The organism is Nocardioides sp. P86 (assembly GCF_023712465.1).
In the GTDB taxonomy this organism is placed as follows: Bacteria; Actinomycetota; Actinomycetes; order Propionibacteriales; family Nocardioidaceae; genus Nocardioides; species Nocardioides kribbensis.
The window spans coordinates 572833-803518 of sequence record NZ_JAMAYE010000001.1; the positions used below are offsets into that span (position 1 = coordinate 572833).

Below are 230686 nucleotides of genomic sequence, written 5' to 3' on the forward strand. Positions count from 1 at the left end.
CGCCCTGGCCGGCTACATCGCCTACGCCATCGCCGACCGTCCCGGCATCGCGCCCGGCTTCATCGTCGGCGGTCTGGCCGCCAACATCTTCGGCGTCGTCGACGGCGACGGCGTCGGGGTGCCGGCCACCGGGTTCCTCGGGGCCATCGTCGGCGGTGTGCTCGCCGGCGTCATCGCCCACTGGATCGGCTCGTGGAAGGTGCCCTCCTGGGCGCGCGGCCTGATGCCCGTGCTGGTCATCCCGCTGCTGACCTCGATCATCGCCGGCCTGCTGATGCTGGTCGTCCTCGGCCGCCCGATCGGCTGGCTGATGGACCAGCTCAACGACGGTCTGAACTCGATGAGCGGCAGCTACGCCATCCTGCTCGGTGTCGTGCTCGGCCTGATGATGGCCTTCGACATGGGCGGCCCGCTCAACAAGGTCGCCTACTCCTTCGCCGCCGCCGGCGTCGGCGGCGCGGCCCTCGCGGCCGACGCCCCCGAGCTCAAGATCATGGCCTCGGTCATGCTCGCCGGCATGGTGCCCCCGATCGCGCTGGCCCTGGCCACCGTCGTGCGGCCGAAGCTCTTCACCCAGCCCGAGCGGGAGAACGGCAAGGCCGGCTGGCTGCTGGGCGCCTCGTTCATCACCGAGGGCGCCATCCCGTTCGCGGCGGCCGACCCGCTGCGTGTGATCCCCTCGATCATGCTCGGCAGCGCCGTCACCGGCGGCCTCTCGCAGGCCCTCGACGTCAGCGTCCGGGCACCGCACGGCGGCATCTTCGTGCTCTTCGCCGTCGACGGCGTGCTGGGCTTCATCATCGCCCTGGTCGCCGGCGTGCTCGTCGGCGCGGCCGCGGTCATCGTGCTGAAGTCCACGGCCAAGGACCCCGCTGTCGCCCCCGTCGCCTGACCCCGCCACACACCCGCCCGCACCCACCCCCTCCGAAGGAGCACCATGCCCAGCAAGACCGTCACCGTCGGCTCCGCCGTCGGCCTGCACGCCCGCCCCGCCGCGATCATCTCCGAGGCGGCCGGTGAGCTCGACTCCGAGGTCATGCTCGCCGTCGAGGGCGAGGAGCCGGTCGAGGCCAGCTCCGCGCTGCTGATCATGACCCTGGGCGCCGGCAAGGGCGACTCGGTCACCGTCTCCGGTGACTCCGAGGCCGACGTCGAGGCCATCGCGGCCCTCGTCGAGAAGGACCTCGACGCCTGACGTCGTCCCACCCCGCGCGACCAGACCGGCCCGGCGCCCCCACGGGGGTGCCGGGCCGGTCCGCGTCCCGGACGGTCCGGGGCCAGCGGCGGGTGCCAGGGCGTCCGGGGGCGGCGCCGGGGTCCGCCGCGAGCGGGAGGGGGTCAGGCCGCGGTGCGGGCGCGCAGCGCGAGGTAGACCGCGCGCATCCCCACGGCCCGCTCGACGTGACGGGTGACGCCGGAGAAGAACTGCTCGCGGTAGGTCTCGTCGGTGACCGCCGAGACCGTGAAGTAGAGACCGGAGAAGGCGGCGAGGAAGAGCGCGACCTTCACCAGCTCCACCGAGACGCTCGGCAGCCAGGTGAGGCTCGTGATGCTCTCGCGGGCGGTCCAGGCCAGCTGCACCTGCTCCCCCATGGCCAGGGAGCCGAAGAGCAGGAAGAAGGCGAAGACCATCGCCACCAGCAGCAGCACCTGCACGGCCTGGATGACCAGGAGCACGAGCACGAGGTTCCACCGCTCGAAGCCGGTGACCTCGGCGCGGGACGCAGGATCGGCCGTCGCGTCGGCGAGCAGCTCCTCGCAGGCGGCCTCCAGCGGTGTGCCCCGGCAGGCGCGCCGCAGGAACGCGTCGTCGACCGCGTCGTCGGCGCGGTCGACCTCCTCGGGCAGCCGCACCAGCAGGAAGGCCACGGCCAGGCCGCCGAGCAGCAGCACCAGCAGCCACAGCACGCCGGGGGCGAGGCTGGCCGAGAGCTGCCACACCTCGGCGTTGATGAAGAGGAAGGTCATGAAGAGCAGCAGCAGCGGCAGCGCCCGGGTGGCCATCGGCAGCAGCAGCCGCAGGCTGCCGAACGTCCGGCCCAGCGCCCAGGCGAGGATCGGGCGCAGTCGCAGCGCCGTGAGGGCGTACCAGCCGAGGGCCGCCAGCCCGAGCGAGACGAGCAGCGCCGGCGCCGCGCTGAGCTCACCCACCAGCCACGCCAGCAGACCGCCCAGTGTGCCCGCCACGACCGCGACGACCAGTAGCAGGGGTGCGGTGCGGCCGGGCTTGAGGGCCTGGCGCGCCGCCGCACGCTCGGAGGGCACGAAGTAGGTCAGGCCGTTGCGGGCGAACCACGTCTCCGCGGCCGCGAGGTCGGTCGGGGTCGACGACTCCCCCATCAGCCGAGCAGCAGGTCGCGGGCCCGCGCGACGTCGTCGGCCATCTGCACCAGCAGCTCCTCGACCGAGGCGAAGGCGGTCATGCCGCGCAGGCGCTCGACGAAGGAGACCTCGACCTCGACGCCGTAGAGCTCGAGGTCGGTGCGGTCGAGCACGTAGCTCTCCACGCGCCGGTCGCGCTCCCCGGCGAAGGTCGGGTTGGTGCCGACGCTGATCGCGGCGGGCAGCGGGTCGCCCGTCGCGCCGACGCGGCGCAGCCAGCCGGCGTAGACGCCGTCGGCCGGGGCCGCGACGCTCGCGTCGATCGGCACGTTGGCCGTGGGGTAGCCGAGCTCGCGCCCACGCTGGTCCCCCTGCACCACGACGCCGCGGACGGCGTAGGGCCGACCGAGCGCCTCGGCCGCGCCGGCCACGTCGCCGGCGGCCAGGCACGTGCGCACGTAGGTCGACGACCACACCATCGGGCCGCCGTCGAGCGGGATGCCCTCGGCGGCGAAGTCGTGGCGCAGCCCCTCCTCGACCAGCGTGGTCACGTCGCCGGCGGCCTTGTGGCCGAAGCGGAAGTTGGCCCCGACCACGACGCTCGCGGCGTGCAGCGCGTCGACGAGGACCTTGACCACGAACTCCTCCGGGGTCCAGGCCGCCACGGCGCGGTCGAAGGGCAGGGCCAGCACGGCGTCGGCGCCGGCCTCGTCGAGCAGCGCGGCGCGTGCCTCCATCGTGGTGAGCGTCGTCGGCGCGTGCTCGGGACGCAGCACGGCCATCGGGTGCGGGTCGAAGGTCACCGCGACGACGGGGCGGTCGCCGGCGAGCGAGCGCGCCCTCGCCAGCACGCGACGGTGACCGAGGTGGACGCCGTCGAAGTTGCCGACCACCACGACCGAGCGCGGCTGGTCCGGGGGGACGTCGTCGAGGGAGCGCCAGATCTGCACGGTCAAACCCTAGACCCGGGCCCTCAGACGAAGACGGCGACCGCCCGGGCCCGGTCGTCGCGGGGCTCGTAGAGGGCCAGGAACTCCCCCGCCGGGTCGAAGAGCGCGGTGAGGCCGTCGAGCGCCAGGTCGAGCGGGCGCCCGATGCGCACGTCGCCGGCCTGACGCGCGTCGAGGTCGAGGCACGCGAACGCCGCGCGGGCGGCGGCGGCGACCGGCAGCAGTGCGCCGGGACCCCGCTCGGCCAGCTGCTCCAGGGTGGTGGCGACCGTGAGGTCGTAGGGCCCGACGGCCGTGCGGCGCAGCGCGGTCAGGTGGCCGCCCACGCCCAGCACCCGACCCGCGTCACGGGCGATGGCGCGCACGTAGGTGCCGCTGGAGCAGCGCAGCGCGACGTCGACGTCGACCACGTCGGTGGTCGGGGACGCGCCGGCGCCGTGCCCCGTCACCGCACCGCCGGGCACCCGGCGCACGTCGAGGACCGTGAGCTCGTGGACCGTGACCGGGCGGGCGGCGAGCTGCACGTCCTCGCCGTCGCGCACGCGCTGGTAGGCGCGCTTGCCGTCCACCTTGATGGCCGAGACCGCGGTCGGCACCTGCTCGATGTCGCCGACGAAGCCCGCGAGGCTCTCGCGCACCGCCGCCTCGTCGAGGTGACCGGCCGGCGTGGTCGAGACGACCTCGCCCTCGGCGTCGTCGGTGGTCGTGGCGACCCCGAGGCGCACGGTGGCGGCGTAGGCCTTCTCGGTGAGCATGAGGTGGCCCAGCAGCCGGGTCGCCCGGTTGGCGCCGAGCACGAGCACGCCGGTGGCCATCGGGTCGAGCGTGCCGGCGTGGCCGACCTTGCGCGTGCCGAGCGCCCGGCGCGCCCGGGACACCACGTCGTGCGACGTGATGCCGCCGGGCTTGTCGACGACCAGCAGGCCGGCGAGGTCGGTCACCGGAGCTCGTCGCCCCCGGCGTCGGGCTCCGCCGCCGAGGCGCCGTCCGTGGCGACCCCGTCCACGTCGTCTGCCTCGTCGTCTGCCTCGTCGTCGGCCTCGCGGGGCTTCTTGTACGGGTCCTCCCCGCCGGCGTACGTCGCACCGCGCGCAGCGGCCACGGCCTCGTCCTGGGCCCGGGCACGCGCGAGGACCTCGTCGAGCTGCCGGGCGGTGTCGGGGAGCGCGTCGGCGACGAAGGTCAGCGTGGGCACGTGACGCATGCCGAGCTGCTTGCCGACCTCGGAGCGGATCAGGCCCTTGGCCGACTCCAGCGCGGCGGCGGTGCCGGCCCGGGCGGCCTCGTCGTCGCCGTCGGCGCCGAGCACGGTGTAGAAGATCGTGGCCTGCTGGGTGTCGCCGGTGACGCGCACGTCGGTGACGGTGACGAAGCCGAGGCGCGGGTCCTTGACGCGACGCTCGAGCATCTCGGCGACGATGACCTGGATCCGGTCGGCGATCTTGCGGACTCGGGGGCTGCTCATGTTCTCACTCTCTCGCACGCCCGACTGGGGCGCTGGCTGGCGGTGGCCTCGCGGACCGGCTCGGAGGGTCGATCAGGAGCGCGGGATCTCGCGCATCTCGAAGGACTCCACGACATCGCCGATCTTGATGTCCTGGAAGTTGCGCAGCACCAGACCGCACTCGAAGCCCTCGCGGACCTCGGAGGCGTCGTCCTTCTCCCGGCGCAGGGAGGACAGGTCGAGGTTGTCGGCGACCACGGCGTTGTCGCGCAGCACGCGCGCCTTGGCGTTGCGTCGCACGACACCGCTGGTGATCATGCAGCCCGCGATGTTGCCGATCTTCGACGAGCGGAAGATCTCGCGGATCTCCGCCTGGCCGAGCACCGACTCCTCGTAGACCGGCTTGAGCATGCCCTTGAGGGCCGCCTCGATCTCCTCGATCGCCTGGTAGATGATCGAGTAGTAGCGGATCTCGACGCCTTCCTTGTCCGCCATCTCGGTCGCCTTGCCCTGGGGCCGGACGTTGAATCCGATGATGATGGCGTCGGAGGCGGCGGCCAGGTCGACGTTGGTCTCGGTGATCGCACCGACACCGCGGTCGATGACCCGCAGGCTGACCTCGTCGCCCACGTCGATGTGCGACAGGGCGTCCTCGAGCGCCTCGACCGAGCCGGACACGTCGCCCTTGAGGATGAGGTTGAGCTCCTGGCTCTCGCCCTTCTCCATGGAGGCCATGAAGTCCTCGAGGGTGCGACGCACGCGGCGCTTGGCCTGCATGGCCGCCCGCTCGCGCGACTCGCGCTTCTCGGCGATCTGGCGGGCCATCCGGTCGTCCTCGACGACGATGAAGTTCTGACCCGCGCCGGGCACGGCGGTCAGACCCAGCACCATCGCGGGGCGCGACGGGTCGGCCTCGGTGATATTCTCGCCGTGCTCGTCGAGCATGGCCCGCACGCGGCCGTAGCCGGCGCCGGCGACGATCGAGTCGCCCACGCGCAGCGTGCCGCGCTGGACCAGCACCGTGGCCACCGGGCCGCGGCCGCGGTCCAGGTGCGCCTCGACCACGAGGCCCTGCGCGTCCTGCGTGGGGTTGGCCCGCAGGTCGAGCGAGGCGTCGGCGGTGAGGACGACGGCCTCGAGGAGCTTGTCGAGGTTGAGCTCGGACTTGGCCGAGACGTCGACGAACATCGAGTCGCCGCCGTACTCCTCGGGCACGAGGCCGTACTCGGTGAGCTGGCCGCGGACCTTGGTCGGGTCGGCGTCGGGCTTGTCGATCTTGTTGACCGCGACCACGATCGGCACACCGGCGGCCTTGGCGTGGTTGAGCGCCTCGACCGTCTGCGGCATGACGCCGTCGTCGGCCGCGACCACGAGGATCGCGATGTCGGTCGCCTGGGCACCACGGGCACGCATGGCGGTGAACGCCTCGTGACCGGGGGTGTCGATGAAGGTGATGCGACGCTCGTCGCCGTCGACCTCCGCCGCGACCTGGTAGGCACCGATGTGCTGCGTGATGCCGCCGGCCTCCTTGGCCACGACGTTGGCGTTGCGCAGCGCGTCGAGCAGCTTGGTCTTTCCGTGGTCGACGTGACCCATGACGGTCACGACCGGCGGCCGGATGACCAGGTCGCTCTCGTCGCCCTCGTCCTCGCCGAACTCCAGGTCGAAGGACTCGAGCAGCTCGCGGTCCTCGTCCTCGGGGGAGACGACCTGGACGACGTAGTTGAGCTCCTCGCCCAGCAGCTCGAAGGTCTCGTCGTTGACCGACTCGGTGGCCGTGACCATCTCGCCGAGGCTGAAGAGCATCTGCACGAGGGAGGACACGTCGACGCCGATGCGCTCGGCGAAGTCGGTCAGCGAGGCGCCGCGGGGCAGCTTGACGGTCTCGCCGTCGCCCTTGCGGACGCGCACGCCGCCGATGGTCGGCGCCTGCATCGCCTCGAACTCCTGGCGACGCGCCCGCTTCGACTTGCGACCACGACGCGAGGGACCGCCGGGGCGACCGAAGGCACCCTGCGTCTGACCGCGCTGGCCGGGACGACCGCCGCCGGGACGACCGCCACCGGTGGGGCCGAAGCCGCCGGGACGACCCGGGGCACCGCCGCCGCCGGGGCCACCGCGACCGGGGGCGCCGGGACGACCCGGGGCACCGCCGCGACCGGGGGCACCCGGGCGACCCGGAGCGCCGGGACGACCGCCCGGACCCTGGCCGAACGCGGCCGGGGACTTGGGCATCATCGCGGGGTTGGGACGGGGCATGCCCGAGCGACCCGGCGCACCGCCGTCGCGACCGGCCGGCGGACGCGGCGGACGCTGGTCACCGGCGCTCGCGCCGCCACCGGCACCGCCGGGAGCGGGCGCGGCGGGACCGCGGTCGCCGCCGGGGGCCGGGGCGGAGGGCCGACGGCCCATGCCCTGGTTGGACGAGAAGGGGTTGTTGCCCGGGCGCGGCGCGCCGGGGCGGCCGACCGGACGGGGTGCCGGCGACTTGGGGGCACCCGGAGCGGGGGCCGCCTTCGCGGCGGGAGCGGCGGGTGCTGCGGGGGCGGCCTTGGCCGCGGGTGCAGCCGGCGCCGCGGGGGCGGCCGGAGCCTCCGGAGCCGCGGGCGCCTGCTTGCGCGGGGCCGGCTTGGGGCCCGGGCGCGGGCCCGACGGGGCGGGCGCGCTCGGTGCGGCGGCGGCCGGCGCGGCGGCCGGAGGCGTCGACGCCGCCGGCTGGGCCGGGGCGGCGGGCGCCGGGGCGGCGGGCTTCGCCGCAGCGGCGGGGCCGGGCTTGGCGGCGGGGGCGCTGGGTGCGGGGGCGGCGGCGGGGCCGTCGCTCTTCAGCTGGGGTCCGATCTCCTTGCGGAAACGCATCTCCGCAGGGAGCTCGACGGTCGAGCTCGCCGACTTGACGAACTCCCCCATCTCCTTGAACTTCTCGAGAACGAACTTGCTCTCGACACCGAACTCCTTGGCGAGCTCGTGAACGCGGGTCTTGGCCACAATTCTCCTAATCGGCCCCTCGACCCGGTCGGGTGTCTACGAGAGGCGGTGGTGGTGGTGCAAACTCATCGGAAAGAACTCATCGAGTGCTCATGAGCTGCTGCTCCAGTCCTGGTCGTTCGATCCGGAAGTGGATCTGCTGGTCGATCGTGATCGGTCGTCGTGCTCGCGGGCTGCGACCCACTCCCCCACCGGCGCGCTGCCCGGGCCGTCGGTGAGCCGGAGGGCCCGCCCGAACGCCTTGCGTCGCACCGCGAGGTCGTAGCAACCGGTGGTGGGGTGCAGGTGTGCTCCCCGGCCGGGCGCGGTGCCGTCGGGATCGGGCACGACGACCGAGCGGCCGTGCGCGTCCGAGCCGGCGGTGACCCGCAACAACTCGCGCTTCGCGGCCCGGGTCCGACAACCCACGCAGGTCCGGACGGGGCCCTCGAGGGGCCGGTCGTCCGGGGAGGTGCGGGAGCTGTCTGGTCGAGCCACTGTGACGATCCTAGCCCGACACGCCCGACCTTTCCGAACCGGCGCCACGGTGCGGCGCCGCCGGAGCCCCCGGACGGCACCGGGTCCCGCCGGTCGCCCGACCGGTCAGTCGCCCGGTCGCTCGGTCGGCGCCTCGTCGGAGCGGATGTCGATGCGCCACCCCGTCAGGCGGGCGGCCAGGCGGGCGTTCTGCCCCTCCTTGCCGATGGCCAGGGAGAGCTGGAAGTCGGGCACGACCACGCGCGCCGAGCGGGCGGCGAGGTCGACGATCTCCACCGAGGTCACCCGGGCCGGGGACAGCGCGCTGGCGACGAGGGTCGCGGGGTCCTCCGACCAGTCGACGATGTCGATCTTCTCGCCGTTCAGCTCGGCCATCACGCTGCGCACGCGCTGCCCCATGGGCCCGATGCACGCCCCCTTGGGGTTGATGCCGGTGGTGCCGGGGCGGGCGTGCACGGCCATCTTCGTGCGGTGACCGGCCTCGCGCGCGATCGCGGCGATCTCGACCTGACCGCTGGCGATCTCGGGCACCTCGAGGGCGAAGAGCTTCTTGACCAGGTTGGGGTGGCTGCGCGAGAGCGTGATCTGCGGGCCGCGCATGCCCTTGCGCACCGACACCACCAGGCACTTGATGCGGCTGCCGTGGGTGTACTGCTCGCCCGGGACCCGCTCGCCCACCGGCAGCAGGGCCTCGAGCTTGCCCAGGTCGACCATCACGTCGTCGGGGTTGCGTCCCTGCTGGACGACCCCGGAGATGATGTCGCCCTCCTTGCCGGCGAACTCCCCGAAGCGGATGTCGTCCTCGGCGTCGCGCAGGCGCTGGAGCATGATCTGCTTCGCCGTCGTCGCCGCGATCCGACCGAAGCCGGCCGGGGTGTCCTCGAACTCCCCGACCTTGACGCCGTCGTCGTCGAGCTCGGCGGCGAGCACCGTGACGTGGCCGCTCTTGCGGTCCAGCTCGACCCGCGCCTGCTCGCTGGCCCCCGGGGACTTGTGGTAGGCCGTGAGCAGGGCCTGCTCGATCGCCTCCACCAGCACCTCGAAGGAGATCTCCTTCTCGCGCTCCAGCATCCGCAGGATGCTCATGTCGATGTCCATCAGGCGTCCTCCCCCTCGTCGTCCCCGTGCTCGGTGTCGTGCTCGGTGTCGTCCTCGGCGTCCCCGGCCCCGTCGGGCTCCTCGGAGCCGGCCCGGCCGCCGCCCGGGCGGTTGAACTCCACCTGCACCAGCGCCTTGGCCACCTCGGCGTAGGTGACCAGCTGCTGCTGGCCCGCGACGTCGAGCGTGGCGGTCTCCTGGCCGGTGTCGGTGATGCGACCGGTCATGCTCGTGCCGTCGGCGAGGGTGACCTTGACCAGGCGGTCGGTGTTGCGGCGCCAGTGGCGCGGGAGCGTGAGCGGGCGGTCGACGCCGCGGGAGGTGACCTCGAGGGTGTAGGGGTGCTCGCCCATCACGTCGGACTCGTCGAGCACCCGGTTGACCTCACGGGTGGCCTCGGCGACGTCGTCGAGGGTGACCCCGCCGTCCTGGTCGACCGCGACCCGCAGGACCCGACGCTTGCCGGCGGGGGTGATCTCCACCGCCTCCACGTCGAGCCCGAGAGCGGCGAGGGGGCCGGTGAGCTCCGCCTCGATCCGCTCGCTGTCCTGTCGTGTGCTGCTCACGGGTCGCAGCCTCCCTCTTCTCTTGTGTGCACTGCCGTCCGGCCCACGGTGGAGACCCACCGGGTCGGGCGGTCCACGATAGCCCGTGGGCCGACCCCTCCGCCCATCGCGGGCGACCGCGCGGCCGCGGCCCGGCACCGGGTCGCGCTAGGGTCGTGCGGTGCCTGCGCCGCTCCGTCGAACCACCACCGGACCGGCCGCGTCGGCCGGTGCGTCGCGGCGCTCGGTGCTGACCGGCCTCGCCGGCGCCGCCGTGGTCCTGCCGGCGGTCGGCGGGTGCAGCGGCGGAGACCCGGCTCGCACCGCTCCGACCCCGGCCGACCCACGCCCACCCGGCAGCGCCGGGGAGCAGGACGGGTCCGCCCCCGGCGCCGACGGCGACCTCGTGACGACGGTCGTCGCCGACCTCGCCGCCGCCCGCGCCCTCGCGGAGAGGACCGTGCGCCGCCACCCGGGCCTGCGGTCGTCGCTGCGCCCTGTGGCGGGACTGCACACGACCCACCTCGACCTGCTCGGAGGTGCGCCCGCCGACGACGCGCGCCGGGACGACTCCCCCGTGGCCCCCGGGGCCGGTGCGGCGCTGCTCGGCGTACGACGGGGCGAGGAGCGGCTGGTGCGGCGGCTGACGACCTGGGCCGTGGCGGCCGAGAGCGGCGAGCTGGCCCAGGCGCTGGCCGCGATGGCTGCGGGCACCGCGCAGCGCCTGGCCGTCCTCCCGGCGACGCCACCTCGCGGGGGTGCGGCGTGAGCGGCCCCGCGACCTCGGACACGACGGCGCAGGACGGCGCCGGCCGAGCCGCGCTCGTCGCCGCGCTCCAGGCCACGCTCGAGGGCGAGCACGCGGCCGTCTACGTCCTCGGCGTGCTCGGCGCCCGCACCTCCGCATCGGCCTCCCCCGAGCTCTACGCGCGCCTCCAGGGGCTCTACGCCGCGCACCGCGCGCGTCGCGACGACCTCAGCGGCGCCCTGCTCTCCCTCGGCGAGGACCCGGTCGGGGCCGCGGTCGCCTACGACGTGCCCGGGCCGTCTGGGCAGGGACCCGGCGCGGTCACGGACACCGCCCGCGGCGTCGAGGCCCGGTGCGCGCAGGCCTACGCCGCGCTCGTCGGGAGCAGCACCGGGGCGCGACGCCGGTGGGCCGTCGACGCGCTGCGCGTCACGGCGGTGGGGCTGCTGGACCTGGGCGGCTCGCCGGAGGCGCTGCCCGGCACCGCCTGAGCCGTAGCACCGCGTGCGACCCGCGGCGGCCGTGGCCGCCCGGTGGGCGCACCGCCCGTCGACCCGGCCGGAAATGCGACGATCCGCGAACTCGCGTCGTCGAGGAAGTCCCGAGATCTCCCCCGAGGACGCGAGTCCGCGGACCGTCGTGGCCGGGGACGTGGCCGGTGCTCACGCGGATCGGTGTGGGTCCGTCCCGCGCTACGTGCAGAATCATGCAACGCGCCGCCGGAGCGTCGCGAGCCGCGCGGCTCCTCAAGAAGTTGCATTGCACAAACCTGCAGAACGGCAGGTCCGTGCAAGCGGCACCTACCTGCCACACGCACGCACGGCCCGTCCCGCGGTGCGGGACGGGCCGTGCGTGAGGGCCGAGCGTGACGGGCTGCGGCGAGCGGGCGTGGATCAGCCGCGGTAGGCGGTCCACATCTGCTGGCTGCGGGTCGCCTGGCCCGCGGTGAACATGGTGTAGCAGGAGTCGTAGCTGTAGTCCATGAAGTTGTGGATGGGGTCGAGGCCCGGCAGCGTGCAGGAGTCACGCCCCTCGGGGCAGCCCGTGGTCGAGCTCGACTGCGCGGGGGTGTCGCCCACCTCGTCGTTGGTGCTCGTGCAGCCGCCCTGGAAGGTGTGGTAGAGCCCGAACCAGTGACCGGCCTCGTGGGTGGCGGTCTCGCCGAGGTTGTAGTTGGTGGCCGCGCCGCCCGGCAGCGAGGTGTACTGCACGCGGATGCCGTCGATGCCGGGGTTGCGCTTGTAGTCCCACGGGAAGGTCGCGATGCCGAGGTAGTCGAAGTCGACCAGCCAGATGTTCAGCGCGTTGGCCCCGCCCTTGCGGGTCTGCTTGCGGTAGGTGGCGCTCTGCTTGTCCTGGTGCCACTGGGTGTTGTTGAAGCGGTCGACGCCGGCGAGGGTGAACTGGAACCCGGTGTCGGCGGCCTCGGTGGACTTGCCCCCGCTGAAGCTGGTGTTCATGACCGCGATCTGCTGGGCGATCTGGCTGTCGGTGACGTCGCCCCCGCCGTTGGCGTCGCGCATCACGTGGACGTAGACGGGCACGGTCGCACCCACCGCGCGGGCGCCGGGGCGGCGCTCCTGCTCGAGGCGCTCCTGCTCCAGGCTCTCCTGCTCCAGGCGGCGCTGGAAGTCCCGCTCGATCCGCTCCTGCTCGAGCGCGTCGATGGCCCGGTGGTCGCGCACGCGCTCGCCGCCGCGGGCGGCGGCCGCCTCGTCGTGGCCGTGGGCGTCGGCGACGACGCAGTCGCGCGAGACGTCGCCGGTGGTCATGGCCTGGGCCGGCGCGAACGAGCCGAGGGCCAGGGTGGTGAGGAGGAGCGCGCCCGGCCCGAGGACGGCGGCGGAGCGGCGGAGCTGGCGGGTCATGCCCATGGAGTGGAGATCCTTCGTGCGGGCCGGCGTTCGTCGCGGCCAGGTGGGCCGATCCTGCAACAGAACCACCGGCCGCAGCGGCCCCAGGGCGCTGCACGTTCGTGCAATGCAGGAACGTGCAGGAGATCGTGCAGCGCGTCGCCCCGGCGCGCGGCGCGGCGCCGGGGTCAGGCCCAGCCGCGCACGACGTCGAGCACCCCGCCGATGCTCGACACCACCGCGTCGGGCACGCCCTCGGTGTGGCCGCGCTGCTCGTCGGGGATGGTGCTGTGCGGCACGTGGACGGCGCGCAGACCGGCCTGCTGGGCGCCCCACACGTCGTCGAAGAGCCGGTCGCCGACGTAGACGCACCGCGTCGGGTCGCTGGCCCCGACGGCGTCCATCGCGGCCCGGAAGGCGTGGCGGGACGGCTTGGTCCAGGCGATCTCCGAGGTGTAGACGTCACCGTCGAGCAGGTCGAGCACGCCGTCGCGCTCGAAGAAGCCGCGGTGCCAGGCGCGCGGCCAGATCGTGTTGGAGAGCACCCCGACGAGGATCCCGTCGGCACGCAGCGCCTCGAGGAGCGGTCGGACCTCGGGGTCGGTGGCGGTGTGGGGCTCCCAGAAGGCGCGGTAGGCCTCGAGCAGCTCGGGGTCGTGGGCCAGGCCGGCCTCGTCGAAGAGGTCGGCGACGGTGGCGCTGCGCTGGTGGTCGCGGCTGCGCCCCCACACCACGGCACCGGCCTCGTGCAGGCGCGCGGCGTGGACGTCGTCGCCGTGCTCCGACTCCACCACCGCCCGAGCGAGGGCCAGCGACTCGGCGTGGAAGTCGACGTCGTGCCACTGCGTCAGCGTGCCTCCCCAGTCGAAGAGGACCGCCTCGACGCCGCCCATCGCGCCTGCTCCCCTCAGGCGCGGACGAGCCGCACGAGGTGGTCGACGACGTGGTCGGCGGCGACGTCCTCACGCCCGCCCGAGGCGCGGTCGCGCACCTCCACCGTGCCGGTCTCGGCCAGGCTCTTGCCGACGACCACGACGGTCGGCACGCCGATCAGCTCGGCGTCCTTGAACTTCACGCCGGGGCTGACCTTGCCGGTGCGGTCGTCGTAGAGCACGTCGAGCCCCTGGCCCGACAGCTCGTGGGCGATGCGCTCGGCCGCGGCGAGGACCGCCTCGTCCTTGCCGGCCGCGACCAGGTGGACGTCGGCGGGCGCGACGTTGCGCGGCCAGGACAGCCCGCTCCCGTCGAGGGTGCCCTCGGCGATCGCGGCCACCGCGCGGGTGCACCCGATGCCGTAGGAGCCCATCGTGACCGTGACCAGCTTGCCGTTCTCGTCGAGCACCTTGAGGTCGAGCGCGTCGGCGTACTTGCGTCCGAGCTGGAAGATGTGGCCCATCTCGATGCCGCGCGCGGTCTCCAGCACGCCGCCGTCGGTGCCGCCGCAGGCGGGGCACAGGTCGCCGTCGCGCACCTCGGCGGCCTCGATGGTGCCGTCGGCGGTGAAGTCGCGGCCGGCCACGAGGTCGAGCACGTGGCTGCCGTCGACGTCGGCGCCGGTGACCCAGCGGGTGCCGTCAACGACCCGGGGGTCGACGACGTAGCGGATGCCGGAGGCGCTCTCCTCGCCCAGCACGCCGGGGCCGATGTAGCCCTTGACGAGCGCGGGGTGGGCGGCGAACTCGGCCTCGCCGAAGGGCTCGACCTCGATCGGCTCGAGCTGGCCCTCGAGCCGCTTCTGGTCGACCTCGCGGTCGCCGGGCAGGCCGATGGCGAGCGGCTCGCGCGTGCCGTCGGGGTGCTTGAGCACCACCAGTACGTTCTTCAGGGTGTCGGCGGCGTGCCAGGGGCGGTCCTCGCGGGGGAACGCCTCGTCGAGGTGGGCCACCAGCGAGTCGATGGTGGGGGTGCCGGGGGTGGCCTCGGCGTGCGCGGCGGGCGCGTCCTCCCAGCCGGAGGCGGGCGGGGTCAGCACCTCGACGGCCTCCACGTTGGCGGCGTAGTCGCAGCGCGTGCAGCGCACGTAGGTGTCCTCCCCCACGTCGGCCTTGGCGAGGAACTCCTCCGAGCGGGAGCCGCCCATCGCGCCCGAGGTGGCCTTGACCACGACGTACTCGAAGCCGAGACGGTCGAAGATGCGCACGTAGGCGTCGCGGTGGGCCTGGTAGCTGGCGTCGAGGCCGGCGTCGTCGACGTCGAAGGAGTAGGAGTCCTTCATCGTGAACTCGCGTCCGCGCAGGAGGCCGGCGCGGGGACGGGCCTCGTCGCGGTACTTGGTCTGGATCTGGTAGATCGAGAGGGGCAGGTCCTTGTAGGAGGAGTACAGGTCCTTGACGACGAGGGTGAACATCTCCTCGTGCGTCGGGCCGAGCAGGTAGTCGGCGCCCTTGCGGTCCTTCAGGCGGAAGATGCCGTCGCCGTACTCGGTCCAGCGGTTGGTGGCCTCGTAGGGCTCCCGGGGCAGCAGTGCCGGGAAGCTGAGCTCCTGGGCGCCGATGGCGTCCATCTCCTCGCGCACGATGGCCTCGACCTTGCGCAGCACCTTGAGGCCCAGCGGCAGCCAGGAGTAGATGCCGGGCGCGGCGCGACGGATGTAGCCCGCGCGCACCAGCAGGCGGTGGCTGGGCACCTCCGCGTCGGCGGGATCGTCCCTCAGGGTGCGCACGAACAGGGTCGACATCCGCAGGATCATGGGCTCAGCGTAGGGGTGGTGCCGCCGACGGCACGAACCAGTTGTCCGCTCCCCGCGGGAGCGGGCACAACCGATCACGCCGGGCGCGCGTCTCCACCAGGAGCCCGGACCCGCCGGGCCACCAGCCCGGGAGGACCGACCACCCATGGACCGCACCCGCACCCGCACCCGACGGCTCCCCTCCGCGCTCGCCGCGGCAGCCGCCCTGGCCGCCCTGTCGTGCTCGACCCTCGCCGGGCCGGGCGCCGGCGCGGCGAGCGCCGAGGCGGCGACGCCGGTCGCGCCCGGCTCGCTGACCCGTGGCGCCGACCCGGCGGTGCCCGTGCTCGCGGGACGCACGATCACCGACGGTGAGCGCACCGTCCGCGTGCCCGGCCGCTCCCCCTCCCTGCTCGGCGCCTCCGGCGACGGGTACGTCGTCACCACCGGGCTCGACGGGCGCCGACCGGTGCTGCTGCTCGACGGGTCGGGGCGCCACACCCTCGTCGACGACCTCGGCACCGACGACGCGCGGCTGGCCTCCGACGGCTCCGTCGTCGTCCTCACCCACTACCGGTTCGCCGCGCAGAGGTCACGGGTGCGGGTCCTCGACGTCGCCACCGGGTCGATCGCGCAGCGCCGAGGGTTCGAGGGCTTCGCGAACGTCCTCGACGCCGACGCCACCCGGGTCGTCGTCTCCACCTTCCCTCCCCGCGCCACGATGCTCTGGGACCTGGCCGCGGACCGGGTCGAGCTCGTCGGCCGGCAGCCGGGCTACGCCGCCTCGCTCGCCGACGACCGGCTCGCGGTCTACACCGGCGACCCCTACCGGGGCGGGTGCAGCCGCGTCGTGCGGCTGCAGGACCCCTCGCGGACGCTGTGGCGCTCGTGCGAGGAGCGGGTGACGGCCTTCGCCCCGGGCGGTGAGCGCCTCGCCACGGTCGGTCTGCTGGCCGACGGCCGCGGCCCGCAGGACGTGTGGGCGCGCGGCACCGACGGCACCCTGCTGCAGCACTACACCGTGGCCGGCTGGTTCGGGCTCGTGCAGTGGGAGGACACGACCGGGCTGCTGCTCGACAGCCACGGGGTGAGCCGAGCGGCGCTCGTGCGCTGCGACACCGACGCCACCGTCACCGACGGCGGGTGCGAGCGGGCCGGGGACCTGAGAGCCGTGACCGCAGGGTCCTGACAGCCGGTCGGTCCGGTCGGGCCGCGCGGCTCAGGCGCCGCGGGCGACCTTGAGCGCCACCCGCACCAGCTCGGCCTGCAGCGGCAGCCGGGCCAGGGTGCCGGCGCGCAGCACCGCGCTGCGGCTGCGGCGCGCGTCGGCGGCCATCTTCACGTTGCCCGGGAAGACCCCGACCAGGAGCGCGGCGCTGGCCCAGCCGGCGGCGCGGCGCGTCGCCGGCACCGCCATGCCCGCGGCGCACGCCAGCTCGGCGACGCCACTGCCCCAGATGACCTCGCGGTGGGCCGGCACCCACGCGGGCATCAGCGGCTCGAAGGTCTGCGGTCGCACGAGGTGCACCACACCGCTGGTGACGAAGGCCCCGGCGAGGAGCTTGGCGGCGAGGGGCAGCGGAGCGGCGGTGGGTGCGGGCACGGCCCGAGGCTAGTGGGCCGCGGGGGCGGGGAGCTGGCCGGCTCAGAACATGACGGTCGAGAAGCGCGCGGTCTCCTCGAAGCCGACCGCGGCGTAGGTCCTGCGGGCGGGCTCGTTCCACTCGTTGACGTAGAGCGACACCGTCGGTGCGATCTCGGCGCGCACCAGCTCGGCGACCGCCGCCATGCCCGTGACGGCCAGCCCCTCGCCGCGACGGTCGGCGGGCACCCAGACGCCCTGCACCTGCGCGGCGTGGGGCGAGGCGCAGGCGACCTCGGCCTTGAAGACGAGCCGGCCGTCGTCGAAGCGGGCGAAGGACCAGCCCCGGCTCACCAGCTGCGCGACCCGGGCGCGGTAGAGCTCCGCACCGCCGCCCTGCTCGGGGGAGACGCCCACCTCCTCGGTGTACATCGCCACGCACGCGGGGTAGAGCTCGCCCATGTCGGCGCGCGTCGTGCGCCGTACGCCCGGGTCGGGGGCGACGTCGGGGGTGCGGGCGAGCTCGAGGTGGGGCTGGCGCCACCGGGTCTCGCGGGGCCGGCCCCACGACGAGGCGAGGTGACCCCACAGCACCTCGACGGCCTCGTGGGGGCCCACGATGGTCGACACGCTGCGCCCGCGGGTCAGTGCGCGCTCCGCGAAGGCGCGGGCGTCGTCGGCGGTGGCGCCGATCGGCACCAGGTTGGCGCCGACGTGGCACGCGGCGACGAGGCGGCCGTCGACGAAGCGGCCCCACACCTCCCCGCCCAGCCAGCGGGGCTCCAGGTTGGTCGTGCGCGCCCGGTAGTCGGCGAAGACGTTGACCACGGGGTCGAGCTCGACGAGCGCGAGGAACTCGTGGAGGTCGGCCGCCCCCAGGGGGCGCACGCCGTGGCGGGTGGTCAGCACCCCTGGAGCCTAAGGCCCCGAGGGCGTCACCGAGTCACCCCGCCGTGGGTGGGCCCGGGTGAGGCGGCGCCGGTGGCTGCGCTCAGCCGACGCTGACCTCGGCGGCGGCGCCGTCGACGGCCTCCATGCCCTCGGCGATGCGCATGGCCTCCTCGATGAGGGTCTCCACGATCTGCGACTCCGGCACGGTCTTGATGACCTCGCCCTTGACGAAGATCTGGCCCTTGCCGTTGCCGGAGGCGACGCCGAGGTCGGCCTCGCGCGCCTCGCCCGGACCGTTGACGACACAGCCCATGACGGCGACGCGCAGCGGCACCTCCATGCCCTCGAGACCGGCGGTGACCTCCTCGGCGAGCTTGTAGACGTCGACCTGGGCGCGGCCACAGCTGGGGCACGAGACGATCTCGAGCTTGCGCGGGCGCAGGTTGAGCGACTGCAGGATCTGGATGCCGACCTTGACCTCCTCGACCGGCGGGGCCGAGAGCGAGACGCGGATCGTGTCGCCGATGCCCTGGCTCAGCAGGGCCCCGAAGGCGGTGGCCGACTTGATGGTGCCCTGGAAGGCCGGGCCGGCCTCGGTGACCCCGAGGTGCAGCGGCCAGTCACCGGCCTCGGCGAGCAGCTCGTAGGCGCGGACCATCACGACGGGGTCGTTGTGCTTCACCGAGATCTTGAAGTCGTGGAAGTCGTGCTCCTCGAAGAGGCTGGCCTCCCACACCGCCGACTCCACGAGGGCCTCGGGCGTGGCCTTGCCGTACTTGTCCATGATCCGCTTGTCGAGCGAGCCCGCGTTGACGCCGATGCGGATGCTCGTGCCGCGGTCCTTGGCGGCCCGGGCGATCTCCTTGACCTGGTCGTCGAACTTGCGGATGTTGCCCGGGTTGACCCGCACCGCGGCGCAGCCGGCGTCGATCGCGGCGAAGACGTACTTGGGCTGGAAGTGGATGTCGGCGATGACCGGGATCTGCGACTTCTGCGCGATCGCGGGCAGGGCCTCGGCGTCGTCCTGGCTCGGGCAGGCCACCCGCACGATGTCGCAGCCGGTCGCGGTGAGCTCGGCGATCTGCTGCAGCGTGGAGTTGATGTCGGACGTCAGCGTCGTGGTCATCGACTGCACCGAGACGGGCGAGTCGCTGCCGACCCCCACCGAGCCGACCTTGATCTGGCGGGTGGGGCGGCGCGGGGCGAGCACGGGCGGCGGGGCCGACGGCATCCCCAGGTTGATCTCGGTCATGCCCCCAGGCTACTGCGCACCCCGCAGGGCCTCAGAACGGCGTGGCGACGGGGGCGACGAGGTCGCCGACGATGAGCACGACGCCCATGACCAGCAGCGCGGAGGCGACGACGTAGGCGACCGGGAGGAGCTTGGCGGCGTCGACGTAGCCGGGGTCGGGCCGACCGCGCAGGCGGGCGGCGCCGCGACGGATCCACTCCCAGGTGGCACTGGCGATGTGGCCGCCGTCGAGGGGCAGCAGCGGCACGAAGTTGAAGACGCCGATGAAGAAGTTGAAGCCGGCGATCAGCGAGAGCAGGAAGGCGACCTTGTCGCCGCCGGGGATCTGCTCGGCCGAGCTGACCTCGCCCGCGATCCGGCCGCCGCCGACGATGCTGACCGGGCTGTCGGCCGCGCGCTCCTCGACGCCGACGATGGCCTGGCCGACCTCGTAGACCTTGACCGGGAGGGTGACCAGGGCCTGCACGGTGTCCTTGGCCATGACCCCCATCTGCTCGAGGGTGTAGAGCGGGCCGCCTCGGGTGACGACCAGCTCGACGGTGGGCGTCACGCCCAGGAAGCCGACCTGGCGCAGGGTCTCGTCGGTCTCCGAGGTCGGCCGGGTCTCCACCGTGGTGCTGGTCGTGCCGGTGAGCTCGCGGCCGTCGCGCTCGTAGCCGATGACGGCCTCGCCGTCGGCGTTGTCGCGGATCAGCTCGCGCAGCTGGTCCCAGCCGGTGACGGCCGTGCCGTTGAAGGAGGTGATGGTGTCGCCGGGTCGCAGGCCGGCGTCGCTGGCCGGGCTGGCCGGGTCGTCGGCCGCGCACTCACGGCCCTCGTCGGAGTAGGGGATGACGCACTGCGAGACCGTGTCGACGACCGGCGCACCGGCCTCGGGCTCGATGGTGCGGGTGCCGTAGGTGCCGAAGACGATCCAGAACAGGAAGAAGGCGATGAGGATGTTGACCGTGGGGCCGCCGGCCATCACCACGATCTTCTTCCACGAGGCCATCTTGTAGAAGAGACGGTCGCTGTCCTCGGGGCGCACCAGCTCCCACTCCGCCGCGCGGGCGTCGGAGATGAGCTGGGTGAACATGCCGGTGTTGGACTTGCGCACGCGGGTCACGGTGTTGCCGTCGGCGTCGACGGTGGTCTCGTCGGCCAGCTGCGCGGCGCCGGGCGGCAGCATGCCGACGATCTTGACGTAGCCGCCGAGCGGGATGGCCTTGACGCCGTACTCGGTCTCGCCGACCTGCTTGCTCCACACGGTGGGGCCGAAGCCGATGAAGTACTGCGTCACCTTCCCGCCGAAGCGCTTGGCCGGGATCATGTGACCGAGCTCGTGCAGACCGATCGAGACCAGGATCGCGACGACGAAGACGAGCACGCCGAGGAGGTAGAGCAGGGCGGTGGTCATCGGCTTCCTCGGCTCGTGGAGCGGATCGTGGCGCGGGCCGTCTCACGGGCCCAGGTGTCGGCAGCGAGCACGCCGTCGAGGGTGGGCTGCTCGTCCGAGGGTACGTCGTGACCGCGCAGCACCGCAGCGACCACGTCGACGATCCCGGTGAAGCCCAGCCGGCCGTCGCGGAAGGCCGCGACGCACTCCTCGTTGGCGGCGTTGTAGACCGCGGGGGCCGTGCCGCCGCGGCGACCGGCCTCGCGGGCCAGGGCGACGGCGGGGAAGGCCTCGTCGTCGAGCGGGTCGAAGCGCCACGTCTGCGCCGTCGACCAGTCGACGGGGGCCGCGGCGCCGGGCACCCGGTGGGGCCAGGCCAGGCCGAGCGCGATCGGGATCATCATCGTGGGCGGGCTGGCCTGCACCAGCGTGGAGCCGTCGGTGAACTCCACCATCGAGTGCACGACGCTGGTCGGGTGCACCACGACCTCGATGTCGTCGTAGGGCACGCCGAAGAGCAGGTGGGCCTCGATCACCTCGAGGCCCTTGTTGACCAGGGTCGCGGAGTTGATCGTGATGACCGGCCCCATCGACCAGGTCGGGTGGTCGAGCGCCTCGGCCGGGGTGACCTCGGCGAGCTGCTCGCGGCTGCGCCCGCGGAAGGGCCCGCCGCTGGCGGTGAGCACGAGCCGGCGCACCTCCTCGCGCGCCCCGCCGCGCAGGCACTGCGCGACGGCGGAGTGCTCGGAGTCGACCGGCACCACCTGGCCGGGAGCCGCCGCGGCCAGCACCAGCGGGCCGGCCATGATCAGCGACTCCTTGTTGGCGAGGGCCAGCGTCGAGCCCGACTCGAGCGCGGCGAGGGTCGGGCGCAGCCCGACCGCTCCGGTGATGCCGTTGAGCACGACGTCGGCGCCGAGACCGGCGGCCTCGACCGACGCCTCCTCCCCCAGCCCGCTGTACGCCGGGCGCAGCTCGGCCACCTGCTGCGCGAACAGCTCGGGCTGGCCGCCCCCGGCGCTCAGCCCGACCACGCGGAACCGGTCGGGGTGGGCCCGCACGAGGTCGAGGGCCTGGGTGCCGATCGAGCCGGTGGAGCCGAGGATGACGATGTCGCGACGCTCACTCACGCGCGCCAGTCTCCCCCGTCGCGCCCGGGCCGGCCGCGGGGCCCCGCGACCGGCCACGCGAGCGGCCCCGCGAGCGGCCCGGCGGGCGGCCCGGCCGGGCTCACCGTCAGGGTGCGACCGGGGTGACGGGCTCGGCGTCGGGGGCGGTGGCGGCGAAGGCCTCGGCGACGACGTCGAAGGCCTCGTGCAGCAGCGCGTCGGGGATCGACAGCGGCGGCAGGAAGCGGAAGACGTTGCCCCAGGTGCCGCAGGTGAGCACCACGACGCCGTTGCGGTGGCAGTGGGCCGCGACGGCGGCGGTGCGGGCGGCGTCGGGGGTGGTCGTGCCGGGCTCGCACAGCTCGATGGCCATCATGGCGCCGCGACCGCGGACGTCGGCGACGACGGGGTGCTCGGCGGCCAGCGCGGTGAGGCGCTCGGTCATCAGCGCGCCGAGGTCGCGGGCGCGACCCACGAGGTCGTGCTCGCGCATCTCCTCGATGGCGCCCAGCGCGGCGGCGCAGGCCAGCGGGTTGCCGCCGTAGGTGCCGCCGAGGCCGCCGCCGTGCACGGAGTCCATCAGCTCGGCGCGGCCGGTGACGGCGGCCAGCGGCAGCCCGCCGGCGATGCCCTTGGCCGTGGTGACCAGGTCGGGCACGACGCCCTCGTGGTCGCTGGCGAACCAGTCGCCGGTGCGGCAGAAGCCGGACTGGATCTCGTCGGCGATCAGCACGACGTCGTTGTCGGTGCACCACTGCGAGAGCGCCGGCAGGAAGCCCGGGGCCGGCACGACGAAGCCGCCCTCGCCCTGCACCGGCTCGATGACGACGCAGGCCAGGTTGGTGGCGCCCACCTGCTTCTCGATGACGTCGATGGCGCGCGCGGCCGCCTCGGGGCCCGAGAGCCCGTCGCGGAAGGGGTAGGACATCGGGGCGCGGTAGACCTCGCCGGCGAAGGGCCCGAAGCCGTGCTTGTAGGGCATGTTCTTGGCCGTCATGGCCATCGTGAGGTTGGTGCGGCCGTGGTAGGCGTGGTCGAAGACGGCCACGGCGTCCTTGCCGGTGGCGACGCGGGCGATCTTCACGGCGTTCTCGACGGCCTCGGCGCCGGAGTTGAACAGGGCCGACTTCTTGGCGTGCGAGCCGGGGGTGAGCTCGGCGAGGGCCTGCGCGACGTCGACGTAGCCGTCGTAGGGCGTGACCATGAAGCAGGTGTGGGTGAAGGCCTGGACCTGCTCGGTGACGTTGCGGACCACCGCGGGGGCGGCGTTGCCGACCGTGGTGACCGCGATGCCCGAGCCGAGGTCGATGAGGGAGTTGCCGTCGACGTCGACGAGGACGCCGCCGCCCGCGGCGACCACGAAGACGGGCAGGGTCGTGCCCACGCCGTCGGCGACGTAGGCCTTCTTGCGCTCGAGGCGCTCGAGCGAGGCCGGGCCGGGGATCGCGGTGACCAGGCGCCGCTCCTGCGGCAGGCCCACGTTGGTGGCGGGGCCGGTCGGGGTGGTCGGGGCGTGCTGCTGGGTGTCGGTCACGAGTCCATCTCCTTCATTCCCCACGGGCTGCCGTAGGCCGTGAGCAGGTCGAGGAAGGGTACGGCGTCGAAGGCCTCGGGGCCCAACACGCCGGCCCCGCGCCACACGCCGGTGGCGAGCAGCTCGAGGGCGACCACGGGGTTGACCGCGGTCTGCCACACCACGCACTGGTGGCCGTACTCCTGCATCGTCCAGGCGTTGTCGACCACGTGGTAGAGGTAGGTCGACCGGGGCGCGCCGTCCTTGCCGAGGCCGGTGACCCAGAGCCCCGCGCAGGTCTTGCCGCGCATCCGCGGGCCCACGGTGGCCGGGTCGGGCAGCACCGCGGCGACGACGTCGCGCGGGCTGACCTCGACGCCCTTGACGCGCACCTTCTCGGTGCGGTCGAGGCCCAGGGTGTGCAGGGCCTTGAGGATGGAGATGAACTCCTCGCCCAGGCCGTACTTGAAGGTCGCGCGCCGGCAGTCGATCCAGCGCGGCATGAGGAGCACCTCCTCGTGCTCGACGTTGACGCACTCGACCGGCCCGATGCCCTCGGGGAAGTCGAAGACCTCGGGCTCGCTGAAGGGCGCGGTGGTCGACCACTGCCCGTCCTGCCAGACGACGGGCGGGTTGAGGCACTCCTCGATCGTGGTCCACATTGAGAACGACGGCGCGAAGACCTCGTTGCCGTCGTCGTCGGTGACCACGAGGTTGGCGCCGTCGCGCGTGCCGAGCTCGTCGATCTCGCTGAAGAGGTGGTCGGCGGCGTAGCGGGCGAAGACGTCGGACAGGCCCGGCTCGACGCCGATGCCGACCAGGGCCAGCCGTCCGGCGGCCTCCCACTCCCCCGCGACCGCGAACTGCTCGTCGCCGAGCTTCACACCGCACTGCTCGTACGGCGCCTCCGGGTGCGGTCGCGAGAGCGACATCGCCATGTCGAGGTAGTCGGCCCCCGCGGCGAAGGCGCCCTCGAAGACCGGCATGTCGAAGACCGGGTCGACCGCGTTCATCACGTGGGTGATCCGGTGCTCGCGGCACAGCGCGCTCACCGAGCCCGCGTCGGAGGCGTCGACGCGCGCGGCGGCGTACCGCTCGTCGGTCGCGGCGGCGCTCTGCGCCTTGGCCTCGTCGTAGTCGGCGACGACCAGGGCCTCGAAGAAGTCGCGGCGCGCGGCGATGGCCGCGAAGGCCGAGCCGACGCCGCCGGCACCGACCAGGAGGATGCGCATGGGGCTGCTCACCGGGCTGGTCACCGGGTCACTCACCGTGGTAGCTCATGACGTGCTTGACCCGGGTGTAGTCCTCGAGGCTGTAGGCCGAGAGGTCCTTGCCGTAGCCGGAGTGCTTGAAGCCGCCGTGGGGCATCTCGGAGACGAAGGGGATGTGGGTGTTGATCCACACCACGCCGAAGTCGAGGCGCTTGGACATGCGCAGGGCCCGGGCGTGGTCGGCGGTCCACACCGAGGACGACAGCCCGTACTTCGTGCCGTTGGCCCAGCGCAGGGCCTCGGCCTCGTCGGAGAAGCGCTGCACCGTGATGACCGGGCCGAAGATCTCGGTCTGCACCTGCTCGTCGTCCTGGCGCAGCCCCGAGACCACGGTCGGCTCGTAGAAGTAGCCCCGCTCGCCCTGGCGGGCACCGCCGGTCTGGAGCGTGGCGTGGTCGGGCAGCCGGTCGACCATGCCGCTGACGCGGGCCAGCTGGTCGGCGTTGTTGAGCGCGCCGTAGAGCACGTCCTCGTCGTCGGGGAGTCCGGTGCGGGTGCCGCGGGCGGCCTCGGTGAGCGCGGCGACGAACTCGTCGTGGACCCCGGGGGCGACCAGCACGCGGGTGGCGGCGGTGCAGTCCTGGCCGGCGTTGAAGTAGCCGGCCTCGGCGATGGCCGCGGCGGCACGCTCCACGTCGGCGTCGTCGAAGACCACGACCGGGGCCTTGCCGCCGAGCTCGAGGTGCACCTTCTTCAGGTCGGCGGCCGCGGCCCCCGCGACCTCCATGCCGGCGCGCACCGATCCCGTGATCGAGACCATCTGCGGTGTCGGGTGCTCGACCAGGCGGCGGCCGGTGTCACGGTCGCCGCACACGACGTTGAGGACCCCGGGCGGCAGGAACTCCTGGGCCAGCTCGGCGAGCAGCACCGAGGTGGCCGGGGTGGTGTCGCTGGGCTTGAGCACGATGGTGTTGCCGGCGGCCAGCGCCGGGGCGATCTTCCAGATCATCATCATCAGCGGGTAGTTCCACGGCGTCACCTGGCCGATGACGCCGATCGGCTCACGGCGGATCCACGAGGTGTGGTCGGCCATGTACTCCCCCGCCGACTTGCCCTCCAGCAGCCGCGCCGCCCCGGCGAAGAAGCGGAAGTGGTCGACGCCGACCGGGAGCTCCTCGGTGGCGGTCAGGCCCAGTGGCTTGCCGGTGTCGCGCGACTCCACGCGCACGAACTCCTCGCTGCGCCGGTCGAGGGCGTCGGCGATGCCCAGCAGCGCGGTCATCCGCTCCTGCGGGGTGGTCTCGCCCCAGGTCTCGAAGGCCCGGTCGGCGGCGGCGTAGGCGCGGTCGACGTCCTCGGCGTCCGAGAGCGGCGCGGCGGCGTAGACCTCCCCCGTCGTGGGGTCCTCCACGTCGTAGGTGGCGCCGGAGGCGGCGGCGACGAGCTCGCCGTTGACAACGTTCTGGAAGGTCTGGTCGGCCATGACCGGAGCCTAGTCAGAACACAACGGAATCTGTAGACCTCCGCCCGATCCGATGCGAAATCGGTCGTGACCGTGACCTCAGACCGCGAAGACGCACGCTCCGTCGACCCAGGTCGAGGTGACCTGGGTCGCCCCGACCTCCTCGACGGGCCCGAGGAACGGGTCGCGGTCGAGCACGACCAGGTCGGCCACCGCCCCGGGCGCCACCGTGCCGGCGCCGACGTCGTCGCGGCGGTTCACCCACGCGCTGCCCGAGGTGTAGGCCGCCAGCGAGGTCGCGAGGTCGAGCGCCTGCTCGGGCAGGAAGGCCTCGGTGCCGCCGCGGCCCGCCTCGTCGCGCGCCCAGCGGTTGACCGCGACGTGCACCGCCTCGAGCGGGTGCGGCGTCGAGACCGGCCAGTCGCTGCCGGCCACGAGCCGCGCACCCGTGCGGTGCAGGGAGCCGAAGGGGTACTGCCACCCGGCCCGCTCCAGGCCGAGGAACGGCAGCGTCAGCTCGACCATCTGCTCGTCGAGGCAGGCCCACAGCGTCTGCAGGTTGGCGGCGACGCCCAGGGCGCCGAAGCGCGGCACGTCGTCGGGGTGCACGAGCTGCAGGTGCGCCACGTGGTGCCGCCCGGCGCGACGCAGGTCGTCGTCGAGGGCCTCGAACGCGTCGAGCGCCTCGCGCACCCCGCGGTCGCCGATGCCGTGCACGTGCACCTGGAAGCCCTCCGCCGCGAGGGCCGCGACCGCCGCGGTGAGGGCGGCGGGGTCGAGGAAGGAGTGCCCGGCGTTGTCGGTGGGGTGGCCGCACCGGTCGAGGTAGGGCGCGGTGAGGGAGGCCGAGCCGTTCTCCGCCACGCCGTCCTGCATGACCTTGACGCTCGTGGCGCGGAAGCGGCCGTGGCTGTAGGCGGCGCGGCGGGCGACCAGGTCGGCGACCTGCTCGAGGCCGCGGTCGCGCTCCCACCACAGCGCGCCCACGACGTGGGCGGTGAGCACCCCGCGCTGCGCCGCCCTCAGGTACGCCGGCCCCGGGTCGTCCATGCCGGCGTAGGCCCCGACGATCGCGTCCTGCCACCCGGTGACGCCCACCGAGTGCAGGTAGGACTGCCCTGCGAGGAGCGCCGCGTCGTACTCCGCCTCGGTGGTCGCCGGAGCGAGGTCGGCGACCAGCGCCATGGCCGCCTCGTGGAGGGTGCCGGTGGGCCGGCCGTCGGCGTCGCGCTCGATCCGGCCGTGGGGCGGGTCGGGCGTCTCCGCGGTGATGCCGGCCAGCTCGAGGGCGCGGGTGTTGACCCAGGCGCCGTGGTGGTCGCGGTTGGGCAGCAGCACCGGCCGGTCGGGCACGACCGCGTCGAGGTCGGCCGCGGTCGGGGTGCCGCCGGGGAAGGCGGCCATCGCCCAGCCCCCGCCGAGCACCCACCCGCGCTCGGGGTGCGCGTCGGCGTAGGCGGCGACCGCCGCGACGTAGGCCTCGCGCGTGCCGACGTCGGAGAGGTCGCAGCGCACCCGCTCGAGACCGCCCTGCACCGCGTGCACGTGGGCGTCGACGAACCCCGGGGCCAGCATCCCGCCGGCGAGGTCCACCACCTGCTGGCCGGGCTCCGGGCGCGGGCGGCCCTGCCCGGCGCGGCGTACGTCGGTCACGACGCCGTCGCGCACCACCACCGCATCGACGGCGCCCACGTGCTCGTGGCCGTCGAAGAGGCTCCCACCGGTGAACACCGTCGAGGTCATGGCTGCAGTGAACCAGAGCCCCGGGCCGGTCGCGCCCTGACGCCCGACGGGCGGGATTCGACGGATTCCGTCACGGAAACCCGCTCACACCGTCGATTCCGCTTGCACACCTCCCCTCGGAGCGCGCACGATGAGCGCATGCTCCCTGACTACGACCACCTCCAGAAGGCCGCCAAGGACCACCTCTGGATGCACTTCACGCGCCACGGGTCCTACGAGGCCGCCGACGTGCCGGTGATCGTGCGCGGGGAGGGCGTGCACCTCTACGACGCCCACGGCAAGCGCTACCTCGACGGCCTGGCCGGTCTCTTCGTCAGCCAGCTCGGTCACGGCCGCCGCGACCTGGCCGAGGCCGCGGCCACGCAGGCCGGCGAGCTGGCCTTCCACCCGCTGTGGTCCTATGCCCACCCCACCGCCATCCGGCTGGCCGAGCGGGTGGCGTCCTACGCGCCCGGCGACCTCAACCGGGTCTTCTTCACCACCGGCGGCGGCGAGGCGGTCGAGAGCGCCTGGAAGCTGGCCAAGAACTACTTCAAGCTCACCGGCCGCCCGATGAAGCACAAGGTCATCAGCCGCTCGATCGCCTACCACGGCACCACGCAGGGGGCGCTGTCGATCACGGGCCTGCCGCTGCTCAAGCAGCAGTTCGAGCCCCTGGTGCCCTCGACCTTCCGCGTGCCCAACACCAACGCCTACCGCGCCCCCGCCCACGCGCTGGGTCCCGGCGGCGACGACCTCGAGGCCTACGGCCGCTGGGCCGCGGACCAGATCGCGGTCGCGATCGAGAACGAGGGCCCCGACACGGTGGCCGCGGTCTTCCTCGAGCCGGTGCAGAACGCCGGCGGCTGCTTCCCGCCGCCGCCCGGCTACTTCCAGCGCGTGCGCGAGATCTGCGACCGGTACGACGTGCTCCTGGTCTCCGACGAGGTCATCTGCGCCTTCGGCCGCCTCGGCCACATGTTCGGGGCCGAGCGCTACGGCTACCAGCCCGACATCATCACCTGCGCCAAGGGCCTGACGTCGGGCTACTCCCCGCTCGGCGCGATGATCGCCTCCGACCGGCTGATGGAGCCCTTCCTGCGCGGCAGCGAGTGGTTCGCCCACGGCTACACCTTCGGCGGCCACCCGGTCTCCTGCGCGGTCGCGCTGGCCAACCTCGACGCCTTCGAGGAGGAGGGGGTGCTCGAGCACGTGCGCGCCAACGAGCCCGGCTTCCGCGCCACGCTGGAGCGGCTCAAGGACCTGCCCATCGTCGGCGACGTGCGCGGCGACGGCTACTTCTACGGCATCGAGCTGGTCAAGGACCAGGCCACCAAGGAGTCCTTCGACGACGACGAGAGCGAGCGCCTGCTCTACGGCTTCGTCTCCAAGTCGCTCTACGCCGAGGGTCTCTACTGCCGCGCCGACGACCGCGGCGACCCCGTCATCCAGCTCGCGCCCCCGCTCGTCGCGACCCAGGAGCACTTTGACGAGATGGAGCAGATCCTGCGCACCGTGCTCGACAAGGCCTGGGCCCAGATCTGAGGCGACGGCCCGCCGCTCGCCCCCGAGGGGCGGCGGGGCGGCGGGCCTCAGGAGTCGAAGCCGAGACCCGCGCGGTCGAGGCCGCGCAGCCACAGGTTGCGCCGCCCGCCGCGCGCGTCGGCGCGCGCGAGTGACCAGCGGGTGAGGTTGATGCCCACCGAGCGGGCCGGCTCGGGCGGGAAGGGCAGCGGCTGCTCGCGGACCATGCGCAGCCGGGTGCGCTCGGTGTCGGCCCCCTCCAGCAGGTCGAGCACGACCTGGGCCCCGAAGCGGCTGGCGCCGACCCCGAGACCGGTGTAGCCCAGCGCGTAGCCGACGCGACCCGACACGGCCGTGCCGTAGAAGGCCGCGAAGCGGGTGCAGGTGTCGATCACCCCGCCCCAGCGGTGGGTGAAGCGCAGCCCCTCCAGCTGCGGGAAGGTCGCGAAGAAGTGCTCGGCCAGGAGGCCGTGGGTGCGCTCGCGCTGCTCCAGGGCGGCGTCGATGCGGCTGCCCCAGTGGTAGACGGCGTCGTAGCCGCCCCACAGGATCCGGTCGTCGCGGGTGAGGCGGTAGTAGTGGAAGAGGTTGGCCCCGTCGCCGACCCCCTGCCGGCCCTCCCAGCCGATCGCGGCCTTCTGGGCGGGCGAGAGCGGCTCGGTCATCAGCACGTGGTCGTAGACCGGCACGCTCATCAGCCGCAGCCGCCGCAGCAGGGGCGGGAAGGCGTTGGTGGCCAGGGCCACCCGTCCCGCACGCACCGCGCCGGGCCCGTCGGCGCCGCGCACCGTCAGGCGCACCCCGGCGCCGTCGCGCGCGAGACCGGTGACGCGGCTCTGCTCGCAGACCTCGACCCCGGCGTCCAGGCAGGCCTGCCGCAGGCCCCAGGCCAGCCGCGCGGGCTCGACGAGGGCGGTCGAGGTGGGGTCGTGCAGCGCCCCGAGGTAGGTCGGCGAGTCGACCAGCGCCCGGGTCTGCGCCGCGTCGAGCCAGCGTGCGTCCCCGCCGTGGGCCGCGACCTCGGCGGCCACCACCCGCAGCTCGTCGACCTGGTGCGGCGCGGTGGCCACGGTCAGCTCCCCGCTGCGGCGCCAGTCGCAGTCGATGCCGAGCTCCGCGATGGTCGCGCCCATCTCCTCGAGGTTGGCCGCGCCGAGCCGGTCGAGCTGCGCCAGCTCCTCGGGCCAGCGCTCCAGGCCGTTGCCGAAGCCGTGGGTGAGGCTGGCCGCGGCGAAGCCACCGTTGCGCCCGCTGGCCTGGTCGCCGCAGGTGCCGGCCTCGAGCAGGAGCACCGAGCGGGAGGGGTCGCGGTGGCGGGCCAGCAGGGCGGTCCACAGCCCGGTGTAGCCGCCGCCCACCACGACCAGGTCGGCCTGGCGCTCGCCGGTCAGCGAGGCCGTCGGGCTCGGGCGCGCCGGGTCGTCGAGCCAGTAGGTGCGCGGCTCGGCGTACGCCAGGGAGTCCGCGGCGCCCGCGCGCGGGACGCGGCTGCGGCCCGACACGGAGGGGGCGCTCACCGCGACAGCGCCCGCGAGCGGCGGCGGCTGCCGAGCTCGCCGACCAGCACGACGGCGATCGACAGCACGAACATCACGGTGCCGATGACGTTGACCTGCATCGGCACGCCGCGCTGGCTCGCGCCCCACACGTACATGGGGAAGGTCAGCTCGGTGCCGGCGTTGAGGTTGGTGACGATGAAGTCGTCGAAGGACAGCGAGAAGCTCAGCAACGCCGCCCCGAGGATGCCGGGGAAGACCAGCGGCAGGGTGACGCGCCAGAAGGTCTGGGCCGGGGTGGCGTAGAGGTCCATGGCCGCCTGCTCCAGCGAGTCGTCCATGCCGGCCAGGCGCGAGCGCACGGTGACGACCACGAAGGACAGGCAGAACATCACGTGGGCGATGAGGATGGTCCAGAAGCCCAGCTGGCCGGAGAAGCCGGCGGCCACGAAGAGCGCCAGCAGCGAGGAGCCGAGCACGATCTCGGGCGCCGCCATCGGCAGGAAGATGAGCAGGTTCGAGGCCGAGCGGCCGCGGAAGTCGTGGCGCACCAGCGCGAAGGCCGCGAGCGTCCCGAGCAGGGTCGCGCCGAGGGTGGCGAGCACCCCGATCCGGATCGACACCCACAGCGCGTCGCACATCGACTGGTCCTCGCAGACGTTCGCCCAGTTGTCGAGGGTGAAGGACTGGAAGGCGTAGACGTTGCGGGTGCCCTCGTTGAAGCTCATCAGCACCACGACCGCGATCGGCACGAAGGTGTAGAGCAGTACCAGCAGGCCGAGCACCAGCACGAGGTGCTCGCGCAGCCACCGGCCCGCGGGCGGACGGGTCTCCCGTGCGGCGGGGCGCGCGGCGCTCACAGCAGCTCCTCCGTGCCGGCGCGGCGCACGTAGACCAGCACCAGCGCCACGATCAGCACCATGAGCACCATCGACAGCGCGGCCGCCGAGGGGTAGTCGCCCGCGTCGGTGAACTGGCTCTGGATGACGCTGCCGATGACGCGCTGGTTGGGGCTGCCCAGCAGCTGGGCGTTGATGTAGTCGCCCGCGGCCGGGATGAAGGTGAGCAGCGTGCCCGACACGACGCCGGGCAGCGACAGCGGCCAGGTGACCTTGAGGAAGCCGACCGCCGGGTGGGCGTAGAGGTCGGAGGAGGCCTCGATCAGCCGGGGGTCGATCTTGTCGATGCTGGCGTAGAGCGGCAGCACCATGAAGGGCAGGAAGTTGTAGGCCAGTCCCGCCACCACCGCGACCGGCGTGGCCAGCAGCCGGCCGTCCTCGCCGAGCAGGTGGAGGAACTGCAGCGTGTCGACGACGTAGCCGTCGTCGGCGAGGATCAGCTTCCACGACAGGGTGCGCAGCAGGAAGCTGGTGAAGAACGGCGCGATGACCAGCACCAGCATGAGGTTCTTCCACCGCCCGGCCTTGAAGGCGATCGCGTAGGCGAGCACGTAGCCCAGCACCAGGCAGATCAGCGTGGCGGCGGCGCCGTACGCCAGGGCGCGCAGCAGCGGCGTCCAGTACTCCTGGACGGCGTCGACGTAGTTGCCGAAGGCGTAGGTCATCTCGTAGCCGCGGAAGTCCGACCCGCTGGGGTCGTAGAGGCTGGTGGCGGCCAGCGAGTAGAACGGCACGACGAAGAACAGGGCCAGCCAGACGGCGGCCGGCAGGAGCAGCAGGTAGCCCGTGAGGCCCCGCTTGCGGCCGGTGTCCGGCTCGGCGTCGGCGAGGTCGGTCGACGGTGGCGGCGCGTCGGGCGGCGCCAGGGTCGGGGCGGTCGGGGGCGCCATCACGCGCCGTCCCGCTGCGCCCCGGCCGAGGCGTCCTGGGCGGCGTCGAGGAGGAAGGCGTACTCGGGGCGCCACGACAGCTCCACCCGCTCGCCCGTGGTGAAGAGGCGCTGGCGGCCGGTGTTCTGGGCGAAGACCTGGAGCTCCTGGCCCCAGGGCATCCGCACGAGGTACTGCGTGCTCACCCCGACGAAGCTGACGTCGGTGACGACGCCGCCGGGGATCGTGTTGCCCGGGGCGTCGAGCTCGGCGCCCTCCTCCCCGATCAGCACCTTCTCGGGGCGGATGCCGACCCAGCCGGCGCCGCCGTCGGTGTGGGTGCGCGCGGTCGGCACCGAGACCTGGATGCCGTGCATGTCGACCGTGGTGAGGTCGGCCGAGCGCGAGACGACGCTGCCGGCGACGAGGTTGGACTGGCCGAGGAAGTTGGCGACGAAGGTGCTGCGGGGGTTCTCGTAGAGCTCGGCCGGCGCACCCATCTGCTCGATGACGCCGGCGTTCATCACCGCGACCGTGTCGGCCATCGTCATGGCCTCCTCCTGGTCGTGGGTGACGTGGACGAAGGTGAGACCGACCTCGGTCTGGATCCGCTTCAGCTCGATCTGCATGCCGCGGCGCAGCTTGAGGTCGAGCGCGCCCAGGGGCTCGTCGAGCAGGAGCACCTCCGGCTCGTTGATCAGCGCCCGGGCCAGGGCCACGCGCTGCTGCTGGCCGCCGGAGAGCTGGGCCGGCTTCTTGCGGGCCTGGCTGCCCAGCTCGACGAGGTCGAGCATCTCGGCGACCTTCTCCTTGACGTCCTTGCGCTTGCGCCGACGCAGGCCGAAGGCGACGTTCTCGAAGATGTCGAGGTGGGGGAAGAGGGCGTAGCTCTGGAAGACGGTGTTGACCGGACGCCGGTAGGGCTTGGCCCAGGTGATGTCCTGCTCGCCGAGGGTGATGCTACCCGAGGTGGGCGTCTCCAGGCCCGCGACCATGCGCAGGGTGGTGGTCTTGCCGCAGCCCGAGGGGCCCAGCAGCGCGAAGAACGACCCGGCCGGCACGTCGAGGTCGAGGTCGTCGACGGCGGTGAAGGTCGCGAAGCGCTTGGTCACGCTGCGCAGCCGCAGCCCGTCGTACGCCGCGCCGCGCGCACCGCCCGGGTCGGCACCGGGTGCGACGCCCGGAGCGCTCGCCGGTCCTGCTCCCTCAGCCACCTGTGACATCGGCCCACTCCCCTTCGTACTGCGCGGTCTGCTGGTCGTCGAGCGGCATGAAGTCGAAGGTCGCGGCGAGGGCCTCGTCGTCGGGGAAGATCAGCTTGTTGTCGACGAGGCTGGGATCGATCTTCTCCATCTCCTCGCGGGCGCCCTCGACGGGGCAGATGTAGTTGACCCAGGAGGCGAGCTTCGCCGCCACGGCCGGCTCGTAGTAGTAGTCGATCCACGCCTCGGCGTTGGCGGTGTGGGTGGCGAGGTTGGGCACGATCATGTTGTCGCTCCACAGCGCCAGCCCCTCCTCCGGCGTCACGAACTTGATGTCGGGGTTGTCGAACTGCAGCTGGATGACGTCGCCCGACCAGGCCTCGCAGGCCACGACGTTGCCCGCGGCGAGGTCCTGGACGTACTCGTTGCCGGTGAAGGAGCGCACGTGGCCGTCGGCCACGACCTGGCGCAGCCGGTCGATGGCGTCGGCCCACTCGTCGTCGTCGAAGTCGCCCGGGTCGGCCCCGGTGACCTTGAGCATGAAGGCCATCGTGTCGCGCATCTCCGAGAGCAGGCTGATGCGGCCCTTGAGGTCGGGACGGGTGAGGAGCTCCTCGAAGCTGCCGACGGCGTCGGTCCTGCTCGAGTCGTAGGCGATGCCGGTCAGGCCGGTCTGCCACGGCGCGTGGTACCGCAGCTCGGGGTCCCACTGCACGCCGCGCAGGGGCTCGATGAGGTTGGCGTGCAGGTTCGGCACGCGGTCGGGGTCGAGGGGCTGGATCCAGCCCAGACCGATCATGCGCGCCGCCATCCAGTCGGTCAGCATGATCAGGTCGCGGTCGATGGGCTCGCAGGTGCCGAGCTGGTTGCGCACCTTGGCGTAGAACTCGGCGTTGTCGTTGACGTCGTCGGTGTAGTCGACCGTGATCCCGGTGCGCTCGGTGAACCCCATGAACGTGCCGTTCTTGTTGTTGCGGGGGTCGATGTACTGCGGCCAGTTGGAGATGACGAGCGAGCGGTCGCTCTCGGAGCGGTCGGCGGCGCGGCAGCTGGCGGGATCCTGGGCGGCGCCGGCGACCTCGAAGACGGGCAGCTTGAGCGCGGCGAGGCTGGCCCCCCCGAGGGCGAGCGCGCCCCCGCCGCGCAGGAGGGAGCGGCGACTGAGGCCGGTGGGTCGGTGGGACGGGAGGCTCACGACACTCCTTCCGGGGCACGGGCTGGCACGAGAGCAAGTCCTCGGATCGTGCCACGATCACCCCGGGTCGACAAGCGATCCGGTCGAGACGAAACCTTCCCGCAACGAAATCGTTCGTCAAACCCCCCGCCATGCGTCCGAGAGCACCCCGCGAGGCGGTACCTTGCGGACATGAGTCGCAAGCCCGGACGTCCCACGACCCACCTCGACGACGTCTCCAAGGCCATCATCGAGCAGCTGCAGCAGGACGGCCGCCGCTCCTACGCCGCGATCGGCAAGGTCGTCGGCCTCTCGGAGGCCGCCGTGCGCCAGCGGGTCCAGCGACTCACCGAGAGCGGCGTCATCCAGGTCGTCGCGGTCACCGACCCGCTGCAGCTGGGATTCGCGCGCCAGGCGATGGTCGGTATCAAGGCCACCGGCCCGCTCGAGCCGCTGGCCGACACCCTGGCCGAGATGCCCGAGGTCGACTACGTCGTCATCACGGCCGGCTCCTACGACCTGCTGGTGGAGGCCGTCTGCGAGTCCGACGAGCACCTGCTGGAGCTGCTCTCGACGCGCATCCGCACCATCCCCGGCGTCGTGGCCACGGAGACCTTCATGTACCTCGAGCTGCGCAAGCAGACCTACTCCTGGGGTGTGCGCTGAGCGCGGACCCGCGCTCGCTCTCGCTGTGGCACGCCACCGCGGGCGGGTCGTGGGCCCCACGGCCCGCGCTGCCCGGGGACCGCGAGGCCGACGTGGCCGTCGTCGGCGCCGGGCTCACGGGCCTGTGGACCGCGCTCTACCTCGCCCGCGCCGACCCCACCCTGCGGATCGTGGTGCTCGAGGCCGAGACCGCCGGCTTCGGCGCCTCGGGACGCAACGGCGGCTGGTGCTCGGCGCTCTTCCCGGCCTCGCTGCCCACGCTCGCGGCGGCGTCCTCACGGCGGGCCGCCCTGGCCCAGCACGCCGCGATGCGCGCGAGCGTCGACGAGGTCGCCCGGGCCTGCGCCGAGGAGGGCGTCGACGCCCAGCTGGCCAAGGGCGGCACCATCGTGCTCGCGCGCAGCCGACCCCAGCTCGCCCGGGCCCACGCCGAGGTCGACGCCGCCCGCGCCTGGGGGCGTGACGAGGACGACCTGCGCCTGCTCGGCCCCGCCGAGGCCGACGCCGTGCTGCGGGGCCGCGGGACCCTCGCCGCGACCTACACCCCCGACTGCGCAGCGCTCCACCCGGCACGCCTGGTGCGCGGCCTGGCCGAGGCGGTCGAGCGCCGCGGGGTGCTGATCCACGAGCGCACGCGGGCCACGTCGATCGGGCCCGGCCGGGTCGAGACCACCCACGGCACGGTGCGGGCCGACGTCGTCGTGCGCGCCACCGAGGGCTACACCGCCCGCCTGCCGGGTCACGCGCGCACGCTGGCCCCGGTCTACTCGCTCATGATCGCCAGCGAGCCCCTGCCCCCCGAGGTCTGGGAGGAGATCGGACTGGCGCGCCGCGAGACCTTCAGCGACCACCGCCACCTCGTGGTCTACGGCCAGCGCACCGCCGACGACCGGATCGTCTTCGGCGGCCGCGGCGCGCCCTACCACCTCGGCTCGCGCACCCACCCGTCCTTCGACCGCGACGACCGGGTCTTCGCCGGACTCCACGCCGCCCTCCTCGACCTCTTCCCGGCGCTGCGCGGCACCCGCTTCACCCACGCCTGGGGCGGGGCGCTCGGCATCCCCCGCGACTGGTGCGCCTCGGTCGGCCTCGACCGCCGCAGCGGCCTGGCCTGGGCCGGGGGCTACGTCGGTGACGGCCTGAGCACCACCAACCTCGCCGGACGCACCCTGCGCGACCTGGTGCTGGGCCACGACACCGACCTCACCGCGCTGCCGTGGGTCGGCCACCGCTCCCCCGCGTGGGAGCCGGAGCCGCTGCGCTGGCTCGGCATCAACGCCGGCCTGACCGCGACGACCTGGGCCGACGCCGAGGAGCGACTCACCCGCCGCCCCTCGCTGCTGGCGCGCGCCACGGCCCCCTTCCTGGGCTGAGCCGGGCCGCCTCGCGCGGCCGGTCCCCCGCACAGCCGCACCCCTGGCGGGGGTGACAGGCAACTCCTGCCGTCGGCTCGGTCGACCCGCGCACGTCTGTACTGATATATCTCTAGTGCTTTACTCGACTTAAGCACCTGGAGGACCCCGTGCACGTCATCACCATCCCCCTGCCCGCCCTGGGCAACCGGTGCCACCTGGTGCACGACGGCGCCTCGGCGCTGGTCGTCGACCCGCCGCGCGACCTGCGCCCGGTCGAGCGGGCCGCCGAGCAGGCCGGCGTGGACATCCGCGTCGTCGCCGACACCCACGTGCACAACGACTACGTCTCCGGCGCCCTCGGGCTCGCCCGACGCCACGGCGCCGACTACCTGCTCTCGGCCGACGAGGCGGTGGACTTCGAGCGGGTCGGCGTGCGCGACGGCGACCGCGTCGCCGTCGGCCGGATGAGCCTCGAGGTGCTCGCCACGCCCGGCCACACCCGCCACCACCAGTCCTTCCTGGTCACCGGGGCCACCGGGGCGTCCGGCAGCCCCACCGCCGGCGCCGTGTTCAGCGGCGGCAGCCTCCTGCACGGCACCGTCGGTCGCACCGACCTGGTCGACCCGCGCCTGGCCACCGACCTCGCCCGCGCCCAGTGGCGCAGCGCCCGACGCCTCGCCGCGCTCGACCCAGCCACGCTGCTCCACCCCACCCACGGCTTCGGGTCCTTCTGCGCCGGCCGGCCCGCCGAGGCCGGCGACGGCGACGTCACCCTCGCCTCCCAGCTGACGACGAACCCCGTGCTGACCACCGCCGAGGAGGCGTTCGTGTCCGACCTCGTCGCGGGCTTCGGCCCGGTCCCGCGCCACTACGCCCACATGGCTCCGCTCAACCGGGCCGGTGCCGGGCGCAGCGCCGGTCGGGCGGCGCGGCCGGTGACCGCGGCCCAGGTCTCCGACGCGGTGCTCGCCGGGGCCTGGGTCGTCGACCTGCGCGGACGCGACCGCTTCGCCGAAGGGCACCTGACCGGATCGGTGAGCGTCGAGCAGGGCCCGCAGCTCGCGACGTACGTCGGCTGGCTGGTGCCGTGGGGCGACGACATCGTCCTGCTGACCGACGACCCCACCCGTCTCGGTGAGGCCGTGAGCGACCTCGCGGCCATCGGCATCGAGGGGGTCGGCACCCACGTGCTCGACGGCAGCGAGGCCATGGGGGCCCGCTACCGCCGCACCGACTGGGCGGGCTACCGCACCGCCCCCGCCGGGGTGCGCCGCGTCGTCGTCGACGTGCGTCAGCGTGACGAGTGGCAGTCGGGGCACCTGCCCGGGGCCTTGCACCTGCCGGTGCAGGACGTCGAGCGGGCCGCGCACCGGCTGCCCGCCGGCGAGCTGTGGGTGCACTGCCGCTCGGGCTACCGCGCCGGCATCGCCGCCAGCCTGCTGCACCGCACCGGCCGCTCGGTGGTGCACGTGGACGACGGCTGGGAGCGGGTCGAGGAGCTCGCCATCCCCACCGTCGCCGGTCTCGCCGCCTAGGCCCCCGACCCGGCGGCCACCACGGACCGCCCACCCCACGACCAGCCGTCCGGGCTCCCCGCGACGGCACCCCCGCCCCACCACGACCTCGGAGGTGACCCGACCAGATCCCCCAGCGGGACCCAGCAACACCGCAACGACATCGTTCAGAGGCGGCCCCCCGGCCGCCCCTCTCGGGAGGTGCTCCACCCCGTGTCAACACCCCACTCCGCGCGCTCGACGCGCCCCCGCACCCAGCGGACCCACAGCCGGTGGCGACTCGCCGCCGGCGCGAGCCTGGCCGCCCTCGGCCTGGCGTCCTCCGGTCTCGTCGCCCAGGCCCCCGCCTCGGCTAACGAGACCAACGAGCCGGGCAGCGACCCCGGCCAGCCCGTCGACATCGCCACCCCGGCGATCGCGACGCTCAACGGCCTCATCCAGTCGCTGTTCAACTCCGAGATCATCAGCCAGACCTCGAAGATCATCGGCGCCGACGACCGGGCCTACTGGCTGACCAACAACCTCGAGTCCGACCTCATCCCGACCACGGTCCTGCAGGACCTCGGCCTCGGCGACGTCATCCCGGACCTCGGGCTGGGCGGCGGGGACTCGGGCGGCACGGTGCCCGACGACGGACTGCGCCGCGAGTACCTCGTGGTGTGGGCCGGCGACAACAACATCCTCGACCGCACCGGCAAGGAGCTGACCTCGCTCCCCGAGGTGGTCAACTCCGACCTCCTCGGCACGCAGGACCTCATCGGCCCCGACTTCTTCGCGGTCGTCGACGCCACCAAGGGCTCCTCCAGCTACGGCAAGGTGGTCAACACCGCCACGGTCGGCCCGCTGGTCGAGAACGAGCCCCACCACATGCAGTACATCTGGCACAAGGGCAACAACATCTTCGCCGGCGGGCTCTTCACCGACGTCACCTACGTCATCGACACCTCCCGGCTCCCCGCCCTCGAGCTCAAGCACGTCAACCTGCCCACCGACACCCTGTGCGGCTCCGTGCCCGACGCCTACTGGGTGACCAAGGACGGCGGCGCCTACGGCACCTACATGGGCGGCCCCGACGTGCCCGGCCCCTGCACCTACAGCGACGGCACGACGCGCATCGGCAACGGCTTCGCCGGCTCCCCCGGCGAGCTGGTCCGGCTGGACGAGAACGGCGAGACCGTCTACGAGGCGCCGGCAACGCCGCTCACCGCGGAGACGAAGGAGCGCTGCGACAACATCCCGCAGCTGCCCGCCGCCACCTGCGCCAACCCGCACGGCATCCAGGTGCGCGAGGACCTCGACACGCTGATCACCAGCGACTACAACGAGCCCCGCAACATCATCCTCAACCCGGTGGCCGCGCCCTCGTCGTACCTGCGCCGGCCCACCGTGCGCACCTGGGACATCTCCGACCCCGACGAGCCGAAGCTCAAGGCGGTCTCCTTCCTGCCCGACGGGCCCCGGGTGGGCAAGGTCGCCCACCACGAGGAGAACCGCGCGGTCATGGAGACCACGGTGACCAACCAGCCGGGCCACAAGGGCGCCTTCGCCTCCACCATGCAGGGCGGTGCGATCTTCTACAGCCCCGACATCACCGCGGCGAAGCCGGAGTGGCGCGAGGTCTTCGACCTCTCCACCGCCAACAAGCAGATCGCCCCCGACCAGAACCCCTACGGCGGCGGCGTCAACAGCGCCTGGATCCAGACCAGCCTCGACGACAAGTACCTCTACAACGCCGTCGCGGGGCGCTCGGCCAGCGGCACCGACCAGGGCAGCAAGCCCTTCATCCTCAAGCTCGACATCCAGCAGCTGGTGGCCTCCGGGGGTGACCCCGAGTGCAGCATCGACACCATCGAGGAGACCGTCGACGGAGGCGCCGAGAGCGACTGCCCTGCTGTGGTCGACATCCTCGAGGCGCCCGGCGGCCCCCACTGGGGCACCCTGGACAACCTCGAGCTCGGTGAGGACGGCTACTACCACGAGACCACCGACGTGAAGCGGATCGCCTACTCGAACTACTTCGTGGCCCGCACGGGCCTCGACGGCGACCACCGCGTCTGCATGGTCGACATCGCCGAGGACGCCACCATGGCGATCGACGAGGAGTTCGCCGACGAGAACACCGGCGAGCCGTGCCTCGACTTCGACCGCGAGGAGTGGCCCCACGGCGTGTGGGGCCCGGCCAAGCCGCACTCGATGCTCTTCGTCACCGCCGACGACGACATCCGCTGAGACGCGACGAGGACTCGACGATGACGTCCTACGACGACACCACCCCGGGGCGGGACCGGTCCGACCGGTCCCGCCTCCGGGCGGTCCTGACCCTCGGCGCGGCCGGAGCCGTGGCGGCCCTCGTGGTCGCCGGCGCCGTCAGCGCCGGGGCCGGACCGTCGGGCTCCGACCCGCGCGAGGGCAGCGCCCTCGTGACGGACTGGACCGCCCGCACCGACGGCCAGCAGGTCCTCGGCGGCGAGCGGGAGCCCGGCGTCCCCACGATCCAGCGGATCCGGCACGACGACGTGCAGTTCACCGTGACCGTCGCGCCCGCCCGTCCGGGCCCCAACCTCGTGCGCATCGACGCGCTCCACGTGGAGCGTCGCTCCGCGGGACGCCCCGGCGCGGCCGGTCACGCCACCAAGCCCGCCTGGGTCGGCACCAGCGAGGACTCCCTGGTCAAGGCGGTGCCGCGACCCGGCACCGACGGCCTGTGGGCCACCGTCGACCTGCCCGAGGGCAGCGGCACGGTGCTGGTGACCCACGGCCGCTGGCACCGCGTGCCCTTCGCGGTCGAGACGGGCACCGACACCCCGGACACCTCGCTGTGGACCGGCGACGACGGCCCCGAGTGCGTCGCGGCCGCCACGGCCGAGGTCATCACGGGGGCCCTCCCCTCGGTGTGCCCGGCCGCCGGGCTCAAGCAGCCCGACGAGACGGCGTTGCTCGCCGTGGTCGACACCCTGGCCGCCCGCGGCGTCGAGGAGCTGGCCGTCGAGCACGACCCGTCGGCCCGCAGCCGGCAGGCCCTCGCGGCCGTGACCGCCCGCGCCGAGGACCTCGGCGTCGAGGTGGTCGACCCCGCGGCCGCCCCCGGCGAGCGCAACGCGCTGCTCGTCGTGAGCGGGTGGGCCGACGCGGCCCGGTCACTGGCCGAGGTCACCGCCACCCCGCTGCGCCGGCAGCCGATCCGCTCCGACGGCACGTGGCTGGCCCCCTGGCTGCTCTCGCCGGGCGTGGTCGACTCCACCGCCGGCGCCATGGTGCCGCTGGACTTCGACATCCGGACCCCGGAGGCGCGCGACTTCAGCGCGACGCTGGCGACCTACCTGCCGGGCCAGTCGCCGACCTCCAGCGGCTTCGCCGCGTGGCGCAGCCAGCACGCCCAGGACCCGCTCCCCCTGGCGCTCTACGCCGCCTCCCGCGCGGCGTACATGCCCAGCCAGCGCGGTCACCAGGGCCACGAGACGCAGGTCGCGTGGTTCCCCGGCGGCACCGTCACCCCGGTCGGGCTCCCGCTCGAGCCGCCGGTCGCGCGCTGAGCCCCCACCCTCCCCGTAGACCCCGCCACGACCCGGCCCCGGCGCTCCGCCGGGCCCCGGGACCTAGATTGGACACCACCATGTCGATCCTCCAACGCCCCCAGGTGGGCCGCTCCGCACCGCCGGGACCTCCCGCCCAGGACGCCCCCGCACCCCAGGCCGGCATCGTGCTCGGCGGTCTCGTGGCCGCCGGGGTGCTCGGCGCCGTCATCTTCGCCCGCTCCGGGCAGACCCCCGCCGTGCTCTTCGGCCTGGGGCTGTCCCTCGGCTTCGTGCTCTTCCACTCCCGATTCGGCTTCACCTCGGCCTGGCGCCAGCTGGTCGCGGTCCGGCAGGGCAAGGCCCTGCGTGCCCACATGCTGATGCTCGCGGTGGCCTGCACGCTCTTCGCCCCGATCCTCGCCACCGGGGTCTCCTTCGGTGACGCGGCGCCCACGCCCACGCTGGCCCCCATCGGCTTCGGGCTCTTCGTCGGCTCCTTCCTCTTCGGCGTCGGCATGCAGCTGGGCGGCTCCTGCGCCTCCGGCACCCTCTTCGCGATCGGATCAGGCCAGAGCGCCATCGTGCTCACGCTGCTCGGCTTCGTCGTCGGCTCGGTGCTGGCCGCCCGCACCTTCTCCTTCTGGACCGGGCTGCCCAGCTTCGAGCCGGTCTCCCTGGCCGACACCGGCGCGGGCTACCTCGGCGCCTGGGCCATCTCCCTGGCGGTGATGGCCGCGATCGTCGGGCTCACCTTCGTCCTCGGACGGGGCCGCAGCGTGCCCCCGGTCGAGCCGCCGCCGGTGGCGCGGGGGGCCGCACGGGCCGTGCGCGGCTCCTGGCCGCTGTGGGTCGGGGCCCTGCTGCTGGCCGGGCTCAACGCCCTCACCCTGCTGGTCTCCGGCGGCGCCTGGGGCATCACCTTCGCCTTCGGCCTGTGGGGCTCGAAGGTCCTCGACGCCCTCGGTGTCGACGTGCTCGGCTGGCCCTTCTGGAGCGACCCGGCCAACCTCGCGAAGTACCAGGCCGGCGTGCTGGCCGAGAAGACCTCGGTGATGGACCTCGGCATCATCGTCGGGGCGCTCATCGCCTCGGCCGCGGCCGGGTCCTGGGTGCTGCACCGCCGCATCCCCGCCAAGCTGGCCCTCGGGGCCGTGCTCGGCGGCGTCATCATGGGCTACGGCGCCCGGATCGCCTTCGGCTGCAACATCGGCGCCTACTTCGGCGGGATCGCCTCCTTCAGCCTGCACGGCTGGCTGTGGGGGGTCATGGCCGTGGTCGGCACCGTCGCCGGGCTCGCCCTGCGCCCGCTCTTCGGGCTGACGAACCCCCGCCCCACCGACTCCGTCTGCTAGCCCGGCTGCCAGCCCGGGGATAACTCGTTGCCGACGCCCGGGTCCGACCACCACCATGGTCGGACCCGGGCGTCGCGCGTCGAGCGCCGCCCACCGTCGAGAGGAGCGTGACATGTCGACGACCGTCACCGGCCTGCCCGCAGACCACATCCCTCCTCACGACGGAGCACCCACCACCCATGCCCCACCAGCCCGACGCCTCCTCCCCCGCCTCTGCTGACGCCCCTCTCGACACACCCCGCCCCGGGCCGGCCGGCCCCGCCCCCGACCCGGCCCCCGACCCGGCGTTCACGTTCGCCTTCCGCGCCTACGACGAGCCCGACCCCGACGACCCCGGCCGGCGCTGGTCGACCTGGTCGAGCGTCGAGCCGCTCTCGCGGGGCCCCGAGCCCCGCCCGCCCTGGGTCGTGACCTCCCAGGGCGCGGTCGACACCGACCTGGGCATCGTCAAGACCGGCAAGGAGGCCGACGTCTTCCTGCTCGACCGCACCGACCCCGCCTACCCCGACGACGGGGTGGTGATGGCCGCGAAGCGCTACCGCAGCAGCGAGCACCGCACCTTCCACCGCGCGGCGACCTACACCGAGGGCCGCAGCACCAGGCGCTCGCGCGACCAGCGGGCCCTCAAGCGCAAGAGCACCTGGGGCCGCCAGGTCGCCGCCGCCGAGTGGGCGGTCTCGGAGTGGAGCGCCCTCGTGCGCTGCTGGCGCCTCGGCCTGCCGGTGCCCTACCCCGTGCAGGTCGACGGCACCGAGCTGCTCATGGAGTGGATCACCGTCGACGGGCCCGACGGGCCGGAGACCGCGCCCCGGCTGGCCGCCACCCGTCCCGCGCCCGGCCTGCTGGCGGCCTACTTCGAGCAGCTGCGCGAGGCGATGGCCACCATGGTCCAGGACGGCCTGGTGCACGGCGACCTGTCGCCCTACAACGTCCTGGCCGCCGGCGAGCGTCTCGTGGTGATCGACCTGCCGCAGGTGGTCGACCTCGTCGGCAACGCCCAGGGCTTCGACTTCCTGCTGCGCGACTGCACGAACGTGTGCACGTGGTTCCGCGCCCGCGGTCTCGACGTCGACGCCCAGGACCTCTTCGGCGACCTCGTGGCCCACGCCTTCTGAGCCGGCAGTAGCGTGGCCGGGCCCCTCCCCCTCCGTCCCACCTCCGCCCCCTCACCGCACCGAGGAGCCCGGCCTTGCTGCTCTACGACGCCGTCCGGCGCCGCCGCGACACCCGACGCGAGTTCACCGGCGAGCCGGTGGATCCCGAGGTGCTGGAGCGGGTGCTCTCGGCGGCGCACTGCGCCCCCAGCGTGGGGATGTCGCAGCCGTGGGACTTCGTGCTCGTCCGGGAGCCGGCCACGCTGGCGACCTTCCGCGACCACGTCCTCGCCGAGCGGGCGCGATTCGCGGCCACGCTCGAGGGCGAGCGGGCCGAGACGTTCGCCGCGATCACGGTCGAGGGCGTCGTGGAGTCGGGGCTGGGCGTCGTCGTCGGCTACGACCCGCGCCGCGCGGGGCCCTCGGTGCTGGGCCGCCACACCATCGCCGACACCGGGCTCTACTCGGTGTGCCTGGCCATCGAGAACCTCTGGCTGGCCGCCACCGCGGAGGGGCTCGGCGTCGGCTGGGTGAGCTTCTACCGCGAGGAGTTCCTGGGCGAGCTGGTCGGCTTCCCCGCCCACGTCAGGCCGGTGGCCTGGCTCTGCGTGGGGCAGGTCGAGGACCTCCCCGACGTGCCCGACCTCGAGCGCCACGGCTGGCGCCACCGCTCGCCCCTCGCCTCGGTGCTCCACGACGAGCGCTGGACCCCACGACCGGACGCCGCGGGTCCGGGCACCCCCGGGCCGGGCACCCCCGGGCCGGGCACCGCAGGGTCGGGCACCGCGTGAGGCGCCACCGCGGGCGGGTCGTCGACCTCGGCAGCCTCGACGAGCTCGACGCGCGCCTGGCCGCCGGCACCACCTCGCTGTCGGGCTGGCGGGTGCGCGGCGTCGACCTGAGCGAGCGCGGCGAGGCCGTGCTGGGCCGCCGGGTCGCCGGCGCGCTCTTCCTGGGGTGCACCTTCGCCCCCGGTGACGCCGAGCGCCTCGGCGCGGCGGGCGCGCTGGTGCTGCCCGCGCTGGCCGACGTGCCGCTCGACGTCTACCGCGCCGGGCTCTACACCGCCGCCGACCTCTACGACGCCCCGCGCTACGCCGACAGCCTCGACGCCCGCGCCTACGCCTGGTCGCAGCAGCGCGGCGGGCCCGACGACTCGCTGGCCAAGGCCCTGCACGACCACGCGATCGACGAGGCCCTCACCGCCTGGGTCGCCGGCCGGCGCCTCGTCGGGGTCATGGGCGGCCACGCGCTCCAGCGCGGCCAGGCCGGGTACGCCGACGCCGCGCGGCTGGGCCGGCTGCTCGGCGCGGGAGGCCTGACCGTGGCCACCGGGGGCGGGCCGGGCGCGATGGAGGCGGCCAACCTCGGCGCGCGGCTGTCGGGGCGCCCGGAGGCCGAGCTCGACGCGGCGCTCGCGCGGCTGGCCGGCGTGGCGTCGTACCGGCCCTCGGTGCAGGCGTGGGCCGAGGTCGCCCTCGAGGTCGCGGCCGGACCCGACCCGGTGGAGACCCTCGGCATCCCGACCTGGCACTACGGCCACGAGCCGCCCAACGTGCTGGCCACCGCGATCGCGAAGTACGTGCGCAACGCCACCCGCGAGGCGGTGCTGCTGGCGGTCTGCGACGCGGGCATCGTCTTCCTGCCCGGCGCCGCGGGCACGGTGCAGGAGGTCTTCCAGGACGCCTGCGAGAACTACTACGCCGACGAGTCGTCGGTGGCCCCGATGGTGCTCGTGGGCCGGCACCACTGGACCGAGGAGCTGCCCGCGTGGCCGCTGCTGGAGTCGCTGGCCCGGGGCCGCACGATGCCGGTGGCGCTGGTCGACAGCGTCGAGGAGGCGGCCGCGGTGGTGCTCAGCCGGCCATCCGGTCGCCGCTGAGCCCGACCTGACGGGCAGCCACCGGCGCGGCCCCGGACCGGTGGGCCACCACCTCGCGGTAGTGGGTCAGCAGCGACTCGTTGACGGCGCGCCACGACCGGCCGGCGACGCTCTCGCGCGCGGCGCGGGCCATCTGCTGGCGCAGGGCGGCGTCGGTGAGGCGCTCGACGTAGGCGGCCAGGTCGTCGGCGTCGCACGGCACGTAGAGGAACCCCGAGACCACGTCGGTGACCACGTCCACGGGTCCCCCCGAGCGGGGCGCGACCACGGGCACGCCGGCGGCGAGGGCCTCCTGCGCCGACTGGCAGTAGGTCTCGTGACGCCCGGTGTGCACGAAGACGTCGAGCGAGGCGTAGAGACGGCTGAGGTCCTCGCCGTGCAGCACGCCGAGGAAGTGCGCGCCGGTCAGGAGCTCGCGCAGGCGGCCCTCCTCGGGCCCCCCGCCGACGACCACGAGGGCGTAGCGCGGGTCGTCGGCCAGGCGGGCGAGCAGGTGCAGCTCCTTCTCCGGGGCCAGCCGGCCGACGTAGCCGACCACGAGCCGCCCGTCGGGGCTGAGCTCCCGCCGCAGGTCGGCCGAGCGCCACCGCGGGTGGAAGGCGTCGAGGTCGACACCGCGCGGCCACAGGGCGGTGCGGGGCACGGCGAGGGCCTCGAGCTGCGCCAGGCTGGCCCGCGACGGCGCCAGGGTCCGGTCGGCCCGGGTGTGGATGCGGCGGGTGAGGCGGGCCATCGCGCGCGTGCCGCCGGCGATGCCGTAGCGCTCGGCGAAGCCGACCAGGTCGGTCTGGTAGATCGCCACCGTCGGCACGCCCAGCTCGTCGGCGGCCCGCACGGCCTGGTGGCCCAGGGTCGCGGGCGAGGCGACGTGGACGACGTCGGGTCGGAAGCGCAGCATCACCGCACGCAGCCGGCGCCGGGTCTCGAGGCCGATCCGGAAGTCGCGGTAGAACGGCAGGGTCGCGCCACGCGCCAGCGTCACCGGGAAGCCGGCGTACGACGACGGGCCGGTCGGGGCGACCAGCTCGGCCTCGTGGCCCTCCGCCGCGAGGTGCTCCAGCACCCGCCGCACGGAGTTGGTGACGCCGTTGACCTGCGGCAGGAACGACTCCGCCACCACGAGCACCCGCAGCGGGCGGTCGGCGGCACCACCGGGTGGCAGGGACCCGGGTCGCAGGGATCCGGGTCGCGGGGATCCGGGCAGCTGGGATCCCGGTCGCAGGGGGACGGCCGCGTGGTCGCGACCACCCTGGGCGGTCCGGGAGGTCGGGGCGGGTCGCAGCTGCAGGAGCCTCGTCACGCCTCGGACGCTAGGGAGCGCCGGGCAACGGCCCGGGCCGACGGGGTGACCGGCACGTGAACCGTGCGTGCCCGTCGGTCTCCTACGCGCGCGCTCCCGGCGCACCCGCGGCGCCCGACGGCCCCGGCGGTGCCGTCAGGGGCACGGCGTAGGAGCGCTCCTGGCCGTGGGGCACGAAGCCGACGCGCCGCAGGATCGGGCCGGAGGTCTCGACGCGTCCCTTGACCAGGGCCATGCGGGCGTCGTGGGCCAGCGCGTAGACGAGTCGCTCGGCGAGGAGGGTGCGGTAGAGCCCACGGCCGCGCTCCGAGGCGACGACGGCGCCGCCCCAGAGGCGGGCCACGCCGTCGACGACGGTGAGGCCGGCGCTGGCGACCGGTCGGTCGCCGAGGTAGGCGACGACAGCGCCGCCGGCACCGGCGGCCAGGTCGTCGCCCGCGCGCGCGACGTAGGCCTCGACCTCGGGCAGCGAGGGGGTGCTGCCGCCGAAGACCTTGGCGCCGACGGCGAAGGAGTCCCGGGCGGTGGCGACGTCGACGGTCCAGCGGAGCTCGACCTCCGCCGACGGGGGCTGGCCCAGGCCGGGGGGCGGACCGGCGAGGTCGAGGGCCATGACGTCGAGGGTCTCGTCGAGCACACCGCCGCGTGCGAGCAGAACGTCGGCCACGGCGTCGGCCGCGCCGAGCCTGGCCCAGCAGACCACCTGCTCGACGACACCGGGCACCGCCTCGGCCCGCGCCGCGACGAGCGCGTCGTCGACGAGCGCCGCGACGTCCCGGTCCGGGTCCAGCGACACCAGCTCCAGGGGGTGCTCGAACCAGTCGGGGAAGCGCACGAGCTGCCATCCCTCGCCCCGGATGCGCCGGGCGTTGTCGGGCACCCACACCCACGCCGCCGCGGCCGCGGCCACGTCCTCGTGCGTCAGCGTCATGCTGCTCCCGGCCCTCGGGAGGTCACTCGGCGGCGGCCAGCTGACCGCAGGCGCCATCGATCTCGCGGCCGCGGGTGTCGCGCACCGTGGTCGGGATGCCCTTGGCCTCGAGGCGACGCACGAACTCCCGCTCGTCGGCGGGGTCGGAGGCGGTCCACTTCGATCCCGGCGTGGGGTTGAGCGGGATGAGGTTGACGTGCACCCAGCCCCAGTCGCCGTAGGAGCCGAGCACGTCGCCGAGCAGGTCGGCGCGCCAGGCCTGGTCGTTGATGCCGCGCATCATGGCGTACTCGATGGAGACGCGGCGCTTGGTCTGGCGGGCGTAGTCCCACGCCGCCTCGACGGTCTCGGCGACCGAGTAGCGGGTGTTGATCGGCACCAGCTCGTTGCGCAGCTCGTCGTCGGGGGCGTGCAGGCTCAGCGCGAGGGTCACCGGGATGCCCTCGGTGGTGAGCTGGCGGATGCGGGGCACCAGGCCGACGGTGGAGACCGTCACGCCGCGCGCCGACATGCCGAGGCCGTCGGGCGCGGGGTCGGTGAGGCGCCGCACGGCGCCGATGACGGCCTTGTAGTTGGCCAGCGGCTCGCCCATGCCCATGAAGACCACGTTGGAGACGCGGCCGGGGCCGCCGGGCACCTCGCCGCGGGCCATCGAGCGCGCTCCCGCGACGACCTGCTCGACGATCTCGGCGGTGCTCATGTTGCGCTGCAGGCCGCCCTGCCCGGTCGCGCAGAAGGGGCAGGCCATGCCGCAGCCGGCCTGGCTCGAGACGCACACCGTGGCGCGGTCGGGGTAGCGCATGAGCACCGACTCGACGAGGGCGCCGTCGAAGAGCTTCCACAGCGTCTTGCGCGTGGTGCCCTTGTCGGCCTCCATCGTGCGCAGCGGCGTCATGAGGCTCGGCAGCAGCGTGGAGACGAGCTCGGCGCGCTGGGCGGCCGGCAGGTCGGTCATCTGCTCGGGGTCGTCGGCCAGGCGCGCGAAGTAGTGCGTCGAGAGCTGCTTGGCCCGGAAGCCGGGCAGCCCGTTGTCCTCCAGCAGCGTCTTGCGCTCCGCGGAGGTCAGGTCGGCGAGGTGGCGCGGCGGCTTCTTGCGCCCCCGCGGCTCCTCGAAGACCAGCGGCAGGGTGAGGGCACCCTCGGGAGCGCCGGCCGCGACGGCGCCGGCGGAGGCACCGGGGGCCGCAGGGGCCCCGGTGGTGCCGGCGGACGGTGCGGTGGCGGGGGTCGGGTCAGGGTTCTGGGACATCAGGGCACCGATTCTCCCACCCCGGCCCCGCCCGCGGCGAGTCCGCGGACGGCGGCCGGGCCGGCAGGTCAGCTCAGCGGCACCACGTCGGGCGCGCCGAGGCGGGCGGCGTCGGCGGTGGCGTCGTCGGGCATCTGCTGGCTCTCGCGCTCGGCCTCGACCCGCTTGCGGTAGTGCTCGATCTCCAGGGAGCGCTGCTCCTCGCTCCACCCGAGCACGCCGCCGACGAGGTCGGCGACCTCCTCGGCCGCCCCGACGCCACGGTCGAAGGTCTCGATCGAGAGCCGGATGCGGCGGGTGAGCACGTCGTCGAGGTGGCGGGCGCCCTCGTGGCTGGCGGCGTAGACCGCCTCCACGCGCAGGTAGTCGGGCGCCGCGGCCAGCGGCTCGCCGAGGCCCGGGTCGGCCGCGACCAGGTCGAGCAGCTCGTGGACCAGCGAGCCGTAGCGCTTGAGCAGGTGCTCGATCCAGACCTCGTGCAGACCCGAGCGCTGGGCCAGCACGTGGCGGGAGTTGAGCAGCGCGTGGTAGCCCTCCGCGCCCAGCAGCGGGATCTTGTCGGTGACCGACTTCCCCACCACGCGGTCGAACTGCGAGGACAGCCCGAAGACGGCCTCGTCGACGGCGTCCTGGGCCATGATCCGGTACGTCGTGTACTTGCCGCCCGCGACCACGACCAGGCCGGGGGCCGGGTGGCCGACGGCGTGCTCGCGGGAGAGCTTGGAGGTCGCCTCCGACTCCCCCTCCAGCAGCGGGCGCAGCCCGGCGTAGACGCCCTCGACGTCGGAGCGGGTCAGCGGGGTCTCCAGCACGGCGTTGACGTGCTCGAGCAGGTAGTCGATGTCGGCCTCGCTGGCCGCGGGGTGGGCCTTGTCGAGGGCCCAGTCGGTGTCGGTGGTGCCGATGATCCAGTGCCGGCCCCACGGGATGACGAAGAGCACCGACTTCTCGGTGCGCAGGATCATCCCGACCTCGGAGCGGATGCGGTCCTTGGGCACGACGAGGTGGATGCCCTTGCTGGCGCGCACGTGGAACTGGCCGCGCTGGCCGCCCAGCGACTGGGTCTCGTCGGTCCACACACCGGTGGCGTTGACGACCTGCTTGGCGCGGATCGTGACGGTGCGGTCGTTCTCGAGGTCGCGCACCACGGCGCCGGTGACCCGCTCCCCCTCGCGCAGCAGCTCCACGACGCGGGCTCGGGAGGCCACGTGGGCGCCGTAGGCCGCCGCGGTGCGGGCGATGAACATGGTGTGGCGGGCGTCGTCGACCTGGGCGTCGTAGTACTTCAGCGCGCCGACCAGGGCGTCCTTGCGCAGCGACGGCACCAGCTTGCGGGCGCCACGTCGGGTGAGGTGCTGGTGCAGCGGCACGCCCGCCCGCCCGGAGATGCGGCTCATGGCGTCGTAGAGCGCGACGCCGGAGCCGGCGTAGAGCCGCTCCCAGCCGCGGTGCTGGAGCGGGTAGAGGAAGGCCACGGGGTGCACGAGGTGCGGGGCGAGCTCCTGCAGCAGCAGGCCGCGCTCCTTGAGCGCCTCGGCGACGAGACGGAAGTCGAGCATCTCGAGGTAGCGCAGGCCGCCGTGGACCAGCTTGCTGGAGCGGCTCGAGGTGCCGGAGGCGAAGTCGCGGGCCTCGACCAGCCCGACCTTCAGCCCGCGGGTGGCGGCGTCGAGCGCGCTGCCCGCGCCGACCACCCCACCGCCGATGACCAGGATGTCCAGCTCCTCGGAGGCCATGGCCTCCAGGGACTGCTCGCGCAGCTCGGGTGACAGGGCGACGGACCTCATCAGGGTGTCCTCTCGACGGTGGGGCGGGTGCGGTACGACGGGTGGGTGCCGGTGGTGCCTGGCCTGCGTGGTGCCGGTGATGGAGAGGGCCCGGGCCGGCCGGTCAGGCGGCGACCGGCCGGGCCGGGGTCGGCGTCACTCCACGTCGACCCAGTCCAGCGTGCGCTCGACCGCCTTCTTCCACTGGGTGTAACCCGCCTGGCGACGCTCCTCATCCCACTGTGGCGACCATCTCCTCGCCTCGTTCCAGTTCTCGCGCAGCTCGTCGGTGTTGTTCCAGAACCCGACGGCCAGACCGGCGGCGTAGGCCGCGCCGAGCGCCGTGGTCTCGGCCACGACGGGTCGGCTGACCTCGACGCCGAGCACGTCGGCCTGGATCTGCATGCACAGCTCGTTGGCGGTCACGCCGCCGTCGACCTTGAGCACCTCCAGGGTCACGCCGGAGTCCTTCTCCATGGCCTCGGCGACGTCACGCGACTGGTAGCAGATCGACTCCAGCGTGGCGCGCGCCAGGTGGGCGTTGGTGTTGAAGCGCGAGAGCCCGACGATGGCGCCGCGGGCGTCGGAGCGCCAGTAGGGCGCGAAGAGGCCCGAGAAGGCCGGCACGAAGTAGACCCCGCCGTTGTCGTCGACCTGGCGGGCCAGCGACTCGCTCTGCGCGGCGCCGGAGATGATCCCGAGCTGGTCGCGCAGCCACTGCACCGCCGAGCCGGTCACCGCGATGGAGCCCTCGAGGGCGTAGACGGTGTCCTGGTCGCCGAACTTGTAGCAGACCGTGGTGAGCAGGCCCGACTTCGACCGCACCAGCTCGGTGCCGGTGTTGAGCAACATGAAGTTGCCGGTGCCGTAGGTGTTCTTGGCCTCGCCGGGGGCGAAGCAGACCTGGCCGACCGTGGCGGCCTGCTGGTCGCCGAGGATGCCGGTGAGGGGCACCTCGCCGCGCAGCGGGCCGTTGGCCCGGGTGGTGCCGTAGCCGCCCGGCTCGGAGGAGGAGCGGATCTCGGGCAGCATCTGGCGCGGGATGTCGAAGAGGGCCAGCAGCTCGTCGTCCCACTGCAGGGTCTCGAGGTCCATCAGCATGGTGCGGCTGGCGTTGGTCGGCTCGGTGACGTGCACGCCGCCGTCGGTGCCGCCGGTGAGGTTCCAGATCAGCCAGGAGTCGGTGTTGCCGAAGATCGCGTCGCCGGCCTCCGCGGCCTCGCGGACCCCGTCGACGTTCTCCAGGATCCACTGGATCTTGCCGCCGGAGAAGTACGTCGCGGGCGGCAGGCCCGCCCGCTCCCGGATCAGGTCGCCGTGGCCGTCGCGCTCGAGCTTGCTGGCGATCCGGTCGGTGCGGGTGTCCTGCCACACGATGGCGTTGTAGTAGGGCCGCCCGGTCTTGCGGTTCCACACCACGGTGGTCTCGCGCTGGTTGGTGATGCCGAGCGCGCAGAGGTCCTCGGCGGTGAGCTTGGCCTTGCCGAGCCCGGTCTCGATGACCGAGCGGGTGCGCTCCCAGATCTCCACCGGGTCGTGCTCCACCCAGCCGGCCTGCGGCAGGATCTGCTCGTGCTCGAGCTGGTGGCGGGCCACCTCGTTGCCGCCGTGGTCGAAGATCATGAAGCGGGTGCTGGTGGTGCCCTGGTCGACGGCTCCGACGTACTCGGCCATGCGTGCCTCCTGGTGTGGGTGGGTGCTGCTGGTGCTGGTGGTGGGACTGGTGCTGGGGCTGGTGCTGGTGACGGGTCCGGTCACTGGTTGGGCCGGGGCTCGCTGACCGCCTCGTCCTGGGCGCCGTCGGCGGGGTCCTCGGTGAGGTGGTTCTCGATGAGCAGCTTGAAGAGCGCGCCGCCGATGAGGCCGCCGATGATCGGGGCGATGATCGGCAACCAGAAGTACAGGTCGCCGTTCTGGTCGTTGAGCGCCCCGCCGTAGCCGGTCATGAGCGAGGCCAGGCGCGGCCCGAGGTCGCGGGCGGGGTTGATGGCGTAGCCGGCGTTGGCGCCGAAGGCCATGCCGATGGCCACCACGAGCAGGCCGACCACGACCGGGCCGAGGTTGGCCAGGGGCGGGTTGTTCCACGCCGTGGTGAGGGCGAAGATCACGAAGACGAGGATCGCGGTGCCGACGACCTGGTCGAGGAAGGCCGTGGGGATGCTGACGCCCGCGCCGCCGTTGCCGGGCAGCGTGGAGAAGATGCCCTGGGTCTTGATGGTGTGGTCGGGGTCGACGGTCGCGATGAGGTCGGCGTAGGTGGCGCGCACGATGAGTGCCGCGACGAAGGCGCCGAGGAGCTGGGCGAGGGAGTAGGGCAGCACCTTGCGCCAGGAGAAGCCCTTGAAGGCCGCGAGCGCGATGGTGACCGCGGGGTTGAGGTGGGCGCCCGACAGGCGGGCGGCGACGTAGACGCCCAGCGTGACGCCGAGGCCCCAGGCCCAGGCGATCGAGTCGTGGTCGCCGAGGCTGCCGTCGGCGCTGGTCGACACCTGGGCGACCACGCCCGTGCCGAATAGGATCAGGATCATCGTGCCGGCGAACTCCGCACAGAGCTCGCCGACCAGGGGGTTCTTCGTGGACCGCAACTGTCTCTCCTCCCGGACGCGCCGTGCTCCTCCGGGACTCGGGGGTGGCGCCGGTCACAGCCAACACGAGACGCGCGTCACAGGCGAGGCCCGTCGTTCGGCATGACCGAACGTGCGTTCGTCGATGTCGAACGCCTAGGATCGGCCGGTGGCCACCATCCAGTCCATCGAGCGGGCCGCGGCCGTGCTCCACGTGCTCGGCGCGGTGCACGAGCCGGTGGCGCTCGGAGAGCTCTCCCGGCTGCTCGACCTGCCCAAGCCCACCGTGCATGGCATCGTGCGCACCCTGTGCGAGGTCGGCTTCGTGACCCAGGAGCCCGACACCGGCCGCTACGCCCTGGGCTCGGGCCTGGCCACCCTGGGCGAGGGGCTCGATCCCCACCTGCTGCGCTCGCGCGCCGTCAACTGGGCCGACGGGCTCGCGGCCCGCACTGGCATGGAGGTCGAGCTGGGCGTGCTGACCGGGCGCACCGTCGAGCTCGTGCACCACGTCTTCCGCCCCGACGGCTCGCCCCAGCGCCTGCGCGTCGGCGAGCTGCAGCCGCTGGCCACCAGCGCCCTCGGCCTCGTGCTGCTCGCCTTCTCCCCCGCGGTGAGCGCCTCGGCGGCCCGCGAGGCGGGCGGCCCGACCCCCCGGGTCTCGCTCGCCCGTGCGGTGCAGCTGGCCCGCCGCCAGGGATGGGCCTGCGTCGACAGCACGCTGCGCCCCGGTGTCGCCACCCTCGCGGCTCCCCTGCGCCGCCACCTGGGGCACAGGCTCGGGGTGGGGGTGGGCGCGCTGGGCGTCAGCGGACCGCGCGACCGCGTCCTCGGGCCGTCCGGCGAGCCCCGCGACGACCTGGTCACGCAGGTCGTCGCCGCCGCCCACGCCGTCTCCTCGACCCTGCAGGAGCGGCTGTGAGCGCGTCGTACGTCGCCTCGATCGACCAGGGCACCACCTCCACGCGGTGCCTGCTCTTCGACCACGCGGGTCGGATGGTCTCGGTGGCGCAGCACGAGCACCACCAGCACTACCCCCGGCCCGGCTGGGCCGAGCACGACGCCGCCGAGATCTGGGCCAACACGCTGCGGGTGCTGCCCGAGGCCCTGGCGCTCGCGGGGCTACAGCCCTCCGACGTGGCCGCGGTGGGCATCGCCAACCAGCGCGAGACCACGGTGGTCTGGGACCGCGCCACCGGGCGACCGGTCGCACCCGCCATCACCTGGCAGGACACCCGCACCGCCGACCTGGTCGCCGAGCTCGGCCGCAGCGCCGCCGCGCCGCTCTTCGAGGAGGTCTGCGGGCTGACGCCGGCCGGCTACTTCGCCGCGCCCCGGCTGCGGTGGCTGCTCGACCACGTGCCGGGCCTGCAGCGCCGGGCCCGGCTCGGCGAGGTCGCCTTCGGCACCATGGAGTCCTGGCTGATCTGGAACCTCACCGGCGGCCCTGACGGCGGCGTCCACGTCACCGACGTCACCAACGCCAGCCGCACCATGCTGATGGACATCCACACCCTGCAGTGGGACCAGCGCCTGCTCGACGCCCTCGACGTGCCGGCGGCGATGCTGCCCGAGATCCGCCCCAACGCCCAGGTCTACGGCACCTGCACGGTCGGGCTGCCGGGTGTCCTCATCGGCGGCGCCTTCGGCGACCAGCAGGCCGCGCTCTTCGGGCAGACCTGCTTCGACGAGGGCGAGGCCAAGTGCACCTACGGCACCGGCGCCTTCCTGCTGATGAACACCGGCGCCAGCGTGAGGCCCTCCACGCACGGCCTGCTCTCGACGGTCGCCTACGCCCTCGAGGGCGAGAGGCCCGTCTACGCCACCGAGGGGTCGATCGCCGTGGCCGGGGCGCTCGTGCAGTGGTTCCGCGACTCGCTGGAGATGATCTCCTCGGCCCCCGAGATCGAGACCCTCGCACGTCGCGTGGAGGACAACGGCGGGTGCTACATCGTGCCGGCCTTCGCCGGCCTCTTCGCCCCCCGCTGGCAGGCCGACGCGCGCGGCGTCGTCGTGGGCCTCACGTCCTACGTCACCCGCGGTCACCTCGCGCGGGCCGTGCTCGAGGCCACCGCCTGGCAGACCTGCGAGGTGGTGGAGGCCGTCGACCTCGACACCTCGCTGACCCTGTCACGGCTGCGGGTCGACGGCGGCATGACCGCCAACCACCTGCTGATGCAGACGGTCGCCGACGTGCTCGACGTGCCGGTCGAGCGGCCGCTGGTGGCCGAGTCCGTCTCGCTCGGGGCGGCCTACGCCGCCGGCCTGGCCGTCGGCTTCTGGCCCGACCTCGACGTCCTGCGCGGCACGTGGCGCCGCGCGGCGCTGTGGGAGCCGTCGATGAGCCCCGTCGTGCGCCGCCGGGAGCGGGCGGCCTGGGACCGCGCGGTGCAGCGCACCCTGCACTGGGTGGTCGACGAGGACCCCGACGCCGCACCACCCGGCTGAGCCGACCGCACGGTCAGCCCGGCCAGCCCGGTCAGCCGCGCGCCACCAGGATCCAGAGCACGAGGCCGCCGACGCCCAGCACGACGACGGCCGTCGAGACCATGCCGAGCGTCATGTAGCAGCCGAACCGCCGGGTGCGCGGCACGACGAGCAGCACCGCGGGCACCAGCAGCGCCACGAGCACGTAGGGGAAGAGCCGCTCCGCGGTGTCGTAGGCGACCACCGCGTTGAGCACCGCGCCGTAGACGCCCGGCACCAGGATGAGGAAGAGCAGCCCGGCGAAGAAGCCGGACAGCGCGGTGAAGGTCGGATGGTCGCGGTGCCACCAGCTCGGGCCCCCGTCGGCGCCCTCGTCCTCCTGGGCGGCCTCGTCGGCCCGGCCGGTCTCGTCGGCCCGGCCGCTCCCGGCCGGCTCGGACGGGACGACCTCCGCGGTCGCGGGCTCGTGCGACGGGTCCGGCGTGGTGGTGACCGGCCGGTCGGGGGTCGTGTCCATGGGAGGCAATATCTCACCTGCCGGCCCGCGACGGCCGCTCACCGCGCCCGCGGGCACCGGCACGGCCCGTCGAGCGCTCCCACCTCGACAGAGATCGGCGGCCGGGCGGTCCCGGTCGTCCCTGGCGCGGGCGAGCCGGACCACGCCGCTCGCGGCGTCAGCCGACCCGGCCCGAGCACCGGGCGCGCGGCGCCCACGAGGTGGACGAGCGCAGCAGGAGCCGGCTCAGAAGACGGCGTAGTGCAGCAGCAGCCAGATCGGCGCGGCCGTGGCGAGCAGGGAGTCGAGACGGTCCATGAGGCCGCCGTGGCCCGGGATGACCTGGCTCATGTCCTTGATGCCGAGGTCGCGCTTGATGACCGACTCGCACAGGTCACCGAGGGTGGCCATCACGACGGTGATCAGGCCGAGGGCCACGCCGACCCACCAGTCGCCGTCGAGCAGCCACACCACGAGGGCCGTGCCGCCGGCGACGGTGGCGACCGCCGACCCCGCGAAGCCCTCCCAGGACTTCTTCGGGGAGATGACCGGCGCCATCGGGTGGCGCCCGAAGAGCACGCCGCCGACGTAGCCACCGGTGTCGGAGGCGATGGTGACCAGGATGAAGACGATGACCGCCAGCACGCCGTCGTTGTCGAGGCCGGCGCCGCTCGAGCCGCCCTCGGCCAGCAGCAGCGCGACGAACGAGCCGAGGAACGGCACGTAGACGAGGGTGAAGACCGACGCCGTGGCGTTCATGACGTAGCCGTCGATGCCCCGGCGCAGCAGCCACAGCATGATCACCAGTGCAGCGACCGCAGTGGCGGTGACCAGCGCGGAGGCGCCGAAGAAGTAGGCGACGGCCACCATCGCGGCGCCACCCACCATGAGCGGCTGCTCGGGCAGGTCGATGCCCTTGGCGCCGAAGCCGCGGTGCAGCTCCCAGATCGCCACCACGACGGCGGCGACCACGATGACCATGAAGGCCGCCTTGTAGAACAGCAGCGACGCAGCGATCGCCGCGAGCAGGACGAAGGCCGAGGCGAACGCGGCAGGCAGGTCACGCCCGGCGCGACCGTGGTCCTTGACCGGTGGGGTCGCGCCGGGGGTGGTGTCCGGGGAGGTGTCTGTCATCGAGTCGGTGGTGGGAGGTCTCAGACCTCCAGCAGCTCCGCTTCCTTGTTCTTGAGCATCTCGTCGATCGCGTCGGTGTGCTTCTTGGTGGTGCCGTCGAGACGCTTCTCGGCCCCGGTGACGTCGTCCTTGCCGACCTCGCCGTCCTTCTCGAGCTTCTCGAGGTTCTGCTTCGCGGTGCGACGCAGGTTGCGCACCGCGACCCGGCCGTCCTCGGCCTTGCCGCGCGCGACCTTGATGTACTCCTTGCGCCGCTCCTCGGTGAGCTCGGGGAACACGCAGCGCAGCACCTTGCCGTCGTTGGAGGGGTTGACGCCCAGGTCGGAGTCGCGGATCGCGCGCTCGACGTTGCTCATCGCACCCATGTCGTAGGGCTGGATCAGGATGACCCGCGCCTCGGGGGCGGTGAAGCTGGCCAGCTGCTGCAGCGGGGTCGGCGAGCCGTAGTAGTCGACCACGATCTTGTTGAACATGCTGGGGTGGGCCCGGCCGGCGCGGATCGCGGCGAACTCCTCGCGCGTCGACTCCACCGACTTGCTCATCTTGCTGTCGGCCTCGTTGAGGATGTCGTTGATCACCGAAGGGGCTCCTTGTGTCGTCGCGGACTGCTGCGGGCGGGGCGGGCGCTCAGCCCGCGCTCACCCGCGTGCCGATCTTCTCACCCTGCACGACGCGCAGGATGTTGCCCTCGGGCTCCATGCCGAAGACGATCATGGGCAGCTTGTTCTCCCCGCACAGGGCGAACGCCGTCTGGTCCATGATCCGCAGGCCCTGGGAGATGGCCTCGTCGTAGGTCAGCTCGTCGTACTTGGTCGCGGTGGGGTCGAGGTGGGGGTCGGCGGAGTAGACGCCGTCGACCCCGCTCTTGGCCACCAGCACCACGTCGCAGCGGCTCTCCAGCGCGCGCTGCACAGCCACGGTGTCGGTGGAGAAGAAGGGCATGCCCATGCCGGCGCCGAAGATGACGACGCGGCCCTTCTCCATGTGGCGGATCGCGCGGCGCGGCACGTAGGGCTCGGCGACCTGCCCCATCGTGATGGCGGTCTGCACCCGGGTCTCGACGCCCATCTTCTCCAGGAAGTCCTGCAGCGCCAGGCAGTTCATGACGATCCCGAGCATGCCCATGTAGTCGGCCCGCACGCGGTCCATGCCCCGCTGCTGGAGCTCGGCGCCGCGGAAGAAGTTGCCGCCGCCGGTGACGACGGCGATCTGTACGCCCGCCTCGGCCACGGCGGCGATCTCCTTGGCGATGCCCTGCACCACGTCGGGGTCGATGCCGACGTTGCCGCCGCCGAACACCTCTCCGGAGAGCTTGAGGAGCACACGCTTGTATCCGGTCACGGACGGTCCCTTCGAGAGCGGGTCGGGGGGTGCACAGCGAGGAGGCCGGCGACGATGATCAGGGTCTGAGTCATCGTCGGCCGGCCTCCTCGTCGAGCGTGTGGCGCCAACCTAGTGGATGACGCCGGAACGGGTCGTGGCGATCAGGCCCCGACCTCGAAGCGGGCGAAGCGCTTCAGCGTGGTGCCGGCCTCGTCCAGGACGGTCTTGACCGACTTCTTGTTCTCGGTGACCGAGGGCTGCTCGAGCAGCACGACGTCCTTGAAGAAGCCGTTGAGGCGACCCTCGGTGATCTTGGCGATGGCCTGCTCCGGCTTGCCCTCCTCGCGCGAGGTCGCCTCGGCGATCTCGCGCTCCTTGGCGACGACGTCGGCGGGGACCTCGTCGCGGGTGAGGTACTGCGGGCGCATGGCGGCGACCTGCATGGCCGCACCCTTGGCGGCGGTCTCGTCGCCGTCGTACTCGACGAGGACGCCCACGGCCGGCGGGAGGTCGGCGGCACGCTTGTGCATGTAGACCACGACGGGGCCCTCGAAGTAGGCCACACGACCCAGCTCGATCTTCTCGCCGATGGACACGGCCAGGTCGTCCACGACCTCGCCGACGGTCTTGCCGTCGAGCGGGACGGCCTTGAGCGCCTCGGCGTCGACGGCCTTGGCCTGGTCGGCGGCGTCGGCGATGCGCTGGGCGGCGGAGACGAAGGCGTCGCCCTTGGCGACGAAGTCGGTCTCGCAGCGCAGCTCGACGAGGGCACCACCGGAGGTGGCGACCAGGCCGGCGGTGGCCTCGCGCTCGGCGGCGCGCTCGGCCATCTTCTTGCCACCCTTGATGCGCAGGATCTCGACGGCCTTGTCGAAGTCGCCCTCGGCCTCGGTCAGCGCCTTCTTGCAGTCCATCATGCCGGCGCCGCTGGTCTCGCGGAGCTTCTTGACGTCCGCGGCGGAGATGTTCGCCATGTGCTTCGTCCCTCGGTTCTGTGTGAGTGGGAGGTGTCCGGGCGTGCCACCGTCCGCGAGCGTCGCTCGCGGACGGTGGTCACGGCTGGAGCAGGATCAGGCCTTGGCCTCGTCGGCCGCGGGGGCCTCGGCGGTCTCGGTCTCGGCGGGGGCCTCGGCGGCCGGCTCGGCCGACGCGGCGACCTCGGCGGACTCGGCGCCCTCGGAGGAGGCACCGGTCGCCTCGGAGGCCGGGGCCTCCGCGGTGGCGTCGGAGGCGGTGGCGGTCTCGGCGGCCTTCTCGGCGTCGCCGGCCAGGAGCTCGCGCTCCCACTCGGCCAGCGGCTCCTCGGCGGTGGCGCTCTCGGCCCCGGTCTTGGCGCCGGAGCGGGCGATGAGGCCCTCGGCCACGGCGTCGGCGACCACGCGGGTCAGCAGACCGACGGCGCGGATGGCGTCGTCGTTGCCCGGGATCGGGAAGTCGACCTCGTCGGGGTCGCAGTTGGTGTCCAGGATGCCGATGATCGGGATCCGGAGCTTGCGGGCCTCCTCGACGGCGAGGTGCTCCTTCTTGGTGTCGACGATCCACACGGCCGACGGGGTGCGACCCATCTCGCGGATGCCGCCCAGGGTCTTCTCGAGCTTGTCGCGCTCCCGCTTCATCTGCAGGAGCTCCTTCTTGGTGCGACCGGAGCCCGCGACGTTGTCGAAGTCGAGCTCGTCGAGCTCCTTGAGACGGTTGATCCGCTGGTGCACCGTCTGGAAGTTGGTGAGCATGCCGCCCAGCCACCGCTGGTTGACGTAGGGCATCCCGACGCGGGTCGCCTGCTCGGCGATCGCCTCCTGGGCCTGCTTCTTGGTGCCCACGAACATCACGGTGCCGCCCTTCGAGACGGTCTCCTTGATGAAGGCGTAGGAGCGGTCGATGTAGGCCAGCGACTGCTGCAGGTCGATGATGTAGATGCCGTTGCGCTCGGTCATGATGAAGCGCTTCATCTTGGGGTTCCAGCGACGGGTCTGGTGCCCGAAGTGGACGCCGCTCTCGAGGAGCTGGCGCATGGTGACGACTGCCATGGTGTTGTTTCTCCTGTGTGGCCGCGAGCCCGTGCGTGCGTCCTTGCCCTCCGCCCGGGGGCGGGGAGGACGCACCGGCGCTCGAGGCCGGTCGTGTTCTCGGTTGTTCGCCCCCAGCGGGTGCTGGGAGCCCTGACGCCGGCACGCGACCCGACCTGCGCAGTGGGAGCCACAGGACCGAGGGTCGTCGCCCACGGGAGACCGACCACCCCGGTGAGGGCGGTCGACGCGGTCTGCCGACGTGCGAAGTCGACCACTGCGGACATGCCGCACTGATCGCAGTCTCCAGCCTACGCGCTGGCCGCCGCAGCAGCCCAATCCGACGACCCACGAGTCGCCCCCAGGCGGCGCGACGCCGCGCCCCCTCCACACCGTGCGCCCGCTCCTCCCCGGTCCACCCGACGGTCCTCGAGCCTGGGGTCATGCGCCGTCACCCGCCGACCCTCCCCGTCCGTGCCGTGACGCCCCGGACCGTCGGGACCGGCTCGGCCGGCCCGCCGAGGTCCGCTCGGGCACGGAGGCGGCTCCTGGCGGGCGCGGGACTCACGCTGGCGTCGCTGCTCGGCGTCGTCGCGCCGGCCAGCGCCGGGGAGGACCCGGTGGGCACCTGGCCCCTGCTCCCGCCTCCGGAGGTGACGGCGCGCTTCGACGCGCCGGCCTCACCGTGGGCGCCGGGCCACCGAGGGGTCGACCTGCTCGGCCGGCCGGGCCAGGCGGTGAGGGCGGCGCTGCCGGGCACGGTCTCCTTCTCCGGCACCATCGCGGGCCGCGGCGTGGTCGTGGTCGACCACGGCGCCACCCGCACCACCTACGAGCCGGTGGCCGGGACCGCCGCAGTGGGCTCCACCGTCTCCGGCGGCGAGGAGATCGGGGCCCTGCAGGTCGGCGGCTCGCACTGCGCGCCCCGCTCCTGCCTGCACTGGGGGTGGATCGCGGATCCCGACACCTACCTCGACCCCCTGCGCCTGGTGGGGGCCGGGCCCGTGCGCCTCCTCCCCCTGGGGTCGGGCGGGGCGGCGGGAGCGGTCGGGCCGCGCCCGAGCGGTCCGGCGGCGACGTCGCCGGTGCCGTGGGCGCCCCCGCTCCCCCGGGCCGCGTGGGTGGCCTGGGTCCCGTGGGCTCCGTGGCTGGGGCTGGTGGACCGGGGGGCCGAGGAGCCGAGGGGCTGACGCACGACCGGTGCTGTCGGCCCCGGACGGCTCGACGACCCGTGCCGCGGCGCGGGCAGCGGTGCTCACGGCCCGGGTGGCTCACGGCGCAGGCGCCACCCGGTGAGCCTAGGCGCGGGGGTGGGCCTGCTGGTAGGCCCGGCGCAGGCGGTCGGTCGTGACATGCGTGTAGAGCTGCGTCGTGGCCAGGGAGGCGTGGCCCAGCAGCTCCTGCACCGAGCGCAGGTCGGCGCCACCCTCGAGCAGGTGGGTCGCCGCGGTGTGACGCAGACCGTGGGGTCCGATGTCGGGGGCTCCGGGCACGTCCGCGATGCGTCGGTGCACGAGGGTCCGCACGGCGCGCTGGTCGATGCGACCACCCCTGACGCCGACGAACAGCGCAGGGCCCGACCCGGCGCGCACGAGAGCCGGTCGCCCGTGCCGGACCCAGAAGTCGACCGCGCGGGCGGCGGGCCGGCCGAAGGGGACCGTGCGCTCCTTGCGGCCCTTGCCGAGCACCCGCACGACGTTGCGCTCGCGGTCGACGTCGTCGACGTCGAGGCCGACCAGCTCGCCGACCCGGACGCCCGTGGCGTAGAGCAGCTCGAGCATCGCGACGTCGCGCAGGCCCACGGGGCTGCCGTCGTCGGCCAGCTCGCTCGCGGCCCGGATCAGGTCGGCCGCCTCGTCGGCGCGCAGCACCGGGGGCAGGGTCCGGTGGGCCCGGGGGCTGGCGAGGCTGGCGCCGACGTCCTGGGGGGCCCGCCCGGTGCGGGCGAGCCAGGCGGTGAGCACGCGCGCAGCGGTCGCCCGGCGGGCGAGGGTCGTGCGGGAGAGTCCCATCGTCTGCTGCTTGGCCAGCCAGCTGCGCAGCGTGCGGAGGTCGAGGGTGCCGACGTCGGTGTGGCCGAGGCGACGGGCGTGCTCGAGGAGGCCGGCGACGTCGGCGAGATAGGCACGGACGCTGTGGGGGCTCAGGTCGCGCTCGACGGCGAGGTGCCGCTCGTAGTCGGCCAGGACGCGCGTCATCTCCGGCGGCAGCGTGTCGGTGGGCTCGGTGGGCTCGGTGGGCTCGGCCGACCGCCCGTCGTCCGCCGGCCCACCCGTGCCCGAGGACGCGGCGACGGCGGCTGCCCTGTCGTCCGGCGCCGGGGTGCTCATCAGGCGATGCTAGGCCGGGCCGGCCTGCTCAGTCGTGAGCCAGTGCGGCGAGCCGCCAGCCCTCCTCACCGTGCTCCACGAGCCCCGCACGGTGCAGGCGGCTCAGGGCCGACTGCACCTCGAGGAGCCCGAGCCCCGCGGCCCGGGCCACGGAGTCGGCGGGCGCGGCGCGCGCGACCGGCACACCGTCGAGGACCTGCTGGTCGCGCCGGCTGAGGCGGTCGCGGCTGCGCTCCGGACCGCGGGGCTCCTCGACCAGGTGCTCACCGCTGGCTCCCACCAGCTCGAGGACGTCGGCCCCGCCCGTCACCAGCGCCGCGGCACCGGAGCGCAGGAGCTGGTGGACGCCCTGCGACGGCGCGCTGGTCACGGGCCCCGGCACCCCCATCACGACCCGGTGGAGCCGACCGGCCCAGTTGGCGGTGTTGAGAGCGCCGCTGCGGGCGGCCGCCTCGACGACGACGGTGCCGCAGGTCAGCGCCGCGATGAGCCGGTTGCGGCTGAGGAAGCGGATGCGGGTGGGCGGCAGTCCCGGTGCCGTCTCCGAGACCACCGAACCCACCGTGGCGATGTGGTCCAGCAGGGTCGAGTGGGCGGCGGGGTAGCTCCGGTCGGCGCCGCACGCGAGGACCGCCGCGGTCGGCGCACCCGAGGCGAGCGCCCCGCGGTGGGCCGCCTGGTCGATGCCGAAGGCCGCCCCCGAGACCGCGGTGAGCCCGGTGAGCGACACCCGGGCGGCGATGTCACGCGCGACGCTCTCGCCGTAGGTCGTCGACGAGCGCGAGCCGACCACCGCCACTCCCCCGGCGAGCTCGTCGAGACGCAGGGGCCCGCGCACCCACAGGCCGATCGGCACGCCGCCGCGGTCGTGGAGCGGGTCGGCCGACCGCAGGTCGTCGAGGCCCGCGGGCCACTCGGGGTCGCCCGGCACGACGAACCGGATCCCCCGCTCCTCGGCCTGCACGAGCTCACGCTCGGGATCGAGGGCCTCCAGCCGCTGCCCGACGTCGTCGAGCAGGCCGTGCAGGTCGCGCTGGGAGGTGAGGTGCTCGTGGACGGCGACGGGTCCGAGATCGGTGACCAGGGTGTTCATCCGCAGGTCGCCCGGCTCGGCGAGCCTGCTCAGCGCGACGCGGGCCAGCCGGTCGTCGAGCCCGACCCGTGGCGCCGACCCGGTGGGTCGCCGGCTCATCCGGCGCGCCGCAGCGTCGAGGACAGCAGCGGCTCGCCCCGACGCAGCCGCAGCGCCACCTCGACCTCGTCGAGCCCCGGTCGGGCCCGCTCGTCGGGCAGGAGGTCGAGGACGGTCCAGGCGAGGCGGTTGACCCTCACGGCACCGCGGCCGGTCAGCTGGCCGGCGTAGACCTGCTCGTCGACCATCCGCTGGGCGTCGGCGTCCAGCCGCCACCGGTCGCGCAGCTGCGGGCCCGGGGTGTGGGCGTTGAGCCGCCAGCTGCACCCGGCGTAGCGGTCGGCCTGACGGCGACGGGCCAGGGACACCCGGCGCCGCACCACCTCGGAGGGCTCGGCGCGGCTGAAGACGTCGCGCTGGTCGTGCGGGGCCAGGGGCTCGACGTATCGCACGACGTCGATGCGGTCGGCGATGGGACCGGTGATGCGGGCGCGGTAGTCGCGACGCTTGCGCTCGGTGCACCCGCAGCTCATCGCGCCCGACCGCGGGGCGTACTCGCCGCAGGGGCAGGGGTTGCAGGCGAGCACCACCATGGCCCGGGCCGGCAGCGTGACCGACTCCTCGCGGCGCGCCACGGTGACGTCGCCGCTCTCGAGCGGCTGGCGCAGCGCGTCGATGACGTCGCTGTGGAAGAGCGGGAACTCGTCGAGGAACAGGACTCCGAGGTGGGTCCGGCTCAGCTCGCCGGGCCGGACCGCGCCGCTGCCGCCACCGATGAGGCTGGCCTTGCTGGCGTCGTGGTGGGGGGCGCTGAACGGAGGCCGGACCACCATGCCCGCGCCTGGCTCCAGCACCCCGGCCAGGGAGTGGATCGCGGTGAGCTCCAGGGACTCCGAGCCGGTGAGGTCGGGGAGGATGGTCGGTATCCGCTCGGCGATGCTGGTCTTGCCGGCGCCCTTGGGCCCCTCCAGCATCAGGTGGTGACCGCCCGCGGCGGCGACCTCGACGGCGAAGCGGGTGTCCTCGAGACCCAGCAGATCGGCGAAGTCGCCCTCCTCGCGGCGCTCGTCGCCGCGCCAGGCGAGGAGACGGCTCCCGCTCGCCGAGGCCACCGGCGGCGCCCAGGGCACCTCGTCGCCGCGGAGCTCGGCGACCACCTGACCCAGCGACCGCACCCCGAGGACCTCCATGTCGGGCACCATCGCGGCCTCGTGCGCCTGCGGCTCGGGCACGAAGACCCGGCGCACGCCCCGTGCCGCGGCCGCCAGCACCATCGGGAGGACCCCGTGCACGCCGCGCAGGTTGCCGTCGAGGGTGAGCTCGCCGATGAGCACGACCCCGTCGAGCGCGGCCTTCGGCACCGTGCCGTCGGCGGCGAGCACCGACACGGCGATGGCCAGGTCGAAGTGGGTGCCGCGCTTGAGCAGGTCGGCCGGGGACAGCAGGATCGTGATGCGCTTGGTGGAGGGCCACTCGAAGCCGCCGTTGATGACGGCCATGCGGCAGCGGTCGCGCGACTCGTTGAGCGAGGCGTCGGGTCGGCCGACGAGCGTGAGCCCCACCTGGCCGGGTGACACGTCGGTCTGGACGTCGATGAGGTGCCCCAGGGCGCCGTGCAGGGACACCGACCGCGCGGTCGCCGTGCTCATCAGACCAGCCCCCGCACGTGGTCGATGGTCGAGGCGCCCTGGCGGGGCCGCAGCACCGCCACCAGGTCGATGCGGAGCTCGACGCGCCCCAACCCCTGCTCCACCCGCCACGCCTCGCCGAGGCGCAGCAACCGGTCGAGCTTGGCGTCGGTGACCGCCTCGTGCGGCGTGCCACGGCCCAGGCTGCTGCGGGTCTTGACCTCGCAGACCACCAGGACGTCGCCGTCGCGCAGGACGAGGTCGATCTCTCCCGCCGGGCAGCGCCAGTTGCGTGCGAGCACCGTCATCCCCTGCGCCACGAGGTGACGCTCGGCGAGCGCCTCGCCGTAGGCACCCAGGGCCTGTCGTGATCCTGCCGTCGTCGTCATGGGACCTCCTGACGAGGAGGCTCCTCCGGATCGCCGGTGCGTGGGGTCCCACCGCAGGAGGGTGTGGAGGACGCTCCGGTCGCGTGCGTCTGTGGACGACTCGTGGTCCTGCCCGGGGCGGACGTCGCGTCGGCTCAGCCGACGAGGCGCACGATGCTGGGCCCGAGGTCGGCGTCGTAGGCCACCGTCGGCGCCTGCGCGTCGACCGGGAGGGCCGCCTTGTCGAAGACGAAGACCTGGAGCGCCTTGACCGAGTTGCCGTTGATCGCCAGGCCGTTGGAGGCCGAGGCGGCGCTGCTCTGGGTCTCGTCGGTGAGGAAGCCGGGCACGAAGTCCAGGATCGGCTGGAAGCGCTTCTGGGCCCGGTCGGTGGCGTAGACCACCGGGAGCCACACGAGCCGGGGCGAGTCGACGACCTCCGGCGCCAGCATCGTGGCCGACACCCCCGTGCGGGTCAGCGAGTCGAGCGTGGCGCCGTTGCGCAGGAAGCAGGAGAGCACGTCGTTGTTGAGCCGCACGCTGCCGACGACGAGGTCGCCGCGACCCGGGCAGGTGGTGGCGCCGTTGCGCACGTCGAGGCGCCCCGGCCTCGACCCCGTGCCGCTGACGAAGCCGTCGTAGAGGGCCGGACCGTCGTTGCCGGTGTCGCCGAGGATGCAGTTGCGGCCGTCGAGGGGCTGGTCGTCCGGCACGGCTCCGCTGATCCAGGAGGAGCCGCTGCCGCACTCCTTGGTGACGGTCTGGCCCACGGCGAAGGAGTAGGGCACCAGCTGGTGGTCGAGGCCGCCGGCGATGTTCGCCGCGAGCCGTCGCTGCCCGGTGAGGCCGTCGCGCCGGGGGCTGTCGAGCTGGCCGAAGTTGCCGCGGTCCTGACCCACGCAGCCCACGGGCACCCCGGTCGGCGACGGCGCCGGCTCGGGCGTCGGTGTCGTCGTCGGTGTCGCCGTCGGGGAGGCGGTCTGCGTGGGCGAGGGCCCGGCGCTCGGGGACGGGCTCGGGCTCGCCGTCGGCGTCGGGCTGGGGGTCGGCGAGGGCGACGGGCCGACCACCACGTAGTCGAGGTGGTTGGCGGAGATCTCCAGCCGGGCGTTGCCCTTCGCCTGGATCAGGGCGTAGACCCGCCACGTGCCGGGGGTGGCCGACACCTCGCCGCCCACGGTGAAGGTCGGCACGACCAGCGGGTTGGTCTTGCCGACGTCCTGGGCGGCGTAGTCGACGTAGGTGGAGCCGTCGGGTGAGTAGAACCGGATCGAGGCACGGTCGGTGTTGCTGGGGATGGAGTCGACCTGGAGCTGGGAGACGCTGAGCTGCTGCCCGACGGTGACGCTCAGGGCGCGGGGGCTGGTGATCCGGTGGGACCCCACCGGGATGCCCGGCGAGGCCACCGCGGTCGTCGTCGTGGTCGTGGGGCTCGGGCTGGCCGTCGCGGCCGGGCCGCCCGACCCGCTCGCCGTGGCGGTCGGGCTGGACGTCGGGCTGGGCGTCGGGCTGGGCGTCGGGCTGGGGGCGACGGTCGTGGTCGTCGTGGTCGCGGCGAGCGAGTTGCCGCCGGTGGTGTCGGCGGCGGCCGGGCCGAGGGCGCACCCGTCGGGCAGCCAGAAGGGCACCATGTCGGCGGGCGACGGCAGCGGCGAGACCACCCTGACCGTCGCGACCCGCTGCACGTCGACGGCCGTCCGGCCGAGCACGCCGGCGAGGCCGAACTCGACGTGGGCGGCCGGCGCCACGACCTCCATCTGCACGCAGACGTCGGTGCAGGCCGTGCCGTCGGCGTGCTCGAAGGACACCTCGCCGTTGGCGCGCTGGCCGTCGAGCAGTGCCGACCCGGTGGCGACCGGCTGGCCGGGGGCGCGGTTGGCGTTGAGGTAGCGGGCCGCGTCGGCCGCGATCGCCGCGGGCGCGGCCGCCGGCACCGACACCCTCATCGGCAGGCGCCACCCGGCGCTGGTCGCCGTCACGTCGGCCTGCTTCTGCACCGCGCGCCCCCGGGACCAAGCGTTGCCGAGGTCGACCGCGAGCGCGGAGACCCCGAAGAGCACGACGGCCATCACGGCGATCATCACCGCCATGGCCCCGCCCTCGTCCCGCGTACGCCGGCGGCGCCGAGCCGCCCGGGGAGCGGCCGGGCGGGCGCACCGCTCGGTCACGGGCAGGCCTCGGGCTGGCGCGGCACGAACTCGACGCGCGCCTCGGCGGTGGCGTTGACCTCGCCGTCGTCGACGAAGGGCAGGATCGGCAGCTGCAGGTCGAAGCTGTCGAACTGCACCGTCACCGTGACCACGTCGCCCACCTGCACCTGGCTCGGCAGCGCGGTGGCGTAGCTGCGCCGCACGGTCGCGGTGGAGCCCGACCCGGTGAGGCCCTGGATGTCGGCGGCGACGGCGGTGCGGTAGGCGGCGCAGGTCGCGGGGTCGCCGACGGCCGCCATCCGGGCGGCGTTGCGGGCGATGTCGCTGCCGCCCTGCATGGCCCAGAAGTAGAGGCCGTACTGGATGATCCCGAAGAGCAGCAGGAAGAGCACGGGCATGAGCAGGGCGAACTCGACGACGGTCGCGCCCCGCTCGGAGCGCTGCCGTGCCGCTCGTCTGGTGCCCACAGCCGGTCGCCTCTCGGGAGCGCTGCTCAGGTCCCCCGGTGGACGCGCGTCAGCGACAAGGAGCATCGGTCGGGCCGGACCCGTGCTGAGCGCTCGCTCGGTAAAATCAACGCGAGATCCTCAGATCGGTAACAGATCCACCACGGCCCGCGTCCCACTGGAGGACGGCGACCGGCTCAGCCGCGCAGTGCGGGGAGGCTGCACACCGCCTCGAGGGCGAACACGTCGGCGCCACCCACCCGCACGCCCAGGAGCCTGGCGACCGGGCCGACGAGCTGGCTGTCGAGGTTGCTGGCCAGCGGGGTGAGGGTCTTGTTGACGAAGGCGTTGGGCCCGTTGGTGAGCCCGTCGAGCACCGCCGTGGTGACGGAGGTGATCTGGCTGGCGTTGAGGGTCAGGCCGGCGGCGGTGATGGAGGAGGAGGTGATGGTGGGCACCACCGAGCTGAGCACGTTGACGGTGCCGCCGGTCGACTTCGGCGTGACGTCGTTGGGAGGCAGCGCCAGTGGGACGGTGCTGGTCGCGGCCGGGGCGGGGCTGCTCATGGTCAGTCTGACCCCCACGTCGACCGCCACGTCGACCGAGGTCAGCAGCAGCTCGAGCTTGAGGGTGCCCTTGACCTCGAGGTCGACGGTGAGGCTGTACTCCGCGAGCCCGCTGGCCACGGCCACCGAGAAGGTCGAGGGGTCGGTCGTGGTGCCGTTGCCGCAGTGGACCTGGGGCGGGTCGACGAGCTGGGAGGTGGCGTTGCCCAGCTTGAGGTGCACGTTCCCGGTGGCCTTCGGGGTCTGCAGGGTGCCCTTCACCAGGCCGAGGTTGAGGTTCATGCTCGGGAGGTTGACGAAGGTCAGGCCCAGGTCGCCGGCGATCTGGCTCGTGGCCGCACGTGCCTCGGCCGAGTTGGGCGCGCCGCAGGCGGTCTGCCTGCCCTGCTGCACGAAGATCCCGCCGGTCACCTGGCTGCCGAGGCCGGGCACCTGGGCCTGGAGGTTGGGGACGGCCACGGCGTGCTGGCCGGTGGCGACGCCGACCGAGCCCGCGATCAGGTCGAGCACGTTGAGCCCGGTCTCCAGGGCCGCGCTGTCGGTCGGGGAGATGTTGAGCAGCGAGCCCAGCCGCACCGCCGGCACGCTGCCGGCGACGGCCAGGAAGGAGCCGAGGGCGCTGACGGCCGCGCTGTAGCCGGCCGGCTTCTCCCTGTTGAGCACGTCGATGGTGCCCTTGACCAGGTCGCCGAAGGCCACCGGCGCGGTGAGCAGCTCGGTCTCGGTGCCGAGCACGGCGGTCGCGGCCAGCTGGGCCAGGCTCACCTCGGTGTTGGCGATGCCCTGGTAGCCGACCAGCGTGAGGTCGACCCCCAGCAGGCTGTTGAGCGGGGCGAGCAGGGCCGAGTCGTTGCTGCGCACCGCCGCGGCGTAGGACCCCAGGGCGTGGCAGGCGGTCGTCGTCGAGGTGGCGTACGCCGTGCGCGTCGCGCTGCCCGAGCCGGCGGCGAAGGCGAAGTCGGTGCTCGCGCTGGCGACGACCTTGACGGCGGTGGGCGGCTCGGCGGTCGTGTTCCAGGTCGTGCCGTTCCACGACCCCCAGTCGGCGGTCACGACGAGGTCGTCGCCGAGCGTGGTGCTGTTGCGGGCGACGCTCTGGCTCAGCAGCGAGGTGGACGAGGTGGTCACCAGCGCGGCCAGCTGGGCCTGGGAGCGGCCGTCGATCTCACGGGCCATGTCGAGCGCGACGACGTCGGCGATGGCCTGCATGTCACGGCGCACGACGCGCTGGGTGCCGAGGTCGACGGCGAGCGCGGCCACGGCGAGCAGCAGGGCGATGGTGACCGCGAGGAAGACCGCGACGGCGCCGCGCTGGCCGCGCTCGTCACGGTGCACGCGCCAGGTGCCCCGCAGCATCAGCTCACCCTCGCCGTCGCGGTGTAGCTCAGCGTCTGCGGCAGCGGCACGAGCGGGAGCTTCGGGGTCAGCGGCCGAGCGGCGTAGGGGTAGGACACCAGCACCTGCACGCAGCGGGCGCTGCCGCAGGTGGTGAAGGTGACCGTGCAGGTGGCACCGGAGCTGCAGGAGACGCCGTAGCTCTGGAGCGCCTCGTTCACGCTGGCCAGGGCGGCCGTGCGGCGCGAGGCCTCCTGGGTGGTGTTGAAGGCCTGGGCGCCCACGGCGGCCGCGCGGGCACCCTCGGCCGCCCCCTGGCTGATCGCCTGGCGGAAGCTCAGCATGTAGCCGTAGGTGATGATCCCGAAGACGAGCAGCAGCAGCAGCGGCGCCACGAGGGCGAACTCGACCGCGGCCGCGCCCCGCTCGCGGTCGCGTCCCTGTCGCAGACCCATGTCTCCCTCACCCCGCACAGCAGCCCCCGGAGCTCCACGAGCGAGGCTAGGGAAGGCGCTCAGGGGCGCGCGGCCAGCTGCGGGCAGATGGCCCGAAAGGACTACTTCTCGGGCAGATCCATGTCCGAAGGACTGAGCTCCTCGACGTTGACGTCCTTGAACGTCAGCACCTTCACGTTCTTGGCGAAGCGGGCGGGGCGGTACATGTCCCAGACCCAGGCGTCGCTCATCGACACCTCGAAGAAGACGTCGCCGGCTTCGGTGCGCGCCTTCACGTCGACCTGGTTGCACAGGTAGAAGCGCCGGTCGGTCTCGACGACGTACTTGAAGATGCCCACGACGTCGCGGTACTCGCGGTAGAGGGTCAGCTCCATCTCGGTCTCGTACTTCTCGAGATCCTCGGCGCTCATCGCTCTCCTCGTCGTCGGTGCGGGCGGGCCCGAGGGGTGGGGTCGCGGGCCGTGCGCACTGGCATCGTAGACACGTGAGCGACACCCGAGTGCCCCCAGGCCTGGGGCGGCCCGTCGAGGCCCAGGGGCCCCCGCTGCCGGGCCGCCCGATCATGAACCAGTGGTGGCGCGACATCGCCTTCGTCCACTGGCGCGTCGATCCCGACCGGGTGGCACCGCTGCTCCCGCCGGGGGTGCGCCCCGACCTGCACGACGGCAGCGCCTGGGTCGGCCTCATCCCCTTCCGGATGGTGGAGGCGGGCTTCGGGCGGCGCAGCACGGCGCCGTGGTTCGGCACCTTCCTCGAGACCAACGTCAGGCTCTACTCCACCGACGACCGCGGCCGTCACGGCGTGGTCTTCCGCTCCCTCGAGGCCGAGCGGCTCGCGGTGGTGGCCGGCGCCAACCTCACCTTCAACGTGCCCTACCGCTGGGCCGGCATGACGATGGCCCCGGCCGCGCTCCCCCACGACGCCGACGTCACCGGCGCCCGCGTCCGCTACGACTCGGTACGCCGCGCCCGCGGCCGCGCGCGCAGTCGCCTCGAGATCGAGGTGGGCGAGCCGGTCGCCGAGCCCAGCCCGCTCGACCTCTTCCTCACCGCCCGCTTCGGGCTGCACACCAGCGTGCTGGGGCGCACCCTGTGGGTGCCCAACACCCACGGCCCGTGGCCGTTGCGCCGCGCCCGGGTGAGCGCCCTCGACGACGAGCTGGTCGCCGCGGCCGGGCTCCCCGGGGTGAGCGGGTCAGCGCCCGACTCGGTGCTCTTCTCGACCGGGGTGCAGACCCGCTTCGGGGTGCCCGAGCGGCTCTGAGCCCGTGGGGGGCTCCAGGCCCGCGGCACGGCGGACGTTGACGAAGCGCATCCGGTGCACCGGCGAGGGGCCGTGCTCGTGCAGCGCCGCGGTGTGGGTCTCGGTGATGTAGCCCTTGTGGGTGGCGAAGTCGTAGGCCGGCCACTGCTCGTGCAGCTCGGTCATGATCCGGTCGCGGGTGACCTTGGCCAGCACCGAGGCCGCGGAGATGCAGGCGGCCACCCGGTCGCCCTTCCAGACCGCCAGCCCCGGCGCGCCGAGGCCGTCGACGGGGAAGCCGTCGGTGAGCACGTAGTCGGGGGCCACGTCGAGCAGGGCCACCGCACGGCGCAGCGCCTCGATGTTGGCGACGTGCATGCCGAGGCGGTCGCACTCCTCCTGCGAGACCACGACGACCGACCAGGCGAGGGCCCGCCGCACGACCTGGTCGTAGCACCGCTCGCGGGCCCGCTCGGTCAGCAGCTTGGAGTCGGCCAGACCCGGCACGATCCCCGCCCGACCGGCGGGCAGGATGCAGGCCCCGGCCACGAGCGGGCCGGCGCAGGCGCCGCGCCCGGCCTCGTCGACCCCGGCCACGGTCTCGATGCCGTGGCGTCGCAGGGCGCGCTCGTAGCCGTAGAGCCCGGCGTCGCGCCGGACGGTGGCACCGCGCGGGAGCAGGCTCACGACGGGTCGGGCACGTCCGCGAAGACGTCGGGACGCTCGAGCAGCCCGGCGTGCCCGACGGGCCAGAAGACGGCCATCACCTTGCCGACGATGTCGTCGACCGGCACGAACTCGTCGCCCGGCACGCAGGCGGTGTCGCCCTCGGCGCACATCTGGAAGCTGGAGTCGGCGGAGTGGCCGCGGTTGTCGCCCATCACGAAGACGGTGCCCTCCGGCACGGGCCCGGCCTGCCAGTCGCAGTCGCCGAGCATCGGCCCGCGGCACTTGATGTTCTTCTCGTCGAGGACGTAGGCGTCCTCCTCCATGGGCAGGCCGTTGACGCTGATCCGCCCGGCCTCGTCGCAGCACACGATGGTGTCGCCCGCGACGCCGACGACGCGCTTCACGAGGTGGCCGCCGCCGGGGTAGAGGCCGATCGCGTCGAGGCCCTTCGTGACCGGGTTGCTCGCGGTGCGCGTCTCCTCCTCGCCCAGCCAGTCGCCGGGGTCCTGGAAGACCACGACGTCACCGCGCTCGGGGGTGCCGCCGCCCCAGTAGGAGACCTTCTGCACCACGATCCGGTCGTTCTCGACCAGGCCGGGCTCCATCGACTCCGAGGGGATGTAGAAGACCTGCAGGAGGAAGGTCTTCACCAGCACCGCCAGACCCACCGCGACGGCGAGCAGCACCAGTGTCTCGACCCCGAACGGCAGCGAGCGCTCCCGGCGCGGTCCGCGCGCTCCCGGGAACGACCGCGACCGCGACTCCGTGACGGCCGGGTCGGGCTCCGCGCCCCGACCGGTCTCGGTCGGGTGCGCGGTGCCGTCGCTCTCGACGGGCACGGGGTCGCGGTCGGGTGAGGTCACGCGGGTGAGTCTAGGAAGCCGGTGGTGCTGCGGGGAGCAGAACCGCTCAGGCCTCGCGGCGCTCCTTGATCTTCGCCTTCTTGCCGCGCAGGTTGCGCAGGTAGTAGAGCTTGGCGCGACGCACGTCACCGCGGGTCACGATCTCGATCTCCTCGAAGATCGGGGAGTTCAGGGGGAAGGTGCGCTCGACACCGACGCCGAAGGACACCTTGCGCACGGTGAAGGTGCGGCCGATGCCGGAGCCCTGGACGCGGATGACGACGCCCTGGAACACCTGGACGCGGGAGCGGTTGCCCTCGACGACCTTGACGTGGACCTTGATGGTGTCGCCGGCGCGGAAGGCCGGGACGTCGTCGCGCTTGAGGGAGTTGCCGAGCTCGGCAATCACGTTGGTCATGGTTCTCCTCGCGGGTGCCACAGGTCAGCCGCGGTGTCGGATGGTCGTGCGTGTTCAGGTGTCGGGCGCAGTGCGAGTGGCCGGCGGCGTCGTGCTCCCCCTGTGGCAGGTGCCCGACGCAGACCCCCCTGCCGGCGGCTGCTGGGCAGCGCCTCGGGGTGATCCGGATTTGGCCGACTGGCCGGTGCGCAAGTCTGCCACAGCCGGGCGGGCGGGGGTGAATCAGCCTGAGCGGCCGGCCAGCGTCAGCCGCGACGGGGCTTGGTCAGCACCGCGGGCCCCGAGGGACCGTCGAGCACGTCGCGCACCGAGTAGCCCGCGCGCTTGTAGCGGCGCAGGTTGGCGGTGCTCGCGGCCCCCGTGAAGAGCCGGTACGCCGTGGCCTCCGGCGCCGCGACGCGCTCGGCGTGCTCGAGCAGGTGGCGTCCCAGCCCGCGCCCGCGCAGGTCGGGGGCCACCATGAGACGCCCGATCTCCCAGGTGCGCCCGTCGAGCCTTCCCCGCACCGACCCGACGAGACGCCCGGCCGAGCGCACGACGTAGGTGTCCCACGACGACAGCGAGGCCGTGACGTCGTCGAGGCCTTCCTGCAGCGGAGGGAGGGTGAGGTCGCCGTTGACCAGCGCCTCGCCCACCCAGCACGCCAGCTGGAGGGTGAGGAGCTCGGCCGCGTCGCCGCGCACGGCCGGCACGACGGCCCACTCCCCGCTGACCGCGGCGCTGGCGTGCAGCAGGTCGGGGCGCCGCTCGGCCGTGCGTCGCACGGCCTGGTCGTGGCGCCAGGCCGCGATCGCGCCGTGGTTGCCGCCGAGGAGCACGGGCGGCACGTCGTGGCCGCGCCACGACGCGGGCTTGGTGTAGACGGGGTACTCCAGCAGGCCGTCCTCGTGCGACTCCTCCACCAGCGAGGCGGCGTTGCCCATGAAGCCCGGCAGCAGTCGCACGACCGCCTCGGTGATGGCGAGCGCCGCCACCTCGCCGCCGTTGAGCACGTAGTCACCGAGCGAGACCTCGCGCACCTCGGCGAGCGTGCGGGCGTGGTCGAGCACCCGCTGGTCGATGCCCTCGTAGCGTCCGCAGGCGAAGACCAGGCGCTCGCGACCGGCCAGCTCGCGGGCCAGGGCCTGGGTCATCGGCTCCCCCGACGGCGTCGTGAACACCACCGTGGCCGGCGCCTGGTCGGACCCGCCGGCGCCCAGCACCTCGTCGAGCGCCTCACCCCAGGGCTCGGGCTTCATGACCATGCCGGCGCCCCCGCCGTACGGCGTGTCGTCGACGGTGCGGTGGCGGTCGTGGGCCCACGAGCGCAGGTCGTGCACGTGGAGCTCGATCAGCCCCTTGGCCACCGCCTTGCCGGGCAGCGAGAGCGACAGCGGCGCGAGGTAGTCGGGGAAGATCGTGAGGTAGTCGAGGCGCACGACGGGCTCAGGCGTCCTCGGGCAGCGGGGTGACGAGCCCCGGTCGGTCGGCCACGACGACGCGTCGCGCGACGAGGTCGACCTCGGGCACGAGCGCCTTCACGAAGGGCACGAGCCCCTCGCGTCCCGACGGGGTGCGCACGGTCAGCAGGTCCTGGGCGCCGCCGTGGACCAGGGCGGTGACCGTGCCGAGCTCGGTGCCGTCGAGGTCGTGCACCGCGAGGCCGACCAGCTGGTGGTCGTAGTACTCGTCGGGGTCGTCGGGTGTCGCGTCGGCCGGCACCGTGGCGTGCAGCAGCAGCCCGCGGGCGGCCTCGGCGGCGTTGCGGTCGGGCAGCTCGGCGAAGGTCGCGAGGAGCACGCCCTGGTGCCAGCGGGTCCGGACGACGCTCACGGAGCGCAGCGGCGAGGAGGAGCCGCGGGGCGCCTCGGCGCGCAGCACCGCGCCGTCGCCGAAGCGGCGCTCGGGCTCGTCGGTGCGCACGTCGACGGTCACCTCGCCGCGGATGCCGTGGGGCTTGCCGATGCGGCCGACGACCAGCTCGATGGTGGGCTCGCCCGGGGGCGTGCCGGGGGCGCTCGGAGATGACGGGGGCACGGCGGGTCCTCTCGGTGGTGGCGGGTGGTGCGAAATGCCGAACGGGTGCCGCCCCGGGGGGCGGCACCCGTTCACGCGGTTGCCGGTCGGCGCTGCTGGCCCGGAGGGCTCAGCGGCGGCGGTCGACGTCGACGAAGTCGACGCGTGCACCCTCGCGACCGGCCAGGGCCGACACAACGGTGCGGAAGGCCGACGCCGTGCGCCCGCCGCGACCGATCACCTTGCCGAGGTCGTCGGGGTGGACCCGGACCTCGAGGATCGAGCCGCGTCGCAGCTGCTTGTCGCGGACCGAGACGTCGTCGGGGTTGTCGACGACGCCGCGGACCAGGTGCTCGAGCGCCTCGGCCAGCACGACGCTCAGGCCTCGGTCTTCTCGGCCTCGGCGTCAGCGGCCGGGGTCTCGGCGGCCTCGGCCTGCTCGGCGGCGACCGCGGGGGTCTCGTCGGCGGGGACCTCGGCCGGCTTTTCCTCGGCGGGCTTCTCGTCGGCCTTCTTGCTGGCCTTCTTGGTCACGGCGTCGCCCTTGGGGCTGCTGTGCGCCTCGGCGAGGGCCTCGTTGAAGATGTCGAGCTTGTCGCGCTTGGCGGCCTTCGTCTTCAGCGTGCCCTCGGTGCCGGGGAGACCCTTGTAGGTCTGCCAGTCACCGGTGACCTTGAGGATGGCCTCGACGGCCTCGGTCGGCTGCGCGCCGACGCCCAGCCAGTACTGCGCCCGGTCGGAGACGACGTCGATGTACGACGGGTCCTCCTTGGGGTGGTACTTGCCGATCTCCTCGATCACTCGACCGTCGCGCTTCTTGCGCGAGTCGACGACGACGATGCGGTACTGCGGCACCCGGACCTTGCCCAGGCGCTTCAAGCGGATCTTGACGGCCACGTTTGTGGTGTCTCCTCGTTTATCGTGGTGGGTGAGGGAGCGTGCACCAGGTGGGGAAACACCGGGCCCGATCGCCTCGAGGGCACCGCGCGACCGGGTGAGAGGGACCGGGCACGCAGGACTCGACGAGCAATGATGCCAGAGACCCCCGGGTGGGCTAAATCGCCCCGCGGACCTCCCCGTGGGACCTCCCCGTCAGATGACGAGGCCGAGCAGCAGCACGAAGACGAGCCCGCTCACCGACAGCACGGTCTCCATCAGCGACCACGACTTGATGGTCTGCCCGACGCTCAGGCCGAAGTACTCCTTGACCAGCCAGAAGCCGGCGTCGTTGACGTGGGAGAAGAACACCGAGCCCGCGCCGATGGCCAGCACGACCAGCGAGACCTCGCCCTGGCTGAGCCCCTCGACCAGGCCGAGCATGAGCGCCGAGGCGGTGATGGTGGCGACCGTGGCCGAGCCGGTCGCGAGGCGGATGAGCACGGCCAGGACCCAGGCGAGGAGCAGGACCGACACGTTGGCGCCGCCGGCCCAGTCGGCCAGCAGCGTGCCGATGCCGGTGTCGACGAGCACCTGCTTGAACCCACCGCCGGCGGCCACGATGAGCAGGATGCCGGCGATGGCCGGCAGCGAGCTCTCGACCGAGGAGGTGATGGCGGCGCGGTCCATGCCCGAGCCGCGCCCGAGGGTGAACATCGCCACGACCACGGCGATCAGCAGGGCGGCGAAGGGGTTGCCGACGACGTCGAAGACCTGCCGCACCGTGTCGGTCTCGTCCTCGATGCCGATGTCGACCAGGGCCTTGGCCATCATCAGCACCACCGGGAGCAGCACGGTCGCGACCGTCAGGCCGAAGGCCGGCCGGGCGGCGGCGTCGGTGCGCTCCTCGGCCTCGAAGAGGTCCGGGGCCGGTACGTCGACCCAGCGCCCGGCGAGCCTGCCGAAGAGCGGGCCCGCGACGACCACGGTCGGCACGGCCACGAGCACGCCGAGCGCCAGCGTCGTGCCGAGGTCGGCGCCGAGGGAGTCGATGGCCACCAGCGGACCGGGGTGCGGCGGCACCAGGCCGTGCATGGCCGAGAGCCCGGCCAGGGTGGGGATGCCGATCGTGATCACCGACAGCTGCGCGCGGCGGGCCACCAGGTAGATCACCGGCATCAGCAGCACGAGCCCGATCTCGAAGAACATCGGCAGCCCGATGAGCGCACCGACGCCGGCCATGGCCCAGGGCAGCGCCCGGGGCGAGGCCTTGCCGACGATCGTGTCGACGATCTGGTCGGCGCCGCCGGAGTCGGCGAGGAGCTTGGCGAACATCGCACCCAGGGCGATGAGCGCCCCCACGCCGGCCGCGGTGGACCCGAAGCCCGTGGAGAAGCTCGTGATGACGCCGTTGACGTTCTGCCCGGCCAGGATGCCGACGGCCAGCGCACCGACGATCAGGGCGAGGAACGGGTGGAGCTTGAGCCAGGTGATCGAGACGACGATGAGGGCGATGGCCGCCAGGGCCGCCAGCACGAGCCGGCCGCCGCCCGCGACGGGCTCGGCCAGCTCGGCCGCGGCGAGCGGCAGGATCTGCGGGAGGGTCATGGGGTCAGCTCCTGTCGGCCCGGGCGGGCCAGGGGGTGGTGGGGTCGGACGGGGTGGCGACGGGCCCGGCGAGCAGGGCGAGCGCCTGCTCGACCAGCACGTCGACCGGTCGGTCCACGTCGAGCACGGCGCCCGGCTCACCGGGGGCCAGCGGCTCGAGGGTGGCGAACTGGGAGGCCAGCAGCGACGCGGGCATGAAGTGCCCCGGGCGGGCGGCCTGGCGGCGCGCGATGACGGCCGGGCTGCCCGCGAGGTGGACGACGAGCAGACGCCCGGCCCCGTCGCGCAGCCGGTCGCGGTAGGACCGCTTGAGGGCGGAGCAGCTCAGCACTCCCCCGCCGGCCTCGTGCTCGCGCAGCCACGATGCCAGCAGGTCCAGCCACGGGGCGCGGTCGGCGTCGTCCAGCGGGATCCCCGCGGCCATCTTGGCGATGTTGGCCGCCGGGTGGAAGTCGTCGGCGTCGGCGAAGGGCACCCCCGCGCACCGGGCCAGGGCGGCCCCCACCGTCGACTTGCCGGAGCCGGACACCCCCATCACCAGGGCCAGGGGTCTCGCGGGTCCCGGAGGTCCCGGGGGGCGGGTCGTGTCCGGCATCGTGCTCCCGTCGTCGCGACGGCCGTGACCGTCGACACATCGTGTGACTGCACGCACACTATGACCAATGATCGGATCATTGGCAATTGGAAGGTTCAAAGATGCGTTCTTTTCTCCGACACTCCGGGCCGACCCTCCCGGCCCGCCTGGGAGGATGGGGCCATGAGCCCCCTCGACCCGCCCGCCGAGGCCCCCGCGCCCGGCGCGCGCCCGCACGGGGCGCTCCACGTCGACACCCTCGACGCCCTGGGGTCGCGGCTGGCGTCGGGCGAGGTGGCACCGGGCGAGGTCCTCACGCTCGACGCGATCCGGCGCGAGCACGGCGTCTCGCTCCCGGTGGCCCGCGAGGCCGTCCGGGTCCTGGAGTCGATGGGCATGGTCGTCTCGCGCCGCCGCGTGGGCGTGACCGTGCAGGACCCCTCGGACTGGAACGTCTTCGACCCCCGGCTGGTGCGCTGGCGCCTCGAGGGCTCCGGGCGCACCGAGCAGCTGCTGGCCATCAGCGAGCTGCGCCAGGGCTTCGAGCCCGTCGCGGCGCGCCTGGCCGCCGACCGCGCCACCCCGGAGCAGTGCCGGGCCATGGCGGAGGCGACGACCGACATGGCGGTGCACGGCCGCACCGGCGACCTCGAGGCCTACCTGCTGGCCGACGTGGCCTTCCACCGCACCCTGCTCGACGCGAGCGGCAACGACATGGTGCGTGCGCTCGCGGGCCTGGTCGAGGAGGTGCTCGCCGGGCGCACCCACCACGACCTCATGCCGGCGCGGCCCAACCCGACCGCGATCGCGCTGCACGACGAGGTCGCGCGCTGCGTGCGCACGGGTGACGGCGCCGGCGCCGAGCACGCGATGCGCGCCATCATCGACGAGGCGGCCGGCGCGATGACGGAGCAGGCGGCCACCGACCGGGCGCGCGCGCGGGAGTAGGCCGGACGGGCGCGACCCCCGGGATCAGGCGACGACGCGACCGCGCAGCACCACCCGGCTCGGCTCCCACAGCACCGACGGGTCGCGGCGGGGGTCGCGCTCGACCACGACGAGGTCGGCGGGCGCGCCCTCCTCGAGCCCCGAGGGGTGCCCGAGCCAGGCGCGGGCCGACCAGGAGGCCGCCGCGACGACGTCGGCGGCGGGCAGCCCCATCTCGACCATGGCCATCACCTCGCCCGCGAGGTGACCGTGGCGCTGCGCCCCGCCCCCGTCGCTGCCGACGAAGAGGGCCACGCCCGCCTCGTGCGCACTCAGCAGCGTCTCGCGTCGGCGGGCGTGGAGGTCCTCCATCGTGGCGGCGTACGCCGGGAACCTCTCGCGCCCCGCGTCGGCGAACTCCGGGAACTTGTCGGTCTGCATCACCGTCGGCACCAGCGCGGTGCCCGCGGCGACCATGCGCTCGAGGTGGGCGGTCGACAGCCCGGTGCCGTGCTCGATGCAGTCGATGCCGGCGTCGAGGAGGCCGTCGAGCACGTCGCGACCGAAGCAGTGGGCGGTGACCCGTGCGCCCTCGGCGTGGGCGGCGGCGATCGCCGCTGCGAAGTCGGAGGCGGGGAAGGACGGCGCGAGGTCGCCCTGCTCGCGCGAGATCCAGTCGCCGACGAGCTTGACCCAGCCGTCGCCGGAGCGGGCCTGCTCCACGACGGTCGGCACGAGGTCGACGGGCTCCACCTCGTCGGCGTAGTGGCGGATGTAGCGGCGGGTGCGTGCCACGTGGCGACCCGCGCGCAGCAGGCGGGGCAGGTCCTCGCGCTCGTGCACCCAGCGGGTGTCGGCGGGCGAGCCGCAGTCGCGCAGCAGGAGCGCCCCGGCGTCGCGGTCCTGCAGGGCCTGGCGCTCGACCTCGTCCGCGTCGACGGCCCCGTGGTCCTCCATGCCCAGGTGGTTGTGGGCGTCGACCAGGCCGGGGAGCACCCAGCCGGTGGCGACGGTCTCCGCGCCCGGCTGCGGCTCGTAGGTCACGTGCCCGTCGACGACGTAGAGGTCGCGGGAGACGTCGTCGCCGGGCAGCACCGGCCCGCGCACGCGCAGGACGGGCGGTCGGGCGGAGCCGGAGGAGCGGGGGCGAGCGCTGGTGGCGGCCATGCCCGGGACGCTACCGCGCCCACCGGGCCCCGACGAGGACCTGCGCGCCCGGTCGCGGGCGCGCAGGTCCTCCCGGCGTCGCCGCTCAGCGACGGGTCGTGAGGCCGTGGCCGAAGGCGTAGAGCGGGTCGTAGTCGGCGTCGCCGACGTTGATCGGCTCCTGGGCCAGGGTCCGCGGCCAGGTCACCGGCAGCCTGCCGGTGAAGGCCCGCTCGCCGAACAGCACGTCGGAGACGCCGGCTCCCTCGCTGCCGGGCAGCCAGGAGGCGACGAGCGCGTCGGTGCTGCGGACGAGCGCCGGGGGCAGGATCATCGGACGACCCGACACGACCAGCACCGTGCAGGCGCGGGCAGCGGCACAGACCTTCTCGACCGCGGCCCGGTCGGCGTCGGTGAGGCGCATCGTCTGCTGCGGGCGCGGCACCCCGCCGTCGGCGGGGTCGTAGGCCCACTGCGGGCCGCCCACGTCGCCGAAGCCCTCGGTGTAGGGCGTCTCGCCCACCACGACGACGCCGTCGGCGCGCTTCGGCACCCGGGTGTCGGCCGTCTCGCTGAAGCGGACCGGTCGGTCGGTCGCGGCCCGGACGCCGTCGAGCACGGTGTCACCGGGCACGACGTTCTCCGACCCGCCCTGCCAGGTGAGGGTCCACCCGCCCGACTGGTTGCCGATGTTGTCGGCATTGCTCCCCGCGACGTAGACGGGGCGGCTCGGCCCGCGCACGGTGTCCGCGGCGAGCGGCAGCACCTGGCCGCGGTTGCGCAGGAGCACCTGCGACTTCGCCACCGCCCGACGGGCCACCGCACGGTGGGCGGGGCTGCCGATCGAGTCGATGCGCGACCGGTCGGTGAGGGGGGCCTCGAAGAGCCCGAGCTCGAACTTCGCGGTCAGGATGCGTCCGACGGCGTCGTCGATGCGCTCCTGGCTCACCCGGCCCTCCTCGACCAGGCCGGTCAGGGTCTCGATGAACTCCCGCCACGCCGGGTCGGTGCCCGCGGCCGGCTCCATGAACATGTCGACCCCGGCGTTGACCGACGCCTCGACCTGGTCGTCGAGGTCGCCGGGGATCTGGTGCAGGGCGCGCCAGTCGGAGACGACGAAGCCCTCGAAGCCCATCTCCCCCTTGAGCACGTCGGTGAGCAGCTCGCGGTTGGCGTGCATCTTGACCGGGTCGCCCAGGCCGTCGTCGGTCCAGTCCACGCTGGAGAAGGACGGCATGATCGAGCCGACGTCGTGCCTGCCCACCGCGTCGGGGTAGGGCGAGAGCGCGAGCCGGTCGAAGTCCTCGCGCGAGACCCGGGCGATGCCCTGGTCGAGGGTGTAGTCGCCCTCGCCGGTGTCCCAGTCGGTCAGACCGTCGCCGGCGAAGTGCTTGGCCGTGGCCAGCACCCGGTCGGTCTCGTCGAGCTGGCCCGGGCCGCCCTGGAGGCCGTCGATGGCCGTCTCCATGCGGGTCGCGAGCCACGGGGTCTCCCCGAAGCTCTCGTAGGTGCGGCCCCAGCGGTCGTCCCGCGCTACGCAGACGCACGGGGCGAAGGCCCACTGCGGGCCCGAGGCCCGGGTCTCGATCGCGGTGAGGTGCCCGATCCGGCGCACGAGCGCGGGGTCGCGGGTGGCCCCCAGGCCGATGTTGTGGGGGAAGACCGTGGCGCCCAGCAGGTTGCCGTGGCCGTGCACGGAGTCGACGCCGTAGAGCAGCGGGATGCCGAGCCGCGAGTCGAGCGCGGCCTGCTGCAGGGTGTCGACGGCGTCGGCCCACGCCTCGGGGGTGTTGGGGTCGGGCACGGAGCCACCGCCCGACAGCACGCTGCCCAGGCCGTACTCGGTGACCAGCGTGGGGTCGGCCGCCACGTCGAGCCGTTCGGCCTGGGTCATCTGGCCGATCTTCTCGGCCAGGGTCATGCGCCCCAGCAGGTCGGCCACGCGTTCCGCGACCGGCAGCGAGGGGTCGAGGTAGGGCAGGACCTCGTCGGAGGCCGGGGCGGAGGAGGCGCCGGGACCCGCGGCGGACACGGCGGCGGTGGAGGCGGAGAGCCCGGCGGGCACGAGCCCGGCGGCGAGGGCGGCGATCGCGAGACCGACGGCCAGGCGGGAGCGACGGTGACGTGGCGCCTGCGGGAGCGGCGCCGAGGCGGCCGGGGTGGGGGTGACAGAGCGGGACATGGGGGTCTCCTTGCCGAGATTCAAGGGAGAGGACCGGTCGGACCGGGCGCGGCGGGGGCCGCGCCCGCTCAACCTAGGAACGCCTTTCCGCCACCGTCAACGCGTAACGCCCGTCACATCCGAACTGATTCGTGCAGGTGCTGGACATATTCGGTCGCTCCCGCCACGGTGGTGCGGTGACCGAGCGAGGGCGCCCACGGGCCGAGTCGGCCCGACCGTCGGGCAACGCGCGCGCCCTCACCGGCCTGCTGGCCGCGCGCGGGCCGATGAGCCGCGCCGACCTGGCGCGCGCGGCCGGCCTGTCCCGCTCCGCGGTGTCCAACCTGGTGCTCGCGCTGCTCGCCGACGGGGCCGTGGTCGAGACCGCCCAGCGGGGACGGCCCCACAAGGGCGGCAGCGGGCGCCCCCCGGTGCTGGTCGCGCTGTCGGTGCCCGACGGGTGCGTGGCCGGGGTCGACGTCGGCCACGCCCACGTGCGCGTGGCCCTGGCCGACCGCAGCGGCACCGTGCTGGTGGAGGAGCAGGCCGGCACCCAGGCCGACCTCGACGGGCCCCAGACCCTCGACCTGTGCGCTGACATGGTGCGCAGCGCGCTGCGCGCGGCCGGTCGCGAGCGCAGCGAGCTGGCGGCGGTCGGGCTGTGCGTGCCCGCCCCCGTCGACCGGCGCTCGGCGCGGATCTCGACGGGCATCCTGCCCGGGTGGCGCGGCCTGGTGCCGAGCGAGGAGCTGGGCCGGCGACTCGACGTCGAGGTGCACGCCGACAACGACGCCAACCTCGGCGCCCTGGCCGAGAGCCGCCACGGGGCGGCCCGCGACCGGGGCGACCTGGTCTACGTGAAGCTCTCCACCGGGGTCGGCGCCGGCATCGTCCTGGGCGGTCGGCTGCACCGCGGGGCCACCGGTCTGGCCGGCGAGATCGGCCACGTGCAGGTCGGCGAGGACGGGCACGTCTGCCGCTGCGGCAACCGCGGCTGCCTGGAGACCCTCGTGGCCCTGCCCCACCTGCTGGCCGTGCTCCAGCCGGCGTACGACGAGACGCTCACCACCGAGCGGCTGCGCGCGCTCGACGAGGCCGGCGACCCGGCGGTGCGACGCGTCCTCACCGACGCGGGCCGCACGCTCGGACGGGCGCTGGCCGACCTCGGCAACAGCCTCAACCCCGCCATGGTGGTCGTCGGCGGCGCGCTCGGTGCGTGCGGCTCGGTGGTGGCCGGCGTGCGCGACGCCATCGACCGCTACGCCCAGCCCGCCACCGCGGCGGCGCTGGAGGTCCGCCCCGGGCACCTCGGCGACCGGGCCGAGGTCGTCGGGGCGCTCACGCTCGCGGTGCTGCGCACGGCGGCCGCGGGAGCGGCCGGCTGAGGGGCTCGGCCCCGCCCGCCCGGGGCCGACGGGCCGCCCGGTCTCAGCGCTCGATCTGGTCCAGGAGCCACGAGGGGCTCATCGCCCGGGCGCCCAGGCCCTCGCAGCGCCCGCGCAGCACGTGGTCGGCGCTGATGAGGACGACCTGGTCGCCCCGCTCGCAGGCCACCCGGGTCTGCTCGATGATGGTCGTGTCGCCGTCGCGCGGGGCGTGCACGGTGGTGACGTGCTGGTCGCGACCGGCCCGCACCCCGCCCTTGGCCGCCCCCTCGAGCACCAGCACGATCCGGTCGTACGGCGTGTCGGCCACCAGCAGCCGCTCGTGGAGCCGGCGTGCGGCGCCCGCGCGGTCCCTCCACCAGCCGTCGGGTCGCGAGCCGACGACGTTGGCGGCGTCGACGACGAGCACGGAGGTCACGGCCGCCGACCGTCCCCGGGGCCGGTCGGAGCGGGCCCGACCACGTCGCGACCGGTCACTTCAGGAACTTCGAGAAGTCCTTCGGCAGGTCGAGGGCCGCGGCCGCCTGCTCGTAGTCGACGTCCTCGCCCGGGGTGGCGAACGGGTTGACCGCACCCGCCTTGTCCTTGGCGGCCGCGGCCTCCTGGGCGGCCTTCGCGGGGTTGCCGGAGCGCTTGGCGCCCTTGCCCTTCTTGGGCTGGGCCTTGGCCTTGCCGCGCTTGGGCCCGCCCATCCCCGGCATCCCCGGCATGCCGGGCATCCCGGGCATGCCGCCACCGCGCGCCATCTGCTCCATCATCTTGCGCGCCTCGAAGAAGCGGTCGACGAGCTGGTTGACGTCGGAGACCTGGCGCCCCGACCCCTTGGCGATGCGGGCGCGACGCGAGCCGTCGATGAGCTTGGGGTTCTCCCGCTCGCCGGGGGTCATGGAGCGGATGATCGCCTCGATGCGGTCGATCTCGCGCTCGTCGAAGTTCTCCAGCTGCTCACGGAACTGGCCCATCCCGGGGAGCATCCCCATGATCTTCGACATCGAGCCCAGCTTGCGCACCTGCTGCATCTGCTGGAGGAAGTCGTCGAGGGTGAACTGCCCGCCCCGGCCCGAGAGCTTCTCGGCCGCCTTCATCGCCTGCTCGGCGTCGAAGGTCTTCTCGGCCTGCTCGATCAGGGTCATCATGTCGCCCATGTCGAGGATGCGCGACGCCATGCGGTCGGGGTGGAAGAGGTCGAAGTCGGTGAGCTTCTCGCCGTTGGAGGCGAACATGACCGGCTTGCCGGTGATCGAGGCGATCGACAGGGCCGCGCCACCGCGGGCGTCGCCGTCGAGCTTGGTGAGCACGACGCCGTCGTAGCCGACGCCCTGGAGGAAGGCCTGGGCCGTGACCACGGCGTCCTGGCCGATCATCGCGTCGACGACGAAGAGCACCTCGTCGGGCTGCACGGCGTCGCGGATGTCGGAGGCCTGCTGCATCAGCTCGGCGTCGATGCCGAGGCGCCCGGCGGTGTCGACGATGACCACGTCGTGCAGGGTGCGCCGGGCCTCGGCGATCGAGGCCCGGGCCACCGACACGGGGTCGCCCACGCCGTTGCCGGGCTCGGGGGCGAAGACCGGCACGCCGACGCGCTCGCCGTTGACCTGCAGCTGCTTGACGGCGTTGGGCCGCTGGAGGTCGCAGGCCGCGAGCATCGGGGTCTTGCCCTGGTCCTTGAGCCACAGCGCGAGCTTGGCGGCCAGGGTCGTCTTGCCGGCGCCCTGGAGGCCCGCGAGCATGATGACGGTCGGGCCCGACTTGGCGTAGCGCAGCCGGCGGGTCTCGCCGCCCAGGATCGCGACGAGCTCCTCGTTGACGATCTTGATGATCTGCTGGGCGGGGTTCAGCGCACCGCTGACCTCCTCGCTGCGGGCTCGGTCCTTGACCGCCCCCACGAACTCCTTGACCACGGGCAGCGCGACGTCGGCCTCCAGCAGCGCGATGCGGATCTCGCGCGCGGTGGCGTCGATGTCGGCCTCGGAGAGCCGACCCTTGCCCCGCAGGTTCTTGAAGGTGTCGGCGAGACGGTCGGAGAGTGTGGCGAACAAGGGTGTCCTCGGGGGCGTCGAACGGGCGAGCAGTCGGCGTCGAGCCTAACGCGACTCCCCCGACAAGGTCGCCCTGACCGCGTGCGCCGCCGCCGCGGCACGGGTCTCGGCCAGCTGACCGGCGCCCGCCTCCTGGAGGTAGAACACGTCGACCGCCTGCGGCCCGAGGGTGTCGACGTGGGCCGAGCGCACCGCGACGTCGAGGCGGGCCAGGGCGGAGCACACGAGGTAGACGACCCCCGGGCGGTCGGCGGTGCGCACCTCGAGCACCGTGGCCGAGGCCGACGCGTCGGCCCGCACCTCCACCGTGGGCGCCAGCGTGGTCGCGTCGGGCGGGCTCAGCCGCGCCGCGGGGTCGACCCGGCCCTCGACGATCGCGTCGTACTTCTCCAGCAGGAAGGCCCCGGTCAGGTCGCTCTGCGCGACCTCCCAGACCGAGACGCCGTAGACGTCCTGGGCCCAGACCCGCGCGGCGCGCACGGCGATGCGCTGCAGGGCGAACATCGCGGCGAAGTCGGCCAGCAGACCGACCCGGTCGGGAGCGATGACGGTGACGCGCGAGCCGTCGGGGGTGGCCTCGACGCTCACCGACACCGCCCCGCGGCGCACGGCCTCCGGGATGTCGACCTCGTCGGTCTCCACGACCGGCAGGCTCTGACCGGTGTCGATCGCGGTGCGCACCCGGCGCGACAGGTCCAGGACCAGGCCCGCGCGCCAGCTCGACCAGGCCGGGGCCGAGGCGGCCTTGGCGTCGGCCTCGGTGAGCGCGGTCAGCAGGGCCAGCGCCTCGGTGGTGCGGATGCGGCTGGCGACCCGGTCGACGGTGGCCGGGTCGTCGGGGTCGCGGGTGGTCGCGGTCTCCGAGAGCAGCAGGTGCCAGCGCACGAGCGAGGCGATGAGGTCGACGGCGTCGGGGGCGAAGCCCATCCGGGTCGCGATCGTCCGGGCGAGGGGCTCGCCGGCGACGCTGTGCTCGGTCAGCGAGCCCTTGCCGATGTCGTGCAGCAGCGCGGCCACCATCAGCACGTCGGGCCGTCCGACGTGGCGGATGAGCGCCGAGGCCTCGATGCAGGTCTCGACCACGTGGCGGTCGACGGTGAAGCGGTGGATGGCCGAGGCGTGCGGCAGCAGCCGGATGCGCTCCCACTCGGGCAGCAGCCGGGTGAGCGCCCCGGTCTCCTCGAGGGTCTCCCACACCGGCAGCAGCCCCCGGCCCGAGGCCAGCAGCCGCACCAGCTGCTGGCGGGCCTCGGCCGGCCACGGGTCGGGCAGCGGCGGGCACTCGCGCGCCAGCCGCGCCGCGGTGGGCGGGGCCAGCACGACGTCCATCTCGGCGGCGGCCGCGGCGGCGCGCAGCAGGAGCACGGGGTCCTGGGCGGGCTTGGCGCGGGCGTCGAGCACGATCTCGCGACCGGCCAGCGCCACCCCGGGCGCGACCGGCGTCAGCGACGGGCGTCGTACGCCGACCTGGGCCGGGCGTGCCAGCACGTCGTCGACGCGCCGCCAGGTCAGGCGCGAGAGGTGCGTGATGCGCCGCCCGAGCTCGCGCACGTGCACCTGCGCGCTGCGCGCGTCGGGCAGGCCGAGTCCGGTGGCCAGCTCGCTCCACGTCTCGGGGTTGACCCGGTCGGTGGCGCGTCCGGCGGCGTCCTGCACGAGGTCGCGCACGTCGAGCAGCTGCTGGCGGCTGCGCTCGAGCTCGACGTGGGGCACGTCGACCAGCCAGGTCGCGACCAGGGCCTTGAGCACGGTGGCGTCGCGCAGCCCGCCCTCCGCCTCCTTGAGGTCGGGCACCGACAGGTGGGCCAGCTCCCCCACCCGCTCGTGGCGCGAGCGCACCATCTCGTGCAGGTCCGGCAGCCGCTCGCGCGAGCGGCGGCGCCAGTGGGCCAGCACGGTCGTGCGCAGCCTCAGGGTCAGGCTCGGGTCGCCGGCCAGGTGGCGGGTGTCGACGAGCCCGAGCGCGACCCGGAGGTCGGCCTCGGCCGCGGCCAGCATCTGCGGCATCGAGCGCACGGAGTGGTCGATGGTGGTGCCGGAGTCCCACAGCGGGTACCACAGCTGGTGGGCCAGCTCGCCGGGGTCGACGCCCTCCTCGGTGACCAGCACGACGTCGAGGTCGGAGTGCGGGGCGAGCTCGCCCCGGCCGTAGCCGCCCACGGCGACCAGGGCCGTGCCGGTGTCCTGGCCCCCCGCGGCCTCGTAGGCCTTCGTGCACAGCGCGTCGGCCTCGACGGTGCGGCGGGCGCGGTCGGCGGCGCTCATGCGGGGGCCTGCTGCCGGCTCGTGCGGGGGTGCCGGGGGTGCCGGGGGTGCCGGGGGTGATCGGCGTGCTGGGGGTGCGCGTGGGGGTGGGGAGGCACGGTCAGAGGGCTGCGTCGTCCTTGTCACCGGTGCGCACGCGCACCACCGACTCGACCGGTGAGACCCAGACCTTGCCGTCGCCGATGCGTCCCGAGGCTGCGCTCGCCACGATGGTGTCGACCACGGTCGTGGCGTCGGTGTCGTTGACGACGATCTCCAGGCGGATCTTGGGCACCAGCGCGATGTCGTACTCCGCGCCGCGGTAGACCTCGGTGTGGCCCTTCTGCCGGCCGTAGCCGCTGACCTCGCTCACGGTCATGCCGGTGACGCCGACGCTCTCCAGGGCGACGCGGACGTCCTCCCACTTGTGCGGCTTGATGACCGCGGTGACGAGCTTCATGGGTCTCTCCTGGGTCGGGCGGGCCGGCGGGAGCCGGGAAGGTGGGGCCGATCATGCCGGACGGCCCCGGCGGCGGGCAGCGCCCCGCGCCGCGGGTCGGCCGGCCGGTGCGGGACGGGACGGGCCCGGCACCCCTGCGTGAGGGGGGGCCGGGCCCGTCCGGTGGATCACAGTGCGGCTGCGTCCCGGTCGCCGGTGCGCACGCGCACCACGCTCTCGACGGGGCTCAGCCAGACCTTGCCGTCGCCGATGCGCCCGGTCTGGGCCGTCTTGACGACGATGCCCACGACGTCCTCGGCGTCGTCGTCCTCGACGACGATCTCGATGCGGATCTTGGGCACCAGCGCGATGTCGTACTCCGCGCCGCGGTAGACCTCGGTGTGGCCCTTCTGCCGGCCGTAGCCGCTGACCTCGCTGACGGTCATGCCGGTGACACCGAAGGTCTCGAGGGCCTCGCGGACGTCCTCCCACTTGTGCGGCTTGATCACCGCGGTCACGAGCTTCATGGCTCAGACACCTTCCTTCTGGGTCTTCGGCGCGAGCACGCTGGTGGCGTTGCCCGAGCCGCCGACGCCGGTGTGCAGGTCGTACGCCGACTCGCCGTGGGCGGCCAGGTCGATGCCGCCGACCTCGTCCTCCTCGGCCAGGCGCAGCCCGATGGTGTACTTGATGGCCAGCGCGATGACCGCGGTCAGCACGCCGGAGTAGACGACCGCGACCAGCACGCCGAGCACCTGGTCGACCAGGGAGTCGACGCCGCCGCCGTAGAGCAGGCCGTCGACGCCGCCGGCGCCGTCGCTGGTGGAGAAGATGCCGATCAGCACCGTGCCGACGATGCCGCCGACGAGGTGGACGCCCACGACGTCGAGGGAGTCGTCGAAGCCCGCCTTGAACTTCAGGCCGACGGCCCAGGCGCAGACCGCGCCGGCGATGGCACCGATGGCGACCGCACCCTCGATGTCGACCGCGCCGGCGGCGGGGGTGATGGCGACCAGGCCCGCGACGATGCCGGAGGCCGCGCCCAGCGAGGTGGCCTTCTTGTGCAGGACCCGCTCCACGACCAGCCAGCCGAGGATGGCGGCCATGGTGGCGAGGGTGGTGTTGGCGAAGGTGCGGCCGGTCTCGGAGAAGAACTGGGCCATGTCGGCCTCCTCGCTCTCACCGCCGAAGACGATCGAGCCGACGTTGAAGCCGTACCAGCCGAACCAGAGCAGGCCGGCGCCGAGCATCGTCAGCGTCAGGTTGTGCGGGCGCATCTTGTCGCGGGGCCAGCCCACGCGCTTGCCGAGCAGCAGCACGAGCACGAGGGCAGCGACACCGGCGTTGATGTGGACGGCCGTGCCGCCGGCGTAGTCCTGGGCGCCGATGCGGCCGCAGATGAGGGAGTCGTCGGTGCAGCTGAAGACCATGTGGGCCAGCGGGAAGTAGACGACCAGGGCCCAGATCGGCACGAAGGTCACCCAGGCGGCGAACTTCATGCGGCCCTCGACCGCGCCGCTGATGAGGGCGCAGGTGATGATCGCGAAGGTCATCTGGAACATCACGCCGATGTAGGCGTCGGTCGTGACCCCGTCGAGCCAGAACAGCTCGAAGGGGTTGGCGAAGAAGGTGCCCTCGCCGCCGAAGCCCATCGACCAGCCGACCGCGACGTAGAGGATGCCCACGATCGCGGCGGCGATGTAGGACATCATCATCATGTTCAGCACGGACTTCGAGCGGGACATGCCGCCGTAGAACAGGGCGAGCGCGGGCACCGTCATCATCAGCACGAGCGCTGTCGCGATGAGCATGAAGGCGTAATAGCCGTCCACAGGACCTCCAGGGGAATTGCGCGGTGACGCTGGGGCGTCGGCGACTCCGGTGTCGGCGGCCCAGCGGCTGTTGCAGGAGACCTTGGTGGGGCCAGGTTTCCTCTCCCCGTGAGGTGTGTTTCAGCCACGTAAACGACCCGGTGGCTGTGTAACTTCACGATGACGCGACGACGGGCGCGGCCCCGCACCGAGGTGCGTGGCCGCGCCCGTGCGGCACGGTCGGCGTACGCCGGGGCGCTCAGCCCAGCAGCGCGTCGACGAAGGCGCCGGAGTCGAAGGGCGCCAGGTCGTCGGGGCCCTCGCCCAGGCCCACGAGCTTGACCGGCACGCCGAGCTCGCGCTGCACGGCCACGACGATGCCGCCCTTGGCGGAGCCGTCGAGCTTGGTGAGCACGATGCCGGTGACGTCGACGACCTCGCTGAAGACGCGGGCCTGGATCATGCCGTTCTGCCCCGTGGTGGCGTCGAGCACCAGCAGCACCTCGGTGACGGGGGCCTGCTTCTCGATGACCCGCTTGACCTTGCCCAGCTCGTCCATGAGGCCGGCCTTGTTCTGCAGCCGGCCCGCGGTGTCGACGATGACGGTGTCGGCGCCCTCGCTCGCGCCCTGCTTGACCGCCTCGAAGGCGACGCTGGCGGGGTCGGTGCCCTCCGGGCCGCGCACGACGTCGACGCCGACGCGCTCGCCCCAGGTGGCCAGCTGCTCGACGGCGGCCGCGCGGAAGGTGTCGGCGGCACCGAGCACCACCGAGCGGTCCTCGGCCACGAGGATGCGGGCGATCTTGCCCACCGTGGTGGTCTTGCCGGCACCGTTGACCCCGACCACCAGCACCACGCCGGGCCGGCCGTCCTCACCGCTGACCTGGAGCCGGCGGTCCATGCTCGGGTCGACCAGGGCCAGCAGCTCCTCGCGCAGCACCTCGCGGGCCTGGGAGGCGTCGGCGCCGTCGACGCGCATGCGGGTGCGCAGCCGGTCGACCAGCTCCTGGGTGGGGCCGACGCCGATGTCGGCGGTCAGCAGGGTGTCCTCGATCGACTCCCAGGTGTCCTCGTCGAGCCGGTCGCGCGAGAGGAGCGCGAGCAGGCCGCGGCCCAGGGCTCCCTGGGAGCCGGCCAGCCGCTGACGCAGCCGCTGCAGGCGCGAGGCCGTGCTCTCCGGCCGCTCCAGGGTCGGTGCGGGGGCGGTGTCGGGCTCGACCGGCGCCTCGGGCGCCTCGGGCTCGAGGGTGGCCGGCGGCGAGCTGAGCTCGACCGGCTCGGCGCCGTCCTCGACGGGCGTGCCGAGGACGTCGGTGTGGGTGTCGGGCAGGGGCGCCGGCTTGCGGCGGCGGGTCACCACCAGGCCGGTCACGGTGGCCACGAGGGCCACGCCGACCAGCGCGATGACGAGGATCAGGATGGCGATGGCTTCCATGGCCTCATCCAACCAGAGCGGCCTGCCGTCCCTGTCGGGCAGGAGCGTGACCCAGGGGCTCGCCCCACGGCACGTGCCGCCGGGCGGCCCACGCACCGGCTCGCCACCGCGGGCGGATCCTCAGGCGGAGCGGTCCTGCTGCTGCGCACCCACCCGGGCGCGGGCGTCGTGCTCGAGGGTCGGGACGGCGTCGGCGGCGCGCGACATCACGCCGCCGAGCCACTCGCCCTGCGGCGGCGTCTGCCCGCGGTGCGGGAAGGCGACGTAGAAGATGACCAGGCCCGCGAGGACGAGGATGACGAGCATGGCGACGGCGATGACGAGCACGCGGACCTTCCGAGACGTGTGAGGCGCGGCGCCCCGGCCGGGGCCGCACCGTCACGGTCGCACAGGCGGGGTCAGCCCGCCTCACCCCCGCGCAGGAGTGGCTCGACTGCGACACGGATCACGTCGGGCATCGGGGTCACCGGCCGGGCCGGGTCGGTGTCGTCGACGTAGACGTGGACGAAGCGGCCCTCGGCCGCCGCCTCCTCCGCGTCGCCCTGGAAGAGACCGATGCGGTAGACGATCGAGGAGGTGCCGACCTTGTCGACGACCAGGCCGGACTCCACCGGGGCCGGGAAGCCGATCTCGCGGAAGTAGCGGCACGAGGTCTCGGCCACGACGCCGATGGCGGGCAGGCGGCGCACGTCGACGCCCGTGTGCTCGTAGAGGTGCGCGTTGACCGCGGTGTCGAACATCTCGTAGTAGGTCGCGTTGTTGAGGTGTCCGTAGGCGTCGTCGTCTCGCCAGCGCGTGGTGATGGTGCGCCAGGCGACGTAGTCGGCTCGGGTGGGTCGGGTGCGGTCGCTCACGGCGGCCATCCTGCCAACGCCCGGCCCGGCGACCTACGACGGGTCGCAGCCGGCCGACCGCGCCGCACCGGGGCCTGCGGCGCACGTCCGGGTCGGACCGGCCGGTCCCCCGTCGGGGTCAGGCCGTCTCCGCCTCGCGCAGCCGCTGGCTGATGACCGTGGAGACCCCGTCGCCCCGCATCGTCACGCCGTAGAGGGCGTCGCCGACCTCCATCGTCCGCTTCTGGTGGGTGATGACGAGCAGCTGCGAGCTCTCGCGCAGCTCCTCGTAGATCTGCAGCAGCCGGCCCAGGTTGGTGTCGTCGAGCGCGGCCTCGACCTCGTCGAGGATGTAGAACGGCGAGGGCCGGGCCTTGAAGAGGGCGACCAGGAAGGCCACCGCCACCAGCGAGCGCTCGCCGCCGGAGAGCAGCGAGAGCCGCTTGACCTTCTTGCCCGGCGGGCGCGCCTCGACCTCGATGCCGGTGGTGAGCATGTCGGAGGGGTCGGTGAGCACGAGGCGGCCCTCGCCACCGGGGAAGAGCCGGGCGAAGGTGGCGTCGAAGGCCCGCTCGACGTCGGCGTAGGCCTCGGTGAAGACCTGCTCCACGCGCACGTCGACGTCCTTGACGATGTCGAGGAGGTCCTTGCGCGTGCGCCGCAGGTCGTCGAGCTGCTCGGAGAGGAACTGGTGGCGCTCCTCCATCGCGGTGAACTCCTCCAGGGCCAGCGGGTTGACCCGGCCCAGCTGGGCCAGCGCGCGCTCGGCGCTGCGCAGCCGCTTCTGCTGCTCCTCGCGCACGTAGGCCACCGGCTCGGGGGCGGGGTCGTCCTCGGCGGCGTCCGGGGCGGGCGCGACCGGCACCGGCTGGTCGGGGCCGTAGTCGGCGACGAGCACGTCGGGCTCGACGCCGAGCTCGTCGAGGGCGCGCTGCTCGAGCTGCTCGATGCGCATCCGCTGCTGGGAGCGGGCCAGCTCGTCGCGGTGCACGGTGCTGACCAGCTCGTCGTGCTCGCGACCCAGGTCGCGCAGCCGCGCCCGGGCGGCGAGCAGCTCGCCCTCCCGGCCCCGCCGCTGCTCCTCGATCGCGGTGCGGGCCTCGGCGGCCAGCCCCACCGACACCTCGAGCCGGGCCAGCACCGCGGCCACACCGGCGCCCACGGCGCGGGCGGCGCGGGCCTCGCGCTCGAGCCGGCGGCGCCGCTCGGCGGCGCGGGCACGGGCCTGGCGCTCCTGCGCCGCGGCGCGCAGCAGCGAGTCGGCCCGCCCGTGCAGCGCGCGCGCCCGCTCCTCGGCGGTGCGCAGCGCCAGCCGGGTCTCCATCTCGCCCTGCCGCGCCTCGCGGGCCGCTGCGGCGAGGCGCTCGCGCTCGGCGGTGTCGGGCTCCTCCTCGGGGCTCTCCTCCGCCCCGGCCAGGCGGGCCTCGAGGTCGGCCAGGCCCGCGACGTCGCGGTCGCGCGCGGCCTCGGCCTGCGCGATGGCCTGCTCCAGGCGCTCGGCCTCCCCCCGCGCAGCGCGCGCCTGCGAGCCGTGCTGGCCCAGCTCCTCCGCGACGGCGGCCAGCGTCGCGTCGGACTCGTGCAGGCTCGCCAGCGCGGCGTCGACGCGCTGCTGGGCCTCGAGGCGCTCCCGCTCCAGGCGGGAGAGCGCGAAGCCGAGCCGCTCCCCCGTGGCGACCGCCTCGGCCAGCTGGGTCGTCGCGTCGTCGACGGCGGCCTGGACCTCGATCAGGCTCGGCTGGTCGCCCGAGCCGCCGGCCGCGAGGTGGGCGCCGAGCACGTCGCCGTCACGGGTGACCGCGACGAGGTCGGGGGCCTCGGCGACCAGGGCGCGGGCGGCGTCGAGGTCGTCCACCACCGCGACCTTGCGCAGCAGGCGGGTCAGGGCGGCCCGCAGCCCGGCGGGGCACTCCACCGAGTCCACGGCGTACGACGCGGTCGCCGGCAGGGCCGGCCAGTCACGGTCGGCCGCCGCCCCGCCGGCCTCCGCCGGGTCGGCCGCCAGCAGCAGCCCGGCCCGGCCGAGCTCGCGGTCCTTGAGGTGGCCGATGGCCGCGAGCGCGGCGTCGGGGCCGGTGACCGCGACGGCGTCGGCGGCGGCGCCGAGCGCCGCGGCGACGGCCGTCTCGTGGCCCGGGCGCACCGACACCAGCGCCGCGACCGAGCCCAGCAGGCCGGAGACGCCGTCGGAGGCGGCGAGCAGGGCGCCCGCGCCGTCCTTGCGCTGCAGCCCCATCTCGAGGGCCTCCTTGCGCGCGCTCAGCGCCGAGCGCTCACGGTCGGCCCGGGTGGCCTCCTCGCGGGTGGCGGCCAGCTGCTCCTCGAGGTCGTCGAGGGCGGCCACGGCGGCCTCGTGCTCGGCGTCGAGGCCCTCCTCGCCCGCGTCGAGGCCGGCGACGCGGGTCTCCAGGGCGGTGAAGTCGCGCTGGGCCCGCTCGGCGCGGGCCACCGCGGCCTCGCGGGCGGCACCGAGGCGGCCCACCTCGTCGGCGGCCGCCGCGGCGCGCGAGCGCAGCGCGTTGACCTGGCCGTGCAGCCGCGCGAGGCCCTCGCGGCGGTCGGCCGCGGCCCGTTGCAGACCCGCCACGCGCCGGTCCTCCGCGGCGGCGGCCTCCTCGGCCGCCGTGCGCTCGGCGACGGCCCGGTCCATCGCGGCGCGCCGCTCCTCGACCTCGGCGGCGCTCTCCTGCTCGCGCGCGCGGGCCCGCTCGGCCTGCTCCTCGAGCTCCTCGGGGTCGCGGCCCGAGGGCTGCTCGGGCGCCGCACCGGCGGCGTTGCGCACGCGCTCGGCGGCCAGCGACTGGGTGCCCCGCAGCCGCTCGCGCAGGCCCGAGAGGGCGAACCAGGTCTCCTGGGCCGCCGACAGCGCCGGGAGGTCCTCGCGCAGCGCCGCCTCGAGGGCCGCCTCGGCCTCGCGGGTCTCGGCCAGGGCCGCCTCGAGCCGGGTCCGGCGCTCCTGGAGCACCGACTCGTCGGCCAGCTCCTGCTCCAGCGACGTGCGGGCGCCCACCAGGTCGTCGGCCAGCAGCCGTGCCCGGGCGTCGCGCACGTCGGCCTGCACGGTGGCCGCACGGCGGGCCACCTCGGCCTGGCGGCCCAGCGGCTTGAGCTGGCGACGGATCTCGCTGAGCAGGTCGGTCAGCCGCGTGAGGTTGCCGTCGGTGGAGTCGAGCTTGCGCAGCGCCTTCTCCTTGCGCTTGCGGTGCTTGAGCACCCCGGCGGCCTCCTCGATGAAGCCGCGCCGGTCCTCCGGCGTCGCGTGCAGGATGGTGTCGAGCTGGCCCTGCCCGACGATGACGTGCATCTCGCGGCCGATGCCGGAGTCGCTGAGCAGCTCCTGCACGTCGAGCAGGCGGCAGGTGCTGCCGTTGATGGCGTACTCCGAGCCGCCGCTGCGGAACATGGTGCGGCTGATCGTCACCTCGGCGTACTCGATCGGGAGCGCGCCGTCGGAGTTGTCGATGGTGAGGAGCACTTCGGCACGCCCCAGCGGTGGGCGGCCCGAGGTGCCGGCGAAGATGACGTCGTCCATCTTGCCGCCGCGCAGCGACTTCGCGCTGGCCTCGCCCATCACCCAGGCGAGGGCGTCCACGACGTTGGACTTGCCCGAGCCGTTGGGCCCGACGATGCAGGTGATGCCCGGCTCGAGCTGGAGCGTGGTGGCGGACGCGAAGGACTTGAAGCCCTTCAAGGTCAGGCTCTTGAGGTACACCACGGGCTCCTCGGTCGTCGCGTCCGGACGGGCACGGGGCCGTCTCGACGGCCACGTGGGGGAAGCCCGGCGCCCGTCACCCTACCGGCGCCGGCGCCGGCCGACGGGTCAGACGTCGTCGAGCGGCGCGGTGCGCGCGTCGGCGTGGGCGATGTGGCTGAGCTGGCGCCACAGCACGACCACGAGCACCGCCGAGCCGACGAAGGCGAACCAGAAGGGGGCGGTGACCCCGAGCCCCTGGGCCAGCGCCCCGCCGAGGGCCGACCCGATGACCAGGCCGCCGTAGACCCCGACCAGGTTGACGCTGCCCACGCGGCCCTGGAGGCGGGCGGGCACGGCCCGCTGGCGCACGGTGATGGAGGTGGTGCCCCAGATGAAGGCGTGGGCGCCGAAGACGAAGAAGATCGGCAGGGCCACCCGCGGGTCGGTGGTCAGGGCGAGCCCCAGGTGGGTGAGGGTCTCGACCACCAGCCCGATGCGCATGAGGTCGCCCAGGCTGACCCGGCGCGTGATCCAGCCGTAGGACAGCGTGCCGAGCAGCCCGCCGACGGCACCGACCGTGGTGACCAGGCCGAAGCCGACCGCCCCCAGACCCAGCCGCTCGGTGGCGTAGAGCACCAGCACCGACCAGGCGGCGCCGAAGGTGACGTTGAAGGCGAAGATGGTCAGCACGAGGGTCCGCACGGCCGCGTGGTGGCGCACCCACCGGAAGCCCTCGCCCACCTCCGCCCGCAGCCGCCGGTCGGCGCGCGGCCCGTCGGTCGGCGCCGGCCGGTGCGGCAGCACGAGGCGCGAGAGCAGCAGGGCCCCGAGGGCCACGAGCACCGCCTGCGCGGCGAACGGCCACGCCGCGCCCGCCGCGAAGAGCGCCGCGCCCAGCGGCGGGCCCGCGAGCTGGTTGACGGTGATGAAGCCGGTCTGCAGCCGGGCGTTGCCGACCGCGAGGTCGTCACGGTCGACCAGCATCGGCAGGATCGTGCTCGAGGCGTTGTCGGCGAACATCTCCGCCGTGCCGAGCAGGAAGAGCGCGACGAGGACGACACCGATCGAGACGGCGCCGGTGAGGACCGCGGTGGCCAGCAGGACCAGGACTGCGCAGCGCACGAGGTCGACGGCGATCACCAGCCGCCGGCGGTCGACGCGGTCGGTCAGCGCCCCGGCGTAGAGCCCGAGCAGCAGCGGCGGCAGCCATTGCACCAGCGCCGCCAGCGCGACCAGGAACTCCTGGTCGGTCTGCGAGGCGACCAGGAGCGGGCCGGCGGCCAGCACGATCCCGTCGCCCAGGTTGCTGGTCCACGACGAGGCCAGGAGCCACCGGTAGCCCGGGCCCAGCCGACGGGGCACGACGATCTCGACCAGGCTGCTCACGGGGTCAGGACGCTAGCGCTCCGCCCCGCGGTCGGCACGCGGGTTTCCGGCCGGCGTGCGCCGACCGGTCCGGCGGGTCAGGCCGGCTGCATCTCCTGGGCGTGCGCGGCGTCGAGGATCTCGGCGGCGCGCGAGGCGACCAGGCGGTCGTTCTCCTCGCTGAGACGGACGACGAGCGACTCCAGCTCGGCCACCCGCGCGCGCAGTCGCGCGTTGTCGGAGGCGAGGCGCGGGTCGCGCAGGTCGCTGCTCATGTAGCCGATCAGCGCCTTGGCCATGGCTTACCTTCCGGAGGTGGGTCTGGGGGCGTGCGGTGCGACCCTGAGAGGGCCGTCTACAAGAGTCCCACCGGCGCCCCGCAGGGTCAATCCGAGCGCACAGGCGGGGCCCTGGCCGGGTCTGGTCGGGCCCGGTCGGGCCCCGTCGGGTCGGGGTCGAGCTCAGTCGGGGGCGGGCAGCGCCGACCCGGCGAGCGGCCCCGGCGCCCGCCGACGCCGCGGCGCCGGCTGGCAGACGGGGCAGAAGAACGAGGAGCGGTTGGTGAACGCCACCCGTCGGATCGGTGTGCCGCACCGCTCGCACGGCTCGCCCTCGCGTCCGTAGGCGTGCAGCGAGCGGTCGAAGTAGCCGGACTCGCCGTTGACGTTGACGTAGAGGGCGTCGAACGACGTGCCGCCCTGCGCGAGGGCGTCGCCCATGACCTCGCGGGCGTGCGCGAGCAGCTCGACGACCTGGCCGCGCGTGAGCCGCTCCCCCGGCCGCTCGCCGTGGATCCGCGCCCGCCACAGCGACTCGTCGGCGTAGATGTTGCCCACCCCGGAGACCAGCCCCTGGTCGAGCAGCAGCCGCTTGACCGCCGAGCGGCGGCGGCGCACCGCGGCGACGAAGGCGTCGTCGTCGAAGGCCGGGTCGAGCGGGTCGCGCGCGATGTGGGAGATCTCGGGCGGGAGGACGGCGCCGCCGACCGAGATCGACAACCCGCCGAACATGCGCTGGTCGACGAAGCGCAGCTCACGGCCCTCGTCGGCCCCCGCGAGCCGCAGCCGCACGCGCAGGTGCCGCTCGGCCGGGGCCTGCGGCGGCTGCACCAGCATCTGGCCGCTCATGCCGAGGTGCGCCACCAGGGCGTCCCCGGTGTCGGCGTCGTCGAGCGGGAGCCACAGGTACTTGCCGCGCCGGCGGGCGCCGACGATGCGGCGGCCGGTCAGGTCGGCGGCGAAGCCCGCAGGGCCGGCCGCGTGCCGGCGCACCGGGCGCGGGTGGAGCACCTCGACGTCGGTGACGGTGGCGCCCACGACGTGGCGCTCGAGGCCCGCGCGGACGACCTCGACCTCGGGCAGCTCCGGCACGGGTCAGGCGTCGGCGTCGGCGTCGGTGGGCGCGACGACCTCGCCGACGGCCTCGGTGACGGCGACGGTCGTGGGGTCGACGACGCCGAGGGCACTGGCGATCTCGCCGTACGCCGTCTCGGCGGCCGCCTGCTCGGCCTCCTTCTTCGACCGGCCGTTGCCGTTGCCGTAGAGCCGGTCGGCGACGCGCACCTGGGCGGTGAAGGTCTTCATGTGGTCGGGGCCGTCGTCCTCGATGACGTACTCCGGCACGCCGAGGGTGTGCTCGGCGGCGAGCTCCTGCAGCGAGGTCTTCCAGTCCAGCCCGGCACCCATCGCCGACGCCGCCTCGATCAGCGGGTCGAAGAGACGGTGCACGACGCGCGCCGAGGTCTCGAAGCCCCCGGGCGACATGTGCACCGCGCCGATGACCGCCTCGACGGTGTCGGAGAGGATCGAGGCCTTGTCGCGACCGCCGGTCGACTCCTCGCCCCGACCGAGCTTGACGTGCTCGCCCAGCCCGATCGCGCGCCCGACCTCGGCCAGGGCGCGCGCGTTGACCACCGCGGCCCGGAGCTTGGCCAGACGGCCCTCCGAGAGGTCGGGGTGGGTGACGTAGAGCTGCTCGGTCACGACCACGCCGAGCACCGAGTCGCCCAGGAACTCCAGGCGCTCGTTGGTCGGCAGGCCGCCGTTCTCGTACGCGTAGGACCGGTGGGTCAGGGCACGCTCGAGCAGCTCGGGGGCCAGCTCAGGGTCCCCGAGCGCTGCTCGGAGCTCGGCGTAGTCGTTCAGATCAGAGGACCTGACGACGCTCGGCGCGCGCGCCGTACTGGCCGCAGGTGGCGCAGGCGCGGTGGGGCAGGTGCTTGGCACCGCAGGCCGGGTTGGCGCAGGTCACCAGGGTGGGGGCGACGGCCTTCCAGGCCGAGCGACGGTGACGCGTGTTGCTGCGCGACATCTTCCGCTTCGGGACAGCCACAGTTCTCTCCTCTACCAGGGCCGGCAGGTCCGGCTCGCTGTGGAGCACCCGGGATGGGCGCTCCGGTCGTTCGGTGGGTGGTGCGGGATCGGTGCACGATCGGTGCACCGTACTGCCTCAGCGCCGGGTCAGTCGCCCCGGGGCGCCTCGTCCTGTTGGAGCGCGGCCAGGCCGGCCCAGCGGGGGTCGATCGGTTCCTCGTGCGAGTGGTCCGGATCGTCGGCGAGCCGGGCACCGCACTCGGTGCACAGCCCCGGACAGTCGTCGCGGCACAGCGGCTGGAACGGCAGTGCGAGCACCACCGCGTCCCTCAGCTGGGGCTCCAGGTCGACCAGGTCGTCCTCGAGCCGACTGACCTCGTCGTCCTCGTCGTGCGGGGTCTGGTGCTGCTCGTAGACGTACAGCTCCTGGAACGTCACCTCGATCTCGTCGGAGATCGGCTCCAGGCACCGTGCGCACTCGCCCTCGAGCGTGGCTCGCGCCTCGCCCGTCACCAGGACCCCCTCCATGACCGACTCGAGGCGCAGGTCGAGGTCGACCGGCGCACCTTCGGGGACATGGAGGACTTCGATGCCGAGATCTGCTGGGGCTGGGACCTGACGGGACACCTGACGCTGGGACCCCGGGCGGCGGCCGAGCTCGCGGGTGTCGAGCACGAGCGGCGCTCTCGGGTCCAGGCTCTTCAGGGTGTCACTTCCGGTTCCAGGCACAACAGATCGTCGGGAATCGTAACCGCCGCGGGGGTGGCGGACCAAAACGCAGCTCCGGCCCTCCCGCGCAGGTCACAGCGCAGGTCACAGCGCAGGTCACAGCGCAGGTCACAGCGCAGGTCACAGCGCAGGTCACAGCGCAGGTCGCAGCGCAGGTCACCGGGCCGCGGCGTTCTCCGCGATCCGGGCCCGCAGCCGCTCGTCGACGAAGGCCGGCACCAGCGTGGAGACGTCGCCGCCGAAGGTCGCGACCTCCTTCACCAGGCTCGAGGCCAGGAAGGAGAACTCGGGGCTGGTCGGCACGAAGACGGTCTCGACGTCGCTGAGGGAGGCGTTCATCTGGGCCATCTGCAGCTCGTAGTCGAAGTCGCTCACCGCGCGCAGCCCCTTGACGATGGCGTGGACCCCGTGCTCGGAGCAGAAGGTCGTCAGCAGCCCGCTGAAGCCGTCGACGCGCACGTTGGGCCAGGGCGCACAGGCCTCGCGCAGCATGTCCATGCGCTCCTCGGCGGTGAACATCCGGTTCTTCGAGGCGTTGACGCCGACGGCCACGACGACCTCGTCGAAGAGCGACGCGGCACGCCCCACGATGTCGAGATGGCCCAGGGTGACGGGGTCGAAGGATCCGGGACAGACGGCTCGGCGCACGCGCCACTCCTCGGGTCGGGGGTCGGGTCGTGGGGTCAGTCCGGCTCGGGGGCGTGGGCCGTCCACACGGTGGTCTCACCGTACGTGCGGCGCCGCACGTCGTCGAAGCCGTCGGGCCACGTCGGCTCGGGGCTGCGCGAGGAGCGCTCCACGAGCACGAGCGCGCCGGGCACCAGCCAGTCGTGCTCGACCAGCGCGGCCAGGTCGGCGGCCACGGCCTCGTCGGGCAGCGGGTAGGGCGGGTCGGCGAAGACCAGGTCGTAGGGCGCCACCGCGGGGCGGGCCAGCACGCTGGCCACGGGGGCGGCCCGCACGTCGGCGCGGGGGAATCCCAGCGTCCGCGCGTTGGCCGTCACCAGGGCCGCCGTGCGGCGGTCGGACTCGACCAGCGTGACGAAGCCGGCGCCGCGCGACCACGCCTCGAGCCCGACCGCGCCGGAGCCGGCGTAGAGGTCGAGGAAGCGCAGGCCGTGCAGCGAGCCGCACCACGACTCCATGACCGAGAAGAGCGCCTCGCGGACCCGGTCGCTGGTGGGGCGGGTGGCGGCGCCGCGGGGCGTGGCCAGGCGACGACCACCCGCGCTGCCCCCGATGATCCGGGTCACGAGCGCTCCATCCAGTCGGCGCGCACCGAGTCCTCGAGCGCTCGCACGGCCGCGGCCACCTGCGGCACCCCGTCGAGGTCGGGGTCGTCGTCGAGCAGGCTCCCGGCCGCCGCGCGCGCGGCGACGATCGTCTCCTCGTCGCGCAGCACCCGCAGCGTCTCGAGGCTGGAGCGGCCACCCGACTGCGAGCGGCCCAGCACGTCGCCCTCGCGTCGGGTCTCCAGGTCGACCTGGCTCAGCTCGAAGCCGTCGGTGGTGGCGGCGACCGCGTCGAGCCGCTCGCGCGCCGGTCCGGGCAAAGTGTGGGTGACCAGCAGGCACAGCCCGGGCAGGCCGCCGCGCCCGACGCGCCCGCGCAGCTGGTGGAGCTGGGAGACCCCGAACCGGTCGGCGTCGAGCAGCACCATGGTGGTGGCGTTGGCGACGTCGACGCCGACCTCGATCACCGTCGTGGCGACGAGCACGTCGACCTCGCCGGCCGCGAAGGCCGTCATCGTGCGGTCCTTGTCCTCCGGGGTCATCCGGCCGTGCAGCGGCTCGACGCGCACGTCGGCGAGCGGCCCGGCCCGCAGCTCGGCCAGCACCTCCTCGACCGCGCTGAGCGACGGCGGGCGGGCCAGGGGCTGACCGTCCTCGTCGAGGTCGACGGCGTCGTGGCCGCCCTGCTCGACGACGTCGCCGCTGATGCGCGGGCACACGACGTAGACCTGGTGGCCGGCGGCGACCTCCTCGCGCACGCGCTGCCAGACCCGGTCGACCCAGTGCGGCGCCTCGGCCACCGGCACGACCGTGGTCTGGATGGCCGCGCGCCCGGCCGGCAGCTCGGCGAGCGTCGAGACCTCCAGGTCGCCGAAGACGGTCATCGCCACGGTGCGCGGGATGGGGGTCGCGGTCATCACGAGCACGTGGGGCGGGCTGCCGGCCTTGTCGGTGAGCGCCGCGCGCTGCTCGACGCCGAAGCGGTGCTGCTCGTCGACGACGACGAGCCCGAGGTCGGCGAGCTGCACGGTGTCCTCGAGCAGTGCGTGGGTGCCGATGACGATGCCGCTCTCGCCGCTGGCCAGCCGCGAGAGCGGGGCGGTGCGCTGGCGCTTGGTCATCGAGCCGGTGAGCAGCTCGACGCCGGTGGCCTCGGCGGCACCGCCGAGCATGCCGCCGCCGGCGAGGTCGCCGAGCAGTGCGGTGATCGAGCGGTGGTGCTGCTGGGCCAGCACCTCGGTGGGCGCGAGCAGCGCCGCCTGGCCGCCGGAGTCGACCACCCGCAGCATCGCCCGCAGCGCGACCAGGGTCTTGCCCGAGCCGACCTCGCCCTGCAGGAGGCGGTGCATCGGCACGGGACGGGCCAGGTCGGCCTCCACCTCCGCACCCACGGCGCGCTGGCCCTCGGTGAGGGTGAAGGGGAGGCGGGCGTCGAAGGCGGCGAGCAGCCCTCCTCCACCGGCACGGACCTGCGCCCCCTGCGCCTGCAGCGCCCGGCGGCGACGGCCGAGCACCAGCTGGGTGACCAGGGCCTCCTCGAAGCGCAGGCGGTGCTGGGCGCGCGTGACCTGCCCCCAGTCGTCGGGCAGGTGGATCCAGCGCAGGGCGGTGGCGCGGTCGAGCACGCCGTGCTCCGCGCGCAACGGCTCGGGCAGCGCGTCGGGCGGGTCGTCGAGCACCGAGAGGGCGAAGGTGATCGCGCGCTGGAGGTCCCAGGAGTCCACGCCCTTGATCGCGGGGTAGAGCGGGTAGAGGGCACGCAGCGCCTCGAGCTCGAGGGGCTGGCGACCCTCCTGGCGCTTCCGCTCGAGGTCGCGCCCCTCCTCCTCGCTGAAGAGCACCATCTGCGGGTTGGTGAGCTGCCACTGCCGGTTGAAGATCGTGGCCTTGCCCTGGAAGATCCCCCGTCGTCCCACCTCGAGGCGCTCGGCGTGCCACTGGGCGACGCCCTTGCGCTTGGAGAAGAACGTCATGCGCAGCGGCGGCCCGTCGGTCTCGACCGTCACCTCGACGCGGAAGGCCGGCTTGCCGGTGCGGCGGTCCTCGTAGGGGATGACCTTCGTGGCGACGACCCGGCCCACGACGACGAGCACCTGGCCCTCCTCGACGTCCTCGACGAGGGTGAGCTCGGCCGTGCGCAGGTAGCGCCGCGGCAGGTGGTGCACGAGGTCGCCGACGGTGCGCAGGCCGAGCTTGTCGACGACGAGGTCGCGCTTGGCCTTGTCGGCGTTGCCGAGCACCGTCTCGACCGGGGAGTCAGGACGGATCACGAGGACAGCCTCCCCGCCCTCACTCGACCGACACCAGGAGGGGGTAGCGCTCCTGTCCCCCGTCGTAGACGACGACCTCGACGGTGGGGTGCTGCTCCTCGAGCCACCCGGCCACCCGGGTGGCCAGCGAGCCCTCGGGGTCGTCGGAGCCCGCCACCACCGTGACCAGCTCGCCGCCGCTGGCCAGCAGCCGGTCGAGCACCTGCGTGGCGACGTCGAACGCGTCGGAGCCGACGACCACGAAGTCGCCCGCGACGACGCCCAGCACGTCGCCGGGCTCGCAGGGCCCGGCCATGGTCATGGCCTGGCGCGCCGCCACCGTGACCGCACCCTGGCGCACGTGGCGCGCGGTCGCGGTCATCTCGCGCACGTCGCGGTCGAAGCCGCGCCCGGGCTCGTGGACCGCCAGGGCGGCCAGCCCCTCGACCTGGGCGATCGTGGGCACCACGGCGACCCGCAGACCGAGGTCCTGGGCGGCTGTGGAGGCCGCCACCTCGGCCACCCGCACCGACGCCTCGTCGTTGGGCAGCAGCACGACCTCGGCCGCGCCGCTGGCCTCGATCGCGGCGAGCACCTCGCCGGTGGAGGGCCGACGACCGGGCCCCCCGGCCACGACGACGGCCCCGGCCTCCTCGAAGAGCCGCGTCAGGCCCGCGCCGGCCGAGACGGTGACGACCCGCCTGCCGCTGCGCGAGGCCGCACCGACGGGGGCGCCCGCGGGGGTGGCCGCCGCGCCCGCGCGCTGCTCGGCGAAGTGGGTGACCCGGATCCGGTGGGGGCGACCGGCGTCGATGCCCGCCTCGATCGCCGCGCCGACGTCGTCGACGTGCACGTGCACGTTCCACAGGGGGTCGCCGCCCACGACGACCAGGGAGTCGCCCAGCCCGCCGAGGCGCGCCCGCAGCTCCGGCACCCGCTCGGCCGTGGTCTCCAGCAGGTACATCACCTCGTAGGCCGGCCCGTCGGCGGCCAGCGCGTGACCGCCCGGACCGAGGTGGGGCACCGGGATCGTGCGGGCGGCCCCCAGACCGCTCGCGACCGGCACCGGGCGCCGCCCGGTGAGGACGGTCTCGGCGGCGTCGAGCACGACGCTCAGGCCACGACCGCCCGCGTCGACCACACCCGCCTCGCGCAGCAGCGGCAGCTGGTCGGGCGTCGCGGCCAGCGCTGCACGCGCCGCCGCCGCGGCTGCGGCGAAGACGTCGCGGGCACGGGCGCGGGGCTCCTCGGCCCGCAGCACCGCGGCGTCACCGGCGGCACGGGCCACGGTGAGCATCGTGCCCTCCACGGGCTCCCCCACGGCGGCGTAGCTGGCGGCCGCCGCACGGCGCAGGGCGTCGGCGACGACCCGGGCGTTGGTCTCCTCGGACGTCGCGGCGAGCAGGCGCTCGACGATCGCGCGCAGCATCTCGCTGAGGATGACGCCCGAGTTGCCGCGGGCTCCCAGCAGCGCGCCGCGCCGCAGCGCCTCGAGGGCCTCCACCACGTCGGCGTCGGACCGGTCGGCCACCGCCTGCCGCACCGCCTCGCGCGCCGCGGAGACGGTGAGGTGCATGTTGGTGCCGGTGTCGCCGTCGGGCACGGGATAGACGTTGAGCGCGTCGACCTCCTCGCGTGCGGCCGCCAGGGCGTCGACCGCGACGTCGACGAAGCGCAGCACAACGGCCAGCTGCACGTGGCCGCTGCCGGGGACTTCCATCGACTCACCTCGGGTCGGGCTGCCGGGGCAGCGGACGGGGCGCCCGGACCGGATCGTCGCCCGGGGGGTGCGGGGCTTAGGCTAGATCAACGCACCGACGCCGCTCGCGCGGCTCGGTCGGCTCGATTCGCCCGTGCCCGGAGACGTCGGATACTCTGGTGCGGTTGCCCGCTCGACCGGGCCCTCGAACGTCGTTCGAACCTCATCTCTAGCAATCGATCTACAGGAGTTCACGGTGGCTGCCGTCTGCGACATCTGCGCCAAGAAGCCTGGCTTCGGCAACAACCGGCCGTGGTCGCGCAAGATCACGAAGCGACGCTTCGACCCCAACATCCAGCGCGTCCGGGCCAAGGTCAACGGCACCCCGAAGCGCCTCAACGTCTGCACCGGGTGCCTCAAGGCCGGCAAGGTCTCCCGCTGACCCAGCGCAGCACCCACGCCTCGACAGGGGCCGTCACCTCGCGGTGACGGCCCCTTCGTCGTTCTCCGGGGCCCCAGAGGACCGGGGCCTCAGAAGTGGGTCCACCCGGTCGGTCCGTCGTAGGCGGCGCCGTCGAGGGTCACGCCGGAGCCCTCCCCCACCGTGCCGATGGGCGTGAAGCCCTCCGGCAGGTCCGCGCCCGCCGGGAAGGTCGCCAGCAGCGCGTGGTCGTCACCGCCGCCGAGCACGAAGGAGAGCGGGTCGGCGCCCAGCGCGGCACCCACGGCTTGGAGCGGCTCGGCCAGGTCGAGCGCGGCGCGCCGCACGTCGACGGCCACCCCGGAGGCCCGGGCCAGGTGCCCGGCCTCGGCCAGCAGGCCGTCGGAGACGTCGATCATCGCCGTCGCCCCGGCGTCGGCGGCGGCCGGACCGGCGTCGTAGGGCGGCTCGGGGCGGCGGTAGGCCTCCACGAGCACCCGCGGCGAGCGGAAGCCGCGACCCAGCACGGCCAGGCCGCCCGCGGCCCAGCCCTGGCGTCCCGCGAGCGCCAGGACGTCGCCGGGACGGGCGCCGGAGCGCAGCACCGGCGCGACCGTGCAGACCCCCATGACGGTGACCGCCACGACGACCTGGTCGGCGCGGGTCAGGTCGCCGCCCACGACGCTGGCCCCGACCAGCGCGCACTCGTCGGCGAACCCCTGGGCGAAGTCGAGCGCCCAGGCGACCTCCAGGTCGGCCGGGGCCGCCAGGCCGATCGTGAGCGAGGTGACGCGCCCGCCCATGGCGTTGACGTCGGAGATGTTCTGCGCCGCGGCGCGGTGGCCGGTGTCGGCGGCCGAGGCCCACTCGCGGCGGAAGTGGCGCCCCTCGACCATGAGGTCGGTCGAGACCACGACGTGCCCGGTGCGCACCCGCAGCACGGCGGCGTCGTCGCCCGGGCCCACCAGGACGTGCTCGCCCTGCGGGAAGCGGCGTACGAGCTCCTCGATCAGGCCGAACTCGCCGGCGTCGGCCAGCGTGGCCCCGGGCGGGAACGACGGCTGGGACGACGGGCCGGACGGGGGGAGGGACGACGGGGGTGTCATGGCCCCATCCCAGCAGACGCGGGGACCGTGGCGCGGACCGGTGACGGTCGGGTACCCGGCGCGGCGGTGGGGGCGGTAGGTTGACCGCGAATCGTCTGCGTGAGCAGATCCACCGACCAGCAGAGTCGCTGTAGAGGGAGAACCACCATGGTCGTCCAGGCGTACATCCTCATCCAGACCGACGTCGGCAAGGCCGCCGAGGTGGCCACGGCCATCGCGCAGGTCAAGGGTGTGACCCTCGCCGAGGACGTCACCGGGCCCTACGACGTCATCGTCCGCGCCGAGGCGCGCAACGTCGACGAGCTCGGCAAGCTCGTGGTGGCCAAGGTGCAGACCCTCGAGGGGATCACCCGCACCCTCACCTGCCCCGTCGTGCACATCTGAGGCAGCCGCCTCCGCCCCGCACCGGCGGGGCACCGACCGCACGACCGACGCCCCGCGCCCCCGACGGCACGGGGCGTCCGTCGTGTCCGGGACGGCGGCACCCGCCGCCGGCGACCGGGCGGTGTGGGACCCTCGTGCCATGAGCGAGGACTTCCCGGGCCCCGTCGCCGTCATCGCCGGCGGCCTCAGCCACGAGCGCGACGTCTCCCTGGCCAGTGGCCGCAACCTGGTGCGCGAGCTGCGCGCCCAAGGCGTCGAGGCGCACGCCTACGACTTCGACCGCAACCTGATGCACGCCTTGGAGCGTGACAAGGTCGCGGCCGCCTTCCCCGTGCTCCACGGGCAGTTCGGGGAGGACGGGGAGATCCAGACCCTGCTGGAGCTCCTCGGCCTGCCCTACGTCGGCTCCTCCAGCAACGCCTGCCGCGTGGCCTGGGACAAGGGCACCGCCCGTGAGCTGATGCGCCGGGCCGGCATCCCGGTGCCGCAGAGCGTCGGCCTCTCGGCCCAGACCTTCCGCGACATCGGCGCCAACGCGCTCATGGAGCACGTCATGACCCGCCTCGGCGACCGGGTGGTGGTCAAGCCCACCCGCTGCGGCAGCGCGCTCGGCGTCACCGGCGTCGACGGCATGGGGGCACTGCCCTCGGCCCTCGTGGGCAGCTACGCCTACTGCGACGACGCGCTCATCGAGCGCTTCCACCACGGCGTCGACGTCAGCGTCGTCTGCGTGGAGCGCCCCGGCGGGCTCGAGGCGCTCATGCCGGTGTGGGTGGAGTACGAGAAGGGCCACGAGTTCGACTTCAGCGCCCGCTACACCGCGGAGTACGTCTCGCTCTCCCGCGCGCCCTTCACCGACGAGCAGGTCGCCGAGATCGGCCGCACCGCCGTGGAGGCCCACCGCGTGCTCGGCCTCAGCGGGGTCTCCCGTTCCGACTTCATCGTCGAGCCCGACGGCTCCTTCGTCGTGCTCGAGACCGCGATCACCCCCGGCATGACCGAGACCTCGGTGATGCCCTACGCCTGCACCCACAGCGGCACCTCGCTGGGCGAGGTCGCCCGCGACCTGCTGCGCGGCGTCGTCGCGGGCTGAGCCCGGACGCCGGGCTCGAGCCTCGAGCCCCTGACGCCCGGGCCGGGCCTCAGCGCAGGCCGACCGGGCGCTCGAGGGCGAGCTGGATGAGCTCCCCGACGAGGTCGGTGTAGGCCAGGCCCGAGGCCTCCCACATCTTGGAGTACATCGAGATGGGGGTGAAGCCGGGCATCGTGTTGATCTCGTTGATCACGACGTCGCCGTCGGGGGCCACGAAGACGTCGACGCGCGAGAGCCCCTCGCCCCCGATGGCCTCGAAGGCCTGCACGGCCAGGGCGCGCACCCGCTCGGCGACGTCGTCGGGCAGGTCGGCCGGGGCCTGGGTGCGGGCCTGGGAGTCGGAGAGGTACTTGGCCTCGAAGTCGTAGAAGTCGGCGGCGTCGTGGTCGACCACGATCTCCCCCGGCACCGACGCGCGGGTCGGGCCCCCGGCGCGTCCGCCGAGCACCGCGCACTCGATCTCGCGACCGACCAGCGCCTGCTCGACCAGGACCTTGGGGTCGTGGGCGCGCGCCTCCTCGATGGCGTCGGCCAGCCCGGTGAGGTCCTCGACGCGCGTCACGCCGAGCGAGGAGCCGGCCCGGGCGGGCTTGACGTAGACCGGGAACCGCAGCTCGGCCTGGACCCGGTCGACCACCGCGGAGGGGTCCTGCTCCCACGCACGCGGCAGCACCACGACGTAGGGCCCCACGGGCAGGCCGTGGCCGGCGAAGACCAGCTTCATGTAGTGCTTGTCCATGCCCACCGCGGAGGCCAGCACACCGGCTCCGACGTAGCGCACGCCGGCGAGCTCGAGCAGGCCCTGGATGGTGCCGTCCTCGCCGTAGGGCCCGTGCAGCAGCGGGAAGACCACGTCGACCGGGCCGGCCTCGCCGAGGCTGGCCAGTGCCGGCCCGGCGTCGGTGGTGACCTCGGGCAGCCGGCCGGCGGCGAGCTCCCAGCGCGCGGGGTCGTCGGGGGCCAGCACCCACTGCCCCTCGCGGGTGATCCCGACGGGCAGCACGTCGTAGGTGTCGCGGTCGATCGCCCTCATCACCCCGGCGGCGGTGGCCGCCGAGATCGCGTGCTCGCCGGAGCGGCCGCCGAAGACGAGGGCCACCCGGACCTTCCGGGGAGGGGTCTCGGTCATGGTCCGCGACCCTACTGAAGGCTCGCGGCCACCTCGTCGAGGCGCGCCCCGCGGGAGGCCTTGAGGAGAACGGCGTCACCTTCGGCGACGTGCTCGCGCAGCCACGTGACGGCCGCGGCGTTGTCGGGCAGCAGGACCGCATGCTGCCCGGCGCCGTCGGCGATCCCCTGCGCGGAGGCACCCACCACGACCACGACGTCGACGCCGCGCTGCGCGGCGTAGGAGCCGACGGCGCGGTGCTCCTCGGGCGCGGCCTCCCCCAGCTCGCGCATCTCCCCCAGCACCGCGACGGTGCGCCGCACGGCGGGGTCGGCACCGAGGGAGACCAGGGCGTCGACGGCGGCCCGCATCGACTCGGGGTTGGCGTTGTAGGAGTCGTTGAGCACCACGACGCCGTCGGCGCGCTCGGTGAGCTCCATGCGCCACTGCGAGAGGGTCTCGACGGCGTCGAGGGCCTCGCCGACCTGGGCGGGGGTGACGCCGGCCGCGAGCGCGGCCGCGGCCGCGGCGGCGGCGTTGAGCGCCTGGTGGGCGCCGACGAGCCGCAGCGTGACGGGCACGTCGCCCTGCGCGGTGGCGAGGGTGAAGGAGGGCCGGCCGAGCCGGTCGAGCCGCAGCCCCCCGACCCGTACGTCGGCGCCCTCGGCCTCGCCGAAGCTCACCACCGCGCCCCGCGTGCGGGAGGCCATCGCGGCGACGCGGTGGTCGTCGGCGTTGAGCACGGCGGTGCCCTCGGCGGTGAGGGCCTCGACCAGCTCGCCCTTGGCCTCGGCGATGGCCTCGCGCGAGCCGAACTCGCCGAGGTGGGCCTGGCCGACGTTGAGCACGACGGCGACGTCGGGGCGCACCAGGGCGGTGAGCTCGGCGATGTGGCCGCGCCCGCGGGCGCCGAGCTCGAGCACCAGGTAGCGGGTGCCGGGCTCGACGCGCAGCGCGGTCAGCGGCATGCCCAGCTCGTTGTTGAACGACCCGCGCGTGGCCACCGTCGGGGCGGCGTGGGCCAGCACGGCGCCGAGCAGGTCCTTGGTCGAGGTCTTGCCCTGCGAGCCGGTGATGCCGACGACGGTGAGACCGCCCGCGCGGCGGACCTGCTCCACGACGTGGGAGGCGAGGCGCTGCAGCGCCTCGCGCGCATCGGGCACGACCACGGTCGGCAGCGGCGTCGGACGGCTGCCCAGCACCGCCACCGCGCCGGCCTCGCCGGCCTGCGCGGCGTGGTCGTGACCGTCGGAGCGCTCGCCCACGAAGGCGACGAAGAGGCTGCCCGGACCGGCCTCGCGACCGTCGATGACCACGGGGCCGGTCACGGTGGTCCCCGCCCCGGCCACCGCCCCCGGCTCGGCGCCGGTCGTGCCGCCGGCGCCGGCGGGGAGCACGACCTCCCCGCCGACCACCGCGGCCACCTCGGCCAGCGACAGGGCGATCACAGGGCTGCTCCGGGCGCGGTCCCGACCTTCGACGTCATGTCGCGTGACCCTAGTCTGGACGTCATGGCCGACCACCCCCAGCCCGCCGAGCTCCGCCCCTCCACCGTCGCCGTGACGGCCGGTCGCCCGCCGCGGGAGGCCGACCAGCCGCTCAACACCCCGATCACGATGGCATCGACCTTCGTCGCCGGCGGGGACCGGGAGTACGGCCGCTGGGGCAACCCGACCTGGCAGGCCTTCGAGGAGGCCCTGGGCGCGCTCGAGGGCGGCCGGGCGCTGTCGTTCTCCTCGGGCCTGGCCGCCGTCGCCACCGTGCTCGACCTGGTCGGGCAGGGCGCGAAGGTCGTGGCCCCCCGCACCGCCTACAACGGCACGATCCTCCAGCTGGCCGACCTCGAGGCACGCGGGCGCGTGGTCACCGACCTGGTCGACGTCACCGACACCGCGGCCTGCGTGGCCGCCTGCGACGACGCGGCACTGGTGTGGCTGGAGTCGCCGACCAACCCCTCCCTCGAGGTCGCCGACATCGAGACGATCGCCGCCGCGGCCCACGAGGCCGGCGCCTACGTCGTCGTCGACAACACCTTCGCCACCCCCTTGCTGCAGCAGCCGCTGCGCCTGGGCGCCGACCTGGTGGTCCACTCGGCGACCAAGTACCTCGCCGGGCACAGCGACGCGCTCATGGGAGCGATCGTCACCGCCGACGACGAGCTCCTCGGCGTGCTCAAAGGCCGCCGCGACCTGCTCGGCGCCGTGCCCGGCACCCTCGAGGCCTACCTCGCCCTGCGCGGCCTGCGCACCCTGCACCTGCGCGTGGAGCGGGCCCAGGCCAACGCGGGGGAGCTGGCCCGACGGCTGCGGGAGCACCCCGCGGTCGGCGAGGTGCGCTACCCCGGCTTCGGCGGCATCGTGTCCATCGTGCTCGCCCAGGGTGCCCTCGCCGCCGACCTGCTGACCCGCAAGACCTCGCTGTGGGTGCACACCACCAGCCTCGGCGGGGTGGAGTCGACCTTCGAGCGCCGTCGTCGCTGGAAGTCGGAGCCCGCCAGCGTGCCCGACGCCCTGGTGCGGCTCTCCGTGGGCATCGAGGACGTCGAGGACCTCTGGGCCGACCTGCGCCGGGCCCTGGACGACCTGGGCTGAGACGACGCCCGGCCGGGCCCGGACGACGACCGCCCGGGCCGGGCAGCAGTCAGTCGGTCTCGGCCTTGGTGTCGCGGGCGATGAAGGAGTTCATCATCTCCTGCGTGGTCAGCCGGCCGGCCACGACGTCGTCGACGTGCTCGGCGATCGGGGCGTCGACCCCGTGGCTGGCCGCCAGCGCGCGCAGCGAGGAGCAGGACTTCGCGCCCTCGGCGACCTGGCGGGTCGAGGCGTAGATCTCCTCCACCGTCATGCCCTGGCCGAGCTTCTCCCCGAAGGTGCGGTTGCGCGAGAGCGGCGAGGAGCAGGTGGCGACGAGGTCGCCGAGGCCGGCCAGCCCCATGAGCGTGAGCGGGTTGGCACCGAGGCGCGTGGCCAGGCGCGCGGTCTCGGCCAGCCCGCGGGTGATGAGGGAGGCCGTGGTGTTGTCGCCGAAGCCGAGGCCGACCGCCATCCCGACGGCCAGGCCGATCACGTTCTTGTAGGCCCCGCCCAGCTCGCAGCCGACGACGTCGACCGAGGTGTAGGGGCGGAAGGCCGGTGAGTGGCAGCGCTGCTGCAGCCGCTTGGCCACCGACTCGTCGGCGCAGGCCACCACGGAGGCGGCCGGCTCGCGCCGCGCGATCTCCTTGGCCAGGTTGGGCCCGCTGATCACCGCGATCCGCTCGGGGCCGGCGCCGGTCTCCTGCGCGATCACCTCGCTCATCCGGTTGAGGGTGCCGAGCTCGACGCCCTTCATCAGCGACACCAGCACCGCGTCGTCCTCGACGTAGGGCGCCCAGGTCGCGAGGTTGGCCCGCAGGGTCTGCGAGGGCGTGGCCAGCACGACCACGTCGGCGCCGTGCAGCGCCTTCTCGACGTCGTGGGTCGCGCCGATGCCCGCGGGCAGCTCCACACCGGGGAGGTAGTCGACGTTCTCCCGGCTCTCGTTGATCGACTCCGCGACCTCCTCGCGACGCGCCCACACCGTCACGTCGTTGCCGGCGTCGGCGAGGACGATGGAGAACGACGTGCCCCACGAGCCGGCGCCGAGCACGGCGACCTTGCCGGAGCTGGAGCCGAGGGTCATGCGGAGTCCTTCCGGTGGGGGTGGTCCGCGCGGGCGCGGCGCAGGTCGAACCGTACGTCGGGGGCCCGCTCGCCGCGGACCTCCTCCACGAGGTGGGTGAGGGCGTCCATGATCCGCTCGGTCGCGCGGGCGACGGCCTCGGGGGTCGCGCCCTGGGCGACGAGGTCGGCGAGGTCGACCGGCTCCCCCACGAGCATCGTGACCCGCTTGCGGGGCACGAGGTGGGGCCGGTGGGAGTAGGGCGCCAGGATCTCCTGGGCCCCCCACTGGCCCACGGGCACGACCGGGCACCCGGTGGCCAGCGCGATCCGGGCCGCGCCGGTCTTGCCGGTCATCGGCCACAGCCCGGGGTCGCGGGTGATCGTGCCCTCGGGGTAGACGACCACGACCTCGCCCTGCTCGACCGCGCGCACGGCCGCGGCGTAGGCGCCGACGGCCTCCCGGCTGAGCCGCTCGACGGGGATCTGGCCCGTGGCCCGCATGATCCGACCCACGAAGCGGACACGGAACAGGCCCGACTTGGCGAGGTAGCGCGGGACCCGGCCGTGGTCGTGCACCAGGTGGGCCGCGGTCAGCGGGTCGACGTGGGAGATGTGGTTGAGCACCAGCAGGCAGCCGCCCTCGGCGGGGATCCGCTCACCGCCGCGCCAGTCGCGGCGGGTCGTGGCGAGCAGGGCCGGCTTCACGACGGCCACCGCGAACCTCCAGGCTCCCCCCGGCGGACGGGCGTGCTTGCGGACGACACTCACAGGCGCACATTACTCGCCGGTGACCTCGGCCACACCGCAGGTGGGCCCCGGACGCGCCAGGGCTGCTGGGAGGATGGGGGCGATGTCCGTCCCTCCTGCGGTCCACGCCGTCCTGCTGCCCGCGAAGCCCCCGGCCGTGGGCAAGTCGCGCCTGCTCGGCGTCAGCGACGAGGGCCGCCGCGAGCTGGCGGAGGCCTTCGCGCTCGACACCGCACGCGCGTGCGTGGCGGCGGCGCGGGTCGCGAGGGTGCTCGTGGCCACCGACGACGTCCGGCTCTCCCACGCGTTGGCGCGGCTGGGCTGCGCGGCGATCCCCGACGGCACCACCAGCGACCTCAACGCCACGCTGCGCCTGACGGCGGCCGAGGCGCGCCGTCGCTGGCCCGACCTCGAGCCCGTGGCGCTGTGCGCCGACCTGCCCGCCCTGCGCCCCGGCGACCTCGACGCCGCCCTGGGGGCGCTCGTGCCCGGCGGGGCGTCGTTCGTGGCCGACGCCGACGGCGTCGGCACCACGCTCTACACCGCCCCCCACGCCGACTTCGCCCCGTCCTACGGCGAGGGGTCGCGAGAGGCCCACCTCGCGGCGGGGGCGCTGGAGGTGCGCGGCGACCTGGTCACCCTGCGCCGCGACGTCGACGACCTCGACGACCTCGCCGTCGCGCTCGGCCTCGGCGTCGGCCCGGCGACCTCGGTCGCCGCCCACCGGTGGGGCCTCGCCGCCGGCTGAGCCGCGCGGCCGCCGTCGGCGCACGCGACGACGGCCCTCCCGCGGCTGCGGGAGGGCCGTCGTGGTGCGGGCAGGCTCAGCGGGCCAGGAAGTCCAGCACGGCCTTGTTGAACTCGGCGGCGTGGCTGACGTTGAAGCCGTGCGGGGCGTCATCGACGACGACCAGCTCGGCTCCGTCGACGGCCTCGGCGGTGCGCTTGCCGGAGACCTCGAAGGGCACGGTGGCGTCACCGGAGCCGTGGATGACCAGGGTCGGCACCTTCACCTTGGCCAGGTCGGCGCGGAAGTCGGTGCGGCCGAAGGCGCCGATGCAGTCGACCAGCGCCTTGTCCTCGGCCTTGGTCTCGAGGGCGAGCGCCTCCTGGCGCTGCTCCTCGGTCACCTTGAGGGTGCCGTCGACGGAGAAGAAGTCGGTGGTGAAGCCGTCGAGGAAGTTCTCGCGGTCGTCGCGGGCCCCCTGCTGCATCTCCTGCACGGCCTCCTCGGGCAGGCCGCCGTCGGGGTTGTCGTCGGTCTTGAGCAGGTAGGGCGGGACCGCGGCGGCGAAGACGGCCGAGTGGACGCGCTCGTCGCCGTAGGTGCCGAGGTAGCGGGCGATCTCGCCGCCGCCCATCGAGAAGCCGACGAGGGTGACGTCGGAGAGGTCGAGGCCGTCGAGCAGACCCTTGAGGTCGGCGGCGAAGGTGTCGTAGTCGTAGCCCTCGCCCGGCTTGTCGGAGTCGCCGAAGCCGCGCCGGTCGTAGGTGACGACGCGGTAGCCGGCGTCGGTGAGCGCGGGCACCTGCTCCGACCACGAGGCGCCGCTGAGGGGCCACCCGTGGATGAGGACGACCGGGCGGCCGGTGCCGCCGGTGTCGGAGTACTCGAGGGTGATGCCGTTGCTGGGGATCGTGGTCACGACGTGTGCCTTTCGTGGGTGACGTCTGTCTCCCTTCCATGGTGTGTCGCGACCCGGACGAATGGTCCCGCTCACTGGGGTGAGTGACCGCTGCCTAGGGTGAGACGGGTGCACCCCGCCACCGCCGCCGCCGTCGACCGCTCCTACGCCCGCGTCTTCGGCGTCGACGAGGAGGACCTGTGGTGCGACCTCACGGTGCGCACCCACCGCCGGCTCGGCGACTACCCGGGCTGGTACGTCGCCTGGCGCGGCGAGGGCGTCCACGTCTCCTCCCCCGCCGACGCCCCGGCGGTCGACGCCGGCATGCTCGCCGGCTGCGAGATCCCCGAGCTGCAGGACGTCGCCTTCTGGCGCCGCTTCGCGGCCGAGCGTGGTCTGCGGCTGGTGGGGCCCGCGACCCACGCCTACCTCGACACCGACCCCCTCGCCCGGGGCGGGCGGGTCGGCGACGGGCCGGCGGACGGAGACGGGGCTGGGGACGGGGTCGTGGCGCTGGACGCCGCGCAGCGCGAGCAGCTGCGCACCACGGTGCCGGCCGCCGAGTGGGAGGAGTCGGGCTGGGCCGACCGCCCCGCCCTGGCGTGGGGTCTCGTCGTCGAGGGCCGGGTCGTCGCGGCGGCCAACCTCCGGCCGGTGGACGGCGCACCGCTCGACGTCGGCGTGCTGGTGGCGCCGGCGCACCGCGGGCGCGGTCTCGCCGAGCGGGTCGGGTGCCACGCGGCGTCGTGGGCGGTGCGCCACCACGGCCACGCCCGGTGGAGCAGCCGCGACGACAACGCCGCCTCGCTGGCGACGGCCCGCCGGATCGGCTTCGAGACCTGGTGCGCGCAGGTCGCCGTACGCCCCTGACGCGCGCGACCCCGCCCGCGGGTGCGGACGGGGTCGCGGCGGTGGTGCCCGGTCGGGCTCAGGCGTGGAGGGTGGCGGGCTTCCAGCGGGGGCGGGTCTGCTCGTAGGCCGTGATGTCGTCGGCGTGCCCGAGGGTGATGCCGATGTCGTCGAGGCCCTCGAGCAGGCGCCAGCGGGTGTAGTCGTCGATGTCGAAGGAGTCCTCGATCGCGTCGGGACCCTCACCGGCGCGCACGGTGCGCGACTCGAGGTCGACGGTGACGGTGGCGCCGGGCTGGGCCTCGAGCAGGTCCCAGAGCTTCTGGACGACCTTCTCGTCGACCTGCGCGGCCAGCAGGCCCGCCTTGCCGGAGTTGCCGCGGAAGATGTCGGCGAAGCGGGAGGAGACCACGGCCTTGAAGCCGTAGTTCTGCAGCGCCCACACGGCGTGCTCGCGCGAGGAGCCGGTGCCGAAGTCGGGGCCGGCGACGAGCACCGAGCAACCGGCGTAGGCCGGGTCGTTGAGCACGAAGTCGGGGTCGTTGCGCCACGCGGAGAACAGCCCGTCCTCGAAGCCCGAGCGCGTCACGCGCTTGAGGTAGACCGCGGGGATGATCTGGTCGGTGTCGACGTTGCTGCGGCGCAGCGGCACGCCGACGCCGGTGTGCTGGGTGAACTTGTCCATCGGAGGCCTTTCAGGTCGGGCGAGGTCGGCGTCAGGCGAGGTCGGCGGGCGAGGACAGGGTGCCGCGCACCGCGGTCGCGGCGGCGACGGGCACCGACACCAGGTGGGTGCGCCCGCCCTTGCCCTGCCGGCCCTCGAAGTTGCGGTTGGAGGTCGACGCGCTGCGCTCGCCGGGCTGCAGGGTGTCGGGGTTCATGCCCAGGCACATCGAGCAGCCTGCGCCGCGCCACTCGGCGCCGGCGTCCTTGAAGACGACGTCGAGGCCCTCCTGCTCGGCCTGCAGGCGCACCCGCACCGAGCCCGGCACGACCAGCAGCCGGGTGTCGGGGTCGACCGTGCGGCCCTTGATGATCTCGGCGGCCAGGCGCAGGTCCTCGATGCGGCCGTTGGTGCAGGAGCCGACGAAGACGGTGTCGACCTTGACCTCGCGCATCGGGGTGCCGGCCTCGAGGCCCATGTACTCCAGGGCCTTCTGGGCCGCGACGCGGTCGGACTCGTCGTCGTAGGACGCCGGGTCGGGCACCGCCGAGCCGAGCGGGACGCCCTGGCCGGGGTTGGTGCCCCAGGTGACGAAGGGCGTCATCTCCGCGGCGTCGAGGACGATCTCCTTGTCGTACTCCGCGTCGTCGTCGGTGACGAGGGTCTTCCAGTGGGCGACCGCGGCGTCCCAGTCCTCGCCCTTCGGCGCCTCGGGACGGCCCTCGATGTAGTCGAACGTGGTCTGGTCGGGGGCGATGAGACCGGCCTTGGCGCCCCACTCGATGCTCATGTTGCACACCGTCATCCGGCCCTCCATCGAGAGCTCCTCGATGGCCTGGCCGCGGTACTCCACGATGTAGCCCTGGCCGCCGCCGGTGCCGGTGTGCGCGATGAGGGTCAGCACCATGTCCTTGGCGGTGACGCCCGCGGGGAGGCTGCCGTTGATCGTGACCGCCATGGTCTTGGGCTTGGCCTGCATGAGCGTCTGGGTGGCCAGCACGTGCTCGACCTCCGAGGTGCCGATGCCGAAGGCGATCGCCCCGAAGGCGCCGTGGGTGCTGGTGTGGGAGTCGCCGCACACGATGGTCATGCCGGGCTGGGTCAGGCCCAGCTGCGGGCCCACGACGTGCACGATGCCCTGCTCGATGTCGCCGAGGGGGTGCAGCCGCACCCCGAACTCCTCGGCGTTGCGGCGCAGCGTGTCGACCTGGGTCTTGGAGACCGGGTCGGCGATCGGCTTGTCCCAGTCGACGGTCGGGACGTTGTGGTCCTCGGTGGCCAGGGTCAGGTCGGGGCGACGGACCTGGCGGCCGGCGAGGCGGAGCCCGTCGAAGGCCTGCGGGGAGGTCACCTCGTGGATGAGGTGGAGGTCGATGAAGAGGAGGTCGGGCTCCCCCTCGGTCGAGCGGACGACGTGCTCGTCCCAGACCTTCTCGGCCAACGTCCTGGCGGTGCGGGTGGCACCCATGGCTCACTCCCTCGTGACGACTGCAGTGCGGTGCGGCACGGCGACAGGCGTCGCCGGCGGGAGGACCAGCGTACGACGCGCGTCCCATTGTGTGAGACTCGGGTCTTGGCATGCGAGACGCAGGCGGCATCGGGTCCGCCGGGGCGCGGCACGCCCGTCCACGGTGTCGGCCAGGTCACAGCGCCGACTTGGCGCCGGGAGGTTGCATCCCATGATCTGAGACGCGAGTATTGCCATATGGACACCAGCGGAGTGGGCGTGCTCGACAAGGCCGCCATCGTCCTGACCGCTCTCGAGGCCGGGCCGGCCACCCTGGCCGGCCTCGTCACGGCCACAGGACTCGCGCGGCCCACGGCGCACCGCCTCGCCGTGGCCCTCGAGCACCACCGGCTGGTGGCCCGCGACATGCAGGGCCGCTTCGTGCTGGGACCGCGTCTGGCCGAGCTCTCGGCCGCCGCCGGCGAGGACCGCCTGCTGGCCACCGCGGGCCCCGTGCTCGCGCGGCTGCGCGACATCACCGGGGAGTCGGCCCAGCTGTGGCGCCGCCAGGGCGAGCACCGCGTGTGCGTGGCCGCCGCCGAGCGTCCCTCCGGCCTGCGCGACACCATCCCCGTCGGCTCGCAGCTCACGATGCGCGCCGGCTCGGCCGCCCAGGTGCTGCTGGCCTGGGAGGACCCCGAGCGGATGCACCGCGGCCTGCAGAACGCCGCCTACTCCGCCGCCGCCCTCTCCGGCATCCGGCGCCGCGGCTGGGCCCAGTCGGTCGGCGAGCGCGAGCAGGGCGTCGCCTCGGTCTCCGCGCCCGTGCGCTCCCCCAGCGGCAAGATCATCGCCGCCGTCTCCGTCTCCGGCCCCCTCGAGCGGCTCTCCCGCCAGCCCGGCCGCATGCACGCCCCCGCCGTCCTCGCCGCCGCCGAGCGGCTCTCCGAGTCGCTGCGGCGGGCTGCGGCCGAGTCGGCCTGACCTGCTGCGGGTTTCACCAGCCGGCTGGCGAGACCCGCACCTGTCGGCCCGCACGTGGGCCGACAAGTGCGGGTCCGGGCCGACCGGTGTGACGCATGGGGTCTGCGGGGCGTGCCGCGCCGGTCCCCGCGCCGCTCGCGGGTTTCACCGGCCGGCTGGCGAAACCCGCACCTGTCGGCCCGCGCGTGGGCCGACGAGTGCGGGTCCGGGCCGACCGGTGTGGCGGGTGGGGCGTGCGGGTCGGGCGCGAGTGGCTCAGAACAGGCCGGGCCGCTCGAGGCCCAGGAGGAGCTGCTTGCGCTCGAGGCCGCCGGCGTAGCCGGTGAGGCTGCCGTCGGCGCCGATCACGCGGTGGCACGGGATGACGATGGGGATCGGGTTGCGCCCGTTGGCCAGTCCGACCGCGCGCGAGGCGGCGTTGGTCATGCCCAGCCGGTGGGCGACCTGACCGTACGACGCGGTCTCGCCGAAGCCGATCTCGCGCAGCGCGGCCCACACCCGCTGCTGGAAGTCGCTGCCCACCGGGGCGAGCGGGAGGTCGAAGGCGGTCAGCCGGCCGGCGAAGTACGCCGAGAGCTGCGCGACGGTCGCCGCGAGGACCGGGTGGTCGTCGTCGCGCTCCCCGCGGTCGTGGCCGAGGGCGTCGCTCCACGGGGCGAACTCGATCGCGCTCAGCGCGCCGTCGGTCTCGACCAGGCGCAGCGGCCCGACCGGGGTGTCGGTCTCGGTCCACATCTCAGGGCTCCTCGGTGGTCGTGGTGTCGCTCAGGGTGGTGCTCTTGGCGGGGCTCGCGGCGGGGCTCACGGCCGGGCTCACGGCCGGGCTCGTGGCGCTCGTGGTGACGGCTCCGGCCCGGGCGTCCGCCGGAGGGGCGGGCGCGGCCGGCGGCATGAGGGTGTCCCACAGGTACATCAGCGCGTAGGAGCGCCAGGGCCGCCACCGGTCGGCCGCCTCGATCGTGGCGACCGGGTCGTGGCCCAGACGCCGCAGCGCGTTGCGGACGCCGAGGTCGGTGGGCAGGAAGACGTCGGGGTCGCCCAGGGCGCGCATGGCGACGTAGTCGGCGGTCCAGGGACCGATGCCGGGCAGCGCCACCATCGCCTTCCAGACCTCCGCCCGCGCCGTGCCGCGGTCGAGCGCGAGGTGGCCCGAGGCCAGGGCGCCGGCGAGGGCGACGAGGGCCCGGCCGCGGGCGCGCGGCATCGGGAGCGTCTCGGGGTCGGCGGCGGCGAGCGCCGCGGAGCTGGGGAAGAGGTGGGTCAGCCCCGGGGTCGAGGTGCGCACGACGCGTCCGTGCTCGGCCACGACGCGGCCGGTGACGGTGCGCGCGCCGGTCACGCTGACCTGCTGGCCGATCACGGTGCGGATCGCGGTCTCCGGGCCGTCCACCTGCCCGGGCACCCGCAGACCCGGCGTGGCCCGCACCAGGGGGCCCAGCACGGGGTCCCCGGCCAGGTGCTCGGCGACCGGCAGCGGGTCGCAGTCGGCGTCGACGAGCCGGCGGGCCCGCTCGAGGGCGGCGGTGGTGTCGCGCAGGTCGCTGAGGGCGAGGGTCACCGGCACGAGCACGGTCTCCCCCGCCGGCGCGGCGTCGAGGGCCGGGTCGAGGTCGAGGCGCAGCGTGCCGTGCCCGTGGGGCAGGTCGAGCGTGCGGGCGTACCACCCCGGCCCGGAGACCTCGACGCCCGGCACGAGGTGGTAGGCCAGGAAGGCCAGCAGCGCCTGGCCCGCGAAGGGCGTGCGTACGGCGAGCCGCAGCCCGACGACCGCGAGGGCCACCGGGTCGTCCGCGCCCTGCGAGCCGGACGGGTCCCCGCTCTCCACGCCGCCCGCCCCGCCCAGGTCTCCCGCGCGGCCCGCGCCGCCGGCACGTCGGCCCGCACCGCGCAGCTGCGACGGGGTCGCGGCGTAGACCGCGCGCACCGTGTCGTTGAACTGCCGCACGCTGGAGAAACCGGCGGCGAAGGCGACGTCGGCCAGCCCGAGGTCGGTGGTCTCCACCAGCACCCGCGCGGTCTGCGCCCGTCGTGCCCGGGCGAGGGCCAGCGGGCCCGCGCCGAGCTCGGCGGTGAGCAGACGGGTCAGGTGGCGCGGGGTGTAGCCCAGGCGGGCGGCGAGACCCTCGACGCCCTCCCTGTCGACGACGCCGTCGGAGATCAGCCGCATGGCCCGCCCGGCGACGTCGGCGGCGACGTCCCACTGCGGGCTGCCCGGCACGGCGTCGGGCAGGCACCGCTTGCAGGCGCGGTAGCCGGCGGCCTGGGCCGAGGCCGCGCTGCGGTGGAAGGTGACGTTGCCGGGCGCCGGGGTGCGGGCGGGGCAGGAGGGACGGCAGTAGATGCCGGTGGTGCGCACCGCGGTCCAGAACATCCCGTCGAAGCGGCGGTCGCGTGACTTCACCGCGCCGTAGCAGGACGCGGGGTCGAGGTCGCTGGGCGGGGTCACGTGCCCATCATGGCCGATGCCCGGTGGCCGGACCGGCGGGAATCGGACACGGCGGGAGCCCTCCCGTGCAGGGGCCTGCGACGATGGTGGGGTGAATCACGACACGACACCGCCCGCGGGCTCCAACCCCGCGGCCGAGGCGCCCTCGCAGACGGCGCCGCGTCGCGGGCGGCGTCGCCGCCCGCGCCGCACCCGCACCGGCGCCGCAGCCGCTGGAGGGGGCCACCGCACGATGGCGCGTCGCCACCGGCGCACGGTGCTGCGGGTCGTGCTGACCACCCAGCTGTGCCTGGCCCTGCTCACCGCCGCCGCGGTGACCCTGGCCTACCAGCGCCTCGACGACAACATCGCCGCCGGCAGCGCCATCCCCCACGTCGTGGAGAAGGAGGACGTCGCCGACGACGCCCCGCTGGAGCCGCTCAACATCCTGGTGATGGGCTCCGACAACCGCGACGGCGAGGGCAACGACATCGACGGGCTCACCGGCGGCGGCCAGCGCGCCGACACCACGATCCTGGTGCACGTCTCGGCCGACCGCCAGGAGGCCTACGGCGTGAGCCTGCCCCGCGACGCGATCGTGGACCGCCCCGCGTGCCGCGTCGACGGCGAGGAGATCCCCGGCGCCGAGGCGGCGATGTTCAACACCGCCTTCGCCGTGGGCGGCCCGCTGTGCACCGTGCAGACCGTCGAGCAGCTCACGGGCATCTACATCGACCACTTCGTGGTCCTCGACTTCAACGGCTTCAAGGACATGGTCGACGCGGTCGACGGGGTCGAGGTCTGCATCCCGAAGGACGTCGACGACCCCGAGCACGACATCTACTTCGACGCCGGCGTCCAGGAGCTCGAGGGCCAGCAGGCCCTCAACTACGTGCGTGAGCGCACGGTGCTGTCGTCGACCGGCGACATCGGCCGGATGAAGCGCCAGCAGGCCTTCATCGCCTCCATGGTCAACAAGGTCTTCTCCGCCGGCACCCTCACCCGCGTCGACCGGGTCTACCAGTTCCTCAAGGCCGCCACCGACTCCATCGAGGTCGACGACCAGATCGACAGCCTGCGCGACCTGACCCAGCTGGCCCGCCAGTTCCGCGACACCGGCCTGACCAAGATCCGCTTCATCAGCGTGCCGTTCGAGGCCTACGAGCCCGATCCCAACCGTCTGGTCTGGACCGCGGAGGCCGACGCGCTGTGGAAGCGGATCAAGGCCGACGAGTCGCTGGGCCGCGAGTTCCGCGGGGGCGCCATCTCCGCAGCCGACCCGGTCGACGGCGGCGGGGGCTCGGAGCAGGACGCCGAGGAGGCCGCGGCCGCCGGGCTCTGCGCCTGAGGGCACCTCGGACGGACCCGTCCGGGAACGACGAAGGTCCGGCTCCGAGGAGCCGGGCCTTCGTCTGCTTGTACCCCCGACCGGATTCGAACCGGCGCTACCGCCGTGAGAGGGCGGCGTGCTAGGCCGCTACACAACGGGGGCCTTGCGGTGCTGCTGGGATCTGCCTCGCGGCGTCTCCCTGACAACTCGCGGAACGTTAGCCGAAGCTCCCGTCTCGCACAAAATCGCGGCCTCGCGGCCGCGATCCTGCCGGTTGTCAGCTGGGATACTAGGACTCGAACCTAGAATAACTGGACCAGAACCAGTCGTGTTGCCAATTACACCATATCCCAATCGCAGTCGACCCGAGCTCGTCGGACCTGCTGCTCGGCCCGTCTCCGGGCCGGACAAAACATTACACGGGACGTCTGGAGCCGACCAAGTCGAGGCGTCCGGAGACCCGCTCGACGCCCTGCCGGCGGGCCACGGCGAGGGTCAGCGCGAGGAAGACCAGCGACTGCGTGAGCGTCACGGGGATGCTCCACCAGCTCCCGCCGGTGGGGTTGAGCGCGGAGGTCATGTCGCCGAAGGCCAGGGCCAGGCCGTAGGCGAAGAAGTTGTTGAGCACGTGCATCGCGATGCCCGCCTCGAGCCCGCCGGTGAGCACCACCAGGGCGCCCGCGACCAGGCCGAAGGCGAAGCGGTCGAAGAAGATCGGCAGGTCCTGGCCCAGCCCGTGGGCCAGGGCGAACAGCAGCGCCGGCACGACGACGGCGACCCAGCGCTGGCGCACGAGCCCGCCGCAGACCTGGGTCAGGTAGCCGCGGAACGCGTACTCCTCCCCCGCCGCCTGCAGCGGGGTCAGCAGCACGATCACCAGCAGGAAGTCGCGGGTGGTGCGCGAGAAGTCGTTGACCTGCCCGCCGACCTGCGTGCTCCCGCCCTGGGCGGGCAGCACGGCCGAGACCACCAGGGTCGCCACCAGTGCCAGCAGCGCCAGCCCCAGGCAGGTGGCGAACCAGCGCCACCGGATGCGCGGTCGCACCGAGGCCAGCCAGCCCGGCCGCAGCCGGTGCACGCTCCACAGCACCAGCCATGCCGCGGGGATCGCCGCGGCCCACCCGAGGTTGACCACGGCGAGGAAGACCGGGGTGACCTCGTCGGCGCCCGACAGCCGTCGCGAGGCCTCGGCGCCGTCGACGCCGGTGAGCAGCAGGTAGACGCTGAGCACCGAGACGACGACCACCTGGGCCAGCAGCACGAGGGCCACCAGGGCCACCACGCCGACGAGGGGGCGCCACGCCCCCGGCCGGCCGGCGCGCAGCAGCCGCTGGTACTCCAACGGCTCCGGCGTACGGACGGGGGCGTGGTCGCTCACGCGCCCAGCGCCCCCTCCAGGCGGGCCAGGCCGCGCTCGCGGCCGAGCAGCTCGAGGCTCTCGAAGAGCGGCGGGGAGACCCTGCGGCCGGTCACCGCGACGCGCACCGGCCCGAAGGCGTGGCGGGGCTTGAGGCCCATCTCGTCGACCAGGCGCGTCTGCAGCGCCTCCTGGATGGCGGCCGTCGACCACTGCTCCAGGCCGGCCAGGGCGTCGTGGGAGGCCTGGACGACCGCGCGGCCGTCGTCGGTGGCCACCAGCTTCTCGACGTCGGCGGGGTCGCGGGTGAAGTCGGCCTCCTCGACGAAGAGGAACCCGAGCATGTCGACGGCCTCGGTGAGCTTGTTGATGCGCTCGGCGACCAGCGGCATCGCCAGCTCGAGCAGCTGCGCGTCGGCGTCGCCCACCGGGTCGGACACGACGCCGGCGGCCTTGAGGAAGGGCAGCGCGCGGTGGGCGATGTCCTCGGTGGAGAGCAGCCGCATGTGGGAGCTGTTGATCGCGTCGGCCTTCTTGAGGTCGAAGCGGGCGGGGTTGGGGTTGACGTCGCCGATCTCGAAGGCCTCGACCATCTCCTCCAGCGTGAAGACGTCACGGTCGGCGGCGATCGCCCAGCCGAGGAGGGCGACGTAGTTGAGCAGGCCCTCGGGCAGGAAGCCGGCCTCGCGGTAGCCCAGGGCGTTGGCCTCGGGGTCGCGCTTGCTGAGCTTCTTGTTGCCCTGGCCCATGACGTAGGGCAGGTGGCCGAAGTACGGCGCGCCCGAGCCGATGCCGACGTCGGCCAGGGCGGCGTAGAGCGCGATCTGGCGCGGGGTGCTGGAGAGCAGGTCCTCGCCGCGCAGCACGTGGGTGATCTCCATGAGCGCGTCGTCGACGGGGTTGACCAGCGTGTAGAGCGGGTCGCCGTTGGCCCGGGCCAGCGCGTAGTCGGGCACGTGGTCGGAGTGGAACGTGATCGTGCCGCGCACGAGGTCGTCGAAGGCGATCTCGCCGTCGGGCATCTTGAAGCGCACGACGGCCGAGCGGCCCTCGGCCTCGAAGGCCGCGACCTGCTCGGCGGTCAGGTCGCGGCAGAAGCGGTCGTAGCCCAGGATCTTCGAGCCCGACGCCTTGCGGCGCGCGTCGATCTCCTCGGTGGTGCAGAAGCAGCGGTAGGTGTGCCCGGCCTCGGCCAGCCGGGCCAGGGCGTCGACGTAGAGATGACCGCGCTGCGACTGCAGGTAGGGCCCGTGGTCGCCGCCGACCTCGGGACCCTCGTCCCAGCCCAGGCCGAGCCAGTGGAAGAGGTCGACGAGGGCGTCGTAGGACTCCTGGGTGTTGCGGGCGGTGTCGGTGTCCTCGATGCGGAAGACGAAGGTGCCGCCGTGGTGGCGCGCGAAGGCCCAGTTGTAGAGCGCGGTGCGGACCAGGCCGACGTGCGGGCTGCCGGTGGGGCTCGGGGCCATGCGCACGCGGACGGGACGGTCGGTGCCGGGGGTCGTGGTGCTCAACGCTGTGCCACCTTGTTCGTGAGGGTGCCGAGGCCGGCGATCGAGATCTCCACCTCGTCGCCCACCTCCATCGGACCGACGCCCTCGGGGGTGCCGGTGAGGATGACGTCGCCCGGGAGCAGCGTCATGACGCTGGAGACGTGGGCCACCAGCGCGGGGATGTCGAAGATCATGTCGGCGGTCGAGCCGTCCTGGACGGTCTCGCCGTTGAGGAAGGTCTGCACCGACACCCCGTCCTTGAAGTGCTGCGGGTCGAGGTCGGTCTCGATCCACGGCCCCAACGGGCAGAAGGAGTCGAAGCCCTTCGCGCGGGTGAACTGCACGTCGGAGCGCTGCAGGTCGCGCGCGGTCACGTCGTTGGCGATGGTGTAGCCGTGGATGACGTCGGTGGCCTGCTCGGGCGGCACGTCGCGGCAGATGCGGCCGATGACCACGGCCAGCTCGCCCTCGTAGTGCAGCTCCCGGGTCTGGCGGGGGTAGAAGATCGGGTCGCCCGGGCCCACCACGCTGGTGTTGGGCTTGAGGAACATCAGCGGCTCCTCGGGCAGGTCGTGGCCCAGCTCGGCGGCGTGGGCGGCGTAGTTGCGCCCGATGCCGACGACCTTGCTGCGTGGCAGCACCGGCGCGAGCAGGCGCACGTCGGAGAGCTTGTGCTCCTGGTCGAGCAGCTTGACGCCGACGTAGAGCGGGTCGCCGGCCAGGGCCACGACGACGCTGTCCTCGTCGGGCTGGCCGAACTCGTCCACCTCCCCCGTCACGACGCCGTAGAGAGGGTCTTCGCCGGTGGTGAATCTCGCGATGCGCACCCCTCGACCCTAGCGAGGCGGGCCGTGCCGGGCCGAACCCGAGGCGGTGCCTCGACCGGGCCCGCGACCGGGCCCGCGACTGGGCGCCCGACGACGGGCCGCGGATAATCCCTGCGGTGACCCCGACCGCGCCGCCGCTCGTGCTCGACGAGGACACCTGGCGCGCGCGGGCCGCCGCGCACGCCGAGCGGGTCGACGCCTTCCTCGCCCCTCACCTCGCGCGACGCGGGGCCAGCGTCAAGCACCCCGTGCACGACTTCCTCTTCACCTACTACTCCCAGCGCCCGGCCCAGCTGCGCCGCTGGCACCCCGGCTTCGGAGCCGCGCTGGGGGGCGACGCCACGGCGTACGCCGGGCTCAAGGGGTACGCCGGGGACCCGCCGGCCGTCGGCGTGGAGCACGTGGCGGCCCAGCGCCCGCTGCTCGAGGCGCTGCGCCGCCTGCTGGCCGCGACCGCGGCGCGGCCGGCCGCCTTCGGCTGCTTCGGGCTGCACGAGTGGGCGATGGTGCACCGCGCCGACGAGACCCGCCACGACTGGCCGCTGCGCCTGGGCCGCGAGGGCACCGACGCGGTGGTGGAGTCGCACCGCATCGCCTGCACCCACTTCGACGCCTTCCGCTTCTTCACCCCCACCGCGGCCCCGCTCAACACCCTCGCGCCGAGCGCCGCCGACCGGCCCGACTTCGAGCAGCCCGGCTGCCTGCACGCCGGGATGGACCTCTACAAGCACGCCTTCCGGCTCACGCCGATGATCTGCTCCGACCTCGTCGCCGACTGCTTCGAGCTGGCCCGCGACATCCGCGAGCTCGACATGCGCGCCGCGCCCTACGACCTGGCCGACCTCGGCTTCGAGCCCGTGCGCATCGAGACCGCCGAGGGCAAGGCCGCCTACGTCGCCGCGCAGCGGGAGTTCAGCGAGCGCGGTGCGCCGCTGCGGGCGCGGCTGCTCGGCGAGGTCGACCGGCTGCTGGTCGTCGCCGGCTGAGGGCCCCGGCCGTCGCCGGGTGGGCGGCGGTGGTCGAGGAGGGAGGAGCGTCAGCGACGACCGTCTCGCGCGGAAGGCGGTGCACGGCCCCGGCGTACCGGGGTCCCCGACCCTGCGACCGGCCCTGAGACCAGCCCTCTGACCAGCCCGGTGACCGGCCCGGTGACCGGCGCGTGGGTCGGCCCGGCGGGCGGCGTCGGCGAGTGGCGGGAGACGACACCTGCGGCGGTCCTCGACTGGTCGTACGCCGCCACTTCTCGCGCGACCCGGCCGGCGACACGAAGCACCCCCGCGTGGTGGGGTCGGCAGCGCTCGCGGTGACCGACCGCGCGGGAGTGGCGGGAGACGACGCCTGCGGCTGGTGTCGACACGGTCGCTGGCGTGGTGCCTGCTGAGCGAGCGTCTCGAGGGCTCCCTCCTCGACCACCGCGTGCGTGGATGGTTTCGAGACGGTCGCTGGCGCTCCCTCCTCAACCACCGTGACGGATCGCTGGCGTGGCTCCTGCGGAGCGAGCGTCTCGAGGGCTCCCTCCTCGACCACCGCGTGGGTGGGTGGTTTCGAGACGGTCGCTGGCGCTCCCTCCTCAACCACCGTGACGGACCGCTGGCGTGGCTCCTGCGGAGCGAGCGTCTCGAGGGCTCCCTCCTCGACCACCGCGTGCGTGGATGGTTTCGAGACGGTCGCTGGCGCTCCCTCCTCAACCACCGTGACGGACCGCTGGCGTTGTCCCTGGGGAGCGAGCGCAGCGCCGTCTCGAAGGGCTCCTTCCCCACCACCGGGCCACGGTGTGACGTTCGTCCTCCGAGACCACCGATGCAGACTTAGGTAAACCTAACTAAGGTGAGCCTTACCTGACCTGATCTCGGAAGGATCTCCGGTGCCCCCCTCCCCTCGCGCCCTGGCGCACCTGTTCCACCCCGACCACGCCGACGCCTACGTCGCCTCGATGCGCCTCGGCGTCGACCACCTCGCCGACGCCCTGACCCGGGTGTCCGGCCCGGCGACCGGGGTCGGCCCGGCGCAGGCGGCGAAGCCGGTGCTCGACGTCGACCTCGACGCCCCCCTCGAGGACCCGGCGGCGGCGCTGGAGGAGATGGGCCGGCTGTGGCTCGACGACACGGTGTGGTTCCACGAGCCGACCTACGCCGCCCACCTCAACTGCCCCGTGGTGATCCCCGCCCTGCTGGCCGAGGTCTTCGTCTCCGGGGTCAACGCCAGTCTCGACACCTTCGACCAGAGCGTCGCCGGCACCTTCGTCGAGCGCCACCTGGTGGCGTGGACCGCGGGGCGCATCGGCTGGGCCGCCGGCTCGGAGGACGAGTCGGGCGCCGGCACGGTCCCCGACGGGATCTTCACCAGCGGCGGCTCGCAGTCCAACCTCCAGGCCCTCCACCTGGCCCGCGACTGCGCCCTCGCCGCCGGAGCGGCGCCGGCCGACCTGCGGGTGCTCGCGTCGGTCGACGCCCACTTCAGCGTGCAGAAGTCGGCGCGCCTGCTCGGCCTGCCCGCCGAGGCGGTCGTGGCCGTCGGCGTCGACGCCCGCCGCCGGCTCGACCCCGCCCGCCTGGCGGACGCCCTCGACGCCGTGGTGGCCGAGGGCCGCACCGCGATGGCGGTCGTCGCCACCGCCGGCACGACCGACTTCGGCGCCATCGACCCGCTGGCGCAGGTGGCCGACCTGACCGAGCGGCACGGCTGCTGGCTGCACGTGGACGCGGCGTACGGCGGGGGGCTTCTGGTCTCCCCCACCCAGCGCGGGCGCCTCGACGGGATCGAGCGGGCCGACTCGGTCACCGTCGACTTCCACAAGACGTGGTTCCAGCCCGTCTCCTCCAGCGCCGTGCTCGTGCGCGACGCGCGCACGCTGGGCCACGTGGCGTGGCACGCCGACTACCTCAACCCCCGTGACCCCGGCGGCGCGGCGAGCCCGAACCAGGTCGACAAGAGCCTGCAGACCACCCGGCGCTTCGACGCGCTCAAGCTGTGGCTGACGCTGCGCGTGATGGGCCCGGAGGTCATCGGGGAGTACGTCGACACCGTCACCGACCTGGCCCGCGAGGTCGGCGAGCACCTGGCCGCCGACCGCCGCGTCGAGCTGGCCGCCGTGCCCGAGCTGAGCACGGTGGTCTTCCGCTATCGCCCGCCGGGGCTCGGCGAGGACGCCGCCGACCGGCTGGTGCCGCTGGTGCGCTCGGCGCTCTACGAGCGCGGCCTCGGCATGGTCGCGGCCACCACGCTGGAGGGCCGGCGCTGGCTCAAGCTGACCCTGCTCAACCCGATGGCCACCACCGAGGACCTGCTCGGCGTCGTGGACCACTGCGTCGCCCTGGCCGAGGAGCTGCTCGGGGAGGTGGCCGCGTGAGCGCCTCCACCTCGTCCGCCGGCACCGCCGCCGCCCCCTCGACCGGTCGAGTGCACGACCTGGTCGGCATCGGCCTGGGCCCCTTCAACCTCGGCCTCGCCTGCCTCGCCGACCCCCTCGACGACCTCGACGCGGTCTTCCTCGAGGCCCGCGACGAGCTGGCCTGGCACCCCGGCATGATGCTCGACGACGCGACCCTCCAGGTGCCGTTCCTGGCCGACCTGGTCACCATGGCCGACCCGACGTCGCGGTGGTCCTTCCTCAACTTCCTCAAGCAGACCGGGCACCTCTACCCCTTCTACGTGCGCGAGTCGTTCTACCCGCTGCGCCGCGAGTACGACGACTACTGCCGCTGGGCCGCCGAGGGCCTCGCCTCGGTGCGCTTCGGCTGCCCCGTCGTGCGCGTCGAGCACACCGACGACCTCGACCTCGACGCCCACCCGGGGCTGAGGGACCGGCTGCACGAGGGGCTCGACCCCCACGGGGCCGCAGGCGCGGCGTACGTCGTGACGACGGCCTCCGGCGAGACCGTGCTGGGGCGCCGCCTCGTGCTCGGGGTCGGCACCCGCCCGCGCGTGCTCGACAGCGTGCGCGCGGCCGGCGGGCCCGCGCTGCACTCCGCCGACTACCTGCCGCACAAGCGGCGGCTGCAGCAGCAGCGCTCGATCACGATCGTCGGGAGCGGGCAGAGCGCGGCCGAGATCTACCGCGACCTGCTGGCCGAGTCGCCCGGGCACGACTACGAGCTGACCTGGCTGACCCGCAGCCCGCGCTTCTTCCCCATGGAGTACACCAAGCTCACCCTCGAGCTGACCTCGCCGGAGTACTCCGCCTACTTCCAGGGCCTCGACGCCGGCACCCGCGAGCGGCTGCTGCGCGAGCAGCGCTCGCTCTACAAGGGCATCAGCGGCGACCTGGTCGACGAGATCTCCGACCTGCACTACCGGCTGCGGGTGCAGGGCGCGGGACCGCGGACCACGCTGGTGAGCGCCACCACCCTCACCGGCGCCCGCTGGGACGGCGAGGCCTACGACCTCGACCTGCGCCACGACGAGACCGGCGAGGACTTCGGGCTGCGCACCGAGGGCCTCGTGCTCGCCACCGGCTACGAGGCCTCCGTGCCGGACTTCCTCGACCCCGTGCGCCACCGGCTGCGTCTCGACGAGCGCGGCCGCTACCTCGCCGACTCCCGCTACGCCGTCGACCGGGCCGGCCGCGAGGTCTTCGTGCAGAACGGCGAGGAGCACACCCACGGGTTCGTCGCCCCCGACCTCGGCATGGGCGCCTACCGCAGCTCCGCGATCCTCGCCGCCGTCACCGGCCGTGAGGTCTACCCCCTGGAGAAGCGGGTGGCCGTGCAGAGCTTCGGCGTGCCCGACCACCTGCGCCGGGCCCCCGCCGGGCAGGGGGCGACGCGGTGAGGGCGACCCTGGGCCCGCTGCCCCTCGACCCCGCCACCCTGCGGCTGCTCCACGCCTGGGTCACCCACCCGCGCTCGGCCTTCTGGCAGATGCAGGGCGCCACCTACGACGACGTGGCCGTCGAGTACGTCGGCATCGCCGCCTCCCCCACCCACGACGCCTGGCTGGGCCGTGTCGACGGGGAGCCGACCTTCCTCGCCGAGACCTACGACCCTGCCGCCGACCCGCACCTGCGCGACCTGCCCGAGCTCGAGCCCGGCGACCTGGGCATGCACGTGCTCGTCGCCCCGCCCACCGGGCCACCGCGACCCGGGCTGACCCGCGCGGTCCTCGCCGCGGTGATGGCCCACTGCCTCGCCGACCCCGCGGTGCGCCGCGTCGTGGTGGAGCCCGACGTGCGCAACACCGCCATCGCCGCGCTCAACGCCGAGGCCGGCTTCGTCGTGGCCCGCCACGTCGCGCTGCCCGGCAAGACCGCCGTCCTGTCCTTCTGCACCCGCGAGGCCCACGGCGCCTCCCGCCTCTCCCGACTGGAGACCACCCGATGACGCTGACCCACCCCACCGAGCACACGACCGGGCACACGACCGGGCACCCGACCGGGCACGCAGCCGACCCGACGGGCCCCGCCCCGCGGGCCGTCGACCCCGCCGACCACCTCACCCCGGAGCACCTCGCCGTCGCGCAGCGACACCTGGTGGCCAAGGCGATCGCGGAGTACGCCCACGAGCGGATCATCGCCCCCGTGCCCGACCCCGGGGCCGGGCCCGGTGCCACGCCCGACGGCACGCCCGACGCCACCGCGGCGGCCGACCCGGCGGCCTGGCTGCTGGAGACCGGGCGCGGGGCGGCGTACCGCTTCCGGGCGCGGCGGCTGGCCCTCGAGCACTGGGCGATCGAGGAGGAGAGCCTCGAGCGGCGCGTGGACGGCGAGCCCGCGCCCCTCGACGCCCAGGAGCTCGTGGTCGAGCTCGCCCCCGTGCTCGGCATCCCCGACGCGCTGGTGCCGACCTACCTCGAGGAGGTCGCCAGCACCCTGGCCGCGGCCTGCTGGAAGCTCGCGCACCGCCGGGTGCCGGTGGCCGAGCTGCTCGGGGCCGACTACCAGGAGGTCGAGGCGGCGATGACCGAGGGCCACCCCGGCTTCGTGGCCAACAACGGGCGCATCGGCTTCGACCTCGACGACTACACCGCCTACGCCCCCGAGGCCGGGCGAGCGGTGCGGCTGGTGTGGCTGGCCGCCCGGCGCAGCGCCACCCGGCTCTCGCTGGGCGCCGGGCTCAGCGAGGAGCGGCTGTGGGCCGGCGAGCTCGACCCCGAGGTGCGGGCGGGCTTCGCGGCGCGGCTGCTCGCGCTGGGCCTGGACCCCGACGACTACACCTACCTGCCGCTGCACCCCTGGCAGTGGCGCAGCAAGGTCGCGGTCACCTTCGCCCCCGACCTCGCCCGGCGCGACCTCGTGCACCTCGGCGAGAGCCCCGACGCCTACCGGGCCCAGCAGTCGATCCGCACCTTCTTCAACACCGACCGCCCCGAGCGGCACTACGTCAAGACCGCCCTGGCCATCCAGAACATGGGCTTCGTGCGGGGCCTCTCCCCCGCCTACATGGCCGTCACCCCCGCCATCAACGACTGGGTGGCCGACCTCGTCGCCGGCGACCCCACGCTGGCCGGCTGCGGCTTCACGGTGCTGCGCGAGCGCGCGGCGGTCGGCTACACCGGCGACGCCTTCCACCGCCACACCGCCACCTCGCCCTACCGCAAGATGCTCGCGGCGCTGTGGCGCGAGAGCCCGCTGCCGCGGACCGGCCCCGGTGAGCGGCTGGCCACCATGGCCTCGCTGCTGCACCGCGACGCCGAGGGGCGGGCGCTGGCCACCGCGATGGTCGAGGCCTCGTCGCTGGACGCGCGGGAGTGGCTGCGCAGCTACCTGCACGCCTACGTGCGCCCGCTCGTGCACTGCCTGCTCGCCCACGACCTGGCCTTCATGCCCCACGGGGAGAACCTCGTGCTCGTGCTGCGCGACCACGTGCCGGTGCGGGCGCTGATGAAGGACGTCGGCGAGGAGGTCGCGGTCATGCACCCCGACCGTCCGCTGCCGGCCGAGGTGGAGCGGGTGCGCGCCGACGTCGAGCCCGACGTCAAGGCGCTCGCGCTGCACACCGACGTCCTCGACGGCGTGCTGCGCCACCTCGCCGCGATCCTCCACGTCGACGGCGTGCTCGACCAGGACGACTTCTGGGCCGAGGTCGCGCGCTGCCTCGACCAGCACGCCGAGGAGCACCCGGAGCTCGCCGACGCCGTGGCGGCCTACGACCTGCGTCGCCCCGCCTTCCGCCACTCCTGCCTCAACCGGCTCCAGCTGCGCAACACGCTGCAGATGGTCGACCTCGCCGACCAGTCCTCCTCGCTGCTCTACGCCGGGGAGCTGGTCAACCCGGTGGCCCGCTGAGGGCGGGCCCCGCCCCGACGGGGAGGATGGCGCGGTGGGGTGGCCGGGACACAGCGTGCTGCAGGTGCCGGTGACACCGCTGGACGGGTTCGTGCGCGGGCTCACCGGCCGGCAGGACGCGGCGTATCTGTCGCGCGACCCGGGCTTCACCCACGCCCACGTCACCGTGCTCGGGCCGTTCCTGGCCTCCCCCGACGCCGCCGAGACCGAGCGGGTGCGGCGCGTGGTGGCCTCGGTGGCGGCCTTCGAGGTGGTGCTGGAGCGGGTGGCGCGCTTCCCCGACGGCACGCTCCACCTCGTGCCGGAGCCCGACGGGCCCTTCCGCGAGCTCACCGCGCGACTGGCCGAGGCCTTCCCGCAGTGCCCGCCCTACGAGGGGCGGTACGCCGAGCTGCACCCGCACCTCACCCTCGACCTGGCCGGCCCCGGCGTCGACGAGGACTCGCTGCGCCGCGACCTCGGCGACCTGCTGCCCGCCCGCTGCCGCGCCGAGCGGGTCGACCTCGCGTGGTGGGAGCAGGGCGCGACCCGGCGGCTGGCCTGGTGGCCGCTGGGCTGACCCTGCTGTCGGCGCCGCCGTCGGCGCCCCTGACTACGGTGACCCCCGTGACCCCGGCGACCCCGACGCAGCCACCCCGGAACTCTCGTGGGTGAGGCGCCCGACGGCGCGGAGGGGCGGACCTTCCACGGCGAGGACTGGTACGCCGAGGACCTCGCCGCCGCCCGCTTCGTCGACTGCGCCTTCGTCGGCGTCGACCTCTCCGAGGTCACGACGAGGGGCGCGCTCTTCGAGCGCTGCCGCTTCGACTCCTGCCGACTCAACTCCTCGGTGCACGTGGCCACGGCCTTCGTGGGCTGCGAGCTGCGCGGCTGCAACCTCTTCGACGCGACCTTCGAGGGCTGCAAGACGACGGGCTCGACCTTGGCCTCGTGCACGACCCGGCCGATGCGGGTCGTCGGCGGGCAGTGGCGCGCCGTCGGTCTGCGGGGCGCCCGGCTCGCCGGGCTCGACCTCACCGGGCTCGACCTGCGCGAGAGCGACCTCGCGCTGGCCGACCTCACCGGCACGGTCCTGCGCGACGCGCGGCTGGGCGGGGCGAGCCTGCGCGAGGCGGACCTCGCGGGCGCCGACCTGCGCGGGGCCGACCTCGCGGGCGTCGACCTGGCCTCGGCCAGACTCGACAGGACGCGCCTCGACCTCGCCGGCGCCGTGCTGCTCGCCGAGCAGCACGGCGCCACCGTCGACGTCGGTCGGCGCGAGACCGCCGGCTGAGGCGACCCCAGCGAGCGGTGGTCGAGTCGGGAGCCTCGGCGGGCGTCGCGCCAGCACCCGCACCCGAGCGCCGCCGACGGGTCAGACCACGTCGCCGCCGGCCTCGTCGCCCTCGTCCGACGACGGCGCGTCGTCGACAGACCAGGTCAGCTCCGCCGGCGGCGACCGTGTGCCCCGAACCCAGGCGGACGGTGGTCGCCGCCGACTCCTCAGACCGCGGCCGGCTCCGCGCGACGGCGCCCCGGGATCCCGCCGGTGGCGTCCACACCGGGCTCCCCCGAGGCCCCGGCGGGCTCTGCGGGCTCCAAGGGCTCCGTGGGCTCCGGGGGCTGCGAGGTGGACGCTGCCGGGTCGGCCAGGCCGACGCGCGAGAGCGGGACCAGCGCGACCACCGTGGCGGCGATCGAGGCGAGCACGGCCCAGGTCGGCACCCGCCCCCACTCGCCGAGCAGGAGCAGGAAGCCCGGCACCGTGCAGGTGGTGAAGGCCAGGATGAGGGTGAACCAACCGGTGAGGGCGGTGAGCCGCTCGCGGCCGAGGGCCAGGACGAGGAAGAACAGCGTCCACAGCACCGACCACTGCAGCCACAGCAGGCCGGTCGGGGTGTCGTCGAAGCGGACGATGTTGACGACGCCGAAGCCGAGGGCCATGACGGCGACCCACAGCGAGTACCACCCGACGCCGGTGCTGGCGTAGCCGGCCAGGTTGCAGATGCCGACGTAGAGGTAGGTGAACCCGAACAGGAAGATCCCGGCCGCGCCGAGGATCTCGTCGGGGGTGTCGGCGGTGGCGATGAGGAAGAACGGGATCGCCGTCTGCAGCGCTCCCACGAAGAGGTTGAAGACGCCGGCGCCCTTCGCGTCGATCCTGCCGAGGAGCAGCAGGCCGTTGACGAAGAGGGCGGCGCCGACGAAGGTCAGTCCGACCGAGGACATGGCGGGGCCTTTCTCGAGGGGTGTCCGGAGGAGGACGGTGCGGGGTCCGGTGCCGGGTCCGGCGCCGGGTCGGTCGGGTCAGAAGTAGGCGTTGCCCGGGAAGCCGCTGCCGTTGACCTCGTGGTCGCCGATCGCGGAGGCCTTGAGGTAGGTCGGGTTGTGGGTCGCGATGGTGCGCACGTTGCGCCAGTGGCGGTCGAGGTTGTGCACCCGCTGGGTCGCCGAGGCACCGCCGACGTCGAAGATCCGGGCGGCGGTGGCGTAGGAGAACCGGTCCACGGCCACCTTGGCCTGGGCGGCGGCCAGCTGCGCGGCCTCGGCGGCCTCGGGGGTCGGCAGCCCGTCGACGACCGAGTCGACCGCGTCCTGGAGCCGGTCGGCGGCGGCGAGCACGATGGCCTCCGCGGCGAACACGTCGGCCGAGATCTCCCCCACCACCTGCAGCACCTGGGCGTCGTGGCGCGGCTGCTGGGGCACGTTGGCGTGGCTGAAGCCGCGGGTGCGGCTGCGCACCCGCTCCACCGCGTCGTTGCGCACGCTGCGGAGCACGCCGGCGGTGACGGCCTGCAGGTAGAGCTGGAGGAAGGCGCCCTGGTAGCTCGGGGCCTGGGGCCCGTCGGGCTCGCCGAGGTCGAAGAACTCACCGGGCTCGACGCGCACGTCGTCGAGGATGGTGGTGCCGGTGCCGGTCATGCGCTGGCCGAAGCCGTCCCAGTCGTCGGCGATCGTCACCCCGGCGCGGTCGACCGGGATGACGGCGCCGGCGATGCGGCCCTCGGGCGCCGCGGCCCAGATCTGGGTGTAGTCGGAGTAGATGCTCCCGGTGGAGTAGAACTTCGTGCCGTCGAGCCGGAAGCCGCCGTCACCGGCGGGGTCGGGGGTGATCGTGGTGTCGAAGTGCAGCCCCACCGGCTTGGCGCTCTGCTCGCTGAAGCCGTTGCCGACCAGCGCACCCGAGGTGACGAGGTCGATCCCGTGGGCCCGCGCGGCGGCGTCGTCGGTCTGGAGCTGCTGCTCGACGAACCAGTAGTGGGCGCGCACGATGTGGGCCAGGTTGGAGTCGGCCTCGGCCAGCGCGATGAGCGTGGCGAAGAACTCCCGCATCGTGGCGCCGCCACCGCCCTCGGCGACCGGCACCCGCAGCCCGCCGAGGCCGGCCTCCTTGAACCACGCCAGGGGCTCGTGGGGCGGGTCGACCTCGAGCTCGCGCTCGGCCGCGCCGGCCCGGATGCGGTCGAGGAGGTCGCGCAGCTCGGGCGACCCCGGGCGTACGGCGGGGCCGCGACGCGTGCTCGTCGGGCCGGTGGCGGCCGGGGCGGTGGTGTGGGTGGGAGCGCTCATGACGGGCCTTCCTGGTCGGTGCGGTGGTCGCCCGAGGACCGACCCGCAAACAGACTTAACTCGACCAAGTTACTGCTGTTTGCTCCGCGTCGAGGCCCCGTCCCACCACGGACGTGCCTGGTTCTGCCGACACGGCGCACTGCGGAACCGTGCACCCGGGCCCGCACCTGAGTACCTACCCGGGCCCCGCGCGGCGGCGGACTCCTCGGCCCGCCGGGGACCGGGTCAGTCCGCCGGCCGCTGCGCCGGCTCGTAGGTGAGCGAGGCCACCCAGAAGCGCTCGACGTCCTGGAGCCGGTCGAGGTCCTCGACGCTCAGCTCGACCCCGGTGACGTGCTCGACCATGGCCAGGGCCACGGCCAGCGCGTCGGGCGGACCGGTCGGCTCCTCCCCGTCGGCGACGTCGGCGGGGGCGACCGGCGCGGGCGCCGGGACGGGGTCCTCGGCGTCGAGGTCGATCCAGGCCCGGTCGAAGAGCGGGCGGAGGTCGTCGGGCACCTGGGTGGGGTCGTCGAGGAAGACGTACTCGTCGGCGTCGAAGACCACCCTCCCGTCGCGGGCGAAGCCGAAGCGGTCGTGGGCCTGCACGTTGGAGCGCGCGACCGCGGCGGTGCGCCCTCCGGCCGAGAGCCGTCGCAGCGCCTCGAGGCTCGGGTCGGCGTAGCCGGTGGGCTCGGCGGCCAGCACGCCGCCGGCGACCTCGAGGAGGGCGTAGGCGGAGTGGTCCTCCTCGAAGGCGTCGCCCAGCGCGACCCGGCGCCCCAGGTCGACCCCCAGCACCTCGGCCACCTCCTCGCGCGTCGCGCCGGTCACCACGACGAACGTGGCCTCCGTGTCGAGCCCGACCTCCTCGAGGACCTCCGCGTAGTGCTCCGCCGTCGCCGCCATGCGATCACCCTAGGGCGGACCGAGCCCGGCGCCCGAGCCGGCGCCTCAGCCCCGCGGGGGCGGTGCGACGCGACAGCGCAGCCGGATGCCGTCGAGGACGATGCCCAGGCCCGCGGCGAAGTCGGAGCGCTCTCGCGGCTGGTCCTCGATGGCGCCGGCGCTGCCGGCCTGCAGGTGGGTCTGCTCGTCGAGGGTGTGGCCGAAGACGAAGTGCAGCAGGGTCCGCGTCGCCGTGCCGGCCAGGGCCGGGTCGAGGCCGCTGTCGGCCAGCGCGGCGGCCAGGTCGCGCCCGGGGGCGGCGGCGCCTAGGCCGAAGGCGTGCACGGTGGCCACGAGCTCGGCCCCGTCGCGGTAGGCCAGCATCGCCTCGCGCAGCTCGGTGCAGACCGCGACGACACGGTCGTCCCAGGAGCCGTCGGGCACGGTGTCAGGCGGGGTGTCGCGCGAGGCCCGTCCGCGGGCGAGCACCTCGTCGGCCACGGCGGCGAGCAGGGTCTGCTTGCTGGCGAAGTGGTGGTAGAGCGCGCTGGGGCGCACCCCGAGCTCGCCGCCGAGCCGGCGCATCGTGAGGTCGGCGAGGCCGTAGGTGTCGAGCACCTCGACGGCGCGGGCCACGATGTCGGGGCGGCGGTAGGACATCTCACTCCTCGGTCGGCCGGCGCACGCGTTGACCACGGACGCCGCACCACCCTAACCTGAACGCCGTTCAGCCGGCGACCGTCCGGCGTGGCCCACCCGCACGACGAGGACCCCATGACGACGCAGCAGCCGGCTCCCGCCTCCGACCACACCACCACCGGCCACCCGGCCGACCACCCCGGCGCCGACCCGGCGTACGACGGACGCGGCGGCTCGACCTCCTCGCGGCTGCGCTCGACGACCACCGGCATCGCGCTGGTCGCCGCCTTCGCGGCGCTCATCTCGGCCTGCGCCTACGTCGGGGCGATCCCCGTGGGCGGTGCAGGTGTGCCGATCACGCTGCAGACCTTCGGCGTGATGCTGGCCGGTTGCCTGCTCGGACCGGTGCGCGGCTTCCTGGCCGTCACCCTCTACCTCGTGCTCGGCGCCGTGGGCCTGCCCGTCTTCGCCGAGCACTCCTCGGGGCTCGGCGTCTTCACCGGCCCCAGCGCCGGCTACCTCGTCGGCTTCCCGCTCGCCGCGCTCGCCGCCGGCGTGCTGGTCAAGTACGTCGCCGGGCGCCGCGGCAAGACCCGCGCTCTCGTCGTCTTCGCCTGCTCCTTCGTCGCGAGCGCGCTCGTGCTGCACACCGCCGGCATCGTCGGCATGAAGCTCTACTTCGACGTGTCGTGGCGCGAGGCGATCAGCTACGACGCCCCCTTCTGGATCGGCGACGTCGTCAAGACCTCACTGGTCGCCCTGGTGGCCGCCGAGGTGCACCGCGCCTTCCCCCAGCTGCTGCACGGCCGTCGCTGACCTCGCGCCGCGCCGCCCCGTGCCCGTCCTCGAGCTCCACGCCGCCGCGGTCACCGTCGACACCACCGACGGCGAGCGCGTGGTGCTGCACCCCACCACCCTGCGGCTGACCGAGCGCCGCGTGGCGGTGATCGGCGCCAACGGCTCCGGCAAGTCGACCCTGGCCCGGCTCTTCAACGGCCTGGTCGAGCCCACCTCCGGCCGCGTGGTCGTCGACGGTCTCGACGTGGCCCGTGAGGCCGGAGCCGTGCGCCGCAGGGTCGGCTTCTGCTTCACCGACCCCGCCGCCCAGCTCGTGATGCCGACCTGCGTCGAGGACGTCGAGCTGTCGCTGCGCCGCCACGAGCGCAACGGCGTACGGCGCCGCGCCCGGGCCCTGGAGGTGCTCGAGCGCTACGGCCTCGGCCAGCACGCCGACGTGTCGGTGCACGCCCTGTCGGGGGGCCAGAAGCAGCTGCTGGCGCTAGCCGGGGTGCTGGCCGCCGAGCCGGCCGTGCTGGTGGCCGACGAGCCGACGACCTTGCTCGACCTGGCCAACACCCGCCGCGTCGGCGACCTGCTCCTCAGCCTCGACCAGCAGCTGCTGCTCGTGACCCACGACCTCGACCTGGCCGCGCGCTGCGACCGCGTGGTCGTCGTGGAGGACGCCCGCGTGCGCTACGACGGGCCGGCCGAGGCCGGGGTCGCCGACTACGTCGCCTCGGTGGCGGAGCGCTCGTGAGCCAGCCGTCGATGGTGGCGGTCCACCAGCCCGGCGACACGCTGCTGCACCGTCTTCCGGTGGGCCCGAAGCTGGCCGGACTCGGCGCGCTCAGCCTCACCATCGTGCTGGTGCGCAGCGCCCCCGCCTCGCTGCTCTTCCTCGCCGTGGCGCTCGGCCTGGCCCTCCTGGCGCGGGTGCGGCTGCCGCTGCTGCTGACCGCCGCGCGCGGCGTGCTGCTCATCGCGCTGGTCGCCTCCCTCGTGCAGGGCCTCTTCTACGGCGCCGGCAAGGCCGTCGAGACCTTCGTCGACCTCTTGGCCCTCACCCTCGCCGCGGTCGTGGTCACCGCCACGACGCCGGTCAACGCCATGCTCGACGCGCTCGTGCGCTGGTCGGGCCCGCTGCGCCACGTCGGGGTGCCGCCCGAGCGGGTCGCCCTCACCGTCGGTCTGGCCGTGCAGGCCCTGCCCGGCACCGTCGCGCTGGCGCTGGAGACCCGTGACGCCGCCCGCGCCCGCGGCCTGGGCCGGCACCCCCGCGCCTACCTCACGCCCTTCGTGGTGCGGGTGGTGGCCCGCGCCCACGAGACCGGTGACGCGCTCGCGGCCCGCGGGCTCGGCGACGACTGAGCCGGGCCGTGCGCGGCGGCGCCGTAGGATCGGGGGGTGCTGACCCTCGACCCGCAGACCGCCGACGAGGTCTACCGCGTCGCGCTGGCCGGTGACCGGCGCCCGCCGCTGCGGCGCGCCCTCGTGGTGGCGCTCGACGTCTGGTTCGCGCTGAGCGGCGGCACCCTGGAGTGCTCCTCGGCCGGCACGGTGGAGGTGCACGAGCGACACACCGGGCGCCGGGTGCTGGCCATCGACGTGGAGAGCCCCGAGGTCGCCAGCCACACCCTGCACCACCTGCGCACCGAGCTCGCCGAGCTCAGCCCCGAGGAGTTCCGCGAGCAGTGGGGCGTCGACGAGCGGGCGGTCTGAACCCGGCCCGACCTGCCCGACCCATCCGCTCCTGTCTCACCAGCCCGGCGGGCGCCGGTGGTGCCACGGTGCGGTCGCCTCGACCTGCGCGGCCAGCGACAGCAACAGCTCGTCCTCGGCCGGGCGCCCGGCCAGCATGACGCCGACCGGCAGACCCTCGGCGGTCCAGTGCAGCGGCAGCGAGACCGCCGGCATGCCGGTGACGTTCCACGCCGAGGTCCAGGGGGTGAACGCCTTCTGCGCGGCGAAGTCGGCGGCGGGATCGGCGTCGTCGCGGATCGCGCCGACCGGCAGCGGCGGGGTGGCCAGCGTCGGGGTGAGCACGGCGTCGTAGGGGGCCAGGGCGGCGAGGGCGTTGGCGGCGTGGCGACGCATCGCGCCGATCGCCAGGCCGAGCTGGGGGCCGCTGACCGCGTGGCCGCGCTCGGTGAGCCACCGGGTCAGCGGGCGCAGCAGCGCCTCGCGGCCGGCCGGTGCGGCCGACAGCGCGGTGAGCACGGCCCAGCAGGTCTCGAAGACCGGCACCGCCTCGGGAGGCAGCGGCACGGGCACGTCGACGACGTCGTGGCCCAGTGACTCCAGCAGCCGCGAGGCGTCCTCCCAGGCGCTCACGCTGGAGGCGTCGACCGGCACGTCGGCGATCACCGGCGCCACGAAGCGGGCGATGCGCAGCCGCCCCGGCTGTCGGTCGCAGGCCTCCAGGAAGGTCGTCTGCGGGGGCGCCGCCCAGAAGGGGTCGCCCACCCGGTGCCCCTCGAGCACGTCGAGCAGCGCGGCGGCGTCGCGCACCGTGCGCGCCAGCGGGCCGGCCACCGCGAGGCCCACGGGGTCGCCGTACATCGGGAAGCCGCTCACGCGACCGCGCGAGGGCTTGAGGCCCACCAGACCGCAGCAGGAGGCCGGGATGCGGATCGAGCCACCGCCGTCGGAGCCCTGCGCCACCGGCACCAGACCGGCCGCGACGGCCGCGCCCGCGCCGCCGGAGGAGCCGCCGGCCATGCGGGTGCGGTCCCACGGGGTGACGGCCGCCGGTCGGCCCTCGGGCTCGGTGTAGCAGGGCGACCCGAACTCCGGGGTGCTGGTCTTGCCCAGGCTGACCAGGCCGCCGTCGTCCACGGCCAGGGCGACGGCGTCGGAGACCTCGGGCACGAAGTCGTCGAAGGCGGCCGAGCCGAAGGTCGTGGGCACGCCGGCGGTGAGGTTGAGGTCCTTGATCGCCGTCGGCACCCCCCACAGCCGCGAGACCGACCCCGACGGCCCCGTCCCGCCCGGGGCGCAGCGGCCCAGGGAGGCGGCGCGCTCGAGGGCGCGCTCGGCGGTCACGGTCACGAAGGCCCCGACGTCGTCGAGGCGCGCCACGCGGTCGAGGTAGTGCTCGGTGAGCTCCAGCGAGGAGACCTCACCTCGCCGGACCAGGTCGCCCTGCTCGAGGGCGGTGAGCTCGTGGATGTCGTGCAGGTCGACCATGCGCCGACGCTAGCGCCTCGGGGTCGTCCTCAGGACGGCACGCCGCTGACGGCCAGGGCGACACCCAGCGCGAGGAGACCGGCCCAGACCGGCACCGCCAGCAGCGGCACCCAGAAGGCCACGCGCCGCCGGACCATGCGCACGGTGGACCAGCAGGTCGCGATGAGCAGCACGATCCACGGCGAGCCGGCGGCGACGAGGATCCCGGCGCCGATGCGGCCGGTGTCGCACTGCACCGAGCCGCCGCACCCGTCGGAGACCATCCCGAGGAAGAGCCCGAAGAACGACGCGACGAGCGCGCCCATGGCCAGCACGAGCAGCTCGAGGATCGTCACGGTGACGTCGAGCGGGCGCGAGCGCGGCGCCGGCGGGCGCACCGGCGGCGGCACCGCCGGCCCGTACGGCGCGTAGGGCACCGGTGCGGCGGGGTCGGGCCGGGGGTCGCTCACGCACCGCATGTTACTGACCGTTGCGACCACTGGCTGACCGTCACGACTGTCAGCCAGTGGTCTCAACGGTCAGTAAGACGTGTCCCCCCGCGTGTGCATCAGGCCGCGGAGGTGGCCGGCTGGTAGGCGGCGAGGGTCTGCACGGCGCCGGTGAGGCGGCCGAGCACCTCGGTGTCGGTGAGCACGTCGACCTCGAGGGCCGACTGCGAGACGAGGACGTCCTCGACGACGGTGGCGCCGGCGATGCCCGCGGAGCGCACGGTGTCGGCGTGGGCCCACTTGCCGCCGTAGGGGGTGGGGGTGGCACCGACGACGCCGAAGGGCTTGCCCACGATGGCGCCGGCGCCGTAGGGCCGCGAGAGCCAGTCGATGGCGTTGTTGAGCACGGCCGGCATCGTGCCGTTGTACTCGGGGGTCACGGCGAGGACCCGGTCGGCCGCGGCGACGCGCTCACGCAGGGCGACCGCGGCGGCGGGGGCGTCGCCGGCGTCGAGGTCCTCGTTGTAGAACGGCAGGTCGGCGAGGCCGTCGACGATGTCGAGCACAACGCCCTCGGGGGCCTGGTCGCGCAGGACCTCGGCGAGGCGACGGTTGAGGGAGTCGGCGCGCAGGCTGCCGACCAGGACGGCGACGGTGGTGGTCTCGGACATGGGGTGCTCCTCGGAGGACGGTCGGTCCCGCCGTCGGGCGGGTGATGGGGTGCCGGCGGCGGGCCGGCGGGCTTGCAGTCCGGTGGTGCCGGACGGTCGCGATCTCAAACGGACCGCAGTCCGTTTCCATTCCCGCGGTGCTGCGGAACCGGTCACCCGGCTGGTCCGGCTCCCTAGACTGGGCGGACCATGACCGAGCGGCCCCTCCTCCCCCTCCTCCACGACGCCCCGGTCGAGCGCGCCGACGCGGCCCGCAACCGCGCGGCCCTGCTGGAGGCCGCGGGCCGGCTGATCGGGCGGTGCGGTGGCCTGGAGCGGGTCACGATGGAGGCGGTCGCCGCCGAGGCGGGCGTCGGCAAAGGCACCGTCTTCCGCCGCTTCGACTCCCGCGAGGGTCTGATGGCGGCCCTGCTCGACCACTCCGAGAGCGCCTGGCAGGCCTCGGTCATCTCCGGCCCGCCGCCGCTCGGGCCCGGCGCTCCCCCGCTCGACCGGCTGCTGGCCTTCGGCCGCTCGCGGATCGAGGCCACCCTGCTCAGCGCCGATCTCATCCGCGCCGCCGGGCGGGCGGGCACGCGGTCCTACGCGGCGTACTCCTTCGTCGCCATGCACGTGCGCCACCTGCTCACCGAGCTCGAGGTGGGCGGCGACCTGCCCCTGCTGGCCACCGCCCTGCTCGCCCCGCTCGAGGTGCCGGTGCTGGAGCAGCAGGTGCGGGTCGAGGGCTTCGCCGTCGAGCGGGTGTACGCCGCCTGGGCCGACCTGGTCCGCCGCGTCGTGGCCTGAGCGGCCGGCCCGGGGCTCAGCCCGCGTGGCGGCGCAGGCCGAAGGTGACGCCGTCGACGAGGGCGCCCCAGGAGGCCTCGATGACGTTGGCGCCGACCCCGACGGTGACCCACGACGACTCCCCGTCGGTGGTCTCGATGAGCACCCGGGTGATCGCGTCGGTGCCGTGCCCCTGGTCGAGGATGCGCACCTTGTAGTCGATCAGCTCGAAGCGGGCGACCTCGGGATAGGCCTGCCCGATGGCGGCGCGCAGGGCCTGGTCGAGGGCGTTGACGGGACCGTTGCCCTCGCCGGTCACGACGTAGCGCACGTCGGCGGCGCACAGCTTCACCGTGGCCTCCGACAGCGCCTCCACCCCCACGGGCGCCCCCGCGCGGGTCTCGGTGATGACGCGCCACGACTCGACGTCGAAGTACGACGGGCGGCGGCCCTCGACCTCCTCGGCGAGCAGCAGCTCGAAGGAGGCGTCGGCGGCCTCGAAGGTGTAGCCGCGCGACTCCAGGACCTTGACCCGGTCGGTGATGCGGCCCACGAGCTCCTTGCGCGACTCTCCGGAGAGGTCGAAGCCCAGCTCGCGGCCCTTGAGCTCGATCGAGGCGCGACCGGCCATGTCGGAGACCAGCAGCCTCATGTCGTTGCCGACGCCGACGGGGTCCATGTGCTGGTAGAGGTTCGGGTCGACCTTGATCGCGCTGGCGTGCAGCCCCGCCTTGTGGGCGAAGGCGGAGGTGCCCACGTAGGGCTGGCGGGACGCGGGCGGGACGTTGGTCACCTCGGCCACCGCGTGGGCGATGCGGGTGGCCTCGCGCAGACGGCCGTCGGGCAGCAGGGCGCGACCGGTCTTGAGCTCGAGGTTGGCCACGACGGTGACCAGGTCGGCGTTGCCGGTGCGCTCGCCGTAGCCGTTGATGCAGCCCTGCACGTGGGTCGCCCCGGCCTCGACGGCCGCCAGCGAGTTGGCCACCGCGCAGCCGGTGTCGTTGTGGGCGTGGATGCCCACGTGGAGTCCGCCCGACCCCGAGCCCGACCCGCGCGCACCGAGGGACTCCACGACGTCGTGCACGGTGTCGGCCACCCACGGCGGCAGCATCCCGCCGTTGGTGTCGCACAGCGCGACGACCTCGGCCCCGGCCTCGGCCGCCGTGCGCAGCACCTCGAGGGCGTAGCCGCGGTCGAGGCGGTAGCCGTCGAAGAAGTGCTCGGCGTCGACGAAGACCTGCTGGCCCTCCTCGCGCAGGTGGGTGACGGTGTCGCGCACCATCGCGAGGTTCTCCTCCAGCGTGGTGCGCAGGGCCAGCTCCACGTGGCGGGTGTGCGCCTTGGCCACCAGGGTCACGGTGCCGGCGCCGCTGTCGCGCAGGGCGGCCGTGCCCGGGTCGTCGGCGGCACGTACGCCGGCCCGGCGGGTCGCCCCGAACGCTGCGAGCCGGGCGTGGCGCAGGTCGAGCTCGGTGGCGGCACGACGGAAGAACTCGGTGTCCTTGGGGTTGGCCCCCGGCCAGCCGCCCTCGATGTAGCCGACGCCGAGGCCGTCGAGGAGCGTGGCGATGGTCAGCTTGTCGGCGACGGAGAGGTTGAGCCCCTCCTGCTGGGCGCCGTCGCGCATGGTGGTGTCGTAGACGTGGAAGTCGCCGTGCAGGTCCATGGTCTCGGTGGTCTCCGTCGTGGTCCGGGCACAAAAAAACCTCTCGCGTGCGAGAGGTGGCGCGTCGGGGGCCCGGGTGGGCGCTCGACGCGCTAGCGAATGATGACGTGGTGCTGCATGCCGCTCATGCTGCCACGCGCGGCCGGCCCCCGACAGGGGGTCCCACGATGCGGCCCGGCGCTGGCCCGTCGCCGGCCGTGCGGTCTCGGACGGCGGCCCGGCCCGGGAGGATCCACCTCGCGGCTGCCAGGGGGAGGGCACGGTCGTGCCCCTCCCCCCAGCAGCGGCGGGTGGTGGTCAGGTGATGGTCCGGCAGCGGTCCGGCAGCGGTCCAGCGGTGGTCCGGCGGTGGTCCGGCGGCACCGTCGCGGACCGCGACCGCGCGTCACCGGGCCGGCACGCCTCGGGACCGTGGGGTCGGGCGGCCGCGGGGTGCGGACCGGCTGCTCCGGGCGCTCGTCGCTCAGCCGGCGGCCCACCAGGAGGGCAGGCTGACGTCGGCCAGGGGCGGGCTGTTGTCGGGGGTCCAGCGGGTGCCGCCCTGGGCCTGGGCGAAGGCGCCGGCGGCCGCGAGGAGGACCAGCACGACGAGCGACACCACCCAGCGCGCGCCCGAGCGGGCGGCCGGCTCGATCACCCGGGCCAGGGGGCTGCGGACCCGCGAGCCGCCCGGCCCGGCCCACAGCGACACCGCGACGGTGGCGCCCGAGACGAGGAGGATGGTCGGGGTGGTGGCGGCGACGGCGTAGCACAGCAGCGCCACGGCCAGGCCGAGGCCGACGCTCCACAGGGTGAGCACCGCCGTGGCCGGCAACGAGCGGGTCAGCGTCCAGGGGGCGGCCAGCAGCAGGCGGGGGCCGTCGTACCACTTCGGCCCGCGGGCCCGTCGCCGGTCGGCGGCGACGCTGCCGGCCAGCGACCCGCCCCGCAGGACGGTGACGAGGACCAGCAGCACGGCGAGGGTCACCCACGGCGCGGCGGCCGTCGCGGTGCCCACCGCGCCCGCCGCGGCCACCAGCAGCGTCGCCCGCCGCGCCCGCTCGGCCAGCGGGGCCCGGGCCACCTCGACCGGCGCGCCCCACGGCTCGTGGTCCCAGGGGTCCCTCGGACCCTCAGGACCGTCGGGGTCGTGCCCCTCCGGGCGCCCACCGGGGTGCGCGACCGCGGGGTCGCCGGGACCGGCCTCGGGCCGGGGGGCCGACCAGGGGTCGGGGTCGCCGAGGCGGCGGGTGGGGTCCTCCTCGTAGACACGGGTCGGCGGGTGGTCGCGCTCCACGAGCGTGCCGTCGGGTCCCCGCCCGTCGTACGCCGCACCCTGCCGGTCGCCCGCGGGCCCCGCCCAGGGGTCGGCCACGGCCGGGTCGTCGCGCACGGACGCGGGGTCGGCGAGCACGTCGGTGGCCGGGTCGGCAGCGGCGTCGACGTCGGCGGCGCGGTGGGCACCGGCGTCGGTGCCCGGCCCGGCGGGGTGGCCGAGGCGCTGGGCGACGGCCTCGGCGGCCAGCGCCAGCGGCAGGGTGAAGGGGTCCTCGCGGGCGGGGGCCGGCAGCGGGGCGGGAGCGGCCTCGGGTCGGGTGGTCTGCGGGCGCAGCCACGCCAGCAGCTCGGCCAGGGTGGGCCGGCGCGCCGGGTCGGGGTGGAGGGCCGCGGCCACGACCTGGGCGAGGTCGCCGTCCAGCCCCGACAGGTCGTGCTCGCCGCGGCGCACGCGGTCCATGATCGCCATCGACGGGCCGCGGCCGAAGGGCGCGCGGCCCAGCCCGGCGTAGGCCACGGTGGCGCCCCAGCTGTGCACGTCGGAGGCGGTGGTGGCGTCGTCGCCGTAGAGGATCTCGGGGGCGAGGTAGCCGGGGGTGCCGAGCAGCCACCCGGTGTGGGTGAGCTTGGGGTCGTCGGCCACGCGCGCCAGACCGAAGTCGATGAGGATCGGGGTGCGCCCCTCCATCAGCACGTTGGACGGCTTGACGTCGCGGTGGAGGACTCCCACGGCGTGGACCGAGTCGAGCCCCTCGGCCAGGCAGGCGGCGAACCACACGAGGTCCTCGCCCTCGACGCGTCCCTCCTCCACGACGTGGTCGTGCAGCGAGAGGCCGGGCACGTAGCGGGTGGCGACGTAGGGCACGACGGCCCACGGGTCGGCGTCCTTGATCTCGGCGACCCAGCGGCTGCGGATGCGCGAGAGCGACCCGACCTCGCGGGCCAGCCGGGCGCGGGCCTCGTCGTCGCCCACGATGTGGGGGCGCAGCACCTTGAGCGCGACCCGCTCGCCGTGGGGCGCGCGGGCGAGGTGGACCACGCCCATGCCGCCCTCGCCGATCTTGGTCAGCAGCGTGTAGGGGCCGACCGTGACCGCCTGCTGGGGCGGGCGGGGCGAGGTCGCGTGCTCGCCGGAGCGCCCGTGGGAGAAGGTCGTCACCGTGGCAATCTACCGTCGCGAGCCGCCGGAACCGCGACAGCCGCGGCCGGTCGCCCCGCCGGAGCGGGGGGACCGGCCGCGGCCGGGGTGCGGGGTCGGGTGGTCAGCCCGCGGCCTGGACGGCCGGCTCGAGGGAGGCGACGAACTCGTCGAGGCCCCAGGTGAGCGACAGTGCGGTCGGCGGCGAGACCGCCGAGATGTAGGACTCCCCCACCACCGAGGCGACGGTGTCGTCCTGGAACTGCTCCATGGCCTGGTAGGCCGGGTCGGCGGCCAGCTCGTCGCGCGTCTTCTCGTCGGCGACGTAGGACAGCAGGACGTCGGAGGTGAGCTTGTCGACCTCCTCGGTGCTGATCGTGTAGTAGAACGACGACTCGTCGGTGCTCAGCTCGTCGACGCTGGGCGCGAGCTCGAAGCCGAGGTCCTCGAGGAACTGCACACGCGGGTCGGCGCCCTTGTAGACGTAGAAGGCGGTCGGGTCGATGGCGACCGCGGCGATGCTCTTGCCCTCGAACTCCGGGTGCTCCTCGGCGGCCGTGGCGACCTCGCCGTCGATGTCCTCGAGCAGCTGCTCGGCCTCGTCGGACTGGCCGAGGGCCTCGCCGACGGTGGTGATGACGTCGCGCCACGGGGTGGTCCACGGCTCGTCGGGGTAGGCGACGGTGTCGGCGATCTGGGAGAGCTTCTCGTAGTCGGCCTCGGTGATGCCGGAGTAGTTGGCCAGGATCAGGTCGGGGCCGGCGGCGGCGATCTCCTCGAAGGGCACCTCGGTGCCCTCGGTCAGCAGGGTCGGCGTCTCGGCGCCGGCGGCCGCGAGGGCCTCCTCCTGCCAGGGCATGAGGCCCTCCTCGGTCGCGCCGTAGGAGTTCTTGGGCATGGCCACCGGGATCGTGCCCAGGGCGATGGCGGCGTCGGAGCTGCCCCAGCCCCAGGTGACCACGCGCTGGGGCTGCTCGTCGATCTCGGTCTCGCCGAAGGCGTGCTCGATGGTGACGGGCTCGAAGCTCTCGCCACCGGCCGACTCGCCGTCGGAGGCGCTGCCGCCGGACTCCTCGGAGCCGCAGGCCGCGAGCGGGAGGGCCAGCAGGAGGGCGCCGAGCGGCAGGCCGACCCGGCGGGCCAGGCCCCGGCGGGAGCCGCGGCGGTTCAGGGGACGAAGGGACGTCACGTCCGCTCCTCAGGTGTGCGGGACCGGCCGAGCCCGGTCGTTGAGTTAGGTAAGGCTCACCTTACATGATCGGACCGGCGGTGCGTCACCCCCGGTCCGCGCCCCGGACCTCGGACCGCTCGCCCGGGTGGATCGCGGGGCGCGCAGCCCGCGCGGCCGCGCGCCGACCGACCGGCACGACCATCGGCGAGCCCGTGATCGGGTCGGGCACCACCTGCGCGCGCAGCCCGAAGGCTCGCTCGACGCAGTCGGCGTCGAGCACGTCGGCGGGGCTCCCCTCGCACAGCAGCCGCCCCTCGTGCATGACCACCAGGTGATCGGCGTAGCGGGCCGCGAGGTTGAGCTCGTGCAGCACCATGACCACCGTCGTGCCGCGCTGCTCGTTGAGCTCGGCGAGCAGGTCGAGCACGTCGACCTGGTGGGCGATGTCGAGGTAGGTCGTGGGCTCGTCGAGCAGCATGATGCGGGGGTCCTGGGCCAGCATCATCGCCACCCACACGCGCTGGCGCTGACCGCCCGAGAGCTCCTCGACCCGGCGGGCGGCCAGCTCGTGGGTGTCGGTGAGGGCGAGCGCCTCGGCCACCGCGTCGGAGTCGGCGGCGCTCCAGCGTCGGAAGGCGCCCTGATGGGGGTGGCGACCGCGGCCGACGAGGTCGGCGACCGTGATCCCCTCCGGCGCCAGCGGCTGCTGCGGCAGCAGCCCCAGCACGGCGGCGACCTCGCGCGGGCGCACCGAGCGCAGGTCGCGCCCGTCGAGCTCGACCCGGCCGGCCGCGGGAGTCAGCAGCCGGCCGAGGCCGCGCAGCAGGGTCGACTTGCCGCAGCCGTTGGCCCCGACGATCACGGTGACCCGGCCGGGCGGCACGGCGAGGTCGACGCCGTGCACCACCGTGCGCTGGTCGTAGGCCAGCTCGAGCCCGCGGGCCACGAGCCGGACCGGCGCGTGGAAGGCACCGCTCGCCGGGCCCGCGTCGGAGGCCTCGTCGGGTCCGGCCGGACCGCCGCCGAGCGGGCGGTCGAGGGGGGATGTGGTGGTGCCGGTCATGCGGGATCTCCTTCTCACGACGTCCGGCTCACGCGGTCCGGGTGCGTCCGCTGGCCATCAGCCAGATCAGGTAGGGGCCGCCGACGGCGCCGGTGACCACACCGACGGGGACGGCCAGGTCGGCGGGCAGGAGGTGCTGGGCCACGACGTCGGCACCGACGACGAGCACGACCCCGACGAGGGCCGCCTGGAGCAGGGCCAGCGAGCCGTCGCCGAGGAGGCGGCGCGCGACGGGGGCGGCGGTGAAGGCGACGAAGGCCACGGGGCCGGCGGCGGCGGTCGCCACGCAGGCCAGGGCCACTCCCAGGGCGATGACCAGGGCGCGCACCACCTCGGGGCGGATGCCGAGCCCGGCGGCCTGCTCGTCGCCGAGCAGCAGCAGGTCGAGGCCCCGGGCCACCAGCACGACGAGCGGCACCAGCACCCCGAGGGCCACCCCCAGGGTCACGACGAGGCCCCAGGTGGCCTGGGCCAGGCTGCCGGTCATCCACAGCAGCGCGGCCTGCGCCTCGTTGACCTCGCTGCGCGTCAGCAGGTAGCCCACCACGCTGCTGCAGACGTAGGCCACGCCGATGCCGGCGAGCACGAAGCGGTGGCCGGTCATGCCCTGCCGCCACGCCACGGCGTAGAGCAGGAGGCCGACGAGGGCACCGCCGACCAGCGCGGAGGCGGAGACCGCGGCACCGGTGGCGCCACCGAGCAGCAGCGCGGCCACGGCGCCGGCGCTGGCGCCCTGGGAGATGCCGATGACGTCGGGGCTGGCCAGCGGGTTGCGCAGCACCGACTGGAAGAGCGCCCCGGCCAGGCCGAAGGCCAGCCCGACCAGCACCCCGAGCACGAGGCGGGGGGCGCGCAGGTCGACCACGACGAAGCGGGCGGCGAGGTCGTCGTCGCTGCCGACGAGGGCGCCCACGACCTGGCCCACCGAGAGGCGGAAGTCGCCGAGCATGAGGGCGAGGGCCGAGAGGGTGAGCGCGACGGCGGCCAGGGCCACGGTCACGACGGCGCGCCGGCGCCGGCGCCGGCGACGGCCGGCGACCAGCCCGCGGCGCGCGACCTCGACCGGGCCCGGCGACGACGCGTCGGGCGCGACCCGGCCCGCGGTGGCGCCGGACGGGCCCTGCGGCCGACCTGCGGAGGCGGGGCCGGTGCGCGCGGTGGACGGGGCGCTCACGCCGCCACCGCCTTGGAGCGGCGCACGAGCGCGACGAGCACGGGGGCGCCGATGACCGCGACGACCAGACCGGCCTCGACCTCGCCGGGGCGGGCGACGAGACGGCCGACCACGTCGGCGAGGAGCAGCACGACCGGGCCCAGCACGGTGGAGAGCACCACGATCCACCGGTAGTCGGGGCCGACCACCGCGCGCGCGACGTGGGGCACGACGAGCCCCACGAAGGCGATCGGGCCCACCAGGGAGACCGCGGACCCGCACAGCAGCACGACCGCGGTCACCACCAGCAGGCGGCCCCGGGTGACGTCCTGGCCCAGCCCGCGGGCCACGTCGTCGCCGAGCGCGAGCGCGTTGAGCACGCGCCCGGCGGCCAGCGCCAGGGCGAGCCCGACGAGGACGAAGGGCAGGACGGTGGTGAGCACGTCGAGCGGGCGGTTGGCCAGCGACCCGACCTGCCAGAAGCGGTACTCGTCGAGGGTGCGGCGGTCGGTGAGCAGCACGACGGTGATGACCGAGGTGGCCGTGGCGGTGAAGGCGGCGCCCACCAGCGCGAGCTTGACCGGGGTGACGCCCTCCCAGCCGAGCGAGGCGGCGCCGTAGACGACGAGCGCGGCGACGGCGGCACCGCCGAAGGCGAAGGGGAGGTAGGCGGCGGTCGAGGCCACCCCGAGTCCGGCGATGGCCGCGACCACGGCGAGCGAGGCGCCGGCGTTGATGCCGAGGAGTCCGGGGTCGGCGATGGGGTTGCGGGTGACGCCCTGCATGAGCGCTCCCGCCGCGCCGAGCGCGGCGCCGGCGGCGAGGCCGATCAGGGTGCGCGGCACCCGCAGGTCGCGCACGACGAGGTGGTCGTTGTCACCGGCCACCGGGTCGACCAGAGCACGCCACACCTGACCCGGGGCCACGTCGCGCGCCCCCCACGCCAGGCTCGCGAGGGCCACCACGGCCACGAGGAGCAGCAGGACGACCAGCGCCACGACGCCGCGCAGGGTCGTGCGGGGCGCCCGCGGGCCGTCCTCACGACGCTCCCCGCCACCTCGACCCTGCGGCGGTCCCTGGGGGGCGTGGGGCGCTGTGCCGGTCTCCGCGACGACGCTGATGGCTCGACCCTCCGCCGGTGCCCGCGCCGTCTGCGCGAGCGACTTAGGTAAGGGTAACCTCACTCCGCAGTGCGCGGCCAGACCGGTGCCCGCGTCGCGGACGCCGTGCCCGCCCCGACCGGCTCCCGGCCGGAACGCCCGCAGCGGCCGGCCGGTCCTCAGACGATGCGGTGCATCCAGCCGAAGGTGTCCTCGGCGCGACCGAACTGGACGTCGACGAGGGCCTGCCGCACGGCGGTGGTGACCTCGCCGGCCTCGGCGGCGCAGGGCACCTCCCCGCCGTCCCACTTGAGGGCTCCGACGGGGGTGACCACGGCGGCGGTGCCGCAGGCGAAGATCTCGGTGATCTCGCCGCTGGCGACGCCCTCGCGCCACTCGTCGATGGAGAACCTGCGCTCCTCCACGACGTGGCCCATCTCCCGGGCCAGCTCGATGATGCTGGCGCGGGTGATGCCCTCGAGGATCGTGCCGGTCGCGGGGGTGACGATGCGTCCGTCGCGGTGCACGAAGTAGAGGTTCATGCCGCCGAGCTCCTCGACGTAGCGACCCTCCTGGGCGTCGAGGAAGACGACCTGGTCGCAGCCCTGGGCGATCGCCTCCTGCTGGGCGACCAGCGAGCTGGCGTAGTTGCCGCCGGTCTTGGCCGCGCCCATGCCGCCGCGGCCGGCGCGGGTGTACTCCTCGGTCAGCCACAGGCTGACCGGCTTCACACCGCCCTTGAAGTACGCCCCGGCGGGGCTGGCGATGACCATGAAGGTGACGTGCTGGGCCGGGCGCACGCCCAGGAACACCTCGGAGGCGAACATGAACGGTCGCAGGTAGAGGCTCTTCTCCCCCGCGCCGGGCGCGGTGGTGTCGGGCACCCAGCGCTGGTCGACCTCGACGAGGGCGTCGACGGCCTGCACGAAGTCGGCGGGGTCGAGCACCGGCAGCGCGAGGCGGTGGCTGGAGCGCGCCATGCGCTTCGCGTTCTCCTCGGGACGGAAGGACCAGACCGAGCCGTCGGCGTGACGGTAGGCCTTCATCCCCTCGAAGGTCTCCTGCGCGTAGTGCAGCACCGCCGAGGCCGGGTCGATGCTCAGCGGCGCGTAGGGCTCGATGCGGGCGTCGTGCCAGCCGGCCTCGGGGGTCCACTCCACGGTGAGCATGTGGTCGGTGAAGAAGTTGCCGAACCCGGGGTCGCCCAGGATGCCCGCGAGGCGCGCGTCGTCGACGGGGGTGGACGTCAGGGTGGTGCTGATCTGCATGGGGCTCACGGTAGTCGACCTCGGTGGTGGGGCCCGGCGCGGTGTGGGCGGCCGCGGCGGGCGGGACGGGCTGGGACGGGGCGGGGCGACGTACGACGCGGTCGTGCGGCCCCGGTGACGCGCGGACGCCTCCCCCCGGTCGGGAGGAGGCGTCCGTGAGCGGTGGGGCCGGTCAGCCGCCGACGCGTGCGGCGATCGCGTCGCCGACCTCGGCGGTCGGGCGCGAGCCGGCGCGCTCGGCCAGGTCGGCGATCACCGCCGCCTCGATGACGGCGGCCGCCTGCGGGTGCCCGAGGTGGTCGAGCAGGAGCGAGGCGGAGAGGATCGCCGCGGTGGGGTCGGCCTTCTGCTGGCCCGCGATGTCGGGCGCGGAGCCGTGCACGGGCTCGAACATGCTGGGGGCGGTCCGGTCGGGGTTGACGTTGCCGGAGGCCGCGAGGCCGATGCCACCGGTGATGGCGGCGGCCAGGTCGGTGACGATGTCGCCGAAGAGGTTGTCGGTGACGATCACGTCGAAGCGCGCGGGGTCGGTGGTCAGGAAGATCATGGCCGCGTCGACGTGCATGTAGTCGACGGTGACCTCGGGGAACTCCCGGGCGACCTGCTGGGTCAGGCGCCACCACACCGCGCCCGCGTGCACGAGGACGTTGGTCTTGTGGACCAGGGTGAGCTTCTTGCGGGGCCGGCGCTGGGCGCGGGCGAAGGCGTCGCGCACGACGCGCTCCACGCCGAAGGCGGTGTTGACCGAGACCTCGGTGGCGACCTCCGCCGGGGTGCCGACGCGCAGGGCGCCGCCGTTGCCGGTGTAGGGGCCCTCGGTGCCCTCGCGGACCACCACGAAGTCGACCTCGCCGGGGTGTGCGAGGGGCGACGTCACGCCCGGGAAGATCCGGGAGGGTCGCAGGTTGACGTAGTGGTCGAGCTCGAAGCGCAGCCGCAGCAGCAGGCCGCGCTCCAGGATGCCCGGGGGCAGGTTCGGGTCGTTGGGCTTGCCACCGACCGCGCCGAGGAGGATGGCGTCGTGCTGGCGGATCTCGCCGAGCACGGATTCGGGCAGCACCTCGCCGGTGGCGAGGTAGCGCTCGGCGCCGAGGTCGTAGTGGGTCTGCTCGAACGTCACTCCCGCGGGGGCGACCACGTCGAGGACCTTGAGGGCCTCGGCGGTCACCTCCGGCCCGATGCCGTCGCCGGGGATGACGGCGAGGCGCACGGTGCCGGTGGCGGGCCCGGAGGGTGCTCCGGAGGTGGGGGCGGCGTTCGGGTCGGTCATGCGCGGAAGGCTAGTTGTCGTCGGGCCGCTCGCCCCCGTCGTCCCGCTGGTCGAGCGAGCGCTGGAGGGCCTCGCGGCTGCGGGGGTTCTCGGGGTCGTGGCTGGCCGGTCCCCACTCGGGGTACATGTCGTACATCGGTGTCTCCTTCGGTCCTGGGTTCGTTCCCGGGCTCGTTCCCGGGTCGTGACCCGGTCGGTCGCGCCGACCGGCGGGCGCCGGCCGACGGCGGTGGCGCCGTGCGGCTCGCGGCACGGCTGGAACGACGACACCCCGCACGGGCGGGCGGGTCGGCTCGCGGATCGCACGAGGGACGGGCCGTGCGGGGGGCGGGTCGCGCGTGGCGCACGGGCCGACCGGCAGGGACGTCATCGATCCAGCAGTGCCGAGAGACCACGTGCGACGACCACCGCGGCGAGGTGGCCTCTCTGAGCAGATCTACTGCTGGGCCCCGCCGCGGCGCTCGATGAGTACGAGGATGCTCCGCATGGTGCGACCACGGTAGCCCCGCATTCCGGACGCCGGCCACCGCTTTCCGGAATCCGTCCGCGATCCGAGACGACCGTCCCGCAGTGGGAGACTCGGCGCATGAGCGCCCCTCCCGACCTTCCCGACGTGGTCGCCCGCGCGTTCGCGGTCTCGCGGCGCGCGGGGTACGTGTCGTTCTGCCGCAACGAGACCGGCCGGCTGCTGGCGACGCTCGCCGCCACCCGCTCCGGCACGATGGCGGAGTTCGGGACCGGCTGCGGGGTGGGCACGGCCTGGCTGCGCTCGGGGGTGCGCGACGACTCCACCCGGATCGTCACCGCCGAGCTCGACCCCCGCCTGGCCGGCGCCGCCTCCGAGATCTTCGTCGACGACGGTCAGGTCGAGGTGCTGGCCGCCGACTGGTCGACCCTGCTCGACAAGGGCCCCTTCTCGCTGCTCTTCCTCGACTCCGGTGAGCCCACCGAGGTCGGCGTCGACGCCGTGGCCGACCTGGTCGAGGCCGGCGGCATCGTCGTCCTCGACGACTTCACCCCCTGCGAGGTCTGGCCGCCGATCAGCTACGGCCGCGTCGACACCCTGCGCGAGCAGTGGCTCACCGACCCCCGCTTCACCACCGTCGAGGTGATGGTGGCCTCCGACGCCTCCACCCTCATCGCCACCCGGCGCTGAGGCTCCGGCCCGCCGGACCTCAGGAGCCGCCTGCGGCGGGTCCGCGGGCGGGGTCGAGGCGCAGGTCGACCGTGAGGGACGGCAGCATCGCCTGGGTCAGCGGGCCGATCGCGAGCGCGTAGAGCACCGTGCCGAGCCCGAGCACCCCGCCGAGGGCCAGGCCGAGCAGCACGACGCTCACCTCGAGCCCGGTGCGCACCAGCCGCAGCGACAGCCCCGTGCGGCGGCTCAGCCCGGTCATCAGCCCGTCGCGGGGACCCCGACCCAGCTGGGCGCCGATGTAGAGCGCGCTGGCGAAGCCGCACAGCAGGACGCCGCCGACCATGAGGGCGGCGCGGGCGGCCCAGCCGTGCGGCGCCTCGAGCAGGGCCAGCGTGGCGTCGGCGGAGAGGCCCACCACGACGGCGTTGGCGACGGTGGCCAGGCCCGGCACCTCGCGCAGCGGCACCCAGGCGAGCAGCAGCAGGAAGCTCACCGCCACGATCACCTGGCCGAGGGTGAGCGGCACCAGGCCCGCCAGCCCCGAGTGCAGCACGTCCCAGGGGGCCAGACCCAGGTCGCCGCGGACCATCATGGCCAGCGACACGCCGTAGAGCACGAGGCCGACGGCGAGCTGGGGCAGCCGGCGGCCCAGGCGCCCCGCCCGCAGCTGGGCGACGGGTCCGAGGTCGGCCAGGGCGGGTCGGGGGCATCGCGGGGCGGTGGTCGTGGGCACCACCCCAGCCTGCGCCCGATTGGCCTGTGGACAAATAGCCAATCGTGGGACAGTGGTCTGCATGACCCAGGCCACCTCCGTCCGCAGCGCGGCCCACAGCGCGACCGGTGCGCGGCGCCCCGACCCGGGCCCGCTGCCGCTGAGCGCCACGACCGTGTCGGCCTCGCGCCTGGCCGCGCTCGTGGGCGGCTTCGACCGCTCCCCGGCCTACCTCGGCCTCGCCGACGCCCTCACCCTGCTCATCGGCGACGGCCGCATCGGCTACGGCACCCGGCTGCCCAGCGAGCGCGACCTCACCGAGGCGCTGGCCGTCTCGCGCACCACCGTCACCCGCGCCTACGCCGCGCTGCGCGAGACCGGCTTCGCCGAGGCCCGGCAGGGCGCCGGCACCTTCGCCCGGCTGCCGGGCGGGCGCGGCCGGGCCCACGACCGCGCCCTGCTGCCCGGCCCCGACGACGCCGAGGCCCTCGACCTCAACTGCGCCGCGGCCAGCGCGCCGCCGGGCCTGGCCGCCGCCTTCGCCGAGGCCGCGGCACTGCTGCCGGCCCACCTCGGCGGTCACGGCTACTTCCCGGCCGGCATGCCGGCGCTCCAGGCCGCGATCGCCGCGTCGTACGCCGCACGGGGCCTGCCCACCGACCCCGCGCAGGTGCTGGTCACCCCGGGTGCGCTCTCCGCGGCCGCGATCGTGGCCCGGGCCTTCGCCGGGCCGGGCTCACGGGTGCTGGTGGAGTCGCCGGTCTACCCCAACGCGACCGGCGCCATCCGCAACGCCGGCGCCCGGCTGGTGCCCTGCCCGGTGGACCCCGACGGGTGGGACCTCGACGCCGTCGCGAGCACCCTGCGGCGCAGCCGCCCGGCCCTGGCCTACCTCGTGCCCGACTTCCAGAACCCCACCGGCCTGCTCATGGCCGACGAGGAGCGCGAGCGCTACGCCTCCCACCTGCGCGCCGCGGGCACGGTCGCGGTGGTCGACGAGGCCCACCAGGCCCTGGCCCTCGACGGGCACGCGATGCCCGCACCCTTCGCCCTGCACTCCCCCGACACGATCACGCTCGGCAGCGCCAGCAAGTCCTTCTGGGGCGGGTTGCGGCTGGGCTGGATCAGGGCACCTCACCACCGCGTGGAGGCCCTCACCCAGGCCCGCCTCGTGCTCGACCTCGGCTCCCCGGTGATGGAGCAGCTGGTGCTGACGCGGCTGCTGGCCGGAGGGCCGGTGCTGCCCGAGCACGTCACCCGGCTGCGCACGCAGCGCGACGCGCTCGCGGCGTCGGTGCGCTCGCGCCTGCCCGGGTGGCGCTTCCGCCTGCCCGGCGGTGGGCTGGCGCTGTGGTGCGAGCTGCCGGCGGCGCGGGCCAGCGCCCTGGCCGACGAGGCCGAGCGACGCGGCGTGCTCGTCGCGCCCGGCCCGGTCTTCGCCGCCGACGGCGGCCTCGACCGCTTCGTGCGGCTGCCCTGGTCGCGCCCGGCCGCCGAGCTCGACGACGCCGTGGCCCGCCTGGCCGAGGCCTGGGACGTCGTGGCCCGCGGCCGCGGCCGCTCCCACACCGCCCGCGACCGCGTCACCGTCGCCTGAGGCCCACCTCGCCCGGGCGTCCTCAGGTGAGGTCGACGGCGCGCACGGAGACCGCGTCGATGGCGCGCCCCATGGCGGCGAGCACGTCGGCGGGCACGGCGGAGTCGACCGAGAGGGCGACGAGGGCCAGGCCCCCGGGGGCGTCGCGGGAGACCTGCATGCCGCCGATGTTGACGCCCGCGTCGCCGAGCACCCGCCCGACGGTGCCGACGACGCCGGGGCGGTCGGCGTAGGTGAGGAAGGCCAGGTGGTCGGTGGGCTCGATGTCGAGGGCGTAGCCGTTGACCTCCACGAGCCGCTCGCGCTGGCCGATGCCGACCAGGGTGCCGCTGACCGAGACCGTGGCGCCGCCCGCGAGGGTGCCGCGCAGGGTGACGAGGTTGCGGTGGTCGGGGCTCTCGGGGTCGACCACGAGGCGCACGGCGGTGCCGCGCTCGGCGGCCAGCAGCGGGGCGTTGACGTAGGAGACGGTCTCCTCGGCGATGTCGGTCAGCACGCCCTTGAGGGCGGCGAGCTCGAGCACGGTGACGTCGTGGTCGGTGATCTCGCCGCGCACCTCCACGTCGAGGCTGGCGGCGGCCTCGCCGGCCAGCGCGCTGAAGATCCGGCCCAGCCGCTCGGTCAGCGGGATGCCGGGGCGCACGTCGTGGGCGATGACGCCGCCCTGCACGTTGACGGCGTCGGGCACCAGCTCGCCGGCAAGCGCCAGGCGCACCGACAGGGCGACCGCCAGCCCCGCCTTCTCCTGGGCCTCGTGGGTGGAGGCGCCGAGGTGCGGTGTGGCCACGACGCCCGGCAGCCCCAGCAGCGGGCTGGCCGTGGCCGGCTCGTGCTCGAAGACGTCGAGGGCCGCGGCGGCCACCCTTCCCTCGACGAGGGCGTCGTGGAGCGCGGCCTCGTCGACGACGCCGCTGCGCGCGGCGTTGACGACGATGACTGAGGGCCGCACCAGCCGCAGCTCGGCCTCCCCGATCAGCCCCATGGTCTCGGGGGTGCGGGGCAGGTGCACCGAGACGACGTCGGAGTCGCGCAGCAGGGTGGCGAGGTCGACCAGGCGCACGCCGACCTGGGCGGCGCGGCCGGGCTGGACGTAGGGGTCGTAGGCCAGCACCTTCATGCCGAAGGCCGCGAGGCGCTGCGCGACGAGCACGCCGATGCGGCCCAGCCCCACCACGCCGACGGTCTTGTCGTAGAGCTCGGTGCCGGTGAAGCTCTCCCGCTCCCACCGGCCCTCCCGCAGCGCCTCCTGGGCCGGTACGACGCACCGGGCGGCGGCCAGCAGCAGGCCCACGGCCAGCTCGGCCACCGAGACCGCGTTGGAGGTGGGCGCGTTGACGACGACCACGCCCGCGTGGGTGGCGGCGCGCACGTCGATGGTGTCGAGGGCTACCCCGGCCCGGGCGACGACCCGCAGGCGGGGCGCGGCCGCCAGGACCTCGGCGTCGACCCGCGTCGCGGAGCGCACGACGAGCGCGGAGGCGTCGGCGACCTCGCGGAGCAGGCGGGCGCGGTCGGTGCCGTCGCAGGTGCGGACCTCGACGTCGGGGCCCAGGGCCTCGAGGGTGGCCGGGCTCAGCGGCTCGCAGATCAGGACGACGGGCTTGCTCACGAGCGGTGACCTCGCTGGTCCTCGACGGGGCTCCCCGTCGCGTGGCCGCGAGGGACGCGGGCCGCCGGGGCGGTGCGCGGCGCGGTCGCGGGACGACGGCGGGGACGGGACGGTGCACGACGCTGTGCGGCAGGCACCCTACCGGCCGCGGGCGACGGGAAAGCGGTGGCACCGCGCCACCGCGGCGACCTACCGTGGACCCGCCCCATCCCCTCCCCCACGGCAGGTCCGGTTGCTCCTCTGAGGCCCACGTCCCCGCGTCGGCGAGCCCCGCTCGCCCGCGATCCGTCACGTCCTCAGGAGGCCCCGTGCCCGCACCCACCCCTCGTCCTCTCTCCCCGCCGCCGGACCCGGCGCCCGCGATCCGGCTGGCGGGGGTCGTCCACACCTGGCCCGACGGCACCCCCGCCCTTGGGGGCGAGGTGCCCCTCGACCTCGCGGTGCCCCCCGGCCGCTCCGGCCTGGTCGGGGCCAACGGCTCGGGCAAGTCCACCCTGCTGCGGCTGGTGGCCGGTGAGCTGACGCCCACCTCCGGTCACGTCGCGGTGCGCGGGGAGGTCGGGCTGCTGCCGCAGGACCTCACCCTCGACGTCGGCGCGGCCGTCGCCGACGTGCTCGGCGTCGGGTCGGTGCGGCGCGCGCTGCGCGAGCTGGAGGCCGGGGCCACCGACGAGCGGGCGACCCGGCTGGTGACCGAGATCGGCGACGACTGGGACCTGCCCGACCGCGCCGAGGCCGAGCTCGACCGCCTCGGGCTGCCCGCCGGGGTGCTCGGGCGCCGCCTCGGCGAGCTCTCGGGCGGCGAGGTGGTGCGGCTCGGGCTGGCGCGGCTGCTGCTGCGCCGACCCGACGTGCTGCTGCTCGACGAGCCCACCAACAACCTCGACGCCGCCGCGCGGCGACGTCTCGGCGAGGTGCTGGCGTCGTGGACCCGGACCCTGGTCGTGGTCAGCCACGACCGCGCGCTGCTCGAGCAGGTCGACCGCGTCGGCGACCTCCGCGCGGGGCGGGTGCGGTGGTACGGCGGCGGATGGTCGGCCTACGCCGCGCAGCTGCGCGCCGAGCAGGAGGCCGCCGCGGCCGCCGTCGCCTCGGCCCGCTCGGAGCTGCGCCGCCAGCGGGCCGACCGGGTCGAGGCCGAGCGCGTGATCGCCCAGCGCCGGCGCCAGGGCGCGCGCGCCGCCCGTGCCGGTGGCATGGGACGCGCCGAGATCGACTACCAGCAGAACCGATCGGAGCGCTCGGCCGCGGGCTACCGCGCGGTCCACGAGGGGCGCCTCGAGGACGCCCGTGCTCGGCTCGAGGAGGCCGAGCGCCGGGTCCACGACGACACCGCGGTCAGGGTCGACCTGCCCGCCACCGAGGTCCCGCGGGGGCGGCGCGTGCTCGACACCGCCGGGCTGGTGCTGCGCACCGGCGCCGCGGTCGACCTCGCCGTGCACGGCCCCGACCGGGTCGCGGTGGTGGGGCCCAACGGAGCCGGCAAGACCACCCTGCTGCACACCGTGGCCGGGCTGCTGCCGCCCGCCGCCGGCGCGGTGTCGACGTACGTGCCGACGGCGCTGCTGCCGCAGCGCCTCGACGTGCTCGACCCCGCCCGCACGGTGCTCGACGGGGTGCTCGACCGCTCACCGGGCGCCGACCCGCACGAGGCACGGGCGCGGCTGGCGCGCTTCGGCTTCCGCGGCGACGCCGCCGGGCGCCCGGTGGGGGTGCTCTCCGGCGGGGAGCGCTTCCGCGCGACCCTGGCGGCCCTGCTGCTGGCCGACCCGGCGCCGCGGCTGCTGCTGCTCGACGAGCCCACCAACAACCTCGACCTGGCCGCCTACGACGCCCTCGTGAGCGCGCTGGGCGCCTTCCGGGGGGCGCTGGTGGTGGTGAGCCACGACCCGGCGTTCCTCGACGACGTCGGCGTGGACCGGGTCGTCGACCTGGCGGGGGCGCCTCAGAGCAGCGGCGGGGAGTAGACGCAGAGGGAGCGGGCCGTGGAGGGGTCGAGCCGGTTCTTGACCAGCCGCACGACGTTGGGCGAGTAGCTGATGCTGAGGTGGTCGCTCTGGTCGAGCGGGCAGCGCGACTGGAGCAGGATGTTGGTGACGCCGGGGTCCTTGAGGAAGGCGTTGCGGTAGGGCGTCACGACGTTGTCGAAGAGGGTCTGGATGACGGTGTAGCGCACGCCCGGCACCGTGTCGCCGCCCTGGTTGAGCCGGGCCAGGAAGTCCGAGCCCTGCCGCTGCTGCGGGATCGCGGGCGCCGCCAGGCCGACGAGCCCCTCGCCGCCGGGGAGCGCGGCGACCAGCGGGAGCACGCCGAAGAAGGTCGTGCCGTAGTTGCTCGACGACAGTCCGATGAGCTGGTCGACCTCGTCGGCGCCGCCGAGGAAGCGCAGGTAGTAGCGCGGCATCATCCCGCCCTGCGAGTGCCCGACCAGGTCGACCTCGGCCGCACCGGTGGCGGCCAGCACCCGGTCGACGTACGCCGAGAGCTCCTGGGCCGACGCGGCGATGTCCGAGAGGCCCCGGTAAGGCGTGCGGGTGTAGCTGCCGTAGTCGAGGGCGAAGACGCAGTAGCCGGCCGCGGCGAGGTCGGGGGCCATCTGCGCCCAGTTGTCGTAGCGGTTCTCGACCGTGCCGTGGACCAGCACGACCGGGCGCGGGTGGGCGGCGCTGGGACGGCAGGTCCAGTCGTTGGCGCCGGGCGGGTCGAGGTCGGGCAGCAGGTTGCTCAGCAGCAGCGCGGCCGGGAACGACGTCAGCCGCGGCCCGACACCGCTCTCCCGCGCCGCCGCCGTCGCCCCCGTGGCCGCCGTCGCCGACGGGCCGGGGTCGGCCGCCGCTGCGGGCGGCCCACCGGCGAGCGCGGCCCCCAGGGCGGTCGTGGCGAGCAGGGCGGCGAGGGCGCGCAGCGGCGAGCGTCGGGTCACCCGCCGACCGTAACCGCCGTCACACCGTCGGGGCCACACCCGTCCACCGGGACGGGTGGGCGGGGCCCGTCGCCGGACAGCGCCGGCCGGCGCCGGCCGGCGCCGGCCGGCGCCCGACGTGTGGGTCAGAGCGCGCACCCGTCGGGCCCGCAGGCCTCCCCCGCCTCGCCCGCGCCCACGACCTGCAGCGGCGGGTGGGCCTCGGTCCAGGCGGTGCGCAGAACCTGGGCGAAGACGTCGGCCGGCTGGGCGCCGGAGATGCCGTAGCGCCGGTCGACGACGAAGAACGGCACGCCGGTGGCGCCGTAGGCCCGGGCCTGCTCGACGTCGGCGGCGACCTGCTCGGCGTGGGCCTGCCCGGCGAGGACCTCGCGGGCCGGCCCCTCCTCGAGTCCGGCGGCCCGGGCCGCGGCCACCAGCACGTCGTGGTCGCCGACGTCCTCGGCCCGGCTGAAGTACGCCGCGAGCAGCTCCTCCTTGAGCGCGCGCTGCTGCGCGGGCCCACCGACGGCGAGGGCGTGGTGCAGCAGCCGGTGGGCGTCGACGGTGTTGGTGTGCACGGTGTCGAAGAGCCGCAGCTCCAGGCCCTCCTCGGCGCCGGTCTCGACCAGCGAGGCGACCATCTGTCGCATCTCGTCCTCCGGGCGGCCGTACTTGCGCGCCAGCTGCGGCAGGGTCTTCTCGTGGCCGTGGTGCGGCGCGGAGGGGTCGAGCTCGAAGGAGCGGTAGACCACCTCGACCTCGTCGGCGTGCTCGAAGTCGGCCAGCGCCGACTCCAGCCGGCGCTTGCCGACGTAGCACCACGGGCACACGACGTCTGACCAGATCTCGATCTGCATGCCTGCCCCAACGGCCCCGGGGCACGGGGCATTCCGCGCGCGGGGCGCGCCGCGTCACGTCACGGGCGGCCGTACGCCACGAGCCGGCGCCCCGGGTGGGGCGCCGGCTCGGCGGGTGCTGCGGGAGCGGTCCCGGGAGGGACCGCCGGGTCAGCGGGCGGAGGTGCCCTCGACGTAGTCGGAGTCGTGGCTCTTGACCCAGGCCATCAGCTTGCGCAGCTCGCGGCCGGTGGACTCGATCGGGTGCGCCTCGCCCTTCTTGCGGAACTCGGTGAACTCCGGCGAGCCGTTGTCCATGTCGGTGATGAAGCGCTCGGCGAAGGCGCCGTTCTTGATGTCGGCGAGCACGTCCTCCATGTTCTTCTTCACCTCGGGCGTGATGACCCGGGGGCCGGAGACGTAGTCGCCGAACTCGGCGGTGTCGGAGACCGACCAGCGCTGCTTGGCGATGCCGCCCTCGTACATCAGGTCGACGATGAGCTTGAGCTCGTGGAGGCACTCGAAGTAGGCCACCTCGGGCTGGTAGCCGGCCTCGGTGAGCACCTCGAAGCCGTACTGCACCAGCTGCGAGGCGCCGCCGCACAGCACGGCCTGCTCGCCGAAGAGGTCGGTCTCGGTCTCCTCGGTGAAGGTGGTCTTGATGCCGCCGGCACGCAGGCCGCCGATGGCCTTGGCGTAGGACAGCGCGAGGTCCCACGCCGAGCCCGAGGCGTCCTTCTCGACGGCGACGAGCACGGGCACGCCGCGGCCGTCGACGTACTCGCGGCGCACGAGGTGGCCGGGGCCCTTGGGGGCGACCATGAAGACGTCGACGCCCTCGGGCGGGGTGATGTAGCCGAAGCGGATGTTGAAGCCGTGGCCGAAGACGAGGGTGTCGCCCTCGGTGAGCGCCGGGGCGATCTCCTCGGCGTAGAGCTTCCGCTGGTGCTGGTCGGGGGCGAGGATGACGATGACGTCGGCCTCCTCCGCGGCCTCGGCGGGGGTGAGCACGCGCAGGCCCTCGGCCTCGGCCTTGGCCCGGCTCTTCGAGCCCGGCTGCAGGCCGATGCGGACGTCGACGCCGGAGTCGCGCAGCGACAGCGAGTGGGCGTGGCCCTGGCTGCCGTAGCCGATGACCGCCACGCTCTTGCCCTGGATCAGGGACAGGTCGGCGTCGTCGTCGTAGAACATCTCAGCCACGGGGGCTTCTCCTTCGGGTTGGTTTCAGTGGAGGTGCGTCGGGGGCGCCGGGTCAGACCGCGGCGGGCGGAGCGGGGGTGGCGACCGGGCGCAGGCTGCGCTCGGAGATGGAGCGGGAGCCGCGGCCGATGGCGACCATGCCGGACTGCACGAGCTCGCGGATCCCGAAGGGCTCCAGCACGCGCAGGAAGTCGGCGATCTTGCCGGCGTTGCCGGTGATCTGCACGGTGAGGGCGTCGGGGGCCACGTCGATGACCTTGGCGCGGAACAGCTGCACGGTGTCGAGCACCTGGCCGCGGGTCTCCGCGGTGGCGGCGACCTTGACCAGCACCAGCTCGCGGTTGACCGAGGCGCCCTGGTCGAGCTCGACGATCTTGATCACCTCGACCAGCTTGTTGAGCTGCTTGGTGACCTGCTCCAGCGGGGAGCGCTCGACGTCGACCACGATCGTCATCCGCGAGATCTCCGGGTGCTCGGTGGGGCCCACCGCGAGGCTGTCGATGTTGAAGCCGCGGCGGCTGAAGAGCCCCGCGATGCGGGCCAGGACACCGGGCTTGTTCTCCACCAGCACCGACAGGGTGCTGCGGGAGTCGGCGTGTGCGCTCACAGGTCGTCCTCGTCGAAGTCGGGCGCGAGGTCTCGCGCGTACTTGATGTCGTCGTTGCTGGTGCCGGCGGCGACCATCGGCCACACCATGGCGTCGCGGTGCACCCGGAAGTCCACCACGACGGGCACGTCGTTGATCTCCATGGCCTTCTCGATGGTGGCGTCGACGTCGCCGGGGGCCTCGCAGGACAGGCCGACGCAGCCGTAGGCGTCGGCGAGCTTGACGAAGTCGGGGATGCGCACCGGGCCGCCGTGGCGCTGGAGGTTGGTGTTGGAGTAGCGCTCGTTGTAGAAGAGCGTCTGCCACTGGCGCACCATGCCGAGCGACTCGTTGTTGATGATCGCGACCTTGATCGGGATGCCCTCGATCGCGCAGGTGGCGAGCTCCTGGTTGGTCATCTGGAAGCAGCCGTCGCCATCGATCGACCACACGGTGGTGTCGGGCATGCCGACCTTGGCGCCCATCGCGGCCGGCACCGAGTAGCCCATGGTGCCGAGGCCGCCGGAGTTGAGCCAGGTGTTGGGGTGCTCGTAGCCGATGAACTGCGCGGCCCACATCTGGTGCTGGCCGACGCCGGAGGTGTAGATGGCCTCGGGCCCGGCGATCGAGCCGAGCCGCTCGATGACGTACTGCGGCGAGAGGCTGCCGTCGGTGGGCAGGTCGTAGCCCAGGGCGTACTTCTGCTTCACCCCGGCCAGGAACTGCACCCACTGCTCGTAGTCGCCGGTCGTGCCGGCGTCGCTCTCGGCGGTGAGCGCCACGACGAGGTCGGAGATCACCTCGCGGCAGTCGCCCACGATCGGGACGTCGGCGTGGCGGTTCTTGCCGATCTCGGCGGGGTCGATGTCGGCGTGCACGACCTTGGCGCCGGGGGCGAAGGAGTCGAGGTTGCCGGTGACGCGGTCGTCGAAGCGGGCACCGAGGCTGATGATGAGGTCGCTCTTCTGCAGCGCCGCGACCGCCGCCACCGTGCCGTGCATGCCGGGCATGCCGAGGTGCTGGGGGTGGGAGTCGGGGAAGGCGCCGCGGGCCATCAGGGTCGTGACCACCGGCATGCCGGTCAGCTCGGCCAGCACGCGCAGCTCACGGTGGGCGCGGGCGCGGATGACGCCGCCGCCGACGTAGAGCACCGGGCGGCGGGCCTCGAGCGCCAGGCGCGCGGCCTCGCGGATCTGCTTGGCGTGCGGCTTGGTCACCGGGCGGTAGCCGGGCAGCTGGAGCTCGGTGGGCCAGCGGTAGTCGGTCATGGCCTGCAGCGCCGACTTGGCGACGTCGACCAGCACCGGTCCGGGGCGACCGGTCGAGGCGATGTGGAAGGCCTCGGCGACCTTCTGCGGGATCTCGGCGGGGTCGGTGACCAGGAAGTTGTGCTTCGTGATCGGCATCGTGATGCCGCGGATGTCGGCCTCCTGGAAGGCGTCGGTGCCGATCATCGAGGCCCCGACCTGGCCGGTCACGGCGACTAGCGGCACGGAGTCCATGTGGGCGTCGGCGAGCGGCGTGACCAGGTTGGTCGCGCCCGGGCCCGACGTGGCCATGCAGACCCCGACCCGCCCCGTCGCGGCGGCGTACCCCTGGGCGGCGTGGCCGGCACCCTGCTCGTGGCGCACCAGGATGTGGCGGATGGAGGAGTCCATCAGCGGGTCGTACGCCGGGAGGATCGCGCCGCCGGGGATGCCGAAGACGTCGGTCACGCCGGCCGCCTCCAGCGACTTGATCAGGCTCTGCGCACCCGTCACCTGCTCGCTCATGCCTCTGTGCCCCTTGCTCCTGTGTGGCCCGCGGGGGGCCGGTGTGTGGCTCGTGGAAGGTGGCCCCGGAGGGCCGTGCCGCCTGGACCTGCGCGCTGGATCCGCCTGCCGGTGCTGCGTGCTGGATCTGGCGTGCCGCTCGTGGTCGCCTCCGGTGTGCGAGGCACAAAAAAGCCCCCCGGCCCGAGGGCGACGAGGGGTGACACGTGGACTTCGACCGGGTGTGGTGGTCTCAGCTCACGCGTCGCGTGCGTACAAGAAGGTCCTGGCGCATGCTGACCACGGTAGCCCGTGGCCTCTCTCCCGTCACCACACCCTGCCACCCCGTCCCACGATGCGGGACGGCGGTCCCACATCGTGGTCGGGCGGAGGGTGCCGATCGGCTGGCGGGGTGTGCGTGCTGCTGGGTGCGGCGTGCGCGATCACGCAATTGCGCCGGTTGCGCGGTCCGGAGGCGGGCCGGCTGCGCTGACTGCGCAAAGCTCCCCGCCACCGTCCCGCCCGCCCACGCAATTGCGCCGGTTGCGCAGTCGTGCGGCGGCGCCGGCTGCGCCGACCGCGCAAAGCTCCCTGCCACCGTCCCGCCCGCCCACGCAATTGCGCCGGTTGCGCAGTCGTGCGGCGGCGCCGGCTGCGCCGACCGCGCAAAGCTCCCCGCCACCGTCCCGCCCGCCCACGCAATTGCGCCGGTTGCGCAGTCGTGCGGCCTGCCCGGCCTCGTGGGTGCCCCTCCGGCGGGCGGCCGGGCGGGACTCAGGCTTCGTCGGCGGGCGGGGCGGTGGCGGAGCCGTCGCGGCCCAGCCAGGTGCAGACGCAGGCGTGGTTGCCCTCGGCGTCGGCGAGCACCCAGAAGGCCGGGGCGTAGCCGTCGTTGACGAGGGTGCCGCCCGCCTCGACCGCGACGCGCACGCGCTTCTCGGCCAGCTCCGGGGGCACCGTGACGTCGAGGTGGAAGCGCTGGCCGGACGTCCCGGCGCGGTCGGCGTTCCCGCCGTCGGACCCGGTGGCGGCACTGTCGGTGGCCCCGTCGGCGGCCCCGTCGGCGGCGCTGTCGGTGGAGCGCTGGAACCACAGCGCCGAGCGGCCGTCGCCGTCGAGCACCTCGTCGTCCTTCCCGGCGCTCGGGTCGAGGCCGAGCACGGCGGCCCAGAAGGGCTTGATGCGCGACGGGTCGGGGGTGTCGAGGGCCCACTCGAGGGCCTGCACCTCGTGCGGCGCCGGCTCGGCGCCGACCTGGCCGGCCAGGTCGGTGATCGTGGCGGCCAGGCGCAGGTCGCGGCGGGTGATTCCGCCGACGTCGTGGCTGGAGAGCACCACGTCGACGTGGGGGTAGCGCAGGTCGACGTCGGGGTGGTGGTCGACCGCGTCGGCCGCGTCGGCGATCGCGGCGACCAGGCGGGCGCCGGTGGAGAAGTCGCCGGTGCGGAAGCGCGCGTGGAGGCGCCCGAGGACGAAGCGCCACTCCTCGAGCAGGGCCTCGGCCACGTCGTGGCCGGTGAGCACCTGCTTGTCCGGGTCGGTCTGCTGGTCGTCGGTCGTGTCGGTCTGGGTCGTGTCGCTGCTCATGGGAGGACCTCCTGCCCGATCGGCCCGGGGTTCCAGGCGATCTCCCAACGGTAGCCGTCGGGGTCGGCGAAGTAACCGGTGTAGCCGCCCCAGGCGCGCTCCTGCCCAGGGTGCACCGGGTCGGCGCCGGCGCCGCGGGCGGTGGCGAGCACGGCGTCGACCTCCTCGCGGGTGGCGACGTTGTGGGCCAGGGTGAGCGGCGCCAGGCCGGGGCCGCCGGCGAGCGGCCCGACCTCGGCCTCGAAGGCGCGGCGGTCCCACAGGGAGAGCACGACGCGGTCGGCGACCTTGACCATCAGCACCTCCCCCTCGACGTCGAGGGCGGCGCGCCAGCCGAGACCGTCGAGGTAGAACCGTCGGCTCGCGGCGAGGTCGCGCGCGGCCAGGGTCACGAAGCTGAGTCGCTGGTCCATCCGCCGACCCTGCCAGAGGGCACCGCCCGGGGCCATGGCTCGCACGGCGCGGCCGGGGACGAGCCGGGGGGCGTCCCGCACGAGGTGGTCGCCTCCGACGGCACCCGCCCGGACCGGGGCCGGGTCGGGTCAGGCCCGCACGCCCTTGCGCCACGACGAGAAGGACCGCACCGAGGCGCGCCGCGGACGCACCAGCCACGGCCAGGGGTGCACCTCCGCCGGCTCCAGCGCCGCGGCCCGGCGCGCCCAGCCGGGCACCGGCGCGTGGGTCGTCGCGAGCGAGCGACCGGCCAGCTCCTCGACCACGTCGCCCCGGCGTACGTCGAGCCTGCGGCCCCCGCCGAGCTCGCCCAGGGTCTCGGCGAGGAAGACCAGCCGCTTGCCCGAGAGCCGTAGCGCGCGCAGCAGCGGCTCGTCGAAGACGAACACCGCGGGCCGCTCGGGGTCGGCGGCCAGCGCGGGGTCGGTGTCGCCGAGGGACTCCGCGGTGAGCCAGACCTCCTCGGCCCCGCCGCCCTCGACCGACTCGGGGCCGGCCGGGATGTCGCCGGGGCCGAGGTCGGGGGCGCCGGGCCCCTCGACCCGCGCGCCGGTGGAGGCCTCGGGCCAGTCCTGCACGGGGCAGGCGGCCTTCAGCGGGCACGAGCGGCACAGCTGCGGCGCGCGCTTCTCGACCTGCCAGCGGCTGAAGCCGTAGGGCTTGCCGCTGCCCGTGCCGGTGGTCCACTGCCAGCCCAGCCGGTTGGCGGCGCGCGAGCCGTCGAGCAGGTGGGCGAACATCGCGTCCTCGCCGTCGCGCCAGGCCGCACCCTCGCGCACGGCCCACTGGGAGGCCAGCCACATGCGGGTCTGGTTGACCAGCCATCCGTCGTCGTGGAGCTCACCGACCACGGCGTCCATGCACGCCATCTCGCGCGGCCAGGGGTCGCGGCCGTCGGCGGGCAGGGGGCCGGCGGGCTGCTCGTGACGCAGCGGACGGCCCAGGGCGGGCCCGACGCGGGCGTAGAGGTGGCGGGCGTACTCCTGCCACAGCAGCTCGTCGCGGTACTTGCGGCGGTCGCGCTCGGGGGCGTCGCCGACCGCCGACCACACCGCGGGCAGCGGGGTGAGCCCATGGCGGATGTAGGGCGACATCCGGCTCGCGCCGCGGCGCCCCACGGGCAGCACCGTGCTGCGGGTGCGGGCGTAGCCGGTGATGTCGAGGGCCGCGAGCGCGGCGTCGGCGGCGCCCTGCCCGCCGGTGAGCGCTCCGGCGCGCACCCCGTCGGGGCCCTCGAGGGTCAGGTCGCCGAGGTGGGCCGCGACCCACGCGACGACGTCGTCGCGGGTCGCGCCGTCGGCGAGGGACGGGGGCGGCGGGAGGCTGGGCACCCCCTCAGCATCGCCCGCGCCACCGACACCCGGGTCACCCTCGGGGCTCCGGTCGGCCCGGGGCGGCTCGTGCGGGTGGGGTCGGGTCGGGTCGGGTCGGGTCGGGTGGTGCGCGCGTCATGCGAGAGGTGGATGCGCATCCACCCGTCGTATGACGTACCGCAGCAGGCGGCGGGGCGGGCGGCTGGGCGGGCCGGCGGGCGGGCCGGCGGGTCGCGCCCCCGGCGGCGAGCGTCATGCGCACCGTGGATGCGCATCCACCCGTCGTATGACGTCCCGCGGCGGCGGGCGGGCGGCTGGTCGCGGGCGGGCGGCGGGGCGGGTCGCGAGCGAGGTCTGGGGCGGGCGACCGTGCGCTCAGGCGAAGGTCTGGACGAGGGTGCGGTCGCCGGTGTCGACGTCGGCGAGGGCGCCGTTGACGAGCGGGAGGAAGGGCTGCACGTGGCCGATCTCCACGTCGAGGACGACCGGGAGGTCGAGCATCCCGAGGGCGTCCTTGACCGCCTCGGCCTGGGTCAGGTGCTCGGCGGCGGGGGCGGAGGTGCGCCCGACGAGGATGCCGGTGGCGTGGTCGAACCACCCGGCCAGGCGCAGGCCGTGCAGCGCGCGGGCGACGTCGTAGGCGCCGTGCTCGGCGGCCTCGACGTAGACGACGAGGCCGTCGTCGGCGTGGGCCTCGCCGAAGCCGCGCACGTCGGCGTACGCCGTGCCCGCCAGTGGGCTCAGCACCTCCAGGCAGCCGCCGACCAGGCGCCCGGAGAAGGAGGCCTCTCCCCCGCCCAGCAGCGACCAGCCGCCCTCGTCGGACAGGGTCATGTGGTCGACGCCGGGCTCGGCGACGTAGTCGTCCCAGCCGTCGGCGCGGTAGCGGCCCGGGCTCGTCTGGGTGAGGGGGCCGGTGGCGGAGGCGACGTCGACCCAGTGCAGCAGACCGTCGGGGGCGGCGTAGGGGGTGTCCATGAGGTTCCAGCCGTGCAGGGTCGCCCAGCCCAGCCGGGTGGTGAGCGGCAGCAGCACGGTGTCGAGGTCGCTCCACCCGACCACCCAGGTGGGCTCGGCGCGCTCGACGGCGGCCCAGTCGAGCTCCTCGAGCAGGTCGATGGCCAGCTCGCCGCCCCACGGCGGCACGACGGCGCGGATCGCGGGGTCGGTGAGCATCGCGCCGAGCTCGGCCGCGCGCCGGGCGCGCGGGGCGGAGGTGACCGACGAGCCGTCGAGGCAGTCGCCGAGCACCACCTCGAAGCCGCGCTCGCGCAGCGAGGCCACGGCGGCGTCGAGGCGCGGGCGCAGCGGGCCCGCCACCCCCGAGGAGGGAGCGGTCACGCCGATCGTGTCGCCGGGCCGCAGGGGCGTGGGGTAGCGCATGGCCTCACCCTGCCACGCGGCCCGACGAGCGCCCTGCGGGCGGGGCGAGCGCAGCGCGGGAGGAGCGGCTGCCGTACTCACCGGACGTCACCGGACGTCACGCGAGGCGAGGACGCGATGCCACGGCTGGCATGACGCAGCTCCCGCGACCGGACGGCGGCGACCTCAGCCGAGCAGCCCCCCGAGCACGTCGCGCACCTGCTCGAGACCGGCCCGGATCTCGGCGTACGACGTCGACAGCGGCGACAGCCCCAGGCGCAGGCCGCCGGGGTCGCGGTAGTCGGGGATGACGTCGCGGCGCCACAGCTCGGTGGTGACCTCGCGCATCCGCTCGTGCACCAGGGTGACGTGGCCGCCGCGCAGGGCGGGGTCGCGCGGGGTGGCCACGCCCACGCCGAGCGGCGCGAGCAGGTCGTCGGCCAGGTCGAGGGCGTAGCCGGTAAGCCCCACCGACTTCTCGCGCACCGCGGCGATGCCGACCCGGTCGAGCAGCTCGAGCATGTCGCGCACCGGCTGCATGCCGACCACCGGCGGCGTGCCCGACAGCATCCGGCGGATGCCGTCGGCCGGGCGGTAGGTCGGGCCCATGAGGAAGGGGTCGTGCGCACCGATCCAGCCCTGCAGCGGCTGCTCGATCTCGGCGAGCAGCCGCTCGGCGACGTAGACGAAGGCCGGCGACCCGGGGCCGCCGTTGAGGTACTTGTAGGTGCAGCCCACCGCGAGGTCGGCGTCCCAGCCGTCGAGCTCCACCGGCACCGAGCCCACCGAGTGGCTGAGGTCCCACAGCACGAGCGCGCCCGCGTCGTGCGCGAGGCGGGTCAGCGTCGCACCGTCGGCGAGGTACGCCGAGCGGTAGGCCACGTGGCTGAGCACGACGAGCGCCGTACGCTCCCCCACCGCCTCGGCCAGCAGCTCCTCGCTCACCCCGAGCGCGGTGTCGACCTCGACCCAGCGCAGGGTCAGCCCGCACTCGCGGGCCACGCCCTCGGCGAGGTAGCGGTCGGTGGGGAAGTTGTCACGGTCGACCACGATCTCGTCGCGGCCCGGACGCAGCGCCACCGCGGCGCGCATCGCCTTGTAGAGCAGCACGGTCGTGGAGTCGCCGATGGTGGTCTGGCCCGCAGCGGCGCCCAGGCAGGTGCGGGCGATGTCGTCGCCGACGCGCTGCGGCAGGTCGAACCAGTCCTCGTCCCAGCCGCGGATCAGCCGCCCGCCCCACTCGTGGTCGACGAAGCCGGCGAGACGGGCGCCGGTGACGGCGAGGGGACGGCCCAGGGAGTTGCCGTCGAGGTAGACCAGCGGGCTGCTCGCGCCGACGAAGCGGTCGCGGTGGTCGGCCAGCGGGTCGGCGGCGTCACGGGGGGCGGGGTCGAGGTCGCTCACGGCGCATGTCTACACGCGCGCCCGCCCCGGGCCCGGCACCGACCCGGCGCGCCCGGCTAGGTTCGGGGTCGTGGAGATCCGCGAGCTGACCCCCGACGACTGGGAGGGCGAGGCCGCCCTGGCCGAGGAGGCCTTCGGCGCTCCGCCGGCCGGCAGCCCGCCCCGCACGCGCCCCGCCGAGCCGCCGCCGGGTCGCCACGGCTGGGGCGCTGTCGACGGCGGCCGGCTCGTGGCCAAGGTGGTCGCGCTCGAGCAGGCGTCGTGGTGGGGCGGGGTCGAGCTCGCCACCTGCGGCATCGCCGGTGTGGCCGTCGCCGCCGAGCACCGCTCCGGCGGGCTGCTCGCCGCGGTCATGGCCCCGCTCCTCGCCCAGGCCGCCGAGCGCGGCGCGGTCCTCTCGACGCTCTACCCCACCGCCCCCGGCATCTACCGCTCGCTGGGCTGGGAGCTGGTCGCCGCCCTCGACCGGGTCACCCTGCCGACGGCCTCGTTGTCGCGCGTGCGCCCGCCCGTGGGCGTGACCACGCGGCGCGCCGAGGTGGGCGACGTGCGCGCGGTGCAGGAGCTGTACGCCGCCTGGGCCGCGGCGCAGAACGGTCCGCTGACCCGCACCGGCCCGCGCTTCGACCGGCCCGACACCGAGATCCACGCCGACCGCGGCGCGACCACCCTGGCCGTCGACACCGCGGGGCGCGTGGTCGGCTACGCGAGCTGGTCGCGCCACGGCGGCTATGGCCCCGACGGCGTGCTCGAGGTGCACGACCTCCTCGCCGTCAGCGCCGACGGCTACCGCGCGCTGTGGCAGGTGCTGGCCAGCTCCGCCTCCGTCGCCCCCACCCTCGCGCTGCGCACCTCCGGCGCCGACCCCGCGCGGCTCCTCCTGCCCGGCGTCACCTGGTCACCCGACCCCGCCGCCCACCACCCCTACATGCTGCGCGTGCACGACGTCGCCGGCGCCCTCACCGCTCGACGCCTCGCCCTTCCCGACGGGGTGAGCCCGCGGGGCGCGGCCGGGGTCGCGTCCGGGGCCGGGGTCGGGGTCGGGGTCGGGGCCGGGGTCGGGGGCGGGGTCGGGTCCGGGGGCGGGGCCGGGACTGCCGGGCCAGGTGTCGCGATCGACCTCGCCGTGGCCGGCGACCGGCTCGGCGCCGACGGTCGCTACCGGCTCACGCTCGGCGACGGGCCGGGCCGCTGCGAGCGGCTGGCCACCGGTGCGGTCGCGGGCGGTGCGCCGGGCGGGGTCGACATACCGACCCTCACGCCGCAGGGACTGGCCCTCCTCTTCGCGGGCGCGCAGACCTGCGCCAACCTGCGCATGCTCGACCACCTCACCGGGCTCGGCCACCACGACGCGCTGCTCGACCTGCTGCTCGCAGGCCGTCCGCTGCACGTGCGCGACTACTTCTGAGCCACCAGCCCGGTCCGGTGCGCAACGGCGCAATTGCGCCGGTTCAGCAACCCACGCGACCCACCACCAGCACCAGCCGCGCAAACCACCCACCCGACCCCCAGCACCACCGCGCAATTGCGCCACTTCAGCAACCCACGCGACCCACCACCAGCACCAGCCGCGCAAACCACCCACCCGACCCCCAGCACCACCACGCAATTGCGCCACTTCAGCAACCCACGCGACCCACCGCCAGCACCAGCCGCGCAAACCCCCCACCCGACCCCCGGCACCGCCACGCAATTGCGCCGCTTCAGCAACCACGCGACCGACGGCGACCGCGGGTCAGGGCCGGCGCCGCAGCGCCCGACCCACCGCCAGCCCGACGGCGACGCCGAGCAGGGTCTCCACGGCGCGGTCGAGCAGCAGGGTGCCGACGGGCACCGGGCTGGCCAGGTGCACCATCAGCAGCGCCAGCGGCGTGATGGCGACCAGGGCGAGGGCGTAGTTGCGCCCGACGAGCAGCTCCGCGGTCACCTGCAGCGCCACCACCACCAGCACGAGGCCCAGCCCCTCGAGGTCGAGGCCGAGCAGGGCCGCGGCGACCAGCAGACCGACGCCCGTGCCGAGGAGGCGGTGCAGCCCCCGCACGGCCTGGGCCCGCGGGTCGCGCGCGGCGAGCGGCACCACGGCCGAGACCATCGCCCAGTACGGGTGGCCGATGCCGGTCGCGGTGGCGAGCGCACCGGCCAGCGCCACGCCGAGGGCGGCCCGCAGCGCGTGACGTCGTACGTCGGTCGGCGCGACCCGGGTGGCCGCGACCACCGTCGCACCCCCTGTCGCACCCGCCGTCGCACCCGCCGCCGCACGCGCCACCGTGTGCGCACCCGTGCCGGGCCTACCAGCGGCGCGCGACCCGCCCCGCCTGGCGCGCACCGTCGCCCCGAGACCGCCCACGACCACAGCGAGCGCGGCGGACGCCGCCGCCACGCCCAGAGCGACCGGCACATCGCTCGCCGTGGAGGGCACCGAGGCGGTGGCGCCGAAGGCGAAGACGAGGAAGAGCGCCCCGGGCGGGTGCCAGGCGTGGCGGTCCGAGAGCGTGGAGCCGAGTGCGGCCACACCGGCCGCGAGCGGCACGGCCAGCCAGGCGCGCTGCGGGGACGTCGCCACGACCGTGCCGAGCCCGACGGCGAGCACCAGGAGCGTCGCGAGCGTGAGCTGCATGCGGCGCCGCTCGGCGCCGCCGCGGTCGCGGGCGTAGAGCGCGGCGAAGGCACCGAAGGTGGCGTAGAGCGCCCACTCGAGACGACCCGCGGCCAGCAGCACGAGCAGCGGCACGAGGATCGAGACCCCCGCGCGGGCCGCGACGCGGTGCGCGCCGTCGTGGGGTCCGAGGGCGAGGAGCTGGTCGCGCAGCCGGCCACCGCCACCGCCACGGGGCCGGCTCGGCGTCGTCGTGGGCGGGCGAGAGGGCTCGGTCGTCACGTCAGGCACTCCTGGTCCAACCGTCGGGGCCCCGCCACCTTCCCGCCGGCTTCCACTGGGTTGAGATCGGGGCGATGGTGCCCGCGACGCCCGGTGACCCGCCCGGGGTCGGGCTGGAGGGCGCCCGAGCCCGTCGGGTGGCTCACGGCTGGCTCACTGGTAGCTCACGAACCTCACCGCGGGCCGGATCGCGTGCACCTCGCGCGGGCCCATCAGGTCGACGTCCTCGTCGTAGAAGAGCTTGAAGCCGCGACGGAACTGCTGCGGACGCACGACCGCGCGGTAGGTCGCGAGCTTCTCGCGGGGCGCGCCGAAGCCGTCGACGTGCTGCACCGTCGCCAGCTCCCGGCGCGACGTGACGGCCGCAATGTCGCGCACCATGTCGGTGCGGAACTGGTGGAGCACGTAGAGCTTCTGCGGCAGCTCCCAGCGGCGCACCAGCCCGGCCAGCCAGGCCGAGGTGCGGTCGACCTCCTGGGAGCCGACGCTGCCGATGACCCGCCCGGGCACCTCGCGGCGCCCCATCCGCCACTCGGGGTCGAGGGCGAGCCCGACGTGCGGCTGGCGCAGCGCCCACTCCCAGCGGCGGGCGGTGTCGAGGAAGCCGGTGCGGCCCGGCTGGAGGTCGAGCAGCAGCAGCGCGTCGTGCCGGCGCGCCGCGGCGACCCAGCGCTCCACCTCGGCGCGCGGCACGTCGTGGGCGTAGTCGCCGTCGTCACCCGGCCCGGCGTCGGCGATGGTCACGATGAGCTCGTAGACCGGCTGCACGGGCGAGCCGGGGCGGGCGAAGGGCCGCGCCGCGGCGTCGAGGCGCTCGCGCACCTGCTCGGGCGCTCCTTCCCCGAGCACCCCGAGGGCGGGGGTCTGCGCCGTGCCGTAGTAGGCCACCAGGAAGTCGTCGGCGCCGAAGACGCGGCGCGTGCCGTTGGGCAGCAGCGTCGCGGCGTTGGCGGCCCGCACCTGCTCCGGCGTACGCCGGTCGCCGCGGCCGCCGCCCGGGCCCGGCCCCGGCCCCGCACCGGGGCGCCCGACGCCCTCGGCGACCGGGGCCGGGTCGTCACCCGCGAGCCACCGCGGCAGGTGGGTCACCAGGCCCGCGGCGAGCACCAGCGCGACCAGCCCGGCGAGGGCGCCGAGCAGCGCCCGGCGCTCGCTCGGCGCCCGTCGCGGGACGCTCACGCGGCTCAGCCGGTGACGGCGCCGTGCGCGGCGGAGGCGACGGTGCGGGCGTACTTGCCCAGCACGCCGCGGGTGTACTTCGGCTCGCGGGGCGCCCAGCCCTCCTTGCGCGACTCCCAGTCGTCGCCCTGCTCGACCTCGAGGCTGCGGTTGAGCACGTCGAGGGTGATCCGGTCGCCGTCGCGCACGAAGGCGATCGGGCCGCCGTCGACGGCCTCGGGGGCGACGTGGCCGACGCAGAGGCCGGTCGTGCCGCCGGAGAAGCGGCCGTCGGTGAGCAGCAGGACGTCCTTGCCCAGGCCGGCGCCCTTGATGGCGCCGGTGATGGCGAGCATCTCGCGCATGCCGGGGCCGCCCTTGGGGCCCTCGTAGCGGATGACGACCACGTCGCCGGCGGTGATCTGCCCGGCGGTGAGGGCGTCCATGGCGGCGCGCTCGCCGTCGAAGACGCGGGCGGTGCCGGTGAAGACCGACTCGTCGAAGCCGGCCGACTTCACGACGGCGCCCTCGGGCGCCAGCGAGCCCTTGAGGATGGTGAGCCCGCCGGTGGCGTGGATCGGGCGGTCGAGACGGCGGATGACGTCGTCGTCGAGGGCCGGCGGTGCGAGGGCCTCGAGGTTCTCGGCCATGGTCCGGCCGGTGACGGTGAGGCAGTCGCCGTGCATGAGGCCCGCGTCGAGCAGCGCCTTCATGACCACCGGGATGCCGCCGATCTTGTCGACGTCGTTCATGACGTAGCGGCCGAAGGGCTTGAGGTCGGCCAGGTGCGGGACCTTGTCGCCGATGCGGTTGAAGTCGTCGATGGTCAGCGGCACCTCGGCCTCGCGGGCGATGGCCAGCAGGTGCAGCACGGCGTTGGTGGAGCCGCCGAGGGCCATGACGACGGTGATGGCGTTCTCGAAGGCCTCCATGGTCATGATCTGGCGCGCCGTGATCCCGCGGCGCAGCATCTCGACCACGGCCTCGCCGGAGCGGTGGGCGAAGCCGTCACGGCGCCGGTCGACGGCCGGCGGGGCGGCCGAGCCGGGTAGCGACATGCCGAGGGCCTCGCCGACGGCGGCCATCGTGTTGGCGGTGTACATGCCGCCGCAGGCGCCCTCGCCGGGGCAGATGGCCCGCTCGATGCGGTCGACCTCCTCGCGGGTGATCTTGCCGGCCAGGCAGGCGCCGACGGCCTCGAAGGCGTCGATGATCGTGACGTCGTTGCCGTCGACCTGCCCGGGCATGATCGAGCCGGCGTAGAGGAACACCGAGGCCAGGTCGAGGCGGGCCGCGGCCATCATCATGCCCGGCAGCGACTTGTCGCAGCCGGCCAGCAGCACCGAGCCGTCGAGGCGCTCGGCCATCATCACGGTCTCCACCGAGTCGGCGATGACCTCGCGGGAGACCAGCGAGAAGTGCATGCCCTCGTGGCCCATGGAGATGCCGTCGGAGACCGAGATCGTGCCGAACTCCAGCGGGTAGCCGCCGGCGGCGTGCACGCCGTTCTTGACCGCCTTGGCCAGCCGGTCGAGCGAGAGGTTGCAGGGGGTGATCTCGTTCCAGCTCGACGCCACGCCGATCTGGGGCTTCTCCCAGTCGTCGTCGCCCATGCCGACCGCGCGGAGCATGCCGCGCGAGGCCGCTCTCTCGAGGCCGTCGGTGACGTCGCGGGAGCGGGGCTTCAGGTCCGGCTGGTCGTCCATGCCGAGCAGCCTACGTCCGCCGCGGCGTTGCGCCCGTCACCGTCCCGACCTGCGTACGCCGGGCCTTCACACCCGCGACACACGCGCGGCCTACCCTGCTGCGGTGACGACTCCCGCGACCCCGCCCGAGCCCGCCGGCACGACCCCGGTCGACTGGTCGGCGCACGCCGCCGTGCTCTTCGACCTCGACGGCGTGATCACCCCGACCGCCGAGGTGCACATGCGCGCCTGGTCGGAGATGTTCAACGCCTTCCTGTCCGAGCACCGCTCCGAGGACGCCGCGGGCGACTGGTCGGCCTACACCGAGGCCGACTACTTCGCCCACGTCGACGGCAAGCCCCGCTACGACGGCGTGCGCGACTTCCTGGCCTCGCGCGGCATCGCGCTGCCCGAGGGCGAGGCCACCGACTCCGGCGCCCCCGACCGGGCGCCCACGGTCAAGGGCCTGGGCAACCGGAAGAACGACGCCTTCAACGCCGTGCTCGCACGCGACGGCGTCTCCGCCTTCCCGGGCTCGGTGGCGCTGCTCGACCACCTGCGCGACCTCGGCACGCCGCTGGCCGTCGTGTCCTCCTCGGCCAACGCCCCCGCCGTGCTGGAGGCCGCCGGACTGGCCGACCGCTTCGGGACCGTCGTGTCCGGCGCGGTGGCCGAGGAGCTCGGCCTGCCGGGCAAGCCGGCCCCCGACACCTTCGTTCACGCCGCCACCGTGCTGGGCGCCGAGCCGGGCTCGGCCGTGGTGCTCGAGGACGCCGTGTCCGGCGTGCGCGCCGGCGCGGCCGGCGGGTTCGCGGTCGTGGTCGGCGTCGACCGCGGCGCCGGCGCCGAGGTGCTCACCGGCGCCGGGGCCACGCTGGTCGTCGCCGACCTCGCCGAGCTGGTCCCGTGAGCGCGCGCACCCCCGGGCAGGGACAGACCCAGGGCAGCCACGGCCGCCACGTCGCGGCCGACCCAGTCGACCGCAGCCGCTTCCCCGTCGACCCGTGGCGCCTGGTCGAGCGCGCCTACGACCCCGACGACCTCGGGGTCACCGAGACCCTCTTCACCGTCGCCAACGGCTACCTCGGCATGCGCGGCAACCCCGCCGAGGGCCGCGACGCCTACGCCCACGGCACCTTCGTCAACGGCTTCCACGAGACCTGGCCGATCCGCCACGCCGAGGCGGCGTTCGGCTTCGCCCGCACCGGCCAGACCATCGTCAATGTGCCCGACGCCAAGCTGATGAAGCTCTACGTCGACGACGAGCCGCTCACCATCGGCACCGCCGACCTCGAGCACTACGAGCGCAGCCTCGACTTCCGCGACGGCGTCCTGCGCCGCTCGCTGGTGTGGCGCACCCCCTCGGGCAAGCGGGTCAGGGTCGAGTCGTCCCGCATGGTCTCGATGACCCAGCGCCACCTCGCGGTGATGACCTTCGAGGTCACGATGCTCGAGGGCGACGCCCCGATCGTGATCTCCTCGCAGGTGCTCAACCGCCAGGACGGCAAGGACGAGTACCACGTCTCCTCGCAGTCGATGGGCGAGGGCGTCGACCCGCGCAAGGCGGCGTCGTTCGACGACCGGGTGCTGCTGCCGCGGCTCAGCTACGCGCGCCACGACCGGATGATGCTCGGCTACATGTGCGCCAACTCCAAGATGACCATCGCGGTCGGCGCCGACCACCGGCTGGAGTCGGAGGACGAGCCCGAGGTGATCCTGCGCGACGACGAGGACCTCACCAAGATGGTCTTCCGCGTCGAGGCCCGCGAGGGCCGCACCGTGCGCCTGGAGAAGACGGTGGCCTACCACACCTCGCGCGGCGTGCCCGTGCGCGAGCTGGCCGACCGCTGCGACCGCACCCTCGACCGCGCCGCGCTGCACGGCGTGGCCCACTACCACGCCGAGCAGCGCGCGTGGTTCGACCGGTTCTGGTCGGCCGCCGACGTCGAGGTGGAGGCCGCCGACGGCACCGACGTCGAGGAGACGCTCGCCACCCAGCAGGCGATCCGCTTCAACCTCTTCTCCCTGGCCCAGGCCAGCGCGCGCGCCGACCAGCAGGGCGTGCCGGCCAAGGGGGTGACCGGCTCGGGCTACGAGGGGCACTACTTCTGGGACTCCGAGATCTACGTCGCGCCCTTCCTCACCTACACCCAGCCCCACCTGGCCCGGAACCTGCTGCACTTCCGCACCCGGATGCTGCCCGCCGCGCGCCACCGGGCCCGCGAGATGGCGCAGAGCGGCGCGCTCTTCCCGTGGCGCACCATCAACGGCGAGGAGGCCTCGGCCTACTACGCCGCCGGCACCGCCCAGGTCCACATCGACGCCGACGTCTCCTACGCCCTGACGCAGTACGTCGCGGCCACCGGCGACACCGGCTTCCTCGTGCGCGACGGCATCGACGTGCTCGTCGAGACCTCGCGGATGTACGTCGACCTCGGCTTCTGGCGCAGCAACGGCTCGCTGTCGTTCCACATCCACGGCGTGACCGGCCCCGACGAGTACACGACGGTCGTCAACAACAACCTCTTCACCAACGTCATGGCGCGCTACAACCTCGAGCAGGCCGTGGCCGCCGTCGAGCTGCTGCGCGCCGAGCACCCCGTCGAGCACGCACGCCTGGTGGGCCGGCTGCACCTCGGCGACGACGAGGTCGAGGAGTGGCGCCGCTGTGCGGCCGGCATGCACATCCCCTTCGACGAGGGCCTGGGCATCCACCCGCAGGACGACTTCTTCCTCGACCGGGAGGTCTGGGACCTCTCGCGCACCCCCGACGAGCTGCGCCCGCTGCTGCTGCACTACCACCCGCTGGTGATCTACCGCTTCCAGGTGCTCAAGCAGGCCGACGTCGTGCTCGCGCTCTTCCTCCAGGGCGACCGCTTCACCGCGGCCGAGAAGCGCGCCGACTTCGAGTACTACGACCCGATCACCACCGGCGACTCCACGCTGTCTGCGGTCGTGCAGTCGGTGATGGCCGCCGAGGTGGGCTACCACGAGGTCGCGTTCCAGTACTTCCTGCAGTCGCTCTACGTCGACCTGTGCAACCTGCACGGCAACACCGTCGACGGCCTGCACATCGCCTCGACCGGCGGCGTGTGGAGCGCGCTGGTCTTCGGCTTCGGCGGCATGCGCGACCGCGGTCCGCGGCTGTCCTTCGACCCGCGGCTGCCCGACGCCTGGGGCCGGCTGCGCTTCGCGGTCACCTGGCGCGGCACCCGGGTGCGCGTGGAGCTCACCGAGGCCGCGATCAGCTTCACCCTCGACGGCGACGACGCCCCCGACGTGGAGATCGCGGTCGCGGGCCGCGAGCACGTCGTGCGCGCCGGCGCCCCGCTCGTGGTCGCGCTCGACGGCCACGGCGACCGGCTCTCGGGCCACCTGGGCGACGAGCCGCAGCTCGGTGGGGTGCGCTCCGACGGCACCCGCATCACCGCCGGGGTGCCCGACCCGATCTCCTTCGAGGACCCGACCTACGCCGAGATCCTCGCCGAGGAGGAGGAGCTGCCCGCGATCGGGCCGCACGTCCCGCAGAGCTGACCGGGCGCACGTCACCCGGTCGGGCCTGCCGACTCGGTGCACACCCGTGCATGATGTGCACCGACCGATCCGCACGCACGCGGCCCCGCGCCCCCGGCGCGGCCACGAGAGGTGAGAAGTGAGCAAGCGACTCAAGCACGACCTGACCTACGACGCCCCCCTGGCCGAGGTGGCCGCGATGCTGGCCGACAAGTCCTTCCGCGAGGAGGTCTGCGACTACCAGCGGGTGCTCTCGCACACCGTCACGGTCACCCCCAAGGGCGACCGGCCCGAGGACGGCATGGAGGTCGTCATCGACCAGGTGCAGCCGGCCAAGGGCCTGCCCTCTTTCGCCACCAAGCTCGTCGGCGACGAGATCAACATCGTGCAGACCGAGTCGTGGAGCACGATCGACCGCGGCGCCGTGCTCGTGACCATCCCGGGCAAGCCCGGCGAGATGAAGGGCACCGCCACCCTGCGCGAGGCCGGCGGGGTCACCACCGAGACCGTCGACCTGGAGATCAAGGTCGGCATCCCGCTGGTCGGCGGCAAGATCGAGGGCCTGGTCAGCGACATGCTCCTCAAGGCGCTCAAGGCCGAGAACAAGGTCGGCCGGGAGTACCTCGCCCGCTGACCGGGGCCGCCCCGGTCGCTCAGTCGCGGCCGGGGTCGCGGCCGGGGGCACCTCGGGGTCCGTCGCCCGCGTCGGGTGCCTGGGCGGCCCGCGCGTCGTCGCCGGCGACCGCCTCACCCGCGGTCTCCTCGGCGGCCCGGTCGGAGCGGCGCCGCAGCGCCACGACCACGCCGAGCACCAGGAAGGGCCCGAAGGCCAGCGCCACGGTGAGCGCCTGCTCCACCGGGTGCAGGGCGCCCAGGTGCAGCGCCACCAGCCACACGGTGGCGGTATCGGCGGTCGGCGCGAGGGCTGCGGTGCTCATCACGCCCCATTCTCACCTCCCCGGGTGAGACCGGGATGACGTGGGGCGTCCGGGGCGTTAGTCCTCGTGACCGACCGCACCCGACGCACAGGAGCTGACACCACCGTGGCCGACCTCTTCGACTCCCTCACCGTGAAGAACTGGGAGCTCCCCAACCGCCTCGTGATGGCGCCGCTCACCCGCAACCGCGCCGAGGGCACCGTGCCCGGTGACCTCAATGTGGAGTACTACGCCCAGCGCGCCTCCGCCGGCCTCATCATCACCGAGGGCAGCCAGCCCAGCGCCCACGGCCAGGGCTACCTCAACACCCCCGGCTTCCACACCGCCGAGCAGCTCGCCGGCTGGAAGCGCGTCGCCGAGGCCGTGCACGCCGGCGGCGGCCGCATCGTCGCCCAGCTCATGCACGCGGGCCGCGTCGCGCACCCCGACAACACCGGCGGCCAGGAGCTGATCGCGCCGAGCGCGATCGCCACCCCCGACGAGATGTTCACCGCCGAGGGCATGAAGCCCTCGCCCACCCCGCGCGCCATCGAGACCGACGAGATCGCCTCGGTCGTGCAGGAGTACGTCGACGCCGCCCGCGGCGCGATCGACGCCGGTCTCGACGGTGTCGAGGTCCACGCCGCCAACGGCTACCTCATCCACCAGTTCCTGGCCCCGGGCTCCAACCACCGCGAGGACGCCTACGGCGGCTCGCCGGATAACCGTGCCCGCTTCGCCATCGAGGTCACCCGCGCCGTGGCCGCCGAGATCGGCGCCGACAAGGTCGGCATCCGCATCTCGCCGGCCCACAACATCCAGGGCTGCACCGAGACCGACCCCGCCGACGTCGAGGCCACCTACACCGCGCTCGTGCAGGCCATCGCCCCGCTGGGCCTGGCCTACCTGAGCTTCCTCGCCGACCCCGAGCTCGACCTGATCCAGGGTCTGCGCAAGGAGTTCGGCGGCGTGGTCATCGCCAACGACGGCTTCGGCACCGTCACCACCAAGGAGGACGCGCAGCGCATCCTCGACCAGGACCTCGCCGACGCCGTGGCCGTGGGCCGGCTCTTCATCGCCAACCCCGACCTGCCGCGCCGCTGGCAGACCGACGCCCCGCTGAACGAGCCGAACCCCGACACGTTCTACGGCGGCGGCGCCGAGGGCTACACCGACTACCCCGCCCTCGAGGCCTGAGCCTCCGACTCCCCTGCGGGTCGACCCAGGGCTCGCACCAGGGCCCGACGCAGCACGAGGCCCCACCGGTCGTCCGGTGGGGCCTCGTGGCGTCTGCGGGCGCGCGCGCCGGGGCTCAGCCCATGTAGGGGTAGCGGTAGTCGGTCGGCGGCACGAAGGTCTCCTTGATCGAGCGCGGCGAGGTCCAGCGCAGCAGGTTGACCGCGGCGCCGGCCTTGTCGTTGGTGCCGCTCGCGCGCCCGCCGCCGAAGGGCTGCTGGCCCACCACCGCGCCGGTGGGCTTGTCGTTGACGTAGAAGTTGCCGGCCGCGAAGCGCAGCTCCTCGCGGGCCCAGGCGATGGCCGCGCGGTCCTGGGAGATGATCGCGCCGGTGAGGGCGTAGGGGGCGAAGGACTCCATCTGGTGCACGACCGACTCGAAGTCGGCGTCGTCGTAGACGTGCACGACGAGGATGGGGCCGAAGTACTCGGTCGAGAACATCTCGTCGGTGGGGTCGGTCGACTCCACGACCGTGGGACGCACGAACCACCCGGTGGAGTCGTCGGTCTGGCCGCCGGCGATCACCGTGAGGTGCGGGGTCTCCTGGGCGCGGGCGATGGCAACGCGGTGCTTGGCGAAGGCCCGGTCGTCGATGACGGCGCCCATGAAGTGGGAGAAGTCGGTGGGGTCGCCGACGCTGATCGCCTCGACCTCGGCCACCAGGTCGTCCTTGATCCGGTCCCACGCCGAGCGGGCGACGTAGGCGCGCGAGGCCGCCGAGCACTTCTGGCCCTGGAACTCGAAGGAGCCGCGGATCAGCGCGGTGCGCAGCACGTCGGGGTCGGCCGAGGGGTGGGCGACCACGAAGTCCTTGCCGCCGGTCTCGCCGACGATGCGGGGGTAGGAGCGGTAGCCCGCGATGTTCTCCCCCACCGTGCGCCACAGGTGCTGGAAGGTGGGGGTCGAGCCGGTGAAGTGGATGCCGGCGAGATCGCGGTGGGCCAGGGCCACCTCGGAGACCTCCAGGCCGTCGCCGGGGAGCATGTTGATGACGCCCGGCGGCATGCCGGCCTCCTCGAGCAGCTCCATGGTCAGCGACGCCGCCAGCTGCTGGGTCGGCGAGGGCTTCCACAGCACGGTGTTGCCCATCAGAGCCGGCGCGGTCGGCAGGTTGCCGGCGATGGCGGTGAAGTTGAAGGGGGTGATCGCGTAGACGAAGCCCTCGAGGGGGCGGTGGTCGGTGCGGTTCCAGATGCCCGGGGAGTTGGCGATGGGCTGGTCGGTGAGGATCTGCTTGGCGTAGTGCACGTTGAAGCGCCAGAAGTCGATGAGCTCGCAGGCGCTGTCGATCTCGGCCTGGAAGGCGGTCTTCGACTGCCCCAGCACGGTGGCGGCGTTGATGCGCTGGCGCCACGGACCGGCGAGCAGGTCGGCGGCCTTGAGGATCACCGCGCAGCGCTCGTCGAAGGCCATCGCACGCCAGGCGGGAGCGGCGTCCTGGGCGGCGGTGATCGCGGCCTCGGCGTCGGCGCGGGTGCTGTTGCGGGTCACGCCCAGCACGTGCTGGTGGTCGTGGGGCTGCACGACGCGGATCTCGGCCCCGCCGCCGGGGCGCGCCTCGCCGCCGATGTGGGCGGGCAGGTCGCGCTGCTCCGACTCCAGCCGCGCGATCTCGGCCTGGAGCGCCTCGCGCTCCGCCGATCCGGGCGCGTAGGTGAGGTTGGGCTCGTTGACGGGTGCCGGCGGGAAGGTGAGGGCGTCCATGGGCGCGACTCTAACGAGGCCGTGCCCCGGGCTCCGAGTCACGGCCCCCTCCCCCCGCGGGGGTCAGAGCAGGTGGGCGATCTCCTGGGTGGCGTACCACGCGAGGTCGTCGTCGTCCGGCGCGTCGTCGACGGGGTCGACGTGGGCCGAGGCGACGGTGCGCCAGGGCACGTCGGCGGCGACGTCGACCAGCGTCGGGTCGTCGCCGGCGACGGGCTCGACCGCGGGCACGTCGACGGCGAGCACCACGCGGCGCGGCCGGTCGGCGGGGGTGAGCAGCGTGCGCGACGTGGCGGCGGCGGCCATGAGGGCGGCGTACTCCCAGCCCTCCTCGTCGCCGTCGGGCCACTCCGCGCGCAGCGCCTCGGTCACCGCGTGGGCGCGCAGCGGGCCCTCGAGGCGGCCCGCGGCGACGAGGGCGGCGAGCGAGGAGGACGTGAGCGGCACGTAGGCGCGGATGGCGCCGGAGCGCGGGCTCACGACTCCTCCCCCGCGGGGCCGTCGGGCGGGCCGTCGAGCGGGCCGGCGGACGGTCTGGTGGGCGGGGTCGCGCCGCCGGTGGGGCGGCTGCTCGCGGGCCGGGTGACCCTGCGGGCCGACCGGGGGGCCGTCGTGCCGGCGGCGCCGCGACGGCGACCCCGTGGCACACGCGAGCGGGCGCCGGTGACGGTGTCGAGCAGCTCGTCGAGGGCCTCGGAGAGGCACTGGCCGAGGACCTCGGCGTCGGGGACCTTGTCGCGGTCGGCGGTGATGCCGTAGTAGACGCCGCCGTCGTAGGAGGTCACACCGAAGGCGAGGGTCTGGCCCGGCGGGAGCGGCGGCACGGGGTAGGTCGCCTGCATGCGGGCGCCCGCGGCGTAGAGCGGCGACTGCGGGCCCGGCACGTTGGTGATCGTGAGCTGCGCACCCCGGCGGGTCTCGGCCGCGGCCACGCGGCTGCCGATGGCGTGGAAGGTCGACGGGGCGAAGCCCGCGATCCCGGCCAGCCGGTTGGCGGCGACGCTGCGGCCGGTCTCCTGGTGGGAGAGGAAGGAGTAGCTCAGCTGGTGCAGCCGCACGACGGGACTGGCCTCGCCCAGGGGCAGCTGCACCAGGTGGGGCGCGATCTGGCTGCCGAGGGAGGTCGCCTCGAGCTCGTGGTCGATGACCGAGACCGGCACGACGGCGCGCACCTGGCTCAGCGACCCCAGCGAGGCGCCCCGGGTCATCAGCCACGCCCGCAGGCCGCCGGCGACCGTGGCCAGGATGACGTCGTTGACCGTGCCGCCGTGCACGTCGCGGATGCGGCGGTAGTCGGCGAGCTGGGTGGTCACCGAGACCACGCGGCGCTGCTGGGAGAGCCGGCCGGCCAGCGGGGTCTCCGGGGCCTGGCCCCGCCCGGTCAGCCCGCCGACGACACGGCCGGCGCGCTCGGCCGCACCGGTGGCGGTGCGGGTCAGGGCGCCGGTGCTGCTGCGCAGGGTGTCGACCACCGTCGCGCGGTCGCGCAGGGAGTCACCGAGCGCCTCCGCCACCAGGCCCGGGGTGGAGCGGCGGGGCTCCGGCGCCCAGTCGTCGTGGCCCAGCGACTTCGGCTCCGCGGAGGAGTCGAGCAGCACCTGGGCCAGGTCGACCGTGCCGACGCCGTCCACCAGCGCCTGGTGGGACTTGTAGAGCAGGGCCACCCGGCCACCGGAGAGGCCCTCCACGAAGTAGACCTCCCACAGCGGGCGGCTGCGGTCGAGCGGGCGCGACACGATGCGGGCGACCAGCTCGCGCAGCTGGTCGAGCGAGCCGGGGCGGGGCAGCGCGGAGCGGCGTACGTGGTAGCCCAGGTCGAAGCGCTCGTCGTCGACCCACACCGGGTTGGCCAGCCAGCCCGGCACGCTCTGCACGCGCTGGCGGTAGCGCGGGACGAACGAGATCCGGTCGGCGATGAGCTCCACCAGCCGGTCGTAGTCGAAGCCCGAGTCGCCCGGCTCGAAGATCTCGACCGTCGCGTTGTGCCTCGGGGTGGTCAACGACTCCTCGGTCAGGAACGCGAGGTCCCGCGACCGCAGACGCTCACTCATCGGTGCCTCTCTGTGCTGACGGGGGTCCCTCCACCGGGACGGGGCGGGCGGGACCGGGGCCGACCCGGGCCCTCGGTGCCCCCGGCCGGGGGCGGGCTGAGGACCCGCTGAGACCGCGCTGAGGGGCTGCTGAACCCACCGGCCCGGCTCTCCCCGGAGTTGCTCGTCGTGCGATTCTGTCAGAGGCCCGTGCACCACCGGGCCGACGACCACGGCCGGCCCCCGGCCGACCTCCCCCCGGTCCGCCACGTCCCCGTCTGCGAAGGAACCCGCACCATGCGTCTGCTGGCCTCGTCCGCCGCCCTCACCTGCGTCCTGCTGCTCGCCAGCGGCTGCGGGGACGCCGAGACGGTCTCCGACGACACCCCCGGTGCGGCGACGTCGAGCGCGACGACCGGCGCCACCGAGGGCTCGGGCGCCTCGCCCTCCGGCTCCGCCTCGGAGGGCTCCGAGGAGCCGGCCGGCACCGTCGTCCCGATCACCATCGAGGGCGACACCGTCTCCCCCGAGGCCCAGCGCCTGCCCGTCTCCCTCGACGAGACCGTCACCCTCGAGATCACCGCCGACGCCCCGGGCGAGATCCACGTGCACTCCACCCCCGAGCAGGAGCTGGAGTACGACGAGGGCACCACCGACCTCGAGCTCACCTTCGAGCAGCCCGGCGTGGTCGAGGTCGAGTCCCACGACCTCGGGCTGACCATCCTGCAGCTCGAGGTCTCCTGACCGTGGCGGGCCTGACCGGCCTGCACGCCGGCCTCCAGGCGGCCCTCGCCGCCGGCGTCACCGACGACCGGGTCACCCAGGCGCACGGCATCGGCGGCGCCAAGGACCTGCCCATCTCCCCGGAGCTGGCCATCGCCGGCGCCGTGGCGGCGCTGACGGTCTCCTTCACCGTGCTCGCGGTGGCGTGGCGCAGCCCGCGCTACGACGCCGCCACGAGCGGCCGGCCGCTGCCGCTGCTCACGCGCGTGGTCGACTCCGTGCCGTGGCGCGTGGCCCTGCGCGTCGCGGGTCTCGCGGTCTTCGGCTGGGGGGCGCTCGCCGCGGTCTTCGGCCGCGACCTGCTGCTCAACCCCTTCTTCGGCATGTTCTACGTGTGGCTGTGGGTGGGGATCGTGCCCGCCTCGGTGCTGCTGGGCCCGGTCTTCAAGGCCATCAGCCCGGCCCGCACGATCAACCTGGCGCTGGCGAGGATCTCCGGCGGCGACCCCGAGGTCGGCCTGCTGCGCTACCCCGAGCGGCTCGGCTACTGGCCGGCGGCGATCGGTCTCTTCGCCTTCGTGTGGCTGGAGCTGGTCTACCCCTACTCCACCGAGCTGGGGCCGGTGCGGCTGTGGGCGGCGGTCTACGTCGCGGCCATGCTCGTCGGCGGGGCGGTCTTCGGCAACGTCTGGTACGAGCGCGCCGACCCCTTCGAGGTCTACTCCAGCCTCGTCGCCAAGCTCTCGGTGTGGGGCCGGCGCGACGGGATGGTGCTGCTGCGCAGCCCGCTGGCCAACCTCGACTCCCTCGTGCCGCGTCCGGGGCTGGTGGCCGTGGTGGCGGTGCTCTTCGGGTCCACCGCCTTCGACTCCTTCCGCGACTCCCTGCGCTGGGTCTCGTTCCTGCAGAACACCGCGTGGATCGACTCCCGCTCCTGGGCGCCCGACGTGGCCAACAACATCGGCCTGGTCGTCTTCTGCGCCGGGGTCGGGGGGCTCTTCGCCCTCGGCACGATGACCACCGGCGTCGAGGAGGGCCGGTCGCGGCGGGCGCTGCCGATGCTGTTCGCCCACTCGGTGGTCCCGATCATCGTCGGCTACATCATCGCCCACTACCTGTCCTACTGGGTGGAGTACGGCCAGCAGACCCTCATCCAGGCCAGCGACCCGTTGAGCAACGGCTCCGACCTGCTCGGCACCGGCAGCTGGACGCCGAACTACTGGCTCTCCAACCACCCCACGCTGCTGGCCAACACGAAGGTCGCCGCGGTCGTGCTGGGCCACGTGCTGGGCGTGGTCGCCGCCCACGACCGGGCCATCAAGCTGCTGCCGCGACGCCACCAGCTCACCGGGCAGCTGCCGCTGCTCTTCGTCATGGTCGCCTTCACCGCCGGCGGCCTCTACCTTCTCTTCGCGGCGTGAGCCGCGACGTGGAGCGCCCCGACCGGTTCTTCGACCGGCTCGCCGAGGGCCGCTTCCTGCCCACCGACCTCACCGGCGGCGCGTGGTCGACCGCGGAGCAGCACATCAGCCCCTTCGTGGGCCTGCTGGTGCACGAGGTCGAGCGCGACGCCGCCGCCCGGGCCGCCGGCCCTGCCGACACCGCCGGTCCCGCCGGCGGCGCGCGGGCGATGACGGTGAGCCGGGTGTCGGTCGACATCCTCGGGGTCATCGGGCCCGAGGAGGTGCAGGTCGACGTCGAGGTGCTGCGCCCGGGCCGCACCATCGAGCTGGTCGAGGCCACCCTGCGCAGCGCCGGCCGGGCGGCGGCCCGCGCCCGGGTGTGGCGGCTGGCTACCGGCGACACCTCGGTCGTCGCCGGCGGGGCCGGGGAGCCGCTCCCACCGCCCCACGACCTGCCGACGCGAGCCATGACCGACGTCTGGCCGGGCGGCTACATCGCCGGCCTCGACGTGCGCGCCGCCGGGGAGGTCGAGCCCGGCCGGGGCCGGTCGTGGATCTCCACCACGGCCGCGCTCGTGGCCGGTGAGCCCGCGAGCGCCCTGGCGCGGCTGCTCGGCCTCGTCGACACCGCCAACGGGCTGGCGGTGCGCACCTCGCCGCAGGAGTGGGCCTTCCCCAACCTCGACCTCACCGTGCACCTCGTGCGCGAGCCACGGGTGGCCGACGGCGACCCGGTGTGGCTGGGCCTCGACACCACGGTGGTCTTCGGCCCCGACGGCGTCGGGCTGACCAGCAGCGTGCTGCACGACCTCCACGGACCCGTGGGCCGCGCGGCGCAGGTGCTCACCCTCCGCCCTCGCTGAGGGAGCTGAGGAAGCTGCGGGCGCTGGCGGCGCTGCGGGCGCTGCGGAGCACCGCATCGGTGGACGCACCGGTCGCCGGGTCGCGCCCGGGGCTCACCGGGTGCGTCGGCGCGCCCGCGCGCCCCGGCCCGGGCGGGGTGAGGCGTGCTCGCGCGCCACGTCAGGGACGAGGGCGTCGGCGAGCGGCGCCAGGGCGCGCACGAGCGGGGTGTCCCCCGACTCGGTGAGCGTGCGACCCGCGACGAGGGCGCGATCGACCCCGGCCCGGTCGTCGGGCAGGAAGTGCAGGCCCTCCACCCGGCCGAAGCCGGCCACCATCGCCGCGACGTCCTTCTCGCTCCAGCCGAGGGTCGACCGCATCCGGTTGACCACGACGTGGACCGGACGCCCCCCGGTGTGCTCGTGGAGCTCGGCCAGGCCGCGGGCCAGCCGCGAGAGGCCCACGGGGTCGGGCGTGCCCACCACCACGAGGGTGTCGGCCACGTCGACGGCGGCCAGGGTGAGGTGGTTGCGCCCCGGTCGCCCCGACAGCTCCGCACCGAGGTCGCCCTCGAGGCTCGCCCCGGTGTCGACCACCACCTGCGCCTGCTCCCTGCCGACCTCCAGCAGGTGCTCCAGGGCGCCGGCCCTCACCTCGGCCCAGCGGTCGGCACGCGGCAGGCCCGTCACCACCGAGAGGTGCGGCCCCAGGGAGCGCTGCACACTGGCGAACCGCTCCTCGACCATGCCCGCCGAGGCCAGTCGCGCCGCGGCGAGCAGGCCCGAGACCTCGTCGAGGATGCCCAGCTGCTGGGCCACCGCCCCTCCCTGGGGGTCGGCGTCGACCAGCACCGTGCGCGCGCCGCGCCCGGCCAGGACCGCCGCGAGACCGGCGGCGATCGTCGTACGACCCGGGGCGCCGGCGGGGCCCCACACCGTGACCACGCGGCCGGGCACCGACGGGGACGCGGGGGCCGCGGCGGGCCGGTCGCGCGCCGACTCGGGCTCCGACGGAGCGGGACGCGGCGCGGTGGGGGCCGCGGGGACCGGGTCGCCGCCGCCGGCCGGGCGTGTGGGCGGCGGCGGCTCCTCCGGCGCGGTGACCGCCTCGGGCAGGGAGTCGAGGCGCGTCTCCGGCACGATCGAGGAGATCGCGATGCGCGAGGCCCGCAGCCGGGCCGCCTCCGGGGAGTACACGGAGGGCACGACGGCGACCGGCCGCACGCCGTGGCGGCGCAGGTGGTCGACGGCGGCCAGGTCGAGGCCCGGGGAGTCCAGGCCGAGCACGGCGACGTCGGCCTGACCGGCGGCGGCCGAGGCGAGCAGGTCGTCGACGTCGACGCAGCGCTTGAGCACGACCACGCCGGGGCGGGCGTTGAGGTGCTGCAGCGCCGGGGACTCCCACGCCGCCCCGGAGGCGACGACCAGGACGACGGCGGTGCGGTCAGGCACGGGTCAGCCCCCCAGCAGCACGGTCACGACCGGGTCGCCCAGCGAGGCCAGCAGGGCGAAGTACCGGTCGGCCTGCTCGGGGCTCATCGCGAGGTCGAGACGCTGCTGGCCCGAGGCCGCGAAGCCCTCGGAGTCGGCGGCCACGCCCACCACCGAGAGGCCCTCGATGCGGCTCTCCTCGGCGTCGGCCGCTCCCGCCGCGCCGGCGTCGCCCTCCGCGAGCGCGCCGGCACCGTCGAGCACGTAGATGTCGACGACGACGCCGGGCCCGACCCCGCTCGGCACGAGCCCGGGGTCGACCGCGACGGGCACGACGCGCAGGTCGGCCTCCCCGGCCGGACCGGTGGCCCCGCGCGGCAGCAGCTCCCCCGCCCCGACCCCCCGCACCAGGGTCAGGTCGGCCGGCAGCTCCTCGTCGGCGCTCCAGTAGCGCGCGAGGTCGGTGTCGTCGGCGAAGCGCACCCGCTGCGCCTCGAGGTCGCCGGCGTCGATCCGCTCACCCGGGCCGAGGTCGTCGGCGGCCGCCCAGACCGCGACCGTCTCGTCGGCCGCGGCCAGCAGGCGCGCACCGAGCACGACGGAGCCCGCCACGATGGCCACCCCGATCCACAGCCGCGGGTCGCGCCATCCCGGTGACCGCGTGCGCTGCGCGGCGGGCGGCGCGAGGGCCGCCGACGGCTGGGGTGGTGACGGAGTGCTCCCGAGTTTCCTGGCCACGCCGCCATCATGCCCAGCGGCGCCGGAGACAGACACCGTCTCTCCACAGGTCCGGACCACCGCTCGTGCCGCGCGTCGGAGGCAGGTGCGACGATGGAGCCATGGCGTCGCCTCGCTTCCTCACCCTCGCCGACGTGGCCGAGGTGCTCAACACCTCCAGCGCCCAGGTCTACGCGCTGGTGCGCCGCGGCGACCTGCCGGCGATCAAGATCGGCGGCCGCGGCCAGTGGCGCGTGGAGTCGGAGCAGCTGGAGCAGTTCATCGAGCGGATGTACGCCGAGACCCGCACGTTCGTCGACGAGCACCCCTACGTCGAGGCCGCCGAGCGCCCCGAGCCCTAGCGGTGGTGCCTGGCCGGGCGCCGCCAGGCGCCCGACGCCTCCGGGCTCAGCCGACCTCGGAGCGCAGCACGACGTCGACCTGCCGCTCCTCGCCGCCGCGCTGCACGGTGAGCTCGATGGTCTCGCCGGGCTGGTTCGAGCGGATGCTGACGATGAGGGCGATGCCGTCGGTGACGCGCTCGCCGTCGACCGCGGTGACCACGTCGCCCTCCTCCAGGCCGGCCTCGGCCGCGGCGCCGTCGGCCACGACCCGGCTGATCTCGGCGCCGTCGCCGCCCTGCCCGCCGGTCTGCACCTCGGCACCGATCACGGGGTAGCTGGCCTCGCCCGTGCGCAGGATCTGGTCGGCGGTGATGCGCACCTGCTCGACGGGGATCGCGAAGCCGACGCCGATGTTGCCCGACTCCCCGCCCAGCCCGCCGCCGGTGGTGGCGATGGCGGAGTTGACGCCGACGACCTGGCCGAGCAGGTTGACCAGCGGCCCGCCGGAGTTGCCGGGGTTGATGGCGGCGTCGGTCTGCACGGCGTTGATGTAGGAGGACTGGTCGGCCGACTGGCCGGTCGTCACGGGGCGCTGCAGGGCGCTGACGATGCCCGCGGTCACGGTGGAGCTGAGGCCCAGCGGGGAGCCGAAGGCCACGACGGTCTCGCCGACGCGGAGCTTGCCGGACGCCCCGAGCGAGGCGGGCTCGAGCCCGGTGGCCTCCTCGCTGACGAGGACGGCCAGGTCGTAGACGGGGCTGCGGCCCACGACGGTGGCGTCGTAGCGGTTGCCGTCCTGGTCGACGATCTCGATCGGACCACCGTCGTCGGCGGCGTCGGCCACGACGTGGTTGTTGGTGACGATGTGACCCTGCCGGTCGAGCACGAAGCCCGACCCGGTGGCGCCGCCGTCCTGGCCCTCGAACTCCGCGACGATCTGCACCGTGCTCGGCAGCAGGGCGTCGGCGACCGCCGCGACCGTGCCGTCCTCGGCGGCCAGCGGGGCCTCGGTGACCGTGTCGACGCCCGCGAGGCCGTCGGCGACGGTGCCGGGGGTGTCATCGGAGCGCAGGTTCTCGTAGCCGACGCTGCCGGCCACGCCGCCGAGCACGCCCACCACCAGCGCGAGCACGGCGACCACGGGCCACACCCAGCCGCTCACGCGTCCCTTGGTCGTCGCGTGGCGCGCGTGCGGCTGGCCCGGGTGAGCGCCGGGCTGGGCCGGCTGGCCTGCGAAGCCCCCCACGGGGAAGGGCGTGGTGCCGGGCGCGGGGTAGCCGCCCCACGGCTCGCGGTAGGGCGCCGGCTGCTGCTGCGGAGGCACCCAGGAGGGCGGGGTCGACCGGTCGGCGGGAGCCTCGTGGGGCGCCGGCGCCTGCCAGGACCCCGCCGGGTCGTGCGCGGCAGGAGGCAGCGGACCCACCGGCTGCGTGGGCTCGCCGTCGGCCTGGCCGTGCTGGTGCTCGTCGTTCACCGCACCATCATGACCGGTGGCCCGCAACCGCTGCAGGCCCGGAGGGGTGGACCACCGCCGCGGCCGGCCGCGTCGGCGTCCGGCCGGGCGCGGGTCGGCGCCGGTCGGGGTCGGCGCCGGTGCCGGTGCCGCTCGGCGCCGGTCGGGGTCGGTCGGGGTCGGTGCGGGCCAGTGCGGGTCGGCGCCGGTCGGGATCGGTGCGGGTCGGGCTCTGCGGCTCAGCGCCGGTCGGGGTCGGCGCGGGTCGGCGCCGGTCGGGGCCGTTGCGGGTCGGGCTCTGCGGCTCAGCGCCGGTCGGGGTCGGCGCGGGTCGGGGTCGGTGCGGGTCGGGCTCGGTGCAGGTCGGGCTCGGTGCGGCTCAGCGCTGGTCGGGGTCGGCGGCGGTGGCCACCGACCAGCCCAGGGCGGGTCCGACCACGGGGCCGAGCCCGGCGGAGGCGATCGAGGCCACGGTGGCGGGCGCGGGGTCGGCGGAGCGCGGCGAGGAGGTCGACGGGGACGCGGCGTCGACCGGCCGGTCGATCGAGGCCGCCGGCGGACGCCGGTCGCCGGTGGGCGCCGTGGCCGGCGCGACACCCAGGGCCAGCACCCCGAGCACGGCCGCCCCGAGGGCGCCGCCTCCCAGCGCGACGACGGCCGGGGCGCGACGCGACCGGGCGGGCGGGTGCGACCAGCCGCGCGGGGCGACGCCCGCGGCGTGGTCGGCGCCGAAGGCGCCCAGCGACGCGGCCGGTCCGGGCCCGGCGTACGGGGGGACGCCGAGGATGGAGCCCTTGAGCGCCGACGGCGCCGAGCCGGCCGGGTCGCCGGACAGTCCCGAGAGCCGGGTCTTGATCCAGCCCTCGCGCTCGACGAGGTCGCGGCAGGAGTGGCAGCTGTGCACGTGGGCCCAGGCGCGCTCCTCCTCCTCGCCCGACAGCTGGCCGTCGAGGAGGGCGCTGACGCGGGGGCCGAGGTGCCCGATCACCGCTGCGCCCCGCCGGAGACCTGCACCGCGACCGGCGGCGCGTCGGCGGCCGGACCGGAGTAGCGCAGGCGGCCGGCCGAGGGGGCGCGGTGGGACAGGGCGGTGCGGAGCATGGCGCGGCCGCGGTGGATGCGGGAGCGCACGGTGCCGAGCTTGGCGTCGAGGATCTGGGCGATCTCGTCGTAGGACAGGCCCTCGACGTCGCAGAGCACGACCGCGGCGCGGAAGTCGGGGGGCAGCGTGGCCAGGGCCCGCTCGATGTCGTCGTCGAACTGCTGGTCGGCGAAGGCCGCGTCGGGGGCCGGGGAGCTGCTGGTGAGCCGGTCGGCCCGCTCGTCGGAGAGGGCGTCGAAGCGGATCCGCTGCTTGCGACGCGCCTGGTCGAGGAAGAGGTTGGTGGTGATGCGGTGCAGCCAGCCCTCGAAGGTGCCGGGGGTGTAGGAGTCCAGCGAGCGGAAGACCCGCACGAAGACCTCCTGGGTGAGGTCCTCGGCGTCGTGACGGTTGCCGGTGAGGCGGTAGGCCAGGCGGTAGACGCGGTCGGAGTGGCGCTCGACGACCTCGTCCCAGCTCGGCACCTCCGGCGGCGTGCCGGACCCGACGACCGTGTCGTCGACCTGTCGAGCCTCCATCGCGGTCCCCTTCGACCTGAGCAGCATCGCGTCCTCCCCCACACCGTAGGGACCCTGTCTGAGGAAACCCTGTGAGCCGGTGCGCTTCGTGCCTCGTCCTGCTCAACGTGCTCGGGGGGCTGGGCGTTCCCGGCGCGGGTTTCACCAGCCGACTGGCGAAACCCGCACCTGTCGGCCGACGCGTGGGCCGACAGGTGCGGGTCCGGGCCGACAGCTGTGACGGGTGGTGCCGGTGGTGCGGGCGGCGGGGCCGGCGGGTACGGCGGGCCGGGCGGCAGGGCCGGCGGGCCGGCAGGGCCGGCGGGCCGGCCGGCGGGACCGGCCGGGGCGGGCCCGCGCGCGGGGCGTCGCACCACCCGCACCGCAGGCGATAGGTTGGGCACCCCCACCGTGCCGCGCGGGGCACCCGCCCCGCCGGACCGTCCCTCAGGAGGCCGTCATCACCACCCCGATCACCGCAGCGAGCTGGTCCTACGCCGAGGCCCACGTCGCCGAGGACGAGGTGGTCTCGGCCGCGCGCGCCCGCGCCGAGGAGGTCGGCGTGGTCGCCATCAGCCCCGGCGGCGGGGCGGCCCTGCGCTTCCTGGCCTCGGTGCTCGACGCGCGCGCGGTCGTCGAGATCGGCACCGGCACGGGCGTCTCGGGCCTGTGGCTGCTGCGGGGCATGCGCTCCGACGGTGTGCTGACCACCGTCGACATCGAGGCCGAGCACCAGCGCCTGGCGCGCCAGGGCTTCTCCGAGGCCGGCATCCCCAGCCAGCGGGCCCGCACCATCTCCGGCTCCGCCCTCGACGTGCTCCCCCGCCTCACCGACGGCCACTACGACCTCGTCTTCTGCGACGGCGACAAGTCGGAGTACTCCGCCTACCTCGCCGAGGCCCTCCGCCTGCTGCGCCCCGGCGGCGTGGTGGCCTTCGACAACGCCCTGTGGCACGACAAGGTCGCCGATGCCGCCCAGCGCGACTCCGAGACCGTCGCCATCCGCGAGTTGGGCCGCGAGATCGCCGCCCACGAGGGCCTGCTCTCGGTGCTGCTGCCGGTCGGCGACGGCCTGCTGTGCGCCAAGAAGGTCTGGGACCCCGCCGCGGTCTGACCGACCCGTACGCCGCTGGCGCCCCGACCGCCCGCGCCCCCGACCCCGCGGGCCGGGCGTGCCCGCGCGCCCACCACGAGTGCAGCCCCACGAAGCCGCGCCGACCGCCCCGGACGGCCCCAAACGGAGCTGAGCCCGGTAACCCCGGCCCGGTCACCGGTCGCCCTGAACGGGGCCGGGCCCGCGCGCACCCCGGGCCCGCGTGTCGATCCCGCGCCGGTCGGAGCCCGCGACGGGCCCGACCGCACGCACCAGCGCCGCCGGTCGCCGGGGGCGTGCAGCCCCCGGGCGGGCCTCAGGCCCCGCGCACCCCGGCGAGCGGGTCGTCGCCGCCCAGCCAGGCCAGCAGGGTGCGGGCACCGAAGCCGGTGGGGCCGGCGGTCCACTCGTGGAAGTCGGAGGGGGCGTCACCGGCGGAGGCGATGTCGAGGTGGGCCCACGGCACGTCGCCGACGAAGTGCTGGAGGAAGAGCGCGGCGGTGATGGCGCCCGGCCCGCCGCCCGCGTTGTCGGCGTCGGCGACCTTGGAGGCGATCTTCTCCTCGTAGACCTCGGCGAGCGGGAAGCGCCAGAAGGGCTCGCCCGCCGACTCGGCGGCGTCCTCGAGCGCACCGGCGAGGGCGTCGTCGTTGGCGAAGTAACCGCCCGTGCGCTGCCCGAGCGCGACCTTCATCGCCCCGGTGAGGGTGGCGACGTCGACCATGGCGGCGGGCTCGATCTCGGCGGCGGCGTAGGCGAGGGCGTCGGCCATGACCAGGCGGCCCTCGGCGTCGGTGTTGGTGACCTCGGAGGTGCGTCCGCCCCAGTGGCGCAGCACGTCGCCGGGTCGCACGGAGTCGCCGGAGACGGCGTTCTCGGCCGCGGGCACGAGGCCGACCACCCTGACCGGGCAGCCGACGGCGCCGAGCGCGGCCATGGTGGCGATCACGACGGCCCCGCCGGTCATGTCGCGCTTCATCGTCGTCATGGCCTCGCCGGGCTTGATCGAGAGGCCACCGGTGTCGAAGGTGATGCCCTTGCCGACGAGCACCACGGTCGGGGTGCGGCGCGACGCGCCGTCGGGGGTGTAGTCGAGCCGGATCAGCCGCGGCGGCGTGGCCGAGGCCTGACCGACGCCGACGATGCCGCCGAAGCCCTCGGCGACGAGCTCGCGCTCGTCCCAGACGCGTACGGCGAGCCCGGCCTCCTCGGCCGCGGCGACGGCCTGGTCGGCGAGCCAGGCGGGGCTCTTGAGGTTGGAGGGCACGGTGGCCAGCAGCCGGGCGCGCCACCCGGCGCCGCCGACGGCGATGGCGCGGGCGAGCACGTGGGCCTCGGAGTCGGGCAGGTCGGTGAGGACCACCCTCTCGACGGGGCCCTGCGCGGGCGGCTCGGACTTCCAGTGGAAGACGAAGGAGCCCAGCATCAGGCCGACCACGAAGGCCTCGAGGCCCGCGGAGTCGGCGACGGCCGGCACGGAGGTGGCCACGGCCGAGCGACCCTTGGTCGCCCGGGCGAGCGCCGCGCCGGCGCGGCGCAGGTCGGTGGGGCTCTGCTTGCCGGTGCCGACGAGCAGGACCGAGCGGAGCTCGGCGTTGTCGGGGCCCCCCAGCGGCACCGGCAGACGGGTGATCTCCCCTGCCCTGCCGGTGGCCTTCTCGGCCTCCAGCAGGGCGATCAGGTCGACGCCGAGCAGCTCGGAGAGCTCCTCGGCGCCCGGACCCAGCAGCAGCCGGGGCCCGGGGTCGTCCGCACGGCGCTCGCCGGCGTCGCGGTCGTCCTCGTCGGTCTGCAGGACCGGGAGGGCGACCACGTCGACGCCGAGGATCGCGTGGGGGCCGAGGTCGCTGAGCGCGAACCCCGGCGGGGTGACCTGGGTGGGGAGGGTGTGACCCGCTGTCGGAGCCGTCGTGGGGGGCATCAGCCGATCAGCCGACGACGTCCTTGAGGGCGTCGCCGAGATTCCCGGCCTCCTCGGCGTTGAGCTCGACCACCAGTCGGCCACCACCCTCGAGCGGGACGCGCATGACGATGCCGCGTCCTTCCTTGGTGACCTCCAGCGGACCGTCGCCCGTCCGCGGCTTCATCGCCGCCATCCGGCACCTCTTCCCCACATGTCGTGAACTCAGGTGTGCGCGCCGGGGTCGCGGGTGCGTCCCGGTCGTGCGTGACCATTATCCCCCATGGACCCTCCGACCGGGAGCACCGCCTCGTGGTTGGTCACGGCCGCGCGCTCGCGGACGCCGCTCGCGACCGTCCTCGTGCGCCCCCGCGCGGGCCTCCGCGCGGCGAGCCGGTCCTCCCGCGACGCCGGCCGGGGGCGGCCTCAGACCGCGGAGCTGACGTAGGCGTAGGTGAACACGACGACCCCCGCGGCCATGCCGAGGTGGGCCAGCAGGGAGAGCCACGGTCCTCCTGCCCACGCGTCGGAGGTGCCCTCCCCCGCGTGGCGCCCCTTGCTGGGCAGCCAGCGGGCCAGCAGCAGCAGCCCGGCGCCGGCCACGACCCACCAGAAGCCGAGCGCGACGACCCCGACCAGTGCGCTGCCGGGCGCGGAGTCGTCGGGCGAGACCAGGAAGACCGTCCACACGACCAGTGCGAGGATCCCGGCGAGCAGGTGCACGGTGAGCAGCCGGCGCGGCACGACGTGGCGCCCGCCCCCTCCTGCGGCCCCTCCGAGCCGCAGCCTGGTCAGCACGACGACGAGCGCCGCGAGGGCGGTCAGGACGTAGACGACCGGTTCGAGCACGCGGGAGAGTGTGCCCTACGGCTGTGGCGCGTCGCCACGACCGCCCGCGGCCCGGTCGTGGCCACCGCCGTCGTACGGCGCAGCAGCGTCGCCGTCGTACGGCGCAGCAGCGTCGCCGTCGGCGGGCCCCTCTGCCTCCGCGGCAGCGACCTCACCTGCGGCGGTCCCACCGGCCCCGCCGGCCCCGTCGCGCTGGTCGGCGAGCTGGTCGGCGAGCCTGGCGAGCAGGGCGTCGACCTCGTCCATGCGGTAGCCGCGCAGGGCCAGGGAGAAGCGCACGCGTCGCAGGTCGTCGGGGCGCAGCGGTCCGGCCGCGGGCACGAGGGCGTCGGGCCGGTCGTCGTAGGCCGGGGCGAGCGGGGTGCCGCGGCCCGAGGCGACCACGGCGATCCCGCCCAGGAGGAGCACGCCGAGGACGGCGAGGAACCACATCACGACGCACGCTCCCCTCGGGCACGCACCATGAGGTCGACGGCCTCGTCGAGGTCGTCGGTGAGCACCATCATGTCGAGGTCGGCGGTGGAGATCTTGCCGTCGGCGAGCACGGTGTCGCGCAGCCAGGCCAGCAGCCCCGACCAGTAGTCGACGCCGAGCAGCACGACGGGGAAGCGGGTGACCTTCTGGGTCTGCACGAGCGTGAGGGCCTCGAAGAGCTCGTCGAGGGTGCCGAGGCCGCCGGGCAGGACGACGAAGCCCTGGGCGTACTTGACGAACATCGTCTTGCGGGCGAAGAAGTAGCGGAAGTTGACCCCGATGTCGACCCACTCGTTGAGGCCGGACTCGAAGGGCAGCTCGATGCCGAGCCCGACGCTGAGGCCGCCGGCCTCGCTCGCGCCCTTGTTGGCGGCCTCCATGGCGCCGGGCCCGCCGCCGGTCATCACGGCGAAGCCCGCGTCGACCAGGCGACGGCCCAGCTCCTCGCCCTGGGCGTAGGAGGGGTGGTCGAGCGGGGTGCGGGCGGAGCCGAAGACGCCGATCGCCGGGCCGAGCTCGGCCAGCGCCCCGAAGCCCTCCACGAACTCAGCCTGGATGCGCAGCACCCGCCACGGGTCGGTGTGGACCCAGTCGGAGGGCCCGCGGGAGTCGAGCAGGCGCTGGTCGGTGGTGGAGCCGTCGACCTGGTCGCGGCGCTGGATGACCGGACCCTTGAACTTGTGCCTCACGCGTCCTGCTCCCCGCCCTGCTCCCCGCCCTGCTCCCCGCGGCCCTGCTCCCCGCGCAGCCAGGCGGCGAGCTGTCGCTCGCAGCGCAGCACCTGCTCGACCGGCACGTGCTCCTCCTGCTTGTGGGCCAGGAGCGGGTCGCCGGGTCCGTAGTTGACCGCCGGCACGCCCAGGGCGCTGAAGCGGGCGACGTCGGTCCAGCCGAACTTGGGGTTGGCCACGCCGCCGACCGCCTCGAGGAAGGCCTTGGCGGCGGGCTGGTCGAGCCCGGGCAGCGCGCCGGGGGCGGTGTCGGTGAGGGTGACGTCGTAGCCGTCGAAGAAGTCGCGCACGAAGGCCTCGGCCTCGGCCTCGGAGCGGTCGGGCGCGAAGCGGAAGTTGACCTCGACGACGCACTCGTCGGGCAGCACGTTGCCCGCGACCCCGCCGCGGATGAAGACCGCGTTGAGCCCCTCGTGGTACTCCAGGCCGTCGATGACCGGTCGCCGCGCCTCGTAGCCGGCGAGCCGGGCCAGCACGTCGGCGGCCCCGTGGATGGCGTTGACGCCCTTCCAGCTGCGCGCGGAGTGGGCGCGCTCCCCGCGGGTGCGGACCTCGACGCGCAGCGTGCCCTGGCAGCCGGCCTCGACCACGGCGTCGGAGGGCTCCATGAGGATCGCGAAGTCGCCGGTCATCAGCTCGGGGTCCGACTGGGAGAGCTTGTGGAGGCCGTTGAACTCGGCGTCGATCTCCTCGGCCTCGTAGAGCACGTAGGTCACGTCGCGCACCGGCGCGGTCACGGTGGCGGCCAGGCGCAGGATGACGGCGTCGCCGCCCTTCATGTCGCAGGTGCCGAGGCCGTGCAGCAGACCGGTGGCCTCGTCGAGACGGCTGGGCATGTTGTCGTTGACCGGCACGGTGTCGAGGTGGCCCGCGATCACGACGCGGTCGCCCAGGCCCAGGTCGGTGCGCGCCACCACCGTGTGGCCGCGGCGCACCACCTCCAGGTGGGGCAGGGCCCGCAGCGCCTCCTCCACCGCGTCGGCGATGTCGCGCTCGCCCAGGCTGACCGACTCGATGTCGCACAGCTGGCGGGTGAGGGTGACCGCGTCGGCGGTCAGGTCGAGCACGGGGGTCGTCACGGGCGTCTGCGGCATGGCGCTAGTCAACCAGCCGGGGCGCGCGCCGGGCCCGGGCGGCGCGCGACGCCCTGGCGTACGCCGGACGACCGGGCGGTGTCCGGACGCACCACGACCCCCGACGGCAGTCGGGGGTCGTGGTGGCTGCGCGCGAGCGGCGCTCGGCCGCGGAGGTCTCGGGGACCTCAGCGACGGCGCTCGCCCTGCTTGAGCTTGTCCTTGGCGAACTTGACCCCGAAGAGGGCCAGCAGCTTCCAGACCAGCCAGCCGAGCAGCTGGAAGATCGTGCGCTTGGGCTTGCCCACGTCAGCCCTTGAAGGCGTCCTTGACACCCTCGCCGGTCTTCTTGGCCGAGGCCGCGGCCTGGTCCTTCTTGCCCTCGGCCTCGAGCTTCTCGTTGTTGGTGACGTCGCCCACGGCCTCCTTGACCTTGCCGGCGGCGTCCTGAGCGGCGTTCTTGGCCTTGTCGGCGATACCCATGGCTACTCCTTCGTCTGTGGCCCAGGTCGGGCCTTCGGGGTGAGCAGCCACGGCGGCCGCTCCGGTTGACTTACGTCGTAAGTCAGTTTCACCGTAGCCCCCCGGTCAAACGGGCGGCCCGGTCACCACTTCGACGAAAGCAGGACGCCATGACCGCCACCTCACCCCTCGGGTCCGGGCACGACCACGACCACGACGCGACCCCGACCGAGTCGCGCCGCGACGTCGTCGACCGCGAGCGCGAGCGCTTCGGGGGCATCAAGCCCTTCGTCGCCTTCTTCGGCTGGCTCACCGCCACCGGCATGGCCGTGCTGCTGACCGCCCTCGTCGCCGCCGCCGGCGCCGGCGTGGGCCTGGTCTCCAGCGCCTCCGAGGTCGCCGACGCGGCGACCGGCAACGGCCTGCAGGCCGAGGAGATCGGCTGGGCCGGCGTCATCCTGGTGCTGGTCGTCGTCTTCCTCTCCTACTACTCCGGCGGCTACGTCGCCGGCCGCATGGCCCGCTTCGACGGCATGAAGCAGGGCTTCGCCGTGTGGGCCTGGGCCGTCGTGGCCGCGATCGTCGTGGCGATCCTCGGCGCCGTCGCCGGCTCGCAGTACGACGTGCTGGGCGACGTCAACTCCTTCCCGCGCATCCCGGTCGACGCGGGCGACCTCACCCTGCAGGCCATCGCCGTGCTCGTCGGCGTCGTCGTCGTCAGCCTGGTCGGCGCCCTGCTCGGCGGCCTGGCCGGCATGCACTTCCACCGCAAGGTCGACCGCGCCGGTCTCGGTCGCTGACCCCGGCCGACCCCGGCTGACCCCGGCCGACCCCGGCCGACCACAGCCCCCGCACCGTCCCCGCGACTCCCCCCGGTCGCGTGCTCCACCCCGTCGTCCGGGTCCACCCTCCCTCGCACGTCACCACGTGCCGGAGGGTCGGCCCGGACGACGGCGTCACCGCGGTCGTCGCTACCGTGGAACCCCCAGCCGAGGAGCACCCCCATGTCGCCCGCCGAGCACCCCGACCACGACCGGCCCGTCACCGACGCGGCCGCGGTCGGCCCTGCTCCCGGCGACGGCCCGGAGCCCCCGCTGCCCGACGCCGACGCGGCGATCGTGGCCGGCGGCGCGCCCCCCTCTGCGCGGGTGCCCCTCGACCGCGACCGGATCGTCTCCGAGGCGCTGGTCTTCCTCGAGGAGGTCGGCCCCGGCGGACTCTCGATGCGCCGCCTGGGCAAGCGCCTGGGCGTCGAGGCGATGTCGCTCTACCGCTACGTGCCGGGCAAGGAGGACCTGCTCGACGCCGTCGTCGAGTCGCTCATCTCCGGCATGTACGCCGATCCCGAGGTGCTCAGCACCCCCGACAACGGCTGGCAGGACTTCCTGCAGCGCATGGCCCACGGGGTGCGGCGCGTGGCGCTCGCCCACATCCAGGCCTTCCCGCTCGTGGCCTCGCGCCCGCCCGAGGCGCCGTGGCTGCGCCCGCCGCTGCGCAGCCTGGACTGGGTGGAGTCGTTCCTGGCCGGGCTGACCTCCGAGGGCTTCAGCGACGCGGCCGCGGTGGCGGCCTACCGCTCGTTCACCAGCTTCCTGCTGGGCAACCTGCTGCTCGAGGTCGCCTCCCACGGCGCCGACATCGGCCCCCTCGACGTCGTCGACGACGGCGAGGAGGACAACGAGGCGCTGCGGCAGCACCCGACGGTGGCGCGGCTGCGCGCCGACCTCGCCCAGGACCACTCGGCCACCGAGTTCGAGGAGGCCCTCGAGCAGCTGCTCGAGCGGATCGCGGCCACGAAGGTCGAGCTCGCCGACGGCTGAGCGGTCCCGCTCAGGACTCGGGTGCGAACACGCAGAACTCGTTGCCCTCGGGGTCGCCGAGCACCGACCAGTGCTCGGTCTCCCACCGCCGGTGCGCGCCCGCGGCGAGCAGGGCCTCGACGTCGCCGGTGACGTCCCAGTGCACCCGGTGCGGCACCGTGCGGGGCTCGGGCACCGCGTTGAAGTCCAGCGTCATCCGCTCGTCGGCGGCCACGCCGGCCACGGTCCACCAGCCGCCCTCGTCAAGCACGGCCTCGGCCCCGAGGACGTCCGCCCACCAGCGGGCCACGCGGCCCGGGTCGACGCAGTCGACCCCGATGCCGTGCAGGCGCACCGCCGGCGGCTCGGCGCGCTCGAAGGCGCAGAACTCGTTGCCCTCGGGGTCGGCCATCACGTGCCACGCGAAGCCGGTGTCGGCGGGCCGCGAGAGCACGCGCGCGCCCAGTGCGACGAGCTCCTCGACGGGGCCCGAGTCGAGGTCGAGGTGCAGCCGGTTCTTCGTCACGTGGGGCCGGTCGACGGCGTTGACCCAGATCGTGTGGCGCGGCGTGGGGCCGACCAGGTGGCGGTGCGTGGGGTCGTCGCGCTCCTCCAGGCCCGTCGCCGCCGCCCAGAAGCGTGACTGCGCCTCCACGTCGACCGCGTCGAGGCACAGGTCCTTCCACGTCGCGAGCGCCATGGGCCCACCCTGCCACGGGCCGGCCACGGGCCGGGGTCACCGGCCCGTGGCTCCCCGGCCCCGGCCGGGATCAGGCGCGGGCGACGTGCACGCCGGCCTTCTCGCCGTCGCCGACCACCACCTCGGTGGCCCCGGTGGGCGTGCCGCCCTGGTCGGGGTCGACCACCGAGAACGACGTGGCCAGGGTCTCCCGCGCGATGAGGGCCTCGTGGGTGGCGGCGGCCCCGCGCACGGCCGGGCCGCCGGTGAGGGTCAGCGCGATCCGGTCGGAGACGTCGAGGCCGGCGTCGCGGCGGGCCTGCTGCACCGCGCGCACCAGGTCGCGCGCCAGGCCCTCGGCCGCGAGCTCGGGGGTGACGGCGGTGTCGAGCACCACGAAGCCGCCGCCGCGGGGCAGCAGGCCCACCGCGGTGGTGTCGTCGGCGGCGCCGGCGACGGTCTCCAGGGTGTACTCCCCCTCGACCAGCGCGAGACCGCCCGCGGTGACGGTGCCGTCCTCGGCCACCGACCAGTCGCCCGACTTCGAGCCCTTGATCGCGACCTGCACCTCGCGCCCGAGCCGGGGTCCGGCCGCGCGCGCGTTGACGGTGAGCCGCTGCGACACGCCGTACGACGCCGCCTCGGGCGCGTCGGCGCCCAGCAGCCGCACGGTCTTGACGTTGACCTCGTCGGCGAGGATCGACTCGAAGCCGGCGAGCAGCGCGGGGTCGGCCACGACCACGGTGAGGGCCGGCAGCGGCAGCCGGTTGCGCAGCTGGCCGGCCTTGCGCAGCGCGGAGGTGGCCGAGCAGGCGTCGCGCACCTGGTCCATCGCCGTGACCAGCGCGTCGTCGCCGGGCAGCTCCTCGGGCGTCGGCCAGTCGGTGAGGTGCACCGAGCGGCCACCGGTCAGCCCGCGCCAGATCTCCTCGGTGGTGAGCGGGAGCAGCGGGGCGGTCGTGCGGCAGACGACCTCGAGCACGGTGTGGAGGGTGTCGAAGGCCGCGGCGTCGCCCTGCCAGAAGCGCTCGCGGGAGCGGCGGATGTACCAGTTGGTCAGCACGTCGAGGAAGGAGCGCGTGACGTCGCAGGCCTCGGCGACGGCGTAGTCGTCGAGGGCGCCGGTCATCTGCTCGACGTACTGGCGGGTCTTGGCCAGCAGGTAGCGGTCGAGCGGGTCGGTGGAGGCGGTGGAGCGCTGCGCGGTGTAGCCGCCCTCGCCGGCGGCGTTGGCGTAGAGCTGGAAGAAGTACCAGCTGTTCCACAGCGGCATCATCACCTGGCGCACCGAGTCGCGGATGCCCTGCTCGGTGACCACGAGGTTGCCGCCGCGCAGGATCGGGCTCGACATGAGGAACCAGCGCATGGCGTCGGCGCCGTCGCGGTCGAAGACCTCGCGCACGTCGGGGTAGTTGCGCAGCGACTTGCTCATCTTGTTGCCGTCGGAGCCCAGGACGATGCCGTGGCTGACGCAGGCCGAGAAGGCGGGCTTGTCGAAGAGCGCGGTGGCCAGGACGTGGAGGGTGTAGAACCAGCCGCGGGTCTGGCCGATGTACTCCACGATGAAGTCGCCCGGGAAGTGGCCCTTGGCCGCGGCGGTGCCGTCGAACCAGTCGGCGTTCTCGAAGGGGTAGTGCACCTGGGCGTAGGACATCGAGCCCGAGTCGAACCACACGTCGAGCACGTCGGTGACGCGGCGCATGGTGGAGCGCTCGCCCTCGGGGCGCGGGTCGTCGGGGTTGGGGCGGGTCAGCTCGTCGACCCAGGGTCGGTGCAGGTCGCGCTCGCCGTCGGCGTTGCGGGGCAGGTCGCCGAAGTCGCGCTCGAGCTCGGCGAAGGAGCCGTAGACGTCGAGGCGGGGGTAGGCCGGGTCGTCGCTCTTCCACACCGGCACCGGGGAGCCCCAGAACCGGTTGCGGGTGATCGACCAGTCGCGGGCGTTCTCCAGCCACCGGCCGAACTGGCCGTCCTGGATGTGCTCGGGCACCCAGCGGATCTGCTGGTTGAGCTCCAGCATCCGCTCCTTGATCGCGGTGACCTCGACGAACCACGACGAGACGCCCTTGTAGATGAGGGGCTCGCGGCAGCGCCAGCAGTGCGGGTAGGAGTGGTCGTAGGTCTCGCGGCGCAGCAGGACGGTGCCGGCGGTGACCGCGCCGGCCTCCTCGCCGGTGGCGCCGCGGGTGGCCGCGCGCAGGTGGTCGATCACGTGGGGGTTGGCGTCGAAGACCTGCATGCCGGCGTACTCGGTCACCGGCGCGGTGAAGCGACCGTCCTTGCCCACCGGCATGACCGCCTCGATGCCCTCGCGGTCGGTGACCTCCTTGTCGACCTCGCCGAAGGCGCCGGCGGTGTGGACCACGCCGGTGCCGTCGGTGGTCGTGACGGCGTCGTCGGCGGCCACGACCCGGAAGGCGCGGTCGTGGTCGGCGTAGTAGGAGAAGGGCGGGGTGTAGGTGAGGCCGACCAGGTCGGCGCCGCGGCGGCGGGCGAGCACGACCGGCTCGTCGCCGAGCTCGCGGGCGTAGGCGCCCAGGCGGGCCTCGGCCAGCAGGTAGCGCGCGGTCGCCTCGGTGCCGGGCACGGGCGCCTCGACGACGACGTAGTCGATGTCGGAGCCGACCATGACGGCGAGGTTGGAGGGCAGGGTCCACGGGGTGGTGGTCCAGATGAGCACCTTCGCGCCGTCGAGCTCGGCGTCGCCCTCGACGCCCTCGCGGGCGTGGAGGGTGTAGCCGACGGTGACCGCGGGGTCCTGGCGGTTCTGGTAGACGTCGTCGTCCATGCGCAGCTCGTGGTTCGACAGCGGCGTCTCGTCGTTCCAGCAGTAGGGCAGCACGCGGAAGCCCTCGTAGACCAGGCCCTTGTCGTGCAGGCTCTTGAAGGCCCAGATGACCGACTCCATGTAGTCGGGGTTCATCGTGCGGTAGTCGTGGTCGAAGTCGACCCAGCGCGCCTGGCGGGTGACGTAGTCGCGCCACTCGCCGGTGTACTTCATCACCGACTCGCGACACGCGTCGTTGAACCTGTCGATGCCCATCTCGACGATCTCGTCGGTGGTCTTGATGCCGTTGAGCCGCATCGCCTCGAGCTCGGCGGGCAGGCCGTGGGTGTCCCAGCCGAAGCGGCGCTCGACGCGCTTGCCGCGCATCGTCTGGTAGCGCGGCACGAGGTCCTTGACGTAGCCGGTGAGCAGGTGGCCGTAGTGCGGCAGCCCGTTGGCGAAGGGCGGGCCGTCGTAGAAGACGAACTCCCCCGAGCCGTCGTCGCCGGCGCTGCGCTGCTCCACCGAGGCCTGGAAGGTGCCGTCGGCGGCCCAGTAGGCCAGCACCTTCTCCTCGATCTCGGGGAAGCGCGGCGCGGACGGGACGGCGGCCTGGCCGGCCGTGGAGACCTGGGGATAGGTCATCGGGGTCATCTCCTGCGGTGCGTCGGGTCGTGGGCTGCCTCACCACGAGGACGACTCCCTGACGGGGACCGCGGTACCACCTCGCTTGCCCTGCCGCGCCGTGCGCGCCGGTGGGCGCGTGCGTCGGGCGGGGCCGCTCGTTGCGGGCTGTGACGGGCCTACCCGTCCGGGTCTAGTGAGGTCGCGCGGTCGGGGACCGCGCGGCCCGTTCTTCCGGAGGCTCGCCGCTGATGACGGCTCGAGCGCCTGTGCTCCCAGGGTAGCCAGCCGGGCCCGTCCACGGCCAACCGGTTCCCCGTCGCCCCCGCCGTACGTCGCACCGCTCGGCTCCCGCGGTGGTCCGGCGGGGTCCGGCGGGGGCCGGCGCGCGTCTTAGCGTCGCCTTGACCTTCCCTTGGAGCCGCGTTGGTGCGCACCGCCGCAGAGTGGTGCCTGTGCTCGAGGAGACCTCGAGGAAGACCACCCCGATCCAGGAGACGACCATGACGAAGACCGTCCGCACCACGACCGCCACCCTCACCGGCCGCACCCCCGGGCGTCGCCTGCGCCGCAGCCTCGCCGTCGCGGCCGTCGTCCCGCTGGCCCTCGGCCTGGCCGCCTGCGGCGACTCCGACGACGACAACGACGACGTCACCGCCCCGGCGCCCACCGCCACCGTCACCGAGACCGCCTCGGCCTCGCCGTCGACCGGCTCCTCCGACGACGCCTCCGACGACGCCTCGACCGGCGGCTCGGCCGGCGGCTCCGGCGACGAGCGCGCGCTCCTCGCCGCCGCGGCGACCGCCGTCGGCTCGGTGCAGGGCAGCACGCTCTTCTCCATCGACCGCGACGACGCCGGCGGCTGGGAGATCACCGTCGTCGACGGTCAGGGCGTCGAGAACGACGTGGTCGTCTCCGCCGACGGCTCCTCGGTCGAGCGCGGCCCCGACGTCGACCAGGACGACGCCGACGACCAGGACGACCTCGCCGAGCGCCAGCAGCTGCTGAACGACGTGCAGGTCGACTACCGCCAGGCCGTCGAGGCCGCCCGCGGCGAGGTCGCCGGCGGCGTGGTCGAGGACGTCGACCTCGACCTGGAGAACGGCGCGGCCGAGTGGGAGGTCCAGGTGCAGGACGGCACCACCGAGCAGACCGTGCGCATCGACGCCGTCTCCGGCGACGTCAGCGGCACCGAGACCGACAACGACGACGACTGACCGCACCCCCGCGCCCTCCGGGCGCCCCCCGGCCGGACCCGGCGGGGTGGGTCGTCAGGGGAGGTGGCGGCCGAGGAGGTCGAGGAACTCGTCGGCCATGGCGAGCTGCCGCACGAGCTTCTCGCGGCGGGCGGCCGCCTCGGCCTGCACGGCGGCGAGCCGCTCGCGGGCCGCGGCTCGCGGGGCGCCGGGGCCCGTGTCGGGACCGGGGCCCTCCTCGGCGAGGAGGTCGAGGTCGGCCAGGGCGGCGCCCATCTCCTCGAGGCTGAAGCCGAGCGGCTTCATGCGGCGGATGAGCAGGATCCGCTCGACGTCGCGCTCGGTGTAGAGCCGGAAGCCGCCGTCGGTGCGGCCGGAGGGACGCAGCAGGCCCACCTCGTCCCAGTGGCGCAGGCTGCGCAGCGACAGGTCGGTGCGGGTGGCGACCTCACCGATGTGCATGGCGCGCGCCTCCGGGATCGGGTCGGACGGGTCGGCCGCGGGGCCGGCGGTCTCCTCGCTCACCTGGGTCTCCTCGGTCGGTGGGTGTGCTCGCGCAGGCGTCGGGCGGGAGCGATTTCAACCCTACCCTCACGTAAGGGTAGGGTTGTGCTCAGACTTCCGCCGGCGACGACGCCGGCAGCGCGCCCGGCGCGCACCACCCTCCCATCCCGTCCACCGACGCCCCAGACCGCCCGCGCACGCCGCGGCGGACCGTTGAGCGCCGGTGTGCCCTGCCCCGAACGGAGCCTCGTGACCACGACCCCCTCCCTGCCGGCCGACGTGCCGGGCTCCCGCCCCGACGCCACGCCGCCGGCCCGCCAGCCCGGCGTCCGCGAGGCGCTGCGCTCCCCCGCGCTGCTGCGCACCGAGGTGCTGGCCGGCCTCGTGGTGGCCCTGGCGCTGATCCCCGAGGCGATCTCGTTCTCGATCATCGCCGGCGTCGACCCGCAGGTCGGCCTCTTCGCGTCCTTCACCATGGCCGTCTCCATCGCCTTCCTCGGCGGGCGCCCGGCGATGATCTCCGCGGCCACCGGGGCCGTCGCCCTGGTCGTCGCCCCAGTGATGCGCGAGCACGGCTACGACTACCTCATCGCCACCGTGCTGCTCGGCGGCGTGCTGCAGGTCGTGCTCGGCCTGGCCGGCTTCGGCCGGCTGATGCGCTTCATCCCGCGCTCGGTCATGGTCGGCTTCGTCAACGCCCTGGCCATCCTCATCTTCCTGGCGCAGGTGCCCTACCTCGTCGACGTGCCGTGGCTGGTCTACCCGATGGTGGCCGTCGGCATCGCCGTCATGGTCGGCCTGCCGCGCGTCACGACGGTCGTGCCCGCTCCGCTGGTCGCGATCGTCGCGCTCACCGGCTTCACCGTGCTGGCCGCGCTGTCGGTGCCCGACGTGGGCGACGAGGGCGAGCTGCCCGACTCCCTGCCCGCGCTCTTCGTGCCCGACGTGCCGCTGTCGCTGGAGACGCTGCAGATCATCGCCCCCTACGCCCTGGCGATGGCGCTGGTCGGGCTGCTGGAGTCGCTGATGACCGCGAAGCTCGTCGACGACCTCACCGACACCCACTCCGACAAGACCCGTGAGTCGTGGGGCCAGGGCACCGCCAACGTCATCACGGGCTTCTTCGGCGGCATGGGCGGCTGCGCGATGATCGGCCAGACGATGATCAACGTGAAGGCCTCCGGCGCCCGCACCCGCATCTCCACCTTCCTCGCCGGCGTCTTCCTGCTGGTCCTCGTGGTCGGTCTCGGCGACGTGGTCTCGATCATCCCGATGGCCGCGCTGGTCGCGGTGATGGTCATGGTCTCGGTCGGCACCTTCGACTGGCACTCGGTGCGCCCGCAGACGCTGCGGCGCATGCCGCGCTCGGAGACCGCCGTGATGGTGGCGACCGTCGCGGTCACCGTGGCCACCCACAACCTCGCCATCGGCGTCGTCGTCGGCGTGCTCGTCGCGACGACCCTCTTCGCGCGCCGCGTCGCCCACCTCACCGAGGTCGACCGCGAGGTCACCGTGGGCAGCGACGGCGAGGAGACCGCGGTCTACCGCGTCACCGGGGCGCTCTTCTTCGCCTCCAGCAACGACCTCTACCGCCAGTTCGACTACGTCGGCGACCCCGCGCGCGTCGTCATCGACCTCAGCGAGTCGCACGTGTGGGACGCCTCCACCGTGGCCTCCCTCGACGCCATCACCACCAAGTACGCCGCGAAGGGCAAGCGCGCCGACATCGTGGGGCTCAACGAGGCCAGCGCCGAGCGCCACGAGCGGCTCACCGGACGGCTCGGCTCCCACTGAGCCGGGCCCACTGAGCCGGGCCGGGCCACGGGGCCCGGGGTCAGCGGGCGTAGGGCGCCAGCGGCGGCTCGGCGGTGACCATCGGCGAGGTGGCGCTCGACCGCGCGGTCTGCGCGAGGGCCGCGGCCACCTCGGCCGGGAAGGTGACGGGGTCGACGTCGGGCATCAGCGGCTGGCCGCAGGTCGCGGTGGGCACGCGGTCGAGCCGGGCCGGCCCGCGGTGCTCCAGGGCGTCGAGGCCGATCAGCCAGGCGGCGTTGTCGTAGGCCATGCCGAAGTGGTCGACGACCTCGGTCGGGCAGAGGTCCTGCACCGCGACGTTGGTGACGTTGCTCCCGGGGGCGAGGTGGGCCGAGGTGCTGGGCACGACGACCTCGTCGTAGCGCGTGCTGATCGCGGTGTAGTCGACCCGGTCGTAGGTCTCGCGTCCGCGGTTGAGGGCGGTGAGGAAGTCGGAGCCGGCCAGCTGCTGCCAGTTGGCCGGGGTGCAGCGCCCGAGGGTCTCGCAGACGGCGCCGAAGACCTCGGTGCCGTGGTGGGAGGAGGAGAGCCCGACGTAGTCGTCGACCATGCCGCGGGTGTCGGGCCAGTACTTCAGCGCCCAGCGGCCGACCATGCCGCCCTGGCTGTGGCCCACGATGCTGATGTCGCGCCCGGCGCGGCGGTGCATGAGGCGGATCGCGCGCACGACGTACTCACCGTTGACCTGGATGTCGGCGTTGGCGCTGTCGGGCGACTGCAGGTCGCAGTGGGCGCGGTCGCGGGCGTCGAGGGCGCGGTCCCAGTTCCACGACCAGTTGGCCTCGGCGCTCGACGTCGTGCCGTGCAGGAGGAGCACCGGAGCGCGGCCGCGGGTGAGGTCACCGGCGCAGTCGAGGGCCTCGAGCACCTGCGCGCGCGTGGGTCGCAGGTCGGGCCCCGGCGCACCGGCACCGGCCGCCCCGGCCGGTCCGACCGTGAGGGCCTCCACGCCGGTCAGGGCGCTCACGAAGGCGAGGGCCGCCGCGGCGAGGGCGACGGCCGGGCGCAGCCGGGCGGTGGACGGGCGGAGCGGCGTACGGCGCACGGGAGCGGCCTCTCGGGGGGAGACGGGATCACCCGCCCAACGACGCCCGGTGGCGATGGTCACGCGCGGCAGCCCCCGGCGCGGCCTCGACCCGGGCGACCGGGGCGACCGGGGTCCACCCGGACCCGCCGTCGTCCTGCCAGGTCAGCGGACAGCGGGCTCGGTGACCGGCAGCTCGAGCACGCGGGTCAGCAGGGCGCGGGCCTCGGCGCGCTCACCGGCGTCGCGCAGGTGGGCCGCGGCGTCCTCGGCGGTGCGCACCGCCAGCTCGACGTCGACGGGGCCGGCGGCGAGGAGCAGCCGCGCGCAGACCCGCGGCGGGCAGCCGGACTCGAGCGCGGCCACGGCGAGACGGTGCAGCAGGCCGGCGCGCACCGCGGGCGGCACGGTCTGCTCGACCAGGCGCCGCACGGCGTCGTGACGGTAGGCGACCCCCTCGGGTCCCTCGCGCAGCAGGCCGGCCGCGACCCCGGCGCTCTGCCAGCCCGCCCCCAGGGCGTGGTCGAGCAGCCCGCTCGGCGCCCCCGCCCCGGCCAGCGCGAGCACGGCCCAGGCGTCCAGGTCGCGGTCGCCGCCCCCGGCCACGACCCCGCCGACGACGACGGGCAGCACGTCCTCGAGGCGGATCGCGGTCTGAGACGGGTCGGGCGCCCAGCGCACGAGGTCGAGGGCCGCGCGGGCGTCGGGCAGGTCGAGCAGCGCCGTCAGGCGGCCGGGCTCGCCGCCGCTGGCGCGGGCGTAGCCGGCGGCCAGCGAAGAGCCCGGCTCGACCTGCTCCCCCAGCGCTCGCGACACCACCTCGGCGACCGCGGCCCGGTCGAGGCCGGGCAGGTCGAGGACGCGCGCGCCGGGGAGGTCCTCGAGCGCGGGCACGGCGCCGTGGGCGCCGACGACGACGGCGACGCCGGACTCCCGCGCCGCGACCGCGAGCAGCGACTGGGCGGTGGGGCCGAGCAGGTGGGCGTCGTCGACCACGAGCACGACCGGGGAGCCGGGGGCGATCCCGCCCGGGCCGGGCAGGGCGCAGACGCCGCGGCCGGCGAGGCGGCGGCTCACCTCGTCGGCGTCGGCGGGACGCACCAGCGCGGGGCGGCCGTCGAGCTCGCCGAGGAGGGTGTCGAGCACGCCCACGTCGTCGGCGGCCCAGCGGTCGGCGGCCGTGGCGAGGCAGCGGACGCCGGTGGCCGCGGCCAGGGGCGCCACGGTGGCCAGGGCCGCCGAGACCCCGGTGCCCGGTCGCCCGCGCAGCACGAGCACCCCGGAGCTGTGCACGGCGTCGGCGATCTCGGGCAGCAGGTGGGTGCGGCCCGGCAGGGCCGACGGGAGCGAGGCGGCGGACCCGCCTGCGCCGGCTGTGGTGGACGGTGTCGCCCTCGCGGACGCCGTGGCGTGCCTCTCGCTCATGGCTCCCCCCGAAGCGCCGGCTCGTCCGACCCCCCGCCGGACGTCTCCAGGTTAAGCCCCACGGCGGCGAGCACCACACCGCCTCCCCAGGATCGGGGTCGGGCGGGTGGCAGCGCGCCTCGCCCGCGGTGGCGGGTGCTGCCGTCCGGGGTCGTGGACCGCGGACGAGCCGCGGGGCGGGCCCGCCTAGGCTTGCCGCCGTGACTGAGGCCAACGACCCGACCGCCACCCCGACCCGCGCCTGGGCCCACGGCCTGGCGACCGTGACGAGCGACGACACCGTGCTGGACGTGTGGTTCCCCGAGCCCCGCCTCGGTGACACCCCGGCCGACGCGACCGCCCCGCGCGAGCTCACCGACCTGGTCGGCGGCGACGAGGCCCGTGGCGTGCGCCGTGAGGTGCGCCTGGTCGAGATCGCCGACCTGCAGGCCGACCCCACCTCCACCGAGGACGTCTGGCTGCGTCTGCACCTGCTGTCCTCCCGCCTGGTGCGCCCCCACACGATCTCGATGGCCGGCGTCTTCGGCCACCTGGCCAACGTCGTGTGGACCTCCGCCGGTCCCTGCGCCGTGCAGGGCTTCGAGCTGACCCGCGCCCGGCTGAAGGCCCGCGGCCAGCACGTCACCGTCTTCGGGATCGACAAGTTCCCGCGCCTGGTCGACTACGTCGTGCCCGCCGGCGTGCGCATCGCCGACGCCGACCGCGTGCGACTGGGCGCCCACCTCGCCGAGGGCACCACCGTCATGCACGAGGGCTTCGTGAACTTCAACGCCGGCACGCTCGGCGCCAGCATGGTCGAGGGCCGCATCTCCGCCGGCGTGGTGGTCGGCGACGGCTCCGACGTCGGCGGCGGCGCCTCGATCATGGGCACGCTCTCCGGCGGCGGCACCCAGGTCATCTCGCTGGGCGAGCGCTGCCTGCTCGGCGCCAACGCCGGCATCGGCATCTCGCTCGGCGACGACTGCGTGGTCGAGGCCGGCTGCTACGTCACCGCCGGCACCAAGGTGACCCTGGTCGGCGAGCGCGACGAGGCCGGCGAGCCCCGCGTGGTGAAGGCCCTCGAGCTCTCCGGCTCCGACAACGTGCTCTTCCGCCGCAACTCCGTCTCCGGCGCCGTCGAGGCCGTCGCCCGCACCGGGCAAGGCATCGCGCTCAACGCCGACCTGCACGCCAACTGAGGCGCGGTCGAGGACCCACAGCCGCCGACCGGCGCGTTCTCAGGTGGTTCTTGGCCGGTCCCAGGAGAATCGACCCATGAGGACCTCCGTGATCGCCGCGGGCTCCGCCGTGGCCGCGCTGGGGGTCGTGGGGGCCGTCGGCTACGGCGTCTACCAGGAGGTGGCGCCGTCGCTCGACGGCGACACCTGCGTCGCCACCGTCGACGGCCGCTCGGTCGAGCTGAGCGTGGAGCAGGCCGAGAACGCCTCGCTCATCGTCGCGACCGCCGTGCGCCGCGGCATGCCCGCCCGCGCGGCGTCGATCGCCCTGGCCACGGCGTACCAGGAGTCGAAGATCGTCAACATCGACTACGGCGACCGCGACTCCGTCGGCCTCTTCCAGCAGCGCCCCTCGCAGGGCTGGGGCACCGTGGAGCAGATCCTCGACCCGACCTACGCCACCAACGCCTTCTACGACGAGCTCGAGGAGGTCGACGGCTACGAGTCGATGGAGATCACCGTCGCCGCCCAGGCCGTGCAGCGCTCGGCCTTCCCCGACGCCTACGCCGACCACGAGGACGACGCCCGCGTCATCGCCTCGGCGCTGACCGGCAACTCGCCGGCCGCCTTCACCTGCGAGAGCGACGACTCCGCCGAGCCCGCCTCCGACACCCTCGGCGACAACGGCCTGGTCGCGCGGGCCGAGCGGGTGCGCCGCGACGTCGACCGCCACTTCGGCCGCCAGGCCGTCGGCGGCTTCGCCCCCGGCGGGGTCAGCACCGGCCACATGGAGGGCTCGGCGCACTACGAGGGCCGCGCCGTCGACCTCTTCTACCGCCCGGTGAACCCGACCAACCTGGTGCGCGGCTGGGCGGTGGCGCAGTACCTCGTCGCGCAGGCCGAGCGCCTCGACGTCGCCACGGTCATCTACGACGCGAAGATCTGGACCTCGGGGCGCGCCGACGAGGGGTGGCGCGACTACACCCCCGACACCTCCGGCCGCTCCCCCGAGACCGCCGCGATCCTGGAGCACCGCGACCACGTGCACGTCGACGTCCTCGACTGAGCCGCCCGGGTCAGCGGGTGAGGCGCTCGACGGCGGCGTCGACCCGCTCGTCGGTGGCGGTGAAGGCGACGCGCACGTGCTGGCGACCGGCGACGCCGTAGAAGGCCCCGGGCGCCACGAGGATGCCGCGCTCGGCGAGCCAGGACACGGTGTCCCAGCAGTCCTCGTCACGGGTCGACCAGAGGTAGAGCGAGGCCTCGGAGTGGTCGACGCGGAAGCCGGCGTGCAGCAGCGCCTCGCGCAGCCGGGCGCGGCGGGCGGCGTAGACGGCGTGCTGGGCCACGACGTGCTCGTCGTCGTCGAGGGCCGCGGCCATCGCGACCTGCACCGGGCCGGGCATGATCAGGCCGAGGTTCTTGCGCACGGCGAGCAGCTCGGCGACGACCGCGGTGTCGCCGGCGACGAAGGCGGCGCGGTAGCCCGCGAGGTTGGAGCGCTTCGACAGCGAGTGGACCGCGAGGATCCCCTCGAGCGAGCCGCCGTTCACGTCGGGGTGGAGCACCGAGACCGGGGTGGTCTCCCAGGCGCACTCGAGGTAGCACTCGTCGGAGACCAGCAGGGCGCCGCGCTCGCGGCACCAGTCGACGACCTTGCGCAGGTGCTCCGGCGGCAGCACCCGCCCCGAGGGGTTGGACGGCGAGTTCAGCCAGACCAGCGCCGGCGTCTCGGGGCCCAGGGAGGTCAGCGAGTCGGTGGCCACGGCGCGGGCCCCGACGAGGGCGGCGCCGACCTCGTAGGTCGGGTAGGCCAGCGCGGGGTAGGCGATGAGGTCGCCGGCGCCCAGGCCCAGGTGCAGCGGCAGCGCGCCGATGAGCTCCTTGGAGCCGATCGACGGCAGCACCTGGTCGGTCCCGAGGCCGCTCACGCCGTGGCGGCGCGCCAGCCAGTCCACGACAGCCTGGCGGGTGCGCTCGAGGCCGACGGTCGTCGGGTAGCCCGGCGAGTCGGTCGCGCCGGCCAGGGCGCGGCGCACGACCTCGGGGGTCGGGTCGACGGGCGTGCCGATGGAGAGGTCGACGACGCCGTCGGGGTGGGCGCGCGCCCGTGCGGCGTGCCCGGTGAGGGCGTCCCAGGGGAAGTCGGGCAGGCGCGCGGAGACGGTGCCCCGCGCGCCCGGCCCGGCCGTGTCGCTCAGTGGTCCTGGTTCTGCGGGGGGAGAGCGGCGATGAAGGGGTGGTCGTGGTCGATCTCCCCCATCTTCGCGGCGCCGCCGGGCGAGCCGAGCTCGTCGAAGAACTTCACGTTGGCGTCGTAGTAGTCCTTCCACTCCTCCGGCGTGTCGTCCTCGTAGAAGATCGCCTCGACCGGGCAGACCGGCTCGCACGCACCGCAGTCGACGCACTCGTCGGGGTGGATGTAGAGCATCCGCTTGCCCTCGTAGATGCAGTCGACGGGGCACTCGTCCACGCAGGCGCGGTCCTTGACGTCGACACACGGCTGGGAGATGACGTAGGTCACCGGGATCCTCCTGGGAGTGGAGATCCAGGCCGGGGCCTGGGGGTGCTGATGGACTCCCACAGCCTAGTATCCCGGCGTGCCCGACGCCGCCCCCGCCCACCGCTTGGGTCCGCACGTCGTGGGCACGCGGGTCGTGGTGAGGCGGATCGTGCGCGGCGGCGGCGCCTCGGGCGACGAGCCCGAGACCGGCCCCACGGGCGGGCCGGCCTTCACCGACCTGCTCGGCACGTGCACGGCCTGGGGCGCCGAGACCTGCACGATCGCCCCGGAGCGGGGCGAGCCGGTCGAGATCGCGCTGCGCGACATCGTCTCGGGCAAGCCGGTGCCGCCGCGCGCGTCGGTGCGCCAGCGGGTCTCGGCCCGCGAGGCCGAGGGCCACTCCTTCTCGGCCTTCCCCGACGTCGAGCGCCGCGACCTGGGCGACTGGGTGGCCCGCACCGACCCGATGCCGGTGGGAAGGCCCTTCAAGCGCGCCAACTCCTGCCTGGCCGTGGGCGACCCCGGCGTGCCGGTGGCCGAGGCCCTCACCCGGGTCGAGGCCTTCTACGCCGAGCGCGACCGGCCCCCGCTGCTGCAGGTCGAGGCCGACGGCCCGGTCGAGGCCAACGCGCTCGCCGCGGGCTGGCGGCTGCTGCCGCACGGGGAGGTCGAGTTCCGGCTCGGCTCGCTGGCCGCCGTACGCCGGCGCCGGCGCGGCCTCGCCCCCGCCGTCGACCGCACCCACGTGGAGGTCACCGGCGACCGGGCGCTCGCGGTGGTCGCGACCTCGGCGGGCCGCATCGCCGAGGGCCGCGCCATCCTCGACGGCGACTGGCTGGGGCTGCACGCGCTCAAGGTCCGCCTCGAGCACCGCCGCCAGGGCCTGGCCGGCGAGGTGATGGACGCGCTGCTGGAGTGGGGCGCCGAGCGCGGGGCGAGCACCGTGTGGCTGCACGTCGAGACCGACAACGAGCCCGCCCTCGCCCTCTACGACGGCCTGGGCCTGCTCCCCCACCACCTCACGCGCTACCTCGTCCCGCCCGGGGTCGCCGCGTGGCCGGGCGACGGCTTCACCGGCGGCGCTCCGGGCAGCGGGACCTGAGCCCGGTCACGACAGCCGGCGGAAGAGCCGCTCGCTGGCCACGGTGATCGGCGTCCACCAGAGCCGCATCACCACCAGCACCAAGGTGCCGGCGATGATCATGCCGGCGACGTTGAGCCCCAGCTGGGCCAGCGACCCGCGGATCTCGCCGCCGTCGAGGAAGGCCAGGCCGAGGGCGAGGTTGCCGGCGGCCGGCACGGTGGTGACGCTGATGAACACCCCGACCATGGTGGCGGTCTTCTCGATGGCCAGCGCGAGGGCGCCGGCGGCGCCGGCGACCAGGGCGACGATGAAGGACCAGCGGTCGGGGTGCCAGATGAAGCCGGTGTTGGGCCGCTCGCGCACGACCTCCTCGAGCGTCACCAGCCCGGTCGCCCGGGCCAGCACCGCCAGCAGCGTCACGACCACGATGGCGAGCAGGAACGACAGCACGAGCAGCCGGAGTCCGCGGCCGACGAGCCCCCAGCGACCCAGCAGCAGCCCGGCGCAGGTGGCCGCGATCGCGCTGAACTCCGGGCCGACCACCATCGCCCCGATGACCAGCACCGCGGAGTCGGTGATCACCGCGACCGCGGCCAGCACGACCGCGAGCACGAGGAACACGTGGAAGGACACCGTGGGCACGGCGCCCGCCTCCGCGGCCGCCTCGACCGACTCCCAGATCACGGCGTCGTCGGGGTGGCCCGGGGCGGCGCGCTCGAGCCGGTCGGCGGCGTCGAAGGGCGTGCCGGTGGGCGAGGTCACCACGATCCCGCCGCGCTCGCGCAGCCCCAGACGGGTCAGCTCGCGGATCACCGGTCCGGCCTTCTCCCGCGCCACGTCGGCCTCGACGAGGTCGCCGGCGGGCTCGAGCACCACGCCGCGCTGGAGGGTCACGTTGGTGATCCAGTCGTGGCGGCAGAGGGTCTGGCAGACCGACTCGGTCAGGTCGGCGGGCGCGGTCACGCGCAGGTGGAGCAGCACGCGCCCAGGCTAGAGCGGCCGACCTCGTCGGCTCCGACGGGCCCGGGTGCGCGCCGGACACGCCGAGCCAGTAGTTCGCCTAACTCACCTAGGTCAGTATGGTTACGCGCATGATGACCGACGCCGGCCTCCCCCAGCCGTCTGGCTGCCAGCCCCTCGACCCCCGCGTGGCGATCGACACCGCGGTCGAGGCGCAGGAGGGGCGGATGTGCGTGCTGCGGGGCACGGCGTGCGTGCACGACGCCACCGTGGCCATCGTCGAGGTCAGCACCGACGGCGGCGAGAGCTGGCACGAGGCCACCCTCACCGGGCCCAACGAGCCGGCCGGTCCCGTCGAGTGGGAGCACCCCTGGGTGCCCGAGGCCCCCGGCGTGCACACCCTGCTCGCCCGGGCCACCGACTCGCGCGGCCGTCGTCACGACGTGGGTCGCGACCGGCTCCGCGTCTCCCCGGCCTGAGGTCGGGGCCCTGGCCGGGCCCAGGCCGGACCCGTGGCAGGAAGCGCGGGTCAGCCGCGCCCGGCGCCCGCCGGCGGGCGGCAGATGATGGTGTCGGAGGGGATGTAGTCGGTGTGGATCTTCTCCTGCTTGACCAGCTGCTCCTCCCCGGGGCGACGGAAGTAGCGCCACACGTCGACCGAGAAGCCGGAGTAGCCGGTGTTGGGCAGGCAGTTCTCGGTGCTGAGGGTCTGCGTGGCCGGGGCGGTGTAGTCGTAGCGCTCGGAGGTCCGGGTGGTGATGTCCCAGGTCTTCGTCGACCAGATCGAGACCGTCAGCACGCCCTGCGACGACGGCGTGCTGTCGGAGAAGGCGGTGTCGACCAGCACGCCGTGGTCGGTGTCATTGCGGAAGCGCAGGTCGACCGCGCCCCACACGACGGTGGCCTCGCGGCCCACGGGGTAGCGGTCGATGTAGACCGAGTGCGCCTTGTGCTCGACGTCCTCGAGGCCGGCGAAGAAGGCGGCGTTGTAGGTCGTGGTCGCCATCTGCGAGACGCCGCCGCCGAGGTCCTCGACGAAGACGCCGTCGCTGATGATGGTGCCGGTGGTGAAGCCGTTCTCGACCGTGCGCTCGCCCACGATGTCGTTGAGGGAGAAGGTCTCGCCCGGCTTCACGACCGTGCCGTCGACGATCTCCGCGGCGCGGCCGATGTTGACGTTGCGGTACTCCGCGTAGGGGAAGTACGTCGTGAACGACGACACCCGCTCGCGGATCCCCAGCGCCCGGGCGTCCTTCGTGGTGAAGTCGGGCCGGGCCACGGTGGCCTCGACGTCGACCTCCCGCCTGCCCTCGCGGCGCGTCAGCACGTCGAGGAAGTCGGCGGCGACGTCGTCGGGGTCGTAGGAGACCCCGGGGCGGCCCGGCACGACCTGCGGGCGGCCGTCGACCAGCGCGACGGTGGCGTCGACGGGGTCGTCGGAGGTGGTCATCGAGTCGACCAGCGCGCTCAGCGCCTCGGTGTCGACGCGCGGCTCGAGCTCCCCGTCGACGGGCTCCATCGAGAGCGCCTCGCGGTAGTCGGCCGGCTGCAGCCGCAGCGGCGTGCCGTCGAAGCGCAGCACGACCGAGGCCGACAGCGCGGGGTTGGCGAAGTCGTCGAGGCCGGCCTGCACGTCGGCGGCGTCGATGTCGGGCTCCACCACGACAGGCTCCAGCTCGACGCGGCGGTCGGCGCGGCGCTCGGCGACGTACGCCGCCTCCAGCGCCTCGCGGACCTCCTCGGCGTCGAGGGCGCGGCCCTGCTGCGGGGAGACGGTGCTGACGCCCGCGGGACCGAAGACGACCTCGCCGTCGACCGCGGGAGCACCGGCCTCGTCGTCGAGGCGGGTCACCAGCGCGTCGAGCGCAGCGGGGTCGACGTCGACGACGGCCTCGAGGTCGTCGCCGCCGGTGTAGTAGTCCCACAGGCGGCGCGGGTCCCAGGTGCGCTCGCCGCCCGCGGCCTCGACCGAGGCGAGGTGGTCGACCGAGAGCCCCGCGTCGGCGGGGCTGAGGCGCAGCGGCTCGGCGTCGGAGCCGGCCACCGAGACCCGCAGCCGGCCGCTCTCGCGCTCGGCGAGGCCCTCCTCGAGGGCGGCGACCGCGTCGGCCTGGGTGCGCCCGCCGATGTCGACGCCCGAGACGGCCGTGCCGCGCGGCACCTTGTCGCCGGCGGTGAGGGCCAGTGCGGCGTAGCCCCCGCCGGCGAGCAGCGCCAGCCCGCCGATGACCGCGGCGACGACCTTGCCCCCGCTCCCCTCGCGGTCGGGGCGGGGCGGCTTGGCGTCGTCTCGCGGGCTCACGACCCCCATCCTAAGGAAGGCTCCGCGCCGCGCCCGGATCCCCGGCCCTACGTCGGCGGCGCAGGGTCGCCGGCGGGGTCGCCCGCCTCGGGGCGCAGGCCGGGCGGCGCGCCGCGCGGGCGCAGCACCAGGGTGGTCACGTCGGAGACGACGACGACCACGACGACCAGCCCGAGGCCGAGCAGCAGGTAGCCCGCGACGTCCTGGGCCACGAGGTAGCCCGACCCCGGGGAGCTCTGCAGCACGACGCCGAGCACGACCACCCAGCCCAGCGCCCACGGCGGGCGCGCCCACCACGACCGCGGCAGGGCCCACGCCGTGGCCAGGGTCGCGGCCGCGCCGAGCAGCAGGCCCCACCACAGCGGGTGCACCAGCACGACGGCGGTCGCGGTGGCCGCGCCCACCGCGACCAGCAGCGCGGCGGCGAGCACGCGCAGCACCAGCCCGACCGGCCCCGGTCGGGCTGCTCGCCCCGGTGCCCCGGGGTGCGCCGGCGCCTCGGCCACCACGGGCGGGGTCAGCCCGCGTCGCCGGCGAGCCCGGCGAAGAGGTCGCTCTCGAGCCCGTCGTCGCCGACCGGGCCCAGGGCGCCCTTCACCAGGCGGTAGAACTCGACGCCCCAGGCGGCGGCGCCGACGTTGTTGGACAGCGCGAAGAAGGGCCCGTCGAGGGTGACCTGCGTGGGGTAGGCCCGCAGGGCGTCCATCTTGCGCTCGACGTGGTCCTGGGCGTCGACGGCGCAGGACAGGTCGTCGTCGGCGGTCACGAAGTGCGGCAGCGGGCCGTCGGGGTCCATGCCCTCGAAGGAGGTGGTGTCGCCGGCGTCGCGCAGGGCGCGCAGACCGGCGCGCATGCGGCTCTCCGACATGGCGCCCCAGTAGACCTTGGCGATGTCCCACGCCGCCCCGAGGTCGGGGCGGTAGGACGGCACGGCCGCGAGCTGCGCGGCGTACATCGCGACGCGGTGGGCCTGGATGTGGTCGGGGTGGCCGTAGCCCCCGAACTCGTCGTAGGTCACCAGCACCTGCGGGCGCACCTCGCGGATCACCTCCACCAGCAGGGTGGCGGCCTCCGTGAGGTCGGCGCGGGAGAAGGCGTTGTCGTGCACGTCGTCGGCGGCGACGGCGTGGCCGTCGGCGTGCCACTGCATGCCGGAGTCGCGGTAGTGCCCGAAGCCGCCGAGCCAGCGGTGGTCGGTGACGCCGAGGGCGGCCATCGCGTCGGCGATCTCGCCGCGGCGGTGCTCGCCGAGGCGGTCCTCCTTGTCGGCGGCGAGGTGCTCGAGCTCGGGCACGAGGATCTCGCCCATCTCGCCGGCGGTGCAGGTGACGAGGGTGACCGAGCGGCCCTGCGCGGCGTACTGCGCCATCGTGGCGCCCTGGCCGATCGTCTCGTCGTCGGGGTGGGCGTGCACGAGGAGCAGCCGCTGCTCGGCGGGCGTGGCGGCGGGCGGCTGCTGGGAGGCGTGGGCGGGCGCTGCGGGCATGGCGAGGATCCTAGGGACGAGGTCCGACAGGGGCGGAGGGTGCCCGGCCGCGGGGGTCCGCCGCCGTGCACCGCGACCGGCGCACCGGCCGGTCAGTGGCCCCAACGCCTCACTGCGGCTTTTTGATCCGCCTCGGCGCGCTCGGCAGGTCCAGCGGCGGCGCGGGCGGCGCGTCGGGGGCGTCGAGGCCCTCGTCGAGCCAGCCGTCGTGCTCGTCGCAGAGCACGTCGAGCACGAAGGCGGGGGCGTCGGTGACCACGGCCCAGGGGTGGTCCTCGTCGTCGTCCTCCCCGGCCAGGCGCTCGCGCTCGACGTGGGCGTCGTAGCCGTCGGCGCGCAGCCGGCGCTCCACGGCGCGGGCGTCGTCGTCGGAGAAGAACACCGCGCGCGCCGAGGCCACCGGCGCGGTGAGCAGCACGTGGCGCAGCTCGGGCAGGAAGGGCCGGTCGGGCTCGAGCCAGTCGAGGTCGTCGAGCTCGTCGGGGCCGACCCAGGCCAGCAGGTCGTGCTCGCCCGGCTCGGGCTCGCCGCGCACCAGCCGCGCCGTGGCCACCCGCAACGTCAGCCCGGGCCGCACCGCGACCCCGTCGGCGGTCGCCCCGGCGGCGCCCGCTGCGGGCCCCGTCGCCGGCCCCGTCAGCGGTCGCAGCCACCCCACCACCTCGACCTCGCACCCCAGCTCCTCGGCGACCTCGCGCACCAGCGCGTCGCCCGGGGTCTCGCCGGCCTCGACCTTGCCGCCCGGCAGCTCCCAGCGTCCCGCCGCCTCCGGCGGAGCCGTACGCCGCGCGGCCAGCACCCGCCCGCTGCGCACGAGCGCCGCGCCCACCACCAGCCGCTCCCGCTGCCCGTCCACGAGCGCGACTCTAGGTCTCCCGCGCACCGGTGGTGCAGGGTGGGCCCATGCTGTCTCGGGGACCTCGTCGCGCGCCCACCCCGTCGGCGGCGCAGCCGGCCGGCTCGCGACCCGGCGCCGACCGGGACGCCGACCCCGCCACCGACCACGGCCGCCACCACCCGCACCTGCCGCACCCGCAGGTGCCGCTCGTGCCGGCGGCGGCCTTCGTGGTCGTGTGGTCCTCGGGCTACATCGCCGGCCCGCTCGGCGTCGAGGCGGTGGAGCCGATCACGCTGCTGGCGCTGCGCTTCGTGGTGGCCACGCTGCTGCTGGGGGCCTGGGCGCGGTGGCGCCGCGGGCCGATGCGGCTGCCGCGGGGCGTGCTCGTGCGGCTGGGCGCGGTGGGGCTGATGATGAACGGGTTGCAGTTCGTCTTCATGTACCTCGCCTTCGACGTCGGCCTCGGCGCCACCCTCGGCGCGCTGATGCACTCGCTCTCCCCCGTGCTCACCGTCGTGCTCGCCGGGGTGCTGCTGCGCGAGCGGGTCACCCGCGTGCAGGTCGTCGGCCTGGTGGTGGGCGTCGCCGGCGTCGTGACGATCCTCGGCCCCGACATCGAGGAGGCCGGCGGGGCGGTCGGCCTCACCCTCGGCGTGCTCAGCACCCTCAGCCTCTGCCTCGGCACCCTCGGCCAGCGCTGGACGGCCACCACCCCCGCGTCCCCCCGCCCCTCCGACTCCCTCGAGGAGGCGGGCGCGGCCGAGGCGGGCGCCACGCCGCCCGGCGAGGCGATCGACCCGGTGTGGGCGGCGGTGGTGCAGTTCGCGGTGTGCGCCGTGCCGCTGGTGGCGCTCGGGCTGCTGCTCGAGGGCACCCGCCCGGTGCACGACCCCGTCGTCGCGGTCGCCACCGTGGCCTGGCTCGGCGTCGTCAACTCCATCGTCGGCCTGCTGCTGCTCGGCGCGGTGGTGCGCCGCGGCGGCGCCGGCGCCTCGGCCAGCGTCTTCTTCCTCATGCCCCCCGTCACCGCCGTGATGGCCTGGCTCTGCTTCGGCGACACCCTCGACGCCCGCGAGCTCGTCGGCCTGGTCGTGGCCGTGCTCGGTGTCGCCGTCGCCACCCGCTCCGCCCGCCCTCACCCCGACGGTGGTCGAGGAGGGAGCCCCAGCCCCGGTGCTCGAGGAGGGAGCACCAGCCCCGGTGGTTGAGGAGGGAGCGCCAGCGACCGTCTCGAAACCACGTCCGCCCGGGGACAGTGGTTTCGAGACGCTCGTCGCTGGCGCTCCTCCCTCCTCGACCACCGGCCCGACGGTGATCGCGAGACGCTCGTCGCTGGCGCTCCTCCTCCTCAACCACCCGTCCCGGGCAGCCCGACCAGGACGACCTGCCAGGCTGGAGCCCCGCCCGTCGACCAGGAGGACCCCGTGACCGACCCCGACCTCTGGCTCACCCCGGGCCGCGACGCGGGCCCCGCGATCGACGCGCTCGTCTCGGCGTACGGCGGGCGGCGCGCGGGTCTCGCGGGGCTGGTGGCCGCCCTGCCGCGCGAGGGCCGGCGGCTGCGGCGGACCCTGTCGCCGGGTCTCGCGGCGCGCCGCTCGTGGACGTGGCAGGGACCCGACCGGCGCGACGCCCGCTGGTGGCCGCAAGGGGTGACCTCGTCGGCCGACGCCGCGGCGGGGGCGGCCGAGGCACCGGTGCCGGGGCGGGTGCTGATGGTCAGCTGGTACGCCAAGACGATGCCGGGCGAGCCCACGCCGCCGGGCGGCCAGGGCTCGCGGATCAGCGTCGTCGACCTCGAGACGCGCCGCTACGACCACGTCCTGCTGGTGCGCGCGCAGGCCGACGGGTCGTGGAAGCCGCTGCAGGTGCACGCGGGCGGCATC

General features: G+C 74.5%; 213 protein-coding genes, 2 tRNA genes and 1 pseudogene (2 of these 216 running past the window's edge). 64 read left to right on the plus strand and 152 right to left on the minus strand.

Features of this window, described 5'->3' with window-relative positions; genetic code table 11:
• Together M3673_RS02645 and M3673_RS02650 are read left to right on the plus strand one after the other, a co-directional pair.
• Window positions 1-892, plus strand: partial view of a fructose-specific PTS transporter subunit EIIC gene (locus tag M3673_RS02645; RefSeq protein WP_374108172.1) — the end only. It extends 1229 nt beyond the left edge of the window; the window shows 892 of its 2121 coding nt (coding positions 1230-2121); its start codon lies off the left edge, out of view; it ends in the stop codon at window positions 890-892.
• Window positions 893-937: 45 nt separating this feature from the next.
• Window positions 938-1195 carry an HPr family phosphocarrier protein gene (locus M3673_RS02650; protein WP_056862421.1) on the plus strand — a complete coding sequence of 86 codons (258 nt, stop codon included), beginning with the start codon at window positions 938-940 and terminating at the stop codon, window positions 1193-1195.
• 143 nt (window positions 1196-1338) lie between these two features.
• Here M3673_RS02650 and M3673_RS02655 read toward each other — a convergent pair whose 3' ends face one another.
• From M3673_RS02655 to rimP, 8 genes are all read right to left on the minus strand, one after another.
• Entirely contained in the window at window positions 1339-2340 is a 1002-nt protein-coding gene (locus tag M3673_RS02655; RefSeq protein WP_193664914.1) for a hypothetical protein, read from the minus strand.
• On the minus strand, window positions 2340-3272 hold the full coding sequence (locus M3673_RS02660; RefSeq protein ID WP_193664916.1) for a bifunctional riboflavin kinase/FAD synthetase: 933 nt from the start codon (window positions 3270-3272) through the stop codon (window positions 2340-2342). Before M3673_RS02660 ends, M3673_RS02655 begins: the two co-directional genes overlap by 1 nt.
• Before the next feature lie 23 nt (window positions 3273-3295).
• Window positions 3296-4213, minus strand: a complete 918-nt coding sequence (gene truB / locus M3673_RS02665) for a tRNA pseudouridine(55) synthase TruB (protein WP_251531301.1) — start codon at window positions 4211-4213, stop codon at window positions 3296-3298.
• Window positions 4210-4737 (minus strand): 30S ribosome-binding factor RbfA, encoded by a 528-nt coding sequence (rbfA, locus tag M3673_RS02670; RefSeq protein WP_251531308.1) that lies wholly within the window; start codon window positions 4735-4737, stop codon window positions 4210-4212. Before rbfA ends, truB begins: the two co-directional genes overlap by 4 nt.
• A gap of 72 nt (window positions 4738-4809) precedes the next feature.
• Complete coding sequence (gene infB / locus M3673_RS02675) at window positions 4810-7701, minus strand: translation initiation factor IF-2 (RefSeq protein ID WP_251531310.1); 2892 nt, start codon at window positions 7699-7701, stop codon at window positions 4810-4812.
• Between the two features lie 90 nt (window positions 7702-7791).
• Window positions 7792-8226, minus strand: coding sequence for a YlxR family protein (locus M3673_RS02680; RefSeq protein WP_308196082.1), 435 nt, complete (start codon window positions 8224-8226; stop codon window positions 7792-7794).
• A 57-nt stretch (window positions 8227-8283) separates the two neighbouring features.
• Window positions 8284-9276: a transcription termination factor NusA gene (nusA, locus tag M3673_RS02685; RefSeq protein ID WP_056904576.1), complete on the minus strand. Its 993-nt coding sequence runs from the start codon at window positions 9274-9276 to the stop codon at window positions 8284-8286.
• Window positions 9276-9842 carry a ribosome maturation factor RimP gene (rimP, locus tag M3673_RS02690; RefSeq protein WP_251531312.1) on the minus strand — a complete coding sequence of 189 codons (567 nt, stop codon included), beginning with the start codon at window positions 9840-9842 and terminating at the stop codon, window positions 9276-9278. The genes nusA and rimP overlap by 1 nt, the downstream gene beginning before the upstream one ends.
• 160 nt (window positions 9843-10002) lie before the next feature.
• Between rimP and M3673_RS02695 the strand changes: the two genes are divergently transcribed.
• Both M3673_RS02695 and M3673_RS02700 read left to right on the plus strand, forming a co-directional pair.
• On the plus strand, window positions 10003-10590 hold the full coding sequence (locus M3673_RS02695; RefSeq protein ID WP_251531314.1) for a hypothetical protein: 588 nt from the start codon (window positions 10003-10005) through the stop codon (window positions 10588-10590).
• Window positions 10587-11060 carry a DUF4439 domain-containing protein gene (locus M3673_RS02700; protein WP_193664928.1) on the plus strand — a complete coding sequence of 158 codons (474 nt, stop codon included), beginning with the start codon at window positions 10587-10589 and terminating at the stop codon, window positions 11058-11060. Before M3673_RS02695 ends, M3673_RS02700 begins: the two co-directional genes overlap by 4 nt.
• Before the next feature lie 402 nt (window positions 11061-11462).
• Here the strand turns inward: M3673_RS02700 and M3673_RS02705 are convergent, their stop codons facing one another.
• From M3673_RS02705 to M3673_RS02715, 3 genes are all read right to left on the minus strand, one after another.
• A complete protein-coding gene (locus tag M3673_RS02705) occupies window positions 11463-12437 on the minus strand; it encodes a zinc metalloprotease (RefSeq protein ID WP_251531316.1) in 975 nt (324 codons plus the stop codon).
• A gap of 173 nt (window positions 12438-12610) precedes the next feature.
• Window positions 12611-13315 carry an HAD family hydrolase gene (locus tag M3673_RS02710; RefSeq protein ID WP_251531317.1) on the minus strand — a complete coding sequence of 235 codons (705 nt, stop codon included), beginning with the start codon at window positions 13313-13315 and terminating at the stop codon, window positions 12611-12613.
• A 14-nt stretch (window positions 13316-13329) separates the two neighbouring features.
• Window positions 13330-15111, minus strand: a complete 1782-nt coding sequence (locus tag M3673_RS02715; RefSeq protein ID WP_251531319.1) for a proline--tRNA ligase — start codon at window positions 15109-15111, stop codon at window positions 13330-13332.
• A gap of 145 nt (window positions 15112-15256) precedes the next feature.
• Between M3673_RS02715 and M3673_RS02720 the strand changes: the two genes are divergently transcribed.
• A complete protein-coding gene (locus tag M3673_RS02720) occupies window positions 15257-16279 on the plus strand; it encodes a hypothetical protein (RefSeq protein ID WP_251531321.1) in 1023 nt (340 codons plus the stop codon).
• A gap of 30 nt (window positions 16280-16309) precedes the next feature.
• Here M3673_RS02720 and M3673_RS02725 read toward each other — a convergent pair whose 3' ends face one another.
• The 9 genes from M3673_RS02725 to M3673_RS02765 form a co-directional block, all read right to left on the minus strand.
• A complete protein-coding gene (locus tag M3673_RS02725) occupies window positions 16310-16693 on the minus strand; it encodes a DoxX family protein (protein ID WP_251531323.1) in 384 nt (127 codons plus the stop codon).
• Between the two features lie 42 nt (window positions 16694-16735).
• Entirely contained in the window at window positions 16736-17581 is an 846-nt protein-coding gene (locus M3673_RS02730) for a GNAT family N-acetyltransferase (protein ID WP_251531324.1), read from the minus strand.
• A gap of 82 nt (window positions 17582-17663) precedes the next feature.
• A complete protein-coding gene (gene ispG / locus M3673_RS02735; protein WP_056862409.1) occupies window positions 17664-18815 on the minus strand; it encodes a flavodoxin-dependent (E)-4-hydroxy-3-methylbut-2-enyl-diphosphate synthase in 1152 nt (383 codons plus the stop codon).
• A gap of 31 nt (window positions 18816-18846) precedes the next feature.
• Window positions 18847-20211, minus strand: a complete 1365-nt coding sequence (locus tag M3673_RS02740; RefSeq protein WP_251531327.1) for an RIP metalloprotease — start codon at window positions 20209-20211, stop codon at window positions 18847-18849.
• Entirely contained in the window at window positions 20208-21320 is a 1113-nt protein-coding gene (dxr, locus tag M3673_RS02745; protein WP_251531329.1) for a 1-deoxy-D-xylulose-5-phosphate reductoisomerase, read from the minus strand. Before dxr ends, M3673_RS02740 begins: the two co-directional genes overlap by 4 nt.
• Window positions 21321-21426: 106 nt before the next feature.
• Window positions 21427-22833: a 4-aminobutyrate--2-oxoglutarate transaminase gene (gabT, locus tag M3673_RS02750; RefSeq protein ID WP_228941789.1), complete on the minus strand. Its 1407-nt coding sequence runs from the start codon at window positions 22831-22833 to the stop codon at window positions 21427-21429.
• The gene (locus M3673_RS02755) at window positions 22830-24080 is read right to left on the minus strand and encodes a saccharopine dehydrogenase family protein (protein WP_251531331.1); all 1251 of its coding nucleotides are present in this window, start codon (window positions 24078-24080) and stop codon (window positions 22830-22832) included. Before M3673_RS02755 ends, gabT begins: the two co-directional genes overlap by 4 nt.
• Window positions 24073-25506, minus strand: coding sequence for a gamma-aminobutyraldehyde dehydrogenase (locus M3673_RS02760; protein WP_056862403.1), 1434 nt, complete (start codon window positions 25504-25506; stop codon window positions 24073-24075). The genes M3673_RS02755 and M3673_RS02760 overlap by 8 nt, the downstream gene beginning before the upstream one ends.
• Window positions 25507-25584: 78 nt before the next feature.
• Window positions 25585-27228, minus strand: coding sequence for an amidohydrolase (locus M3673_RS02765; RefSeq protein ID WP_251531333.1), 1644 nt, complete (start codon window positions 27226-27228; stop codon window positions 25585-25587).
• Between the two features lie 138 nt (window positions 27229-27366).
• On the opposite strand from M3673_RS02765, the gene M3673_RS02770 reads away from it, so the two are divergent.
• Window positions 27367-28752, plus strand: coding sequence for an aspartate aminotransferase family protein (locus tag M3673_RS02770; RefSeq protein WP_251531335.1), 1386 nt, complete (start codon window positions 27367-27369; stop codon window positions 28750-28752).
• A 47-nt stretch (window positions 28753-28799) separates the two neighbouring features.
• Here M3673_RS02770 and M3673_RS02775 read toward each other — a convergent pair whose 3' ends face one another.
• From M3673_RS02775 to M3673_RS02795, 5 genes are read right to left on the minus strand one after another with little or no spacing between them, the layout of a single operon-like run.
• On the minus strand, window positions 28800-30248 hold the full coding sequence (locus M3673_RS02775; RefSeq protein WP_251531336.1) for an FAD-dependent oxidoreductase: 1449 nt from the start codon (window positions 30246-30248) through the stop codon (window positions 28800-28802).
• Window positions 30245-31087, minus strand: coding sequence for an ABC transporter permease (locus tag M3673_RS02780; protein ID WP_251531338.1), 843 nt, complete (start codon window positions 31085-31087; stop codon window positions 30245-30247). Before M3673_RS02780 ends, M3673_RS02775 begins: the two co-directional genes overlap by 4 nt.
• Complete coding sequence (locus M3673_RS02785; RefSeq protein ID WP_251531340.1) at window positions 31084-32016, minus strand: ABC transporter permease; 933 nt, start codon at window positions 32014-32016, stop codon at window positions 31084-31086. The genes M3673_RS02780 and M3673_RS02785 overlap by 4 nt, the downstream gene beginning before the upstream one ends.
• The gene (locus M3673_RS02790; RefSeq protein WP_251531342.1) at window positions 32016-33218 is read right to left on the minus strand and encodes an ABC transporter ATP-binding protein; all 1203 of its coding nucleotides are present in this window, start codon (window positions 33216-33218) and stop codon (window positions 32016-32018) included. The genes M3673_RS02785 and M3673_RS02790 overlap by 1 nt, the downstream gene beginning before the upstream one ends.
• Window positions 33202-34392: a spermidine/putrescine ABC transporter substrate-binding protein gene (locus tag M3673_RS02795; protein ID WP_251531343.1), complete on the minus strand. Its 1191-nt coding sequence runs from the start codon at window positions 34390-34392 to the stop codon at window positions 33202-33204. The genes M3673_RS02790 and M3673_RS02795 overlap by 17 nt, the downstream gene beginning before the upstream one ends.
• Window positions 34393-34563: 171 nt before the next feature.
• Here M3673_RS02795 and M3673_RS02800 point away from each other — a divergent pair, with 171 nt between their 5' ends.
• From M3673_RS02800 to M3673_RS02840, 9 genes are all read left to right on the plus strand, one after another.
• Window positions 34564-35037, plus strand: a complete 474-nt coding sequence (locus M3673_RS02800) for an Lrp/AsnC family transcriptional regulator (protein ID WP_056862398.1) — start codon at window positions 34564-34566, stop codon at window positions 35035-35037.
• A 92-nt stretch (window positions 35038-35129) separates the two neighbouring features.
• Window positions 35130-36410: an FAD-binding oxidoreductase gene (locus M3673_RS02805; protein ID WP_251531346.1), complete on the plus strand. Its 1281-nt coding sequence runs from the start codon at window positions 35130-35132 to the stop codon at window positions 36408-36410.
• Window positions 36411-36559: 149 nt separating this feature from the next.
• Entirely contained in the window at window positions 36560-37927 is a 1368-nt protein-coding gene (locus tag M3673_RS02810; RefSeq protein WP_251531348.1) for an MBL fold metallo-hydrolase, read from the plus strand.
• Between the two features lie 192 nt (window positions 37928-38119).
• Complete coding sequence (locus M3673_RS02815) at window positions 38120-40135, plus strand: hypothetical protein (protein WP_251531350.1); 2016 nt, start codon at window positions 38120-38122, stop codon at window positions 40133-40135.
• A 20-nt stretch (window positions 40136-40155) separates the two neighbouring features.
• Entirely contained in the window at window positions 40156-41439 is a 1284-nt protein-coding gene (locus M3673_RS02820) for a hypothetical protein (protein ID WP_251531352.1), read from the plus strand.
• Between the two features lie 80 nt (window positions 41440-41519).
• A complete protein-coding gene (locus tag M3673_RS02825; protein ID WP_193664958.1) occupies window positions 41520-42773 on the plus strand; it encodes a YeeE/YedE family protein in 1254 nt (417 codons plus the stop codon).
• Window positions 42774-42952: 179 nt separating this feature from the next.
• Window positions 42953-43888, plus strand: a complete 936-nt coding sequence (locus M3673_RS02830) for a serine protein kinase RIO (protein WP_251531353.1) — start codon at window positions 42953-42955, stop codon at window positions 43886-43888.
• Between the two features lie 74 nt (window positions 43889-43962).
• Window positions 43963-44658 carry a 5,6-dimethylbenzimidazole synthase gene (gene bluB / locus M3673_RS02835; protein WP_251531355.1) on the plus strand — a complete coding sequence of 232 codons (696 nt, stop codon included), beginning with the start codon at window positions 43963-43965 and terminating at the stop codon, window positions 44656-44658.
• Window positions 44655-45749: a Rossmann fold nucleotide-binding protein gene (locus tag M3673_RS02840; RefSeq protein ID WP_251531357.1), complete on the plus strand. Its 1095-nt coding sequence runs from the start codon at window positions 44655-44657 to the stop codon at window positions 45747-45749. Before bluB ends, M3673_RS02840 begins: the two co-directional genes overlap by 4 nt.
• On the opposite strand, the gene M3673_RS02845 is transcribed toward M3673_RS02840, so the two are convergent.
• The 6 genes from M3673_RS02845 to M3673_RS02870 all read right to left on the minus strand — a co-directional run bounded on the left by M3673_RS02845 (window position 45724) and on the right by M3673_RS02870 (window position 53580).
• Window positions 45724-47049, minus strand: a complete 1326-nt coding sequence (locus M3673_RS02845) for a glycosyltransferase family 1 protein (RefSeq protein ID WP_251531359.1) — start codon at window positions 47047-47049, stop codon at window positions 45724-45726. The two genes, M3673_RS02840 and M3673_RS02845, sit on opposite strands and share 26 nt — an antisense overlap.
• Before the next feature lie 82 nt (window positions 47050-47131).
• Window positions 47132-47980 carry a hypothetical protein gene (locus tag M3673_RS02850; protein WP_251531361.1) on the minus strand — a complete coding sequence of 283 codons (849 nt, stop codon included), beginning with the start codon at window positions 47978-47980 and terminating at the stop codon, window positions 47132-47134.
• 22 nt (window positions 47981-48002) lie between these two features.
• Window positions 48003-49229 carry a 23S rRNA (adenine(2503)-C(2))-methyltransferase RlmN gene (rlmN, locus tag M3673_RS02855; protein ID WP_251531363.1) on the minus strand — a complete coding sequence of 409 codons (1227 nt, stop codon included), beginning with the start codon at window positions 49227-49229 and terminating at the stop codon, window positions 48003-48005.
• A gap of 68 nt (window positions 49230-49297) precedes the next feature.
• Window positions 49298-51016 (minus strand): glycerol-3-phosphate dehydrogenase/oxidase, encoded by a 1719-nt coding sequence (locus M3673_RS02860; protein ID WP_056904596.1) that lies wholly within the window; start codon window positions 51014-51016, stop codon window positions 49298-49300.
• A 135-nt stretch (window positions 51017-51151) separates the two neighbouring features.
• Window positions 51152-52669, minus strand: a complete 1518-nt coding sequence (glpK, locus tag M3673_RS02865; RefSeq protein ID WP_193664968.1) for a glycerol kinase GlpK — start codon at window positions 52667-52669, stop codon at window positions 51152-51154.
• 80 nt (window positions 52670-52749) lie between these two features.
• Window positions 52750-53580, minus strand: coding sequence for an MIP/aquaporin family protein (locus M3673_RS02870; protein ID WP_227489291.1), 831 nt, complete (start codon window positions 53578-53580; stop codon window positions 52750-52752).
• A gap of 148 nt (window positions 53581-53728) precedes the next feature.
• On the opposite strand from M3673_RS02870, the gene M3673_RS19530 reads away from it, so the two are divergent.
• Together M3673_RS19530 and glpK (M3673_RS02880) are read left to right on the plus strand one after the other, a co-directional pair.
• The gene (locus tag M3673_RS19530) at window positions 53729-54481 is read left to right on the plus strand and encodes an IclR family transcriptional regulator (RefSeq protein WP_251531365.1); all 753 of its coding nucleotides are present in this window, start codon (window positions 53729-53731) and stop codon (window positions 54479-54481) included.
• Window positions 54478-56007, plus strand: coding sequence for a glycerol kinase GlpK (glpK, locus tag M3673_RS02880; protein WP_251531367.1), 1530 nt, complete (start codon window positions 54478-54480; stop codon window positions 56005-56007). The genes M3673_RS19530 and glpK (M3673_RS02880) overlap by 4 nt, the downstream gene beginning before the upstream one ends.
• Before the next feature lie 31 nt (window positions 56008-56038).
• On the opposite strand, the gene M3673_RS02885 is transcribed toward glpK (M3673_RS02880), so the two are convergent.
• The 6 genes from M3673_RS02885 to rpsB form a co-directional block, all read right to left on the minus strand.
• Window positions 56039-56503: a hypothetical protein gene (locus tag M3673_RS02885; protein WP_251531369.1), complete on the minus strand. Its 465-nt coding sequence runs from the start codon at window positions 56501-56503 to the stop codon at window positions 56039-56041.
• 225 nt (window positions 56504-56728) lie between these two features.
• Entirely contained in the window at window positions 56729-57616 is an 888-nt protein-coding gene (locus M3673_RS02890; protein WP_193664974.1) for a phosphatidate cytidylyltransferase, read from the minus strand.
• A gap of 20 nt (window positions 57617-57636) precedes the next feature.
• Window positions 57637-58191 carry a ribosome recycling factor gene (gene frr / locus M3673_RS02895; RefSeq protein ID WP_251532767.1) on the minus strand — a complete coding sequence of 185 codons (555 nt, stop codon included), beginning with the start codon at window positions 58189-58191 and terminating at the stop codon, window positions 57637-57639.
• 52 nt (window positions 58192-58243) lie between these two features.
• On the minus strand, window positions 58244-58957 hold the full coding sequence (gene pyrH / locus M3673_RS02900; RefSeq protein WP_056862385.1) for a UMP kinase: 714 nt from the start codon (window positions 58955-58957) through the stop codon (window positions 58244-58246).
• A gap of 143 nt (window positions 58958-59100) precedes the next feature.
• Window positions 59101-59913: a translation elongation factor Ts gene (tsf, locus tag M3673_RS02905; protein ID WP_193664976.1), complete on the minus strand. Its 813-nt coding sequence runs from the start codon at window positions 59911-59913 to the stop codon at window positions 59101-59103.
• Window positions 59914-60009: 96 nt separating this feature from the next.
• Entirely contained in the window at window positions 60010-60966 is a 957-nt protein-coding gene (rpsB, locus tag M3673_RS02910) for a 30S ribosomal protein S2 (RefSeq protein WP_251531371.1), read from the minus strand.
• Between the two features lie 599 nt (window positions 60967-61565).
• On the opposite strand from rpsB, the gene M3673_RS02915 reads away from it, so the two are divergent.
• A complete protein-coding gene (locus tag M3673_RS02915; RefSeq protein WP_251531372.1) occupies window positions 61566-62135 on the plus strand; it encodes a M23 family metallopeptidase in 570 nt (189 codons plus the stop codon).
• A gap of 108 nt (window positions 62136-62243) precedes the next feature.
• Here the strand turns inward: M3673_RS02915 and M3673_RS02920 are convergent, their stop codons facing one another.
• The 9 genes from M3673_RS02920 to M3673_RS02960 form a co-directional block, all read right to left on the minus strand.
• Window positions 62244-63143, minus strand: a complete 900-nt coding sequence (locus M3673_RS02920) for a tyrosine recombinase XerC (RefSeq protein WP_193665230.1) — start codon at window positions 63141-63143, stop codon at window positions 62244-62246.
• 160 nt (window positions 63144-63303) lie between these two features.
• Window positions 63304-64467 carry a DNA-processing protein DprA gene (gene dprA, locus M3673_RS02925; RefSeq protein WP_251531374.1) on the minus strand — a complete coding sequence of 388 codons (1164 nt, stop codon included), beginning with the start codon at window positions 64465-64467 and terminating at the stop codon, window positions 63304-63306.
• Complete coding sequence (locus M3673_RS02930; protein ID WP_193664982.1) at window positions 64464-66056, minus strand: YifB family Mg chelatase-like AAA ATPase; 1593 nt, start codon at window positions 66054-66056, stop codon at window positions 64464-64466. Before M3673_RS02930 ends, dprA begins: the two co-directional genes overlap by 4 nt.
• Window positions 66056-66424 carry a YraN family protein gene (locus M3673_RS02935; RefSeq protein ID WP_193664983.1) on the minus strand — a complete coding sequence of 123 codons (369 nt, stop codon included), beginning with the start codon at window positions 66422-66424 and terminating at the stop codon, window positions 66056-66058. Before M3673_RS02935 ends, M3673_RS02930 begins: the two co-directional genes overlap by 1 nt.
• A 134-nt stretch (window positions 66425-66558) precedes the next feature.
• Window positions 66559-68493 carry a hypothetical protein gene (locus M3673_RS02940; protein ID WP_251531376.1) on the minus strand — a complete coding sequence of 645 codons (1935 nt, stop codon included), beginning with the start codon at window positions 68491-68493 and terminating at the stop codon, window positions 66559-66561.
• A 74-nt stretch (window positions 68494-68567) separates the two neighbouring features.
• Window positions 68568-69020, minus strand: coding sequence for a TadE/TadG family type IV pilus assembly protein (locus M3673_RS02945; protein WP_251531378.1), 453 nt, complete (start codon window positions 69018-69020; stop codon window positions 68568-68570).
• 176 nt (window positions 69021-69196) lie between these two features.
• Window positions 69197-70921 (minus strand): pilus assembly protein TadG-related protein, encoded by a 1725-nt coding sequence (locus M3673_RS02950; RefSeq protein WP_251531381.1) that lies wholly within the window; start codon window positions 70919-70921, stop codon window positions 69197-69199.
• The gene (locus tag M3673_RS02955) at window positions 70921-71355 is read right to left on the minus strand and encodes a TadE/TadG family type IV pilus assembly protein (protein WP_193664992.1); all 435 of its coding nucleotides are present in this window, start codon (window positions 71353-71355) and stop codon (window positions 70921-70923) included. The genes M3673_RS02950 and M3673_RS02955 overlap by 1 nt, the downstream gene beginning before the upstream one ends.
• 101 nt (window positions 71356-71456) lie before the next feature.
• A complete protein-coding gene (locus M3673_RS02960; protein WP_056862375.1) occupies window positions 71457-71765 on the minus strand; it encodes a DUF2469 domain-containing protein in 309 nt (102 codons plus the stop codon).
• Between the two features lie 74 nt (window positions 71766-71839).
• On the opposite strand from M3673_RS02960, the gene M3673_RS02965 reads away from it, so the two are divergent.
• Window positions 71840-72619 (plus strand): DUF2071 domain-containing protein, encoded by a 780-nt coding sequence (locus tag M3673_RS02965; RefSeq protein WP_251531383.1) that lies wholly within the window; start codon window positions 71840-71842, stop codon window positions 72617-72619.
• Here the strand turns inward: M3673_RS02965 and M3673_RS02970 are convergent.
• The 10 genes and pseudogenes from M3673_RS02970 to M3673_RS03015 form a co-directional block, all read right to left on the minus strand.
• On the minus strand, window positions 72551-73285 hold the full coding sequence (locus M3673_RS02970) for a ribonuclease HII (protein ID WP_251531386.1): 735 nt from the start codon (window positions 73283-73285) through the stop codon (window positions 72551-72553). The genes M3673_RS02965 and M3673_RS02970 overlap by 69 nt on opposite strands.
• Complete coding sequence (lepB, locus tag M3673_RS02975) at window positions 73282-74130, minus strand: signal peptidase I (protein ID WP_251531389.1); 849 nt, start codon at window positions 74128-74130, stop codon at window positions 73282-73284. The genes M3673_RS02970 and lepB overlap by 4 nt, the downstream gene beginning before the upstream one ends.
• 46 nt (window positions 74131-74176) lie before the next feature.
• A complete protein-coding gene (rplS, locus tag M3673_RS02980; protein ID WP_056862372.1) occupies window positions 74177-74527 on the minus strand; it encodes a 50S ribosomal protein L19 in 351 nt (116 codons plus the stop codon).
• A gap of 245 nt (window positions 74528-74772) precedes the next feature.
• Window positions 74773-75219, minus strand: coding sequence for a GNAT family N-acetyltransferase (locus M3673_RS02985; protein ID WP_251532768.1), 447 nt, complete (start codon window positions 75217-75219; stop codon window positions 74773-74775).
• A gap of 18 nt (window positions 75220-75237) precedes the next feature.
• A pseudogene (trmD, locus tag M3673_RS02990) lies at window positions 75238-75945 on the minus strand (tRNA (guanosine(37)-N1)-methyltransferase TrmD); the annotation flags it as partial.
• Between the two features lie 7 nt (window positions 75946-75952).
• The gene (gene rimM / locus M3673_RS02995; RefSeq protein WP_251531390.1) at window positions 75953-76543 is read right to left on the minus strand and encodes a ribosome maturation factor RimM; all 591 of its coding nucleotides are present in this window, start codon (window positions 76541-76543) and stop codon (window positions 75953-75955) included.
• Between the two features lie 109 nt (window positions 76544-76652).
• Window positions 76653-76895, minus strand: a complete 243-nt coding sequence (locus M3673_RS03000; RefSeq protein ID WP_056862370.1) for an RNA-binding protein — start codon at window positions 76893-76895, stop codon at window positions 76653-76655.
• A gap of 5 nt (window positions 76896-76900) precedes the next feature.
• Window positions 76901-77419 carry a 30S ribosomal protein S16 gene (rpsP, locus tag M3673_RS03005; protein WP_193664998.1) on the minus strand — a complete coding sequence of 173 codons (519 nt, stop codon included), beginning with the start codon at window positions 77417-77419 and terminating at the stop codon, window positions 76901-76903.
• Between the two features lie 195 nt (window positions 77420-77614).
• A complete protein-coding gene (locus tag M3673_RS03010; RefSeq protein ID WP_193665000.1) occupies window positions 77615-79006 on the minus strand; it encodes a GntP family permease in 1392 nt (463 codons plus the stop codon).
• A gap of 4 nt (window positions 79007-79010) precedes the next feature.
• The gene (locus M3673_RS03015; protein ID WP_251532769.1) at window positions 79011-79541 is read right to left on the minus strand and encodes a gluconokinase; all 531 of its coding nucleotides are present in this window, start codon (window positions 79539-79541) and stop codon (window positions 79011-79013) included.
• Between the two features lie 222 nt (window positions 79542-79763).
• Between M3673_RS03015 and M3673_RS03020 the strand changes: the two genes are divergently transcribed.
• Window positions 79764-80528 carry a FadR/GntR family transcriptional regulator gene (locus tag M3673_RS03020; protein WP_228941877.1) on the plus strand — a complete coding sequence of 255 codons (765 nt, stop codon included), beginning with the start codon at window positions 79764-79766 and terminating at the stop codon, window positions 80526-80528.
• A 24-nt stretch (window positions 80529-80552) separates the two neighbouring features.
• On the opposite strand, the gene M3673_RS03025 is transcribed toward M3673_RS03020, so the two are convergent.
• Together M3673_RS03025 and M3673_RS03030 are read right to left on the minus strand one after the other, a co-directional pair.
• On the minus strand, window positions 80553-81674 hold the full coding sequence (locus M3673_RS03025) for an amidohydrolase family protein (RefSeq protein ID WP_251531392.1): 1122 nt from the start codon (window positions 81672-81674) through the stop codon (window positions 80553-80555).
• 85 nt (window positions 81675-81759) lie between these two features.
• Entirely contained in the window at window positions 81760-83835 is a 2076-nt protein-coding gene (locus tag M3673_RS03030; RefSeq protein ID WP_251531395.1) for a glycoside hydrolase family 3 protein, read from the minus strand.
• 176 nt (window positions 83836-84011) lie between these two features.
• Here M3673_RS03030 and M3673_RS03035 point away from each other — a divergent pair, with 176 nt between their 5' ends.
• The gene (locus M3673_RS03035; protein ID WP_251531397.1) at window positions 84012-85199 is read left to right on the plus strand and encodes an ROK family protein; all 1188 of its coding nucleotides are present in this window, start codon (window positions 84012-84014) and stop codon (window positions 85197-85199) included.
• Between the two features lie 43 nt (window positions 85200-85242).
• On the opposite strand, the gene M3673_RS03040 is transcribed toward M3673_RS03035, so the two are convergent.
• The 20 genes from M3673_RS03040 to M3673_RS03135 all read right to left on the minus strand — a co-directional run bounded on the left by M3673_RS03040 (window position 85243) and on the right by M3673_RS03135 (window position 107301).
• On the minus strand, window positions 85243-85617 hold the full coding sequence (locus tag M3673_RS03040; RefSeq protein WP_056862365.1) for a hypothetical protein: 375 nt from the start codon (window positions 85615-85617) through the stop codon (window positions 85243-85245).
• A 55-nt stretch (window positions 85618-85672) separates the two neighbouring features.
• Entirely contained in the window at window positions 85673-87238 is a 1566-nt protein-coding gene (gene ffh, locus M3673_RS03045) for a signal recognition particle protein (protein WP_056862364.1), read from the minus strand.
• A 45-nt stretch (window positions 87239-87283) separates the two neighbouring features.
• Window positions 87284-89503 (minus strand): [protein-PII] uridylyltransferase, encoded by a 2220-nt coding sequence (locus M3673_RS03050; protein ID WP_251531399.1) that lies wholly within the window; start codon window positions 89501-89503, stop codon window positions 87284-87286.
• A 100-nt stretch (window positions 89504-89603) separates the two neighbouring features.
• Window positions 89604-89942, minus strand: coding sequence for a P-II family nitrogen regulator (locus M3673_RS03055; protein ID WP_056862362.1), 339 nt, complete (start codon window positions 89940-89942; stop codon window positions 89604-89606).
• 167 nt (window positions 89943-90109) lie between these two features.
• Window positions 90110-90448, minus strand: a complete 339-nt coding sequence (locus tag M3673_RS03060; protein WP_056862361.1) for a P-II family nitrogen regulator — start codon at window positions 90446-90448, stop codon at window positions 90110-90112.
• A 3-nt stretch (window positions 90449-90451) separates the two neighbouring features.
• A complete protein-coding gene (locus tag M3673_RS03065) occupies window positions 90452-91732 on the minus strand; it encodes an ammonium transporter (RefSeq protein WP_193665017.1) in 1281 nt (426 codons plus the stop codon).
• 259 nt (window positions 91733-91991) lie between these two features.
• Complete coding sequence (gene ftsY, locus M3673_RS03070; RefSeq protein WP_251531409.1) at window positions 91992-93167, minus strand: signal recognition particle-docking protein FtsY; 1176 nt, start codon at window positions 93165-93167, stop codon at window positions 91992-91994.
• Window positions 93168-93287: 120 nt separating this feature from the next.
• Window positions 93288-93494, minus strand: a complete 207-nt coding sequence (locus M3673_RS03075; RefSeq protein ID WP_193665021.1) for a hypothetical protein — start codon at window positions 93492-93494, stop codon at window positions 93288-93290.
• Between the two features lie 71 nt (window positions 93495-93565).
• Entirely contained in the window at window positions 93566-94021 is a 456-nt protein-coding gene (locus M3673_RS03080) for a thioesterase family protein (protein WP_228941880.1), read from the minus strand.
• 118 nt (window positions 94022-94139) lie between these two features.
• A complete protein-coding gene (gene smc / locus M3673_RS03085; RefSeq protein WP_251531412.1) occupies window positions 94140-97712 on the minus strand; it encodes a chromosome segregation protein SMC in 3573 nt (1190 codons plus the stop codon).
• Between the two features lie 108 nt (window positions 97713-97820).
• Entirely contained in the window at window positions 97821-99080 is a 1260-nt protein-coding gene (locus tag M3673_RS03090; RefSeq protein WP_251531414.1) for an MFS transporter, read from the minus strand.
• A 77-nt stretch (window positions 99081-99157) separates the two neighbouring features.
• On the minus strand, window positions 99158-99358 hold the full coding sequence (locus M3673_RS03095) for a hypothetical protein (protein ID WP_193665027.1): 201 nt from the start codon (window positions 99356-99358) through the stop codon (window positions 99158-99160).
• Between the two features lie 162 nt (window positions 99359-99520).
• Window positions 99521-100429: a bifunctional DNA-formamidopyrimidine glycosylase/DNA-(apurinic or apyrimidinic site) lyase gene (gene mutM / locus M3673_RS03100; RefSeq protein ID WP_251531416.1), complete on the minus strand. Its 909-nt coding sequence runs from the start codon at window positions 100427-100429 to the stop codon at window positions 99521-99523.
• A gap of 3 nt (window positions 100430-100432) precedes the next feature.
• On the minus strand, window positions 100433-101203 hold the full coding sequence (gene rnc, locus M3673_RS03105) for a ribonuclease III (protein ID WP_056862898.1): 771 nt from the start codon (window positions 101201-101203) through the stop codon (window positions 100433-100435).
• Window position 101204: 1 nt separating this feature from the next.
• On the minus strand, window positions 101205-101390 hold the full coding sequence (gene rpmF, locus M3673_RS03110) for a 50S ribosomal protein L32 (protein ID WP_056862353.1): 186 nt from the start codon (window positions 101388-101390) through the stop codon (window positions 101205-101207).
• 128 nt (window positions 101391-101518) lie between these two features.
• Window positions 101519-102076: a DUF177 domain-containing protein gene (locus tag M3673_RS03115; RefSeq protein ID WP_056862897.1), complete on the minus strand. Its 558-nt coding sequence runs from the start codon at window positions 102074-102076 to the stop codon at window positions 101519-101521.
• 180 nt (window positions 102077-102256) lie between these two features.
• Window positions 102257-102748, minus strand: coding sequence for a pantetheine-phosphate adenylyltransferase (coaD, locus tag M3673_RS03120; RefSeq protein WP_056862352.1), 492 nt, complete (start codon window positions 102746-102748; stop codon window positions 102257-102259).
• 35 nt (window positions 102749-102783) lie between these two features.
• A complete protein-coding gene (gene rsmD, locus M3673_RS03125; RefSeq protein WP_056862351.1) occupies window positions 102784-103353 on the minus strand; it encodes a 16S rRNA (guanine(966)-N(2))-methyltransferase RsmD in 570 nt (189 codons plus the stop codon).
• Window positions 103350-105602, minus strand: a complete 2253-nt coding sequence (locus tag M3673_RS03130) for an ATP-dependent DNA helicase RecG (protein ID WP_251531421.1) — start codon at window positions 105600-105602, stop codon at window positions 103350-103352. The genes rsmD and M3673_RS03130 overlap by 4 nt, the downstream gene beginning before the upstream one ends.
• 19 nt (window positions 105603-105621) lie before the next feature.
• Window positions 105622-107301, minus strand: coding sequence for a DAK2 domain-containing protein (locus M3673_RS03135; RefSeq protein ID WP_251531424.1), 1680 nt, complete (start codon window positions 107299-107301; stop codon window positions 105622-105624).
• 235 nt (window positions 107302-107536) lie between these two features.
• On the opposite strand from M3673_RS03135, the gene rpmB reads away from it, so the two are divergent.
• Complete coding sequence (rpmB, locus tag M3673_RS03140) at window positions 107537-107722, plus strand: 50S ribosomal protein L28 (RefSeq protein WP_056862348.1); 186 nt, start codon at window positions 107537-107539, stop codon at window positions 107720-107722.
• 89 nt (window positions 107723-107811) lie between these two features.
• Here rpmB and M3673_RS03145 read toward each other — a convergent pair whose 3' ends face one another.
• Window positions 107812-108807, minus strand: coding sequence for a thiamine-phosphate kinase (locus M3673_RS03145; protein WP_251531427.1), 996 nt, complete (start codon window positions 108805-108807; stop codon window positions 107812-107814).
• A 147-nt stretch (window positions 108808-108954) separates the two neighbouring features.
• Between M3673_RS03145 and M3673_RS03150 the strand changes: the two genes are divergently transcribed.
• On the plus strand, window positions 108955-109191 hold the full coding sequence (locus M3673_RS03150; protein WP_056862346.1) for an Lrp/AsnC family transcriptional regulator: 237 nt from the start codon (window positions 108955-108957) through the stop codon (window positions 109189-109191).
• A gap of 139 nt (window positions 109192-109330) precedes the next feature.
• The gene (locus M3673_RS03155; RefSeq protein ID WP_251531429.1) at window positions 109331-110284 is read left to right on the plus strand and encodes a D-alanine--D-alanine ligase; all 954 of its coding nucleotides are present in this window, start codon (window positions 109331-109333) and stop codon (window positions 110282-110284) included.
• Window positions 110285-110333: 49 nt separating this feature from the next.
• Here the strand turns inward: M3673_RS03155 and M3673_RS03160 are convergent, their stop codons facing one another.
• Complete coding sequence (locus M3673_RS03160; RefSeq protein ID WP_251531431.1) at window positions 110334-111413, minus strand: D-alanine--D-alanine ligase family protein; 1080 nt, start codon at window positions 111411-111413, stop codon at window positions 110334-110336.
• An 11-nt stretch (window positions 111414-111424) separates the two neighbouring features.
• Window positions 111425-112840, minus strand: a complete 1416-nt coding sequence (murF, locus tag M3673_RS03165) for a UDP-N-acetylmuramoyl-tripeptide--D-alanyl-D-alanine ligase (RefSeq protein ID WP_251531443.1) — start codon at window positions 112838-112840, stop codon at window positions 111425-111427.
• Window positions 112841-112903: 63 nt separating this feature from the next.
• Here murF and M3673_RS03170 point away from each other — a divergent pair, with 63 nt between their 5' ends.
• Window positions 112904-113983, plus strand: a complete 1080-nt coding sequence (locus tag M3673_RS03170) for a PLP-dependent aspartate aminotransferase family protein (protein WP_251531445.1) — start codon at window positions 112904-112906, stop codon at window positions 113981-113983.
• Window positions 113984-114032: 49 nt separating this feature from the next.
• Here M3673_RS03170 and M3673_RS03175 read toward each other — a convergent pair whose 3' ends face one another.
• Window positions 114033-115052 (minus strand): NAD(P)H-dependent glycerol-3-phosphate dehydrogenase, encoded by a 1020-nt coding sequence (locus M3673_RS03175; RefSeq protein WP_056862341.1) that lies wholly within the window; start codon window positions 115050-115052, stop codon window positions 114033-114035.
• On the minus strand, window positions 115049-115801 hold the full coding sequence (locus M3673_RS03180; protein WP_056862340.1) for a 1-acyl-sn-glycerol-3-phosphate acyltransferase: 753 nt from the start codon (window positions 115799-115801) through the stop codon (window positions 115049-115051). The genes M3673_RS03175 and M3673_RS03180 overlap by 4 nt, the downstream gene beginning before the upstream one ends.
• 82 nt (window positions 115802-115883) lie before the next feature.
• Between M3673_RS03180 and cofC the strand changes: the two genes are divergently transcribed.
• Window positions 115884-116528: a 2-phospho-L-lactate guanylyltransferase gene (gene cofC / locus M3673_RS03185; RefSeq protein WP_251531448.1), complete on the plus strand. Its 645-nt coding sequence runs from the start codon at window positions 115884-115886 to the stop codon at window positions 116526-116528.
• 76 nt (window positions 116529-116604) lie between these two features.
• Here cofC and M3673_RS03190 read toward each other — a convergent pair whose 3' ends face one another.
• Window positions 116605-117426, minus strand: a complete 822-nt coding sequence (locus tag M3673_RS03190; RefSeq protein ID WP_308196084.1) for an alpha/beta hydrolase — start codon at window positions 117424-117426, stop codon at window positions 116605-116607.
• Window positions 117427-117534: 108 nt separating this feature from the next.
• Here M3673_RS03190 and M3673_RS03195 point away from each other — a divergent pair, with 108 nt between their 5' ends.
• Entirely contained in the window at window positions 117535-118275 is a 741-nt protein-coding gene (locus M3673_RS03195; RefSeq protein WP_251531451.1) for a GNAT family N-acetyltransferase, read from the plus strand.
• Window positions 118276-118333: 58 nt separating this feature from the next.
• Here the strand turns inward: M3673_RS03195 and leuD are convergent, their stop codons facing one another.
• Together leuD and leuC are read right to left on the minus strand one after the other, a co-directional pair.
• The gene (leuD, locus tag M3673_RS03200; RefSeq protein ID WP_056862337.1) at window positions 118334-118939 is read right to left on the minus strand and encodes a 3-isopropylmalate dehydratase small subunit; all 606 of its coding nucleotides are present in this window, start codon (window positions 118937-118939) and stop codon (window positions 118334-118336) included.
• Between the two features lie 31 nt (window positions 118940-118970).
• On the minus strand, window positions 118971-120386 hold the full coding sequence (leuC, locus tag M3673_RS03205) for a 3-isopropylmalate dehydratase large subunit (protein WP_056862336.1): 1416 nt from the start codon (window positions 120384-120386) through the stop codon (window positions 118971-118973).
• Window positions 120387-120623: 237 nt separating this feature from the next.
• Here leuC and M3673_RS03210 point away from each other — a divergent pair, with 237 nt between their 5' ends.
• Entirely contained in the window at window positions 120624-121349 is a 726-nt protein-coding gene (locus M3673_RS03210) for an IclR family transcriptional regulator (protein WP_056862335.1), read from the plus strand.
• 255 nt (window positions 121350-121604) lie between these two features.
• Here M3673_RS03210 and M3673_RS03215 read toward each other — a convergent pair whose 3' ends face one another.
• Window positions 121605-122084: a methylated-DNA--[protein]-cysteine S-methyltransferase gene (locus M3673_RS03215; protein ID WP_193665055.1), complete on the minus strand. Its 480-nt coding sequence runs from the start codon at window positions 122082-122084 to the stop codon at window positions 121605-121607.
• Between the two features lies 1 nt (window position 122085).
• Window positions 122086-123795 carry an AlkA N-terminal domain-containing protein gene (locus tag M3673_RS03220; RefSeq protein WP_251531455.1) on the minus strand — a complete coding sequence of 570 codons (1710 nt, stop codon included), beginning with the start codon at window positions 123793-123795 and terminating at the stop codon, window positions 122086-122088.
• A 91-nt stretch (window positions 123796-123886) separates the two neighbouring features.
• Here M3673_RS03220 and M3673_RS03225 point away from each other — a divergent pair, with 91 nt between their 5' ends.
• On the plus strand, window positions 123887-125122 hold the full coding sequence (locus M3673_RS03225; RefSeq protein ID WP_251531458.1) for an LCP family protein: 1236 nt from the start codon (window positions 123887-123889) through the stop codon (window positions 125120-125122).
• A 71-nt stretch (window positions 125123-125193) separates the two neighbouring features.
• Here the strand turns inward: M3673_RS03225 and M3673_RS03230 are convergent.
• From M3673_RS03230 to M3673_RS03250, 5 genes are all read right to left on the minus strand, one after another.
• Window positions 125194-125266: transfer RNA gene (locus M3673_RS03230), tRNA-Glu, on the minus strand.
• Between the two features lie 119 nt (window positions 125267-125385).
• Window positions 125386-125457 (minus strand) — tRNA-Gln (locus M3673_RS03235).
• A gap of 62 nt (window positions 125458-125519) precedes the next feature.
• Complete coding sequence (locus M3673_RS03240) at window positions 125520-126482, minus strand: CPBP family intramembrane glutamic endopeptidase (RefSeq protein WP_251531460.1); 963 nt, start codon at window positions 126480-126482, stop codon at window positions 125520-125522.
• Window positions 126479-127927 (minus strand): glutamate--tRNA ligase, encoded by a 1449-nt coding sequence (gltX, locus tag M3673_RS03245; RefSeq protein ID WP_251532770.1) that lies wholly within the window; start codon window positions 127925-127927, stop codon window positions 126479-126481. The genes M3673_RS03240 and gltX overlap by 4 nt, the downstream gene beginning before the upstream one ends.
• Before the next feature lie 41 nt (window positions 127928-127968).
• On the minus strand, window positions 127969-128778 hold the full coding sequence (locus tag M3673_RS03250; protein ID WP_193665061.1) for a fumarylacetoacetate hydrolase family protein: 810 nt from the start codon (window positions 128776-128778) through the stop codon (window positions 127969-127971).
• 116 nt (window positions 128779-128894) lie between these two features.
• On the opposite strand from M3673_RS03250, the gene M3673_RS03255 reads away from it, so the two are divergent.
• The 7 genes from M3673_RS03255 (at window position 128895) to M3673_RS19535 (ending at window position 137273) form a co-directional block, all read left to right on the plus strand.
• Window positions 128895-129764 carry a 3-methyladenine DNA glycosylase gene (locus tag M3673_RS03255; RefSeq protein WP_251531462.1) on the plus strand — a complete coding sequence of 290 codons (870 nt, stop codon included), beginning with the start codon at window positions 128895-128897 and terminating at the stop codon, window positions 129762-129764.
• A gap of 878 nt (window positions 129765-130642) precedes the next feature.
• Window positions 130643-132127, plus strand: coding sequence for an aspartate aminotransferase family protein (locus M3673_RS03260; RefSeq protein WP_251531475.1), 1485 nt, complete (start codon window positions 130643-130645; stop codon window positions 132125-132127).
• Window positions 132124-133548, plus strand: a complete 1425-nt coding sequence (locus M3673_RS03265; RefSeq protein ID WP_251531477.1) for a lysine N(6)-hydroxylase/L-ornithine N(5)-oxygenase family protein — start codon at window positions 132124-132126, stop codon at window positions 133546-133548. Before M3673_RS03260 ends, M3673_RS03265 begins: the two co-directional genes overlap by 4 nt.
• Window positions 133545-134096: a GNAT family N-acetyltransferase gene (locus M3673_RS03270; RefSeq protein ID WP_251531480.1), complete on the plus strand. Its 552-nt coding sequence runs from the start codon at window positions 133545-133547 to the stop codon at window positions 134094-134096. The genes M3673_RS03265 and M3673_RS03270 overlap by 4 nt, the downstream gene beginning before the upstream one ends.
• A complete protein-coding gene (locus M3673_RS03275) occupies window positions 134093-136000 on the plus strand; it encodes an IucA/IucC family siderophore biosynthesis protein (protein ID WP_251531483.1) in 1908 nt (635 codons plus the stop codon). The genes M3673_RS03270 and M3673_RS03275 overlap by 4 nt, the downstream gene beginning before the upstream one ends.
• Before the next feature lie 34 nt (window positions 136001-136034).
• The gene (locus M3673_RS03280) at window positions 136035-136559 is read left to right on the plus strand and encodes a 2'-5' RNA ligase family protein (protein ID WP_251531485.1); all 525 of its coding nucleotides are present in this window, start codon (window positions 136035-136037) and stop codon (window positions 136557-136559) included.
• An 87-nt stretch (window positions 136560-136646) separates the two neighbouring features.
• A complete protein-coding gene (locus tag M3673_RS19535) occupies window positions 136647-137273 on the plus strand; it encodes a pentapeptide repeat-containing protein (protein ID WP_251531488.1) in 627 nt (208 codons plus the stop codon).
• A gap of 209 nt (window positions 137274-137482) precedes the next feature.
• Here the strand turns inward: M3673_RS19535 and M3673_RS03290 are convergent, their stop codons facing one another.
• The 4 genes from M3673_RS03290 to M3673_RS03305 all read right to left on the minus strand — a co-directional run bounded on the left by M3673_RS03290 (window position 137483) and on the right by M3673_RS03305 (window position 141076).
• Window positions 137483-138208, minus strand: coding sequence for an AmiS/UreI family transporter (locus tag M3673_RS03290; protein WP_251531489.1), 726 nt, complete (start codon window positions 138206-138208; stop codon window positions 137483-137485).
• A 78-nt stretch (window positions 138209-138286) separates the two neighbouring features.
• Window positions 138287-139549 carry a hypothetical protein gene (locus tag M3673_RS03295; protein ID WP_251531491.1) on the minus strand — a complete coding sequence of 421 codons (1263 nt, stop codon included), beginning with the start codon at window positions 139547-139549 and terminating at the stop codon, window positions 138287-138289.
• A 225-nt stretch (window positions 139550-139774) separates the two neighbouring features.
• Complete coding sequence (locus M3673_RS03300) at window positions 139775-140437, minus strand: DUF6461 domain-containing protein (protein WP_251531493.1); 663 nt, start codon at window positions 140435-140437, stop codon at window positions 139775-139777.
• A 45-nt stretch (window positions 140438-140482) separates the two neighbouring features.
• The gene (locus M3673_RS03305) at window positions 140483-141076 is read right to left on the minus strand and encodes a TetR/AcrR family transcriptional regulator C-terminal domain-containing protein (protein WP_251531502.1); all 594 of its coding nucleotides are present in this window, start codon (window positions 141074-141076) and stop codon (window positions 140483-140485) included.
• A 114-nt stretch (window positions 141077-141190) separates the two neighbouring features.
• On the opposite strand from M3673_RS03305, the gene M3673_RS03310 reads away from it, so the two are divergent.
• From M3673_RS03310 to M3673_RS03325, 4 genes are read left to right on the plus strand one after another with little or no spacing between them, the layout of a single operon-like run.
• Complete coding sequence (locus M3673_RS03310; protein WP_228943202.1) at window positions 141191-141871, plus strand: biotin transporter BioY; 681 nt, start codon at window positions 141191-141193, stop codon at window positions 141869-141871.
• A gap of 19 nt (window positions 141872-141890) precedes the next feature.
• Window positions 141891-142592, plus strand: a complete 702-nt coding sequence (locus M3673_RS03315) for an ABC transporter ATP-binding protein (protein ID WP_251531504.1) — start codon at window positions 141891-141893, stop codon at window positions 142590-142592.
• Window positions 142589-143203, plus strand: coding sequence for an energy-coupling factor transporter transmembrane protein EcfT (locus tag M3673_RS03320; protein ID WP_251531507.1), 615 nt, complete (start codon window positions 142589-142591; stop codon window positions 143201-143203). The genes M3673_RS03315 and M3673_RS03320 overlap by 4 nt, the downstream gene beginning before the upstream one ends.
• Window positions 143204-143239: 36 nt before the next feature.
• Window positions 143240-143554, plus strand: coding sequence for a hypothetical protein (locus tag M3673_RS03325; protein WP_251531509.1), 315 nt, complete (start codon window positions 143240-143242; stop codon window positions 143552-143554).
• Between the two features lie 36 nt (window positions 143555-143590).
• Here M3673_RS03325 and M3673_RS03330 read toward each other — a convergent pair whose 3' ends face one another.
• The 3 genes from M3673_RS03330 to M3673_RS03340 form a co-directional block, all read right to left on the minus strand.
• Window positions 143591-145021: an amidase gene (locus tag M3673_RS03330; protein WP_251531511.1), complete on the minus strand. Its 1431-nt coding sequence runs from the start codon at window positions 145019-145021 to the stop codon at window positions 143591-143593.
• Window positions 145022-145050: 29 nt separating this feature from the next.
• Window positions 145051-145470 carry a hypothetical protein gene (locus M3673_RS03335; RefSeq protein ID WP_251531513.1) on the minus strand — a complete coding sequence of 140 codons (420 nt, stop codon included), beginning with the start codon at window positions 145468-145470 and terminating at the stop codon, window positions 145051-145053.
• Between the two features lie 98 nt (window positions 145471-145568).
• Window positions 145569-146120, minus strand: a complete 552-nt coding sequence (locus M3673_RS03340) for an NAD(P)H-dependent oxidoreductase (protein ID WP_251531514.1) — start codon at window positions 146118-146120, stop codon at window positions 145569-145571.
• A gap of 189 nt (window positions 146121-146309) precedes the next feature.
• On the opposite strand from M3673_RS03340, the gene M3673_RS03345 reads away from it, so the two are divergent.
• A complete protein-coding gene (locus tag M3673_RS03345; RefSeq protein WP_251531516.1) occupies window positions 146310-146906 on the plus strand; it encodes a TetR/AcrR family transcriptional regulator in 597 nt (198 codons plus the stop codon).
• 16 nt (window positions 146907-146922) lie between these two features.
• Here the strand turns inward: M3673_RS03345 and cimA are convergent, their stop codons facing one another.
• From cimA to M3673_RS19055, 9 genes are all read right to left on the minus strand, one after another.
• Window positions 146923-148551 carry a citramalate synthase gene (gene cimA / locus M3673_RS03350; RefSeq protein WP_251531518.1) on the minus strand — a complete coding sequence of 543 codons (1629 nt, stop codon included), beginning with the start codon at window positions 148549-148551 and terminating at the stop codon, window positions 146923-146925.
• Window positions 148552-149014: 463 nt separating this feature from the next.
• Window positions 149015-150967: a serine/threonine-protein kinase gene (locus M3673_RS03355; protein ID WP_251531520.1), complete on the minus strand. Its 1953-nt coding sequence runs from the start codon at window positions 150965-150967 to the stop codon at window positions 149015-149017.
• 103 nt (window positions 150968-151070) lie between these two features.
• Window positions 151071-152135, minus strand: a complete 1065-nt coding sequence (locus M3673_RS03360; RefSeq protein ID WP_251531522.1) for an iron-siderophore ABC transporter substrate-binding protein — start codon at window positions 152133-152135, stop codon at window positions 151071-151073.
• An 85-nt stretch (window positions 152136-152220) separates the two neighbouring features.
• On the minus strand, window positions 152221-153180 hold the full coding sequence (locus M3673_RS03365; RefSeq protein ID WP_251531524.1) for an ABC transporter ATP-binding protein: 960 nt from the start codon (window positions 153178-153180) through the stop codon (window positions 152221-152223).
• A gap of 28 nt (window positions 153181-153208) precedes the next feature.
• The gene (locus M3673_RS03370) at window positions 153209-154354 is read right to left on the minus strand and encodes an iron ABC transporter permease (RefSeq protein WP_251531532.1); all 1146 of its coding nucleotides are present in this window, start codon (window positions 154352-154354) and stop codon (window positions 153209-153211) included.
• A complete protein-coding gene (locus M3673_RS03375; RefSeq protein WP_251531539.1) occupies window positions 154351-155331 on the minus strand; it encodes an iron ABC transporter permease in 981 nt (326 codons plus the stop codon). Before M3673_RS03375 ends, M3673_RS03370 begins: the two co-directional genes overlap by 4 nt.
• 281 nt (window positions 155332-155612) lie before the next feature.
• Window positions 155613-156701, minus strand: a complete 1089-nt coding sequence (locus tag M3673_RS03380) for a branched-chain amino acid aminotransferase (RefSeq protein ID WP_056862313.1) — start codon at window positions 156699-156701, stop codon at window positions 155613-155615.
• Window positions 156702-156873: 172 nt separating this feature from the next.
• Entirely contained in the window at window positions 156874-157971 is a 1098-nt protein-coding gene (locus M3673_RS03385) for a 3-isopropylmalate dehydrogenase (protein ID WP_251531548.1), read from the minus strand.
• Between the two features lie 10 nt (window positions 157972-157981).
• Entirely contained in the window at window positions 157982-158107 is a 126-nt protein-coding gene (locus M3673_RS19055; RefSeq protein ID WP_264674828.1) for a hypothetical protein, read from the minus strand.
• Between the two features lie 450 nt (window positions 158108-158557).
• Between M3673_RS19055 and M3673_RS03390 the strand changes: the two genes are divergently transcribed.
• Window positions 158558-159127, plus strand: coding sequence for an O-methyltransferase (locus M3673_RS03390; RefSeq protein WP_251531550.1), 570 nt, complete (start codon window positions 158558-158560; stop codon window positions 159125-159127).
• Window positions 159128-159146: 19 nt separating this feature from the next.
• Here M3673_RS03390 and M3673_RS03395 read toward each other — a convergent pair whose 3' ends face one another.
• On the minus strand, window positions 159147-159842 hold the full coding sequence (locus tag M3673_RS03395; protein ID WP_251531558.1) for a hypothetical protein: 696 nt from the start codon (window positions 159840-159842) through the stop codon (window positions 159147-159149).
• Window positions 159843-159903: 61 nt separating this feature from the next.
• On the opposite strand from M3673_RS03395, the gene M3673_RS03400 reads away from it, so the two are divergent.
• Window positions 159904-161418, plus strand: coding sequence for a PLP-dependent aminotransferase family protein (locus tag M3673_RS03400; RefSeq protein ID WP_251531560.1), 1515 nt, complete (start codon window positions 159904-159906; stop codon window positions 161416-161418).
• A 22-nt stretch (window positions 161419-161440) separates the two neighbouring features.
• Here the strand turns inward: M3673_RS03400 and serA are convergent, their stop codons facing one another.
• Entirely contained in the window at window positions 161441-163027 is a 1587-nt protein-coding gene (serA, locus tag M3673_RS03405) for a phosphoglycerate dehydrogenase (protein WP_251531562.1), read from the minus strand.
• A gap of 308 nt (window positions 163028-163335) precedes the next feature.
• Here serA and M3673_RS03410 point away from each other — a divergent pair, with 308 nt between their 5' ends.
• On the plus strand, window positions 163336-164994 hold the full coding sequence (locus tag M3673_RS03410) for an ABC-F family ATP-binding cassette domain-containing protein (protein WP_251531564.1): 1659 nt from the start codon (window positions 163336-163338) through the stop codon (window positions 164992-164994).
• Here the strand turns inward: M3673_RS03410 and M3673_RS03415 are convergent.
• The 10 genes from M3673_RS03415 to M3673_RS03460 form a co-directional block, all read right to left on the minus strand.
• Complete coding sequence (locus tag M3673_RS03415; RefSeq protein ID WP_251531573.1) at window positions 164973-165950, minus strand: triacylglycerol lipase; 978 nt, start codon at window positions 165948-165950, stop codon at window positions 164973-164975. The genes M3673_RS03410 and M3673_RS03415 overlap by 22 nt on opposite strands.
• Before the next feature lie 125 nt (window positions 165951-166075).
• Window positions 166076-166789 (minus strand): DsbA family oxidoreductase, encoded by a 714-nt coding sequence (locus tag M3673_RS03420; protein WP_251531582.1) that lies wholly within the window; start codon window positions 166787-166789, stop codon window positions 166076-166078.
• 150 nt (window positions 166790-166939) lie between these two features.
• Window positions 166940-167968, minus strand: a complete 1029-nt coding sequence (gene ilvC, locus M3673_RS03425) for a ketol-acid reductoisomerase (RefSeq protein ID WP_308196087.1) — start codon at window positions 167966-167968, stop codon at window positions 166940-166942.
• A gap of 52 nt (window positions 167969-168020) precedes the next feature.
• The gene (gene ilvN, locus M3673_RS03430; RefSeq protein ID WP_056862306.1) at window positions 168021-168575 is read right to left on the minus strand and encodes an acetolactate synthase small subunit; all 555 of its coding nucleotides are present in this window, start codon (window positions 168573-168575) and stop codon (window positions 168021-168023) included.
• On the minus strand, window positions 168572-170326 hold the full coding sequence (locus M3673_RS03435; RefSeq protein WP_056904648.1) for an acetolactate synthase large subunit: 1755 nt from the start codon (window positions 170324-170326) through the stop codon (window positions 168572-168574). Before M3673_RS03435 ends, ilvN begins: the two co-directional genes overlap by 4 nt.
• Before the next feature lie 753 nt (window positions 170327-171079).
• Entirely contained in the window at window positions 171080-171892 is an 813-nt protein-coding gene (locus M3673_RS03440; RefSeq protein ID WP_251531584.1) for a 4a-hydroxytetrahydrobiopterin dehydratase, read from the minus strand.
• Complete coding sequence (locus M3673_RS03445) at window positions 171889-172305, minus strand: VOC family protein (RefSeq protein WP_251531586.1); 417 nt, start codon at window positions 172303-172305, stop codon at window positions 171889-171891. The genes M3673_RS03440 and M3673_RS03445 overlap by 4 nt, the downstream gene beginning before the upstream one ends.
• A 129-nt stretch (window positions 172306-172434) precedes the next feature.
• Window positions 172435-173676: an FAD-binding domain-containing protein gene (locus tag M3673_RS03450; RefSeq protein WP_251531589.1), complete on the minus strand. Its 1242-nt coding sequence runs from the start codon at window positions 173674-173676 to the stop codon at window positions 172435-172437.
• A 357-nt stretch (window positions 173677-174033) separates the two neighbouring features.
• A complete protein-coding gene (locus tag M3673_RS03455; RefSeq protein ID WP_251531591.1) occupies window positions 174034-175041 on the minus strand; it encodes a S66 peptidase family protein in 1008 nt (335 codons plus the stop codon).
• 165 nt (window positions 175042-175206) lie between these two features.
• Window positions 175207-176424: an aminotransferase class V-fold PLP-dependent enzyme gene (locus tag M3673_RS03460; RefSeq protein WP_251531593.1), complete on the minus strand. Its 1218-nt coding sequence runs from the start codon at window positions 176422-176424 to the stop codon at window positions 175207-175209.
• A gap of 70 nt (window positions 176425-176494) precedes the next feature.
• On the opposite strand from M3673_RS03460, the gene eis reads away from it, so the two are divergent.
• Entirely contained in the window at window positions 176495-177832 is a 1338-nt protein-coding gene (gene eis, locus M3673_RS03465) for an enhanced intracellular survival protein Eis (protein WP_251531595.1), read from the plus strand.
• A 327-nt stretch (window positions 177833-178159) separates the two neighbouring features.
• On the opposite strand, the gene M3673_RS03470 is transcribed toward eis, so the two are convergent.
• From M3673_RS03470 to ilvD, 3 genes are all read right to left on the minus strand, one after another.
• Window positions 178160-179302 (minus strand): FUSC family protein, encoded by a 1143-nt coding sequence (locus tag M3673_RS03470; RefSeq protein WP_251531603.1) that lies wholly within the window; start codon window positions 179300-179302, stop codon window positions 178160-178162.
• Between the two features lie 153 nt (window positions 179303-179455).
• Window positions 179456-180481 carry a hypothetical protein gene (locus M3673_RS03475; protein ID WP_251531605.1) on the minus strand — a complete coding sequence of 342 codons (1026 nt, stop codon included), beginning with the start codon at window positions 180479-180481 and terminating at the stop codon, window positions 179456-179458.
• Between the two features lie 5 nt (window positions 180482-180486).
• Window positions 180487-182166, minus strand: a complete 1680-nt coding sequence (gene ilvD, locus M3673_RS03480; protein WP_056862300.1) for a dihydroxy-acid dehydratase — start codon at window positions 182164-182166, stop codon at window positions 180487-180489.
• 103 nt (window positions 182167-182269) lie between these two features.
• Between ilvD and M3673_RS03485 the strand changes: the two genes are divergently transcribed.
• From M3673_RS03485 to M3673_RS03495, 3 genes are all read left to right on the plus strand, one after another.
• Window positions 182270-183055 carry a beta-phosphoglucomutase family hydrolase gene (locus M3673_RS03485; protein ID WP_251531606.1) on the plus strand — a complete coding sequence of 262 codons (786 nt, stop codon included), beginning with the start codon at window positions 182270-182272 and terminating at the stop codon, window positions 183053-183055.
• A 101-nt stretch (window positions 183056-183156) separates the two neighbouring features.
• The gene (locus M3673_RS03490; protein ID WP_227489373.1) at window positions 183157-185679 is read left to right on the plus strand and encodes a glycoside hydrolase family 65 protein; all 2523 of its coding nucleotides are present in this window, start codon (window positions 183157-183159) and stop codon (window positions 185677-185679) included.
• A 118-nt stretch (window positions 185680-185797) separates the two neighbouring features.
• Complete coding sequence (locus M3673_RS03495) at window positions 185798-186292, plus strand: DUF2505 domain-containing protein (protein WP_193665122.1); 495 nt, start codon at window positions 185798-185800, stop codon at window positions 186290-186292.
• Window positions 186293-186311: 19 nt separating this feature from the next.
• Here M3673_RS03495 and M3673_RS03500 read toward each other — a convergent pair whose 3' ends face one another.
• On the minus strand, window positions 186312-186596 hold the full coding sequence (locus M3673_RS03500) for a hypothetical protein (protein ID WP_251531608.1): 285 nt from the start codon (window positions 186594-186596) through the stop codon (window positions 186312-186314).
• A 105-nt stretch (window positions 186597-186701) separates the two neighbouring features.
• Between M3673_RS03500 and M3673_RS03505 the strand changes: the two genes are divergently transcribed.
• On the plus strand, window positions 186702-187772 hold the full coding sequence (locus M3673_RS03505) for an alkene reductase (RefSeq protein ID WP_251531610.1): 1071 nt from the start codon (window positions 186702-186704) through the stop codon (window positions 187770-187772).
• Window positions 187773-187887: 115 nt separating this feature from the next.
• On the opposite strand, the gene pruA is transcribed toward M3673_RS03505, so the two are convergent.
• The 3 genes from pruA to M3673_RS03520 all read right to left on the minus strand — a co-directional run bounded on the left by pruA (window position 187888) and on the right by M3673_RS03520 (window position 191567).
• Window positions 187888-189516 carry an L-glutamate gamma-semialdehyde dehydrogenase gene (pruA, locus tag M3673_RS03510; RefSeq protein WP_251531611.1) on the minus strand — a complete coding sequence of 543 codons (1629 nt, stop codon included), beginning with the start codon at window positions 189514-189516 and terminating at the stop codon, window positions 187888-187890.
• Window positions 189517-189579: 63 nt separating this feature from the next.
• Window positions 189580-189996, minus strand: coding sequence for a hypothetical protein (locus M3673_RS03515; RefSeq protein WP_227489294.1), 417 nt, complete (start codon window positions 189994-189996; stop codon window positions 189580-189582).
• A complete protein-coding gene (locus tag M3673_RS03520; RefSeq protein WP_251531614.1) occupies window positions 189993-191567 on the minus strand; it encodes a wax ester/triacylglycerol synthase family O-acyltransferase in 1575 nt (524 codons plus the stop codon). Before M3673_RS03520 ends, M3673_RS03515 begins: the two co-directional genes overlap by 4 nt.
• A gap of 276 nt (window positions 191568-191843) precedes the next feature.
• Between M3673_RS03520 and M3673_RS03525 the strand changes: the two genes are divergently transcribed.
• Genes M3673_RS03525 through M3673_RS03535 form a run of 3 tightly spaced genes read left to right on the plus strand, consistent with a single transcriptional unit; the run spans window position 191844 to window position 194535 of the window.
• Window positions 191844-192290: a hypothetical protein gene (locus M3673_RS03525; protein WP_056862294.1), complete on the plus strand. Its 447-nt coding sequence runs from the start codon at window positions 191844-191846 to the stop codon at window positions 192288-192290.
• A 2-nt stretch (window positions 192291-192292) separates the two neighbouring features.
• A complete protein-coding gene (locus M3673_RS03530) occupies window positions 192293-193690 on the plus strand; it encodes a hypothetical protein (RefSeq protein WP_251531616.1) in 1398 nt (465 codons plus the stop codon).
• Window positions 193687-194535, plus strand: a complete 849-nt coding sequence (locus M3673_RS03535; protein ID WP_251531618.1) for a thioesterase family protein — start codon at window positions 193687-193689, stop codon at window positions 194533-194535. The genes M3673_RS03530 and M3673_RS03535 overlap by 4 nt, the downstream gene beginning before the upstream one ends.
• Window positions 194536-194628: 93 nt before the next feature.
• Here M3673_RS03535 and M3673_RS03540 read toward each other — a convergent pair whose 3' ends face one another.
• Both M3673_RS03540 and M3673_RS03545 read right to left on the minus strand, forming a co-directional pair.
• Window positions 194629-195966 carry a hypothetical protein gene (locus tag M3673_RS03540; RefSeq protein ID WP_251531621.1) on the minus strand — a complete coding sequence of 446 codons (1338 nt, stop codon included), beginning with the start codon at window positions 195964-195966 and terminating at the stop codon, window positions 194629-194631.
• Between the two features lie 3 nt (window positions 195967-195969).
• Window positions 195970-196566 carry a hypothetical protein gene (locus tag M3673_RS03545; protein ID WP_251531623.1) on the minus strand — a complete coding sequence of 199 codons (597 nt, stop codon included), beginning with the start codon at window positions 196564-196566 and terminating at the stop codon, window positions 195970-195972.
• Between the two features lie 218 nt (window positions 196567-196784).
• Here M3673_RS03545 and M3673_RS03550 point away from each other — a divergent pair, with 218 nt between their 5' ends.
• The gene (locus tag M3673_RS03550; RefSeq protein WP_056862290.1) at window positions 196785-197024 is read left to right on the plus strand and encodes a helix-turn-helix domain-containing protein; all 240 of its coding nucleotides are present in this window, start codon (window positions 196785-196787) and stop codon (window positions 197022-197024) included.
• 46 nt (window positions 197025-197070) lie between these two features.
• Here the strand turns inward: M3673_RS03550 and M3673_RS03555 are convergent, their stop codons facing one another.
• The 3 genes from M3673_RS03555 to sigE all read right to left on the minus strand — a co-directional run bounded on the left by M3673_RS03555 (window position 197071) and on the right by sigE (window position 200079).
• Entirely contained in the window at window positions 197071-198480 is a 1410-nt protein-coding gene (locus tag M3673_RS03555) for a S1C family serine protease (protein ID WP_251531625.1), read from the minus strand.
• Window positions 198481-198838: 358 nt separating this feature from the next.
• Window positions 198839-199447, minus strand: a complete 609-nt coding sequence (locus M3673_RS03560; protein ID WP_251531627.1) for a zf-HC2 domain-containing protein — start codon at window positions 199445-199447, stop codon at window positions 198839-198841.
• Window positions 199444-200079, minus strand: a complete 636-nt coding sequence (gene sigE / locus M3673_RS03565; protein ID WP_056862877.1) for an RNA polymerase sigma factor SigE — start codon at window positions 200077-200079, stop codon at window positions 199444-199446. The genes M3673_RS03560 and sigE overlap by 4 nt, the downstream gene beginning before the upstream one ends.
• A gap of 451 nt (window positions 200080-200530) precedes the next feature.
• Here sigE and M3673_RS03570 point away from each other — a divergent pair, with 451 nt between their 5' ends.
• Window positions 200531-201172 carry an O-methyltransferase gene (locus M3673_RS03570; RefSeq protein ID WP_374108186.1) on the plus strand — a complete coding sequence of 214 codons (642 nt, stop codon included), beginning with the start codon at window positions 200531-200533 and terminating at the stop codon, window positions 201170-201172.
• Window positions 201173-201467: 295 nt separating this feature from the next.
• On the opposite strand, the gene M3673_RS03575 is transcribed toward M3673_RS03570, so the two are convergent.
• From M3673_RS03575 to M3673_RS03605, 7 genes are all read right to left on the minus strand, one after another.
• On the minus strand, window positions 201468-203072 hold the full coding sequence (locus M3673_RS03575) for a leucyl aminopeptidase (RefSeq protein WP_251531630.1): 1605 nt from the start codon (window positions 203070-203072) through the stop codon (window positions 201468-201470).
• Window positions 203073-203079: 7 nt separating this feature from the next.
• The gene (locus M3673_RS03580) at window positions 203080-203247 is read right to left on the minus strand and encodes a DUF3117 domain-containing protein (protein WP_082499897.1); all 168 of its coding nucleotides are present in this window, start codon (window positions 203245-203247) and stop codon (window positions 203080-203082) included.
• A 230-nt stretch (window positions 203248-203477) separates the two neighbouring features.
• Window positions 203478-203900, minus strand: coding sequence for a hypothetical protein (locus M3673_RS03585; protein ID WP_193665147.1), 423 nt, complete (start codon window positions 203898-203900; stop codon window positions 203478-203480).
• 15 nt (window positions 203901-203915) lie between these two features.
• A complete protein-coding gene (locus tag M3673_RS03590) occupies window positions 203916-204332 on the minus strand; it encodes a DivIVA domain-containing protein (protein WP_251531633.1) in 417 nt (138 codons plus the stop codon).
• A complete protein-coding gene (locus M3673_RS03595) occupies window positions 204332-205063 on the minus strand; it encodes a TIGR00730 family Rossman fold protein (protein WP_251531634.1) in 732 nt (243 codons plus the stop codon). The genes M3673_RS03590 and M3673_RS03595 overlap by 1 nt, the downstream gene beginning before the upstream one ends.
• Window positions 205060-206199, minus strand: a complete 1140-nt coding sequence (gene dapE, locus M3673_RS03600; protein WP_251531635.1) for a succinyl-diaminopimelate desuccinylase — start codon at window positions 206197-206199, stop codon at window positions 205060-205062. Before dapE ends, M3673_RS03595 begins: the two co-directional genes overlap by 4 nt.
• 288 nt (window positions 206200-206487) lie before the next feature.
• On the minus strand, window positions 206488-206661 hold the full coding sequence (locus M3673_RS03605; protein WP_082503152.1) for a CsbD family protein: 174 nt from the start codon (window positions 206659-206661) through the stop codon (window positions 206488-206490).
• Between the two features lie 149 nt (window positions 206662-206810).
• Between M3673_RS03605 and M3673_RS03610 the strand changes: the two genes are divergently transcribed.
• Both M3673_RS03610 and M3673_RS03615 read left to right on the plus strand, forming a co-directional pair.
• Window positions 206811-207440: a hypothetical protein gene (locus M3673_RS03610; protein WP_251531636.1), complete on the plus strand. Its 630-nt coding sequence runs from the start codon at window positions 206811-206813 to the stop codon at window positions 207438-207440.
• Between the two features lie 204 nt (window positions 207441-207644).
• Window positions 207645-208460, plus strand: coding sequence for a TetR/AcrR family transcriptional regulator C-terminal domain-containing protein (locus M3673_RS03615; RefSeq protein WP_251531637.1), 816 nt, complete (start codon window positions 207645-207647; stop codon window positions 208458-208460).
• 10 nt (window positions 208461-208470) lie between these two features.
• On the opposite strand, the gene M3673_RS03620 is transcribed toward M3673_RS03615, so the two are convergent.
• Together M3673_RS03620 and ileS are read right to left on the minus strand one after the other, a co-directional pair.
• Window positions 208471-209139 carry a VOC family protein gene (locus M3673_RS03620; RefSeq protein ID WP_251531639.1) on the minus strand — a complete coding sequence of 223 codons (669 nt, stop codon included), beginning with the start codon at window positions 209137-209139 and terminating at the stop codon, window positions 208471-208473.
• 70 nt (window positions 209140-209209) lie between these two features.
• The gene (ileS, locus tag M3673_RS03625) at window positions 209210-212527 is read right to left on the minus strand and encodes an isoleucine--tRNA ligase (RefSeq protein WP_251531641.1); all 3318 of its coding nucleotides are present in this window, start codon (window positions 212525-212527) and stop codon (window positions 209210-209212) included.
• 482 nt (window positions 212528-213009) lie between these two features.
• On the opposite strand from ileS, the gene M3673_RS19060 reads away from it, so the two are divergent.
• Window positions 213010-213723 carry a PepSY domain-containing protein gene (locus tag M3673_RS19060; protein WP_193665161.1) on the plus strand — a complete coding sequence of 238 codons (714 nt, stop codon included), beginning with the start codon at window positions 213010-213012 and terminating at the stop codon, window positions 213721-213723.
• 54 nt (window positions 213724-213777) lie between these two features.
• Here the strand turns inward: M3673_RS19060 and M3673_RS03635 are convergent, their stop codons facing one another.
• On the minus strand, window positions 213778-214227 hold the full coding sequence (locus tag M3673_RS03635) for a MerR family transcriptional regulator (protein ID WP_200918917.1): 450 nt from the start codon (window positions 214225-214227) through the stop codon (window positions 213778-213780).
• A gap of 318 nt (window positions 214228-214545) precedes the next feature.
• Between M3673_RS03635 and M3673_RS03640 the strand changes: the two genes are divergently transcribed.
• Window positions 214546-216000: a SulP family inorganic anion transporter gene (locus M3673_RS03640; RefSeq protein ID WP_374108187.1), complete on the plus strand. Its 1455-nt coding sequence runs from the start codon at window positions 214546-214548 to the stop codon at window positions 215998-216000.
• Window positions 216001-216040: 40 nt separating this feature from the next.
• Here the strand turns inward: M3673_RS03640 and M3673_RS03645 are convergent, their stop codons facing one another.
• Together M3673_RS03645 and M3673_RS03650 are read right to left on the minus strand one after the other, a co-directional pair.
• Entirely contained in the window at window positions 216041-217066 is a 1026-nt protein-coding gene (locus M3673_RS03645) for a lipase family protein (RefSeq protein WP_251531650.1), read from the minus strand.
• A gap of 144 nt (window positions 217067-217210) precedes the next feature.
• Window positions 217211-218470 carry a hypothetical protein gene (locus M3673_RS03650; protein WP_251531652.1) on the minus strand — a complete coding sequence of 420 codons (1260 nt, stop codon included), beginning with the start codon at window positions 218468-218470 and terminating at the stop codon, window positions 217211-217213.
• A gap of 200 nt (window positions 218471-218670) precedes the next feature.
• Here M3673_RS03650 and dapD point away from each other — a divergent pair, with 200 nt between their 5' ends.
• Window positions 218671-219648 (plus strand): 2,3,4,5-tetrahydropyridine-2,6-dicarboxylate N-succinyltransferase, encoded by a 978-nt coding sequence (dapD, locus tag M3673_RS03655; RefSeq protein ID WP_251531653.1) that lies wholly within the window; start codon window positions 218671-218673, stop codon window positions 219646-219648.
• Window positions 219649-219724: 76 nt separating this feature from the next.
• Window positions 219725-220693, plus strand: coding sequence for a hypothetical protein (locus tag M3673_RS03660; protein WP_056862275.1), 969 nt, complete (start codon window positions 219725-219727; stop codon window positions 220691-220693).
• A gap of 10 nt (window positions 220694-220703) precedes the next feature.
• Here M3673_RS03660 and dapC read toward each other — a convergent pair whose 3' ends face one another.
• Window positions 220704-221828, minus strand: coding sequence for a succinyldiaminopimelate transaminase (dapC, locus tag M3673_RS03665; RefSeq protein WP_251532772.1), 1125 nt, complete (start codon window positions 221826-221828; stop codon window positions 220704-220706).
• Window positions 221825-222151 carry a ferredoxin gene (gene fdxA, locus M3673_RS03670; RefSeq protein ID WP_056862274.1) on the minus strand — a complete coding sequence of 109 codons (327 nt, stop codon included), beginning with the start codon at window positions 222149-222151 and terminating at the stop codon, window positions 221825-221827. The genes dapC and fdxA overlap by 4 nt, the downstream gene beginning before the upstream one ends.
• A 76-nt stretch (window positions 222152-222227) precedes the next feature.
• Between fdxA and M3673_RS19540 the strand changes: the two genes are divergently transcribed.
• On the plus strand, window positions 222228-223232 hold the full coding sequence (locus M3673_RS19540; protein WP_251531654.1) for a GNAT family N-acetyltransferase: 1005 nt from the start codon (window positions 222228-222230) through the stop codon (window positions 223230-223232).
• Window positions 223233-223238: 6 nt separating this feature from the next.
• On the opposite strand, the gene M3673_RS03680 is transcribed toward M3673_RS19540, so the two are convergent.
• Window positions 223239-224195 (minus strand): DUF389 domain-containing protein, encoded by a 957-nt coding sequence (locus M3673_RS03680; protein ID WP_193665191.1) that lies wholly within the window; start codon window positions 224193-224195, stop codon window positions 223239-223241.
• A 110-nt stretch (window positions 224196-224305) separates the two neighbouring features.
• Here M3673_RS03680 and M3673_RS03685 point away from each other — a divergent pair, with 110 nt between their 5' ends.
• Entirely contained in the window at window positions 224306-224653 is a 348-nt protein-coding gene (locus M3673_RS03685; protein WP_056904673.1) for a hypothetical protein, read from the plus strand.
• Between the two features lie 50 nt (window positions 224654-224703).
• Here the strand turns inward: M3673_RS03685 and M3673_RS03690 are convergent, their stop codons facing one another.
• The 4 genes from M3673_RS03690 to M3673_RS03705 all read right to left on the minus strand — a co-directional run bounded on the left by M3673_RS03690 (window position 224704) and on the right by M3673_RS03705 (window position 228818).
• Window positions 224704-226476, minus strand: a complete 1773-nt coding sequence (locus M3673_RS03690; protein ID WP_251531657.1) for a VanW family protein — start codon at window positions 226474-226476, stop codon at window positions 224704-224706.
• Window positions 226477-226523: 47 nt separating this feature from the next.
• Window positions 226524-226916 (minus strand): hypothetical protein, encoded by a 393-nt coding sequence (locus tag M3673_RS03695; protein WP_251531659.1) that lies wholly within the window; start codon window positions 226914-226916, stop codon window positions 226524-226526.
• Between the two features lie 77 nt (window positions 226917-226993).
• Window positions 226994-227962, minus strand: coding sequence for an N-acetyl-1-D-myo-inositol-2-amino-2-deoxy-alpha-D-glucopyranoside deacetylase (gene mshB, locus M3673_RS03700; RefSeq protein WP_056862268.1), 969 nt, complete (start codon window positions 227960-227962; stop codon window positions 226994-226996).
• Window positions 227963-228071: 109 nt separating this feature from the next.
• Window positions 228072-228818: a (deoxy)nucleoside triphosphate pyrophosphohydrolase gene (locus M3673_RS03705; RefSeq protein WP_251531661.1), complete on the minus strand. Its 747-nt coding sequence runs from the start codon at window positions 228816-228818 to the stop codon at window positions 228072-228074.
• A 47-nt stretch (window positions 228819-228865) separates the two neighbouring features.
• On the opposite strand from M3673_RS03705, the gene M3673_RS03710 reads away from it, so the two are divergent.
• Window positions 228866-230008: a DMT family transporter gene (locus M3673_RS03710; protein WP_251531663.1), complete on the plus strand. Its 1143-nt coding sequence runs from the start codon at window positions 228866-228868 to the stop codon at window positions 230006-230008.
• A 216-nt stretch (window positions 230009-230224) separates the two neighbouring features.
• A protein-coding gene (locus M3673_RS03715; RefSeq protein WP_251531665.1) for a hypothetical protein crosses the window boundary here: on the plus strand, window positions 230225-230686 show its beginning. 645 nt of this gene lie beyond the right edge of the window; the window shows 462 of its 1107 coding nt (coding positions 1-462); its start codon is at window positions 230225-230227; its stop codon lies beyond the right edge, outside the window.

Bases quoted from the DNA above. Each gene is read 5' to 3' on its own strand.
- M3673_RS02650 (WP_056862421.1), top strand. From the start codon at position 938: ATGCCCAGCAAGACCGTCACCGTCGGCTCCGCCGTCGGCCTGCACGCC.
- M3673_RS02655 (WP_193664914.1), bottom strand. From the start codon at position 2,340: ATGGGGGAGTCGTCGACCCCGACCGACCTCGCGGCCGCGGAGACGTGG.
- rbfA (WP_251531308.1), bottom strand. From the start codon at position 4,737: ATGAGCAGCCCCCGAGTCCGCAAGATCGCCGACCGGATCCAGGTCATC.
- nusA (WP_056904576.1), bottom strand. From the start codon at position 9,276: ATGGACATCGACATGAGCATCCTGCGGATGCTGGAGCGCGAGAAGGAG.
- M3673_RS02705 (WP_251531316.1), bottom strand. From the start codon at position 12,437: ATGACCCGCCAGCTCCGCCGCTCCGCCGCCGTCCTCGGGCCGGGCGCG.
- M3673_RS02710 (WP_251531317.1), bottom strand. From the start codon at position 13,315: ATGGGCGGCGTCGAGGCGGTCCTCTTCGACTGGGGAGGCACGCTGACG.
- M3673_RS02715 (WP_251531319.1), bottom strand. From the start codon at position 15,111: ATGATCCTGCGGATGTCGACCCTGTTCGTGCGCACCCTGAGGGACGAT.
- M3673_RS02720 (WP_251531321.1), top strand. From the start codon at position 15,257: ATGGACCGCACCCGCACCCGCACCCGACGGCTCCCCTCCGCGCTCGCC.
- ispG (WP_056862409.1), bottom strand. From the start codon at position 18,815: ATGACCGAGATCAACCTGGGGATGCCGTCGGCCCCGCCGCCCGTGCTC.
- M3673_RS02740 (WP_251531327.1), bottom strand. From the start codon at position 20,211: ATGACCACCGCCCTGCTCTACCTCCTCGGCGTGCTCGTCTTCGTCGTC.
- M3673_RS02760 (WP_056862403.1), bottom strand. From the start codon at position 25,506: ATGGCCGACCAGACCTTCCAGAACGTTGTCAACGGCGAGCTCGTCGCC.
- M3673_RS02765 (WP_251531333.1), bottom strand. From the start codon at position 27,228: ATGACCTCGACGGTGTTCACCGGTGGGAGCCTCTTCGACGGCCACGAG.
- M3673_RS02770 (WP_251531335.1), top strand. From the start codon at position 27,367: ATGCTCCCTGACTACGACCACCTCCAGAAGGCCGCCAAGGACCACCTC.
- M3673_RS02785 (WP_251531340.1), bottom strand. From the start codon at position 32,016: ATGGCGCCCCCGACCGCCCCGACCCTGGCGCCGCCCGACGCGCCGCCA.
- M3673_RS02790 (WP_251531342.1), bottom strand. From the start codon at position 33,218: ATGTCACAGGTGGCTGAGGGAGCAGGACCGGCGAGCGCTCCGGGCGTC.
- M3673_RS02800 (WP_056862398.1), top strand. From the start codon at position 34,564: ATGAGTCGCAAGCCCGGACGTCCCACGACCCACCTCGACGACGTCTCC.
- M3673_RS02820 (WP_251531352.1), top strand. From the start codon at position 40,156: ATGACGTCCTACGACGACACCACCCCGGGGCGGGACCGGTCCGACCGG.
- M3673_RS02825 (WP_193664958.1), top strand. From the start codon at position 41,520: ATGTCGATCCTCCAACGCCCCCAGGTGGGCCGCTCCGCACCGCCGGGA.
- M3673_RS02830 (WP_251531353.1), top strand. From the start codon at position 42,953: ATGCCCCACCAGCCCGACGCCTCCTCCCCCGCCTCTGCTGACGCCCCT.
- M3673_RS02850 (WP_251531361.1), bottom strand. From the start codon at position 47,980: ATGACGCTGACGCACGAGGACGTGGCCGCGGCCGCGGCGGCGTGGGTG.
- rlmN (WP_251531363.1), bottom strand. From the start codon at position 49,229: ATGTCCCAGAACCCTGACCCGACCCCCGCCACCGCACCGTCCGCCGGC.
- M3673_RS02860 (WP_056904596.1), bottom strand. From the start codon at position 51,016: ATGAGGTCCGTCGCCCTGTCACCCGAGCTGCGCGAGCAGTCCCTGGAG.
- glpK (WP_193664968.1), bottom strand. From the start codon at position 52,669: ATGGCCGAGTACGTCGGAGCCGTCGACCAGGGCACCACCAGCACCCGC.
- M3673_RS02885 (WP_251531369.1), bottom strand. From the start codon at position 56,503: ATGGACACGACCCCCGACCGGCCGGTCACCACCACGCCGGACCCGTCG.
- M3673_RS02890 (WP_193664974.1), bottom strand. From the start codon at position 57,616: ATGACAGACACCTCCCCGGACACCACCCCCGGCGCGACCCCACCGGTC.
- tsf (WP_193664976.1), bottom strand. From the start codon at position 59,913: ATGGCGAACATCTCCGCCGCGGACGTCAAGAAGCTCCGCGAGACCAGC.
- rpsB (WP_251531371.1), bottom strand. From the start codon at position 60,966: ATGGCAGTCGTCACCATGCGCCAGCTCCTCGAGAGCGGCGTCCACTTC.
- M3673_RS02920 (WP_193665230.1), bottom strand. From the start codon at position 63,143: ATGACGCGCGTCCTGGCCGACTACGAGCGGCACCTCGCCGTCGAGCGC.
- dprA (WP_251531374.1), bottom strand. From the start codon at position 64,467: ATGAGCCGGCGACCCACCGGGTCGGCGCCACGGGTCGGGCTCGACGAC.
- M3673_RS02930 (WP_193664982.1), bottom strand. From the start codon at position 66,056: ATGAGCACGGCGACCGCGCGGTCGGTGTCCCTGCACGGCGCCCTGGGG.
- M3673_RS02935 (WP_193664983.1), bottom strand. From the start codon at position 66,424: ATGACGACGACGGCAGGATCACGACAGGCCCTGGGTGCCTACGGCGAG.
- M3673_RS02940 (WP_251531376.1), bottom strand. From the start codon at position 68,493: ATGGCGGTGATGATCGCCGTGATGGCCGTCGTGCTCTTCGGGGTCTCC.
- M3673_RS02950 (WP_251531381.1), bottom strand. From the start codon at position 70,921: ATGCTGCGGGGCACCTGGCGCGTGCACCGTGACGAGCGCGGCCAGCGC.
- M3673_RS02955 (WP_193664992.1), bottom strand. From the start codon at position 71,355: ATGGGTCTGCGACAGGGACGCGACCGCGAGCGGGGCGCGGCCGCGGTC.
- M3673_RS02960 (WP_056862375.1), bottom strand. From the start codon at position 71,765: ATGAGCGCCGAGGATCTCGAGAAGTACGAGACCGAGATGGAGCTGACC.
- rplS (WP_056862372.1), bottom strand. From the start codon at position 74,527: ATGACCAACGTGATTGCCGAGCTCGGCAACTCCCTCAAGCGCGACGAC.
- M3673_RS03010 (WP_193665000.1), bottom strand. From the start codon at position 79,006: ATGACCCTCCCGCAGATCCTGCCGCTCGCCGCGGCCGAGCTGGCCGAG.
- M3673_RS03015 (WP_251532769.1), bottom strand. From the start codon at position 79,541: ATGGGGGTGTCCGGCTCCGGCAAGTCGACGGTGGGGGCCGCCCTGGCC.
- M3673_RS03020 (WP_228941877.1), top strand. From the start codon at position 79,764: ATGAGCCCCCTCGACCCGCCCGCCGAGGCCCCCGCGCCCGGCGCGCGC.
- M3673_RS03025 (WP_251531392.1), bottom strand. From the start codon at position 81,674: ATGGCCGCCACCAGCGCTCGCCCCCGCTCCTCCGGCTCCGCCCGACCG.
- M3673_RS03030 (WP_251531395.1), bottom strand. From the start codon at position 83,835: ATGTCCCGCTCTGTCACCCCCACCCCGGCCGCCTCGGCGCCGCTCCCG.
- M3673_RS03050 (WP_251531399.1), bottom strand. From the start codon at position 89,503: ATGAGCGCCGCCGACCGCGCCCGCCGCACCGTCGAGGCCGACGCGCTG.
- M3673_RS03055 (WP_056862362.1), bottom strand. From the start codon at position 89,942: ATGAAGCTCGTCACCGCGGTCATCAAGCCGCACAAGTGGGAGGACGTC.
- M3673_RS03060 (WP_056862361.1), bottom strand. From the start codon at position 90,448: ATGAAGCTCGTGACCGCGGTGATCAAGCCGCACAAGTGGGAGGACGTC.
- M3673_RS03065 (WP_193665017.1), bottom strand. From the start codon at position 91,732: ATGCTCATCGCGACAGCGCTCGTGCTGATGATGACGGTGCCCGCGCTC.
- ftsY (WP_251531409.1), bottom strand. From the start codon at position 93,167: ATGGAAGCCATCGCCATCCTGATCCTCGTCATCGCGCTGGTCGGCGTG.
- M3673_RS03095 (WP_193665027.1), bottom strand. From the start codon at position 99,358: ATGGCCAAGGCGCTGATCGGCTACATGAGCAGCGACCTGCGCGACCCG.
- M3673_RS03135 (WP_251531424.1), bottom strand. From the start codon at position 107,301: ATGGAAGTCCCCGGCAGCGGCCACGTGCAGCTGGCCGTTGTGCTGCGC.
- M3673_RS03145 (WP_251531427.1), bottom strand. From the start codon at position 108,807: ATGACACCCCCGTCGTCCCTCCCCCCGTCCGGCCCGTCGTCCCAGCCG.
- M3673_RS03150 (WP_056862346.1), top strand. From the start codon at position 108,955: ATGGTCGTCCAGGCGTACATCCTCATCCAGACCGACGTCGGCAAGGCC.
- M3673_RS03155 (WP_251531429.1), top strand. From the start codon at position 109,331: ATGAGCGAGGACTTCCCGGGCCCCGTCGCCGTCATCGCCGGCGGCCTC.
- M3673_RS03160 (WP_251531431.1), bottom strand. From the start codon at position 111,413: ATGACCGAGACCCCTCCCCGGAAGGTCCGGGTGGCCCTCGTCTTCGGC.
- M3673_RS03170 (WP_251531445.1), top strand. From the start codon at position 112,904: ATGGCCGACCACCCCCAGCCCGCCGAGCTCCGCCCCTCCACCGTCGCC.
- M3673_RS03175 (WP_056862341.1), bottom strand. From the start codon at position 115,052: ATGACCCTCGGCTCCAGCTCCGGCAAGGTCGCCGTGCTCGGCGCCGGC.
- cofC (WP_251531448.1), top strand. From the start codon at position 115,884: ATGTCCGTCCCTCCTGCGGTCCACGCCGTCCTGCTGCCCGCGAAGCCC.
- leuD (WP_056862337.1), bottom strand. From the start codon at position 118,939: ATGGACAAGTTCACCCAGCACACCGGCGTCGGCGTGCCGCTGCGCCGC.
- leuC (WP_056862336.1), bottom strand. From the start codon at position 120,386: ATGGGTGCCACCCGCACCGCCAGGACGTTGGCCGAGAAGGTCTGGGAC.
- M3673_RS03210 (WP_056862335.1), top strand. From the start codon at position 120,624: ATGGACACCAGCGGAGTGGGCGTGCTCGACAAGGCCGCCATCGTCCTG.
- M3673_RS03215 (WP_193665055.1), bottom strand. From the start codon at position 122,084: ATGTGGACCGAGACCGACACCCCGGTCGGGCCGCTGCGCCTGGTCGAG.
- gltX (WP_251532770.1), bottom strand. From the start codon at position 127,927: ATGGCCCCGAGCCCCACCGGCAGCCCGCACGTCGGCCTGGTCCGCACC.
- M3673_RS03275 (WP_251531483.1), top strand. From the start codon at position 134,093: ATGACGCTGACCCACCCCACCGAGCACACGACCGGGCACACGACCGGG.
- M3673_RS03290 (WP_251531489.1), bottom strand. From the start codon at position 138,208: ATGTCCTCGGTCGGACTGACCTTCGTCGGCGCCGCCCTCTTCGTCAAC.
- M3673_RS03295 (WP_251531491.1), bottom strand. From the start codon at position 139,549: ATGAGCGCTCCCACCCACACCACCGCCCCGGCCGCCACCGGCCCGACG.
- M3673_RS03300 (WP_251531493.1), bottom strand. From the start codon at position 140,437: ATGGCGGCGACGGCGGAGCACTACGCGGAGGTCCTCGAGGAGGTCGGG.
- M3673_RS03305 (WP_251531502.1), bottom strand. From the start codon at position 141,076: ATGTCCTACCGCCGCCCCGACATCGTGGCCCGCGCCGTCGAGGTGCTC.
- M3673_RS03310 (WP_228943202.1), top strand. From the start codon at position 141,191: ATGACGACGCAGCAGCCGGCTCCCGCCTCCGACCACACCACCACCGGC.
- M3673_RS03330 (WP_251531511.1), bottom strand. From the start codon at position 145,021: ATGGTCGACCTGCACGACATCCACGAGCTCACCGCCCTCGAGCAGGGC.
- M3673_RS03340 (WP_251531514.1), bottom strand. From the start codon at position 146,120: ATGTCCGAGACCACCACCGTCGCCGTCCTGGTCGGCAGCCTGCGCGCC.
- M3673_RS03345 (WP_251531516.1), top strand. From the start codon at position 146,310: ATGACCGAGCGGCCCCTCCTCCCCCTCCTCCACGACGCCCCGGTCGAG.
- cimA (WP_251531518.1), bottom strand. From the start codon at position 148,551: ATGGACCTGCACGGCGACTTCCACGTCTACGACACCACCATGCGCGAC.
- M3673_RS03365 (WP_251531524.1), bottom strand. From the start codon at position 153,180: ATGACCGGCACCACCACATCCCCCCTCGACCGCCCGCTCGGCGGCGGT.
- M3673_RS03380 (WP_056862313.1), bottom strand. From the start codon at position 156,701: ATGCAGATCAGCACCACCCTGACGTCCACCCCCGTCGACGACGCGCGC.
- M3673_RS03385 (WP_251531548.1), bottom strand. From the start codon at position 157,971: ATGACCGACCCGAACGCCGCCCCCACCTCCGGAGCACCCTCCGGGCCC.
- M3673_RS19055 (WP_264674828.1), bottom strand. From the start codon at position 158,107: ATGTACGACATGTACCCCGAGTGGGGACCGGCCAGCCACGACCCCGAG.
- M3673_RS03390 (WP_251531550.1), top strand. From the start codon at position 158,558: ATGAGCGCCCCTCCCGACCTTCCCGACGTGGTCGCCCGCGCGTTCGCG.
- M3673_RS03400 (WP_251531560.1), top strand. From the start codon at position 159,904: ATGACCCAGGCCACCTCCGTCCGCAGCGCGGCCCACAGCGCGACCGGT.
- M3673_RS03420 (WP_251531582.1), bottom strand. From the start codon at position 166,789: ATGCAGATCGAGATCTGGTCAGACGTCGTGTGCCCGTGGTGCTACGTC.
- M3673_RS03435 (WP_056904648.1), bottom strand. From the start codon at position 170,326: ATGAGCGAGCAGGTGACGGGTGCGCAGAGCCTGATCAAGTCGCTGGAG.
- M3673_RS03440 (WP_251531584.1), bottom strand. From the start codon at position 171,892: ATGAGCAGCGACACGACCCAGACCGACACGACCGACGACCAGCAGACC.
- M3673_RS03445 (WP_251531586.1), bottom strand. From the start codon at position 172,305: ATGGACCAGCGACTCAGCTTCGTGACCCTGGCCGCGCGCGACCTCGCC.
- M3673_RS03455 (WP_251531591.1), bottom strand. From the start codon at position 175,041: ATGCGCTACCCCACGCCCCTGCGGCCCGGCGACACGATCGGCGTGACC.
- ilvD (WP_056862300.1), bottom strand. From the start codon at position 182,166: ATGGACGACCAGCCGGACCTGAAGCCCCGCTCCCGCGACGTCACCGAC.
- M3673_RS03500 (WP_251531608.1), bottom strand. From the start codon at position 186,596: ATGAGCACCGCAGCCCTCGCGCCGACCGCCGATACCGCCACCGTGTGG.
- pruA (WP_251531611.1), bottom strand. From the start codon at position 189,516: ATGGACGCCCTCACCTTCCCGCCGGCACCCGTCAACGAGCCCAACCTC.
- M3673_RS03520 (WP_251531614.1), bottom strand. From the start codon at position 191,567: ATGAGTGAGCGTCTGCGGTCGCGGGACCTCGCGTTCCTGACCGAGGAG.
- M3673_RS03525 (WP_056862294.1), top strand. From the start codon at position 191,844: ATGCGTCTGCTGGCCTCGTCCGCCGCCCTCACCTGCGTCCTGCTGCTC.
- M3673_RS03550 (WP_056862290.1), top strand. From the start codon at position 196,785: ATGGCGTCGCCTCGCTTCCTCACCCTCGCCGACGTGGCCGAGGTGCTC.
- sigE (WP_056862877.1), bottom strand. From the start codon at position 200,079: ATGGAGGCTCGACAGGTCGACGACACGGTCGTCGGGTCCGGCACGCCG.
- M3673_RS03575 (WP_251531630.1), bottom strand. From the start codon at position 203,072: ATGCCCCCCACGACGGCTCCGACAGCGGGTCACACCCTCCCCACCCAG.
- M3673_RS03580 (WP_082499897.1), bottom strand. From the start codon at position 203,247: ATGGCGGCGATGAAGCCGCGGACGGGCGACGGTCCGCTGGAGGTCACC.
- M3673_RS03590 (WP_251531633.1), bottom strand. From the start codon at position 204,332: ATGTGGTTCCTCGCCGTCCTCGGCGTGCTCCTCCTGGGCGGGATCGCC.
- dapE (WP_251531635.1), bottom strand. From the start codon at position 206,199: ATGCCGCAGACGCCCGTGACGACCCCCGTGCTCGACCTGACCGCCGAC.
- M3673_RS03605 (WP_082503152.1), bottom strand. From the start codon at position 206,661: ATGGGTATCGCCGACAAGGCCAAGAACGCCGCTCAGGACGCCGCCGGC.
- M3673_RS03610 (WP_251531636.1), top strand. From the start codon at position 206,811: ATGACCGCCACCTCACCCCTCGGGTCCGGGCACGACCACGACCACGAC.
- M3673_RS03615 (WP_251531637.1), top strand. From the start codon at position 207,645: ATGTCGCCCGCCGAGCACCCCGACCACGACCGGCCCGTCACCGACGCG.
- M3673_RS03620 (WP_251531639.1), bottom strand. From the start codon at position 209,139: ATGGCGCTCGCGACGTGGAAGGACCTGTGCCTCGACGCGGTCGACGTG.
- ileS (WP_251531641.1), bottom strand. From the start codon at position 212,527: ATGACCTATCCCCAGGTCTCCACGGCCGGCCAGGCCGCCGTCCCGTCC.
- M3673_RS19060 (WP_193665161.1), top strand. From the start codon at position 213,010: ATGACGAAGACCGTCCGCACCACGACCGCCACCCTCACCGGCCGCACC.
- M3673_RS03650 (WP_251531652.1), bottom strand. From the start codon at position 218,470: ATGAGCGAGAGGCACGCCACGGCGTCCGCGAGGGCGACACCGTCCACC.
- M3673_RS03660 (WP_056862275.1), top strand. From the start codon at position 219,725: ATGAGGACCTCCGTGATCGCCGCGGGCTCCGCCGTGGCCGCGCTGGGG.
- M3673_RS03685 (WP_056904673.1), top strand. From the start codon at position 224,306: ATGATGACCGACGCCGGCCTCCCCCAGCCGTCTGGCTGCCAGCCCCTC.
- mshB (WP_056862268.1), bottom strand. From the start codon at position 227,962: ATGCCCGCAGCGCCCGCCCACGCCTCCCAGCAGCCGCCCGCCGCCACG.
- M3673_RS03710 (WP_251531663.1), top strand. From the start codon at position 228,866: ATGCTGTCTCGGGGACCTCGTCGCGCGCCCACCCCGTCGGCGGCGCAG.